The sequence below is a fragment of the Micromonospora halophytica genome (genome assembly GCF_900090245.1).
GTDB lineage: Bacteria > Actinomycetota > Actinomycetes > Mycobacteriales > Micromonosporaceae > Micromonospora > Micromonospora halophytica.
In genome coordinates, this window is the sequence record NZ_FMDN01000009.1 from 57,672 (window position 1) to 220,155 (window position 162,484).

The following is a 162,484-nucleotide window of genomic DNA, read 5'->3' on the forward strand; positions in this document are numbered from 1 at the left end:
ATGTCTTCAAGATTAGTGCGTACCACCGACGGTCACCCGGCAAGGCCAACCGGCAGGGCGGTCGGACGCGGTCGGTAGGGTGCACGACGTGCCGGATCATGCCGAACCGCCCCGAACCCCGAGCGGCGCCGACGACGACGTCCGCCCGAGCCCGCCCCGCCGCCCCGTCGAGGCGGTGCTGTTCGACTTCCACGGGACCCTGGCCCAGGTGGAGGAGCCGCACGAGTGGGTGCGGCACGCCGCCGCGGCGTGCGGGGTGACGCTGGAGCGGATGCGGGCCACCGCGCTCGCCGACCGGCTGGTCACCGCGGGCCGGGCCGGCGGGCCGCTGCCGGCGCGGGTGCCGCCCCGGCTGGCCGAGCTCTGGGCCGACCGGGACCTGTACGAGCACGCGCACCGTGGGGCGTACACGGGGCTGGCCGAGACGGTGGACACCGGGATCGAGGGCCTCGCCGACGCGCTCTACGACCGGCTGCTCGTCCCGGACGGCTGGGTGGTGTACCCGGGGGTGGCGGCGACGCTGCGGGCGCTGCGCGAGGGCGGGGTGAAGGTGGCGGTGGTGAGCAACATCGGCTTCGACATCCGGCCCCTGCTGGCCGCCTGGGGCCTCGACGGCCTGGTCGACGCGTACGCGCTGTCGTACGAGGTGGGGCGCTGCAAGCCGGATCCGGGGATCTTCCTGCGGGCCTGCGGGATGCTCGGCGTCGACCCGGAGCGGGCGTTGATGGTGGGCGACACGCCGGCCGACGCGGGCGCGGTGAACGCCGGCTGCGCGGTGCTGGTGCTGCCCTGCGCCGAGCCGGGGCGGGACAACGGCCTCGGCGCGGTGCTCGACCTGGCACTGCCCCGCTGACCAGCGAGTAGCACCGCTAGCGCGATCTTGATACCCGCGCTGGCGCACGCCGCTAACACCGGAAGGTTATCGTCGCTGTCGTGACCGAGACGTCCGCCCGGGACCGGATCGTGCGGGCCGCCGCCGCGCTGCTCGCCGAGGGCGGTCGGGAGGCCGTCTCCACCCGCGCGGTCAGCCGGGCCGCCGGGGTCCAGGCCCCCACCATCTACCGCCAGTTCGGCGACATGCGCGGGCTGCTCGACGCGGCGGCCAGCTACGGCTTCGCGGCGTACCTGCACGCCCAGGCGGCCCGGGAACCCGCCGACGACCCGGTGGACGACCTGCGCCGCGGCTGGGACATGCACGTCGGGTTCGGCGTCGCCAACCCCGCCTTCCACACCCTCATGTACGGCGACCCCCGCCCCGGCGTCCGCCCCACCGCCGCCCGGGTGGCCGCCGACATCTTCCGGCAGCTCGTCGTCCGGGTCGCCGAGGCCGGACGACTGCGCGTCGACGTCGAGCGGGCGGCGGAGATGGCGCACGCGGCGAGCTGCGGGGTGACCCTGACCCTGATCCAGGGCGGCGACCCGGCGCTGTCCGACGTCACCCGGGAGGCGGTCGTCGCGGCCGTCTGCGCCGACAGTCCGGCCGCCCGCGCCCTGCGCCCACCGGACCGGCCGGTCCGGCACGCGGTCGCGCTGCGGGCCGCGCTGCCGCGTTTGACGGGCGACCTCACCGACGCCGAGCGGGCGCTGCTCGCCGAGTGGCTGGACCGGATCGCCGGCGCACACCGCCGCCCGACGTCCACCTGAGCGGCGGCAGGGCCCGACGGTCATGAGCACCGGTGGACCTGCGTGTCCGTGCTCCGCCCGCAGGTCATAGCGTCACCGTCATGACCGAGACCCTGCCGCCCACCGTCCCGAGCACCGCCGGCCGGTCGGCACGCCCCGGCTCCGGGCGGGCCACCGCGGTCGGGCTGGTGCTCGGCGGGGCGCTGTCGGTGCAGTTCGGCTCGGCCGTCGCCGCGCTGCTCTTCCCGCGCGCCGGGGTCGCCGGCACGGTGACGCTGCGGCTGGCCATCGGCGCGCTGCTGATGCTGCTGGCGTGCCGGCCCCGGCTGCGGGGGCACGACAAGGCCGCCTGGGCCTCGGTGGTGGCGTTCGGACTGGCCCTCGCCGGCATGAACTCGATCTTCTACCAGGCCATCGAACGGATCCCGCTCGGCCCGGCGGTCACCCTGGAGGTGCTCGGCCCGCTGACGCTGTCCGTGCTCACCGCGCGCCGGCTGGCCGCCTGGTGCTGGGCCGGCCTCGCGCTGGCCGGGGTGGCCCTGCTCGGCCAGGGCGGCTTCGACCGGCTCGACCCGCTCGGCGCCGGGCTCGCCCTGGTGGCCGGGGCGATGTGGGCGGCGTACATCGTCTGCTCGGCCCGGGTCGGCGGCCGGTTCCCGAACGCGGACGGGCTGGCCCTCGCCCTGACCGTGGCCGCGCTGATCACCCTGCCGGTCGGGCTGGCCGACGCCGGCGGCCGACTGTGGCATCCCGCCGTGCTCGGCCTCGGTGCGGGGCTGGCCCTGCTCGCCTCGGTGCTGCCGTACACGCTGGAGCTGCTGGCGCTGCGCAGGCTGCCCACCGCCACCTTCGCCGTGCTGATGAGCCTGGGCCCGGCGATCGCCGCCCTCGCCGGCTGGCTCGTGCTCGGCCAGGAGCTGCACGCGGTGGAGCTGCTCGCCATCGGCCTCGTCGTCGCCGCCAGCGTCGGCGCGGTCCGGGCCGCCGCGCCGCGCAGCACCGGCCGTGACCGGGCGGCCGACCCTGACGGGCCGGTCGCGGCAGGCCCGGACGGACAGCTCAGCCCAGCAGCCGCACCGCCCGCGGCACGGCGGTGATCCGCACCGGCAGATCCAGCGCCCGCTCCCCGTCGGCATAGGTGGTGATGCCCTCGGCGGCCAGTTCCACCGTCCGTGCCCGGAAGCTGCGCACCAGCGGATGCCGCACGTGGGTGCCCTGGTAGATGCGCGGCTTGACCCGCATCAGGGTGCGCCGGTCGAACCGGCCACCGACCACCACGTCCAGCAGCCCGTCGTGCGGGTCCGCGTCGGGGCAGATCCGCATCCCACCGCCGTAGCTGGCACAGTTGCCCACCGCCACCAGCACCGCGTCGAGGGTGTGCTCCTGCCCGTCGAGGCGCAGCGTGTACCGGCGCGGCCGCAGCCGGGCCAGCTCGACCAGGATCGCCAGGTCGTACCGGCGGGGGCCGCGCGGCCAGCGCATCCGGTTGGCCCGCTCGTTGACGATCGCGTCGAAGCCGGCCGCGAGCACCGCCCCGTACCAGCGGTCGACGCCGCCCGGGCCGGTCATCCGGGCCAGGTCGACCGGGTGGCTGCGCCCGTCGCGCAACGCTGCGGCGATCACCGCGGCGGCAGCGAGCGGGTCGGCCGGGAAGCCGGTGTCGCCGGCGAAGTCGTTACCGGTGCCCACCGGCACCGGGCCGAACGGCACCGTCGTACCGGCGACCGCCTGCAACGCCCGGTGCACCGTGCCGTCACCGCCGACGGCGACCAGCGCGGTGGCCCCGGCGGCGACCGCGGCGTGGCACGCCGCCTCCGCCTCGTCGGGGGTGCCCGCCGACAGCAGCCGCACCGGCCGGCCGGCCTCACCGAGGCGCTCCAGCAGCCGGGGCAGCAGGTTACGATGCCGGCCCCGGCCGGCGGTGGGGTTGGCGAGCACGGCGACAGGGCCGGTCGGACGGTGATCGTCTGCGGTCACGGCGAGCACCGTACGGTACGGCCGGCGTCGCCACCACCGGCCACGACGGTCAACAGCCGACGCGGACCGACGCGGGCGCGCCCGCCCGGTCCGCGACGCGCGCTGCGCACGTGGGAAGAGGCGAGCGCCCCGGCGCGACCGGCATCATCAGGGGCAACCCCTCGCCCGGTCACGGCCCGACACCGGGGCCGGGCGGGGTCACCACGACGGCGGGCCCGACGACGGCGCGTGACGGGTGGCCGGTCGCGTGCCCGCCGCCGGCCGGACTACCGGCGCCGTCCGCCACAGGAAGAGGCGACGATGGCACTTCGACAGGCCCCCAACCGCTGCTCGACAAGGCCGCGCCCCCGACCAGGGGAAGGAGGACTTCCCCACCGACCGGTACGTCCTGCAGGGGCTCGCCGAGGCGCGCGGGCTGACCCTGCGGATGCTCCCGTCGGACCTCGACGAAGGGCTGGACCTGCGGACGCTGCGGGCGGCGCTGGACGAGGACGTCGCCCTGGTGGTGCTCTCCACGGTGTCCTACCGGTGCGGCGCGCTGCTGGACATGGCCGAGGTCAACGCCGCCGCCCGGCAGGTCGGGGCGACGGTGCTGTGGGACCTGTCGCACGCGGTCGGGGCGGTCCCGGTCGAACTGGCCGCCACCGGGGCGGACCTCGCGGTCGGCTGCACGTACAAGTACCTCAACGGCGGCCCCGGCGCGCCCGCCTTCCTCTACGTGCGGCAGGAGGTGCAGTCGCGGCTCCGGCAGCCGATCCAGGGCTGGTTCGGCCAGCGCGACCAGTTCCTCATGGGCCCCCGGTACGACCCGGTGCCGGACCTGGACCGGTTCCAGGTGGGCACCCCGCCGATCCTGGCCATGGCGACCCTGGACCCCCGGCGCTGGACGTGCTCGCCGAGGCCGGCATCGACCGGGTACGCGAGAAGGGCCGTCGCCTCGGCGAGCTGATCGTCGCGCTCGCCGACGCCTGGCTCACCCCGTACGGCTTCACCGTCGCCACCCCGCGCGACCCGGCGCGGCGGGGCAGTCACGTCTCGCTGCACCACCCCGAGGCGCTGCGGATCTCCCGGGCGCTGGCCGAGCAGGGCCGGGTCGTCGGCGATCACCGTGCCCCGGACCGGCTGCGGCTCGGGCCGGCGCCGCTCTACACCCGGTACGTCGACGTTGGGACGCGATGGACCGGCTGCGGGACATCGCCGAGCGGGGGTCGTGGCGGCGGATGCCGGGCGAGGCGTCCCGGGTCACCTGAGCCGGGCCCGCCCGGCTGCGACGGGGTGTGGCGGGGCCGGATTCCCGTGGCTCCGACCGGCCTCAGGTGCCGGCGGGTGGTGGATGAGCCCGGCCACCACCCGCGGACCCGGATACCGTCGCGCGGGGCCGGCCCGTGTCCGGTAGGGGCGCGGGGAGGCGGCCGGGCAGCTGATTCCGGCCCACTGGACAGCCGTGTCACCATGACGGTGTGAACTCGAGCCGTCACGTGGTGCTGCTGGCCACCGGAGCACTGGTGGCCCTGTTGGCGGCCACCTTCGTCGTCCTGCGTGGGGACTCGGCCGACAAGGTCGCCACGGCAGTGTCCGCGCTGGCGGGGGTGGCTGGCGTCGGGGTCGCCGTGTGGGCCGCGCTCTCGGCCGTTCGGGCGGGCAGCCGGGCGCGCGTCACCGGACGGGCCACGGCTTCGGGCGCTGGATACGCCAACACGGGGATCGACGCGCCGGCCGGCGACGCCACCCCGATGGAGGTCTCGCGCACCGGAGATGCTGTTGCCGGCGACGACGGACAGGCGATCAGCGGGATCCGCCGCCGCGACCGATGAGCCGGGACCGCTCCGACCCTTCGACCCCGGCCGGGTACGTGGTCACGAACACCGGCGGCGCCTGGGCCGGCGCCCCGGGCAGCGTCGCCGTCTCCGGGTACGTTCAGGGCGATGTCATCGTCGGTCTGCCGCGTTACCGCTTGACCGCGCTAGCCAGTGGTCCACCGCGCCCGGCGGAGACCTTGCGCCTCGCGGAACTGCTCGACGCCCGGCACCGCGTGGTTCCGTTCCTGGGCCGTGAGGACGAGCAGCGGTCGCTGCGGAGATGGCTGGGCTCCCCGTACATCCGAGGGGACCGGGAGGTACGGCTCATCCACGCGCCGGGCGGCCAGGGCAAGACGCGCCTCGCCGACCAGTTCGCGGAAACGGCGCGGGAGGCCGGCTGGGAGGTGCTGCGCGCCCACCGCGATCCGGGGGCGTCGGATCCCGCACCCGCAGGCGATCCGCACCGGACAGACCATGGAATGCTGGTGCTGGTCGACTACGGCGACCGCTGGCCCGCCGGCGATCTGCGGGCGTTGTTCACCGATCCCCGGCTGCACCGCGGCGGCCCGGTCCGGGTGCTGGTGCTGGCCCGGTCTCTCGGGTACTGGTGGCAGACGCTGCGGCACTGGCTACGCACGCTCGGCATGTCCACGCAGGAGCGCGAGCTGCCGCCGTTGGCTCCCGACCGGGCCGATCGGGAGCGGCTCTTCCGTGCCGCCGCGACCCGCTTCGCAGCGCTCGTCCCGCACGTCCGCACCGACGCGGTGCGGGTGCCGGACCTGGCCGACCCGGCGTACGGTACAGCGCTGACCCTCCAACTGGCCGCGCTCGTCGCCGTGGCCGCAAGCCGCCATCCGGGCGCGCCGACGCCGTCCACGCTGGTGGACATGTACGGCTACCTACTCGACCGGGAGGTCGGGCACTGGCAGCAGCTCCTCGCCGGCGCCGCCGTAACCAGCCGGCCCGAGCAGCTCGACCGCGCCGTTCTCGCCGCAACGCTCGCCGGCCCCGTCCCGTACGACGTGGCCCAGGCGATCCTGGGCTCCGTCGGGGCCGGTACCGGGTCGGCCGGGCTGGCGGAGCTACTGGCCGACCACGCCACCTGCTACCCACCCCGGGACGCCGGATCGATGCTGGAGCCGCTGCAGCCCGACCGACTCGGGGAGGCATACCTGGCGTTGGCCCTGCCGGGTCACGGTTGGTCGTCCCACCCGCCGAGGCCGTGGGCGGTCGGGACAGTTCGGACCCTGCTACGGGGTGACGGGATGCCGACCGCAACGGCGGCCCAGGTTCGGGCCAGCACACTCACCGTGCTCGCCGAGGTGGCCGCCAGCTGGCAGCACGTGGCCAGTGGGGTGCTCCTGCCAGCGCTACGGGACGACCCGACGCTGGCCACCGCTGCCGGCGGTGCGGTGCTGGCCAGAATCGTCGACCTGCCGAGCGTCGACGTCGGACTGTTGGCGCGCATCGAACCCGTCCTGCCGTCCAGGCGTCACGTCGACTTCGACAACGTGGCGCGCGACGTGATGGCCCGGCTCGTCTCGGACCGCCTCTCCCGGGACCTGGATCCGGTCGAGCGCGCCCGGTCACACATCGCGTACGGGCGTCGCCTGGCCAACGCCGGGGACCGGGAGGCGGCGCTTGAGCAGGCCGACCTGGCCGTGGCGGCCGGTGAGGCCGCGCTGGCCTCCCGTCCCGCCGCGCAGACCTCTGCGCTGCTCGCCCAAGCCCTGCACGTGCGGGGTCACCGCCTCGCCGCCGTGAACCGCTACTCCGCAGCGCTGGCCAGTGTGGAACGCGCCGTGAAACTGCTCAGCCCCCTCGCCGAGGATCGGGGCGTCGACGCCGAGTCGTACCGCTCGACGTTCGCCGAGACGCTCGACAATCTCGCGCTCCGGCTGTCGCACACTTACCGCCACGAACAGGCCGAGGTGGTGGCGCGGCGGGCGGTCTCTCTGTTCACCGGCGGCCCCGGCTCGACGGTCGAGGACGTCGGCCTGGCCGGGGCGCTCACCAACCTGGCGGTGATCGAGGCGCACCTCGGACGGGGCGGCGAGGCGCTCTCGACCGTCCGTCGCGCCGAGCAGATCTGGCGTCGGCTCAGCGAGGACGAGCCGTCGGTGTATCGGCCCGAACTGGCGCTCGCGCTGAACACGGTCGGCCTGCGTCACGCCGAGCTGGGCCAACTGACGGCCGCGGTGGCGATCGCGGAGGAGTCGGTCGGCATATACCGCGACCTCGTCCGCGCCAACGCGGTGGCCTTCGAGCTCGACCTGGCCGCCGTGTTGGCGAACCTGAGCGGGTACCTCTGGCAACTGGGCCGTCGCGCCGAGGCGTTCCAGCTCAACGCCGAGGCCGAAGAGATTTTCGCCCGCTGGGGCGGGGCGAATCCGCAGGCATTCTCCAAGCACCTGCGTCACCTCCGAGAGAACATCGCGGCCATGCGGGCCCAGCAGTCCCCCGCCGACCTACGCCGCTGGGAGCTGGGCGCGGGTTCTTTCAACAGCTGACCCGGGTACGCTCCGGCCCCTGAGGCCGAGCCGACCGTGCGGTCGGGCACGGCGGTGGTCGTGCTGCTCGGCCTCGCCGGCGGGGCCGCCGCCGCGTACCGGCTGCAGACCGACGACGGGTCGTGGGACGAGGAGATCTTCGTCCGCAGCCCGGCCTGACCGTGGCGGTCGTCGCGGGGCGGCCACCGCTGGCGGTCAGTGGCGCACGTGCAGGCCGGCCATCCGATCCGCCTCCCCCTTGGGCAGGCCGGATGCCTGAAGCAGCTCGCTAACGACGATGCACACCTGTGACACCACGATGGTGCCGGAGCACCCGAGTCCCGCAGTCCGGGCCCGCTGCACCTCTGCGGCCGCCTCCAGCGCCCGGGTCCGGGCGATGTCCGGGGTACCGCCAGCCAGGAAGTCGCGGTGCAGCAGCCGCAGCGCCTGCCCGAAGTGCTCGATCGCGAGCGGCAGGTCCGGCGGCACCGGCTCCCGGGCCTCCAGCAGGCTCACCATCCGGCGCACCATGTTGCGGCTGTTGGTGAACGCCAGCTCCAGGTGTTCGGCGGCGTGCTCGTAGCGGCGCAGCAACGCCCGCCACGGCCACGGCCACGGCCACGGCGACGGCATGGCCATCTCCCGTGCCGCCGCCACGATCTCGGTGGTCTGCCGTCGTTCCACCTCGGCGGCCCGCAGCCGCCGCAACACCGCCTCGGCCCGGTCCGCGTCGCCGCGCGTCAGCACCTCGGAGGCCACCGTCATCTGGTGGGCGAAGAGGTCGAGTGTCGGCCCGGCTGCCCGGTGCACCACCCGCACCGGGTTCAACGGCAGGATCGGCAACGCCACCACGACGGCCACTCCCCCGCCGATCACGGCGTTGGCAGTACGCGGGAAGGCGAGGTCCGGTCCGGTCGGCGACACGGTGCCCAGCAGCACGGCGGTGCTACCCGCCTGCACCATGACCGCGCCGCTGCCCGGAACACCGCCGCCACCGAGATGGACAACGCCACCACCAGTCCGGTCTGCCAGGGACCGGCGCCGATGACCTCGATGATCAGGTCACCGGCGAGGACGCCGAGGCTCACCCCGGCGAGCAGCTCGGCGGTCCGCCGGATCCGGTTGCCGATCGCAGCGGCGATGGTGCCGACCGCGGCGGCTGGCGCGAACAGTGGCTGCGGGTTGTGCAGCACACTGCTGGCGACGAACCAGGACAGGCCGGCCGCCACCTCCGCCTGCACGGCGACGAGAAAGTAGGTGCGCAGCCGCTCGTACGCCTCCCGGGCCTCCCGGCGCAGCGTCCCGACGGCGCTCACCGGGGCCCCGCGCGCCGGACTGGGACCGGTCGGCCCGCGGAACGCGGCGGGCGTCCGGGCGACGGCATGCCGCTTCTTTCCCCGCCGACGCGCACCTAGTCGCCGGGGCGGGAGCCGCCGCGAGCCGCCCCGCGCCGACCCGGCCGGTAGCTACGGCGGGGCCGGCGGTCTCAGCCGGTCGACACGGCGAGGCGGCCGTCGACCATCTCCACCACCCGGTCGGCCCGGTCCAGGTGCCCCCGGTCGTGGGTGACCAGCACGGTGGCGGTGCCGCGCTCGCGGGTGAGCTCGACGAGCAGGTCGAGAACCGCCGCGCCCCGGTCGTGGTCGAGGGCGCTGGTGGGCTCGTCGACGAGCAGCACCGCCGGGTCGTTCATCAGGGCCCGGGCGATGGTCACCCGCTGCCGCTGCCCGCCGGAGAGCTGGTGGGGGCGGCGGTCCACCTGGCCGGCCAGGCCGACGGTGGCGAGCAGCCGCTCGGCGCGGGCGCGGGCCGGGCGTACCGGGCGGCCGGCGAGGTGCGCCATCACCTGCAACTGCTCGGCGGCGGTCAGCGAGGCGATCAGGTTCGGCTGCTGGAAGACGATGCCGATCCGCGCCCGGCGCAGCGCCGCCGCCCCGGCCCGGTCCAGGCCGCCGGTGTCCACCCCGGCGACGACCACCCGCCCCCGGTCGGGGCGGATCAGAGTGGCGGCCACCGCCAGCAGGCTGGACTTGCCGGAGCCGGAGGGACCGATGACGGCCGTGACAGTGCCGGGCGGCACGCTCAGGCTGACCCCGTTCAGGGCGGTGAGGCGGGCGTCGCCGTCGGGGTAGGTCAGGGTGACGTCGGACAGGTCGAGGGTCATCGGGCGCTCCCCAGGGCGGTCAGTGGATCGACGGCGGTGACCCGCCGTACGGCAAGGGCGGCGCCCACCGCGCCGAGGACGATCGTCACGACCGCCGGCAGCAGCACCGAACCGGCGGTGAGCGCGAACGGCACCTGTCCGGCCGCCGCCGCGCCGACGGCCACGGCGAGCCCGGTGCCCACCACGGTGCCGGCCAGCAGCAGCACCAGGGCCTGCCCGAGCGCGTCGCGCAGCAGGTGACCGGTGGCGGCGCCGAGGGCCTTGAGCACGGCCACGTCACCGGCACGCTGGATGGTCCAGACGGTGAAGAAGGCGCCGACGACCAGCGCGGAGATCACCAGCAGCAGCCCGCGCATCAGTTGCAGCGATCCGTTCTCGGAGGTGTAGGAGCCGATCGCGGACAGCGCCGCGTCCCGGGTGACGGTCCGGGTGCCCAGCTCCCGGTCGACGGCGTCGAACCGGACGTCGCCGGTGGTGGTCAGCGCGAGGACGGTGGCGGCGTCGTCGGGTACGCCGGGAGTGGTGCGCCGCCAGTCGGCCAGCGAGGTCCAGACGACCGGGGTGTGGCTGTAGGAGGCGTCCCCGGCGACGGCGGCCACGGTGAGCCGGACCGCGCCGAGGGTCACGGTCGAGCCCGGCCCGGCGGCCAGGGCGTCGGCGGCGCCGCGGGAGAGCACGACCCGCCCGTCGGCGAGTCCGCCGAGGGCCAGGGCCGAGTCCGGGGGTACGCCGAACGCGGCGAGCGGGGCCGTCCGGTCCCCGGCGCCGGCGCGCAGGGTGGCCACGCCGAGCGGGTCGGCGGCGGTGACCCCGGGCGTCTCGCGCCAGCGGCGCCACTGCGCGTCGGTGACCCGGGAGGCGGTGAAGGACAGGTCGCCGTCGGGGACGGCGAAGACGAGGTGGTCGGCGGGGAGCCCGGTGACCGCCGAGGTGCTCTCCCGGCCCAGGCCGGCAGTCAGGCCGGAGAGCAGCACGACGAGCAGGGTCATCAGGGTGACGACGACGCCCATCAGGGCGAAGCGACCCTTGGCGAACCGGAGGTCCCTCCAGGCGACGAACATGACGAGCCTTCCGTTGCGGGGCCACGCCGAGGGCGTGGCGGTACGCCGTCCACGCTCGCCCGGTCCGGCCCTGCCGGCATCGCCCCGCCGATCGGCGGCCGGCGGTCGAAGTGCGCAGCCCGGGATCAACCCTTTGGTTGATGGCGGCGGCGGGCCGCCGCCTAGCCTGGAGGCATCGTGAGCCCGCACCCGCCCGTCCCGCCGCCGCGCGCGGTGCGGATCAGCCTGTACCTGCTGGTCGCCGCGCTGCTCGCCGTGGTCGCGGGACGCGCGCTGACCGGTCAGCAGCCGCACCGTGCCGGCGTGCTCCTCGCCACGGCGGCCCTGGCCGGTGGCTGGGCCGTCGCGGCGGTGCTGCCCCGGTCACGTCGTACGGCGGTCGGCTGGCTGGCCGTGCTGACCGTGGGCTGGGCGGGGCTGCTCTGGCTGACCCCGGACGCGGTGTGGCTGGCGTTCCCACTGTTCCTGCTGCACCTGCACCTGCTGCCCGTACGGTGGGGGACGGTCGCGGTGGCCGCCACCACGGCGGCGGCGGTCGGCGGGGTGGCCCGGCACCAGGGCGCGCTCGCCCCCGGCGGGGTGATCGGTCCGGTGATCGGGGCCGCCGTCGCGGTCGCCACCGTCCTCGGCTACCAGGCCCTGTACCGGGAGAGCGAGCGCCGCCGCCGGTTGATCGAGCAGCTCACCGCGACCAGGGCCGATCTGGCCGAGGCCCAGCACACCGCCGGGGTGCTCGCCGAACGGGAACGTCTCGCCCGGGAGATCCACGACACCCTCGCCCAGGGGCTGTCCAGCATCCAACTGCTGCTGCGCGCCGCGCAGCGGGCGATGCCCGAGCGGCCGGACGTGGTTGCCGGTCACGTCGAGCAGGCCCGCCGGGCGGCGCAGGACAACCTGGCCGAGGCGCGGCGCTTCGTGCGGGCGCTCACCCCGCCCGCCCTGGCGGCGCGGTCGCTGCCCGAGGCGCTGCGCCGGCTCTGTGCCGCCGGTGGTGGCGACGCCGGCCCGGTGGTGCGGTTCCGTCTCGACGGCACACCACGACCCCTGCCCACCGCGTACGAGGTGGCGTTGCTGCGGATCGCCCAGTCCGCGCTGGCCAACGCCGTCTCCCACGCCCACGCCGGTCGGGTGGAGCTGACCCTGAGCTACCTCGGCGGGCAGGTTGCCCTCGACGTGGTGGACGACGGCGTCGGTTTCGACCCGGCCACCGCGGTCGGCCGGGACAGCGCCGACGGCGGGTTCGGCCTGGGTTCGATGCGGGCCCGCGCGGCCGAGCTGGGCGGGACGCTCAGCGTGGAGTCCGTGCCCGGGCAGGGCACCGCCGTGGCGGTGAGCTTCACCCCGCCGGACCGGGCGGCGGAGGTGTCCGGGTGAGCCGGCCGGTGCGGCTGCTGCTCGCCGACGACCATCCGGTGGTCCGCTCCGGGCTGCGCGCCCTGCTGTCCACCGAGCCGGACCTCACCGTGGTCGCCGAAGCGGCGACGGCGCGGGAGGCGGTGGCGGTGTGTGCCCGGGAGTCGGTGGACGTGGTGCTGATGGACCTGCAGTTCGGATCCGGCATGCAGGGTGTCGAGGCGACGGCCGCCATCGTCGCCCGCCCCGACGCGCCCCGGGTGCTGGTGCTGACCACGTACGACACCGAGGCGGACATCCTCGCCGCGGTCGAGGCCGGCGCCACCGGTTACCTGCTCAAGGACGCCCCGCCGGAGGAGCTGGCCGCGGCGGTGCGGGCGGCGGCGGCCGGCCGGTCGGCGCTCGCGCCGGCGGTCGCCCACCGGCTGATCGACCGGGTGCGGGCGCCCGGGGTCGCGTTGACGCCCCGGGAGAGCGAGGTGCTGCGACTGGTCGCCGACGGGTTGTCCAACCAGCAGATCAGCCGCCGGCTGCACCTGAGCCAGGCCACCGTCAAGACGCACCTGGTGCACGTCTACGGCAAGCTCGGGGTGGAGTCGCGCACGGCCGCCGTCGCGGTGGCCCGGGAGCGGGGGCTGATCCGCCGCTGAGGCCCGGGCGCCGCCGAGCCTGAACGGCGCGGCCCCGTGGGTCGGCCGCCACCCGTGCCCGGGCACGGCGTACGGGAGCTCAGTGGGCGTCGACCAGCTGACCGCGCAGCTTGACCAGCGCGCGGGCGAGCAGTCGCGAGACGTGCATCTGGGAGACGCCGACCTGGGCGGCGATCTCGCTCTGGGTGAGGTTGCCGTAGAAGCGCAGCGTCAGGATCTTCTGCTCACGCTCGTCGAGGGTGGCCAGGGCGGGGCCGAGGGCGACCCGCAGCTCGGCCAGCTCGAACTCGTTGTCCTCGGCGCCGAGGGTGTCGCCCAGCTCGGTGGCGCTGTCGCCGTCGCCGATCGGGGTGGACAGCGATACGGCGTTGTAGGCGCGGGCGCCCTCCAGACCCTCCAGGACCTCTTCCTCGGTGATCTCGAGGTGGGCCGCGATGTCGGCGACCGTGGGGGCCCGGTGCAGCGTCTGGGTGAGGGTGCCGTTGGCCTCGGTGATGCGCAGCCGCAGCTCCTGCAGCCGCCGCGGGACCCGGATGTTCCAGGTGCGGTCGCGGAAGTGCCGCTTGATCTCTCCGAGGATGGTGGGGATGGCGAAGCCGGCGAAGTCCACGCCCCGCGAGGCGTCGAACCGGTCCACCGCCTTGATCAGGCCGAGGGCCGCCGTCTGGGCCAGGTCGCCGTTGGGCTCGCCCCGGCCGCTGTAGCGGGCGGCGAGGTGGTTGGCCAACGGCAGCCACGCCTCGATCACCTTGTCGCGCAGCGCGGACCGCTCGGGGTGCTCTGCCGGCATCGCGGCGAGCGCCGTGATGAGCTCGCCGGCACGCTCCTCGTTGCCGGTGGCCGAGGTGCTGCTGGTTGCCCTGACGGTCGTGGTGATCATGTCGTCCTTTCCGTGCCGTACGGCGTGGCGGGACCTACCAGTCCCCCGCTCAGGCACCCACCCTAGACCAAGGGTCTGCCATCAATCAACCGAACGGACGATGGACAAAGGCACCATACAGGGTGAAACCAGCTCTGAACGAGAACCGGGCGCGACACTTCACCGCACGGTCGGGCGCACCCCGGATTCGCGCGGACTTCGACGCATCGACATGTTGCACGGACGTTACCGACACCTCTACGCTCCTGTGGGAGCGCTCCCGGATGTCGACGACCCCGTGCACCCGACCCGAGATTGAGACGGTCCCATGAGGAACATTCCCCGCCCGACCCGGCGGCACCTGCTCGCGGCCGGCGCCGCCGCCACACTGGCCCTCGGCGCGTCGACGCTGCTGCCGGCCACGAACGCCATGGCCGCGACCGGTTGCGCCGTCACCTACACGGCCAACTCCTGGACCGGCGGCTTCTCCGCGAACATCACCATCAGGAACCTCGGGGACGCCGTCGACGGGTGGACCCTCGGCTTCACCTTCCCCGACCCGGGCCAGCGGGTGGGCCAGGGCTGGTCGGCGACCTACCAGCAGAACGGCCAGTCCGTCACCGCGCAGAACGTGAGCTACAACGGATCCCTGGCCACCGGCGGATCCACCACCATCGGCTTCAACGGCACCTGGACCGGCGGCAGCAACCCCTCGCCCACGTCGTTCACCCTCAACGGCACCGTCTGCGCCGGCAGCACCACGCCCACCACCCCGCCCCCGACCACCACGCCGCCGCCGAGCACCCCGCCGCCCACCACGCCGCCGCCGACCACCGGGCAGACCCCCGTGGCGATCAACGGACAACTGCGGGTCTGCGGGGTCAACCTGTGCAACCAGTACGGCAGGCCGATCCAGCTACGCGGCATGAGCACGCACGGCCTGCAGTGGTTCCCCCAGTGCTACAACGACGCCTCGCTGGACGCGCTCGCCACCGACTGGCGCTCCGACCTGCTGCGCATCGCGATGTACGTGCAGGAGGACGGCTACGAGACCAACCCGACGGCCTTCACCAACCGGGTCAACGCGCTGGTGGACGAGGCGAGCGAGCGCGGCATGTACGCGCTGATCGACTTCCACACCCTGACCCCCGGTGACCCGATGTACAACCTGGAGCGGGCCAAGACCTTCTTCGCCGACGTCGCCGCCCGCAACGCCGACAAGAACAACGTGATCTACGAGATCGCGAACGAGCCCAACGGCGTCAGCTGGCAGACCATCAAGAACTACGCCGAGCAGGTCATCCCGGTCATCCGCGCCAACGACCCGGACGGCATCGTCATCGTCGGCACCCGGGGCTGGTCCTCGCTGGGCGTCTCGGAGGGCGGCAACGCCACCGAGGTGATCAACAACCCGGTCAACGCCGGCAACGTCATGTACGCGTTCCACTTCTACGCCGCGTCGCACAAGGACAACTACCGGGCCGAGCTGGAGCGGGCGGCCGCCCGGCTGCCGATGTTCGTCACCGAGTTCGGCACGGTGTCGTACACCGGTGACGGCGGCGTCGACACGGCCAGCAGCACCGCCTGGGTTGACCTGATGGACCGGCTGAAGATCAGCTACGCGAACTGGACGTACTCCGACAAGGCCGAGGGCAGCGCCGCCTTCAAGCCGGGCACCTGCAACGGCAGCACGTACGCCGGCACCGCCGTGCTCACCGAGTCCGGCAACTTCATGCGCAACCGGATCCGCACCCCGGACGACTTCCCCACCAGCTGACCCCGTCCCACCACCACAGCGGCGCCCCGTCCCACCCCGGGACGGGGCGCCGCGCTGTTCCGGCCGGCGCGCTCAGCCGACGGCGGCGGCTGCGGCCCGGCCGGCGGTACGACCGGAGAAGAGGCAGCCGCCGAGGAAGGTGCCCTCCAGGGCGTTGTACCCGTGCATCCCGCCGCCACCGAACCCGGCCACCTCGCCGGCGGCGTACACCCCGCCCAGCGGCTCGCCGTCCGCCCGCAGCACCCGGCCGGACAGGTCGGTCTGCAGCCCACCGAGGGTCTTGCGGGTGAGCACGTGCAGCTGCACGGCGATCAGCGGGCCGGCCGCCGGGTCGAGCAGCCGGTGCGGGGTGGCGACCCGGATGAGCCGGTCACCCCGGTACCGGCGGGCGCCCCGGATCGCGTGCAGCTGGGCGTCCTTGCCGAACGGGTTGGCCAGTTCCCGGTCCCGCGCCTCGACGACGCGGCGCAGCTCGGCGGCCTCGAGCTGCGGCCCGTCGGTCTCGGCGGCCAGCCTGTTCATCCCGTCGACCAGCTCGGGCAGGCCGTCGGCGACGACGAAGTCGGCGCCGTGCCGCTTGAACGCCTCCACCGGGCCGGGCGCGCCGGGACGGACCCGGCCGAGGACCTGGCGGACGCTGCGGCCGGTCAGGTCCGGGTTCTGCTCGGAGCCCGACAGCGCGAACTCCTTCTCGATGATCTTCTGGGTGAGCAGGAACCAGCTGTAGTCGTACCCGGTGGCGCGCAGGTGCCGCAGGGTCGCCAGGGTGTCGAAGCCGGGGAAGAGCGGCGCCGGCAGCCGCCGGCCGGTGGCGTCGAGCCAGAGCGCCGAGGGGCCGGGCAGGACGCGGATGCCGTGCCGGGGCCAGACCGGATCCCAGTTGCGCAACCCTTCGGTGTAGTGCCACATCCGGTCCGGGTTGACGACCTGCCCGCCGGCGGCCTCGGTGATGGCGAGCATCCGCCCGTCGACGTACGCCGGCACCCCGGCGACCATCCGGGTCGGCGGGGTGCCCAGCCGCTGCGGCCAGGCCCGCCGGACGAGGTCGTGGTCGCCGCCGATGCCGCCGGAGGTGACGATCACGGCCTGCGCCGCGTACGCGAAGTCGCCCACCACGGTCCGCGACGTGCGCTGCCCGCGCGGGGCGTCGTCGGGCGCCAGGACCGCGCCGCGCACGCCGGTGACGACGCCGCCGGTGGTGACCAGCTCGTCCACCCGGTGCCGGAACAGCAGCCGCACCCGCCCCTCGGCCTCGGCCTGCCGGACCCGCCGGACGAACGGCTCCACCAGGCCGGGGCCGGTGCCCCAGGTGATGTGGAAGCGGGGCACGGTGTTGCCGTGCCCGTGCGCCGCCGCACCACCCCGTTCGGCCCAGCCGACCACCGGGAACAGCCGGTGGCCCATCCCCCGCAGCCAGGCCCGCTTCTCCCCGGCCGCGAACTGCACGTACGCCTCGGCCCACCGGCGGGGCCAGTGGTCCTCCGGCCGGTCGAAGGCGGCACTGCCCGTCCAGTCCTGCCAGGCCAGCTCGACCGAGTCGCGGATGCCCATCCGCCGCTGCTCGGGTGAGTCGACCAGGAAGAGCCCGCCGAACGACCAGTGCGCCTGCCCGCCGAGGTTCTGCTCCGGCTCCTGGTCCAGCAGCAGCACCCGGCGGCCGGCGTCGGCGGCCTCGGCGGCGGCGACCAGGCCCGCCAGGCCGGCGCCGATCACGATGACATCGGTATCCACACCCCCGACGGTACGTACGACGCTGCCAATATCATCGCCTTCGGCGCGCAAGATGCCCGCCCTGTTTTGTCACCCGGATGACAAGGAGTGCCGGTGTCCGACGCGCTCATCGACATCGAGCCGGGCCTCGCCGGAGTGGCGCCGGCCGTCGGAGAGCACGTACGCGGCCTCCGCGACCCGCTGCACGAGCGGATCCTCGGCACCGTCCGGGCCGCCATGCGGGCCCAGGGCCGCTCGCTCACCGGCGGGCAGGGCCAAGGGCTGACCCTCGGCGTGCAGACCGCGGTGGACTCCTTCGTCGACGCGCTCGCCGACCCCGGCCGGGACCTGACCGCCACCCGCGCCGTCTTCCACGCGCTCGGGCGCACCGAGTACCGCGAGGGCCACCGGGTCGACGCCCTGCGTACGGTGCTCACCCTCGGCGCGCGCGACATCTGGGCCTTCCTGGTGGCGCACAGCCCGCGCACCGCACCGGCGGACCTGTACGTCATCGCCGGGGCGCTGTTCGGCTACGCCGACGCCCTGGCCGGCGCGGCGGCGGAGGGCTTCCTCGACGAGCAGCGCGACGCCGCGCAGGACTGGGCCACCACCCGACGCCGCCTGATCACCCTGCTCGTCCAGCCGGAGCCCCCGGGCGACGCCGCGCTGCACGCCGCCGTCGACGCGGCCCGCTGGGTGCTGCCGCGCACCGTCGCCGTGCTCAGCGTCGACGGCGTCGACGCCGAGCACCTGGCCCGCACGATCGGTGGGGGCGCGATCGCCACCGTCGTCGACGACGCCGTACGCGTCGTCCTGCCCGACCCGGGCGCCCCCGGACGCCTCGACCGGGCCCGACGGGCGCTGGCCGGCCGACGGGCGGTCCTCGGTCCCACCGTCGAGCTGGGCCGGGCCCGGCTGTCGTACCGGATCTCGCGGCGGGCGCTGGCCCTGCGGCAGGAGGGTCGGCTCCCCGCCGACGCGCCCGTCACCACCGACGAGCACCTGCTCACCCTGCTCCTGGCCTGGGAGCCGGGCCTCGCCGACCACCTCACCGACGCCTGGCTCGCCCCGCTGGCCGGTCTGCGGCCGGCCACCCGGCGGACCCTCACCGAGACGCTGCACAGCTGGCTGCGCCGGCAGGGGCAGGTGGTCGCCGTGGCCGAGGAGCTGCACACCCACCCGCAGACCGTCCGCTACCGGATGCGTCAGCTGCGTGCGGCGTTCGGGGCCGCCCTCGACGACCCCGACACCCGGCTCACCCTCCAGCTCGCCCTGCGCCACCACCTCGGCGCGGACTCGCCACGGCAGCCGCCCGGCCGACGGAATCCGCCGCCCCGTTGAACCTTCCGGCCGCCAGGTACGAACCAGAGTGCGTGCGTACCCGATCGGCCGTCCTGGGGCTGCTGCTCGCCCTGCTCTGCGTCCCGCTGCTCCCGGCGGCCCCGGCGTCCGCCCACGCCGTGCTGGTCGCCACCGCCCCGGTGCGCGACGCGGTGCTCGGGTCCCCACCGTCGGAGGTGGTGGTCACCTTCAGCGAGCCGGTCTCCCCCGTCCCGGACCGGGTGCAGGTTCTCGGCCCGGACGGCCGGCGGGTGCACACCGGTGAGCCGTCGGTGCGGGGGGCGACGATGCGGATCTCGGTCCGGGTGCCGGAGCGACCACTCGGGACGTACCTGGTGAGCTACCGGGTGATCTCCGCCGACAGCCACCCGGTGGCAGGCAGCTTCACCTACTCCGCCGGAGCGCCCTCGCTGAGCCCGCCGCAGGCCGACGACGAGGCCGACCCGCAACCGGCCGGCATCCTGGTGCCCGTCGCGAAGTACGCCGGTTACCTGGGACTGGTGCTGGTCGTCGGCCCGACCCTGCTCACCGCCACGCTGTGACCGCGCCGGCGGTCGCGCCGGGGCGCGGCCGTCACCGCGTACGCCGGACTCGCCCTGGTGGTCGCGGCGACCGCCGTCACCTGGGTCGGGCAGGCGGCGGACACGGTGGGGGTGCCGGTCGGCGACCTCACCGGCGAGGACCTGGCGGCGGTCGGCGACAGCGACGTCGGCGTGGTGCTCGCCGTCCGGGTGGCGGTCACCGGGGCCGCCGCCACGCTGCTGCCGGCGGTCGTGGCCGGGCGGGCCGGGCGGTGGCGGCGGGCGTCGCTGGCGGGCGTCGGGGTGGCCGGGCTGGCCACCTGGCCGCTGGCCGGGCATCCCGTCGCCTCGCCGCTGCCGCCGGTGAGCGTCGCCGTCGCCGTCGTCCACCTCGCCGCGGTGAGCGTCTGGCTGGGCGGCCTGCTCACCCTGGTGGCATTCCTCCTGCGCGGCGCCCACGAGCGGGTGCTGGCGCGGATCCTGCCGGTCTGGTCCCGGTGGGCCACGATCGCGGTCGGCTGGCTGGTCGCCACCGGGGTCGGGCAGGCGACGATCGAACTGGGTCGGCCCGGCACGCTGGTCGACACCGGCTACGGGCGGCTGCTGCTCGGCAAGGCGGCGCTGCTCGCCGTCGTACTCGCCGTCGCCGCCGGGCAGCGCTGCCTGGTCCGGCGCGGTACGGCGGCGGCCCGCCCGGGGGTGGTCGCCCGGGCGGCCGGGGTCGAACTCGTCGCCACCGCCGTGGTGCTGGCGCTGACCGCCGCGCTGGTGCAGACCCCGCCGGGGCGTACCGCCGGCACCGAGGCCGCCCGGGCGGCACGCGAGGGTGTCGCCCAGACCCTGACCACCGGCCTGTACACGCTCCAGTTCGACGTCTACCCGGTGAAGCTCGGCGCGCCGAACTCGCTGCACGCCTACGTCTACACGTCCCGGGGTGAAGCGCTGCCGGTCGCCGAGTGGACGGTGAGCCTGGCCCTGCCGGAGGCCGGGATCGAGCCGGTCAGCGTGCCGGTCGAGACACCGGAGCCGAACCACGGCAGCGCGGAGGTCCGGTTCCCGGTCGCCGGTGAGTGGCGAATCCGGTTCACGGTCCGCACCAGCGAGATCGACCAGGCCACGGTCACCGCCACGGTGCCGGTGCGCTGAGCCGGGTCCGTACGCGCACGGGTCGCGCCGGCGTTCCCGACGACGCTCGAAAGTTTCTGTCAGATTTTCGGCTGCGGGTCACATCGGGGTACTCCTGAGCAGCGGCGAAGGCGCGAGTCCAGCGCCGCGCCGGCCGACGGCCAGGTCGTCCGCGAGTGTCGAAACTTTCGGGGTATGCTGCCGGCCTGACCGGGCGATCCATCGGGAGTGAGTTCATGGACAACCAACGCGCAACGCTGGCGCAGATCGCCCGCGACGCCGGCGTGTCGGTGCCCACCGTCTCCAAGGTCCTCAACGGCCGGCCCGACGTGGCGGCCACCACCCGGCAACGGGTGCAGGCGCTGCTCGACGAGCGCGGCTACACCGGCCGCACCGCCGGTCGCACCACCGGCGGGGCCGGCCTCATCGACCTGGTGCTGCGCGACCTGGGCAGCCCGTGGGCCATGCAGATCATCGACGGGGTCGAGGAGCACGCCCACCGCGCCGGCTTCGGCGTGGTCGTCTCGGCCGCCCACGGCCGACACCGCAGCCGCCCCGACCGGCGCTGGATCGAGCAGCTCTCCGCCCGCCGCTGCGACGGGGTGCTGCTGGTCCTGTCGGACCTGTCGGCCAGCCAGCACGACCAGCTCGCCGAACTCGGCATACCGGTGGTCGTCATCGACCCGGCCGGGCAGCCGACCCCCGACATCCCGTCCGTCGGCGCCACCAACTGGTCCGGCGGTCTCGCCGCCACCGAGCACCTGCTCGGCCTCGGGCACCGCCGGATCGCGGTCATCGGCGGCCCGCCCGACGTGCCGTGCAGCCGGGCCCGGGTGGACGGCTACCGGGCCGCGATGAACGCCGCCGGGCAGCGCATTCCCGCCGGGTACGTGCGCGCCGGGGACTTCACCTCGCCCTCCGGCTACCGGGAGACCAACGCCCTGCTCGACCTGTCCCGGCCCCCCACCGCGATCTTCGCCTGCTCCGACGAGACCGCCTGGGGGGCGTACGAGGCCCTCTACGAACGCGGCGCCCGGGTGCCCGACGACATGAGCGTCGTCGGCTTCGACGACGTCGACGGCGCCCGCTGGGCCATCCCGCCGTTGACCACCGTCCGGCAGCCGCTGACCGAGATGGCCGCGATGGCCACCCGGATGCTGCTCGCCCTGATGAACGGCGAGGAGCTCGACAGTCGCCGGATCGAGCTGGCCACCCCGCTGGTCGTCCGGCACAGCACCCGCCCGGTGGGGTGACGCCGGCCCGCCCGCGGCCGACGGATGTTGCGCGACATTGAACGACTGGGGCTCCGTCACCGTACGACCGGATGAAGGGAGCTGCTGATGAAGCGCATCACCCCGTTGCTGACCCTGTTGACCGGGGCCGGGATGGCCGCCGTGCTGTTCACGATGAGCGCCCAGGCTGCGCCGCGTGGGGCCGATCCGACGCCCGCCGCCTCGGCCGAGGCGTCCGCCGTGCCGGCGCCACCGGCCCCGCCCGGTGGGCAGTCCGCGCCCGCGCAGCCCTCCGAACAGCGGGGCAGCCCCGGGACGCCGACCGGCCCGCCACCGGCGCCGCCCGCGGCGGAAGCCGAGCGGAGGAAGGCCACCGGGAACTGGACCGGCCGGCTCGACGGCGGCGCCACCATCGCGATCACCGCCCGCGACGGCGAGGCGGTGGCCTACGTCTGCGACGGCGAGCGGCTGGAGATCTGGCTGCGGGGCGCCGCAGCCGACGGCCGGCTCGACCTGACCGGCAAGAAGGACACGAAGCTGACCGGCACCTTCGGCGACGGCCGGGCCACCGGCGAGTTGGTCGCCGACGGCAGACGGTGGGCGTTCACCGCCAAGGCCACCGCCACGCCGGCGCCGGTGCTGTACCGGGCCACCGCCCAGCAGCGCCGGGACGGAGTGGACGGCGGCTGGATCCTGCTGCCCGACGGCAGCCAGATCGGCGTGGTCACCCGCGACGGCGAGCCCGTGTCGGCCCCGCCGCTGGACCCCGCGTTCGGCACCACCATCGTGGACGGCGTGACCGTGCGGGCCGAGCCGGTGGCGACGGATCCGGGCGCCGGTGTGTGATGGCCGGTCGTCGCAGGACCATCGGGGACACCCGTCAGGGCGACGAGACGGTGGCCGTGCAGGTGCTGCCCGGGCCGCCGTCGCGCCCGGCGTCGTCCGTTCCGATCGCGCCCCTGCCGGTGGCCGCGCCACGGGCGCCGCTGGTCGTGCCGTTGCTGGTCGATGCCGCCGTCGCGGTCGCCATGGGCGTCTACGGCCGGATGCACACGCCGACCGGGATCGCGGTCAACGTCGCGGGCTTCTCCAGCCCGCAGGCGGTGAAGGTGTGGCTGGGCAGCGGCGCCGCCGCCTTCGCCGTGGTCCAGTTGCTCTCCGCGCTGGCCATGTGGGGCCGCCTCGGCGACTTCTCGCCGTCCTGGGCGGGGACCGTGCACCGCTGGTCGGGCCGGATCGCCTTCCTGCTGACCGTGCCGGTGGCGGTGCACTGCCTGTACGCGCTCGGCTTCGCCGACCACGACCTGCGCACGCTGACCCACTCGCTGCTCGGCTGCCTCTTCTTCGGCGCGTTCAGCACCAAGATGCTCGCCCTGCCCAGGCCGGGCCTGGCCGGCTGGGTGCTGCCGGTGGTCGGCGGCGTGGTCTTCACCGTCCTGATGGGTGTCTGGCTGACGTCGTCGCTGTGGTACTTCACCACCTTCAGGGTGGGCACGTGAGAGGAGACGTCCGCCGATGAGTGACGTCGACGAGCGGCACCGCCCGTCGCGGCGGGCGGCGCTAGCCTGCGCGGGCGCCGCGGGAGCCGGTGTGCTGCTGACCGGCTGCCAGACCTACGGCGAGGCCGCCGCACCGCCGGCCCCGGCCGCGCCCGCTGCGGGGGGCCCGCCCACCGCGTCCGGCCGGGCGGCGGCCCCGGCGGGCGGGGCGGCCGCCGCCCTGGCCACGGTCGCCGACATCCCGATCGGCGGCGGGAGGGTCTTCGCCGCCGAGGGCGTCGTGGTGACCCAGCCGGAGGCCGGCACCATCAAGGCGTTCTCCGCGAAGTGCACCCACGCCGGCTGCACGGTCAGCGAGGTCAGGGAGCGGGCCATCGTCTGCCGCTGCCACAACAGCGCCTTCGACATCGCCGACGGCGCGGTTAAGGGTGGCCCGGCCCGGCAGCCGCTGCCCGCGGCGGGCGTCACCGTCGAGGGCGACAGCGTCCGGCTGGCATAACCGGCAGGTACCCGTCCGGCTGCCCGCAACCGCCGCCCCCGGTGGAGGTGACGGTGATGCCGGCGGCCGGACGACCCGTGGCCGCCGGCGGCCGACCGAGGCGATCCCCGCCGGACGATCCGCGACGCGCCCGTGCGCGGTACGTCACCGAACGGCCGCGTTCGGTAGAGTTCTCCTGTCGCACCTCGGGGGGCACCGAGGTCGGGAGGGGCGGCACCGATGGGTCGACGCAGTGGGCGGTTCGCGCGGGGCGTGGTGCGCCTCGGGCTGCTGCTCGGTGCCGTCGCCGGCGCGTGGATCGGCTACGACACGGCCACCTCCGGCGCGGCGTACGCCGCCGACTCCCCACCGGCCACCCTCGTGGAGGGACCCGTCGAGGGCGTGACCGGCCTGCTCCGCTCCTCCCTCTCCCCCGTCGTCGCCGACCCACCGCCAGCGCGGCGTCCCGGCGGCCCGTCGACGTCACCCGGCACGGCCGCCCCGACCCTGCCCGGAGGATCCGGCGGCGGCTCCGACAAGCGGCACACCACGACACCGTCCCGACAGCAGGCCGACGCGGGACCGGTCCGCCGGCACCGACCGGCGTCCGGCGACGCCGCCGGGCAACGGCGCGGGGCCGCCTCCCCGACGGAACGAGCCGTGCCACGAAGCACGGACCGGAAAGCCGGGGCACGGCTCTCGCCGGCATCGCAGGCGGTGCCCTCGCCGGCCACCGCACGCCTGCGCGACCGGCTGAGCGCACCCGCGGCACACACCCTCGAACCCGTCGCCGGCCCACTGCACGACCGGGTCGTCACGCCCGCGGCACATGTCCTCGAACCCGGGACCGGGCCGCTGCGGGACCGGCTGATCGGGCCGGTGGCAGGAGTTCTCCAGCCGGTGATCACGCCGGTCTCCGGTGTGCTGGCACCGGTGCTCGTCCCGGTGAACCGCGGGGCGAGACCGCTACGGGGCTTCCTGAACCCCGTGCTGAAGCCGTTCGATCCGCTGCTGCGGCCGGTGGCTCCGGTGGGCTCGTCCGCCGGCCGGGAGCCACCGGTGGCCGCCCCGCCGGCGGACGAGCCCACCGCACCGACCGCGCTCACCGCACCGTCGGCGGGCAGCGGGCCGTCCGAGACGGCGACGGCCGGGGCGAGCAGCGTCGCGCACACTCACCCGTACGGGCGCACGGCGGCGACCCGGTCTTCCGACGCCGCCCGACCCGCCCTGCGCAGCCCGGCCCCGGACCGGTACCGTCCGGCCCACCCGGCCCCGGCCGGCGCGCCGAGCCACACCGGCACGTCCGGCGGCCTCCAGCTCGGCGAGGCCGACACCGGGCTGGCGGCCTGGGTGCCGCCCACGACAGGGTGCCTACGCTGCCGTCCGACCAGCCCGGACGCCATGCCCTCCCGCTCACCGCGCCCCGGTAGCAGACCCGCCTGAGCAGGTTCCGCCGGCACCGACCGCAGGGCCGCCCCACGGGCGGCGTCGCCCGGTAGGCACGTCAACGCCGCCCGGCCGACCCTGACCAGGCATCGTCCCGCCGGCCACGCCGCACCCGCCGCCACGCCGTCGTCCCGCCCGGTCGCCGTCGCGCCGGTGGACGTCACCCGGCGTACCGGCCACCCGCCATGAGCACATCCCGCCGACCAGGGAGCTTTCCGTGACTTCGTCCCCAACTGTCATCCGCGCCCGCTGGCGCGACGTCGACCTGATCGTCGAACTCGTCACCGCCACCGTCACCTCCACCGTGGTCGCCGCCTGGCTCGTCCCCGACGAGCGGCGCAGACGCGACGTCCTGGCCGACGTGGCCCGCCTCTGGGTGGAACACGCACTGCTGTTCGGCGACGCGTTCCTGCTCGCCGGCGGCACCGCCGCCACCGTGTGGTTCCACCACTACCGGCCGATCCCGGCGCCGGTCCGGTACGAGCAGCGCCTCGCCGACGCCTGCGAGGGGCAGGTCGACCGGTTCCTCCTGCTCGACCGCGCCCTGGCCACGCATCGTCCGGTCCAGCCGCACAACCATCTCGCGTTCCTGGCGGTGCCGTCCGGCCCCGGGCGCGCCGACCGGGCGGAGGCGATCCTCGCCGGCAGCCAGCGGTGGATGGACACCCTCGGCCTGCCGACCTACGCGGAGACCTGGACCGGCGCGCATCGTGACCTGCACCTGCGGCACGGCTACCAGGAGCGGGGCGAGTTCCCGCTCGGCAACGGCCTGCTGGTGCACCCCACCTGGCGACTGTCGCCGTTTCCGTCCGGGCGGCGCAACACCGGGGCCGGGCACTGGTCGTCCACCCGACCGGCCCGGCGGGCGAGGAACGACCGGCTGACCGGGCCGGTGCCGCGGTGACCCCGTCCGGCGACCCGGCCACCGGGGCCGGGTCGCCGGACCGGGCCCGTCCGCCTCTACGACGCGGATGATCTCGGCACGCCGCGCTGTCAGTCGGTCGCGGGCACGACCACACGCAGCCAGTGCCGGGCGAGCATCGCGTGCCCGGACGGGGTCAGGTGCACGCCGTCGCTGGTCCAGACCCGGTCGTCGGTGTCGGCGGCGGCGAAGGCCGCGTCCACCGCCACCAGGGACGCGTCGAACTCGGCGGCGAGCCGGCGTACCACCTCGACCTTCGGGTCGAGGTCCTCCCGCCAGGCCCGCTGCCCGTCGTCGCGTGGGATGAGGAACGGCTCCGCGAGCACCAGTGCCGCGTCGAGCCGTTCCCGTGCCGTCGTCAGCAGGTGACGGTAGTCGCGGGCGAACTCCTCGACGCCGGTCGGGTCGTCGTGGTCGTACCGCCGCCAGGTGTCGTTGATGCCGATCAGCACCGACACCACCTGCGGGGCGAGGGAGAGACAGTCGGCGTCCCAGCGGGCCCGCAGATCACGCACCCGGTCGCCGCCGATCCCCCGGTTGAGAAAGGTGGCGCGGTGCCCGGGATGCCGGGCGGTGAACCAGGCCGCGGCCATCATCGCGTACCCCTGGCCGAGGTCGGCGCCGTCGGCACGATCCCGGCCGGCGTCGGTGATGCTGTCGCCGATGAAGAGCACGCGCCCACCGCGCGGCACCCGAACCGTCACCCCGTCGCCTCCTCCGGCCGTCGTCCCGATCATCATCACCGCAGCGACGCGACGCCGCCACCGTCGGTGCGGCGCGCGAGCGGTGCCGCAGTCACCGCATCCGGGCGGGAACGTTAGAGTGGGACGCTGTAGCCGACGCCCACGGGCGTCGCGAGCGAGCGTCAAGCAGCGGCGCTGGTCCCCGGTCCGTCCTCGCGGCCGCCCTCCGCGGTCGCCGGTGCGGGCCGAATCCGTCACGCGCTGCCCCGGCCCCGCCGGAACGATTGCGCCGGTTCGCAAGGACGTCAGACGCCATGCCGCAGTCACCCCTGGATCTCACCGAGGCGTTCATCCAGCTGGGCACCATCCGCCACGACGAGACGCCTCTCGACGCCGTCCTCGACCGGATCGTCGCACTCACCCGGGGCAGCATCCCGGGGGCCACCGAGGTGTCGGTGACCCTGGTGCACGGCAGCGCGGCGCACACCGCGGCGCACACCGGGGAACTGGCGCTACGGCTGGACCAGTGGCAGTACGAGCAGGGCCGGGGACCCTGCCTGGATGCGGCGACCACCGGCACGGTGCTGGTCGTGACGGACATGGCGGCGGAGAGCCGCTGGCCGGAGTGGGCCCGGCTGGCGCACGCGGCCGGCGCGGGCAGTTCCATGTCGATCGGCCTGCCCATCCAGGAGGCGGTGGTCGGGGCGCTCAACGTCTACGGCGCGCAACCGGGCGCGTTCGACGAGGTGACCGAGGCCGCGCAGACCTTCGCCGACCACGCCGCCGTGGCCCTGGCCAACGCCCACCTGTACGAGAACGCCGCGACCCTGGCCGAGCAGATGCAGGCGGCGATGCACAGCCGCGCGGTCATCGAGCAGGCCAAGGGAATCATCATGGGCCAACGCCGCTGCACGGCCGACGAGGCGTTCCGGATCCTGGCCACGATCTCGCAGAACTCCAACCGCAAGGTCCGGGAGGTGGCGGAGGCGCTGGTGCGTCAGGTCACGACGGCTGCGGTGGCACCGCGCCAAGGGGCCCGCCGGGACGGTTGACGGCCGGCTCAACCGGCGTCGCCGGAGGCCCGCGCCACGAGCAGTTCGGCGACGTCACGCAGCTTGCGGTTGGTGTCCTGGGAGAGCTTCACCAGGATGCCGAACGCCTCCTCGGCGGTGCAGCGCCGGTCGCCCATGATGATTCCCTTGGCCTGCTCGATGACCGCGCGGCTCTCCATCGCGGCGCGCATCTGCTCGGCCAGGGTGGTCGCGTTCTCGTAGGAGTGGGCGTTGGCCAGGGCCACGGCCGCGTACGCGGCGAAGGTCTTCGCCAGCTCCATCGCCTCCGGGTCGAAGGCGCGCGGGGCGCTCCCGTAGACGTTGAGGGTGCCCACGACCGCCTCCTGGATGGGTAGACCGATCGAGAGCGAACTGCCGACGCCGACCTGCCGGGCCCGGGTGGCCCAGGCCGGCCAGCGGTCCTCGGCCGTGGTGTCGGGCACGGAGAGCGCGTCACCGGTGACCGAGGCGTCCAGGCAGGGTCCCCGGCCCTGCCGGTACTGCCACTCGTCAAGGGAGAGCGCGAGGTCGCCGGTGTAGGCCACGCTGTGCGGGGTGTCGCCCCGCAGAAGCGTCACCGAGACCTCGGCCGCGCCCGGGACGCTGCGTCGGGCCAGGTCGGCCACGGAGCGCAGCACGTCGTCGACGCCGACCCGGTCGAGCCGGATCCGCCCGAGTTCGGCAAGGGCGTCCTGCGGGTTGATCGGGGTCTGCGCCATGGGTCGGCCCCCTCACGACGGGGCGTCCCTCCGGGAGGGTGGAGGGACACGCGGCGGGCGTCGGGCACGCCGGGCCATCGGCGGTCCGGCGGCGGCGGCCGTCCCCTGGCGGGTCGGACACCGGCCCCCGCGCGGCCTCTCGCCGAGGCGGCGCGGCACCTCGAACCCTACCCGTCGGGCGTGTGGCGGCTCGTTCCGGTGGGCGGGGGCGGGGTGACGGAACCGGGTGGGACGTGCGCGCGGATGTGTGAGGAGGATCGGGTGCGGGTACCGTCGGCCGCGGGTCGGGACACGCGCCCAGACCGGCACCGGGGACGGTGCACCAGGTCCGGCGATCCCGCAGGCGTGATGTCGAGCAGCAGCCCGTCGTACTGCGAGGGCCGAGGCGCCGCACCCGTCATGTCCCTGAGCTGGGGCCGCGGGGCCGCGACCACGGTGGTCCTGCCTCACCCGCCTGCTCCGGCTCACCGGGGCCGGCCTCATGCTCGACGTGGACGACGCCGGGCGGGCGGAGACGCTCCGGTCGCCCGGCTCCGTCCCGCCCGCTCGGCGGCACGGACCGCCGTTCGTGGCCGTCAGCCCTGGTCGTACACCGTGACGGCGATGTCGCGGGCGCAGAGCGTACGGGTGATGATCGGTTCGATCCGGCTCCAGGTGCCGCCGGCGAGCCCGCAGCCGATGCGCGGCATGTGCACCGACGCGCCCAGTTTCCACGCCTGCTCGGCGAGGGTGGTCAGGCAGCGCTCCACGGCGTCGTAGCGGATCGGTGGGCCGTTGCTGCCCGTTCTGGTTCCCCGTTGCCCGACCATGTTCGCGACCCAGGTGTCCCCGCCGACCCGGACCAGGCGGACCGCGCCGAGCCCGAAGTCGTTGCCCGCCCGACGCCGGTGCCAGTCGCGGTAGTCGCGTTCCGGCTCGGGCCAGCGGCGGGAGATCGCCAGCACGAAGCCCTTCCCCCAGCCGCCCACGTCGTTGCAGAGGTGCGCGAGCACCTTGGGCCCCTTGGCCTGGGGGCTGGTCGCGTCACCGCGGATGACGGTCAGTGGTGTCACGTCGGCATCCTGCCGGTGGGGTACGACGCTGCGACACCGAATTTCCGGCCGCGACCAGGACAGCGTCGGGGCGGGCCGGAGCAGTCGGGACGGACCGGATCAGCCCCTGCGTGTGCCGCTGCTCGCCCGGACCACGAGCGTCGGCGGCACCTGCGGCGGCGCGACGCTGGGGCTCGGGCCGTCGGCGTCGAGCAGTTCCAGCAGGGTCGCGACGCACCGGCGGCCCACCTCGTCGAAGTCCTGCCGGATGGTGGTCAACGGCGGGGACAGGTACCCGGCCTCCGGGATGTCGTCGAATCCGACCACGCTGACGTCGTCCGGCACCCGCCTGCCGCGCTGGTGCAGCGCGCTCAGCAGGCCGAGCGCCTGGTGGTCGTTGGCGCAGAAGACGGCGGTGACGTCGGGCCGGTCCACCAGGGACAGTCCGATCTCGTAGCCGGAGCGGGGACTCCAGTCGCCGACGAGGGCCGGCGGCGCGGGCCGGCCGGCCGCCTCGAGGGCCTGTCGCCAGCCGTCGACGCGGTCACGGGCCTCCAGCCAGTCCCGTGGACCGGCGACGTGCCACACCGTCTCGTGCCGCAGGGCCAGCAGGTGCTCCACGGCCCGCCGGGCTCCGGTCACCTGGTCGACGGAGATGCTGGGCAGCACGCCCGCTCCCCCGCCGGACTCGACCACCACGGCGGGCACCCCGGTGGGCAGCCCGTGCACGGCGACCGCCGCCGTCATCATCGGCGCGATGATGACCACCCCGGCCACCGACTGCTCGGTGAGCGCGTCGATGGCCGAGGTCATGCCGGCCCGGTCGAGCTGCTCCAGCGCGACGATGCTGATGCCGTAGCCGGCCGCCCGGGCGGCCCGCTCGACCCCCAGCAGGGTGGCTGCCGGGCCGTAGAGGATGGTGTCGAAGCTGACCACGCCGATGACCCGGGACCGCCGTCCGGCCAACCCGCGGGCCAGGGCGTTGGGACGGTAGTTGAGCTGGTGCACGGCGCGCAGCACCCGCTCGCGGGTCTCCTGTCGGACGCTCGGATGGTTGTTGAGCACCCGTGACACGGTCTGGTGCGAGACACCGGCGAGCCGCGCGACGTCGCTCATCACCGCGGCCCGCGCGGCCGGCTGCCGGCCCATGGCGACCCCCTCGTGCTCATCGTCGGCCCCCGTGACCATGGCCGTGTCCGGTGCGGCACGCCACGCCGGTGGCGTCGGCCGAGCCGACCCGCCGGCACCGTGGGGGACCCGCCGGCACCGTGGGGGACCCGCCGGCACCGTGGGGGACCCGCCGGCACCGTGGGGGACCCGCCGGCACCGTGGGGACCCGCCGGCCGGCGCCCTCCCGGCGTACGCGCCGGTCAGAAGCCACGCGCCAGCCGGTAGTAGGCCTGGTTCCACCGCAGCTCGTCGGTGAGCCGGCGGGTGGTCGTCTGCGCGTCGATGACGACCAGTTCGGTGGCCACCATGTCGGCCAGGTCGTGCAGCTCCTCGACGCCGACGGCCTGGGACAGCACGGTGTGGTGCGGGGCGCCGGCGGTGAGCCACGCCTCCGCCGAGCGGGGCAGGTCCGGGCGGGGCCGCCACACCGCGCGGGCCACCGGCAGCTTCGGCAACGGCTGCGGCGGGGCGACCACGTCGATCTCGTTGGCGACCAGCCGGAACCGCTCCCCCATGTCGGCCAGACCCAGCACCACGGCCGGGCCGGGCCGGGCGTCGAACACCAGCCGCACCGGGTCCTCGCGGCCACCGATGCCCAACGGATGGATCTCCACGCTCGGCGCCGCCGCGGCGATGCTCGGGCACACCTCCAGCATGTGCGCGCCGAGGACCAGCTCCCGGCCGGGGGTGAGGTCGTAGGTGTAGTCCTCCATGAACGACGTCCCACCGGTGGCGCCGACCGACATCGCCTTGAGCGTGCGGACCAGCACGGAGGTCTTCCAGTCCCCCTCGCCGCCGAAGCCGTACCCGTCGGCCATCAGCCGCTGCACCGCGATGCCGGGCAGCTGGCGCAGCCCCCCGAGGTCCTCGAAGTTGGTGGTGAAGGCCCGGAAGCCACCGGCGTCGAGGAAGTCGCGCAGCCCCGCCTCGATCCGGGCGGCGTAGCGCAGACAGTCGCGCCGCTCCCCGTCGGGGCGCAGCTCGGCGACGAGCCGGTAGGCGTCGTCGTACTCCTTGACCAGTTCGTCGACCCGGGTGTCCGGCACCGCGTCGACGGCCTGGACCAGGTCGTTGACCCCGTACGTGTTGACGGAGACGCCGAAGCGCAGCTCCGCCTCGACCTTGTCGCCCTCGGTCACCGCCACGTCGCGCATGTTGTCGCCGAAGCGGGCCAGCCGCAGCGACCGCAGTTCGGCGTGCCCGACGGCAGCCCGGATCCACGCCGCGATGCGGGCGGTGACCTGCGGGTTGCTGACGTGCCCGGCGACCGTCTTGCGGGCCACCCCCAGCCGGGTCTGCACGTACCCGAACTCGCGGTCGCCGTGGGCGGCCTGGTTCAGGTTCATGAAGTCCATGTCGATCTCGGACCAGGGCAGCTCGACGTTGGCCTGGGTGTGCAGGTGCAGCAGCGGGGTACGCAGCGCGTCCAGCCCGGAGATCCACATCTTCGCCGGGGAGAACGTGTGCATCCAGGCGATCACCCCGACCGCCCCCTGCACGGCGGCGTCGCGGCAGACCGCCAGGATCTCCGTGCTGGAGGTGAGCACCGGCTTCCAGACCACCCGGGCGGGGATGGCGGGGTCGGCGTCGAGCAGCGCGGCGATCCGCCGGGACTGCTCCGCCACCTGGCGCAGGGTCTTCTCGCCGTACAGGCCCTGGCTGCCGGTGAGGAACCAGACCTCGGCGGCGGGTGGTGTGCTGGTCATGGGCGTGCCTTCCGTGGAACTGGTCGGGGTCACTTGGTGCGGATGCCGACGAGGCGTTGGAGCAGGATGAACGCGAACAGCAGGCCACCGATGACGATCTTGGTCCACCAGGAGCTGAGGGTGCCGTCGAAGGTGATCAGGGTCTGGATCACGCCGAGGACCAGCACGCCCAGCACGGTGCCGAAGACGTAGCCGGAGCCACCGGTGAGCAGGGTGCCGCCGATGACGACCGCGGCGATGACGTCCAACTCCATGCCGACGGCGATCAGCGGGGCGCCGGAGAGGGTGTAGAAGGACAGCAGGATGCCGCCAACGGCCGAGCAGAGCCCACTGATCGTGTAGACGGCGATCCTGGTCCGCCCGACCGGCAGGCCCATCAGCAGCGCCGACTGCTGGTTGCCGCCGATGGCGTACACGTTGCGGCCCAGCCGGGTGTAGGCGAGCGTGAACGCGGCCACCGCGACCACGGCCAGGGCGATCAGGACACTGACGGTCACGAAGTTCTCGCCGACGCGGATGCGCGCCTGCGCCACCGAGGTCCAGAACCCGTCGGCGATCGGGACGGAGGTCGAGCTGATCCAGGTGCACATGCCCCGGGCGAAGAACATCCCGGCCAGGGTGACGATGAACGGCTGGATGTCGAAGAAGTGGATGACGCAGCCCATCGCGAACCCGAGGGTCGGGCCGATCAGCAGCGCGATCAGCAGCACCAGAGCGGGGTGCAGCCCGTCGCGCAGCAGGGACGCCGACACCATCGCGGTCATCGCCACGACCGAGCCGACCGACAGGTCGATGCCGCCGGTGAGGATCACGAAGGTCATGCCGACCGCGACGACGAGCAGGAAGCCGTTGTCGATGAAGATGTTGAAGACGACCTGGACGTTGGAGAAGGCGCGGTACTGCGAGACGCCGACGCCGTACATGACGAGCAGCAGGGCGAGGGTGGCCAGCACCGGCACGTGCCGTTGCGGCACCCGCCACCATGCGCGCTCCGCGCGCGCGGCCAGTGGTGTCGTGGTCATGCCGGAACCTGCTCCTTCTGCTTCTCGGCGGCGGGCGCCGGGGCCACCGTGGACGGGCGCCGGCGTCGGAGGCGGGCGCGGAACGCCGGGGCCTGGATGAGGCAGACCGCGATCACCACCACCGCCTTGAACAGCAGGGCCGTCTGCGGGTCGATGTCCATGGCGTACACGGAGGTGGTCAGGGTCTGGATGATCAGCGCGCCGACGATGGTGCCGCTGAGGAAGAACCGGCCGCCGGCCAGCGACGTACCGCCGATGACCACGGCCAGGATCGCGTCGAGTTCCACCCAGAGACCGGCGGCGTTGCCGTCGGCGCTGGAGACGTTCGCGGTCATCATGAAGCCGGCGACGGCCGCGCAGGCAGCGCTGACCACGTACACGAGGAAGGTGATCCGGCGGGAGCGGACGCCCGCGAGTCGGCTCGCCTCGGCGTTGCCGCCGACCGCCTCGATGATCATGCCGAGGGCGGTACGCCGGGTCAGCACCGCCACGACCAGGGTCACCGCCAGGGCGACGACGATCGCGAACGGCAGGGTGAGCAGGTGCCCCACCCCGATCGTCCGGTACGGCCCGCTGTTGACGGTGATGATCTGCCCGGAGGTGATCAGCTGGGCCAGACCACGCCCGGCGACCATCAGGATCAGCGTGGCGATGATCGGCTGGATGCCGATGACGGCGACCAGGACCCCGTTCCAGGCACCGAGCAGCAGGGCGATGCCGAAGGCGAGGGCCAGCGCGGTCAGCACGCCGCCCAGGCTGTCCTGGTCGGGCTGCTCGCTGATGTACAGGCAGGCCACCGCCCCGCTGACCGCGACGACGCTGCCCACCGACAGGTCGATGCCGCCGGTGGCGATCACCAGGGACATGCCCAGGGCCACCAGGATCAGCGGGGCGCTGAGCCGGACGATGTCGATCAGGCTGCCGTACAGGTGGCCGTTCTTCAGCTCGACCGACAGGAAGCTCGGCCGGTGGACGGTGTTCGCCGCCAGCAGCACCAGCAGCACCACCAGCGGCCAGAACAGCCGGTGGCCGGTGATCGTCGTGACACGGGTCCGCACGGTGCTCATGCCTTCTCCAGCCCTTCCTGCTGCGCGCCGCTGGCGATGGCCCGCATGACGCGGTCGGCGTCGAGCGAGTCGTCGTTGGCCAGCTGGGCGACCATCTGCCGGTCGCGCATCACGGCCACCGTGTGGCTGAGCCGCAGCACCTCCTCCAGCTCGGCGGAGATGAACAGCACCGCCATGCCGCCGTCGGAGAGCTCGGCCACCAGGCGCTGGATCTCGGTCTTCGCGCCGATGTCGATGCCCCGGGTCGGCTCGTCCAGGATCAGCAGCCGCGGCTCGGTGATCAGCCAGCGGGCGAGCAGCACCTTCTGCTGGTTGCCGCCGGAGAGGTTGCGCACCGGCATGTCCGGGTCGGCCGGGCGGATGCTCAGCGCCTCGATCCAGCGCTGGACCAGCTCGTCCTGCCGGCGTCGGGGCACCGGGCGCAGCCAGCCCCGCGCCGCCTGCATCGCCAGGATGATGTTCTCCCGCACCGTCAGCTCACCGACCAGCCCTTCGGTGCGGCGGTTCTCCGAGCAGAAGGCGATGTCCCGTTCGATCGCCGCCACCGGCGTCCGCACGGCTGCCGGCCGCCCGGCCACGGTGAGCCGGCCCCGGTCCGCGCGGTCCGCGCCGAAGAGCAACCGGGCGACCTCGGTACGCCCCGAGCCGAGCAGCCCGGCCAGGCCGACGACCTCACCCTGGTGGATGGTGAGGCTGAACGGCGCCACCGAGCCGGCACGGCCGAGCCCGTCGGCCTCGACCAGCGCTTTGCCGGCGGCGACGGCCGCCGGGTCACGGCCGGCCTCGGAGTCCAGGCGCTCCAGCGCGTCCAACTCCTTGCCGATCATCTTCTCGACGAGGGCGATCTGCGGCAGGTCGGCGGTCAGGTACTCGCCGACCAGGCGACCGTTGCGCAGCACCGTGATCCGGTCGGCGATGGCGTACACCTGGTCGAGGAAGTGGGTGACGAAGAGGATCGCGATGCCCTCGTCGCGCAACTGCCGCATGACCCGCAGCAGTTGGGCGACCTCGTCGGCGTCCAGGCTGGAAGTGGGCTCGTCGAGGATCAGCACCCGCGCCCGCACGTCGACGGCGCGGGCGATGGCCACCATCTGCTGCACCGCGAGCGAGTAGCTGCCGAGCAGTTCGGTGACGTCGATGTGCAGGTCGAGACGGGCCAGCAGGGCCTGCGCCCGCCGGCGGGTCTCGCGCCAGTCGACCACGCCGAGGCGGCGCGGCTCCCGGCCGATGAAGATGTTCTCCGCCACGGACAGGTTCGGGCAGAGGTTGACCTCCTGGTAGACGGTGCTCACGCCCGCCGCGGTGGCCTGCATCGGGCCGGCGAAGGAGACCTGCGCGCCGTCGAGGGTGACGGTCCCGGCGTCGGTGTCGTACACGCCGGTCAGCACCTTGATCAGGGTGGACTTGCCGGCGCCGTTCTCGCCCATCAGGGCGTGGACCTCACCGGGGAACAGGCGGAAGTCGACACCGTCGAGGGCGCGTACGCCCGGGAAGAGCTTGCTGATCGCGGTCATCGTCAGGACCGGATGCCTCTGCGACATCCCACCAGACCTTTCGTGGTTCTCGGCGGTACCGGGCGGGCGCGACCGCGCGGGGCGGTCCCGGTCCGTCGGTGTGCGGGCGCGGGGAGGTGGCCGGGCCGGCGGTGTCCCGGGACACCGCCGGCCCGCCGCCGTCACGGCGAGGATTCGTCGCGAGCGGACGCCGGGTCGTCGCCCGGGTCCGGAGGGTCAGTACTTGCGCGTCGGCAGCGCGGCCTTGGCCTGCTCGACGGTGAACGTGGTCTCCTCGGTCTCCACCCGGGTGGGCACCGACTCGCCGGCGTGCACCTTCTTCACCAGGTCCATCAGCTGGGGCCCGAGCAGCGGGCTGCACTCGGCGATGAAGTTGAACTTGCCGTCGGCCAGGGCCTGCATGCCGTCCTTGACCGCGTCGATGGTGATGATGGTGATGTCCTTGCCGGGCACCTTGCCGGCCGCGGTGATCGCCTCCAGCGCGCCGAGGCCCATGTCGTCGTTGTGCGCGAAGAGCACGTCGATCTTCGGGTTGGCCTTGAGGAACTGCTCCATGACCTGCTTGCCGCCGGCCCGGGTGAAGTCACCGCTCTGCGACGCGACGACCTTGAGGTTGGGGTTGGCCGCGATCGCCTCGGCGAAGCCCTTCCTACGGTCGTTCGCCGGGGCCGAGCCGGTGGTGCCCTGCAGCTCGACGATGTTCACCGGCCCGGTGGCGGACCTGGTCTGCTCGACCAGCCACTCACCGGACAGGCGGCCCTCCTTGACGAAGTCCGAGCCGATGAACGTCTGGTAGAGGGTCTTGTCGGCGGAGTCGACGCTGCGGTCGGTGAGGATCACCGGGATCTTGGCGTCCCTGGCCTCCTTGAGCACGGTGTCCCAGCCGGACTCCACCACGGGCGAGAAGGCGATCACGTCCACCTTCTGCTGGATGAAGTTGCGGATCGCCTTGATCTGGTTCTCCTGCTTCTGCTGGGCGTCGTCGAACTTCAGCTCGATGCCGGCCGCCCCGGCGGCTTCCTTGATCGAATTGGTGTTCGCGGTACGCCAGCCGCTCTCCGCGCCGACCTGGGAGAACCCGAGGACGATCTTGTCGGTGCCGCCGGCGTCACCGCCGGTGTCGCTGTTGCCGCAGCCGGACAGGCCGGTCGCCAGCAGGCCGGCGGCGAGCAGGGCGCCGAGCCCACGACGGGTGATGGTGGTACGGATGTGCACCATGTCGGTGACTCCTTCGGGGGTGAGGTGGGGGTGCCACCCGGCCGGTCGGCACGGCACGTCGGACGGCGCCGGGCCGGGTGGGTGGTGCGGTGGTGCGATCGGCCGGCCGGTCTGCGGGGGCGGGTCCGGCCGGGACACGGGCGGGTCACCGGGCGGTGGAACGCGTACCCGGCTGGCCGTAGACGTTCTGGTAGCGGTCGTAGAGCGAGTCGATGTCGGCGCGGGCCATCGGCACCGGCGTGCCGAGCGCCCGGGTCAGGTGCGCGGTACGGGCCACGTCCTCGCACATCACCGCCGCCTTCACCGCCGCCCGGGCGTCGGGGCCGATGGTGAAGACACCGTGGTTGCGCATCAGCACCGCCGGCGAGCGGTGCCCGGACAGGGTCGCCACGATCCCCTTGCCGATGTCGTCGCCGCCGATCAGGGCGAAGGGACCGACCGGGATCTCGCCGCCGAACTCGTCGGCCTGGGCGGTCAGGTGGCACGGGACGGGCTCGCCGCGCGCCGCCCAGGCGGTGGCGTACCCGCTGTGGGTGTGCACCACGCCGCCCACCTCGGGCATCGCCCGGTAGACGTAGGCGTGCGCGGCGGTGTCGCTGGACGGCGAGAGGTCGCCGTCGACCACCACGCCGTCGAGGTCGCAGACGATCATGTTCTCCGGGCTCAGGTCGTCGTAGGACACCCCGCTGGGCTTGATGACCATCAGGTCCCGTCCGGGCACCCGGGCGGAGACGTTCCCGGCCGTCCAGGCCACCAGTTGGTAGCGGACCAGTTCGGCGTGCAGGCTCGCCACGGTCTCCCGCAGCCGGGTCACCTCGGCGGGCAGTTCGACGCTCATGCCATCACCTCCAGGGGTGCCGCGGCCGGCGCGGCCGGGGTCGGGTCGGCCGCCTGTCGGGCGGCGTTGCGGATGGCCCGCAGGCGCAGCAGCGTGTCGTCGCCGCCACGGCCGAAGTGGTCGTGCAGGCGGCGGTACTCGGCGTACAGGGCGTCGTAGGCGCGGGCACGCTCCGGGTCGGGCCGGTACACGTCCCGGTCCACCCGGCCCATCGCCGCCGAGGCGGCCGGCACGTCGGGGTACGCGCCGGCGGCCACCGCCGCGTGGATCGCCGAGCCCAGCGCCGGGCCCTGCGCGGAGCCGATGATGCCCAGCGGACGCCGGGTGACGTCGGCGTAGATCTGCATCAGCAGCGTGTTGGCGGTCAGCCCACCGGCGACGATCACCTCGTCGACCGGCACTCCCGCGTCGGCGAACGCCTCGATGATCATCCGGGTGCCGTACGCGGTGGACTCCAGCAGCGCGCGGTAGACGTCCGGGGGGCGGGTGGCCAGGGTGAGCCCGACGAGGACGCCGCTGAGGTCGTGGTTGACCAGCAGGGAGCGGTTGCCGTTCCACCAGTCGAGCGCGATCAGGCCGTGCGCGCCGACGGGCTGGGCGGCCGCGGCCGCGCTCAGCGCCTCGTGCGAGGCCCAGCCGGCGGGCGCGGCGTGCTCGACGTACCAGCCGAAGATGTCGCCGACCCCGCTCTGGCCGGCCTCGTAGCCCCAGGAGCCGGCGCTGATCCCGCCGTCGACCACGCCGCACATGCCGGCGACCTCGGCCAGCCGGGCGCCGTTGACGACGTGGCAGGTGGAGGTGCCCATGATGGCGACCAGCCGGCCCGGGTCGAGGGCCTGGGCGGCGGCGGCGGTGACGTGGGCGTCCACGTTGCCCACCGCGACCGCGACGCCCTCGGGCAGGCCGGTCCAGGCGGCGGCCTGCGCGGTGAGCCCGCCGGCCCGGGCGCCCAGCGGCGCGAGCCGGCCGTCGAGCTTGGCGACGAAGTCGGCGAAGCCCGGGTGCAGGGCGGCGAGGTAGTCCCGGGCCGGGTAGCGGCCGTCCTGACGGATTCCCTTGTAGCCGGCGGTGCACACGTTGCGGGTCTCGGCGCCGCAGAGCTGCCAGACGATCCAGTCGGCGGCCTCGATCCACCGCTCGGCGCGGGCGTAGAGCTCCGGGTCCTCCTCCAGTAGTTGCAGGGCCTTGGCGTACTGCCACTCGGCGGAGATCTTCCCGCCGTAGCGGCCGATCCAGGGTTCGCCGCGCTCGTGGGCGAGGGCGTTGATCCGGTCGGCCTGGCGTTGGGCGGCGTGGTGCTTCCACAGCTTCGCCCAGGCGTGCGGCCGGGTGCGCAGCTCGGGCACCTCGCACAGCGGGGTGCCGTCGGCCAGGGTGGGCAGCACCGTGCAGGCGGTGAAGTCGATGCCGACGCCGATCACCCGCGCCGGGTCGACGCCGGCGGCGGCGAGGGCCGCGGGCACCGCCTGCCGGAGCACGTCGCGGTAGTCGTCGGGGTCCTGCAGCGCCCAGTCCGCCGGCAGTCGCCGACCGTCGGCGGCGGTGAGCGCGGTGTCCATGACCGCGTGTCGGTACTCGTGCACCGCGGTGCCCACCTCGGCGCCGTCGGCGACCCGCACCACCAGTGCCCGCCCCGACAACGTGCCGAAGTCGACGCCGACGACGTACCGGTCGTCCGGTCCTGCAGCTTCGTCCATGCCCATCCTCCCGTGACCTGCTGCGCACAGTGTTAGCGCTCACATCGCTGTCGTCAAGGTGTCTTCCGAAACCGCCCTCAGAACTCTCGCCCACCCGCAGCAGGCGGAAGTGGGCCCGCCGGACGGGGGCGGCGGCTCTCACCTCGACCGATCCGACGGCAGAGCCAACCGCAGGAGTCAACCTGGGAACCACCGGCTCGACGGCCCTCTCTCCGGACAGACCACCGGACTCCCGACGCCATGCTCCCGTCATCGCGAGATCGACCGCGCGGCATGGCTCGACAATTCTCCCGGGTCCTGTTCGCGCTCACATGAACAGCGGTCCGAGTCGATCGGCTCGGTCACCCTCCCGACCGGTACGTCCGGGTCGTCGACGGCACCGTGCGGCTCGTACCGGTGACGGCCGGCGCCGCGGCCACGGCGGGTTTTCCGCCGGCTGCCCCGGCCCGACGGCGCGGTGACTCCTCGGCGCATACCCGCGGCAAAAGGCAGGCCGTATGACGGCGCGACCGGCGCGGGAGCGGCCAACTACGGGCCGTGGACCCGGGCCACCTCGTCGGCGGACAGCCAGTGACTGCCCCGGAACCGCCGAGCGGCCAGCAGCTTTCCGCTGAGCTGGCTGCCCGAACCCGGCCCGGTCGGCGACGCCGGCCGGGCCGCCGCGCGTCCGACGTGGATTCGTGTCGTACCCGTGGTCCATGATCCATGTCGTCACGGCGGCGTCGGCACGATCCGACGGCCGCTTCACCATGGGCGTCGCCGGTCTTCCGGCGGGCAGGGGAGGTCGGAAGTGACGGACGTGGACGGGGCCGCCCAGCGGCGCAGCGCGGTGCGGGTGGTGCCGCCCGCCCGGCCCCGCAAACTGGCCAAGGTGCCCTTCGTGGAACTGGCCGACGGGCGGCTTCAGGGCGTGGTGTCCAGCGGGTCGGACATCGAGCGGGTGTACGTCTCGTCGGTCACCTCCGGCACCCACGCCTACCACTGCAGCACCAACAACAACCGGCCCTGCGGCGGCCTGCGGGGCACCCCCTGCAAGCACCTGCACGCGCTGGCCGACGAGGCGGTGCTCCAGTACGGCGTCGACCGGGTCGTCCGCTACCTGCGGGTCGAGGCCGACGACGAGGTGCAGACCGGCGCACAGCTGATGAGCCGGTTGGACGCCCGGCACGAGCCGACCTCCGCCGCGGTGGTGTTCAGCCGGTTCCTGCGCCACCTGGCCTACCTGGAACTGCCCGGCGGCACCACCCCGACACCCGAGCTGCACTGGTTCCCGGCGACCGGGGCGGGTCGCTGATGCTGGGCACCCACCTCACCGCGCTGCACGACGGCGACCCGGCCGGGCTGGCCGACGCGCTCGACGTCGCCGCCGGTTTCGACGACGCTCTGACCCGCGGTCTGGCCCGGGTGGGCGAGACCGACGCGGCGGCCCTGGCCGCCCTCGCCGGGGCGGTCGCGGCCACCCCGCTGGCCGACCGGGTGGCCGAGGCGGTGGGTAAGGTGACCGCCGGCTCCGTCGCCGAGGAGCACCTCGCCGTGCTCGCCGGGGCGCGCACGGCGCTGTTCGGCGCCGCCCACGACGCCCTGCTGGCCCGACTCGACGCCGCGCTGGGGCGCGAGCGCCGGCCGTGGACGCCCGCGACGGCGACCGGGCCGACCGAGGTGACGGCCGATCCGGCGGGCGCGCGGGCCTGGCTGCACGAGCTGGCGGTGACCGGATGGCGCGGCGTCGACCACGAGTTGCTCGCCGCCGCCGACGCCCCGATCGAGTCCGCCCTGGCCACGCTGGGCACACGCCGGCTGGCGGTGCTGCTCGACGGCCTGGCGGCCGAGCTGCGGGCCTGCGTTCCGGTCGCGACGATGCCGCAGGTGCCGAGCCGCCGCTGGGCGGACCTGTGGAGCCGGGGGATGCTGCTGGCCCAGGCCGGGCCGGTCACCCCGGGAGCGGTCGAGCCGGTCTCCGGCCGGCTGCTGCCGCTCGCGGTGGACGTGCACGAACACGACACGGCGGTGCAGGTCCAGCTGCACGCCGTCCTCGAACCGACCGACGGGAGCCCGGCCCGGCTGGTGCGTACCGCGGTGAGCGCCGCGAAGGTCGACACGATCTCCGGCCCGGCGCTGTGGCAGCTGCTGCACGCCCACCCCGTCCTGCTGACCGCGCTGGCCGAGCGGCGCGCCGTGACCGTCGACGACCTGCCGCTGCACGGTGCGGACCTGCTCTGGCACGACGACGCGGTACGCCCCGGCGAGCCGGCCGACCCGTTCGCCACCGCGCGGGTCCTGCTGCCCGCCGCCGTGGCCTCGGCCGCACCGCCGCTGGACCGGCACCCGGCCGTGCTCGCCGAGCCGGTGCTGCTGGAGGGTTACACGGTGCACGACACCGACGGCGGGCTCGAACTGGAGCTGGACGGTCAGCGGATCGCCGTGGCGGTCGACCGTCTGCCGTCCTGCGGACCGGTCACCCCGGAGCTGGTCGCCGGCTCCTCGGCCTGCCTCGGCCTGGCCCGCTGGGACGCCGGACGGTGGCTGGTGCAGCCGGTCGCGGTCCGCTCGACCGTCAAGCGCAAGGTGGTGGAGGTCCACAACGGCGACTGGGCGTGCGGCGTGACCGACCCGAAGGTGGCCAAGGCCGAGGCCAGGTCGGGTGACGTCGTGGCCGTGCTGCGCGAACGCGCGGGACGGTTGCTGCGCCGATGACCGAGTCGATCCCCACCCACGACCTCGCCGACGCCAACCGACGGCAGGTGCTGTACTGGCGACTGCTGGCCCGGCTCTTCGACCCGGACGAGCAGCCCACCCTGGAGTCGGCGAGCGTGGCCGTCGTCGACGACCTCGGCCTGCCGGCGGCACTGCTCGACCCGACCGTCTCGGTGGACACCGTGGTGCAGCGCTTCCCGGCGCTCGCCGACGAGCTGCGCGGCCTGCTGGCCCCGACCGACGAGGCTCCACTCCCGACCGGGGCGGCCCCCGGGCCCGCCCCGGCGGCCGGTGCCGACGGCGCGTCCGTCTCGCAGACCGATGCCGACGACGCCTGCGCTGCGGCGGCCGGTGACGAGGTGGCCGGCGCGGACCACGAGCCGGCGACGGCCGAAGCCGCCGGCGCGCACCGGCCGGGTGCGGAAGAGGTACGCCGGGCCGCGCTCGTGTCGAAGCTGCTGCTCAACGTCTTCGCCACCGGCGCGGGGCCGGTCAGCGCCGGGCAGTTGGCCCGCTGGCAGTCCGACGCCGGCTGGTTCGAGCAGGCGTGCGGCGCGGCGCCGGGCGAGCTGCGCCGGCAGAGCGCCGGGCTGGGCGGCACCCTCGCCGGGCTGGAGGGCGACCTGGTGCGCCGGATGCACCTGCGCGAGGTGCTGGCCGATCCGGCGCTGGCTGCCCGGCTGACCCCGAGCATGTCGCTGATCGAGCAGTTGCTGCGGGACAAGGCGAACCTGTCCGGGGTGGCGCTGGCCAACGCCAAGGCGCTGATCCGACGCTTCGTCGACGAGGTCGCCCAGGTGTTGCGTACGCAGGTCGAGCAGACCAGCGTCGGGACGATCGACCGGTCGGTGCCGCCGAAGCGGGTGTTCCGCAACCTCGACCTGGACCGCACCATCTGGCAGAACCTGACCAACTGGAGCCCGGACGACGAGCGGCTCTACGTCGACCGGCTCTACTACCGGCAGACCGCCCGCAGGACCACACCGTCACGGCTGATCGTGGTGGTCGACCAGTCCGGTTCGATGGTCGACTCGATGGTCAACTGCACCATCCTCGCGTCGATCTTCGCAGGGCTGCCCAAGGTGGACGTCCATCTCATCGCGTACGACACCCGGGCGCTGGACCTGACGCCGTGGGTGCACGACCCGTTCGAGGTGCTGCTGCGGACCAACCTGGGCGGGGGCAACGACGGCCCGGTGGCGATGGCGCTCGCCCGACCCAAGATCGTCGAGCCGAGGAACACCGTCATGGTGTGGATCTCGGACTTCTACGAGTTCGACCGGTCCCAGCCCCTGTTCGACGGCATCGAGGCCGTGCACCGCTCCGGGGTGCGGTTCATCCCGGTCGGCTCGGTCAACAGCTCCGGCCAGCAGAGCGTGAACCCGTGGTTCCGGCAGCGCTTCAAGGACCTGGGCACCCCGGTCATCTCCGGTCACATCCGCAAACTCGTCTTCGAGCTCAAGAGCTTCCTCACCTAGGAGTCATCACCACATGTCCGAGATGTTGCGTGCCCCCGCCGAGGTCAAGTACGCCGCCGAGCTCGACTACCTGGAGTCGGTCGACACCGGGCCGAAGCCGTTCTCCTGGCGGCTGAGCCCGCGCATGGTGCGGCTGTTCGTCCTGGGTTCCGAGCGGGCCGACGGCCTGGACCGGGAGATCGCGCAGAAGTGGTTCGGCGATCGCAGCTTCGTCGAACGGAGCATCGTCACGCTGGCCTCCGACCGGGGCCTGCTGCTGATCGGTGACCCGGGCACCGGCAAGAGCTGGCTGGCCGAGCTGCTGTCAGCCGCGATCTGCCGCAACTCCACCCTGGTGGTGCAGGGCACCGCCGGCACCACCGAGGACCACATCAAGTACTCCTGGAACGTCTCGATGGTCATCGCCCGCGGGCAGTCCCGTGAGTCGATGATCCCCTCGCCGATCATGACCGCCATGGAGCAGGGCGTCATCGGCCGCTTCGAGGAGCTGACCCGCTCCACCAGCGACGTGCAGGACGCGCTGATCTCGATCCTGTCGGAGAAGTACGTCTCCATTCCCGAGCTCAACGACGACAACATCGTGTTCGCCAAGCCCGGATTCTCGGTCATCGCCACCGCGAACAGCCGCGACCGCGGTGTCAACGACCTGTCGTCGGCGTTGAAGCGACGGTTCAACTTCGTCCGCATCCCGGTGGTGACCAACAAACGCAGCGAGGCGGAGATCGTCCGGTTCCGCACCGAGGAGCTGCTGCGCCGGCACTCCATCGAGCTGGACGTGCCGCCGACCCTGCTGGACATCCTGCTGCAGAGCTTCGCCGACCTGCGGGCCGCCGCCGCGTCGGCGACCAGCGACGACGAGAAGCTGGAGTCGGCGCTGTCCACCGCCGAGCAGATCGGTGTGCTGGAGGACGCGATCCTGCACAGCCAGTTCTTCGGCGACCGTACGCTGCGCCCGGAGACCCTCGCCGGGTCGCTGATGGGCTCGCTGGCCCGGCGCAGCCCGGAGGACCTGGCGATCCTCAACAAGTACCTGCACGGCGTGGTCGAGCCGCGGGCCAAGCAGGACGGCGGCGGCTGGGAGGGCTTCCTCGACGGCGGCCGCCAGGCGATCGCGTCGCTGTCATGACCGTACCCGTCCCCACCGGCCCGTTCGCGGCGCTGCGTGAGCAGCTCGCCGAGGCGGCGGCCACCTTCGGCGGTTCCCCCGACGCGGTGGCCGGCATCCTCGCCGGCATGGTCGACGACGTCGACCGCGCCCTCGGTGAGCCGCTGGAGATCTTCCCGGTCTGCCACCACTCGCCGGCCTCCGCGCTGGCCATGGTGCGCCGGCTGCGGGCCAAACAGCCCAAGGTGATCTACCTGGAGCTCTGCGAGGACCTCCAGCCGCTGCTGGGCGAGCTGCGCAACTGCCGCCTGCCGGTGGCCGTGCAGGCGTTCGCCTCGGAACTGGAGGGCTTCCCCGCCGAGTGGGGCCCGCTCAGCGTCGTCGCGCCGGTCACCGAGGCCTCCGCCGAGTACCAGGCCATCGCGTACGCGCTGGACACCCCGGGGGTCGAGCTGGTGTTGGTCGACCGCTCCACCGACCACGTCTTCCAGTGGACGCCCCGCGACGACACCCCCGCCGACGGCGGTGACGCCGAGCCACCGCCGACCCTCGACGAGGACGCCGCGCTGCACGGCGACGCGGTCGGGGTGGAGATCGGTGAGCTACGGCCCCGCTTCGCGGAGCTGGAGACGTACCTGCTGCACCACGGCAAGGTGCGGCACTGGTCGGAGTGGTGGGACCAGTACGTCGAGCAGCCCCTCGCCGACGCCGACCACGACACCTACCGGCAGGTGATGGTGCTCATCGGCAGCCTGTTCCGGCGGCTGCGCCCGGCCGGGTCGGACCGGACCGACCGGGACGAGGACCGGGAGCGGTACATGTGGACGCGGATGCGGCAGCACCTGGCCGCCTCCGGGGCCGACCCGGCCGACTGTCTCTACGTCTGCGGGGCCTTCCACGCCGCCAGCCGGGTCGAGCAGTTCGGGCTCGCCGCCGACGCCCCGCCCTTCGAGATCACCGGGCGCACCGGCACCCGCTGGCGCTACGGGCTGATCCCGTCCAGCCACTCCGCGATCGAGGCGCAGTTCGGCCTCGCCTCCGGCGCGGTCTCCATCGCCGCCGCGGCGTGGACGAAGGCGGTGTCCCGCTCCGGTCTGGTGCCGTTCCGCCTCGACGGGCAGCGCGGCGGGCGTAGCCGGCGCGGCAAGGCCGGGTCCGGTCCCTCCCCCGCCGTCCCGGTCACCGACCGGCTCTCCGGGTTCCTGGCCGCGCCGCCCGTCCCCGGCGGTCTGGACGAGGCGGAGCTGCGCGGCTGGTGCGTCGACATCGTGCGGCTGGCCCGCCGCAACGGCTATCTGGCCAGCACCGCCGACGCGATCGCGGTGTTCGAGACGTCGATCCTGCTGGCCGGGCTGCGCAACCGGGCCCGCCCCACCCCGTACGACTTCGCCGACGCGGCTGTCACCTGCATCGAGAAGGACGTGGTGCCCGGCCGGCGGGACGTCCGGCGGCTCTGCGAGATCCTGCTCGGCGGCGACCGGGTCGGCCAGGTCGGCTACGACGCCCTGCCACCGTTGGCCCGTGACGTCCTCGACCGGCTGGCCCCGCTCGGGCTGGACCTGGAGAAACGGACCGTCCAGCGGGCGCTGCTGGACCTGCACGGCGACCCGGCGCTGGCACCCTGCTCCGACCTGCTGTGGATGCTGCGGCACCTGCTGCCGCCGGACGCGGTCCGTCCCATCATGGGCGAGCGTCGGCTGGGGCACCGGTCGATCCAGGAGAGCTGGGATCTCGCGCTCGGCCGTAACCAGCGTGCCCTGATCGAGCTGGGGTACGAGGGGGTGACCGTCGAGCAGGTGCTGGAGCAGCGGCTGCGCCGGGCGGTCCGGGGTCCCCGGGCAACGGCGGCGATCGCCCTCGGGGCGGTCGAGGACGCGATCCGGCTGCTCGACAGCCCCCGTCTGGTCGACGAACTCGGTGCCCGGGCGGTGGAGCTGCTGGCCGCCGAGCGCACCGTCGACGACGCCCCGGAGGTGCTGCGCCGGATCCGCCGGCTGCTCGCCCACCACCGGACGTCCGGGGCGCTGCCGGCCTGGTGCCGGGCGTTCGTCACCACCGGGTACGCGCACTACTGCACCCTGCTGCCCACCGCGGTCGTCGACGAGGAGACCGGCGTACGCCAGGTCGGGGCGATGTTGGGGTTCCTGTTCGGCATGGAGGGGCTGGCGTTGTCGCTGGGCTGCGACCGCTCGCAGCTCGAACTCGCCGTCGCCCAGTCGCATCCGGAGACCCCGGCGAAGGTGGCCCTGCTCTGGGCCGCCCGGCACCAGCTCGGCCTGCTGTCGCTGGCCGAACTGCGGCAGCGCTGCGCGCAGCTGCTCGGCAACCCGCTGGTGGTGCCGGCGTTCCCGCAGTACCTCTCCGGGTTCGTGCAGGCCCTGGAGCCGGTGCCGGCGCTGGCGCCGTTCGTGGTGGAGACGATGTCCACCGCGTTCGCCCGGCTGCCCGACCCGGTGCTGCTGCCCTGGTTGCCGACGCTGATCACCACCCTGCGCGACCAGGGCCCGGAGCTGGTGCCGCTGCTGGTCCGCGAGGCGGGGCGGACCTTCCCCGGCACCCTGCCGGCGCTGGACGCCTGGGTGCCGCCGTGGATCGCTCCCGCGCCGGCGGTGGCGGCTGCCCCGAGCGTCGCGGCGGGGCCGGTCGGCGCGCTGCTCGCCGCGCACCCGGAGCCGGTGGACGCGGTGGCGGCGCTGCTCGGCTGCGACGCGGGCTGGCGGCCGGTGGAGGCGCCGCCGGGCGCCTCGGAGGTGGCCGCGCTGCTGGCCGCGCACCCCGGCACGGTCGACGCGGTGGCCGGGCTGCTCGCGGCGGCCGGGGCCGGGCGGTAGCCGACGTCTGTCGGCCGGCTCGCGGGCCCGGGGAAGGCGCCCTGGACCCGCGAGCCGGGCCGACGGGGCGGCGCGCAGGGCGCTCAGGTGTCGGGCCGCCCGTAGTCGGCGGGTCTGAGCCGTGCCGTGGCGCGCCGGTACTCCCCCGCCATACCGGGCCAGTTGGTGACGACCCGGCCGCCGGGGGTGCGGTACCAGCTCTGACATGCGGTCCAGACGCTGCCGGCGAGCCGGCGTTGCAGGTCCGCGTCATGGGCGGCCGCCACGTCCGCGCGCACGTCCAACGGTGGCCCGCCGGCGGCGATCATGCGCACCGCCTGGGCGATGTAGCGAGCCTGGGCCTCGTGGAAGTAGACGACCGAGGTGTTGCCGGTGTTGGTGTTCGGGCCGTACATGAGGAAGAGATTCGGGAAGCCGGGCACGGCCATGCCGAGGTAGGCGTGGGCGCCGTCGTGCCACACCTCGTCGAGGCGGCGGCCGGCGCGGCCGGTGACCCGGATCGGGGTGAGGAGGTCGGTGGCGGCGAAGCCGGTGCCGTAGACCAGCACGTCGCACGGGTGCGTGACGCCGTCGGCGGTGCGGAGGCCGTCCGCGGTGACCTCGACGATCTTCTCGGTGACCAGGTCGACGTCGGGTCGGGCCAGGGTGGGCAGCCAGTCGCTGGTGAACAGCACCCGCTTGCAGCCCATCGGTTCGTCCGGGGTGACCCGGGCCCGCAGGTCGGGGTCGCGGACCTGCCAGTGGCGCTGCGCGGTGGACAGCGCGCGCAGCAGGGCGCCGGCGGCCCGGTTGCCGGTGACGGCGAGGCCGGTCACCACGGTCATCGCCCAGACGCCGGCCCGGGGCAGGCGCATCAGCCACGGCCACCGCCGGTACGCGAGGCGGCGCAGCGACCCGTAGCGACGGTCCGGTTTGGGCAGGGTCCACGGGGCGGTGCGCTGGAAGACGGTGACGTGGGCGGCGCGACCGGCGATCGCCGGGACGAGTTGGATCGCACTGGCGCCGGTGCCGACCACCGCGACCCGAACGCCGTCGACACGTACCGTCGGGTCCCAACGGGCGGTGTGCATGGCCGGCCCGCGGAAGCGCGCCGCGCCGGGCAGCGCCGGCACCACCGGACGGGAGAGCTGCCCGACCGCCGGGATCAGCACGTCGGCCACCAACTCCTCGCCGGTGGCGGTGCGCAACCGCCAGCAGGAGCCGGCCTCGTCCCAGGTGGCGTCGGTGACCTCGGTACGCAGCCGGACCCGGCCGGTCAGGCCCAGGTCGTCGGCGCAGCGACGCAGGTAGCCGAGGATCTCCGCATGTGACGGGAAGCGTCGCGACCAGTCCGGGTTGAGCGCGAAGGAGTACGAGTACAGCGGCGCCGGGATGTCGCAGGCGCACCCGGGGTAGCTGTTGTCCCGCCACACCCCGCCGGTCCCGTCGGCCTTCTCCAGCAGCACGATGTCGTCGAAGCCGGCCCGCAGCAGCGCGGCGGCGGCCGCCACCCCGCCGAAGCCGGATCCGATGATCGCCACCCGGGGCGTGCGGTCACTGTCCACGTCGTCCACTCCTCACCCGGCACTGGGCGCCGGGGCGGGTCAGATGGTGAAGGCGCCGTCGCCGTCGAGGCGTACCCGCGCGCCGATCGGGTCGGCCTGCGCCACGGCGGTGACGGTGTCGGGGTCGGTGCTGCCGGCGATGGCGCGGGCGCCGTCGGGCAGCAGGCAGCTCGCGTACGCGGCGGACGGCCCGCCGTCGCGGTCGTAGGTGGCGGTCCAGGACTCCACGGTGGCCTCGCCCCGGTGCCCGTCGGCGAGCCGGCGGCGGGGCGTGGCGTCCACCTCGGCCTGCACGTCGGCGTACCGGAAGGGCGTGCGCGGTGGCGCGGCGGTGAGGACGGTGACGGCGTGTTTGGTGAGGAACCAGCCCACGGCGGTGGCCAGGGCGGCGTCGCCGGGTGCGCCGGCGCGCAGCCGTCCGGCCAGCTCGGCGAGCGCGTGGAAGGTGTAGCTGCTGGCGGGCCCGCCGGCGAAGGTCAGGCCACCGGTGACGGTCGGGGTGCGACGGTCGAGGTCGACGCCGAGTTCGGCGGCGGCGACCTGCACGGCGGACGGGAAGCAGGAGTAGAGGTCCAGGTGGGCGAGGTCGTCGACGCCCCGGCCGACGGTGGCGAGCACGGCCCGGCCGGCGGCCGCGATCGCGGGTGAGCGGTGCAGGTGGGCGCGTTCGCCGACGTGCCAGTGGTCGGTGGCCCCGGCGCCGGCGGCGACGAAGACCCACCGGTCCCGGGGCACGCCGAGGGCGGCGGCGGTGCCGGCGGAGCAGACCAGCACGGCGGCGGCCTGGTCGACGGCGATGTTCGCGGTCAGCAGCTTCGGGTAGGGGTGGGCGACCGGGCGGTTGGCCGGGCCCGGAGTGGTGATCCGGTCGGCGTCGGGTGGGTCGCCGTCGACGCATCCGTACGGGTTGGCCGCGCCGACCTGGGCGAATCGGGCCCACAGGTCGCCGAGCCAGCGGGTGTGCTCGGCGACGGGAACGACGCCGGGGGCGTCGGCGGCGCGCAGGCCGGGCCATCCGCCGGCGGCGCGGATCGCGTTCTCGAACAGGGGGTAGTAGTTGAGCGGCTGGTAGAGCCCGGCGCGTTCCTCGGCCGGGTGCGACGGGGCGCGGTCGGTGCCGAGGACCTGCGGGGCGCCGGGGACGTCGGGGGTGTCCGGGTCGTCGGCGAGTCCGGCGCGCAGCGCCCGGATACCCTCGCCACCGGCGAGCAGCGTCACCTGGTCGTCGCCGGCCCGGATCGCCGCGGCGGTGTGGTGCAGCAGGTCCAGGGGCGCGGTGCCGCCGGGGTGGGTGCTCAGGGTACGGCCGGCGGGGGCGCCGAGCGCGGCGGCGAGGGTGGCGGCCGGGTCGGTGGCGGACCAGCTCAGGCAGTGGGCGACGCCGACGGTGCGCAGCCGGGCGCGGACGGCCTCGGCGGCGCCGGTGTCGTCGAGCGCCCGGTGGGCCGCCGTGCGGATGAGCACGGCGGCCGGGGTGGCGGTGGCGCGGTCGCGGTGGGCGGCCTGGCCGACTCCGATGAGGACCGCGGCGGCCGGGTCGACGCCGGCGGGGCCTGTCATGCGGCCGAACGTAGCAGCTTGTTGACATGCTGCCAATAGCTTCGTAGCGTCCCGGTCATGACGACCGTGACCTCCACCGCGGAGCTGCCCGTCGCGCCCGAACGGGTCTGGCCGGTGCTCGCCGGGCCGGCCGAGCTGGGCCGCTGGCAGACCACCCACCTGGGCTACCAGGGCGCCGAGCCGGCCGCCTTCACCGACGGCACGACCTTCACCCAGAAGGTGCGCGTGATGGGCATGCCCGCCGAGGTGACCTGGACGGTGGCCGAGGTCGCCGAGAACGCCCGGCTCGCCATGACCGGCCGCGGGCCGATGGGGATCACGCTGCGCAGCAGCTACGAGGTCGAGCCGACCGACAGCGGCTCGACGGTGCGGCTCTCCCAGCAGGTGCAGGGCACCGCCGTCGCCGGGCCGCTGGAGCGGGAGCTGCGCAGCACCCAGGAGCAGTCGCTGGCCCGGCTACGCGACGCCGTCGGCTGACCGCCCGCCACCGCGCCGCACGCCCGAAGGCCGGGCGTCCGGTGACCGCCCCGGGCCGGCGACCACGGCCGGGACGACCTGTTCCACGATGGCCAGCAGGGTGGTGGCGAGCAGCAGGTGCACCTGCTCCCGGGTCAGCGCGCCGCGCTGGAGCCATTCCCGGGCGGTCGAGGTGGCCAGCCCGCCGTAGGCGCGGATCATCCCGCGCAGCTCCTCGCGGTGACTGGTGACGTCGGCCAGCCCGACCGCGACGAGCACACTGTCCGCCGCGACCTCCTCGGCCTCGCTGAGCACCCGGGCGACGTCGGCGTCGTGGCCCATCCCGCCGGCGGTGACCGCCGCCAGCCACGAGGTGCTGTGCCGGGAGACCACGTCGAGGAACCAGGCGACGCTGGCGTCGACCCGGGTGCGCAGGTCACCGGCGGGCAGCCGCTGCACGGCCACCTCGGGGACGGTCACCATCACCCGGATGACCTCGAGGTACAGGTTCTTCTTGGTGCCGAAGTAGTGGTTGATCAACCCCCGGGCCACGCCGGCCTCGCGGGCGATGTCCGTGGTCGACACGTCGGCGTACGGGCGCGCGCCGAAGAGCCGGACCGCGCAGGTCAGGATCTGCCCACGGCGGGCGTCGGGCTCCAGCCGCCGGCGTCGGGGTTCGGTGTCAACGCTCACCCGCCGACCCTATCGGCAGCTCAGGGGCGCGGCCTAGGACAGCCGCAGGGCGGCCGGGGCCGACGCCGGCACGGTGGGGCGCCGGGGCGGCACCGGGTCCACCCGTCGGTACCCCTGCCCGAGCGCCGGTCGCGGGTCGGGCTGCCCGGCGTTGGGCCACATCGCCACTGCCCGTTCGGCGAGGGCGGTGATGGTCAGCGACGGGTTGACGCCGAGGTTCGCGGCGACCGCCGAGCCGTCGATCACATGCAGCCCGGGGTGCCCGTACAGCCGGTGGTAGGGGTCGATGACGCCGCGCGACGGGTCCGGCCCGATCGGGCAGCCGCCGATGAAGTGCCCGGTGACCGGGCGGCCGACCAGTTCGGTGAGCGCGCCCAGCGGCACCCCGTCGATCTTGTCGGCGACCCGCCGGGCCACCTCGTGGGCGGCCGGCACCCAGGTCGGGTTCGGCTCGCCGACGCCCTGCCGGCTGGTCAGGCGACGACGGCCGAGCGGCCCCCGCCGGGTGTGGAGGGTGATCGAGTTGTCCAGCGGCTGCATGGCCAGCAGCACGACGGTCTGCTCGGACCAGCGGCCGGGCCAGGCGAGCAGGCGCAGGTCGCGCCATCCGCGGGCCAGCTCGCGCAGGCCGGCGGCCCAGCGTGGCCGCCCGCCGGTGTCGTCGACCAGCACGGTGGCCAGCAGCCCGAGCAGATTGCTGCCGGGTCCGTAGCGGACCGGCTCGACGTGGGTCACCGGGTCGGGGTGGATCGACGAGCCGATCGCGATGCCGTGGCTGAGGTCGGTGTCACGGCGGCGGGTGCGCGCGCCGAGGATCGACTCGGAGTTGGTCCGGCTGAGTTCGCCGAGCCGCCCGGAGATCGCCGGCAGCAGCCCTCGGTCGCGCATCCGGTGCAGCAGCCGCTGGGTGCCCAGCGCGCCGGCCGCGAAGATCACCTGGCCGGCGGTGAACCGGCGCCGACGCAGGGTGCCGCCGGTGCGTCGGGTGTCGACGGCGTACCCGCCGTCGGGCAGCGGGCGCACCGCCGTCACGGTGGTCAGCGGGTGCACCACCGCCCCGGCCGCCTCCGCCAGGTACAGGTAGTTCTTCACCAGGGTGTTCTTGGCGCCCTGCCGGCAGCCGGTCAGGCAGGAGCCGCAGAGCGTGCAGGTCCGCCGGGCGGGCCCGACGCCGCCGAAGAAGGGGTCGGCGACGGCCGCGCCGGGCGCGTCGCCGAAGAGCACCCCGACCGGGGTACGCCGGTACGTGTGCCCGACGCCGAGGTCGTCGGCGACCGCCCGCAGCGCCCGGTCGGCGGCGGTCTCGACCGGGTTCACGCTCACCCCGAGCATCCGCTTCGCCTGGTCGTAGCAGCCGGCTAGTTCCGCCGCCCAGTCGGTGACGCCGGCCCACTGCGGGTCGGCGAAGAACGCCTGCGGCGGCTCGTAGAGGGTGTTGGCGTAGCCGAGGGAACCCCCGCCGACCCCGGCGCCGGACATCACCAGCACGTCGCGCAGCAGGCTCAGCCGCAGGATGCCGTAGCAGCCGAGCGCGGGGGCGTAGAGGTAGCGCCGCAGTCGCCAGGAGGTGGTCGGGAACTCGGTGTCGGCGAACCGGCGACCGGCCTCCAGGACGCCGACCCGGTAGCCCTTCTCGGTCAGCCGTAGCGCGCTGACGCTCCCGCCGAACCCGGAGCCGATGATCAGGACGTCGTAGTCGTACGTCATGGCGTACGGTGGCACCGTTGTTGTCACCCTGTCAACAAGGGTCTTCCCCCGACCGGGTGGCGGTGCCAGGGTGGGTGGGTGCGCTCCCCCGACCCGATCCGGCTGTCCCGTTACCGGCGCGGTGCCGGCCCGCCGCTGGTGCTGATCCACGGCATCGGCAGCCGCTGGCAGGTATGGCAGCCGGTCCTCGACGAGCTGACCCGCCACCGGGACGTCATCGCGCTGGACCTGCCCGGCTTCGGCGCTTCCCCGCCCTGGCCCGACCCCGGCCCCGGCGTGCGGCCCGGCTCGGTGGACCACCTCGCCGACCGGGTGGCCGCCTTCCTCGACTCGCTCGGTGTGTCGGCGTACGCGGTGGCCGGCAACTCCCTCGGCGGCGGCGTCGCGCTGGAGCTGGGCCGCCGGGGCGCGGCGCGGGCGGTCGCCGCGTTCTCGCCGATCGGGTTCTGGGGCCCGCTCGGACGGCACTGGTGCCAGCTCGTGGTCGGCGGCGCCCGCTCCGCCGCGACGACGCTGCGACCGGCGCTGCCCCGGGCGTTCGCCCACCGGGCCGGCCGGGTGGCGCTGTGCGGGGTGTTCTATGGCCACCCGGGACGGTTGACGCCGGCCGAGTGCGCGTCGTCGGCGGCGGCGCTGGCCGGCGCACCCGGTTTCGCGGCGGCCCGGGCGGCGTTCGGCGACTGGCAGCTGCACGCGACGTCGGAGCCGGACGGCGGCCCGCACCTCGACGCACCCGCCGACCCGCTCGCCCCGAACCGCGACGCGGTCGCCGACCCGGATCGAGCCGGGCAGCCGGGCCGGCACCGTGGGCCGGGCGCGCTGGCCGCGATCCCGGTGATGATCGCCTGGGGCACCCGCGACCTGGTGCTGCCGTACCGGAGTCAGGCCCGGCGGGCCCGGGCGGCGCTGCCGGCGGCCCGGCACGTCGCGTTGCCCGGCTGCGGACACCTGCCGTTCGCCGATGCTCCGGAGACCTGCGCGCGGTTGCTGATCGAGACTTGTTGACACGCCGCCAACAAGTGGTGAGGGTGTACCCATGCCGACGCCTGGACTCGACACCTACACCTCGCCGTGGCGGGAGGCCGAGCACGACGACCTCGCCGAACTGGCCCGCGACTTCTTCACCAAGGAGGTGCTGCCACACACCGAGCGGCTGCTGGCGCAGGGCCACCCGGACCGCGACCACTACCGGCGGGCCGGCGAGCTGGGCCTGCTCGGGCTCTCCGTGCCCGAGGAGTACGGCGGCGGGGGCGGCGGGTTCACCCACGAGGCGGTGCTGCTGCACGAGCAGGCCCACTGCGGCGAGAGCACCCTCGGGCTGGCCGTGCACAGTGGCATCGTCACCGGCTACCTGGTCGCCTACGGCAGCGAGGAGCAGAAACGGCGCTGGCTGCCCGGGCTGTGCAGCGGCGAACTGGTCGGCGCGATCGCGATGACCGAGCCCGACGGCGGCTCCGACCTGCAGGCGATGCGGACCCGGGCGGTCCGCGACGGTGACGACTACCTGGTCACCGGGGCGAAGACGTTCATCAGCAACGGCGGCCTCGCCGACCTGATCATCGTGGCCGTCAAGACCGACCCCGAGCAGCGCGCCGCCGGCATCTCCCTGCTGGTCTGCGAGGTCGGCAGCGGCCCGGCCGGCTTCCGCCGGGGGCGGCTGCTGTCGAAGATCGGGCTGCACGGCAACGACACCGCCGAACTGTTCTTCGACGAGCTGCGGGTGCCGGCGGCGAACCTGCTCGGCGGCGCCGAAGGGCTCGGCTTCTTCCAGATGATGCAGGCGCTGCCCCAGGAACGGCTGGTCATCGGCGTCGGCGCGGTCGCCGCGATGCAACGCGCCGTCGAGCTGACCACCGCGTACGTCAAGGAGCGCACCGCCTTCGGCAAACCGCTGATCGGGCACCAGAACACCCGGATGGTGCTGGCGGAGTGCGTCACCCGCACCCGGGTCGCCCGGGTCTTCCTCGACGACTGCATCGCCCGGCACGACCGGGGCGAGCTGGACGTGGCCACCGCGGCGATGGCGAAGTCCTGGCTCACCGAGGGTCAGTGCGAGGTCGTCGACCGGTGCCTGCAGCTGTTCGGCGGCTACGGCTACACCACCGAGTACCCGATCGCCCGGATGTACGCCGACGCGCGGGTGCAGAAGATCTACGGCGGTACCAACGAGATCATGAAGGAGCTGATCGCCCGTGCCCTCTGACGGCGAGGCCTACGTCTACGACGCCGTCCGCACCCCGCGCGGGCGTGGACGCGACACCGGCGCCCTGCACGGCGTCAAGCCGATCACCCTGGTCGTCGGGCTGATCGACGCGCTGCGCGAACGGCATCCCGGGCTGGACCCGCAGCGGCTGGAGGACCTGCTGCTCGGCATCGTCACCCCGATCGGCGAGCAGGGCGGCGACCTGGCCCGCGCGGCGGCCCTGCTGGCCGGGCTGCCCGACCACGTCGGCGGGGTGCAGCTCAATCGGTTCTGCGCCTCGGGTCTGGAGGCGGTCAACCTGGCCGCCGCCCGGATCCGCTCCGGCTGGGAGCACCTGCTGCTCGCCGGTGGCGTCGAGTCGATGTCCCGGGTGCCGATGGGCGCCGACGGGGCCGCCTGGGCGATGGACCCGCAGACCGCGCTGGCCACGTCCTTCGTGCCGCAGGGCATCAGCGCCGACCTGATCGCCACCCTGGAGGGCTTCACCCGCGACGACGTCGACTCGTACGCGCTGCGCTCGCAGGAGCGGGCGGCCAAGGCGTGGGCCGGCGGGCACTTCGCCCGCTCGGTGGTGCCGGTCCGCGACGCCAACGGGCTGGACATCCTCACCGTCGACGAGCACCTGAGGCCGGACACCACCCGGGAGGCGCTGGCGAAGCTGTCGCCGTCGTTCGCCACCATCGGGGAGACGGGCGGCTTCGACGCGGTCGCGTTGCAGCGGTTCCACTGGCTGGAGGCGATCGAGCACGTGCACCACGCGGGCAACTCGTCGGGCATCGTGGACGGCGCTGCCCTGGTGCTGATCGGCTCCGACACGGTCGGGGCGGAGCTGGGGCTGACCCCGCGCGCGCGGATCGTGGCGACCGCGGTCAGCGGCGCCGACCCGACGCTGATGCTGACCGGGCCGATCCCGGCCACCCGCAAGGCCCTCGACGTCGCCGGCCTGGGCGTGGCCGACATCGACCTGTTCGAGATCAACGAGGCGTTCGCCGCGGTGGTGCTGAAGTACGTCCGCGACCTGGGGCTGGATCCGGACACGGTCAACGTCAACGGTGGGGCGATCGCCATGGGGCATCCGCTCGGCGCCACCGGCGCGATGCTGCTCGGCACCGCCCTGGACGAACTCGAACGCCGCGACCTGCGCCGGGCCGTGGTGACCCTGTGCATCGGCGGCGGCATGGGCGTCGCCACCGTCATCGAGCGCTGCTGAACCGGAGGAACCAGCCATGACCGACACCATCCGGTACGACCGCGGCGCCGACGGCATCGTCACCCTCACCCTCGACGACCCGGACCAGTCCGCGAACACCATGAACCGGGCGTACGCCGCCTCCATGACCGCCGTGCTGGACCGACTGGAGGCCGAACGCGACGACCTGACCGGGGTCATCGTCACCAGCGCCAAGCAGACCTTCTTCGCCGGCGGTGACCTGGACGAGATGGGCCGGGCCACCCGGGCCGACGCGCCCGCGCTGGCCGAACTGCTCGGCACGATCAAGCGGGACCTGCGCCGGCTGGAGACCCTGGGCCGTCCCGTCGTCGCGGCGATCAACGGCGCCGCGCTCGGCGGCGGCCTGGAGATCGCGCTGGCCTGCCACCACCGCATCGCGCTGGACGCGCCCGGGTCCCGGCTCGGGCTGCCCGAGGTGACGCTGGGACTGCTGCCCGGCGCGGGCGGCGTGACCCGCACGGTACGGATGCTCGGCCTGGCCGCCGCGCTGACCACGGTGCTGCTCACCGGCCGGCGGATGCGCCCGGCCGACGCGCTCGCCGCCGGGCTCGTCGACGAGGTGGTCGCCACCGACGAGGAGATGCTGACCAGGGCCCGCGAGTGGATCGCGGCGAACCCGCGCCCGGCTCAGCCGTGGGACCGCCCGGACTACCGGATGCCCGGCGGCACGCCGGCCAGCCGAGGGCTGGCCGCGCAGTTGCCGGCGTACCCGGCGAACCTGCGCAAGCAGCTCAAGGGGGCCCGGCTGCCGGCGCCCGAGGCGATCCTGGCCACCGCCGTCGAGGGGGCGCAGGTCGACCTGGAGACCGCGCTGACCGTGGAGACCCGGCACCTGATCACCCTGCTCACCGGGCAGATCGCCAAGAACATGATCGGGGCGTTCCACGTCGACCTGCGGGCGGTCAACGGCGGCGCGGCCCGGCCGTCCGGGGTGGACGCCGCGCCGGTACGCAAGGTGGCGGTGCTCGGGGCCGGCATGATGGGCGCCGGCATCGCGTACGTCTGCGCGAAGGCCGGGCTCGAGGTGGTGGTCCGCGACGTCTCCGAGGAGGCCGCCGGCAGGGCCCGCGACCACGCCGGGAAACTGCTCGCGAAGGCGGTGCGCCGGGGCCGGATCGGCGAGGCCGACGCGCAGGCCGTGCTGGACCGGATCACCACCACCGCCGGACTCGACGCCCTCGCCGGCTGCGACGCGGTGATCGAGGCGGTCTTCGAGGACCCGGCGCTCAAGCAGGCCGTCTTCGCCGAGGTGACCCCGGTGGTCACGGCCGACGCGCTGCTCGCCTCCAACACCTCCACCCTGCCGATCACCGGCCTCGCCGCCCAGGTGGCGCGGCCGGCGGACTTCATCGGCATGCACTTCTTCTCCCCGGTGGACAAGATGCCGCTGCTGGAGATCGTGGTCGGCGAGCAGACCGGCGACGTCGCGCTGGCGCGGGCGTTCGACCTGGGCCGGCGGATCGGCAAGACTCCGATCGTGGTCAACGACGGGCGGGGTTTCTTCACCAGCCGGGTGATCGGCAGGTTCATCGACGAGGCGGTCGGCATGCTGGCCGAGGGGGTGCCGGCGGCGTCGGTCGAGCAGGCCGCGTTGCAGGCCGGGTACCCGACCGGGCCGCTCGCCCTGGCCGACGAGGTCAGCCTGACCCTCATCCAGCGCATCCGGCGGCAGTTCGAGGCCGCCGGGGAGGGGTTCGTGGCCCTGCCGTCGCACCGGCTCGTCGACACCATGCTCGACACCCACGAACGGCCCGGCCGGACCGGCGGGCGGGGCTTCTACGACTACGCCGACGGCTCCCGGGGCCGGCTGTGGAGCGGCCTCGCCGACCTGGCCACCGACGCCGGGCGGGCGGTGCCGCTGCCCGACCTCAAGGAGCGGATGCTGTTCGCCGAGGCGCTCGACGCGCTGCGCTGCCTCGACGAGGGGGTGCTGCGTACCGAGACCGACGCCAACATCGGCTCGATCCTCGGCATCGGCTTCCCGGCGTGGACCGGCGGGGTGATCCGCTACGTGCGCCAGTACGCCGGCGGGCCGGCCGGATTCGCCGCCCGGGCGGCCGAACTCGCCGCCCGCTACGGTGACCGGTTCACACCTCCCGCCGACCTCGCCGAGCGGCTGGCGGCCGGCTCCCCCGACCCGGCGCGCGACGGCCGGCCGGTGGGCGCCGCGTGAGCCCGGCCGGGCCGCCCGGCGGCGGTTTCAGCGCAGCGGGCGGCGGGACCGGCCCGCTCGCCGGGGTACGGGTCATCGAGCTGGCCAGCCTCGCGCCGGCGCCGTTCGGGTGCATGGTGCTGGCCGACCTCGGCGCCGACGTGGTCCGGGTCGACCGGCCGGGTGGCCCCGGCGCGGGGCGACTGGCCGCTCCGCCGGGCGGGCCGTTGCAGCGCGGACGCCGGGTCGTCGCGCTGGATCTGAAGTCCCCCGCCGGGGTGGCGGACCTGCTGCGCCTGGTGGAACGCGCCGACGTGCTGGTCGAGGCGTACCGGCCGGGGGTGGCCGAGCGGCTCGGCATCGGGCCGCAGACCTGCCGGGAGCGCAACCCCCGGCTGGTGTACGCCCGAATGACCGGCTGGGGCCAGGACGGCCCGCTGGCCGAGCGGGCCGGGCACGACATCGACTACATCGCGGTGGCCGGCGCGCTGGAGCCGCTGGGCCGGGCCGGGGAACGCCCGCACGCGCCGCTGAACCTGATCGGCGACTTCGCCGGCGGCGGAATGCTGCTCGCCGTCGGGGTGCTGGCCGCGCTGCTGGAGCGGGAACGCTCCGGCGTCGGCCAGGTCGTCGACGCGGCGATGGTGGACGGGTCGGCGCTGCTCACCTCGTTCCTGCACGGCATGCTCGGCGCCGGGCTGTGGCCCGCGCCGCGCGGCGGCAACCTGCTCGACGGCGGTGCGCCGTTCTACGACACGTACCGCACCGCCGACGACGGGTTCATGGCGGTGGGCGCGCTGGAGCCGGTGTTCTACGCCGCGCTGCTGGCCGGGCTGGGCCTGGCCGACGAGGACCTGCCCGCCCAGTACGACCCGGGCGGCTGGCCGCGGCTGCGCCGCCGGTTCACCGAGCGGTTCGCCCAGCGCACCCGGGACGAGTGGACCGAGGTCTTCGCCGGCCTCGACGCGTGCGTCGCGCCGGTGCTCGCGCCCACCGAGGCGCACCGGCACCCGCACAACGCCGCCCGGGACACCTTCGTCACCGTCGGCGGGGAGGTGCAGCCCGCACCGGCGCCCCGGTTCGGTCGTACCCCGACCTCGGTTCCGCGACCGGCCCCGGACCCGGATCGGGACCCGCTGGACGTGGCGACGGTCGTCGAGGGCTGGCCGGCCAGGTCGTGACTGCCCCCGGCGTCATCCCGGCGGCGTCGATCGCCACGCAGGGGTGACGTCTGCCGGTCATCGACCCCGATCACCCGGACGAACCGCCCGGAACACCCACGGGTCGCGGGTGCGTGGGCAGGACGGCCCGGCGGCGGCTACGCCGAGCGCCGCAGTTCGCGCCAGCCCGGGGCCCCGGCACGCCAGGCGTCGGCGAGGATGCTGGCCGAGCTGCGGGTGGCGCACTCCAGCACCTCGGAACGGCCCTGCGCTCCCCCGATCTGCGCCTGAACCTCCCAGCGACGCCCATCCGTACGGATGTAGACATCGCGGCGCCCACGGGGCGTGGGGTCCCCGTTCCACCAGTGCTCCTCGACCATCACCTGGCGACCGTACCAGTGTGGGGCACGGATGCGGCATGGCGGACGGGCGCGGAAATCACCGGGTGGCCGGCGAGTGCCGGCCGGAAGGACCACGACGGCGGCCGCACGACCGGTCGGGACGCCTGGGCAGCGCGTCCGGCGGCTGCACCACGTGCTCACCACCGTCCGACGGCGGGCGGGGTCGCCGAGCCCGACCGGCCACGCTCAGGCTGGTCGGCGCAGGGCGACCGGTGGGCCGAACCGGACCGGGACGCCCGGGGAGTGGAGCACGCTGGCAGGTGGTCCGGCCGGCGCCGGCAACCCGGCCGCGCTGATCAGCTCGTCGTCCAGGTGCAGCAGTTCCGCCCGGTGCAAGGGCCAACGCGGGTGCCAGCTCGGCAGGTGCAGCGTGCGTCCGTGGGCCCGGGTGTGCAGGCCCCAGCGGGCGGTGACGAAGTGTTCCAGCGGGGCCGGCTCGGCGATCGGCGCATGGGGCGGCGGTGTCGCGGTGCTGCGGCAGGCGGGGGTGACCGGCAGCCCCGGGGTCGTCGCGGCCGACTCCGCCGTCGACGCCTTCAGCGCGGTGCAGCGGTTGCTGGCCGGACACCGGGTGTGGAAGCGGTTCCCCAACACCGTCGCCTGACGCGCCCCGGTCAGCGCGGCGCGCAGTTGTTGCTGGTGAGCTTCACCGTGTACTCGCGGTCGTCGTGGGTGATGCCCGACGGCGCGCCGTCGAAGTGGGTCTCCACCTTCTGCCAGCCCCGGCGCTGCTCGTAGTGCAGGTGCGGTGCGCCGGAGTTGCCGGTGCTGCCGACCCGCCCGATCTGCTCGCCCTGAGCCACCCGCTGGCCGGCCCGGACCAGCGGTGTTTCGAGCAGGTGCAGGTACTGCGTCTCCCACCTGCCGCCGTGGTCGATCTTCACCCAGTACCCGCCGCCACGGCCACGCGGACCGTTCGGGTCGTCCGGGGTGCGGGCCCCGAGCGACCCGTTGATGCCGGCCACGGTGACCTCGCCGGCGTACGACGCGAGCACCGGTCGCCCCCACGCCTCGCCCTCGGTGGGGAACAGGTCGACGTCGTAGTCGTCGTGGCCGGGGTAGGTGCCCAGCCGCCAGGTCTCGCCGCAGGCGACGGGGAGTTGGAACGGCGGGCGTGGGCCCGGCGGGAGCAGCAGCGGAACGACGATCACGGCAACGGCGACGAGGGCCGCGAGCACCCCCGCGGCCAGGGCCACCCGGGCGATACGGCGGCGCGTGCGGCGCGTGCTCGGCTCGCCGGTCGTCACCGCCCGATCATGACAGACCCCGGCAAGCGGGCGGACGGACGCCTGTGCCGCATCGGGCCGGCGGGGCCGCCGATGACGCCACCGCCGCCAGGTCGGCCAGCGAGGTCCGACGGCAGTCTCGAATACCTGACTAAAGTCAGGGACATGAACTCGGAACTCACTGCCGCGGTACGGCGGTTCAACCGGACGGTCACCCAGCGGGTGGGGGCGCTCGACGACGAGTACATGGCCCGTGGCCGTCCGCTGGCCCAGGCGCGGCTGCTGTGGGAGATCGGCCCCTACGGCGCCGAGGTCGGGGCGCTGCGAGCCCGGCTGGGTCTGGACTCGGGGCATCTCAGTCGGCTGCTGCGCGCCCTCGAGGGCGACGGCCTGGTCACGGTCAGGCCGACCGGTCCGGCCGGAGGTGACGGGCGGGTGCGGGAGGCGGTACTCACCGACGCCGGGCGGGCCGAGTGGGCCGAACTCGACGAGCGCTCCGACGAGTTCGCCCGGTCGATCCTCGAACCGCTCACCGCACGGCGCCGCGAACGGCTCGTCGCGGCGATGGCCGAGGTCGAGCGACTGCTCATGGCGTCGATGGTGGAGATCGAGAAGTGCCCGCCGGGCGACCGGAGGGCACGGGCATGCGTACGGGCCTACGCCCGGGACGTCGCGCGGCGGTTCGACGACGGGTTCGACCCGGCTCTGAGCAGCCCGGTCCACGACGAGGACCTCGTTCCGCCCGCCGGCGTGTTCCTGCTCGCCACCCTCCGCTCCGAGCCCGTCGGCTGCGGCGCGGTCAAGCTCCACCGCGATGCGCCTGCCGAGATCAAGCGCGTCTGGGTGGCGGACACGGTGCGCGGGCTCGGAGTCGGCCGGCGGATACTGAGCGAACTCGAACGGCATGCCGCCGAGCGCGGCTGGAGAACGGTCCGGCTGGACACCAACCGCCGACTGACCGAGGCGATCGCGATGTACCGCTCGGCCGGCTACCGTGAGATCGAGCCGTACAACACCGAGCGCTACGCGCACCACTGGTTCGAGAAGCACCTCGCACCGTGACGGCACCGGCGTCGGTCCAGGTGCCGGGCGGGCGGTCATCGGCGGGGCAGGTCGGCCAGCCAGCGTTCCAGCTCCGCCGGACGGCGGAACAGCAGCACCGGCGGCCCGGCCGGGTCGGCCTGCCAGGCCCGCATCCGTCGCCGGGCCCGGCCGAACGCGGTGACGTGCCACACCAGGACCGAATCGCGGGAGAGCACGCTGCCCAGCGACTCGCGGTTGCCGTTGCAGATCTCCTCCCCCGTCACCAGCCGGCGCACGGTCCGGCGCAGCAGCCGCCAGAAGGAGCGCCAGCGCGGGTAATCCAGGCCGACGACCAGGTCGGCGCGGGCCAGCGGCACGTCCCGCCAGCCGTGGTACGCCCCGTCGAGGATCCACCGCTCACCTCGGCAGATCGCCTCGATCCGGCTGCGCTGCCGCGCGAGCGGCACCTCGACCCAGCCGGGCTGCCAGAGCAGGTCGTCGACCGGGTGCCAGGGCAGTCCGAGTCGCTCGGCCAGCCGCGCCGCGAGGGTGGACTTGCCCGCGCCGTACACCGCGTAGACCAGGATGCGGGACGGCGCGCTCATCGCGGCAGCGTACGCCGCCGGCGAGGACGCCGCCCGACGCGGCTCAGTCCGCGCCGGGCGGCGACAGCGAGCGCCGTAGCTCCCGCTTGAGCACCTTCAGGCTGGGCCCGAGCGGCAGCGCGTCGACGTACCGGATCTGGCGCGGGTACTTGTGCCGTCCCAGGTGGGTACGGGACCAGTCGATCAGCTCCTGCTCGCTCGGTGGCGTCGACGCCGCCGGGTCCGGCACCACCACCGCGCAGACCTCCTCACCGTGCCGTGCGTCGGGCAGGCCGATCACCGCCACCTGGCCGACCGCCGGGTGCCGGACCAGCGCCTCCTCGACCTCCCGGGGGTACACGTTGAACCCGCCCCGGATGATGATGTCCTTCTTGCGGTCGACGATGGTGATGAACCCGTCGGCGTCCTTGCGTCCCAGGTCACCGCTGCGGAACCAGCCGTCGACCACGGCGTCGGCGGTGTCCTGCGGCCGGCCGAGGTAGCCGGCGAAGACGTTGTGGCCGCGGATGACGATCTCGCCGAGCTCGCCGGTGGGCAGCAGCTCGATCCGGTCGTCCAGGTCGGTCCGGGCGATCTCCACCTCGACACCCCACACCGGATGCCCGATGGTGCCGGGCCGGGTGCCGAAGTGCGGCTGGTTGGTGGTGGCGGTCGGCGAGGTCTCGGAGAGGCCGTAGCCCTCGAAGACCGTCGTGCGGAAGGTGGTGTGGAACCGGTCGAGCACGGCCACCGGCAGCGACGCCCCGCCGGAGACGCACAGGCGCAGCGCGGGCAGGGTGTCCCGGCCGCGGCTCGCGTCGAGCAGCGCGACGTACATGGTGGGCACACCGTGGAAGACGTTCACCCCCTCGCGCAGCATGAGGTCGATCGCCGCCGGGCCGGTGAACCGGCTGAGCAGCACCAGCGTCGCGCCGATCCGGAAGGTGCCGTTCATCGCCACGGTCTGGCCGAAGCTGTGGAACAGCGGAAGGCCGCCGAGCACCACGTCGGTGCTGCGTGCGTCGTTGGCGTCGAAGACGTTGACGGTGGCGTTCAGGACGAGGTTGAGGTGGGTGAGCACGGCGCCCTTGGGGGTGCCCGTCGTGCCGCTGGTGTAGAGGATCACCGCGGGGTCCTCGGCGGCCCGGGTCAGGTACGACGGCAGCGGAGCGGTCGACCCGCCGGCGTCCTCCAGGCGGGGCGCCTCGGCCGCCGAACCGACCGTCACGACCGGCACCCCCGCCAGCGCCGCGGCCCGGGCGCCCATCGCCAGCTGGGAGGTGTGGCAGACGAGCAGCGTGGCACCGCTGTCGCGCAGCACGTGCGCGGCCTCGTCGGGGGTCAGCAGCAGGTGCACCGGCACGAGCACCGCCCCGGCGGCGAGGGCGCCGTAGTACACCCGGGGGAAGTCGACCACGTTGGGGGCGAGCAGGGCGACCCAGTCGCCGGGGCGCACGCCGAGCTCACGCAACCCGGCGGCGTGGCAGCGGGCCTCCAGCCACAGCTCGGCGTACGTCACCCGGATGTCGCCGTCGACGACGGCGACGGTGTCGGGGTGCCGGCGGGCGGACTCGGCCAGGATCGTGGCCACCGACAGCGCGGTCACCGGGCCGGCTCCGCGGTCAGCAGCCGGCTGACCGTCTCGGCGACGCAGACGGGCTTGCCGCCGGCGTCGCTGTCCACGGTGGCCGTGGTGACGAGCTGCACCCCGCCGGGGACGGGCGACACGTCGGTGATGGTGACGGTGGCCCGCACGGCGGCGCCGACCCGCAGCGGGGCCGGGAACCGGACCCGGTTGAGCCCGTAGTTGATCCCCATCCGGACGCCCTCGACCCGGTAGAGGCGACCGGCCAGGGCCGGCAGCAGGGACAGGGTGAGGTAGCCGTGGGCGATCGTGCCGCCGAAGGGGCCGGTCGCGGCCCGCGCGGCGTCGAGGTGGATCCACTGGTGGTCGCCGGTGGCGTCGGCGAAGAGCTGGACGCGGTCCTGCCCGATGCGTTCCCACGGTCCGGGGCCCAGGGTCTCGCCGACCGCGGCGGCCAGGTCGTCGGTGGAGGCGAAGATCCTCATCCGAGGTGGCCTCCCAACCGGGTGTAGCCGCGCAGCAGGTCCCGCGCGATGATCAGGCGCTGCATCTCGTCGGTGCCCTCGAAGATGCGGTAGAGCCGGACCTGCCGGTACCAGCGTTCGATGGGCAGCTCCCGGGTGTAGCCCATGCCGCCGTGGATCTGCAGCACCCGGTCGACGACCCGGTTGACCATGCCGGCGCCGTACAGCTTGGCCATCGAGGAGGCGTGGCGCGGGTCCATGCCCGCATCGACGGTCCAGGCGGCCCGCAGGATGAGCCAACGGGCGGCCTCCAGCTCGGTCTCCGAGTCGGCGATCATCCACTGGATGGCCTGGTTGGTGCCGATCTTCGCGCCGAATGTCTCCCGGGTGTTGGCGTGCTCGATCGCCATCCGCAGGGCCCGTTCGGCGATGCCGACCGCGTGCGACGGAATGGTGTAGCGACCCTTGCCGATCCACTGCATGCCCAGGGTGAAGCCCTGGCCGATGGCGCCGAGGATGTTGCGGTGCGGCACCCGCACGTCCTCGAAGATCAGCGACGCCGGCCCGCCCTCGCCCATGGTCTGGATGAACTCCGAGCGCCAGCCCATCGCCCGGTCGACGAGGAAGGCGGTCGCCCCGCCGTTGCGGGCGCCCTTGTCCCGGTCGGTCACGGCCACCACGATGGCGAAGTCCGCGTCGTGGCCGTTGGTGATGAAGGTCTTCTCGCCGTTGAGGACCCAGTCGTCACCGTCGCGGCGCGCAGCGAGCTTGATGTTCGCGGCGTCGGAGCCGGCGCCCGGCTCGGTGATCGCGAAGCAGGAGATCCGCTCCCCCTCGATGGTGGGGATCAGGAACTCGCGCTTCTGCTCGTCGGTGGCGTGGAACAGGATGTTGTCGGCCTCGCCGCCGAAGCGGAACGGCACGAACGTCCGGCCGATCTCGGTCCAGATCAGCGACTGCATGACGGCGGGCAGGTCCATGCCGCCGTACTCCTCGGGGGTGGCCAGCCCCCAGAAGCCGAACTTCTTGGCCTTCAGTTGCAGCTCGCGCAGCTCGGCGCGCTCCAGGCCGGGCCGGTGGGCACGTTCGCGGCGCAGCACCTCCTGTTCCAGTGGCATCACCTCCCTGGTGATGAAGTCGCGGGCCGTGTCACGGATGGCCCGTTCCTCGTCAGACAGTGCGAAGTCCATGTCTCTTCCTCTCCCACCGGGGCGCGGGTCAGCGCGCGCCGCCGTTGACGTACAGGGTCTGGCCGGTGACGTAGGACGCGTCGTCACTGGCCAGGAAGGCGATCACCGAGGCGATCTCGGCCGGTTGGGCGACCCGTCGCAGCGGGGTGTGCTCGGCGACCGTCCGCTGGTGTTCCTCGGGGCTGCTGCCGACCCGCTGGGCGGTGGCGGCGGTCATGGCGGTGGCGACGTAGCCGGGGGCGACCGCGTTCACGGTGACGTTGAACGGGCCCAGCTCGACGGCGAGCGTGGCGGTCAGTCCCTGGACGCCGGCCTTGGCGGCGGCGTAGTTGACCTGGCCCCGGTTGCCGAGCGCGGAGCGGCTGCTGAGGTTGACGATCCGGCCGTACCGGGCGGCGACCATGTGCTCCTGCACCGCCTGGCAGCAGAGGAACATGCTGGTCAGGTTGGTGGTCAGCACCGCTTCCCAGTCGGAGCGCGGCATCTTGAACAGCAGGTTGTCGCGGGTGATGCCGGCGTTGTTGACCAGCACGTGCACCGCCCCGTACGTCTGGACCACCCGCGCGCTCATCGCGGCCACCGCGTCGGCGTCGGTGACGTCGCACCCGATGCCGACCGCCCGGCCGCCGGCGGCGACGATCTCGTTCGCGACGGCCTGGCTGCGCGCGGCGTCGAGGTCCACCACGGCGACCGTCGCGCCCTCGGCGGCCAGGCGGTGGGCGGTGGCGGCGCCGATGCCCTGCGCCCCTCCGGTGACGACGGCGATCCGGTCGGCGAATCTGGTCATGGTTCCCCCAGGGGTTCTAGAAGGCGTTGACGCCGGTGAGGGCGCGTCCGATGAGCAGGTGCTGGATCTGGCTGGTGCCCTCGTAGAGGGTGGCGACGCGGGCGTCGCGCAGGTACTTGGCGACCGGGTACTCGTCCAGGTAGCCGTACCCGCCGAAGACCTGGAGGGCGTCGTTGGCCGCGCGGACGGCGGCTTCGCTGGCGAACAGCTTGGCCATCGACGCCTCGGTGGCGAAGGGCTCGCCGCGGTCGATGAGGTCGGCGACCCGCCACACCAGCAGCCGGGCGGCGGCGGTGTCGACCGCGATCGAGGCGAGCAGGTGCTGGACGAGCTGGTGGGCGGCGACGGGCTTGCCGAACTGGGTGCGCTGGCCGGCGTAGGCGACGGCGGCGTCCAGGCAGCCCTGGGCGATGCCGACACAGCCGGCGGCCACCGACATGCGGCCCTTGGCGAGGGTGGCCAGCGCCAGCCGGAAGCCCGCGCCCTCCTCCCCCAGGCGTGCCGAGTCGGGCACCCGTACGCCGTCGAAGCGAAGTTCGGCGGTGGCCTGCCCGCGCAGGCCCAGCTTGCCGTGGATCTCCGTACGGGTCAGGCCGGGGCTGTCGGTGGGCACCAGGAAGGCGGTGATCCCCCGGTGTCCCTCGCCGCCGCTGCGGGCGAGAACGAGGGCGACGTCGGCGGTGGTGCCGTTGGTGATGAACGTCTTGGCGCCGGTGAGGAGCCAGTCGGCGCCGTCGCGCTGCGCGCGGGTGCGCAACGCGGCCGCGTCGGAGCCGCTGTCGGGTTCGGTCAGCGCGAAGCAGCCGAGGGCCGCGCCGGAGCAGAGCCGGGGCAGCCACCGCGCCCGCTGGTCGTCGGTGCCGTGCGCGGCGATCGCCTTGGCGACCAGGCCGAGCGAGACCGAGACGATGCCACGGACGGCCGAGTCGCCCCGGCCCAGTTCCTCCAGGACCAGGCAGTAGGAGAGATGGTCCCCGCCGGAGCCGCCGTGCTCCTCGGCGACGGTGAGTCCGAGGAGGCCGAGGTCGCCGAGCTTGCCGACGATGCCGGGGTCGACGGCCTCGCGCCGGTCCCAGTCCCTGGCGTACGGCGTCACCTCGCGGTCGACGAAGTCGGCGGCGAGGCGGCGGACCGCCGCCTGTTCCGAGGACAACTGGAAATCCATGACCCTTAAACTAGCGGTGCAAGTTTTAATCCGTCCAGACCCGGATGTGGCAGAGTCTGCGGCGGACCACCGAGTGAGGGAGGCACCGATGCCCCGGCCGCGGCAGGCGCTGCTCAACCGGCAGCTCATCGTCGAGACGGCCGCCGCACTGATCGACGCCGACGGCCTGGCGGGGTTCTCCACCCGGCGGCTCGCCGCCGAACTGGGCGTACGCGGGCCGTCGCTGTACAACCACTTCGCCACCAAGGACGAAATCCTCGACGCGGTCGCCGACAGCATCACCGCACAGGTGGACGTGTCGTTCTTCGGCGTCGTCGACTGGCGCGAGGCGCTGCGCCGATGGGGGCACTCGTACCGGGCGGCGCTGGCCGCGCACCCGCACATCGTGCCGTACCTGGCCCAGGGCCCCGGGCGGCGTCCGGCGGCGCTGGCCATGGCCGACGCCGTCTACGGTGGACTGGTCGACGCCGGCTGGCCACCGGCCCGGGCCACCCACATCGGCGCGCTCATGCGGTACTTCGTCGCGGGATCGGCGCTGGGGTCGTTCGCCCGCGGGTTCGTCGAGGACCCGGGGCTGTACGCCGAGCAGTACCCCCATCTCACCCACGCCCACCGGCTCGCCGAGCACCAGCAGCGGGTCGACGAGGGCGCCTTCACCCTCGGCCTCGACGCACTCATCGACGGGCTGTCGCACACCTACGAACGGACCATCGGACCGCTGCCACCCCTCCCGCCCGCCGCCGCGGCCGACTAGAGTAAAACTTGCACTGCTAGTTTCGGGGCGACGTGAGGGGCGCGATGGAACTCGCACGGACCGACTTCTACCTGGACGGACGCTGGGTCACCGCGTCCGACGCGGACAGCATCGAGGTGCAGAACCCGGCGACCGAGGAGGTCGTGGCGCGCGTACCCGCCGGCTCGGCGACCGACGTCGACCGCGCGGTCTCCGCCGCCCGCGCCGCGTTCGACGGCTGGGCGGGCACCGCGCCGGCCGACCGGGCGCAGGCCCTGCACCGGCTGCACACCGCGCTGGCCGCCCGGTCCGACGAGATCGCCCGCACCGTCGCCCTGGAACTGGGCACCCCGCTCAAGGTCGCCACCCGGATCCAGGCCGGCCTGCCGCTGACCGTGCTGCGCGGCTACGTCGACCTGGCCGGGCGGCCGCCGGCCGAGCACATCGTGGGCAACTCGCTGGTGGTCCGGGAGCCGGTCGGCGTCGTCGGCGCGATCACCCCGTGGAACTACCCGCTGCACCAGGTGGTGGCCAAGCTGGCCCCGGCGCTCGCCGCCGGCTGCCCGGTGGTGCTCAAGCCCAGTGAGCTGACGCCGCTGGTGGCGTACCTGCTCTTCGACGCGATCGACGAGGCCGGCTTCCCGCCCGGGGTGGTCAATCTCGTCACCGGCACCGGCCCGCAGGTCGGCGCGGCCATCGCCGCCCACCCGGACGTCGACATGGTCTCGTTCACCGGGTCCACCGCCACCGGCCGGCAGATATCGCACCTGGCCGCCGACCGGATCGCCCGGGTGGCGCTGGAACTCGGCGGCAAGTCGGCCAACGTGATCCTCGACGACGCCGACCTGGACACGGCGGTGAAGGTGGGCGTCGGTAACGCCTTCCTCAACTCCGGGCAGACCTGTACCGCCTGGACCCGGATGCTGGTGCACCGGGCCCGCTACGACGAGGCCGTCTCGCTCGCCGCGCAGGCCGCCGCCGGATACCGGCTCGGTGACCCGTTCGACCCGGCGACCCGCCTCGGCCCACTCGTCTCCGGAGCGCAGCGCGACCGGGTCCGCGAGCACGTGGTCCGGGGTCTCGCCGACGGGGGCCGGCTGGTCGCCGGTGGACCGGACGCCCCGGTGCCGGATCGGGGTTTCTTCGTCGCACCCACGGTCATCGCCGACGTCGACCCGGACAGCGCCCTGGCCCAGGAGGAGGTCTTCGGCCCGGTGCTCGCCGTCATCCCGGTCGACGACGACGAGCACGCCGTCGCGGTCGCCAACAACTCGCGGTACGGGCTGGCCGGCGCGGTCTGGTCCGCCGACACCGACCGGGCCCTCACGGTGGCCCGGCGGATGCGCACCGGCGCCGTCGACATCAACGGCGCCCCGTTCAACCCACTCGCCCCGTTCGGCGGCTACAAACAGTCCGGCCTCGGCCGGGAGCTGGGCAGCTACGGGCTCGACGAGTTCCTCCAGACCAAGGCGATCCAGCGATGAGGGCCCTGGTGGCCCGCGCCGTCGGGGAGCCACCGCGGGTGGAGGACGTCGACCTGCCCGCCCCGGGGCCCGGCGAGGTCCGGGTGGACATCCGGGCCGCCGGGGTCTGCCACTCCGACCTGTCCATGGTCAACGGCACCATCGCACCGCCGTACCCGCTGGTGCTCGGCCACGAGGCGGCGGGGGTGGTGACCGAGATCGGCGACGGCGTCGACCGGGTACGCCCCGGCGAGCACGTGGTGCTGAACTGGGCGCCGCCGTGCCGGCGGTGCTGGTACTGCGGGCACGGTGAACCGTGGCTCTGCGAGAACGCCGGATCGCCCGCGGTCGCCCGGGGCCGGACCTGCGACGGCGCGCCGCTGCACGTCACGCTCGGCCTCGGCGCCCTCGCCGAGCAGGTGGTGGTGCCGCAGCAGGCGGTCATCGGCGTCCCCGCCGAACTGCCCTTCGCCGCCGCCGCGCTGCTCGGCTGCGCCGTGCTCACCGGCGTCGGCGCGGTACGCCGTACCGCCCGGGTGGCCGCCGGTGAGTCGGTGGCCGTGATCGGCCTCGGCGGGGTCGGCCTGTCCGTGGTCGCCGCCGCCCGGGCGGCCGGGGCCGATCCGGTGCTCGCCGTCGACCTGTCGCCGGCGAAGGCGGGCCTGGCCGCCGCCGCCGGCGCCACCGACTTCCTGCTCGCCGACGACACCCTGAACCGGGCGGTCCGGGCGCGCACCGGCGGCCGGGGCGTCGACCACGCCGTGGAGTGCGTCGGGCGCAGCACCACCATCCGTACGGCGTGGCGGGCCACCCGCCGGGGCGGTCAGGTGACCGTGGTGGGCATGGGCGCCAAGGACGACGTCGTCGGGCTCAGCGCGCTGGACATCTTCCACTCGGCCCGGACGCTGCGCTCCTCGGTCTACGGTTCCTCCGACCCGGACCGCGACGTGCCCGAACTCGCCCGGGCCGTCCTCGACGGCACCCTCGACCTGGCCCCCCTGATCACCGACCGGGTGGCGCTGGACGACGCCCCGGCGGCGTTCGACCGGATGGCCCGGGGCGAGGGCGCCCGTACCGTGGTCCTGCTGCCGTAGGTCCCTGGGAGCCACCTGCCGGATCCGGTCGGGTCCCGCTACGTCCGGCGGCGGTGGGTTCTCGCGTGGACCAGCAGGACCACCCAGCCGATCGCGGCGAACGCACCGGCCACGGCGAGCCCGGCGAACAGCAGCCAGCTGTTGCCGCCCTGGGCGGCGAAGACGCCCTTCCTGGCGCCGGTGTCGCGGGCCGCCACGGTGGCGCCCGGGGTCAGCCCGTCCGGCTCGTCGTAGATGATGACGTCGTGGCGCGGCGTCCCGGGCCCGTCCGGGACGAAGTCGCCGCGCCAGGTGCAGGTGCGGCTGCACCTCTCGTAGTGCACGGTGAAGGTGCCCGCCGTGCCGTCACCGGATCTCGCCCGCCAGGCCGGGGCGACGTCGGGTAGGGCGAAAGCCAACCCGGCGACGGCGAGCAGGGGCAGCCCGATCCAGCGCAGGAATGTGATCCCCCCGCCAGCCTTTTCGTCAGTCACAAGCAGACTGTAAAGAGACGAGTCCAGCGGTCCCGCGCACCGCCACGTCGGCCACCGGCACTCAGGAGAGCACGCGGGCCAACTCGATGCGGGAGCGGATGCCGAGCCGGTGGAAGATGTTGCGCAGGTGGTGGTCGACCGTCCTGGTGGACAGGAACATCCGGGCGGCGACCTCCCGGTTGGTGGCGCCCTCCGCGACCAGCTGCGCGATCCGCAGTTGCTGACCGGTCAGCAACTGCGCCGCGGGCCGATCCGGCGCGCCGACCGACTCCCCCGCCGCCCGTAGCTCCGCGGTGGCCTGTGCGGCCCAGGCGCCCGCCCCCAGCAGGGTGAACGCCTCCCGGGCCCGGTGCAGGTGGGCACGGGCGTCGCGCGGTCGCCGGCTGCGGCGCAGCTCCAGGCCGAAGAGCAGTTCGGTGCGGGCCCGCTCGAACGTGCCGGCGTCGGCCGGGTGCAGCCGCAGCGCGGTGCGGAATCCCTGCTCGGCCGTGTCGCTGCCCCGGGGGGCGAGCAGCGCGTGACACCGGGCGGACAGGGCCCGGCGTGACGGGCTGGCCGTGCTGCTGGCCCACCGGTCGAAGACCGCGAGCGCGGCGCTCGCCGCCGGATGGTGGGCCAGGTGCGCGGCGGCCTCCACCAGGTACGGAGTGGCCATCACCTGGACGAGGACCTGGCCTCGGCCGGTGCCGGGGCGGGCCAGTGACGCCAGCCGGGCCGCCGAGTCGGCGTGCCGGCCGTCGACCAGGTCGAGCACTCCCAGCGCCCACTGCGCGAGCGCGTGCGGGCGGCTGCCCGGCACCGTCGCCTCACCGATCTCGGAGATCCGGCGCAGGCTGGTGGCCCGGTCGGCCCGGACGGCGGCCAGTACGGCCAGCATGCCCAGGTGGACGGCGACGCAGTTGGCCTGACCGGTGGCCCGGGCGACCCGCAGCCCTTCCCGGGAGCTGTCCGTGGCCGCCTCGTGCCGGCCCAGCCAGTACTCGGCGACCGCCCGCAGGTCCAGCGCCCGCGGCAGCACCGACAGCTCACCCCGGGCACGGGCGAGCGCGACGGCCCGATCGGCGAGCCGGTGCGCCGCGCTGTCCACGGCCACCAGCAGGCCGGCAACCGCCGCGCTGCACAGCGCGGTCGGGGTGACCTCCGGCCCGGTCAACCGGTCACCCAGCACGACGGCCCGGCGCAGCGCGGGGCCGGCCCGCTCGTGGTCGGCGCGCAGGGTCGCCGCCACCCCGGCGACCAGCGCGCTGGTCAGCTCCGCCGCCGGCGGGTCGTCCGGGCGGCGCAGGTGGCGTGCCCGGCGTGCCACGTCGGCGTACCGGTACTGGTCGCCGGAGAAGCAGGCCGCCTCGCCGGCCCGGGCCAACGCGGCGAGGGCTGCCGCGCGATCCGTGCCGGCGACCGCCTCGGCGCCGGCCAGCAGGGTCGTCAGTGCCACCGGCGGCGAACCGCAGCGCAGTTCCAGCTCGCCGTGCAACAGGTCGGCCCGGCCGGACACGGCCGGGTCGGCGGGGCCGGCGGACAGCGCGCCCAGCAGCAGCCGGGCCTCGTCGGGGCGGCCGGCCGACCAGGCGTAGCGGGCGGCGGTCACCAGTCGGGCGGCGGCGCGGGCCGGCTCGTCGCTGAGGTCGGCGGCCCGCCGCAGCGCCGCCGAGGCGGTGGCCCAACCACCCTCGGCGCCGGCCGCCGCTTCCTCCAACTCCGTCGCCAGCAGCGGATCCGGGCCGGTCGCGACGGCCGCGAGGTGCATGGCCCGGTGCAGTCGTCGCCGGGTGCCGCACATGCCGGCCAGCAGCAGGTGTGCCGTACGTCGCTCCGCGAGGGTGGCCGTGGCCTCGACCATGGCTCTGGCCAGCGGCTGCGGGAAGGTGACGCCGCGCGGGTCGACCCGTACCAGGCCGGCAGCCTCGGCCGGTGCGAGGGCATCCACCGTCGTCCCGGCGGCCCGCGCGGAGCGGATCAGGGTGGCGGGATCGCCGTCCTGGTCGAGCGCGGCGAGCAGCAGCACGCGCCGGGTGTCCTGCGGCAACCGGTCCAGGCGGGTCCGGTAGGCACGCCCGAGCCCGCCGTCGGGCGGTGGTGTGTCGGGCAGCGGTTCCTCCCCTCGCCACTGACCGGGGGTGAGCACGCCGGCGAGGTCGACCAGGGCCTGCGGGTTCCCCGCGCCGAGCGCGGTGAGCACCGTGGCGACCGACGCCGGTGGGCGTCCGGGCAGCCGGTCGGCGAGGACGGCGTGGCTGTCGCCCTCGTCGAGGGGGCCCAGCCGGTGGCTGGGTATCCCGCCGGCCGTGGTGTCGGCGCCGGCGGTGAGGACGACGGCGACCGGCAGGTCGCGCAGCCGGCGGGCAACGAAGGCCAGCACCTCGGCGGTCGGTCGGTCGCCCTGGTCGACGTCGTCCATGGTGCAGAGCAGGGGGCGTTCTCGCGCGGTGACGGCGAGCAGCCCGAGGACGGCCATCGACAGGGCCAGCCGGTGGCAGGCGGGGCAGCCTTCGCCGGTCAGCGCCCGCCGCAGTACGCTCTGCTGCTGCTCGGGCAGCGTCCCGGCCCGGTCGAGCACCGGGTCGAGGAGTCGTTGCAGCCCCGCGTACGGCAGGGCGGCCTCGTCGGCGAGCCCGGTCCCGGCGAGGACGGCACGGTTCCCGGCGTGCCGGTGCGCGTAGGTCACCAGCGCGGTGCGGCCCGAGCCCGGCTCGCCATGGAACAGCAGCGCTCCCCCACCCGTCGGACCGTCGAGCAGGCGTCGGATCTCCCGGCACTCGTCGTCGCGCCCCCGCAGCACGGTTATTTGCACTGACGATGCAGTAACCATGCAGGTAGTTTCACCCATTGGCAACCAGTTGGAAAGAGGGAGCTGGTTCGGACGGGCGCACCGCCGCCGTCGGGGCCCTCGGCGGGCGAGGAGTCAGCGCGCCGCCGGGTCGGCCAGCAGCGCGGCCACCGTGCGGGCCATCACCGCCCGGGCCGCGTCCACGCCCAGCCCGAGACCGTCGCGCAGCATCGACCAGGCCGGCCACATGCTCGCGGCCACCACGGCGTTCACCAGCTGCTCCCGGCCCGGCCCGGCCTGTTCCAGCTCGGCGGCGAAGAGCTGCTCGACCTCGTCGCGGACCCGGGCGATGTGCTTGAGCCGGTTGCGGTGCAGCTGCGCCGACACCGGCTCGCGCATCTGCGCGGCCCGGGCGGACGGCGCGATGAGCTGCAGGAGCCGGGCCCGCTGCCGGCAGTACGCGTCGACCCGCTTGGCCAGCGGCAGCGCGGTGGAGATCGGCCGGTAGGCGGCGTCCTGCTGGCGCAGCAGCTCCCCGCCGCTCGCCTCGAACAGCGTCTCCATGTCCTTGAAGTTGGTCCAGAGCGTACGCAGGGAGACCCCGGCCCGCTCGGCGATGCGTTCGCCGGTCGGCCGGAGGTCACCTTCGGAGATGAGCGCGAGGTGCGCCTCGACGATCGCCGCCCGGGTGCGTTCGGCCCGAGCGGTCCGGCCGTCGACCCGGCCCGGCGCCTCGACCCTGCCCATCCGCGCCGCCTCCCTCACCACCGTCACGTCACGCAGAGTCTAGACGGGCGACGCCGCGCGAGGCTGATGCCGGCGCAGCTCCCGACGGGCCAGCGACTGCCGGTGCACCTCGTCCGGGCCGTCGGCCAGCCGCAGGGCACGGGCCCGGGCCCAGAGCCGGGCGAGCGGGGTGTCCTGACTGACTCCCGCCGCGCCGTGGGCCTGGATGGCCCGGTCGATGATCCACTGCGCCGTCTCCGGCACCACGATCTTGATGGCCTGGATCTCGCTGTGCGCCTGCCGGTTGCCGACGGTGTCCATCAACCAGGCGGTCTTGAGCACCAGCAGCCGGGCCTGCTCCAGGCGTACCCGGGCGTCGGCGATCCAGTCGCGGATCACTCCCTGTGCGGCCAGTGGCCCGCCGAAGGCGTGCCGGTCGGAGACCCGGCGGCACATCAGCTCGACGGCCCGCTCGGCCATGCCGACCAGGCGCATGCAGTGGTGCACCCGACCGGGCCCGAGCCGGGCCTGCGAGATGGCGAACCCGGAGCCCTCCTGCCCGATCAGGTTGCCCGCCGGCACCCGTACGTCGACGAAGTCGATCTCGGCGTGTCCGCCGTGGTCGCTGTCGTCGTACCCGAAGGTCCGCAGGCCGCGCCGGACGGTGACCCCCGGCGTGTCCCGGGGGACGATGATCTGGCTCTGCTGCCGGTGCCGGGGCGCGGCCGGGTCCGTGCGGCCCATGACGATGAAGACCTCGCAGCGCGGGTCCATCGCGCCGGTGACGAACCACTTGCGGCCGTTGACGACGTACTCGTCGCCGTCGCGCGCGATGCGGGTGGCGATGTTGGTGGCGTCCGACGAGGCGACCGCCGGCTCGGTCATCGCGAACGCCGAGCGGATCCGGGCCTGCAGCAGCGGGGTCAGCCAGCGTTCGCGCTGCTCGGCCGAGCCGAACAGGGCCAGCAGTTCCATGTTGCCGGTGTCCGGCGCGGCGCAGTTGAGCGCGACCGGGGCGAGACCCGGGGACCGGCCGGTGATCTCGGCGAGCGGCGCGTACTGGAGGTTGCTCAGACCGGCGCCGTGCTCGCCGGGGAGGAACAGGTTCCACAGGCCGCGTCGGCGGGCCTCGGCCTGGAGTTCCGTGACGATCGGCGGGACGGCCCACGGATCGTCGCGCTCCTGGGCCTGCTGGTCGAAGACCGGCTCGGCCGGGTGGACGCACTCGGTCATGAAGCGCAGCAGGCGCTCCCGCAGCCGTTCGGTCGTCTCGTCGTAGCCGAAGTCCATCAACGTCTCTCCGTGTCCTCTCCGGGCGCTGCGCGACCGGCGGCGGCGCCCGCGCCCACGGCCGCGCCATGCAGTGACCCGGCGAGCAACCCGGGCTCGACCCGGTCCTGGTGGGCGGACGGTCGGGACGGGTCGCGTCCGGGCAGCTCAGTCATCGCTCCCCCGTTCCAGGTCCTGCTGGGTCCGGTTCATGGCGCGCAGCCAACGGTCCGGGTCGGTGGCCCGCCGGGCGTACCAGGCGGCGGCCTCGGGGTGCGGCAGCACCAGGAAACGGTCGTCGGTCAGGGCCTCGGTGACGCACTCGGCCACCTGTTCGGCGGTGACGGCCGACCCGTCGAGCAGGGCGGCGCTCATACCGTCGGCGTCGGTGAGCATCGGCGTCCGTACGCCCCGGGGGCAGAGCGCCTGGACGGTGACGCCGCGGTGGGCGTAGCTGGCCCGCAGCCATTCGGCGAAGCTCAGGGCGGCGTGCTTGCTCACCGAGTAGGGCGCGTTGCCGAGCAGGGTGAGCAGACCCGCCGCGGAGACGGTGACCAGCAGCCGGCCACGTCCTGCGGGAAGCCAGTGCGGCAGCAGCTCGCGCGCGGCGTACACCTGGGACATCACGTTCACCCGCCAGGCCCGCTCCCACGCCTCGTCGGGCGCGTCGGCACCGCCACCGGGGGCCACGCCCGCGTTGGCGCAGAAGAGGTCCACCGCGCCGAGCCGGTCCCGGGCGAAGGCGACCAGGGCCGCGACCCCGGCGGGGTCGGCCGCATCGGCGGGACAGGCGTGCCCGCCGACGCGCGCCGCCACGGCTCGGGCCGCCGTGGCGTCGAGGTCGTTGACCACCACCCGGGCTCCGTGCGCGGCGAACCGGGTGGCCAACGCCGCCCCGATGCCGGATCCCGCCCCGGTCACCACGACGCCCGCCCCCGCGAGCGTCAGGCCGCGGGCGGTCACCCGCTCGTCCGACCGGTGAGGGTGACCCCGCCGTCGAGCACGATCGTCTGCCCGGTGATCCAGGCCGCGTCGGCGGAGGCGAGGAAGGCGACCGTGTCCGCGACGTCCTGTGGCCGTCCGAGTCGTTTGAGCGGGTACGCGGCGGCGACCTCATCCTCGCGGTCGGCGTAGAGGGCCGCCGCGAAGCGGGTCTTCACCACCGCCGGGGCGACCGCGTTGACGCGCACCGTCGGGCCGAGCTCCACCGCCAGGCAGGCGGTGAGGTGGTTGACGGCGGCCTTGCTCACCCCGTAGAAGGCGATGCCGCGCGACGGGGTGAGCCCGGCGATCGAGGAGACGTTGACGACGCAGCCGCCGCGATCTCCCATGCCGGCGGCACAGACCTGCTGCACCCAACCGAGGGTGCCGAGCAGGTTGACGTCGAGGATCTTGCGGGCCGCCGCCAGGTCGAGCTCGGCCAGCGGCCCGTGGACGGGGTTGATGCCCACGTTGTTGACCAGGATGTCGACCGGCCCGAACGCCTCGACGACGTGGTGGACGGCCTCGGCGCGGTGAGCGGCGTCGTCGGCCCGGCCGGGCACGCCCACGGCGTGCGCCGGTCCGCCCAGTGTCGCGACCGCCTCGACCAGCGCCTCCGGGCGCCGGGCGGTGATCCCCACCCGGGCCCCGTCGGCGACCAGCCGCCGGGCGATCGCCAGGCCGATCCCACGGCTGGCACCGGTGACGAGCGCGACCCGACCTGACAGTCGGCCTGAATTTGCATTCACGGTGCAGATATTAGGAAGCGGGCCACCCCTGCGTCAACGGTGGTGACAACAAGCACCCCCGGCGCGCGTTGACAGCAGAGCCCGACAACCCGCACTGTCAGTGCATATATTTTGCCGTGCTCCAGGGAGGACGCCGCCATGCCAGAAGCCGTCATCGTCGCCGCCGCGCGGTCACCGATCGGCCGCGCGAACAAGGGATCACTGCGTGAGCTGCGCGCCGACGACCTGGCCGCCGCGATCGTGCGGGCCGCACTGGCACAGGTGCCGATGCTCGACCCCGGCGAGATCGACGACCTGATGCTCGGCTGCGGGCAACCGGCCGGGGAACAGGGCCACAACCTCGCGCGGGTGGTCGCCACCCTGCTCGACCTCGACCAGCTTCCCGGCACCACCGTCAACCGGTACTGCTCGTCCTCGCTGCAGACCACCCGGATGGCCCTGCACGCCATCCGCGCCGGCGAGGGGCACGTCTTCATCTCCGCCGGGGTCGAGTGCGTCTCCCGATACGGCAACGGCCGCAGCGACGGGCACCCCGGCAGCACCAACGCCGCGTTCACCGGCGCGATGGCCCGCACCGCCTCCCGGGCCGAAGGCGGAGCACCGGACTGGCACGACCCGCGCCACGACGGTCACCTGCCGGACGTCTACATCACCATGGGCCAGACCGCCGAGAACGTGGCCCAGCTGCGCGGCGTGTCCCGGCAGCGGCAGGACGAGTTCGCCGTACGGTCGCAGAACCTGGCCGAGAAGGCGATCGCCGACGGCTTCTGGGCCCGCGAGATCACCCCGGTCACCGTGCCCGGCGGGGCGGTGATCGCCGCCGACGACGGACCGCGCCCCGGCACCACACTCGACGCGGTGGCGGCCCTCAAGCCGGTGTTCCGACCCGACGGCACGGTCACCGCCGGCAACAGCTGCCCGCTCAACGACGGCGCCGCCGCCCTCGTCGTGATGTCCGACGTCCGGGCCCGGGAGCTGGGGGTGACCCCGCTGGCCAGGATCGTCTCCACCGGCCTGTCGGCGCTCTCCCCCGAGATCATGGGGCTCGGACCGGTCGAGGCGTCCCGGCAGGCGTTGCGCCGGGCCGGCATGTCCATCGGAGACGTCGACCTGGTGGAGATCAACGAGGCGTTCGCCGCGCAGGTGGTGCCGAGCGCCGACGAGCTGGGCGTCGACTGGGACCGGCTCAACGTCAACGGCGGCGCGATCGCGGTCGGCCACCCGTTCGGGATGACCGGCGCCCGGATCACCACCACCCTGATCAACTCGCTGCGCTGGCACGACCGGCAGATCGGGCTGGAGACGATGTGCGTCGGCGGCGGCCAGGGCATGGCGATGGTCATCGAGCGACTCAGCTGACCCGGTGACCTGCGCCGGGCGCGCAGCGCGGCAGGACGCGCCGCCCGTGCCGTGGTCCTCGCGCGATCGGTCGCCAGCGCGTTTCAGCAACCCTCGCCGGGCGTCGGCCCGCCCGGAGGACGGGTTCAACCGACCGATCGCGCAGTCGCACATCGAGCAGGCGACCGGTTGGCACCTGCAGCGTGCCAACCTCCGAGTGCGCGGACCGAGTCGAGGCTGTCACTCGCCGGACAGGTCCCGGAGGACGGCCGCCAGTGCCTGCATCTGTTCCGTCCGGCGTGCCCGCGGGGAGTTGGGGTCGACCAGGGTGATGGCGGCCTTCCACAGCGCCCAGCCTCGAGCGCGGCGCCAGGTCTCGTCGTCGAGCCCGACCGTCTGGCGGAAGACCGGCCGGGTGTCGTCCGTGAAATAGGTGAACGCGATGACGAGGTCGCAGGCCGGATCGCCCACACCGGAACAGCCGAAGTCCAGCACGCCCGCGAGGCGACCGTCGGCGACGAGGATGTTGTCGACGCTGACGTCGCCGTGGAACCAGACCGGCCGGCCGGCCCACTGCGACGCCAGCGCCTCATCGATCACCCGGTCGGTGACGGCAGACTCGACGCCCAGCGAGCGCAGTACCGTCCGCGCCTCAAGGGCATAGTGCGCGAAGGAGCCGCCCCGGTGCGCGGTGTCGGGACCGGGGCGGGGCGCGTCGTCCTCCGCTGGTACGGCGCGCAAGTCGACCAGGAAGGACGCGAGGTCCGTGGCGAGCGCCGCCATGTCCGCGACGGGGGCGCGAGACAGCACCTCACCGTCCAGCCATCTGTTGACCGACCAGGCGAACGGGTAGCCGAGTGCGGGCCGACCGAGTTCGATCGGCATCGGCACCGCGACCGGCAAATGCGTCGCCAGGAACGGCAGCCAGCGGCTCTCCTTGAAAATCTGGTGTGCATAACCTTCGGCGCTCGGCAGCCGGACGGTCAACTCGTCGCCGAGTCGGAACGTTCGGTTGTCCCAGCCCTGCGGCGACACGGCGACGATCGGCAGAGCAGCCCACTGGGGGAACTGGTCAGATATCAACCGCGCCACGAGTGTCTCGTGGATGTCCGGTCCGGCTGTGCTCATGCCTTCCATTCAACTGCTCCGACTGCATGCTGTCGTACTCCGGATGCCAGTGCGACGTCCGGCTGCCGGGACGACGGCCGTCCGAGGTCGGCTCCCATCGCCCGGGCCGCGGCCGGGACCAGCCGGCGCGCCGTGCGGCTCGCGGATGCTCGTCGAGGCCGGGCTGCGCCTGGCCCCGGCCGCCTCGACCGGCAGGCCCGACGTCGCTGACCGGTCGGGCCGCCGGGCAACCCCCAGCGGCCCGACCGGCGTGTCAGTGCAGGGCGACGGGAACGACTGCCCGCTCCTGCTGGTCGTCGAGCAGGTGCGACGGCTCGCGGCGGCGGGGCAGGAACGCGGCCGGGATGAACGTGGCAAGCACCAGCACGAACCCGACCCAGAAGGTGGTGGCGAAGGAGCTGGCGGCGAAGTCGAGGCCGCGCCCGATGAGCGACGGGTCGACGGGAAACTGCCGGAGCAGCTCCGGCTGCTGCTGGACGGCGATGGCCAGGCCGGCCTCGGTCACCGGGTTGCCGCTGGGGTCGGTCGCCCCGGGGATCGGCCGGGAGCCGTTCAGCTCGTTGGTGAGGATCACCGACATCAGCGCGGCGCCGACGGACCCGCCGATCTGCTGGATGATGTTGACCAGGGTGGATCCCCGCGCCACGTCGTGCGACTGCAGGGTCTTCAGCGCCGAGGTCATGACCGGCATCATGGTGCCGCCCATGCCCAGGCCCATGACGAACAGCGAACCGCAGAGCAACCAGTACGACGTGTTCGCGTCGACCTGGGTGAAGGCGAAGAACCCGACGGCGATGAGCGCCAGCGCGAACGGCACCGTGCGGCCGACCGGGACCCGGTCGGCCAGCATCCCGGCGATCGGCATCGTCACCATCGCGCCGATGCCCTGCGGCGCCATCAGCAGGCCGGCGGTCAGGGTGGACTCGCCGTGGATCTGCAGGAAGTAGCTCGGGAACAGCAGGCCGGCGCCCATGAAGGCGATGATGAAGACGAACAGGGTCACCGTCGCCACGGTGAGGTTGCGGTTGGCGAACAGCCGCAGGTCGAGCAGGGGGTGCCGGGGCTTGAAGGAGTAGCGGACGAACCCGATCACGAGCGCGCCGCCGAGGAGCATCGGCGCCCACACCTCGGCGTCGGTGACGGTGCCGGTCTCGGGGAGCGTGGAGATCCCGTAGAGGAACAGGGCGAGCCCCGGCGAGAGCATCAGCATGCCGAGGAAGTCGAACGACTCGGACGGCTCGGGGGCGTCCTTCGGCAGCGCCAGCGCGGCGTAGACGAGGCCGACGGCACCGATAGGCAGGTTGATCAGGAAGATCCAGTGCCAGCTCGCGGTGTCGATCAGCCAGCCACCGAGGATCGGCCCGCCGATCGGCCCGAGCAGCATCGGAATCCCGAGGACGGCCATCAGCCGACCGATCCGGTGCGGCCCGGCCGCCCGGGTCATGATCGTCATGCCCAGCGGCATGAGCATGCCGCCGCCGAGGCCCTGCAGCACCCGGTAACCGATCAACTGACCGATCGTGTCGGCGGTGGCGCACAGCCCGGACCCGAGCGTGAACAGGACCAGCGCGATCATGTAGAGCCGCTTGGTGCCGAACCGGTCGGCGGCCCAGCCGCTGAGCGGGATCACGGTGGCCAGCGCGAGCGTGTAGGCGGTCATCGTCCAGGCGACCTCGGCGTAGGTCGCGTCGAATTCGCGCTGGAACGTCGGCAGGGCGACGCTGACGACCGTCACGTCGAGGATCGACATGATCGCGCCGAGCACGACGACCCCTGCCACCTTGAGAACCGCGCCGTCGAGCCGGTCCGACGCCGCGATGGATTGCTGTGTCACGAAATCTCCTGAATCCCCGTGCCGGCCGACCCACGCCGGCCGGGCTCCGCCCCTGCCACGACGCGGTATCGGATGCGCCGGCGGGGCCCGCAGGCACACTAACGGCCCACGCCGACGTGCGGCGTCAGGATTCCCGAGTGTCGAGCGCAGCTGCCAGGATCCTCAGTGTGCCGCCACGACCACCACGTCCGGCTCGAGGTCGGTGAGCCGGCCCGGCCGCACGACCACGAGCAGGACCACCGTCGACGCCACCATGCCCCCAGCGACGACGAGCGCCATGGCGACCGCGCCGGTGCCCAGCACGCCCACGAGGGGCGCGGCCAGCGCGCCGACGCCGAACTGCACCGCACCGAGCAGCGCCGAGGCCGTGCCGGCCGCCTCCCCGTGCCGGGACAGGGCCAGGGCCGGCGCGTTGGGCATCGCCAGGCCGGCCGCGGCGAGCACCACCCACAACGAGACGAGCAGGCTCGGCAGCCCGCCGAGACCGGTCGCGGCGAAGGCGAGCAGCGCCAGGCCGGCCGCGGTCCCCACCGTCAGGGCGGCGACGAGGATCCGCTGCGGCGAGTGCCGACGCAGCAACCGTACGTTGAACTGGGTGGCGGCGATCAGCCCGACCGCGCCTGCCCCGAAGGCGAACCCGAACTGCTGCTCGTCCAGCCCGTACTGCTCCTGCAGGACGAACGACGATCCGGCCACGTAGGCGAACAACGCCGCCATGGCCAGTCCGGCGACCAGGACCAGGCCCACGAAGGTACGGTCGCGCAGCAGCGAGCCGTACACGGTCAGCGTCGCGACCACTCCGCCGCGCCGGCGCCGGCCGGGCGGCAGCGTCTCGGGCAGGCCGAGCGCGGCGACCACGACGAGCAGCACACCGAAGGCGGCCAGGGCCACGAACACGCCGCGCCAGTCCGTCCAGCGCAGCAGCGCGCCGCCGAGGGTCGGCGCGAGGATCGGGGCCGCGCCCATCACCAGCAGCAGCCGGGAGAGCAGCTTGGCGAAGGCCGCGCCGCTGAACAGGTCGCGGACCACGGCCATCGCGACCACCGAGGCCGCGGCGACACCGAGGCCCTGCACCACCCGCAGGCCACCGAGCACCGCGATGTTCGGTGCGACGGCGCAGAGCAGGGACGCCACGACGTGCAGCGCTATGCCGGCGATCAGCGGCGTACGTCGGCCGACGGCGTCGGAGAGCGGGCCGATCAGCAGCTGCCCGACGGCGAGGCCCGCCAGCGTTCCGGTGAGGGTCAGCTGCACCGCCGCCGAGGTGGTGTGGAAGTCGGCGACGATCGCCGGGAGCGCGGGCAGGTACATGTCGATGGTCAGCGGACCCACCGCGATCAGCGATCCGAGCACGAGAACGAGGCGCAGGCGTTGCCGAGGGCTCATCAGGTCCCCGGCGCCACGGGGACCGCCGGGGCGTCGACGGGGGCGGTCATCGGTTCGACTCCGGGTCCCGGGGCAGCCGGGCGGGCAACGGTGTGGAGGTCACGTCCCACTCCAAACCCGGACGCGGCGATCTGATTCCCGCTCGGCGGGGAGGCAATGGAGATCACAGTGCAGCGGGGCCGGCACGTCCTGCCCGGCACGGGTACAAACGACATGGTGCGCAGACCGACTCTCGTCGTCGTCAGCGGGCCGCCCGGCGCCGGCAAGACGACCCTCGCCCACCGCCTCGCCCGCAGGATCGGCTGTCCGGCGATCTGCCGAGACGAGATCAAGGAGGGCATTGTCCACGCGGCCGATGACGTGGCCGCCGCGCCGGCCGACGAGCTGAGCCTGCGCACGCTGCCGACCTTCTTCCAGGTGCTGCAAGTGCTCTTGGCGGCGGGTGTCACTACGGTGGCCGAGGCCGCCTTCCAGGACCGGCTCTGGCGACCGCACCTGCATCCGTTACGCGCTCTCGCCGACGTCCGGGTCGTGCACTGCCAGGTCACGGCCGCGGCGGCCTGGAGTCGCATCCATCGCCGGAGGGACGAGAACCCGGTGCGGCGCGCGCACGCGGACGCGTTCCTCGTCGACCCGCGGGTGCACAGTGCCGGTCACGACCGGTTCGACCGCGTGCGGCTCGGCGTGCCGGAGATCGAGGTCGACACCGGCGACGGGTACCGTCCGGGCCTCGACGAGATCGTCGCCTTCGTGAACGCCGGACGTTGACCCGGCCGGTCGCCTGCGGTGGTGCGGCGGCGGAAACGGCCACGTCGGGGGTGACACCGCCCGGGCGCGGTCACGGCACCGTACGCCGTGACCGCGCCCGGGGCGGGCCGGACGGAGGGTGGCCGGGTCAGGAGGCCGTGGGTACGCCGTTGGCGGGCGGGGCCGCCGGCACCACCGGGTACTCCCGCACCGGGCCGTCGGCCTCGTCGGTCTCGAACGTCGGCCCGAAGTAGCTCTGCACTCCCCCGGTGACCCTGGTCAGGCGCTGCCCGCCGTACCCGGAGTGGTCGGTGGTGGAGTAGCGCAGGGGTGCCAGGCCGGGCCCCTGGTAGCCGCCCCGGCGGACCGCGTCGAGCACCTTCTCGCGGGTGAGGTCCTTGCCCGCGGCCTGCAGCACCTGCACGAAGAGGTAGCCGACCGCCATGCCGTACACGACGTTGCCGTCGAACGGCGTGTTTCCGTTGTGCTCCTTGTTGATCTTCGTGAAGAGCTGGGTCCACGGGTTCGCCGTGTCGTTCTGCATGGGCAGGTAGTTCGCGCCGACCATGCCCTCCAGCAGCGGGGCGGCGGCGCCGAGCTGCTTGGCCAGGGTCGGGTGGTCGGAACCGACGTTGGAGACCACCCACTGCGGCCGGAAGCCCAGCCGGGCGGCGGTGCCGATGGACAGCGCGGTGAAGCCGGGCACGGTGGCGAGGATGACGACCTGGCAGCCGGCGGCCTTGAACGCGCCGATCTGCGGGGCCACGTTGGTGTTGCTGGTGACGTACGTCTGCCGGGCCGCGACCCCGCCGGAGCCGAGCACCTTCTCCACGCCGGCCAGGCTGTCCCGGCCGAAGTCGTCGTCCTGGCCGAGGAAGCAGACCTTCCGGCCGGGCAGTTCGGTCTTCACGTGGTTGGCCAGGATCTTGCCCTCGACGGTGTAGTCCGGGTTGAAGCCAAAGGTGCCCGGGTACGCCTCGGGCTGGTCCCAGCTGCGGCTGCCGGAGGCGACGAAGAGGTCGGGCACCCGGTTGCTCTTGAGGAAGTCGAGCACGCCGCTGTGGGTGGGCGTGCCGAGCCCGTTGAGGATGGCGAAGACCTTGTCCTGCAGGACCAGTTGCCGGACCACCTGCTGGGTGTTCGCCGGGTTGTACCCGTCGTCCATAATCTTGTAGGTGATCTTCCGGCCGTGCACCCCGCCGTTGGCGTTGACGTAGTCGAAGTACGCCTTGGTCGCCGGGGCGATCTTGGAGTAGCCGGCCGAGGCCGGCCCGGTCAACGGCATGTGGGTACCGACGACGATCTCGCTGTCCGTGACGCCGGGGACCCGGGCGCCGGGACCGGCGTCGGATCCTGCGCTGCAACCGGCGGCGGTGACGAGCAGGGTGATGGCGGTGGCGATCGCGAGACCGCGTCGTGTGAGGCGTGACATGGGGACACCGACCTTTCTCGGTCCGGTTCAGTGGTGGTGGTGCGACGGCCGGTGGCCCGGCCGTCCGGTGGGAGCGGAGCAGGTTCAGGAACGCCGGGTGCGCCAACGGACGCGCAGCACCCGACCGGGACGCGACAGCAGGCCCTGCACGCCGCCCGGCGCGGCGATCATGACGACGACCAGCGCGATGCCGAACAGGGCCAGCGGGAGGTTGCCCTCCATCCGTTGCGCCACCGCGGGCGGGAGGGCGAGCGATTCGGTCAGGGTGTGCGTCAGGTCGGGCAGGGCGACCAGCAGCACGGCGCCCCACACCGCGCCGGCGAGGCTGCCGAGCCCGCCGATGACGACGGCCATGACCAGGAAGAGCGACAGCGTCAGGGAGAACGCGCCGGGTGACGCGCTCTGCGCGAGCACCGCGAGCAGGGCACCGCCCAGACCGGCGGCGCCGGCACTGACCACGAAGGCGAGGACCTGGGTACGGGCGACGTGGATGCCGGCGAGGCGGGCGGCCACCTCGTCGTCGCGGACGGCCCGGAAGGTGCGGCCGAAGCGGCTGCGGACGAGGTTGCCGAGCAGTAGCAGGGCGAGCAGGGTGGCCGCCCCGGTGACCCAGAGTTGCCACCGTTCGTAGGGGAAGTACGGCCCGAGGGCCGCCGGTGGCGGCTCGACGGGGACGCTCAGGCCCTGTTCACCGTTGAACACCCCGTCGAAGGTGACGGTCAGCGCCGGGACGACGATGGCGACGGCCAGCGTCACACCGGCGAGGTACGGGCCGCGCAGCCGGGCCGCGGCCACCCCGATGACGGCGCCGATCACGACGGTGACCAGCACCGCCACCAGCAGGGAGACGGCAAGCGTCCAGCCGGCGACGATCGACCGGTCGAGGAACGCGCGCTGGCAGAAGGCGACGGTGTACGCGCCGGTCGCCATCAGCGCGCCGTGTCCCAGCGAGAGTTGGCCGTTGAGTCCGGTGAGGACGGTCAGTCCGGCGGTGGCGCAGAGGTAGGCGGCCACGGTGGCGAGCTGGAAGGTGCGGAACGGCTCCAGGCCGTGGCTGACGGCCACCAGCAGGATCGCGGCGGCGGTGGTGAGAGCGAGGTGGCGCAGCAGGGTCGAGCCGCCTCGTTCGTCGTGCCCGGCCCGGGTGTCGGGGGCGACCCGGCCGGCCGGTGGGGCCGCCGCCCTGGTGGCGCTCACACCTGCCTCGCGGTGACCGGGGCGAACAGGCCGGCGGGGCGGACCAGCAGCACCGCCAGCAGCAGCGCGAGCACCGCGAGGGGGGTGAGGTCGCTGCCGGCGTAGCCGCTGACGTAGGAGAGCAGCAGCCCGACCAGCAGCCCGCCGACGACGGCTCCGGGTGGGCTGTCCAGTCCGCCGACGACGGCGGCGGTGAACGCCGAGACGAAGACCAGGTCCATCGCGTGCGGGTGCAGGCCGAGTTCGGTGGGGATGATCAGCATGCCGGCCAGGGCGCCGACTCCGGAGGCCAGCGCCCAACCGAGGGTGAGCATGCCGCCGACCTTGACCCCGAGCAGCCGGGACACCTCGGGGGCGAAGGCCGAGGCCCGCATCCGCAGGCCGATCGCGGTACGGGTGAAGGTCCAGGCGAGGGCGACGACCACCGCGGCGACGGTGGCGACGACGAACAGGTCGTACGGGGAGCCGACGGCGAGGCCGCCGACGGTGCGGGCGGAGCGGGAGAAGGGCGGCTCGGCGGGGCGGAACTCGTTGCCGTAGATCATGCCCAGGACGGCCTGGATCAGCAGCACCAGGCCGAGCGCGACGATCACCGGGTTGAGCGGGGAGCGGTGGTCGACGAAGCGCATGACGGCCAGGTCGACGACCGTGCCGAGGAGCAGTCCGGCGGCGATCGCGGCGAGGAATCCGAGCCAGTAGGAGCCGGTGGACGTGGACACGCTGTAGGCCACGTAGACGGCGGCGACGGCCATCGCGCCCTGGGCGAAGTTGACGATGCGGGCGGCCCGCCAGATGAGTACCAGGGACAGCGCGAACGCGGCGTAGACCGCACCTCTCGACAGGCCGTCGAGGGTGAGGAAGAGGAAGCGGTCCAACAGTCCTCCCTCCGGGGGACGGGGTGGTCAGAAACCGAGGTAGGCGTGGCGCAGGTCGTCGTCGTCACGCAGTCGGGCGGCGGGTGCGGTGTGCACGACCCGGCCGAGGGACATCACCACGCCCTGGTCGGCGACGGAGAGCGCGCTGCGCACGTTCTGCTCGACGAGCAGGACGGTCAGGCCGGTGCTGTCGCGCAGGTGGCGCAGCAGGGCCATGGTCTGGGCGACCACCCGTGGGGCGAGTCCGAGCGAGGGTTCGTCGAGCAGCAGCAGGCGGGGGCGGCCGACGAGCGCCCGGCCGAGGGCGAGCATCTGCCGTTCACCGCCGGAGAGCTGGTGGCCGTGCTGTCGTCGCCGCCGGGCGAGCGGCTCGAAGAGCTGGTAGACCTCGTCGAGGGCGCGGCGGGCGTCGGCGCGGTCGCGACGCCACAGTCCGCCGAGGCGCAGGTTCTCGTCCACGGTCAGCTCGCCGATCACGCCGCGCCCTTCGGGCACGTGGGCCACGCCGCGTCGGACGAGTTGTTCCACCGGGGTGCCGCGCAGGTCCTCACCGGCGAGGACGACCTGGCCGGCGACGGGACGCAGCGTCCCGGACAGGGCGCGCAGCAGGGTGGTCTTGCCTGCGCCGTTGGCGCCGACGACCGCGGCGATGGTGCCGCGCGCGACGGTCAGGTCGATCTCGTGCAGCACCGGGCCCGCCCCGTAGCCGGCCACGAGCCCTCGTACGGTGAGCAGATCGCCGCCGGTCATGCGACGGTCTCCTCGTCGACGGCGGCGCCGAGGTAGGCGTCGGCGACCGCCGGGGCGTCGCGGATCTCGTCGGGGGTGCCGGTGGCGATGACCCGTCCGAAGTCGAGCACCACGATCTCGTCGCAGACCGACATGACGAGGTCCATGTGGTGTTCCACCAGCAGTACCGCGCAGGGATGGGTGTCGCGTCGGGGCAGCTGCCGGATCAGCTCGGCCAGTTCGGCGATGTCGGTGTCGCCCAGGCCGCCGGCGGGTTCGTCGAGCAGCAGCAGCCGGGGGCGGGCGGCGAGCGCGCGGGCCAGGGCGACACGTTGGCGTACGGCGAAGGGCAGGGTGCCGGGCGCGGCGTCGGCGTGCCCGGCGATGCCCAGGTCGTCGAGGATGTCGAGGGCGTGTCGGCGCAGCCGCCGCTCGTCGCGGTCGCTGCCGGGCAGGGCGAACAGGGCGGAGAGGAAGCCGGCCCGGGCGGTGCAGGTCGCCCCGGCCATGACGTTCTCCAGCACGGTGAGCCCGGCGAAGAGTCCGGTGCCCTGCAGGGTGCGGGCGACACCGAGCCGGGTCAGCCGGTGCGGTCGGGGGCGCAGCGGCGCGCCGTCGAGGCTCAGCGAGCCCGAGTCGGGCACGACGAAGCCGCAGATGACGTTGAACAGGGTGGTCTTGCCGGCCCCGTTGGGGCCGATCACGCCGACCACGGCGCCGGGAGGCACCCGCAGCGACACGTCGTCGAGGGCGGTGAGGCCGCCGAAGCGCACCCCGATGTGGTGCAGTGCGAGTCCTTGCTCCATCACCCGTCCCTCGCCCCGACGATCATTATTTGCACTGCCAGTGTACGTTTCTGTCGTGCCTGGTCAATACCTTCGATGGCTCGCCGTCACGCCCCGGGTGGCGGCCCGGGCAGATCGGCCAGCCGGGCCAGGACGGCGCGGTGGCGGTCGGCGGTGCCGAACGCGACCGCGCCGCTCTTGGCCCGCTTCAGATACAGGTGCGCCGGGTGCTCCCAGGTGAAGCCGATGCCGCCGTGCAGCTGCACACAGGCCTCCGCGGCGCGCACCGCGACCGCCGCGCAGTGGGCCTGGGCCAGCGACGCCGCCAGGGCGGTGTCCGGGTGGTCGACGGCGAGGCGGTCGGCCGCGTGGCGGGCCACCGCGCGGGCCTCGGAGATCTCCACCCAGACGTCGGCCAGCCGGTGCTTGACCGCCTGGAAGGAGCCGATCGGCCGGCCGAACTGGCGCCGGAGCCGGACGTGCTCGACCGTCGTGTCCAGACACCACTGGGCCACCCCGACCTGCTCGGAGGCGAGCAGCGCCGCGCCGGCGACGAGCGCGTCGGTCACCGCCCTCGTGGCCGCCTCACCGGCGGCGATCCGCCGCCCCGGTACGCCGGTGAACACGATGTCGGCCAGCGTCCGGGTGCCGTCGAGCGAGACCACCGGCGTCATCCGCACACCCGGGCCGTCCGCCTCGACCGCGTACAGCCCGTCGTCGGCGGGGACGAGCAGCAGGTCGACCGGCAGGGCGTCGGCGACGCCGGTCACCGTGCCGGACAGCACCGGGCCGTCGGCCACCACCACCGCGTGCGGTGGCGCGTCGGGGCCGGCGGCGACGGAGACCGCCAGCGCGGCGGCACGCCGGCCGACGGCGAGCTGACCGAGCAGCTCGGCGTCGCCGCAGCGCAGCAACGCCCGGGTCGCCACCCCGGCGCTGCCGAGATAGGGCACCGGCGCGACCGCCCGGCCCAGCTCCTCCAGCACCACGGCCACCTCGCGGAAGCCGGCGCCGGCGCCGCCGTGCCGCTCGGGCACCGCCAGACCGGCCGCGCCGAGCTGGCCCGCCAGCCGCGCCCACAAACCCCTGTCGTACGGTTCGTCGCCGTCGACGCGGGCGAGGGTGCCGCTGACCGGGGCGTGGGCCGCGAGCAGTGCCCGTACGCTGGCGCGCAGCGCCTCCTCGTCGTCGTCGTAGAGCAGGTTGGTCATCGGTCCACCCGTGGTTCGGCCGGCAGGCCCAGCACCCGCTCGGCGATGACGGTGCGCAGGATCTCGGAGGTGCCGCCCTCGATCGAGTTGCCCCGGGCCCGCAGGTAGCGGTAGGTGGCGGTGCGGCCGAGCAGGTCGGGCTCCTCCGGTCGGCGCATCGTCCAGTCGTCGTGCCGCAGCCCGTGCTCCCCCAGCAGCTCCACCTCGAGCCCGCTGATCCGCTGGGCCAGGCCGGCGAAGGAGAGCTTCACCGCGGAGCCCTCCGGTCCCGGTTCACCGGCGGCGAGCTGCTGACGCAGGCGCAGCGCGGTCAGCCGGGCGGCCTCGGCCCGTACCCACGCCCGCAGCACCTCGGCGTGCAGGCCGGCGGTACGCAGCTCGGGGCGCTCGCGCCAGACGCGGGCCAGCACGCCGATCATGCCGCCCTCGCGGGGCAGCGGCCGCCCACCGATCGCGACCCGCTCGTTCATCAGGGTGGTCCGGGCGACCCGCCAGCCGTCGTCGACGGCGCCCAGGCGCAGGGTGTCCGACAGCCGAACCTCGGAGAGGAAGACCTCGTTGAACTCCGCCTCCCCGGTGAGCTGGCGCAGCGGTCGCACCTCGACGCCGGGGGCGGTCATGTCGCAGACGAAGTAGGTGATCCCCCGGTGCTTCGGGGCGTCCGGGGCGGTCCGGGCGAGCAGGATCGCCCAACGCGCGCGGTGGGCCATGGAGGTCCACACCTTCTGCCCGGTGACCACCCAGTCGTCGCCGTCGCGCACCGCCCGGGTGTTCAGGCCGGCGAGGTCGGAGCCGGCGTCCGGTTCGCTGAACAGCTGGCACCAGATCTCCTCGCCGGTCCACAGCGGTCGCAGGAACCGCTGCCGCTGCGCCGGGGTGCCGTGCCGGAGCAGGGTCGGCGCCGCCATGCCGAGGCCGATGCTGTTGCGTCGGGGACGGTTGTCGGGCGCCCCGGCCCGGGCGAAGGCCTCGTCGACGACCGACTGCAGGTGCCGTGGCGCGTCCAGGCCGCCGAGTCCGACCGGAAAGTTGACCCAGGCCAGGCCGGCGTCGAACCGGGCCCGGAGGAAGCTGGTGCGCTCACCGCCGGGGTCGTGGTGGGACAGGAACGCGGCGACGAGGTCGCGCAGCCCGTCGGCGGTGTGGTCAGGCACCCGCGCCTCCTCAAGAAATTTGCACTGCCAGTGCATCATATGGCGATCACGCGGCGCAACGGAAGCCGTCCGGGCCGGTGCGCCGGTGGTGGACGCGGGTCGGGGCGGCCGCACGTGGCGGCCGCCCCGATCGCGGTCAGTAACTCGGGCAGGTGTTGCGGTACTCCTCGATCGCGAAGCCGCTCGGCCCCGGGCAGAGGAACTGCTCGTAGCGGGTGTCGTTGTCGACGAAGCGCTTCAGCCAGGCCACCATCTGCTTGGCCGTCGGCGTGTTCACCGTCTGCGGGAAGAAGTGGCTCGCGCCGTTGAGCTCCAGGTACGCCTTCTCGGAGGAGGCCGGGATGCTGCTGTAGAACGGCTCCGAGTGCGAGTAGACCGGGGCGATGCTGTCGCTCTCGCCGCCGATGATCAACGTCGGCACCCGGACCTCGGACCAGGTCTTGTCCAGGTTCCACGGCGCGAGCGGCACGGCGGCCTGCAGCGACGGCCGGGTCGCGGCGGCCTCCAGGCTGCCGCCACCACCCATCGAGTGACCGGCGACGGCGAGCCGGGTGCCGTCGATCCGACCACGGACCGAGCTCCGCTCGACCAGGTAGTCGAGCGCGGCGAGCAGCTGGCGGCCGCGGCTGTCCGGCTGGTCGAAACGGGTGTTGGTCTCGATGCCGATGACCACGAACCCGTGCGAGGCGATCCGCGGACCGAGCCAGCTGATGCTGGACCAGGCGGCGGTGTAGCCGGGCGAGATGGCGATGGCGCCGAAGGTGCCCTCGCTGGTGCTGGTCGGGTAGTAGATGACGCCGCCGCCGAAGCCGCTGACGCTCCACGACGAGACGCTCTGCGAGGCGGTGGCGAAGGGGCCACGACTGGCCTCCAGGATGGCACTGGTCGGGGCGGGACCCCGCTCGTACGGGTTGTCGGCCGCCTGGACGCCGGACGAGGTCGCCAGGACGCCGCCGGCGGCCAGGACGGCGGCCATGGCCAGCCTGGCCATGGTACGGACGGCGGAGCGGGGGCGGGTGGTGGTGGGTGATCGCACGTCGGGTACTCCCTGCTGGCGTGGAGTGGGATCGATGCACGTCAGTCTTCGGCGGCGACCACCGGCCGCGCATCGGCAAAATCACCAGTCCCCGGCCGGCGGCCGGGGCAGAGTGCGACAGTGGATCGGATGAACAGCGACGACGAGGTGCTGCACTCCCTCGACTGCTACGAGACCGCCCTGCGGCGGGTCTCGGCCGACTTCGGGTCGCGAGGCGCCGCGGTCGAGCCGGTCAGTGTGCGGCTGGGCGCGCTGGCGGGCGTCCTCGTCGACTACCGCGTCGCCGGTGGGGGCGACCCGTACACCGTCGGCACCCTGCCGATGGTGACGACCGTCGAGGAAGCCGTCGTCGCCCTCGCCGACCTCCTACAGGAGGAGGCGCTGGAGTGCGGCGACACGGCATGGCCGGGCTGTCGACCGGGCCACCCGCATCCGCCGACGCCGTGCCTGTCGGGCGGGACGGCGGTCTGGTCCTGTCCGAGAGACGCCACGGCGCTCGCCGGCATCGGGTGAGCCGAGCTCGCCGCGGCCGTCAGGCCGGTCTACGTGCGGCGAGGCGCTCGACCACGCCGCGGGCGAAACGCTCGTGCTTCTCGATGTGCAGGCCGGCCGCCGCGACGTGGGTGATCGGGCGGCGCCGGAAGTGTTCGCCGGCGGCCGGGACGCTGACCAGGTCGAGCAGGCGCTGGACGGCGCGTACCGGCCGGGTGGCGCCGACGACGTGGTCGGCCAGCAGGAGCAGGCCACCGGGGCGCAGCACCCGGATCATCTCGGCCACGGCTCGCTGGTCGTCGGGGATCGCGCAGAGCGAGAGCGTGCAGACGACGGAGTCGAAGCTGGCGTCGGGGAAGTCCAGGCGGTGTGCCGTGCCGAGGCGGAGGTCCGCGTCCCGGCCGAGTTCGGTGGCCCGTCGGCGGGCGATCTCCAGCATCCGGGGGCTCAGGTCCACTCCGGTGAGGCGCACGTCGGCGGGGTAGTACGGCAGGTTCCGCGCGGTGCCGACAGCGACCTCCAGGGTGTCGCCGGTGGCCTGCCGGCAGATCCAGGCACGGGTGTCGCGCAGGAAGCGGCGCTCGAACAGGTTCATCTGTCGGTCGTAGCCGGCGGCGTGCCGGTCCCAGACGCGGCGCTGCTTCTCGTCGGCGCTCATGCCGGCGACGATATGGCACCCGCACCACCCGTACCGGCCAACCGGCCCATTCGGCCGTCTGCTCCTGACGGTGAGATCCGATCTGGACGCGACGGCCGTCGCCGGCGGCCGGCCTACCGGGAGGCGTCCGCCAGCATCTCGCGCACGGCGTCTCCGGCGTACAGGCAGGCGGCCCGGTGGCCGGGGCCGACCTCGACGAGCGTCGGATCGGTCCGGGCGCAGTCAGGTCGGGCCTGCGGGCACCGGGTGCGAAACCGGCAGCCAGCCGGCGGGTCCACCGGGCTGGGGATGTCTCCGGTGAGGATGATCCGCCGGCGGTGCCGCTCGACCTGCGGGTCAGGCACCGGGATCGCCGACAGCAGGGCCGCCGTGTACGGGTGGGCGGGCGTCTGCCAGATCTGCGCCGGCGTGCCGGTCTCGACGATCCGGCCCAGGTACATCACGGCCACCCGGTCGCTCATGTGCTCGACGGCGGCGAGATCGTGAGCGATGAACAGGTAGGTCAACCCCAGTTCCCGTTGCAGGCCGCGGAGCAGGTTCATGATCTGTGCCTGCACGCTCAGGTCGAGTGAGGCGATCGGCTCGTCGAGGACGATCAGGTCCGGCTCGCCGGCCAGGGCACGGGCGATGCCCACCCGCTGCCGCTGCCCCCCGGAGAGCTCGTGCGGGTGCCGGTCCGCCAGGTCGTGACGCAGGCCGACCATGTCGAGCAGTTCCTCCACCCGGCGGCGGCGGGCGGCGCCGGCGCCGGTGAGGCGGTGCACGACCAGCGGTTCGGCGATGCTGGCCGCGACGGTGCGCCGCGGGTCGAGGGAGGCGTGCGGGTCCTGGAACACCATGGCCACCCGGCGGCGCAGCCCCCGCAGCCGCCGTCGGGACCACTGCGTCACGTCCTGCCCCGTCACCCGGACGCGCCCGGAGGTGGGATCGACCAGCCGCAGCAACGCCAGGCCGGTGGTGGACTTGCCGCTGCCGGACTCCCCCACCAGCCCCAGCGTCTCGCCGCGCCGAACCCGCAGCGACACCCCGTCCACGGCGCGGACCAGGCCGGCCGGCGTCGGGAACCGCACCGTCAGGTCGTCGAGCTCGGCCACCACGTCGGCCGGCACGGTCTGCGTGGTCATCCGTCCTCCCCGGTGGGTCGCTGGTGCCGGTAGAAGGTACGGACGTGGTGCCCGGCGGACACCGGGACCAACGGCGGCACCTCGTGCTCGCAACGGGCATCGGCCCGCACCGGGCAACGGGGCCAGAAGGCACATCCGGCCGGCAGGTCCAGCGGGCTGGGCGGTGCGCCCCGGATCGTGATCAGGTCAGCGCCGCCGGCGGCCGGGTCGGGCCGCGCCGCGAGCAGCGCCGAGGTGTACGGGTGCGACGGATGGGCGAAGACGGCATCGACCGGCCCCTGCTCGACGATCCGCCCCCCGTACATGACGGCCACCTCGTCGGCGGTGCCGGCGACCACACCGAGGTCGTGGGTGATCCAGACGACGGCCGTGCCGAGCCGCCGCTGCAGGTCGGCGACCAGCTCGACGATCTGGGCCTGAGTGGTCACGTCGAGGGCGGTGGTCGGCTCGTCGGCGATCAGGAGGTCGGGCTCGCAGGCGAGCGCCATGGCGATCACCACCCGCTGACGCATGCCGCCGGAGAACTGGTGCGGGTAGGAGTCGATTCGCCGGGCGGCGGACGGGATTCCGACGAGGTCGAGCAGTTCGACGGCACGGGCCCGGGCGGCACGACGGGTCATGCCGAGGTGCTCCTCGGCGGCCTCGGAGACCTGCCGGCCCACCGTCAGCACCGGGTTCAGCGAGGTCGTCGGGTCCTGGAAGACGAATCCGACGTGCCGGCCGCGCATCCGCCGGCGCCGGTCCTCGGGCAGCCCGGTGAGTTCCGTGCCGAGCAGGTGGACGCGCCCGGTCACCCGGGCGGAGCGCGGTGCGAGGCCGGTCGCGGCGAGGACGCTCATGCTCTTGCCGCTGCCCGACTCGCCCACCAGGGCCAGGGTCTGCCCCGCCCGGACCGACCAGTCGACACCGGCCACCGCGCGGGCCGGTCCCCGACGGGTGCCGAGGGTGACGGTGAGGCCCTTGATGTCCAGCACAGGGCAGTCGCTCATCCGGCGTTCCTCCTCGCTTCGCCGATGGTGAGCTGACGGGGATCCAGCACATCCCGCAACGCGTCCCCGACCAGGTTGAAGGCGAGGACGGTGAGGAAGATCGCGGTGCCGGGGAAGACCCCGAGCCACCACGCCTCGGTGACGAAGCCCCGCCCGTCGTACAACATCCGGCCCCAGGCCGGCGCGGGTGGCTGAACACCGAGGCCGAGGAAGGACAGCGCCGCCTCGGACAGGATTGCGAACGCCAACGACAGCGACGTCTGCACGATCAGCGGCGCTGCGACGTTGGGCAGCACGTGGCGGCGCATGATGCGCAGGTCCGAGGCGCCGATGGAGACCGCTGCCCGGACGAAGACCTGCTCGCGTACGGACAACACGCCGGAGCGGGTGACCCGGGCGAAGATCGGAGTGTAGACGACACCGATCGCGATCATCGCGGTGAGCAGGCCGGGCCCCAGGACCGCCACGATGGCCACGGCGAGCAGCAGGACCGGGAACGCGAAGAGCACGTCCATGCAGCGCATGAGCAGGTTGTCGAGCCAGCCCCGGTAGTAGCCGGCGAGCAGTCCGAGGGTCACCCCGGCGACCAGCGCGATCCCGACGCTGACCACACCGACCTGGAGTGAGACCCGGGTGGCGACCAGCACCCGGCTGAGCACGTCCCGGCCGAGTTCGTCGGTGCCGAAGGGGTGGGACCAACTGGGTGGCTGGAGCATCCGGTCGACGTCCACCTCGTTGACGCCGGAGGGCGCCAACCACGCACCGCCCACGCCCACCACGACCAGCAGGAGGAGGACGAGGCTCCCGGTCACGGCCAACGGGTCGTGACGCAGGGCCGACAGGGCCCGGCGCGACGTCTTCTCCTCGCTGCCGCTCATCGCACCGAGATCCGCGGGTCGAGGCGGGCGTAGAGGACGTCCACCAGGAGGTTGGTCAGCAGGAACAGCGCGGCCACCAGCAGGACCGCGCCCTGCAGCACCGGATAGTCGCGGGCCTGGACGGCGTCGTAGGTGAGCCGGCCGACACCGGGCCAGGCGAACAGCACCTCGATCACGATCACGCCGCCGAGCAGGCTGGCCAGCTGCACCGCCACGACGGTGACCACCGGGATCAGCGCGTTGCGCAGGACGTGGCGCATGATCACCACCCGGGCCCGCAGCCCCTTCGCCTCGGCGGTGCGCACGTAGTCCTCCGACAGCACCTCCAGCACCGATGAACGGATGAACCGGGTGAGGATCGAGGCGGTGACCAGGCCCACCGTCACCGCCGGCAGGACCACGTGGGACGCCCACCGCGCCGGGTCCTCGGTGATCGGCACGTAGCCGGACGGTGGCAGCCAGCCCAGGACGCCCGCGAAGAGCAGGATTCCCATGATCCCCATCCAGAAGTCCGGCACCGAGACGCCGAACTGGCTGAACACCCGCGCCGCGTGGTCGAGCAGCGAGCCGCTGCGCATCGCCGAGAGCACCCCCAGCGGAAATGCGACCAGCACCGCGAACGCGACCGCGGTGGCTGCCAGCGACAGTGTCGCCGGCAGCCGCTCCAGCACGATCGACGTGACGGGTCGGCCGCTGCGGAAGCTGACCCCGAGGTCCCCGGTCAGCGCGTTGCCGAGGTAGCTGAGGTACTGCACCACCAGCGGCCGGTCGAGCCCCGCGCGGGCCCGCAGCGCCTCGTACGTCTGGGGGTCGAAGCGGGTCCCGAGCGCCACCCGGACGGGGTCACCGGGGACCAGTTGCAGCAGGAGGAACACGACCAGGGTCACGCCGAGGAGCACGACGCCGGACTGCAGCAGCCGACGGATGACGAACCGGCCCATCAGGGATCCCCCGCCGGCTCACTTGGCGAGGGCGACGTCGCGGAAGCGGATCGCCCGGTCGGTGCGGACCTCGTAGCCGGAGACCTGCTTCGACCAGCCCTGGACCACGTCCGGGTTGTAGAGGTAGAGGTAGCTGGCGTCGTCGACGATCTGCTTGGCCACCTGCTCGTACTGCTGCTTGCGCGCGGCCTGGTCGGTCTCGGTCCGGGCCTGGTCGAGCAGCCTGTCCACCGCCGGGTTGCGGTACTTGTGGAAGTTGAAGGTCCCGCCGGAGTGGTGCTGGGCGTAGTAGAACTCGTCGGGGTCGATGTTGCCCAGCCAGCCGAGCATGAACGAGTCGAAGTTGCCCTTGCCCTGCTCGTCGAGCCACTGGGCGAAGTCCAGGGTACGGATCTTGACGGTGATGCCGACGTCCTTGAGCTGTGCGGCGATGACCTGCGCCGCTGTGACGGTCTCCGGGTATTCGCTGGTGACCATCAGGTCCATCGTCAGACCGGTGACGCCGGCCTGGTCGAGCAGCTGCCGCGCCTGGCCCGGGTCCCTGCGGTAGGGCGCGTAGTCGTAGTGGAAGGCGCTGTTCTTCGGGATCGCGGTCTGGTTGACGGTCGCCAGCCCGAACTTGGCGGCCTTGGTGATCGCCGCACGGTCGAGCGCGAAGGCGACGGCACGGCGTACGTTCACGTCGTCGTACGGCTCACGGGCCTGGTTGAGCGCCAGGTACCAGTAGTCACTCGACGGCGCCGACCGCACCGTCACGTCGTCGGCGTCGCGCAGGGCGGGGACCTGCTGGGGCGGCAGGTTGTCGGTCCACTGCACCTCACCGCCGCGCAGGTTCTGCAGGGCCACCGTCGGGTCCTTGACGAAGGTGAAGATCACTGCGTCGAGCTTCGGCGCGTCTGCCCAGTACTTGTCGTTGCGAACAAGTTTGATGTTGTCGCCGGAGGCGTAGTCGGCGACCATGAACGGTCCGCTGCCGACCGGCCTGGTCTTCACCGCACCGGACTCGACGTTTGTCTTCTCGACGATCGCCACGCCCTTGAAGCCGCCGAGGTTGGCGAGCAGGTTGGGGGTGGGCGCCGTCAGCGCGACGACGACCGTGGCCGGGTTGGGCGCGGTCACCGACTTGACGGTGGTGAACTTGTACGAGGCGTTGAGCTTCTGTTTGATGATCCGCTCGTAGGAGTAGACCACGTCCTCGGCGTCCAGCGGTGACCCGTCGGAGAACCGCACTCCCTCCCGGAGGGTGAAGGTCCAGGTCAGCTGGTCCTCGCTGGTGGTCCACCTCGTCGCCAGGGACGGCTTCATCTCGAGGTTCGCGTCCGGCTCGACGAGGGTGTCGTAGACGTTCTCGAGCACCTGGAAGCTGTGGTATGCGGAGGTCTTGTGCGGGTCGAGCTGGTCGGGCTCGCCGCCGATGGCGGCGTTGAGGACGCCTCCGGTGGAGGCGCCGGACTTCCCGGCCCCGTCGACATCGACGCTCTCGCCCGCGGTGCACCCGGTCAGCACACCGAGCGTCAGGGTGAGTGCGGCGCCGGCCAACCTGAATCTGGTGCTGGACATGGTCCCCCCTGGATTCTCCCGGCAGATCAAGGATTGTGCGAGTCTCGCGTCCTCAATGGACGATGTCAACGAATCAGGGCAAATTACCTGCCTCGGAGTGGACCTGCGCACCACTCCCCTCGGGGCACGCTAGCCGCAGAACCGCGGTTCGGCCGACCCCTGAGCGGCACCGGCCCGCGCACGACAAGGTCGTGTGCCACCCATCCGTCCGAGTGTCTTGCGGCACCGACGAGCCGTTGACAGTGACGAGACATCGAGACAGGAGGAGAGACCGACGTGGTCGAGCACGGCAGCGAGAGCGAGAACCCAGCAATCCCCTCCCCCACTCCCCAGCCGAGTCGGCCGAGGACGAACCAGGACTGGTGGCCGAACCAACTGAACCTGCAGGTCCTGCATCAGCACTCGCCCCGGGCCAACCCGATGGGCGAGGACTTCCGTTACCCGGAGGAGTTCAGGGCCCTCGACGTCGAGGCGCTGAAGCGGGACGTCTTCGAGGTGATGACGACCTCGCAGGACTGGTGGCCGGCGGACTACGGCCATTACGGGCCGCTGTTCATCCGGATGAGCTGGCACGCCGCCGGCACGTACCGCATCGAGGACGGCCGCGGCGGCGCCGGCGACGGCGCGCAGCGCTTCGCCCCGCTGAACAGCTGGCCCGACAACGCGAACCTCGACAAGGCGCGCAGACTGCTCTGGCCGGTCAAGCAGAAGTACGGGCGCGCGGTCTCCTGGGCCGATCTGCTGGTCTTCGCCGGCAACTGCGCCCTGGAGTCGATGGGCTTCGAGACCTTCGGCTTCGGCTTCGGGCGTGCGGACGTCTGGGAGCCCGAGGAGATCTTCTGGGGGCCGGAGGACACCTGGCTGGGAGACGAGCGCTACAGCGGCGACCGGGAGCTCACCGGCCCGTTCGGCGCCGTGCAGATGGGCCTCATCTACGTGAATCCGGAGGGTCCCAACGGCAACCCGGATCCGCTGGCGTCGGCCCGGGACATCCGGGAGACCTTCGGCCGGATGGCGATGAACGACGAGGAGACCGTCGCGCTCATCGCCGGCGGGCACACGTTCGGCAAGTGCCATGGCGCGGGCGACGCCGGCCTGGTCGGCCCCGAGCCCGAGGGCTGCCCCGTCGACCATCAGGGTCTCGGCTGGCGCAGCGCCTTCGGCAGCGGCAAGGGCCGGGACACGATCACCAGCGGGCTCGAGGGGGCGTGGACGCCCACCCCGATCAGCTGGGACAACAGCTACTTCGAGACGTTGTTCGGCTACGAGTGGGAGCTGACCGAGAGCCCCGCCGGCGCGAAGCAGTGGCGGCCGAAGGACGGCGCCGGGGCGGGCACCGTGCCCGACGCCCACGACCGGTCGGTCAGGCACGCCCCGATGATGGCGACGACGGACCTCGCGCTGCGCGTCGACCCGATCTACGAGCGGATCTCGCGGCGTTTCCTGGAGAACCCGGGCCAGCTCACGGAGGCGTTCGCCAAGGCGTGGTACAAGCTGCTGCACCGCGACATGGGACCCGTCTCGCGTTACCTCGGCCCGTGGGTCCCGGAGCCGCAACTGTGGCAGGACCCCGTCCCGGCGGTCGACCACGAGCTGATCACGGACGAGGACGTCGCCGCCCTCAAGGGCACGGTCCTGGCGGCGGGACTGTCCGTCGCGCAGCTGGTCTCGACGGCCTGGGCGTCGGCGGCGAGCTTCCGCGGCACCGACATGCGGGGCGGGGCGAACGGGGCGCGGATCCGCCTCGAGCCGCAGCGGAACTGGGAGGTCAACGACCCAGCCGGCCTCGCCACGGTGCTGCGGACGCTGGCGGAGATCCAGCAGGGGTTCAACGCCGCACAGTCCGGTGGGAAGCGGGTCTCGCTGGCCGACCTGATCGTCCTGGGCGGGTGCGCGGCGGTCGAGCAGGCGGCCCGCAGCGCCGGGCACGACGTCACGGTCCCGTTCACGCCGGGGCGTACGGACGCCTCGCAGGAGCAGACCGACGTGGAGTCGTTCGCCGTGCTCGAGCCGAAGGCGGACGGGTTCCGCAACTACCTGCGCGCCGGGCAGAAGTTGTCGCCGGAGACCCTGCTGCTGGACCGGGCCAACCTGTTGACGCTGACCGCCCCGGAGATGACGGTCCTGCTCGGCGGGATGCGGGCCTTGGACGCCAACACGGGGCAGGCACGGCACGGCGTCCTCACCGACCGGCCCGGGACGTTGACGAACGACTTCTTCGTGAACCTGCTCGACACCGGCACGCAGTGGAAGGCGTCCACGGAGACCGAGGACGTGTTCGAGGGCCGGGATCGCGCCACGGACGAACTCAGGTGGACCGCCACCACCGTCGACCTCGTCGTCGGTGCGAACTCCCAGCTGCGCGCCATCGCGGAGGTGTACGCCAGCAGCGACGGGCAGGGCAAGTTCGTCCGGGACTTCGTCGCGGCGTGGGTCAAGGTCATGAACCTGGACCGGTTCGACCTGGTCTGACACGGCGGGCCCGGTCACCGCGAAGGTGACCGGGCCCGCCGCGGGTGCCGGTGTGCAGCGGGGTCAGCCTGCGCTGCAGGAGACCGTGGGCCAGGTCCAGTTGCCGTTGTGCTGGATGGTCACGCCCCAGTTGTTGCCGTTGCCGTTGGGTCTGGCGGTCAGCACCTGGGCGCTGGGGTAGCTGGCGCTGACGTTCCACGTCGCGAGGACCTTCGCGGGGGACGGGACGGTCATCGTCACGGTCCAGTTGGTGGCACCGGAGACGGAGACGTTGAGGTTGTACCGGTCGCTCCACTGCTGCCCGGCGGAGAGCGTCGCGGTGCAGCCACCGCCTCCGCCGCCTCCGCCGCCACCGGAGGAGCCGCCGATCGTGATGTTGGAGCTGCCGCTGCTCTGGTATCCCTCGGTCGCCATGATCATGTAGTTGTGGCTGCCCATGTTCATGCCGTTGCGGGCCCACGCGTCGAAGTGGTTGCCGCTGGTGATGGTTCCGCCCGTCCGCTTGGCCTGCCGGACGCTCCAGAACTGCTTGAAGGTGGCGGTGCCGATGATGGAGGGGGCGTTGTACCGGGTCGTCTCGTAGATGTCGTACGTGCCGCCGTCGCTGGTGACCGTGCCCTTGTACGTTCCGGTGGGCCGGTAGGTGCCCCAGTTGTCGACGATGTAGTACTCCACGAGCGGGCTGGTCGTCCACCCGTAGAGGGTCAGGTACGCGTTGCCGGACGGGTTGAAGCTGCCCGAGTAGGTCACGCTGCGGCGGCCTCCGGTGCTCCAGCCCTTGCCGGCGACGAAGTTGCCGGTGTTGCGCCACGAGGTGCCGTAGTTGCCGCCGGAGCCCAGGTCCATGGAGACCGTCCCGGGGCTGTCGGTCCAGAACGAGTAGAAGTAGCCGTCGTGGGTGCCGGTCTGGTTCGAGGTGACGGCCGCGTGGGCGGCGCCGGGCAGCAGCATCGTGGCGGCGACCAGCAGGACGGCACAGGCGCCGCTGACGAGCAGCCGGAGGGGGCCGCGTCGGCGACCCTTCGGGTGAGCGGGGGCGTCGATCATGTTCGTGCTTCCTCCTCGGGACGAAAGCCGGGCAGCGAAATGCGACGTGACGGGGCCGCGGAGGGCGGGGTGGGCGCCCACCCGTCAACGTCGCACCGCGCGGCGGGGTGGGCCGGTCGCCGGGTGGTCGACGACCGGAGAGCCGGACCCGGTTGGGGCGATCCGGATCGACATTGGTGGAAGCCTGTCGATGTCGAAAGCATCGACCGGACACCGACGGGTGTCAACAACTTTCGGAAATGTTTCAGGAACAGTATCGTGGTCCAGCGCCCATCATCTGCGCTGATCCGATGACCCGGTCCGAGGCGGCAAGCGGCCCGCACCACCCCCTGCCGAGGAACGGGCCGGCACCGGACCACCGGAAGTTTCGATACCTTTCGGAGTCCCGGGCGGCGACCGGGGACAGCGCCCCGCGCTCATGGCGCGGCTGATCGCGCACGTCTCCGCAGGGCGGGGGCCGGCGCGACGGTCTCCGGGCCGGCGAGCAGGTGCGAGGTGCGTCGGAGGCCGTGCGGTGCGTACAGTTCCGGGTCGGACGTGGGGCGGGCCGGGGAGATCCGGCACAGGGAACGGGACGAGACAGCACGGATGACGGCGGACAGAACTGCGCAGAGCGGTCAGAACGGTATTGACCCGAGCCGGCTGGAGACCTGCCTCAGCGTCTTCGAGGCGTTGGAGGCCCTGCCCTCCGATCACCCCGATGTGGTGCGGGTGCAGCGGGCGACCGCGAAGCTCTACAAGGTGATCAAGCAGCGGCGGCGGGAGGAGCGGCGAGAGGCCCTCCTGGAAGCCGACCGGGCGGTGACGGCGGCCACCGCCACCGGCGCTCCGGGCCGGATCGACGACGAGACCCAGGGGATCCCGCTGGCCTCCCCCACCGCGGGCGCCACGGCCGGCTTCCTGCACCACCCGCGCGGCTGCTACGTCTGCAAGCAGCGCTACCGCGAGGTGGACGCCTTCTACCACCAACTCTGCCCGCCCTGCGCCGCGCTCAACCGGGAGCGTCGGGACGCCCGCACGGACCTGACCGGCCGGCGCGCGTTACTCACCGGCGGCCGGGCGAAGATCGGCATGTACATCGCGCTGCGGCTGCTGCGTGACGGCGCGCACACCACGGTGACCACGCGGTTTCCGCACGACGCGGTGCGCCGGTTCGCCGCGATGCCCGACAGCGGGGACTGGCTGCACCGGCTGCGGATCGTCGGGATCGACCTGCGCGACCCGGCCCAGGTGATCGCCCTCGCCGACTCGGTCAGCAGCCAGGGGCCACTGGACATCCTGATCAACAACGCGGCGCAGACCGTCCGCCGCTCGCCCGGGGCGTACGCGCAACTGGTCGCCGCGGAGGCCGCGGCCCTGCCGGACGGTCCGCTGCCGGAGATGATCACCTTCGCCAAGCCGGCCGGCGGGGGCGACGTGGCCGCCCTGCCGCAGTCGGCCGTGAACGCCCCGCAGGCGCTCACCGCGCTCGCACTGACCAGCGGCTCCGCCTCGCCGGAACGGATCGCGGCGGCCACCGCCATCGACGCCGGTGGTCTGGTGCCGGACCTCGACCCGGTCAACAGCTGGGTGCAGCGGGTGCACGAGGTGGACCCGGTCGAGCTGCTCGAGGTGCAGCTGTGCAACGTGACGGCACCGTTCGTGCTGGTCAGCCGGCTGCGACCGGCGATGGCCGCAGCGCCGGCCCGCCGCAAGTACGTGGTGAACGTGTCGGCGATGGAGGGGCAGTTCTCCCGCGGCTACAAGGGGCCGGGGCATCCGCACACCAACATGGCCAAGGCGGCGCTGAACATGCTGACCCGCACCAGCGCGCAGGAGATGCTGTCCGACGGCATCCTGATGACCAGCGTCGACACCGGCTGGATCACCGACGAGCGGCCCCACCCGACGAAGATGCGGCTGGCGGATGAGGGCTTCCACGCGCCGCTGGACCTGGTCGACGGCGCGGCCCGGGTGTACGACCCGATCGTCCGTGGCGAGCAGGGCGAGGACCTGTACGGCTGCTTCCTCAAGGACTACGCGCCCTGCGCCTGGTGATCGGCCGGCCCTGGCCCACGCGTCCCACGCCCGGCCGAGGTCATCAGTCGATGACCGCCGCTACGATCCCGGAGGAGGGAAGCATCTGAGCAGGCCACTTCCCCGGGTGGTGCGGGCGGAGGATCTCGCCGGGCACTCGACAGTCCGACTGATGGACGTGTTGAAGGCGTTCATGGCGATCCTGGCCCTGCCGCAGTCGGCCGCCGGACACGTCGACGCACTCGTCGTGCCGACCGGCCAGGGCGAGCAGTGGCGTCTCACCCACGCCATCCGGCGGTGGGAGGCAAACCCGGGCATCCGCCACCTGCTGGTGGCGAACGGCAACCCGGCGGAGGAGACGTACCAACCGGTCACGCTGCCCCATGTCCGTGGACTCGGCCTGCGCCGCGTCGACGGGGTTCACCTTCAATCCGAGCCGGCACCGAACACCGGCCTCCAGGCCGCGTGGATCGCCGGACAGGTCGAGGCGCTCGGCATCACCAGTCTCGCGCTCGCCATCTCCCCGTACCATCTGCCCCGCGTCTACCTCACGGTCCTCAAGGCGCTCAGTCGTGGCGGCATCCGCATCCCGCTCGTTCCGGACCCGGTGCCGATCCTGCCCGACACCCCCGCTCCCGAAACGGGCGCGACCGCCTACGACCTGCTCCCCGGCGAGGCGGAGCGCATCGTCAGATACATGGACGAGGGCTGGGTCGCCACCCTCCCCGAGCTGCAGCGCCACCTGCGGTGGATGTGGAGCGAGCACGGCACGCTGCTGGTCGGGACCGGAGACTGAGGCGCAGCCGGGGTCGACTCGCCCGCCACCGTTTGCCGTGCCGTAGCTACCGACAGCGAGAGGCGAAGCAGCTTTACCCCGCAATCCGGACAGCCCTCTTGCCATAGCAATAGACGACTCCCTATCCTCGGCATTGGAAAGCGCTTTCCAGCTTGGCGCGGAACGTCCCGACGGAGGCGACCACCGGGGCATCCGCGGCGACTTCGGGCGCCCCGGATCACTGCACCGTGACGTGTGCGTGGCTCGCGGCACCCGCACCGGCCGACGACGCCGGGCCGTGGGCGGCAGCACGACCCGCGAAAGCGGGCGGGGAGCACAGCCACGGTGAAGAGCACCCACCTCTGATCGAACAGCGTCCTGTCCGGTGACCGGCAGACAGCTCGACGGCTCCCCGGCTGACCACGGCAGGAAACACCACCACCACCACGAGAGCGAGGCACGATGAGACGATCAGTCGTACTGGGACTTCAGGCGGCGCTGGCCACGACGGCCATCGGGGCCGTGGTCGGCGTAGTGGCCCTGGCGGCGCCGCAGGCATCGGCAGCGGTCGGCAGCGCCACCGGCTACGCGACCCAGAACGGTGGGACCACCGGCGGTGCGGGCGGGCAGACGGTACGCGCCACCACGGGCACCCAGATCCACGCGGCGCTGTGCAACCGGGCCAGCAGCAGCACCCCGATCATCATCCAGGTCGAGGGGACCATCAACCACGGCAACACCAGCAAGGTGTCGGGCTCGAGCTGCAACACCGCCGACGGCGTGATCGAGCTCAAGCAGATCAGCAACGTCACCATCCTCGGCGTCGGCGGCGGAGCCCTCTTCGACCAGGTGGGCATCCACATCCGCGAGTCCCGCAACATCATCATCCAGAACGTGACCGTCCGGAACGTCAAGAAGTCCGGCTCCCCCACGTCCAACGGCGGTGACGCCATCGGCATGGAGAGCGGCGTCCGAAACGTCTGGGTCGACCACGTCACCCTGGAGGCCTCGGGCGGGGAGTCGGAGGGGTTCGACGGCCTCTTCGACATGAAGAACAACACCCAGTACGTGACCCTGTCCTACAGCATCCTGCGCAACTCCGGCCGCGGTGGCCTCGTCGGGTCCAGTGAGAGCGACCTGTCGAACGGCTTCATCACGTACCACCACAACCTGTACGAGAACATCGATTCCCGTACGCCCCTGCTGCGGGGCGGCATCGCGCACATCTACAACAACCACTACGTACGCATCAACAAGTCCGGCATCAACTCCCGGGCCGGGGCACGCGCCAAGGTGGACAACAACTACTTCAAGGACTCCAAGGACGTCCTGGGCACCTTCTACACCAGCGAGGCCGGCTACTGGCAGGTCAGCGGCAACATCTTCGACAACGTGACCTGGTCCAGCCGCAGCAGCGAGAACAACCCGGCCGGCCCGAACCCGCAGTCCAACACCACCGTCAGCATTCCGTACTCCTACCGCCTCGACGGGGCAAGCTGCGTGCCGAACGTCGTCAGCCAGACTGCGGGGGCCAACAAGGGCCTGCGGGTGTCGGACGGCAACTGCACGCCGCAGTCCCCGACGGCGGGACCGACCAGCCCCGCCCCGAGCCCGACCAGCCCCACCCCGGCTCCGACCACTCCCACGCCGGGCCCGACCCAGCCCGGTGGGACCAACCTCAGCATCGGCGCCGGCTCCGACGGCTCCAGCAAGGCCGACGGGACGAGCTACGGCAACGTGCGCGACGGCAACATGAGCACGTACTGGTCGCCGGACGGCACGACCGGCTCCATCTCGATCAAGTGGGGCTCGGCCACCACGGTCTCCACGATCGTCATCCGTGAGGCGTCCGGCTCCCAGGGCACCATCGGCTCCTGGCAGGTCATCAACCACGACAACGGCGCCGTCCTGACCTCCGGCAGCGGCGCGGGCGTCATCGGCATCCCCCGGACCTCGCTGAGCAAGATCACCTTCAAGATCAACAGCTCGAACGGCACGCCGAAGGTCGCCGAGTTCGAGACCTACGCCGGGTAGCGGCAACCCGCCCCAGCATCGGCACCACGACCGCCGCTACTGATCTGCACCGCAACCGAGGGGGCGGGGCCGCCGCACACGACAGCCCCGCCCCCTCGGCCCGTTCCGTTGGTCGGAGGCTGACACCACCCGGTGCCGACCACCGGCGACGCAGGTCGCACGGGTTGTCGTTCAGGCAGACTCCACCCCGACGCAGGCGTGCCCGGCCATGTCCTCGATCAGGGACTCCACCACCATCTCCTCCAGCAGCGTGACTCCCCGGGCCCGGACGGCCTCGGCCAGTGCCGGATCCCAGGGGGTGTCGTCGACGCGGCCGACGGGCGGGCCGGCGTCGGGCACGGCGCGCAGGTAGTCCTGCGCCCGCAGTCGCCACGGTCGCGCGCCGGTGCGGCTCATCACGTGCGCCGCGATCCGCAGGCCCTCTCCGTCGACGTCTCCGTGGTACCGCAGCTGCGCACCGGTCCCGGCGACGTCGCGCAGCAGAGTGATCGCCGCGGTGCTCGGCCAGCCGGCGACACAGACCAGAGGTGGGCAGGCATCGCCGAAACGGTGCAGGGCAACCGCCATCACCGCCGGGTTCTCGACGACGAACACCGGACCGGCCAGGTGGCCGACGGGGTGACGGTGGAGTTGGGCCAGCGTCACGACGCAGCCCTGACCGGCGTCCGCCCAGGCGTGCAGCGTGCGGGCGAGCGCCGAATCGCCGACGGGTCGCATTCCGGCGACCAGGACGGTGGTGGACAGTCCGTCGCAGGCGACGCCGGCCGAACTCCACCATCGTCGGCGGTTCTCGGCGTCGGCCGGGTGGTCCTCGCCGTGCAGTGTCGCCAAGGCGCGCAGCACCAGCTTGCCGAGTCGGCTGTCGTCGTCCAGCGCGTGGGAGTCGCCGGTGATCCGAGCGGCCAGGACGGGCAGCGGTTCGCCGGCGGCAGGCAGGGCCGCCAGCACCTGAAAGGCCTGCTCCAGCAGACCACGGGTGGCACCGGGGTCGCCGTCGACGAGGCCGGCGGCACGGACGCGGTCGAGCCAGGTCAGCAGGGCCGGCTCGGCGACGACGACCGGATGCGCGGTCGCCCACTGCCACAGCTCGGCGCGCTCGGTCGCCCGGTCGCGGCGCTGGGCGGCCCGGTCGGTGAGCGGCCCGGTGATCGCCTCCACCACAGCCCGGGTGTCGAGCCCGCCGGTGGCGGCCCGCAGGATCGTGTCGAGTGTGCGCACCGAGACGGTGACCTCCTCCCCCGGCGTGTAGGCGAGCCCGAGCAGGTCGGCCAGGGCCTCCCGCTGCGCCGGTCGCAGGGCACGCAGGCGTACCCGGCTGACCGGTGCGTCGGTGGCCTCGAAGCGGCGTCGTGCCTCGGCCCACAGCGGCGCGAGGTCCGGACGGTCGAACCGGGCGGCTGTCACGTCTCGTCGTCGGCCACGACGTCGTGGCCGGTCCAGACGAAGCGGGCGGTGGTGACCGCGTCGTCGCCGTCCTGGCCGCCGGCGATCAGCTGGTGGATGGCGATGCCGTCGACCTCGGCGTAGGTGCACCACTCCTGGTCGGAGGTGAGCAGCAGGTCGAGGTCGAGGGCGCTCAGTACGGCCATCAGCTGCCCGCGGTTGGTCTGGTCGACGCCGACGAACACCTCGTCGAGCAGGATCAGTCGTGGTGCCGACGGTGCCGCGCGATAGTGGGCGCCCGCCGCCGCGAACAGCGGCAGGTGCAGCACGATCGCCTTCTCCCCGCCCGACTTGGCACCGTGCTGGCGTCGGGTGACCGGTGACCAGTCGCCCGTGCCCGAACGGATGTGCACGACAAACCGGTGCCAGCGACGGTAGTCGAGGGCGGCGCCGAGTTGCTGTTCCCAGCCGTCGGTGGAACCCGCGCTGCGGATTTCGTCGATGCGGGCGCGGAAGAAGTCGTGCAGGGCGGTGCGCTGGGTGTCGGTGAGTCGTGCCGGGTCCTGCAGGAGAAGTTCGCGGGCCTGCCGCAGTCGGGCGTCCAGGTCGGCGTTGACTTCCCAGACCAGCCGTACGCCGAGACCGGAGACGGTACGCACCTGTTCGAGCTGGGCGCTGATCTCGCGGACGAGATCGGCGGCCTGGCGGATGCGCTGCGCGACGTGCCGGCGGGTGTCGCCGGTGAGGGTGCGGTCGAACAGTTGCCGCTCTTCCTCGGTCAGGTGGGTCCGCATCTCGTCGCGTTCGGTGGTGAGCCGGTGCACGAGTGCGGTGGGGGTGGTGCGCAGACCGTCGACGGTGGCGGTGACGACCTGCACGTCGCACAGTTCGTCGGGGATCATCGCCAGGTCGGCGTATCCGGCCAGGGACGTGCTGATGACGTGCAGCTCGTTGCCCAGTTCCGCCTCGTCCTGGCGCAGGTGGCGGGGGCCGTGCGGCAGGCTTCCGATCTCCTCGGCGAGCTGACGGGCGGCCTGCAGGGTCGCGGTGACCGCACCGACGCCGGACAGGTCGGTGCTCAGTGCCGCGTCGGAGCCGAGGAGGTCGGCGAGTCGGGCCAGCCGAGCGACGGCGGTGTCGCGGACGGTGGTGGCTTCGTCGCGGTCGTGCTCGGCGTGCTCGGCACGGGCGTTGAGGTCGTGCAGCTGTCCGATCAGCGCGTCGTGGCGGGGCCGAAGCTGTCGCAGTTGCTGTTTGAGTGCCTCGGTGCGGTCCCGCAGCCTGTGCACCTCGTCGAGCACCGTCCGGTACTCGACGCCGACGGTGCCTTCCACCGCTTCGAGGCGGGCCGCCACCGCGGTCGCGGTCTCCTCGGCGGTCTGGGCGCGGTCGGCGTCCTCCTGGGCGGCGGCCATGGCGGCGTCGGTGGCGTGGCGGGCGTCGTCGAGGCGGGCGGCGGTGTGCTCCTGCCGTTCCCGGTCGGTTAGCCATCCGTCTGCTGCCTGTCGCAGGGTACGCAGCGCGTCGGTCAGTCGGTCGAGGTCGGCCGCGCTGGTGGGTAGGCCGTGTCGGGAGCCGACGAGGGTCAGTTCGCGCAGCGCGGTGCGGGCGGCCTCGTCGGCGGTGACCGCCTCGCGGGCGGCCTCGTCGAGGACGTCCTGTGCGCTGGCGAGTTTCAGCTCGGCGCGGTGGAGTTGTTCGGTCGCCCGGGTGAGGAGGCGGTGATCGGGTCGGGCTGCCGACTCCGCCCGGAGCAGGTTACGTCGCTCGGTCAGCTGCCGGATCGCCTCGGCCACCTGGGCGCGGTCGCTGTCGAGGTCGGCGAGTTGGGCGGTGAGGTCGGCGATCTGCCGCTGCCGGGACCGTTCCCGGGCTGCGGCGCCCAGGAACTCCACGTCCGGCTTGCCCGAGCTGCCGTGCAGCGGGCCGAGTCGCCAGGTGCCGTCGGCGCCGAGGGCCGCGACGTGGTGGGGTGCGCTCGCGGCGAATGCGACGCCGCCGAGCACGGCGGCGACCAGGCGGGACGGTACGGGTGCCTGGTCGTCGGGGTGGAGCACCGCGAGCAGGGATTCCTGGGGTGCGGGCAACGCGGTGGTCGCGGCCAGGTAGGTGTCGTGTCCGCGCCGGTCCGAGGTCACCGATCCGTCGGGCCAGATCCAGGCGTCGAGGAGTCCGGACGCCTCGAGTGCGGCTTCGACGGCGGCCCTCACCTCGGCCGGCACCTCGGGTCGCCAGTCGACCAGGCGCCACAGGGGGCCGCCGGGCCGGTCGGCGCGGGGTGCGGTCCGCTGCCGCGGCGGCGCCGGCTCGTGGGTGGCCGACGACGACAGCGTCGCCAGCCTCGCCGCCAGCGGTTCACGTCGCCGGTGCAGCTCGGCGTCGCGGGTGCGCTGGTCCGCGTACGCCGTGGCCAGCTGCTCTCGTGCGGTGGCGGCGAGGTCGCCGAGCAGGGCGCCGAGGGCCACCTCGTCACCGGCGAGGTCCGCCAGCTCGGCCGCACGCTCGGCGACCGGCAGCACCTGGCAGCCCGCCGCCCACCGGGCGATGCTGTCGCCGAGCGCGGTCAACGCTTCGTCGTGGGCGCGGGTGGCCTGTCGCAGTGCGGTGGCGGCGGTGTCCCGCTCGCTGCTGCGCCGCTCCCGTCGGGTCTGCGCCCGGTCACGTTCGGCAACCGCCCGTTCGTGGGTGGTCAACGCTTCCGCGACGGCGGTGATCTCGTCCTCCCGACCCCGGAGAATCCCGCGCAGCAGTTGCCGGGCCCGCGGTGTGGGTTCGGCGGTGAGCGGTTCGACCAGGGTGGCCATCCCGGCGGCCAACGCGGCGGTGGTGGTGTCCCGCCACGAGCGGCCGGTCTGTGCGGTGGCGGTGGCGACGTCGGCGGCGAGACGTTCGGCGTGTGCGGCGGTGCGTGCCGCCTCCGCACGGCGTTTCGCCGCCGTGTCGGTGGCGATGTCGGCGGCGCGGCGGGCGGTTGCCGCTTCCCGCCGCAACTGGTCGAGTTGGCGGCCCTCGCGGTAGGCGTCGCTGTCGCGCAGGCCGCCGATGGTTTCCTCGACGACGTTCTGCTCACGCTCGTTGGCGGCGATGGCGTCGGCGACCTGGGTCAGCTCGGCAGCGGCGGCCGCATGCTCCTGCCGGCGCTGCCGGGCGTCGCGGGTGACGTTGTCCAGGCTGGTGGTGGCCGTGACGAGTTCGGCGGCGCCGCGGCGCAACGCGCGGCGGGCGTAGCGGCGCTGCCGGTCGGCGAGCCTGGTCGCGGCAGTCACCTCCTCGTCGAGACGGGTGAGGCGCTCCCGGCGGCGGTCGAGCTGTTCGAAGCCCTCGGCGATCTCGGCCAGGTCGGTCGGGTCCAGCGGCGGCAGCGCCTTGGACAGCACCTCCGACAGGGCGTCGGGGTTCAGGTGCTCGGACAGCTTCGGGGTACGCAGTTGCAGCAGCGTGGCGATGAGTGCCTCGTACTGCGTCTCGTTGAGCCCTCGGAACAGGGTCTCCCGCACCACCCGGCGGTAGGACTCGGCGCCGGTGTGCACGGTGCCCCGGTCACCGAGGGCGTGGGTGAGGTCCTGGCGGGTCAGTGGGACGTTGCCGTCCTTGACCAGGTGCAGACCGCCGCTCCGCCCTACGCGCAGGTCGGTGGTGAAGTAGGTGGCGTCGACGGTGCGGGTGTTGGTGGAGGCGGCGAGCCGGGCGCCGCAGGTGAACCAGCGGTCGCCGCCGTGTCCGAACTCCAGCCACACGTAGCCGACGCGGGTGGTGTGCGGGTAGCCGTCGCCCATGAGGTTCCAGTGCATGGTGCGTTCGGAGCCGCCGAAGGTGGACAGCCGGGTCGGTCGCAGGTTCGCGTCGAGCAGGTACGGCAGCAGCAGCTCCAGCGCCTTGGACTTGCCGGTGCCGTTGGATCCGCGCAGCAGCAACCGACCCCGGTGGAAGGTGAACACCTCGTCGTAGTAGCGCCACACGTTGAGTACCCCGGCGCGGGTGGGCTGCCAGCGGTCGGCGCGCAGCGGGCCGTCGGCGGTGTCGCCTGCGGGCAGGGTCAGCACGGTCACGGGCGGCTCCTGGCGGATCGGGGTGCGACGACGGTGGGCGCGCCGACGGCGTACCGCGCGGCGGCCGGCAGTGCGTGGGCGGCGCCGCCGCTGCGGTGGACCAGCCCGAACCGGTCGAGCAGTGCCAGTGCCTCACCGGTCAACCGCTGCGGCCCGCCGTCGGAGCGGTAGGTGCGCGCCCAGCCCGGCAGCGCGGTGAACCGGTCGGTGAGCTGCCGGACGAGGTGTTCCTCGGCGACCGGGTCGGGGCGGGCGGCGAGGATGGTGTCGAGCAGCAGCAGCGCCGCCTGGCCGGCGACGCTGCCGCCGGCGGGGAACTTCTCGTCGGTGGCCACGGCGTCCGGGTCGACGGCCAGCAGCCCTTCGGCGCGTTCCTCCAGCAGCATGCCGGCCTCGGCCACGGCGGTGCGCAGCATCCGCCGGCCGGTGATGCTGGCCGCGTACGCGCGCTGCGCCTCGGACAGGTCGGCGAGGTAGACGACCGGGTCGTCGAGGAGGCGACGCACGATGCGGTGGCGTAGCCAGCGGTTGCGTAGCTCGTCGGAGACGTCGGCGTCGGGGTCGTCGGCGCCGCCGTAGCGGGGTTCGTGCACCAGCGCGGCGAGGTCGCCGTCGGGTAGCCGCGACGGCGACTGCCGTCCGGCGAGCAGCCGGACCAGCCGGGCGCTGTCGACGCGGTAGAGCACCTTGGCGTCGGCGTGTTGCAGGTAGGCGTCGGTGCTGCCGTCGACGGCGGTGAGCACGCCCAGCTCCTCCAGCGCGAGCAGGGCGTCGACGTAGGCGCGGCGGTCGTCGTGCCGGGAGCTGTCGAAGCCGGTGATGCCGGGCTCGACGGCGCAGGCGTGGGTCAGCCGCTCGGCGATGATGCCGATCGTGGTCACCGGCCCGGCGAGCAGTTCGGCCGCGACCAGGCAGAGCAGGGTGTAGCGGCGGCGGTCGAACGGGGTCCGGGCGCCGCGGGGGCGGCGTGCCGGCCGGTCGACCGGCGGCTGGGGTGACGTCTTCGTCAGGCGGGCGTAGCCGGCGCGGGGTTCGACGACCAGCCGCCAGCCGGTGTGCGTGTCGAACCAGGTGACCAGTTCGACGCGGTGCCGCACGACGAGGGCGAAGTTGTGGGGCGCGGCGTCGCGGGTGAGCAGCGGGCGAGCCAGCAGGGCGCGGATGGCCTGGGCGCGCTCGGTGGCCCGTTCCCGGTCGAGTTCGCTGCGCAGGTCGCTCATGCCGGCCGTCCGTCGGTCATCGCCAGCCGCAACGCGTCGACGGTCGGCGGTGCGCTTCCGCTCGGGGCGTCCGCCGCCGCAGACGGGCGGGGGACGGTCACCTGCGCAGCGCAGTCCGGGGCGCCGGGCGTCGCGGTGGGGCGGGCCTCGCTGATCGAGACCAGCAGGTCCGGGGCGGACAGCTGCCCGTGCGGCGTCCGCAACACCGCGCGGCCGGTGCCGTCGGCGTCGGTGAGGGTGACGACCAGCCGGCCGTCGGCGGTGGTCGCGCGTCGCACGCCGTGCCGTGCGGGGGCAGCCAGCGCCCGGGACAGCAGTTCCAGCAGACGTGTGAAGCTGCCCGGGTCGAGCTGCCCGAAGGCGGACAGCCGCACCGGGCCGGGCGTGGCCAGCTGCCGCCAGGCCCGCTCCAGTTCCCGCCGTTCGGCGACCACCCGCGCGCGGCGCAGCCGGCGTACCTCGGTCGTGTCGCGTACGCGGGCGGTGCGGGCGACCTTGTCGACCTGGCCGGTGGTGCGCAGCAGCGGCGACACCGGGGCGGCGGGTGCGTCCCACCAGGACGTGGCGGCCGACACGGCGCTCGGGTCGTCGAGGGCGAGGTGGGTGTGCCGGGCGGGCCACAAACCGAAGGCAGCCGACCACAGCTCGTGTGCCGCGTCGTCGGAGTCACAGGTGGCGAACCAGCGGGCCAGCGTGCGGAAGTCCGCAGCGGTGCTGACGCCACGACGGCGGCTGTCGGTCAGTCGTTCCAACGCCCGCATGAGGGCGACGATGGCGCGGCGGGCCACGTCGGCGAGCTGGTCGATACGGGGACGGGTGCCGTCGGCCGGCTGGAACCACGAGCACAGGCCGTCCCAGCGGGCGGCTCGCTGCTCGAGCCAGCGCGGGGCCGGATCGTCCCCGCCGGGCATGGCGGGCAGGTCCGCGCCGTGCAGGGCACGGTGGTGCAGGACGGTCACGCCCCGCCGCTGGATGCGCTGCACCGCGTCGGCGATGCGCTGCCGGCGCCCGTCGAGGTTGGTCACGAACTCCGACAGGTACGCGATGGTGGCCTGCTTGACCTCGACGAACGTGGCAGGGTCGGTGCCTTCTTCGCGCAGCAGCCGCTGCAGTTGGCCGTTGAACTGTTTGGTGCTGGCCCGCAGCCCGGCGAGGTGTCCTTCCAGTTCCGTCAGCGCGGCGTAGACCCGCCGGTCGGGGGACGCCTCGGCGGTGAGCAGGTCGTGCAGCTCACCGAGGCGGTCGAGGATGGCGTCGAGCACCGCCGTCTGCAGGGCTCCGGTCGAGGACAGGTGCTGCACCGCGTGCAGCACACCCTCGTAGGCGGCTTCCCCCTTGCGGCTGAGCGAGTAGTGCAGGTTACGCCGCTCGTACTCGGCGGCGGAGGCGTAGTGGGCGGTGTGGTTCTGGGTACGCTCGACGAGTCCGTACCGGTGCAGGGCGGTGAGGGTGTAGTCCAGCGCGGTGTCGGTGACCGGCTCGTACCAGCCGACGGCGGGCAGCGCGGCGAGGATCTCGTCGAAGGTCAACGCGGCGACGAGCCGCTCGTGGGCCTCACCGAAGACCTGCATCACGGCGGTGTGCAGCTCCGCCCGGTCGGTGGTGGTGAAGGTGAACATGTCCGCCGGAACCTGACGGAACACCGGCCGCGCGCGGGGCTCGTCGGCCACCTACCCCCCTCAACTCCTCGTACGGACGGACGCATCCCGCAGGCTACCGGGCGGCGACGAGCAGACTACCGACCGCTGACCCCCATTCCATGACCATGAGGCCACGCTGTCGAAGGAGCACACGACGGCCCCCCGCTGACGCGTCCCGATTCGCCGGCCATCGGCTCGGTGTCGTCAGCCCTTCTCGGCGCCCTCGTTGCCGCCGCGCACGAAGTACCGTTGGAAGACCACGAAGAGGACGGCGACCGGAATGGTGGCCAGCAGCGCCGCGCCGAGCTTGAGCGGATACTGGGTGCCCTTGCCGAGCGAGCCGCTGACCAGGTCGGCGAGTCCTCGCGGCAGGGTGAACAGGTCCGGGTCCTGGACGGAGACCAGGCTGTGCGGGAACTCGTTCCAGGAGCCCTGGAACGACAGGATGGTCAGGGTGATCAGCGCCGGCCGGGCCATCGGCAGCACCACCGACCAGTAGGTGCGGAAGACGCCGGCCCCGTCGATGCGGGCGGCCTCCTCCACGCTGACCGGGATCGACTCGAAGAACTGCTTCATGATGAAGACCCCGGCCGCGTCGGCGAGCAGCGGCACGATCAGCCCGGCGTAGCTGTTGTAGATGCCGAGCTGGTTGAGCACCAGGAACTTCGGGATGAGCAGGACGACGCCGGGTACCGCCATCACCGCGATGACCGCGGCGAAGAGCCCGGCCCTGCCGCGGAAGCGCAGCCGGGCCAGGGCGTACCCGGCGAGCGAGTCGAAGAAGACCCGGCCGAGGGTGACCAGCACGGTGACCAGCAGCGAGTTGCCCAGCCAGAGCGGGAAGTTGGTGCCGGCGAAGATTCGTTCGAAACCGGCGGTGGTCACCGGGTCGGCGAATGGGGACAGCGGGTTCGCCGCCGCGTCCGGCTCGGTCTTGAACGAGTTGCCGAGCTGGATGACGAACGGGTAGAGGAAGACCAGTCCGAAGAAGATCAGGACGGCGTACCCGAGGATCCGGCTGGCCAGGGTGCGGGCGGCGCGGCGGTCGCGGCGGGTGGGCGTCGCCACCGGCGGGCGGGCGGTGAGCGCGGTCATGACGACGACCCTCCTGGTACGCGGCGTCGCCACCGACGGCCCGCGGCGGGCGCGTCGGTGTCGCGGTCGGCCATCACCCGGCGCTGCAGCAGGGTGAACACGATGATGATGAGGAACAGTACGAACGAGATGGCCGCGCCCGAGCCGTAGTCGAAGTCCCGGAACGCGGTCCGGTACGACAGGTACGCCGGGGTGATCGTGGTCTTGGCCGGCTCCCCCTGGCTCATCACGTACACCTGGTCGAAGACCTGCCAGGAGCCGATCAGGCCGAGGGTGAGCACGAGGAACGTGGTCGCTCTGATCATCGGCAGCGTGACGTGGCGGAACCGTTGCCAGCGGGACGCGCCGTCCAGGGTGCTCGCCTCGTCGAGGGCCACCGGCACGCTCTGCAAGGCGGCGAGGAACATCAGCATGAAGGTGCCGGAGGTGGTCCAGACGACCAGCGCGATGATCGAGGTCATCGCGACGCTCGGCCCGGATAGCCAGTCCCACCAGCTCAGCCCGAACGGGCCGCCGTCGGTGAGGGCGGCCGGCGCGGTGTCCAGCCCGAGCGTGGCGAGCAGCAGGTGCAGCACGCCGCGGGAGTCGGCGAACCACTGGGGGCCGTCGATGCCGAGGACGCCGAGCAGTTGGTTGACCGCGCCGGAGTTGGCGAACAGGAACAGGAAGACCACGCTGATCGCCACCGAGCTGGTCACGGAGGGGAAGTAGAAGGCGCTGCGGAAGAACGCCTTGCCGCGCAGCATCCGGTTGTTGACGATCAACGCGAGGCCGAGGGCGAGCGCGGTCTGGGCCGGTACGACGATCGCGACGTAGTAGATGTTGTTGCGGATGCTGGTCATGAGGTCACGGCGGGCCAGCCCGTCCTCGGTGAACAGTGTGGTGTAGTTGTCGACGCCGACGAACGGCACCTGGGTGGTGAAGGGGCTGCCCTGGCCGTTCCAGTCGGTGAGGCTCACCCAGAGCGCCATCAGGATCGGCAGCAGCAGGAAGAGCCCGAGGATCACGATCACCGGGGCGACGAAGAGCCAGCCGGCCAGGTTCTCGTTGCCTCGGATGCCACGTCCGGTGCGCCGCGGTGGGCGCTCGCCGGTGGTGGCCGGCGCCGCCGGTGCTTCGGTTGTCATCTCCCCCTCCTTCGACTCGCGGGTGGCCGGTGCGGGGGCGCCGCCCGGCGGCGCCCCCGCGGGTCACGTCAGCCGCCGAGTGCTGCCTTGGCGTTCTTGTCGAAGGTGGCGAGGACGGTCTTCGGGTCGGCGTTGGCCAGGCCTTGCAGGCCGGTGTCCAGGTCGCCGACGACGCTGTCCATCTTGGGGGCGTTCACCGGTCCCTGGGCGTACGCGGCGCCGGCGATGAACGGCGCGTCGGCAGGGAACGCGGCGGTGTACTGGTCGCGGACGGACTGCCGGGAGGGCATCACGCCGAACGCCTTGGCGAACGTCATCTGCTGGTCGCCGGCGGTCATCGCCTCGACGAACCTGATCGCCTGCTCCTTGTACTTCGACTTGGCCGCGATCCCCCAGCACTGGGTGAAGGAGAGTGTTCCCTTGCCCTTCGGGCCGGCGGGCAGCTCGACGACCTTGTACTTGACGTTCGGGAAGTCGTTCTGCAGGGCACCCTTGATCCAGTTGCCTTCGATGGTCATGACCGCTCTGCCCTTGCCGAACGCCTCACCGGACCAGCCGGCGTCGAGCTGCTTGGGGTAGCGGGCCAGCCCTTCGGTGAGCAGCGACTTGACGTAGGTGAGGGCGGCCTGGTTCTGCGGGGTGTCGGCGGTGGGGCGCTTGCCGTCGGGGCTGAGCAGCCAGCCGCCGTTCTGCACCAGGAACGCGCCGATACGGTCTCGGGTGTCGCCGAGCGCCAGCGGCACCTGCCCCTTGGCTTTGATCTTACGGGCGGTGGCGGTGAGCTGCTCCCAGTTCGTCGGCACGTCGGCGTCGGTCAGTCCGGCCTTGGTCCACAGGTCGGTGTTGATCTGCAGGGCGAGGGTGGAGAAGTCCTTCGGCGCGCAGTAGAGCTTGCCGTCGTAGGTGAACGTGGTCCGCAGGCTGTCGTAGAAGTCGTCGGGGTTGCTGATCCGGTCGCCGTAGGGCTCGAGGGCGCCGACGCTGGCGTAGTCGGCGAAGCGGGCCGCGTCGACGTAGAAGACGTCCGGCGGGGTGCCGCCGGCGAGGGCCTGGCCGAGCTGCTGGGTGAGGTCCTGGGCGGGGGTGACGGTGGCCTGGTTGCCGGAGCTGCTCGCCCACCTGGCGGCGGCGTCCTGCACGGCCTTGGTCTCGGCGTCGCCGGAGGAGCCGATCAGGATCTGAAGGTTGGCCGGTCCGCCGGACTGCGCGACGTCGGAGCTGTCGTCGTCGAAACCGCTTCCGCAGGCCGCGGTGCCGAAGAGGGCGACGGTGGCGAGGCCGGCCACTGCCGCGCGGGTGAGGGATCGAGGTGCCATCTGTTCTCCTGGGTGGGGGATGCGGTGCGACAGGGGTGTCAGGCGCTGCGGCGGCGCACCAGCGTGGGCTGGAGCAGCACCGGTCCGGGGGTGCGGTGCGGGCCGTCGAGGACCGCGGTGAGCAGGTCGACGCAGCGGGCGGCGGCCTCGCCGAGGGGCTGGCTGACACTGGTCAGGCCGACCGCGGCGGCGACCGGGGTGTCGTCGAAGCCGATCACCGGCACGGGTGGCTCGCTCGCGCACGCGGCCTTCAGGGCGCCCAGTGCGAGGGAGTCGCTGGCGCAGAGCAGGGCGGTCGGCGGCGTGGCCAGGGCGAGCAGTTCGCCGGCGCAGCGCTCGCCGTGCGGGATGCCGTCGACGGTCTCCCGGGCCAGTCCGGCCGGGTCCACGCCGGCCGCGCGGAGGGTGTCGTGCCAGCCCGCACGACGGTCGTCGCCGACGCCGGAGCCGGCCGGCCAGCCGATCCAGCCGATCCGCCGGTGTCCCGACGCCAGCAGGTGGCGGGTGGCCTGGGCGGTGCCGGCGGCGCCGTCGACGTCGACCCAGCAGTGCGCGTCGAGGTCGTCCCAGGGGCGGCCGAAGGTCACGAAGGGCACGCCCCGCTCGGCGAGCCAGGTGGTACGCGGGTCGCCGTGGTCCGTGCCGGTGAGCACGAACCCGTCGAGGTCGTACGAGGCGAGCAGGTCGTCGTAGACGGCGATCTCCCGTTCGGCGTCGGCGGCGGTGAACAGCATGGTGCGGTAGCCGGCGGTCTCCCCGGTCTCGGTGAGCCCGTGCAGGAACCGGTCGAGCACCGAGCCGTTGATCCCGTCGCGGGTGGGCTCGATCCGGGTGGCGATCAGCCGGGAGCGGCCGGTGCGCATCTGGCGGGCGGCCTGGTTGGTGCGGTAGCCGAGGGCGGCGATGGCTTCCTGCACCCGGCGGCGGGTCTCCTCCCGCACGATGTGCGGGGCGTTGAGCACGTTGGACACCGTCTGCCGGCTGACCCGGGCATGCTTGGCCACCGTCGTGATGGTCACCTTTTCGGGCACTTGATCCCTCTCGCCGTCTTGATCGATCCAACTCGAATGAGGCACGATTGGAACGTTCAAGTTGCTGGAATGTTTCGCACTTTGCACCGCCCGGGACGGCTTGTCAAGACGTCGCCCGCACCCCCTCAGGACCTGGAGACACCCCGTGATCGAACGCCACCTGCAACCCCTGCTGCACGAGCTGGTCGGAGCGGTCCTGGCCCCGACCAGCGCGCTGGGTGACCGGGCCGGGCAGATCCGCCCGACCGGCGTCCAGGGCGTCTTCCACGCCGATACCCGGGTGCTGTCCCGGGCCGAGCTGCGCATCGACGACCGGGAGCCGGAGGCGCTCACCCACGGCCCCGCCGGCCCTCACGGCACGCGCTTCGTCGGCCTGGCCCGCTGGCTCGGCGACCCCGGCCCGGACCCCACCGTCCGGGTCGAACGGACCCGCCGGGTCGGCCCGCACGGCCTCGACGAGGAGGTACGCGTCGTCTCCACCGCCGCCGTGCCGGTCCAGGCCACGGTCGGCGTCGACCTGGCCTGCGACCTCGCCCCGATCGAGGTGGTGAAGTCAGGCGCCACGACGGCGCCGCTGAAGGCCAGGCCCGGGCAACCCGGCCAGGTCAGCTGGACCGCCGACGGCGTCACGGTGACCGTCACCGGCGACGGCGCGACCGGGCACGCCGACGGTGACCGGGCCACCGCGCCCCGGCTCTGCTGGCCGATCACCCTCAGGCCGCGGGAGACGGTCACCCTCCGATGGCGGCTGCGCGTGCACGACCCGCGCGCCGTGGTGACCGCCCCGGCGGGTGAGCCGGAGTGGGCCCGCCCCCAGGTCCGCGCCGACGACCGCCGCCTGGTCCGACTGCTCGACCGGTCGCTGGACGACCTGCGCGGGCTGCGACTCACCGACGCCACCGCCCCCGGCGACGTCTTCCTCGGCGCCGGGGTGCCCTGGTTCCTCACCCTGTTCGGCCGCGACAGCCTCTGGGCGGCCCGGATGATGCTGCCGCTCGGCACCGACCTGGCCGCCGGAACCCTGCGGGTGCTCGCCCGGCGTCAGGGCGCCCGCGTGGACCCGGCCACCGGAGAGGCCCCCGGCAAGATCCTGCACGAGCTGCGCCGACACGAGTTCACCCTCGACGACGGACTACGACTGCCACCGGCGTACTACGGCACCGTCGACGCCACCATGCTCTGGGTGTCGCTGCTGCACGACGCCTGGCGGTGGGGGCTGCCCGCCGACCAGATCGAGCCGCTGCTGCCGCACCTCGAGGCGGCGCTCGGCTGGCTCGGCGAACACGCCGACGCCGACGGCGACGGCCTCGTCGAGTACGTCGACACCACCGGGCACGGCCTGGCCAACCAGGGATGGAAGGACTCCGGCGACGCGGTCCGCTTCCACGACGGCCGGCTCGCCGCGCCGCCCATCGTGCTGGCCGAGGTGCAGGGGTACGCGTACCAGGCGGCGATCAACGGCGCCGACCTGCTCGACGCCTTCGGCCGTCCCGGCGGCGACCGGTGGCGCGGGTACGCCGCCCGGCTGGCCGAACGCTTCCGGGCCTCGTTCTGGGTCGACGGTGGCCCCGACGGCCCCCGCCCGGCGCTCGCGCTGGACCGGGACAAGCGCCCGGTCGATTCGCTGACCAGCAACATCGGTCACCTGCTCGGCACGGGCCTGCTGTCGGTCGAGGAGGAGACCCGGGTGGCGGCCCTGCTCACCGGCGCGGCGCTGGCCGGCGGCTTCGGCCTGCGGACGATGTCGATCGACGACGCCGGGTTCAGCTCGCTGTCGTACCACTGCGGGTCGATCTGGGCGCACGACACCGCGATCGTGCTGGCCGGGCTGGCCCGGGCCGGCTTCCGGCAGGCCGCGCTCGGCCTGGCCGAAGGGCTGCTCGGCGCCGCCGAGGCGTTCGACTACCGGCTGCCCGAGCTGTACGGCGGTGACGACCGTGACCTGCTCGGCCGGCCGACGCCGTACCCGGCCGCCTGCCGACCCCAGGCGTGGTCGGCGGCAGCCGCGGTGCTGCTGCTCCAGGCGGCCACCGGCCTCTACCCGGACGTGCCCGCCGGCACGGTACGGCTCGCTCCGCTGGCCGGCGCGGAGCTGGGCGCGGTCGCCGTCGCCGGGCTGCGGGTGGCCGGCGCCCCGGTCGACGTCACCGTCGACCGGGACGGCGCAGCCGCCGTGTCCGGCCTGCCCGGGCACCTCAGCGTCACGAAGCCGGCCGCCGGCAGGTCGACGGTGCCGGCCCCCCGGCCCGCCGACGACACCGTCGCGCTTCCCCGCTGACCGGGGCCAGCCTGCTGGGGCACGGACGGATCTCTCGGGGCGACGGATCGAGCCCGGCGACAGGTCCGCGCAGCGCCCTTGCCTGGGCGCTGCGCGGAGGCCGGGTTCGAGGTCCCGACGTCAGACGACGACCAGTTCGTCCGACGCGGGGACCTGCGCCTGGTCGTAGAACCAGCCCAGGTGGTCGAGCAGGGCCTCCCGGGCGTCGGGGTCGGTGAGGACCGTCAGCGGGAAGCCCGGGCGCAGGGCGATCTTCGCGGCGGCGATGTCCACGCCCGGCAGCTGGTTCAGCCGCTGGCGCAGCTCCTCGCGCAGGGCGACGTCGTCGAAGGGCGTCCGGATGCTGAGGTGCTGGAACACGATCTCGAACTTCCCGTTCGGGTAGATCGCCGCCGGCCAGATGTTGCCGAGTTCGTGGTCCTTGCCCCGCGCCATGAGGAAGCACGAGGTCTCCCCGCCGGTGCCGTAGGACAACCTGCCGCCCATGCTGGTCCACGCGTCGAGCACCACCCGGACGGCGGTGGCGACCGCCGGACCTTGCAGGGTGGTCATCTGCTCGATGAACCGGGCGGCGTAGTCGACGCCCTGGCCGGGTCGGGGCCGGGGCAGCCGCTCCGGCAGGTCCTCGGGCGTCACCCCGGCCAGCTGCGCCAGCTCCACCGTGCCGACCCGCTGGGCCTGGTCCGCGCGACCGCGCCCGTCGAACTGCACACCCTCGGCGCGCAGCAGCTCGACGGGGTCGTCGGTGCGGTTCGGGTCGGGCCACCGGAAACCGGGCGAGACGGTGCCCTCGACCTGCAGCACCCGGTGGGCGTTCGGCACCGGACAGTTGGCGAGCCGGGCGCCGACCGGCACCGGAGCGGTGCCGATGAGGGCGGCCAGGTCACCGTACGTGGTCCAGGAGCCGGCGGGCAGCTCGGCGAGGGCCTTCGTCATGACGTCCCACGGCACCTCGGACTGGTCGCCCGCCTGCTCGGTGGGGCCCGGCCAGATGGAGATGATCAGCTCGGCGAGCTTGTCGGCCCGGGCGTGGATCTCGGTGCGGCCCCAGCGGTCCTGGGCGGCGATCTCCTGGCTCAGCCTGATTCCGCTCTTGGCCAGCTCAACCCGCTTCGCGGGGAAGGACTTGTTCCCCAGCTCCGAGTTGTAGCCGGTGAGGGTCAGGTTCCCCAGGGTGTGCACCAGGGCCTCGTACGCCTCGTCGAAGTTCTCGTCCTGACCGAGGTCGGCGGCGAGCATCTGGCGCCACTCCGCGGTGGGGGTCTGTGGCAGCACATGCTCGATGGTCGCCTTGTCCAGCGCCACCGGCTCCTTGCTCTCGTACGACTCCTCCAGCCAGCGCAGCACCAGGTTACGCTGCTGCGGGCGACCGTTGAGGTAGTACGGGATGGAGCGCACTGCGGCGCGCACGCCGGCGTCGGTGGCGTAGTACTTACGCCCGGTCGACAGGTAGGCCCGCACCGCCTCGTCGACCGGCAGGTCCCGGTCCATCTCGGTGACGACGGAGAGCAGGATCCGGTTGATGTTCGCCGTGGCCCGGCCGATCAGCAGACGCCGGACGAAGAAGCTCTCCACGTACCGCATCGCGGAGGCGATCTGCTCGGAGCTGGCCGTACCGTGGTCCCGCCGGTCGAGCAGGTGCAGCAGCAGCGGGTAGACGGTGGTGGTGCCCCAGGCGCTGAGCCGCTCCAGCCGTCGCCGTACGCCCGGATCCGGCTCCTCGGCGGGGTGGAGGATGACCCGCAGGAGCGCGCCGAGTCGGCTGAACCGCCGGACCTCCGCCTCGATCTCCTCCTCGGCGCGCAGCCGTTCGAGCCGGGCCTGCTGGACCGCGTAGATGTCGGTCTGCTTGACTCGGGCGTCGCGGTGGACCAGGTCGAGCCAGAAGAGCAGCTCCAGCTCCGCCGAGGTCAGGCGAGTCTGCAGCGGCAGCCAGAGCGACCGGTAGACGGCTTCGCCTCGGGTGGGCAGCCGCATGAAGAGGTAGTTGCGCAGCAGGTCACCCTGGGTGAGCTTCAGGCCGGTGTTGTTCAGCGACTCGAAGATCCGGTAGACGTTGTCCCCCGGCTGGGCGGTGACCGACACCAGCGCCAGGCCCGTGACGACGGCGCTCTCGATGCCCGCGATGTCCAGCGGATCGTCCGGGTCGTCCTCGGCGGCGGCGAGCTGGTCGGCGAAGAACTGGTACGCGACACCCACCGGGTCGGTGCCGCCGGCCTGCGGAGTCGAGTCGAGGCAGGCCACGTACGCGTCCCGGTCGGCCTGGGTGGGAACGAGCTTCCACCGGCCCTGCCCCTGCTCCCACGGGTTGGTCAGGTACTGCTGGTTGAGCCGGTCGCGGTGTTTCGGGTCCTCGCGCGTCGCCCGGTGGTCACGGATGGCGCAGAGCAGAAGGGTCAGGCTGGTCAGCCGCTGCTGGCCGTCCACCACCAGATACTCGGCGACACCGGCGGGGCCGATCGTGGGGCTGGGTGCGAGGACCAGCGAGCCGATGAAGTGCGTCGCCGTCGGGTTGTCCGCCCGGTCCTCGGCGAGCTTGCGGACGTCCTCCCACAGCCGCGCCAACTGGGCCTTCGTCCACGAGTAGGTGCGCTGGTAGAGAGGAACCTGGTACTGCTTGGTCCCTTCCAGCAGACCCTGCAGCGTGGTTTCCACCGCCGCGACCATTCCCGACTCCCGTCCATCGGACCCGCCCTGAGCCGGAAAGACAAACAGATCCGAACGCGGCAGGCAACCCGGCCCACCACCACGCAGCGCCACCGGTTGATAACGTGGCGGCGGCATCGTCGACCAATCCATGTCGATGTCCCCTGGGGAGGGTCAGGAATGTGGGCGGACGAGGCCGCACTGGACGAGGCGACGCGCCGGCTCGACGACTGGGAGTCGTCCATCGCCGAACGGGCAGCCCGCTCGAAGGCACTGTCCGCGCAGGTCCAGGCGCTGACCGGCTCCGCCCGCAGCCCCGACCGGACGGTCGAGGTGACCGTCGATTCCGCAGGAATGCTGGTCGATCTGCGGCTGGACGAACGCACCCGGCAACACTCGGCGGCGCACACCGCCCGCCAGATCCTCGCCACCACCCGGGCCGCGCACGTCGACCTGCTGCGGCAGGTCACCGAGGCGACCACCCGAACCCTCGGTGTCGGCGATCCGACAGCGGTGGCGCTCGTCGAGTCGTACCGGCGTCGGTTGGATCCCGACCGGGGCACACCGGATGCCCGGCGGTGACGGCATCCAGGTCGACCCCGACGACCTGACCCGCCACGCCGCGCGCCTCGACCGCAGCGCCGACAGTCTCGACACCGCCCGGCAGGCCGGGCAGCACGTCCGCCTGAGCGGCGACGCGTACGGGCAGTTGTGCGCGGTCATGCCGCTGCTGCTCGACGGTCTGCAGCGCACCCTCGTCGACGGCATCGGCACCGCCGTCGACTCGGTACGCGACACGGCCGGCAAACTAAGGACCGGCGCGGACAACTACCGGGCCGCCGACACCCGGGCCGAACGGCGGCTGCACCGAGCGCGGGGCGACCGGTGACGGCCAACCCGCTCGTCGCCACCGCCGCCGACACCCCACCCAGCGCCTGGGCCGGCGTGTGGATCCTCGAAGACATCGAGCTCATCGCCCAGGGCGTGCACAACGGCAGTTGGATCGACGGCAGCCTCGGCGTGGTCAGTGCCGGCCTGGACGCCCTCGCCTTCGTCTCCGACCCGGTCGGCGCGCTGCTGCAGTACGGCATCGCCTGGCTCATCGAGCACGTCAAGCCGCTCAGCGAGGCACTGGACTGGCTGGCAGGTGACCCGGCGCAGATCACCGCCCACGCCCAGACCTGGCGCAACGTCGCCGCCTCCCTGCGCAACGAGGCCGCCGAACTGGCCGGTGCCGTCCGCGCCGACGTCGCCGGCTGGGGTGGCAGCGCCGGCCCCGCCTACCGGGCCTGGGCCGCCGAACAGCAACAGGCCGTCACCGGGCTCGCGCAGGGCGCCGACACCCTGGCCGCCGTCACCGAAGGGGCCGCCGGTCTGGTCGCCGCCGTCCGGCTGCTGGTCCGCGACGCCATCGCCACCTGCGTCTCCCGCCTGATCGTGTACGCGGGTGAACTGATCGTCACCGGCGGGTTCGCGGCGCCTGTGGTGGTGGAGCAGGTGACGACGCTGGTGGCGTCGTGGGCGGCACGGATCGCCCGGCTGCTGCGGGGGTTGCTGGCGAGTCTGCGGCGGCTGATGCCGGAGATCCGGCGGCTCGGTGACCTCATCGAGAAGCTGAAGCAGGCACTGAACCGGATCGCCGGGATGGGTCCTTCCGACCGTATGGGGAGACGCCGGGACTGGGCGGACCCGCGAGACCGGCCGATCGCGCCCAAGAGACCACCGGACTCTGCCCTGCCAGCGGGCGATCCGGTGTATCACACCGACCACTCGACGGTGATCGGCTACGACGCGAAGACGACGCGGAACATGGATAAGGTCCTCCCCCACGCGGGGCACCATGACGTCGTCGTGCACGGCACCGACGAGGGATTCTTCATCCCCGGTAAGATCTCCGCCGAGGGGGCCGACATGGACGGGCATCCGACCGGCGCAGCACAGATCGCCGCTGCCATCAGGGAGAACCCGGCATACCACGGGGAGCCCGTTCGCCTGGTGTCCTGTTACTCCGGCACGATCAACCCGCAGGCAATCGAGGCTGTGCCGCTCGCGCAACAGGTCGCAAACGAACTTGGCGTGAGCGTGATCGCTCCGACGAATCGTGTCGGCACGAACCGGTGGGCGGCCGAGCCTGAGCCGCCTACCGTGGCGGACGGGGGAGCATGGGTGATCTTCACCCCGGAACCGAGGGCTTACCGATGAAGACTGTGGGATTCTTCCGCGAACTCGGGCCGGAGCCGGTCGAGGTCTATGCGGAAAGCATCCACGATCACCTCGCCGCCTCGCCACTGCCGGACGCCACTCTGGTCACCAGGTACCTGCGCGACGGACACGGGCTGATCGACGTGATGGGAGCGGAGCGAGACGTGCTCGGCAGCGGCCGATTCCTTGTCGGCGGTGCGTCGGTGATGACCGACGGGACATGGCTTTGGCGCGACGACCTCCAGTTCTACCTGGCCACCTACCACGTACGCCTTCCTGAGGAGTTTCTCGCCCTCGTACGGGCCAACGACTACCAGGTTCCCGATCTTCCGATCGAGGAACTTCGCGCGGCGAGCAAAGAGGCGATGCGCATCCTCGGATACCACCAAGCCCCGTTCCCTCCGCCCCCGTGACCGGAACGGCACCACCTTTGCATTCCCTCACTCGTCAGCGCCAGGCTCATCGGGGCAGGCGGCGGGAGCAGGGGCCGTCGTGGTCGGCGCGGAGCAGGCAGCGCCGGCCGCCGGGCATCAGCAGGTCGCAGAAGACCCGATGACGGACGTTCTGGTGGTCCTCTTCGGAGACGGTGATCTCCCCCGGGTCGGTCTGCGGCAGCACCAGCAGCCAACGCCCGGCCACCCGGGCCAGCCGCTGCGCGGCCGGCAGGTTGGCGGCGACGACGGGCAGGTGGATGACGTACCGCTGGGTCATGCCTCGTGTCCCTGGTCGGCGCGGGCGCGGGCCTGGTCGGACTGCCAGCGGCGCAGCGCGTCCTTGATGACGGCGGTCTCCCGGCGGCTGGCGGCCAGGGCCGCGTAGACGGTGGCCATGTCACCGGCGACCCGATCGAGGAAGTGGTACACGTCGGCCGGTTCCAGGCCGCGGCGTCCAAGCCCGACATGCTTGAATCGGCGCTCGCGCACCTGCCACGGCAGCAGACTGGTGTACGCCGAGGAGCGGTAAGTTGCTCCCGGTCGCTGGTTGCGGACGCTCATCTGCCGACTACCTCTCCCTCGTGGACTGGAAGGGGTGGCCCGTCCGCCCTCCCCGCACGCACGGGCCACCCCGCCCTGCCGCCGCAGCTTCGATCAGCGGTACGACACCAGGGCCTGTGGTCATCCTGTGACGGTGCGCAGCAGCGAAGCAACGTTCCACGGCAGAATTTTTCCCAGAGGTATTGACTTTCTTTCCTGCTACCGGTAGCTGTTACATGGCTAGGTAACGCAGTGTTGCGTAATGGAATCAAGGAGTGCACGGGTGACAGAGGACGTCGGATCGACCGTGCCGCGCCGGCAACTCGGCCGGCTGCTGCGCCAGTACCGCACCGAGGCGGGCGTGACCCTCGACGCCGCCGCCGAGGCCCTCGAATACAGCCGGCAGAAGATCTGGCGGATCGAATGCGGCATGGGCCCGGTCCGGGTACTCGACGTCAAAGCGATGTGCGAGCTGTACGGGGTGTCCGCCGAGATGACCGAGGCGATGCGCGGGCTCGCCACGGAGACGAAGTCCAAGGGCTGGTGGCACGCGTACGGAGACGCGGTGCCGAGCTGGTTCGAGCTGTACGTGGGGCTGGAGTCCGCCGCCGCCCACCTCCGTCAGTACGAGGAGACGTTGATCCCCGGGCTGCTCCAGACTCGTCAGTATGCGCTCGGACTGGCCCGACTCGACCGTCCCTCAGCCAACGAGGAGGAGCGCGAGCGAGCGGTCGAGGTGCGGTTGCAGCGTCAGAGCCTACTCACCCGCCGACTCCCCCAGCCGCCCCGCCTCGACGCGACTCTGTCGGAGGCGGTGCTACACCGGACCGTCGGCAGCCGGGGCGTGATGATCGGGCAACTCACGCGATTGTTGGAGGTCGCGGAGCTGCCGAACGTCACCGTGCGGGTGCTCCCGTTCGCCGCCGGGGCGCACGCGGGTTCGGTCGCCGGCTCCTTCGTGATCCTCGATTTCCCCGCGACGAAGGGTGGCCGAGCCGCGCCGGAACCGTCCGTGGCCTACAGCGAGTCGCTGACCGGGGCGCTGTACCTCGACAAGCCCGATGAGCTGGCGGCCTACCGTGCGGCGTGGAAGAGCCTGGATGCGCTCGCCCTCGATGAGGCACAATCGACCGACATGATCAAGAGGATCATCGGGGAGCTGCGGCATGACTGACCTGACCGGCGCCGTCTGGCGCAAGAGCACTCGTAGCGGCGGCAACGGCGGCAACTGCGTCGAGGTTGCCACCAACCTTCCCGACGTTGTCGCCGTACGCGACTCCAAGGACCCGGACGGCCCAGCGCTCATCTTCACGCCGAATGCCTGGTCGGCCCTGATCACCGCTGCCGGCTCACCTACCCTCAGTTCGAACGCGTGACGCTGGCCGTCGGCGGCGGATGCTCGTCGACCACTGCCGCTTCCAGCCACTCGATGTGGCACTGCTCGGCTCGTTCCCGGCAGTAGGCGGCAAGCTCGGCGTGCTCTACCACCTGGGCCAACTCTTGTGCGAGGTCCGCAAACTCGCGGCGCGCCCGGGTGACATCGCCGACAAGCGCGCGCAGATCGGCCAGGTCCACTCGCAAAGCGATCAGCTGAGCTGGTTGCGAGCGGTCAGCTGATCGGAGCGCGCCTTCGAGCACCTCGGCGGCTTGCGCGAAGCGTTCCTGCTCGGCCAATTCGCGGACTCGGTTGCGAAGATCGGAGAGATCCACACCGGAGGCCCCAGTGGTGGAGATCGTGGGGGTGCGCTGGTGGTGCGGTGCCCTGGTGTCGGGCTGGTAGGTCACGTGGTCGTCGCGGAACGGCCGCAGAATGTTGTCGACATCCCTGGCGGACGCCGGCCGATCCCTCGGGCTCTTGGCCAGGAGACATAGCAGAAGGTGAGCGATGTCTTCCGGTACGTCCGGACGTCTGTCGATGATGACCGGAACCGGCGCCCGCGCGTGCAGTCTAAGCATGTCAGCCGCGTTGCTCGCCTGGTAAGGCGGCTCACCGGTGAGCATCTCGAACAGGACACAGCCCACGGCGTAGAGGTCTGCGGCGGGCCCGACCTGCTCGCCGGTGGCCTGCTCCGGGGCGATGTAGGCAGGTGTTCCCAGGGTGCTACCGGTCGCGGTCAGGCGAGAGGCCTCGGCGGGTGCGATGAGGGCCGCCACGCCGAAGTCCAGAACCTTGACCATGCCGGCCGCGGTGACCATGAGGTTCTGGGGCTTGAGGTCTCGGTGCACCAGTGCGGCCTCGTGGGCGGCGTCGAGTACGCAGCAGAGCTGCGAGGCGATGGATGTGGCCTGGCCGACGTCGAGTGGCCCCTGCTCGGCGATGAGGTCCGCCAGGTCGGTGCCTCGGATGAGCTGCATGACCAGGTACAGATCGTCGCCGTGTTCGCCGAGGTCGTACACGGAGGGGACGCCCGGATGGTCGAGTCGCGCGGTGGCCCGGGCCTCCCGGCGAAACCGCTTTACCGCGGTGTCCCGTTCGTCCGCAGGAACCTCCATCTTGCGCAGGAACTTGACGGCGACGGGTCGGTCGAGTCGCTCGTCGTAGCCGGCCCAGACCTGTCCCATGCCGCCCCGTCCGATGGGGTAGGTCAGCTCGTACCGTCCGCCGATGCGGTCGCGGGCCTGCACCTTCACCTCTCCTCGCCCGAGCGGCGACCCCTGCCGGTGTGGCGGGGGCCTGGGCTCACGGTAGCTGCCGCTGGACGAGCCGGCTGGTCAGGAAGGGGCTTGGGGTGCCGTGCCAGAAGACGGCGAGTTCGTCGCGAGGGCGGGTGGCGGCGACGAACAGCAGGGACCGGTCCCGTTGGCGCTCGCGTTGGTAACGCTTGGGGTCGCTGTCACGGTAGCGGTGGATCATCTGCCGGGGCACGAGACCGTCACTGACAGCAGCGATGATCATGCGCTGGTATTCGAGACCCTTGAACCGATGCATGGTGCCGACGTGGATGCCGTCGGGCTGCTGCGGACCGTCGGGGCCGATCTCCACGGCCGTCAGCCCGTCGGCGGTGAGCCTGTTGATCACCTCGGCGGCGAGTTCCCTGGTGGGGACGCAGACGGCCAGGGAGCCGTCCGTGGGGTTACCCCAGGTCCGTACCTGCTCAGCGATGAGGTCCCGTTCCTGTGCCCAGGTGGCTGCGCCGCGGAACACGGGTCGGCCACCTCGCAGTAGGGACCGGTACCCGGCGAGGTCTTCCTCGCCGCCGTCGAGGTCGTCGTACACCTCGCCGGTCATCATCTGCAACGCGTCAGCGAGAATCTGACGGGTGGTGCGGTAGCTGAGGGTCAGACGCGAGGACCGGCCGCGGATGTTGACACCCAGGCTGCTCAACGTGACGTGATTGTCGTAGATGCGCTGGTGGGTGTCACCGGTGAGGAACATGTCGTCCGGCCCGGGCGCGACCATGGCGCGCAGCATCTTCCAGTGCGCCGCGCTGAGGTCCTGCGCCTCGTCCACCACCACATGCCGGTAGCGGGGGCGGTGGAAGGCGCCGGACGTCTCCCCGCCGGCAGCTGCGCGGTCCATTTCGAGCCGGGCTGCCCGCTGGGCCACCTGCCGCCAGGTCCACATGCCGCGGGCTTCGAGCCAGTGGTTGAACCGCTCGGTGAGCTGCCAGATCTGGTCCCGCTCGATGCGGGTCAGGCTGCGGCCGCGGTTCGGGCGACGTGCTTTGAAGTACTCGGTCCGCGAGTTGAGCACCTGGCCGAGGATCACCTGGGTCCACTCGGCGGCGAGGAACTCCGCGTCCCAGCCGGGCTCGCCGGTCTCGAGGAGGAACTCGCCCCAGAGGTCGGGTACCCGGTTGTCGTCGACGACGCGACGGCTGCCCCCCGCCTTCGCCTCGGTCACCACCCGGCTGGCCAGCCGGTCTATGTTGACGATGTCGACGCGGGCCACCAGTTCCTGGCCGCCAAGGGCGAGCAGCCGGGTGCGCAGGTCTGCGGCGAGGTTGCGGTTGAAGGTGGTGAGCAGGATCGGCTTGTCGGAGCCGGACGGAAGCTGCCGGGCCAGGTGCGCCACCCGGTGCAGGGCCACGATGGTCTTGCCTGTGCCGGGGCCGCCACCCACCCGTGCGGGACCCTTGTACTTCTTCTCGACCAGCTTGCGCTGGGTGGGGTGAAGGAAGATCTGCCACCGCTCGAATGCTTCGCCGATGATCGCCTGCAGCGCCTCGTCGTCCGAGGTGACCTGGGTCGCCGGGCGTTGCACCGCAGCCTCGAAGTCCTCCGGGTCGACCGGCTCGTCGGCCCGTACCGGTTCGGTGACCTGCTGGAGCACGTCGGCGTACGGCGTTCCGTCGTAGAGGGCGAAGAGCACGTCGGTGGTGAGCTGCGGCGCCCGGTCGAGCAGTTCCAGCAGTTCCGCCTCGGTGGTGAGCTCGCGGATCTGGGGCAGCAGCGGCTCGGAGACGCCGAGTTCCAGGAGTTGGGCGTCGGTGTACGTGTCGAAGATCGCCTTCTGCGCGGGCTCCGGCTCGGCGTCGGGCGGCACGACGCGACCGACGATGCTGTCGCCGACCGGAGCGAGGTCGACGACCTCGATGCCGCCGGTGACCCGGTTGATCCGGTACGCGTAGCGCGACAGATCGTCGTACACCTCACTGCGGTGCTTGACCGACACGAGCAGATAGTCACGGTCGGCGATGTGCAGGAGCAGCGCCCGGTAGTCCCTCTTGACCCGCGCGGACATCAGCCGGGAGTCGCCGCCCAGCGGCTTCAGGTCGAGACCCGGATTCTCCGGGTTGTGCCGGAACTTGTGCATGAACTCGTAGACCGCCCCGATGTCGGCGCGGTTGAGCTTCATGACCTCCTTGTCGGCCCGGTCCAGCATCCGCAGGTTGGCTCCGGTACCCATGTCAGCTCTGTCCCCCACTCGTCCCCGTGAGCTGTGCTGCCAGCTCCTCGACCGACCATTCCCGCGCGGTCCGTGCGTGCCATCCGGCCTCGGCGTAGGCCCGGTCCCGGTCTTCCGTCTCCGGGTCGCTGGGTGGGCCGGTGAGAACGATGGCGATTCGCCGCTCGGGCCAGGCCAACTCGGCAGGCCAGGCCTGATCGCCCAATTCGTAACCCACCACCGGCGCGGGCAGGTCCTGCCGTGCGAGCTGCTGCACGAGGAGTTCCAGTGTGCTCTCGTCCCGGTCCAGGTACCGCAGCACCTCACGCCACGGCGACTCGTCGTCAACCGGCTCCCGCTGGGCGGGTACCGGCTGAAGCGCGACGCCGAGCCAGGTGGCGGTCTCCTCGTCCAACGGAAGCGCGCGCTGAGCCAGCACCAGACCGGTTCCCTCGCTGACCGCCATGGAGACCGGGTCGAAGACGTCCAGGGTCGAGACCACGAGTTGTCCGGCGTCCCCGCCGCCGTCAGCGAGGAACTGGATCACGTTGCCCCAGGCAAGCCAGGCGGCCCAGCGCTGCTTGTGTCCCGCACCCGCCACCGCGGCCGGCAGGTCGTCGAGCACGGCGAGCGCCGAGAACGTCGGCGGCTTGCTGCGGCCGTCCACGAGCACCGTCACCGGGCAGTCGGCGTTGTCCCGGGAGCGGGCGACCATGATGTGCCGGGCCGTGGTGGGGGGCAGTGGCTCTCCGCGAAGGGCGGCCAGCACCCGTTCCGCGACCCCGCCGGAGTCGGTGCCGCTGTTCGCCTCCGCCTGCTTGAGCGCGCCCCAGAGGGTCGCTTCCGCACGCCGCTGCCAACGCGTCAGATCCGGGTCGGCGAGGAAGCGCATCAGCTGCTCGACCGGGTTGACCCAGATGGTCTCCTCGAGTTCGTCCGGGTCCGCTCCGGGCAGGAACTGCCGATACCGCTCCCGGGCGACCTGCTTGCAGATTCCGCCGTACGGCACCCACCGTCCCTGCCCCTCCGGGCTTCCCCAGGTCTTGACGTCGTCCCAGGTGGCGGCGAAGACCAGGTAGCCGTGGGCGCGCAGTCGGGCCCGTTTCTCGGCGTCGTCGGCCAGGCGGTTGTACTGCGGGGTGGCGTGGTACTTGAAACCGTCGAGATAGACCGCCACCTCTGGGGACGGCGCGTCGAGGCGGGTGAAGTGCACGTCGGGTCGGGTGCCCTTGACCGTGTTCTGCAGCTTCATCTGCCAGTGCGTGACGCTCTGCCCACCCTGACTGACGAATCTCAGATCGGCGATCCGGGCGCCGTCGTGGTCGCGGCGCCGGTCGATGCGCAGCCCGGAGCCCGGCGTCTCGCCAACGTGCAGCAGCTTGGTCAGGAACTGCAGCTCCAACTCGCTCTCCACCTGATGGATCAGCGAGATCTCGTCGGTGCGGGTGCCCTCCTCGACGCCCCAGCTGTCGAGGAGCTTGTCCAGCATGCTCAGCGCCTCGTCGCGGCTCATCAGGGCGAAGTGTTCGTTGCGGGCGTAGCGGAGCAGGCACCGGTGGCACACCGGTTTTGCCTCGTGCCGGCAGTCGCAGTCGGCGATGCGCTGCCGGGCCAACTCCAGGACGGCCCGGAACTCCTCGGGCCGGGCGAGCCGGTGAAGGTAGCCGGTGCCCTGGGGTTGGGTGTCGTAGACGACCACGAAGTTGCGGGTGCCGTCGCTCTGCCCGTCGGGCATGGTGGCCGAGAGGGCCTGCAGGTGGGCCGGCTCGCCGCCGTACTGGGCGGCGATGCCGAGCTTGACGGCGGCAGCGAAGGAGAGCAGTCGCTCCTGCACCATCGCGGTGGCTGCCGGGATTAGGATGCGCAGCGCCTCGGTTTCCAGTTCGTGGCCCAGGATCAGGTCGACGTGCGCGTCCGGCGCCGCCGCTGAACGCCGGTACGGGCACCAGGGGCGGTGATGCTCGGCCCCTTGTACGACCGTCGCACCGGAGGCCTGCGCCGCGAGTTGCTGGCTCGCCGCCGGAAGGCCGTCCACGGTGGTGCCACCGCAGGAGGTGCAGGTGTGGAACCGGTTGATCCGCACCTCGTTGCCGGCGAAGAGTTCGGCGGCCCGGTCGTAGCGCTGGGCGCCCAGGTTGAAGTGGCGGATCATGGCGTACCGGGTGTAGTCGACGCCGAAGGTGTCGTGCGCGTGCCGCCACGACGACTCGACCTTGGCCGGATCGACGTCCACGGCGACGGTGGTCGCGTAGAAACGGCGGTCACGGTCGTCGCTGTCGTCACGGATCCGGGCGTCGTCGCGCTTGTCCCGGCTGTAGACGCGGGTCGGCTGCAGTACCTGGAAGAGCCGGCCGTGGTCAGCGATGCCCCGGTCCTGGCACCGGGGGCAGGCGCTGGTGTCCTCCTTGGCCAGATGGGTCCGCACGTAGCCGCACTGGGCGCAGACGCGCCACTGCTCGTACGCGGGCCGGTCGGCCGGGCCGACGTCGAGCCCGGAGATCTCGTGCCGGTAGCCGCGCACGTAGTAGCTGTTGCCGGGGGCGATCTCGACGAGCGCCTGGCGGGTCGGGCGGGCGTACTCGCGCAGTTCGCTGTGGTACCGGCGGTCGCCGGCGGTCTGCTCCTCCCAGGTCAGGGTGGCTTCCAGGTCGGTGCGGCTGTCGATGAGCGCGTAGTTCGGCAGCAGCCCGAACTCGACCAGCGTGCCGTGCGCGGCGGCGGCGCTGACCTCCCGCAGCCGGCGACGGACCGCGCCCTCCTCCGCCTTGAGCATCCTGATCTCGCGGGCGTGGTCGGGGTCGCTGGGCACCAACGTGCCCCGGGCAGCGGCGATGTCCTGGAGCCGCCGCCGTAGATCGGCCAGCCGCTCCTCCCACGCCTCGTCGGCCTCCTTGACCCGGTGGACGATCCCGTCGACCGCGAACTCGCGCAGCTGGTCGGCGGCGGCTCGTAGGATCTTGTCGCCGAAGAGCGCGAGGAAGTCCTCCACCAGCCGGGCGCTGTCGCGGCGGCCCGCTTCGGCGAGGTTGGCCAGCCAGCCGTTCGCCCCGAACAGGACGTGCGCCCGCCGGGGCATCGGCAGCACCCCGGGCAGCCGGCCACGGGCGGCCAGGTCGATCAGGTGTGCCAGGTACTGCCGGCGCAGGATCTCCACGGCGGAGAGGAAACAGCCGGGCGGCACGATCTGCCCAGCGATCATGTCGCGCGGCTCGGTCAGGTAGTAGCGGTCCCGTTCGCTGCGGCCGACCAGGGTGAGCACGAGGGCGTTACCGCTCTTGCGACCGGCGCGGCCAGCGCGCTGCACGTAGTTTGCCGGCCCGTGCGGCAGGGAGGCCAACACGACCGCGGAGAGCGCCCCGATGTCGATACCCATCTCCAGGGTGGGGGTGCAGGACAGGACGTTGGGGTCGGTGTAGCGCTGCCCGTCGCGGAACTTCTTCTCCACGGTTTCCCGCTGGGCGCGGGTCAGCATGCCGGTGTGCTCGCCGGTGACGACCCGGAAGACGGAGCTCTCCAGGTAGAGCCGCCGGTAGTAGTCGTCCGGTGCGGTGTCGTCGTGGGCGGCGCGGAGCAGGCCGCGGCAGCGGTACTGCCGGCACGGCTGGCCGATCCAGTCGGTGACCCGGTCGGGGTGTTCGGTCTGCTGCCAGTGGCAGGTGTCGCAACCGACTCCCGCGCGTACGGCGTCGGCGTCGTCGAGCCGGGTGACCCGCAGGTGGCCGGGCATCAGCCCGTACACCGTGTTGCCGTCCTCGGTCTCGCCGGCCGCGACGACGCCGGCGGCGGCCAGGGCCGGCAGCAGCCGGGTGAGGTAGCCGGCGGTGTCGCCGGGGTCCATGCCGAGGCAGCGGGAGGTCCAGTCCTGGTACCAGTTGCCGCGGGCGGTGATCGCGTCGAACTCGGAGCGGGTCTTCGGGGACGCCAGCAGGAACGCCGGCGCCGACACCCCCTTCGGGAAGGCGGGCATGCCGGCGGGGCGGCCACCCCAGACCTGCCACCGGGCGCCACCGCGTTTCAGGTACGGCACCAGCCACTCGTGGTAGACCGCGCCCCGGGTCCGGAGCCGTTCCAGCAGGCCGCGGAGGAAGGCGAGGTAGCGGGTGTCGTCCGGCGGCGCGGCGCCGAGCTGGCCGGGGCCGGTGAGGTGGACGTCGCGGCAGATCGCGGCGGCCTTCGCGGGTTCGTCGAGTGCGACCTCGACGGCGACGCTGCGGGTCAGTTCCAGCGTGCGGCCCTGCCGGGAACGCAGCCCGGTCTCCATGACGGTGGCGAAGACGAGCCGTTCGCTGATCAGCGACCAGGTCTCCCGGCTGCCGGTGTGCTCACCGGCGAGGAGACTGTCGACGCCCGGCTGGTCGTGCAGGTCGGGCGGAACGACGGTGGAGAGGATCTCCGGCCGCGCCGCCTCCTCGACCATCCTGGCCACCAGGTCGTCCAGCCCGATGGACTCGCGGGGCGACAGCTGGTCGGCCAGGAGGGAGCGCAGGGAGAAGGCGTACGAGCGGTTGGCGACGAACCCGGCGCGGTGCGCGGCGTCCTGGACGGAGTCGTTGAACAGCAGCGTCTTCTGCTCGCGCTCGGCCAGCTCACCGCCGGTGAAGAGCTGGGTGATCGCCACCGAGGCGAGGGTGGCCAGGCCGGCGCCGAGGAACCGGATGCCGTGGTCCATCTGGCAGGAGGGGCACCGGTCCTTCTCGGCCGCGTCGATCGCGGACAGGTCGCCGAGGACGGCGATGGCGTCGTCGCTGGTCTCCTGGTCGCGCTGCGGGTCGAAGGGGCGCATCCGGCGGCCGTACTCCAGGACCAGCAGGCCGGCGGAGCCCTGGCGGACCTCGTCCCCGGTGGCGGCGATCAGCGCGCGGACCCGCCGCTTGTCCCGCCCGACGCTGGCCCGGTAGATCTTGTCCGGGTCGGTCTCCAGCTCCTGCGGGTCCTTCTCCGGTGACAGGGCCGCCCAGCCGGAGCGGCCGCAGTGCCGGCAGTAGACGGCCGGCAGCCGCGGGTAGCGGTTGTCGGCCACCGCCACGTCGGCGTGCGGGGCGTACGGGTCCAGCTCGCGGGGCGCCTCGCCGTACCAGCCGAAGGCCGGCTGGTGGGAGGTGCCGCGCAGGAGCCGCGAGACGGCCCGTACCCACAAATGGGTTTCGATGTTGAGTAGCGGGCGGCCCGGCGCGTCCGGGTTCTGCGCCATGGACAGCAGGCCGACGAAACGGGCGAGGGCCTTCGCGGTGACCTCGGGGCGGGTCTTCATGGCGCTGCCCCAGCCGGTGGCGTTCTTGCGCGGCAGCACGTCGATGATCTCGTCGAGCGTGCCCGGCCGTGCCTGCAGCGAATCGAGCACCGCCTTGGTCAGCGGGTGCCGGCGCAGCAGCTCACCGAGCCGGGTCGGGTCGTCGAGGCAGCGCTCGCCGAGCACCAGCTCGGCGAGTTCGGCCATCATCCGCCCCGGGTCCCGGTCGTCGACCGCGGCGAGCTGCTCCGGGCTGGGCAGCGGCAGGTTGAAGTCCTGCCGGGCGATGAACTCGCCCGGCTCGTAGCGGTCCTCCCCCACCAGCGAGTCGGGCTCGAAGGCGACCCCGAAGACCTGCTCGGCGACCTCCCGGATCGCGGTGCGGCCGTCCCGACCGCCGCCCTCACCCAGGGTGGCGGAGGTGGCCACCGGGCAGATCCGTCCGAGCGGCCGGCCCGGCTCGTCGAGGCCGAGCGCGGCGGCGAGCCGGCGCAGCAACATCGCCACGTCGGTGCCCTGCGCGCCGTCGTAGGTGTGGAACTCGTCCAGCACCACGTACGCCGGCTCGGTTCCCTCCCACAGCGGCAGGTCGTCGGCACGCTGGAGCAGAAGATCCAGCATCTTGTAGTTGGTGATCAGGATGTCCGGTGGGGTGCGCCGCATCTCCGACCGTTTGGTGAACACGTGCGGGTACTCGATCGCGGCGACGTCACCGATGTAGAGGCCGGCGGTGACCCCGGCCAGCGCCGGGTCGGTGAGCAGCTCGTTGATGCGGGCCGTCTGGTCGGTGGCGAGGGCGTTCATCGGGTAGAGCAGGATCGCCTTGATGCCGGCCTTGCCCTGCTGCCGCCGGCGTCGGCAGTGGTCGAGCACCGGAATCAGGAACGACTCGGTCTTGCCGGAGCCGGTTCCGGTGGTGATCAGCGTCGGCTCGGCCGCCTTCCCCTTCGTCGAGAGCCGGGCGAACGCCTTCGCCTGGTGCAGGTAGGGGGTGAAATCGACGGGCGCCCAGTCCAGGCACCCTCGCCAGTCGCCCTCCGCCGGGCGGAAGGGGGTGCGGATCCGCAGGTACGGGCCGCGAAAGATGCCCTGCTCCGGGTGAGAGAGGAAGCCCTCCAGACCCTGGCGTACGCCCTGCTCGGTCAGACCGAAGGTGGTCGTCAGGTACTGCGTGAGGGTCCGGCGCAGGGTGTCGGCGGCGATCGTCGGTCTCATGAGCGGATCACCGCCGCATGCTACTGCACCCCTTACCGGCCCTGACCTGCTCGACAGCCTGGACCATGCGTGAGTCGGATTCGCGACACCTCTCGACGGTCGTCCGCCTCTGACACGGCAGCCGCCGTTTGAGATTCCGCTGGCGGGAGCGGGTGGAGGCGGCGCGACCACCGCGTGACTCGATCCGCGAACTCGCCCGCCGGCACGGCGTCCGCCGGTCGACGATCTGGCGAAAGATCCGCTCCGCTGGTCGAATGGCAGCCCCGATGGGGGATGTGACGAGGCAAGGAGTTCGACCTATGGCAACGGATGCCCTCGACGGCCCGGTTCCGGAGGAAGCCGCACCTGGGCAGCGGGTCCTCGACCTCCTGGACAAGGCGATCGCCATGCAGAGCCCACTGGTGCGCAAGAACATCGCCAGGGCCCGTCAGCGGAACCCGGAGGCGACCCCGGCAGAGGTGATCCGCAGCCTGGAGCGAATGTACGTCAGCGCGTTGACCGGGACGGGTGCTGCGGTGGGGGGAACTGCAGCCGCGCCCGGCGTCGGCACGGGCGTGGCACTGGCGCTGTCGGCCGGTGAGGCTCTCTCGTCTCTTCAGCTGAGCGCCCTCTTCGCGCTCTCGATCGCCGAGGTTCACGGAGTCCCCATCGACGAGATCGAGCGCCGCCGCACGATCGTGATGGGGATCATGCTCGGCGGGTCGGGCTCCGCCACCATCACCAAGGTCGCCGAGCGTACGGGGCAGCACTGGGGGCGCCAGGTCGTCGCCAAGGTGCCTGCCGAGACGTTGCGTCAGATCAACAAGGTCTTGGGGAGACACTTCGTCACGAAGTTCGGGGCCAAGCAGGGAATCATCGTTCTCGGTCGGGTAGCGCCGTTCGGTATCGGCGCGGTGATCGGTGGTGGCGCCAACGCCGCCCTCGCCACGCTGGCTGTGCGGGCCGCTCGACGGGCATTCGGCCCACCCCCGACGTCGTGGCCCGGCTAACGCGCACGCACTCAGGTGTGGCGGCTGCCGAAGGAGATGCCCCCGTGCACGTCGCGCGCCTGCACGACCGCCCCGCCGACGTCGCCGGAGACGGTGTTCGTCACGTTGCCCGAGTGAGTCGCGACCACAGCCTGGACCTGGGCGAAGCGGGCGCGGAACTCCGCGTCGAAGGCGGGGTCGCGCAGCGCCTCCTGTTCGAGGAGGGTGGCGAGACGACAAGCAGTGTCCGGTGCCGGTGGGCGGCTGCCCTCGACCAGTTCCTGCACGGCAGCCTCATCGCGAAATCGACGTCGGAGGAACTCGGTCAGCCCGGTCACCGCCGACCGGGCGCCCTCGGCGAGATTGTGGTCGCCCAGGCGACCAGCGTGGTCGCCGCCGCGAGCATGAGCGGGTCGTCCACTGCGCACCGCCAGTTTCGACGACGGTCGGCATCTGGCCCTCGATGCATACTGGGCCGACTTCGAGCAGCGGTTCTGGAGGGCCGGGTCGCCGGGGTTCTGAAAGCTGGAGCGGCAGCAGACGTTCAAGGAGCCCAACGACGAGGGCTGGCAGGCGTTCGCCGCCGGCCGGTGGCAGGAGTCGCTGCGGATCCTGGATGCACGACGTCCGGAATTCGAGGACTACTACCGGCGGACCGGGTCGCCTCCGCAGAGACGGGCGGACCGCTACCGGCGATCTCCACCCTCGGCACCGACGTGACTCGCTGAACCGCCTTCTCGTCGACGAGGCCGTCCGCGCCGCCCTCTTCGTCATCTGCGACACCGCCGGTGTGGGCAAGACCGCCTTGACCGGGACGGGCACTCAGGGTGCCGGAGTAGTCCAGGGGTGTCCTGTTTGGACTGATCTTATTCTGGGAGCCCGGATGAGGAGCGAGCACGACACCAGCCCGACCGGTGAAACGAATTGTTTCCCCTACGGTCAGCAACGTCTGGCGACACCGTTTTCCCGATTCGTCGGGCACGGTTCAGGTCGAACGTCGAGCGAGTTACAAAGCGTTGCTCGCGACCGCAAAAATGGTGTCTGCTGGATTTACCGACGCTCGCCACACTCCCCCGACCGGTCAATGACGATACAGATGCAATCCTGTGCATACACCCCCAGCCGAGCCAACCCCTATATTCTCCGCCGACCCCTAGATCCTCCCGTCGGCCCGCGTTCCCGCTGGTAGTGGCACCGCTCTTGAGGGGTGGCTGGATCCGCCACCCTCGCCGACCGCGGCAAACCAGCAAGCTTCGGCTCGCGACCCGGGACGACACGCGGCCTTGTAGAAACGGTTAACGCCGTCGATACTCTTGCATAGATAACTGTCGCCCAGTAGCGTTCCCGCCACTGCCGACCGGCAGTCCGAATGAAGGGGGAACGTCATGGCGCTCCGCGATGTTCTGCACGCACTCAACGAGACCGAACTGGTCGCCGCTCCGACCGAGGCCCGCCTCGGCGGCGAGGGTCAGGTCAGCCCGGCTCGCGTCGCCGAGCAGGCGTCCGAGGAGGCGTTCGACGCTCCGATGATGGTGCTCAGCCAGATCAACGAAGCCTGATCAGCGAGCACTGAGGGTGGCCGGGCCGGTCTCGTGAGGCCGGGCCGGTCACCCGACCCTCGATCTTCGGCTCCAGAATGGATGAGTTCCTCGCATGAGTGAATCTGACCGTCTCGTTTCCCTGCTCGACGATGACTTCATGGACTCTCGCTGGGGTCGGGACCACGTCATCTGGCGGGGGGCAGCGGACCCCACCACCTACATCGACCTGGAGGAGATCAACGCGCGCCTCGACGCCAGTCTCCTCCGGTGGCCCTACTTCACGTTGCTGCGCCACGGCGAACAGCCGCCCGTGCACACGTACACCAGCCGCCGGGACGTCATCGGTCATAAGCGCGACGGCTTCCCCGCCCCCGGAGCGATCCGCCGGCTGATGGCCGACGGCGCCTCCCTGAAGTTGAACCAGCTGGCCGACTGGCACCGCCCGACCCGGGACCTGCGTGACCGACTGGAGGCCGTCACGTCCGCGGCCGTGCAGTCGTACGTCTTCTGGACCCCGGCCGAGCAGCGCGGCATGCTCCCGCACCGCGATGCCGCCCACGTCCTCGCCATCCAGCTGGTAGGTCGCAAGGAGTGGCACCTGTACGCGGAGCCCGAACAGGTCGCCAGCACGGCGGGGCTCGACGTCGATGCGTCCAGGCCCACGCACACGTTCGTCCTCGAACCGGGCGACGTGCTCTACCTTCCGCACGGCTGGCCGCATGACGCCGTGGCGTCGGGCGGCGAGTCAATGCATCTCACCTTCACCCTGACCGAGCCGTCCCCGGAGGACCTCGTCGAGGCGCTCGTGGAGCGGTTCACGACCGCCCAGACCGACCTGGTGCACCGCCACCACGCCCGGTCGTTGGAGAGCAAGACCCGCGAGGTACAGGCGGCTCTGCGGCACGAAGCGCAAGACCTCGCGTCGGACGAATGGGTCGGCCTGGCGCTCGCAGCGATGAGGAAGCGGTGAATCCATGACGGTGACAGCCGAAGGGCCGGCAACCGAGGTGACCGGTGTCGTCCCGACCACCCTGGACGACCTGGTCGGTGACCCGGCCCGATTCTTCGCGCAGCATTGGGGGAACCAGCCCGTCGTCCTGCGCGCGCACAGCGATCTCTCCACGCTGATCTCCGAGGAGGAGATGTGGGAGGAACTGGAGTGCGGACTGCTGAGCCGGCCGTACTTCACGATGTTCAACGAGGGCGTCCGCACCGCGATCAGCGACATGACGCAGACGCGCTCCGTCGTCGGCCACGAACTGGCCGGGTACGTGAAGCCCGAGCAGATCAGGCAGGACTTCGCCGCCGGCGGCACGTTCAAGTTCAACCAGGCCGAGCACTGGCACCCGCGGATCCGCGCGCTGGTGCAGGGAATGCAGCCACACTTCCGTGGCGGCCTGGAGTCGTTCGTCTTCCTGAGCCCGCCGCGCAAGACGGCCATGAACGCCCACATGGACGGGGCGCACGTCTTCGTCCTCCAGGTCGCCGGCACCAAGGACTGGGTCATCGGGCGGATCGACGAGACGGCCATCAGCGACTCCGCCCTGCACGAGGGGGAGATCCGGCCGGACCTGCGGATGGAGACCACGCTGCGACCGGGTGACGTGCTCTACATGCCGCACGGCTGCCCGCACTACGCCACCTCGACGGACGTCAACTCGATCCACATCGCCGTCACCATCGAGGAACCGACGGCCGTGGACCTGGCGAACGTCTACCTGGCGAGCCTGCTGGCCGACGAGCGGTTCACGGCGCTCTCCCAGCGACACCACGCGATGCCGCTGGCGGAAAAGGTCGAGCAGCTGAGGAAGCTCATCGACGAGTTCCTGGGCGAAACCGACCCGGACCAGCAACTCGCCGCCGCCGTCACGCTACGGCGGCTGCATAGGTGACGATGACGCTCGCCCAGCTCGCCGGCAGCTGGTTGACAGGAGGCGGGCCCGCGGCCCTCGTCGACGGGACCGTCCGCACGCGTTCCGTGGCGCAGACCCGGGCCGAGCTGGTGCCGCTGCTCCCCCGGTGGGGCATCACCCGCGTGGCCGAACTGACCGGCCTCGACATCATCGGCGTGCCGGTCTTCTCGGCTGTACGGCCGGGTGCCGCGACCCTCGTCGCGAGCGCCGGTAAGGGCCTGTCGGACGACGCCGCCTGGGTGTCGGCGGTCATGGAGTCGATCGAGGTGGCCGCAGCCGAGACCTTCGCCTGCGCCGACCCGCTGGTCGGCACGGCGGCGGAGATCGGCTGCGGCTACCACGTCGAGGACCTGCCACTGCACCCGGTCTCGGTGGCCGCCGACTCGACCGTGCTGGAGTGGACAGCCGGCCTCGACCTGGTGACCGGCGCTGCGGCCCGGGTGCCCGTCGCGGCGGTCGGCCTGCGCGGGTGGACGGAGCAGCGGTGGCAGCCGCCGCTGTTCGTCACCACCACCAACGGCCTGGCCGGCGGCAACACCCACGTCGAGGCCGCCCTGCACGGGCTGCTCGAGCTCGTCGAACGCGACGCGCTGAGCCGCGTCGGCCCTCGGTCTGAGCGGGTGCCGACGTCACCGGCCGCCGTCGGCCCACGCGTCGCGGCGCTGGCCGAACTGGTCCGCGACGCGGGAGCGACCATCGAGCTGGAGTTCCTCGCCAGTCTGCCCGGCACGGCCACCTGCGTGTGCTACCTCTCGCAGTCCGAGATGCCGCAACTCTTCGGCGGCTCCGGATGCCATCTCGATCCGGAGATCGCCGCGGAACGCGCCGTACTGGAGGCGATCCAGAGCCGGGCGTCGGTCATCAGCGGCACCCGGGACGACATCCCCGCCACCGTCTACCACGGCGCCATGACGCTCGGCCGCCAGCGGCGGGCCACCGCCGGCGCCAGGGCCGTGCCAGATCCGCGGTCGCTGCACGGGGCGGACGTCGCGGGGCTGCTCGGCGGGCTCGCCGCCACCGTCACCGAACGGACCGGCCGGCCGGTGATCGCGGTCGACCTCACCCCGGACGAAGCCGGGTTCCCCGCCGTCGTGCAGGTCTTCGCCCCAGGCATGACGCCCGCCCCGGAGGCGCCGCGACCCACGGCCGACGGTTGGAGGGGGCCGTGACGGGCCGCCGGGTGGCCTTCGTCGGGCCCAGCCTGCCCGCCGGCGCCCGGCAACGGCCGGACGTCGAGTACCTGCCGCCGGCCCGCCACGGCGACCTGTTCCGCCTCGGGCTCGGACCGGGCGACGCCGCCCTGGTTGTCGATGGCGTCTACCAGCACTTCGCGCCACTGCGCCACAAAGAGATCCTGGCCGCACTGTCCCACGGCGTCCGGGTGTTCGGTGCCGCCAGCATGGGCGCGCTACGCGCGGCGGAGCTGGCCGACTGCGGCATGACCCCGCTCGGGCGGGTCGCCGCCGCGTACCGCACCGGCGAACTGCGCTCCGACGCCGACGTCGCCGTGCTGCACTCCGCCGAGGAGGATCACCGGCAGTTCACCGTCGCATCGGTGTCGGTCCACTTCGGCGTACGCGACCTCACCGCCGCCGGTCGCCTTTCCCCCGAGCAGGGCGAGGGCCTGCTCCGCGTGACCTCGGGCCTGCACTACATGACCCGTTCCCCGGCCGCGTTGCGCGCCGAGGCCGACGCGGCGGGCCTCAGCGCGGAGATGGCATTGCTGCTCGACCACCTCGCCGCCGGCGGTGACGTGAAACGCCAGGACGCGCTCGACGCCGTACGCACGCTGGCCGGACCGATCACCGGGGCGACGACGTCGACACGATGGACCAGCTCGTACGGGACCGAATGGGCCCTGGACAGCACCCCGCTGGTGGCAGGTTCGACCGTCACCCGTCGACAGGCGTTGGCCTGCCTGCAGCTGTTCGACGCCAGCTACCCGCAGCGGCACCGGGCCTACGTCCACCGGGTGGTGCGCGACACCAACGGAGCGGCCACGCCGGCGGCGATGTTCGCCGCCGCCGGGATCGACGCGAGGATCGCCGCGGACCGGTTCGGCGCCCCCACGGCCGCGGCCGCCGACTGGAGTGTCGAGGACCGAGCGCTGGTCCGGACGTTCCGGTTGCCGCCGGGGCGGTGCGTCTACGCCGACCTGCCCCCCGAGGCGATGGCGGACAGGTCCCCCGCGACGGTCGCCGGCTGGTACGCCCGGCTGGCCGGCGGCGACTCCAGTACGCAGCAGTGGCGGGAACTGCTCGGTGAACTATGGTCGGCGCCTACCCCGCAGGAGTTGACGTTGAGCGCTCTGGAACGCGGCTTCCGTGACCTGGACGAGGCCCTGCGGCTCGCCCGGCCGTTCTCCGCCCGGCTCGTCCGGTCACTCGCCGGCGCGGAGGCGTCATGAGCGCGGGAGGCGGGACGACGTTCCTCGATGAACTGGTGCGTGAGCCCCGGCTGTCCGCGCTGCCAGTCTGCGGCGAGAACCTCATCGTCAGTCGCATCGACGTGCCGGACCCGCGCGCCGACCGACTCAACCCGACGCTGGTCTGCCACCGTCGCGGTCCGGACGGCACCTGGGAACCGGTCTGGGCCGCGCGTGGCACCGTCGCCACGCTGGTCGGTGGCGAATCCGTCGCGTACGCCGCCGGCGCGGAGATCCGCCTGCGCGGCCCGGACGGGGTCGAGCACCCGCTGTGCCGGGTCGACGGCCGGGTGGTGGCGCTGCTCGCCGGATCCGACCGGCTGACCTGCCTGGTGCAGCAGACGCACGCGTCGTCGTCCCGGGTGCCGGCGACGCTGGGCGGGGCGGACGTGGTGTGGTTCGCCGACTCGTCCGCCTCGCTGGGCGGTGTCCGCCGCGCGGAGGGCGGCTGGCGGGTCGTGCAGCTCGACCCCACGCGGAGCACCGAGCCGCACAGCTTCGTACCGCGGTTGCCCGCGGGGGCGAACCTGACCGGTGAGGCCGCGTGGTTGGGCGACGAACTCGTCCTCGGCACGGTGTACGATCTGCTCGATGGCCGGCGCAGGTTCGGCCTGGTCACGGTCGACGCCACCGGCTCGATCGGACGCGAGTTGAGGGTGCCCGACATCGACCTGACGGGGCTCGTCGCGTCGCCGGAGGGCCGCAGGCTGGCTTGCCTCGGTACGTCGGTGCCGGTCGGCGACGAGCATCCCGTGCAGTTCCCGTGTCTCATCGACACCGACTGGCGTTACACCCCCGTCGATCGCGGTGACGACCTGTGGCAGCAACCGCGCGCCTGGTCCGGAGAAGACGTCCTGCTCTGCACCGCCGAGGACGGGCCGGTTCGCCGCCTGCTGCGCCACGACCTGCGAACGGGCGCCCGGGAACCCTTCGAGGTGGCTGGTTCCGTGCTGGACGTCGCGACGCACGGCACCCGGACGGTGGTCCTCACCTCGGCACTCGACACGCCGCCATCGGTGCGGGCGATCGACGACGACGGCTCGACGGAGGCCGTGGAGCGGGCGGGAGGCCCGGCGCTGCCCGGTCGGCTACGCCGGCTGACGTTGCCCGACCCCGCCACGGGGGTCGAGTTCGGTGGCTGGCTGTGTACGCCCGACGACCGGCCGCCCGCCGGTCTGGTCGTGGTGTTCCACGGTGGCCCCCTGAAGAGCTGGACCGACTGGGCGTGGCGGTGGAGTCCCTGGCCGTGGGTGGCCGCCGGGTACCAGGTGGCGCTGCTGGAGCCGCCCATGTCGCTCGGCTACGGCAACGCCGGCATCGCCGCCGGCTGGCGCCAATGGCGTACGGGCATCGGGGCTGTCGCGGTCGAGCAGGTCCGGGCGGTGCTGCGGCTCACCGGTGTTCCTGCTCCGTTGGCCGTGATGGGCGGCAGCTTCGGCGGCTACCTGGCGCTGCTCACCGCGGCGGAACTGGCACCACGGCTCGTGGTCGCGCACGGCGCGCCGGTGGACCTGCGGCAGACCGCCTCGGTCAGCGACGTCGGCTGGCAGTGGATCCGCGAGTACGGCGACCCGGACACTCGCCGGTCCGCGTACGACGAGCAGAGCCTGCCGTACGACAGCGTCCCGGCCGGGACCCGCGTGCTTGTCTCCCACGGCCTCGCCGACGATCTGGTGCCGGCGAGCGAGTCGGTGCGGCTGCACCGGTCGCTGCTGCGCCGCTCGGTCCGCAGCGAACTGGCGATCTTCCCGACAGAGGGGCACCCGCTGCTGCGGCCGAGAAACCTGCGGGCCTGGTTCGACTGGGTCCTGGCGGCACTCGCCGCGCAGACGCCGCTCGACGGCGTCGGCCCCGTGCCCGTCGCCGGCGACCTGGCCGGGACGGCCCGTGGCTAGGCCGGTCACCCGCTCACAGCTCGTCGCGGGCCTGGTGGAGCTCGGTGTCGAGACCGGCGACACGGTGCTGGTGCACTCGTCGCTGTCGGCGTTCGGTTTCGTGGCGGGCGGCTCCATCACCGTGTGCCAGGCGCTGGCGGCGGCCGTCGGCCCGACCGGCACGATCGCCATGCCGGGCTTCACGCCGCAGTTGGTTCACCCGGCGGCGTGGCGTCCCGAACGGCTCGACGGCGCCGACCCCCTGACGATCTCCCAGGAGATGCCGGCGTTCGACGTGGCGGCCACCCCCGTCGCGGCGACGATCGGGGCGGTGCCGGAGTGCTTCCGTGGCCTGCCCGGCACCGTACGCTCCGACCATCCCCACACGTCGTTCCTGGCCAACGGAGCCCTCGCCGCCGACGTGACCGGCCACCACCCGGTGTCGTACCGGCTATCCGGCGCGGGTCCCCTCGGGCGGCTCTGGGACGCGGGCGCGAAGATCCTGATGCTCGGCACGTCGTGGAACTCGTGCACGGCGCTGCACCTCGCGGAGTACAGCACCGCCTACCCGGGTCGAAGTCGCGGCCGGTGGCCGGTGCCGCTGCCGGGTCCGGCCGGGGTGTCCTGGGCCGCCGCGGACGAGCTGCTGGTGTGGGAGGGAGACTTCGACGCCCTCGGCGACGCCTTCGAACGGGCGCGGCCGGAGGCCGTCACGGTGGCCACGGTCGGGGCCGCCACCTGCCGCCAGGTCGGCATCCGGGAGCTGGTGCGGTTCGCCGAGGGCTGGCTGGCCGAGCATCGTGACCTGCGGGGTGGACTCGCTCCCCCGGGATGGGTGAACATCTGCGACGCCGCCGACGCGTTGCCCGTCCCGGCGCTGCGGGAGCACCCTGCCACAGAAGGAGAACCATGAGCACCGCCGATGTCGTGTTGCGTCCGGTGACCGGAGCCGACCTGGACCTGTTCGAGGTGGAGTTCGCCACGGAGTCCGGCACCGGCCCCTGGCAGTGGTTCGGCTTCACCCCGACGCACGGGCTGCGCCGCCGCTTCGCCGAGACCGGCCTGCTCGACGCCGACGGGGGCGTGCTGACCGTGGAGGTCGACGGCGTGACGGTGGGTCGGGTCGAGTGGTTCCCAGCCTCGTGGGGGCGCCCCGCCACGTCCATGTGCTGGACCATCGCGGCGGGGTTGCGCGCGGCGTACCGGGGTCGGGGTATCGGCACGGCCGCCCAGCGGCAACTCGCGGAGTACCTCTTCCTGCACACCCGCGCCCAGCGGGTGCAGGCGTTCACCGACGTGTCGAACGTCGCCGAACAGCGTGCGCTGGAGAAGGCCGGCTTCGAGCGGGAGGGCGTCATCCGCTCCGGCCAGTGGCGGCAGGGCGAGTGGCACGACCAGGTGCTCTACTCGATCCTGCGCCAGCCCGCGCAGGGTGGGCCGACCGCATGACCACGATCACCGGGCCGGTACGCGTCGAGCGGCTCGACAACGGCCTCACCGTCCTGGTGCGTCCGTTGCCCGGCGTTCAGGCCGCCGCCACCTGCCTGCACTATGGCGTCGGCTTCCGCAACGAACCGGTGCCCGGCGCGGCCCACCTCGCTGAGCATGTGCTCAGTGGGTTCTCCGCCGCCGGGGCGGGTTACCTGGACGACATCGCCCGGCTCGGCGGGTCCACGAACGCCCGGACCTCGCTGGACTACACGCAGTATCTCCAGGTCCTGCCCGCCGGGGGCCTCGATGTCGCCCTGCGTCTGGAACGCGACCGTATGGCGACCCCGGCGCTGACCGCCGAGCGGGTCGGTGAGCAGGTGGCCGTGGTGCAGGCGGAGATCCGGCGCAACATCCTGCAGCGGCCGCACGGCGGCCTGGTGCTGTTCGGCCTGCCCGCTCTGCTGTTCCCGTCGTTCGCGCACGGCCACAACGGCTACGGCGATGTGGACGCCCTGGCGCAGGTGAGCCCGGCGCAGCTGCAGGACTTCGTGGACGACTACTGCCAGCCGGCCAACGCGTGGCTCGGCATAGCCGGCGACGTCGATCCCGATGCGGTGGTCGCCGAGGCCCGGGAGGTCTTCGGAGGCCTGCCGCGCGCGGGACGCCGACCGATCGTGCCGCCCGCCGACGCGGTGCCGGAGACGGGACGGACGGCCGTGCGCCGGGACCCGTCCGCCTCCACCGCGTGCACCGCCATCGGTCTGCGTACGGCGGACCCGGCGCGGTCGCGGTCGGAATACCTGGCCACCGTCGCGCTGACCGAACTGCTCGACGCCACCCCGGCCGGGCTGCCGCTGGCCGACGCGTCCGGGCTACGGTTCCGGTGGCGGGTCAACCGCACCGGGAACCCGTTCGACGTGCTGCACCCGAGCATGGTGGCCGCGCAGGCCAACCATCCGGCGGAGTTGTCCGGACAGGACGTGGAGGACCAGTTCCGGCAGGTGCTCGGCAAGGTCGCCGACGCCGGGTCGGAGCTGGACGTCGCCCTGACGGCGGTGACCCGCCAGGCGGCGCTCGCCATCCATTCCGATCTCGACTCGCTGGTCAGCCTCGCGTCGTGGACCTGCATCGGCACCCACCTGTTCGCTGACCCGTGCTACTACGACACCCTGCCCGGGCTGCTGCGCGCGGTGCCTGCCGAGGATGTCCGGGCCGTCGCGGACGCTCTGGCCTCGGCGCCGGCGGCGCGCATCACGAGCCTTCCGTCGGCGACGATGCCGTGCAGCCCGGAGGTGACGCGGTGACGACACCGGTCGAGTTCCGACCACCGCCCGTCGAGTCCGTGCCGCTGGGGGCGGCCGGCGGTCACCTCGTCGTCGTCCCCCGCCCCGGCGAGCTGACCGAGGTACGCGTGGTGCTGCCCGCCGTACCCGTGGAGTCCGGTCACACCGGGCGGGTGCAGACCGTCGCCGAGGCTCTACGCCGGCACCTCGGCGAGGCCCTGGCCGGCACTGCGGACCTGCGCGTCGAGTCCCGGCCGGACCGGATCGTCGTCTCGGCGCGGGCCCTGCGCGAGGACGCGGGCACGGTGGTGCGGCAGGTCGGCGCCGCGCTGGCCGCCACCGCGCTGGGCGAGCTGGACCTGCGACGGGCGGCCGAGGCCGTACGGACACGGGTGGCGGCGGGTGTCGCGCACCCCCTCACCACAGCCCGGACCGCCTTCCTGCGGGCCGTCTACGGCAGCCACCCACTGGCGGAGGAGGGGGCGGACCTCGCCCCCGACCTGTCCGCGTGCGCGCCCACCACGGTGGTGCGTGACATCGAGTTCTCCCGGTGCTCGGTGGTGCTCGTCGGCGGCGCGGACACGGTGGCCCCGGTGGTGCGGTCCGCGTTCGAGCCGGTCGGCGCGGCGGCGACCCGCCCCGGCGCCCCGGCGGTGGTACGCCGGCCGGCACCCCGCGTCGGACGCGTCACCGATCCGCGGGCCACCGGGGATCTGCTCCGGCTCGGGACGCTCGGGCCGGCCCGCGACCACGCGGACTACCCTGCCCTGCAACTGGCGACGCTGATGCTGGGCGGCTACTACGCGAGCAACCTGACCAGGATCCTGCGGGAGCGGGAGGGCCTGTCGTACGCGCCGCGCGCCGTGCTCGATCCGGTGGCCGACGCCGCCACCCTGGTCATCGAGGTCGACGTCACCAGTGGACGCGCCACCGAGGCGACCGGTTTCGTGCGCGAGGCATACGATGCGCTGTCGGCCGCCGGGGCCGCCACGGCTCTCGGCACGGCCCGCACCTTCGCGATTGGCTCGATGTCGCTGGCGTGCTCGTCGCGCTCCGGGATGGCGTCGGTGCTCGCCGGCGTCCTCGGGGCGGGGCTGGAACCGTCCTGGTTGGCCGGTTACGCCGAGCGGCTCGGTGCCGTGGGGTCAGGGACGCTCAGCGCGGCCCTGGACCGGCACTGGGCATGGGACCGCCTCGCCGGGGTGGTCGTCACCGCTGAGGATTGTCCCCCGTCCGAAACGAGTGAGTCATGATCGCGACCATTACCGGGTTCCTCCGGAACACGTACGCGCCGCTGCGCGGGCCCGCCCGCACCCTCGGCGTGCTCCACCTCGTCGACAGCATGGGCAACGGCCTCTTCCTCGCCGGCGCCATGGTGTACTTCGTGACGGCGGCCGGGCTGCCGGCGGCCCAGGTGGGCCTCGGCCTCTCCTTGGCCGGTATCGCCGGCTTCGTTTCGAGTGTGCTGCTCGGCAAGATGGCCGACCGGACAGGCGCGAGGCCACTGCTGGCCACGCTGCTGTTCACGCTGGCGGGCTGCTTTCTGCTCTACCCGCTCGTCGACTCGGTGTGGTTCTTCTTCCTGCTGATCAGCCTCATCGGTGCCCTCGAGTACGGCTGCGGTCCGGCGTTCGGCACGCTCATCATGGACCTCGTGCCCGAGCCCGACCGGGTGCCGGCGCGGGCGGCGCTCCGCTCGCTGTTCAACATCGGCTTCTCGGCCGGCTCGCTGCTGGCCGTCGCGCTCATCGGCACGGGGTCCACGGCCTGGCTGCAACTCCTGCCGCTCGGCAATGCTGTGACGTTCATCGTGTCCGGGCTGCTGGTCCTGCGCCTTCCCGCCACGCCGACGCCGCCGAGCGTGAACAGCGGCCGGCGGTTCGGCGCGCTACGTGACCTGCCGTTCCTCACCGTGGTCGGCGCATCGGGCCTGCTGGCGCTGCACGGCGCCGTCCTGGTGGTCGGCCTTCCGCTGTGGCTGGTGACCCGCACCGACCTGCCCAACTTCGTGGTGCCGCTCTTCCTCACCGTCAACACCGCGCTGGTCGTCCTCTTCCAGGTGGTCGCCTCGCGGGGAGCGGACACCATCGCCGGCGCCGCCTCGGTGGCCCGGCGCGCCGGACTGGTCTGCCTGGCCGCGTGTCTGCTGCTCGCGGTCACTCCCAGCGCTGGCGTGTGGGGCGCGGCGATCGCCGCCGTCGTCGCGTTGCTGCTGTTCACGCTGGCGGAGCTGTGGCAGTCGGCGAGCGCCTTCGGGCTGGGCTTCGGGTTGGCGGGCACGCAGAACCGCGGCGAGTACCTGGGCGCCTTCAACCTGCACATCGTCGTGCAGGCCGCCATCGGACCGGCCCTGGTGACCTATCTCGTCGTGTCTGTCGGCGCGCTCGGTTGGGTGGCCCTCGGGCTGATCTTCACGCTGAGCGCGCTGGTCATCGGCCCGGCTGCCCGACGGGCGGCGGCCGCCCAGCGTCTCCAGTCGGGCGAGGAACGGGACGCGCCGCCGGCAGACCCGCCCGGCGAGCCACAGTCGGGCGAGCAGCCGTCCGCGACGGCGCAACCGTAGTCACCCGCGGCCGACGCGGCCCACAGGTCGGCGCTGACGAACGCCGCCGACCTGTGGGGACGGCCCTGCCCCGGCGCCGGAGGACCGCTACCGTGCGCCGCTGCCGGGCGGCCGGACTCTGGAGGTTCTCCGGGGCGTGGCGATGACCGGGTTGCTGAGCGCCGCCATCCGCCCGTCCGGGTGGCGCACCTCCACGCGGACGTAGCCGGACTCCTCCGCCGAGGTGCTCCACTCGACGGCTCCCGATCCGTCAGCGGGCAGCTCCTCGCGGCACACCACGCCGCGCTCGGTGTGCAGGCTGACGATGCCGGACGGCACGCCGGCCACCCGCACGCGCACCACCACCGGCTCGCCACGCGACTCCAGGCGTTCCCCGATTCCCACGCTCCGGTCGGCGGCGGTGGCGGCGAGCGCCAGCTCCACCCCGGCCGACTCGGCGATCCAGCTCCGGCCCGCCCTGATGCCGGCGAGGATGGCATCGGCGCTGAGTTCGTCGGCGAACACGACGGTGTGCGGCGTGCCGAGCTGACCTTGCAGATGTGCGTCGCTGCTGCCGACCGCCGGCCGCCAGTGCCCGTCGTGGACGTCGAAGGCCAGCCCGCGCCCCCACTCGGCCAGCGCCGCCTCGTTGTCGGCGTTCCACGGCAGGTCCGACGCCCACAGCCCGTTCCACACCTCGATCGCGTCGAACCAGCGGTACGGGTACCCGAGGGTGCCACCGGGATAGGGCGCGTGCGGGTGGGCCGCGACGCAGATCCCGTCCGCCCGCCGCACCTGGTCGAGGTGCCGACTGATCGCGTCGTCGCGGACGCCGTACCGCCAATCGACCACCTGCCCAGGGGCGACGCCGAGCGCCAGCCAGTGCCCGGTCCGGGTGGTGACCTCCTGGCCCAGGATCACCAGCAGATCGTCACCGGCGTGCGGCCCCCCACGCCTCGTGCCCGAGTGAGTTGTTGTGCTCGGTGGTGGCGACGAAGTCCAGCCCGGCGACGCGGGCGGCGGCGGCGAGCTGCTGCGCCGTCAGGTTCGCACCGGACGAGTACACCGAGTGCACATGACAGTCGCCCCGGTACCACCCACGTCCCCGGCCCGCCGCCCGCCGCGCCGGAAACCGCGCCCCGTCGGCCCGACCATGACCGTTCGCCATCCCCGGGAGACTACTCGGGCACTTCACTGCCGCCCGCGACGTCTTCGAGCTACATGGACGGTCGGCGGATCGCCTCGTAGGGCGGGTAAATCTAGGTTCGAGTGGTGGCGTTGAAGAGAACCGCACCCGAAATACTCAGCATCGAACTCGGCCCGGTACGCATGTGGCGCGACGACACGGCCGAACTGGTAAGGCTTTTCGGCCAGTGCTGCGACACGCCACCGAAGCTCACCGCCGACGACTATGAGCTGGACGACGTCGACGAGGACTTCGACACCCTGCTGAAGCAGGGCGTGAAGGAGATCAGGCAGTTCGCTCTCGCCGGCGACGACGGGCGGGTACGCCTGCAGCTCGGCGCCACCAACACCGTCGAGATCACCGCCCCTACCCTGCGGGACAAGGGGGCGCTGACCGAGGCGAGCGAGATCATCCGCCGCTGCCGCCGGTTCGAGTTCACGACGAGCGTACGCGCGCTGCTGGGCGCCTCCATCCTGAGCGTCGTCCGCCTTCCCGGGCTCAGTTTGCCCCTGCCGACCTGGGAGACCACGACCGTGATCTACACAGGTACGCGGGCGCAGTCGCCGACGTTCTGGCAGCGCAAGCGGGACGACATCTGGATCAACGGAGTGTCACTCGCCATCGGCGGTGTCATCGGCTACTTCGTCAACGAGCTGACCGGCTGACCGGACGAAAAGCCGCGCCTCCTCTTTCCGACAACCGTGGGAATTGCGTGTCGTTAGCTCCTGTCGTAGCCGTCCTATAGGGTCGGTGAAAGGCAGGCGCGACGAATGGTTGCCCACTCCCCCAGCTCATTCCGGGCAACATCCGCCTGTTCCATGGACGCCAGCAGCGATGTAACAAAATGCAACGTGGAGAGGGGTGGCGGATGGCCGACGACATGGGATCGACAGTCCCGAGGCGGCAGCTCGGGCGGGCACTGCGGGAGCTGCGCACCGAGGCGCGGATGACGCTCGACGGCGCGGCCGAGACGCTGCACTGCAGCCGGCAGAAGATGTGGCGCATCGAGACCGGCCTCGGCCCGGTCCGCGCCCTCGACGTCAAGGCCATGTGCGAGCTGTACGGCGCGACGCCCGAGCTGGCCGGCGCGCTCACCGCCCTGGCCAACGAGACCAAGGCCAAGGGCTGGTGGCACTCATACGGCGACGCCATCCCCGACTGGTTCGAACTGTACGTCGGCCTGGAGTCCGCCGCCTCACGGCTACGTGAGTACGAGGACACCCTGATCCCCGGGCTTCTCCAGACGAGGGGTTATGCCAGTGGCGTCTACCAGCATCGCTCGCGCATCTCGGAGAACGAACGGGAGCGGCTGGTCGAGGTTCGGCTGCAACGTCAGACGCTCTTGGAACGTCGCCTTCCACCGCCACCACAGTTCGAGGTCGTCCTCTCGGAAGCGGTTCTCCTCCGGCTCGTTGGCAGCCCCGCCACGATGGCCGGACAGCTACGACACCTACTCGACGTAGGCAGGCTCCCGCACGTCACGATCCGGGTGCTCCCCCTCAGCGCGGGGCTGCACTTCGGTGCGGTCGCTGGCCCCTTCGTCATGCTGGACTTCCCTCTCCGCAACCGCGTCGAGCCCGACCCCTCAGTGGTTTACAGCGAGTCCCTGACCGGGGCGCTCTACCTCGACCGCAAGGAAGAACTCGCCATCTACGAAGAGGTTTGGGCGAGCCTCACGTCTCTGGCCCTCGATGAGCAACAATCGAGGCATCTGATCAACAAGATCATTGGGGAGGTCCACCATGGCTGAGCTGACCAGCGCCCAGTGGCGCAAGAGCACCCGCAGCGGCGACAACGGCGGGAACTGCGTCGAGGTCGCCGACAATCTGCCCGGCATCGTCGCCGTACGCGACAGCAAGGACCCGGCCGGACCCGCCCTCACCTTCTCCCCCACCGCCTGGGCCAGCTTCGTCCAGGCCACCAAGATCGGCCACTGAACCTGGTCACACGGGAGCGCCTCCAGCAGATGCCGGAGGTGTTCCCGTCGCGCTATCGCTCAGGCGCTCGCGTCTCCGTCCGCAAGCCGAGCCGCCTGATCGAGCAGCGACCAGCGGCTACGTCACGCATCCATCCGTGCAGGGTAGATCGCTGCTTGACGACTCTCGGGGTTTTGCGGACGCACACCGCCGACTCTCGACAAGAACTCCGGGTGCCGCTGATCGATCACGCTGCGCAGGTCGTTCGCGACGTAAAAGTCCAGTCGTCCGTTGGCCACTTCCGTCAGAGCGCAGAAGTCGATCGGGGCGACCATAGCCTTGTAGACATCCGGCAATCGGCGGGCCCGCGATGCCAGGTGCCGGGGTGCCAGAGCTGCTAGACCATCACCGCCGGTCGCTGACGGTACGCAGCAGCACCGCCTCGGCGAGTCTCACCTCGAATTGTGTTGCCGCAGGCAGCTGCCGCAGCACGCCTTGCCGTCGCAGCCGTACCTCGATCAGCCATGCCCGTTCCGTCTCGGTCACGTCCGGCTGCTGCCGGCAGAGGGCCGTCGCGCACCCCAGCTCGGTAGTAGCACGGAGAATCATCCCGGCTTGCTCGCGCAACTGGGCGGGGCGCGGGAACCTCATCATCCCGCAGCATTGGAAGCGCTACCGACGAATCCACCGATCCGCCCGCCGACCATCGCGATTCACCTACCTGCGCGGACTCCAAGGCGAAGCAATTCGGTCACCCCTTAAGCTTCTTCACAAGTAAGAGGCTCAAATTCTGGGAGCGAGCTCGGCGTGATCCCAAGTCGGACGAGTTCCGGATACCTGACATATATCCTTCGATGACATCATCAACTTCCTCAGGCGCCATCTGAAGCATTGATGAAAGAGAGGCAGAGAAGGCGGCAATTTCCCCGTTCTCGTCCTTGCGCTTCTTGGCCGAGACTGCGCGTTGAAACAGGTCCAGAAGATCCCGAATCTGCCCCGTCCGCTGCAAGTCGGCATTACTGAGGTCCTCGCGCACCCCCCAAGAAACATGCAGCAGCGTAAACATATCGACAATGTTTGACCATCTAGTTCGGCCGACCCATTTGATAGTATCCTTAAGGAACGCAAGCAACGCGAGGAACTCTGCTGCCCGGTCCTGATAGTGCTCGAAATCTGCGGAGATCTTGTCATAGCGCTCATCGAGTTCAGCTTTTTTATTGGATAGTCCGAAAACGCAGGTGCTGAAGACCTCAGCGTAGAACTCAAGGTCGCCACCTCGTCTGCGACGTTCACCACTGAAGACCCCGGATACCGCACTTATTGGATGGGCTGCACAGTCTTTGAGGAAATCGTTGAATGGGCCGGGCAGCAAAGCATTTCGGAGCTCTTGCTCGGTGAGGACCATATTTACCCTGTTGACGCGGGCGAAAACTGCGCGCACAAACTCGTCGGCAAGATTTGACAGGCGCCGAATCGGGAATCGGTACTGAAAAAACTCCTGGCGAACATCGGCGGGAAGTTCCCTGAAGAACATTCCCTCGAACTTCTCCTTAAGCTTCTCGTCCTCTAGTCCATCCAGCGCGAATTTGTTGTCAAGAAACCAAAGAAGAGAGGTGAGACGCTGTTGGCCGTCCACGACAGAAGCCTTTTGTTCCCCGTCCGGCGACGTCTCGTAAGCGAGGTAGATCTCCGGGATCGGATACCCCAAAAGGATAGTCTCCATCAAGGACACTCTGGCACGGTCGGGCCAAACGACCTGACGCTGATATTCGGGCTGGAGGATCAGCTCACCGGATTTGTTTAGCGACCGAAACTCCGCCACAGTCTTCGATTCTATCTCGAACTTGAGACCGTGATCAGCCATGGTGCACACCCTCCTCGATCGCGCGGTCTCGCGCGATTACCACACTCTTCAGTTGATAAATTCTAAGTGACTTATGGCTGCGGTACAATCGATAGTTGACTTCGCAGTTCATGAAGGCCTCCCCGAGGTGCGCAATCAAGATATCTCTCGACCGTGACCAACGTTCACCAAAAGACAATCGAGGCAGAATGACATCGAGGGCGATACATTCCTCGAAAACCAGCTTCCGGAGATAGCTTTTCTTGTTGGCAAACATCTCATCTTCGATGATTTCACGGAGCTCTCCCCACGCCTGATCGAACAGCTCCGGGGAGATAATTGCAACGTCCAGATCCGAACTCTCGTGGAACCTTCTGAAGTTCTTTTTCGGGTTCAGCGAGTACCCCAAACGGGCGCTTCCGACTAGCTGGACCGCCATCGGGTCAACTCCAAGTTCAGTTGCAACCAAATGCCGCCATCTGACCTGAGTTTGGTCACCGGCTTGCGGGGCGATGGGGTGTAGGGCGCTGACCTGGGGTGTTGGGTGTTGGTGGGTTGTTTCTGAGGCACTAATTGGTGTCTTACGCTCGGGTTCGTGGCGTGGATTCGGCGGGTGCGGACGGCCTCGGGCGCGACGGCGGTGCAGATCGCCGAGTCCGTCGGTGGGCGGCGGCGGATCATTGCTCATGTGGGCTCGGCGCATACCGAGGCCGAGTTGGGGTTGCTGATCGCGCGGGCCCGCGAGCTTCTTGCCGATCCTGGGCAGGGTGAGCTTGAGCTGGGTGTCGAGCCGGTCGCGCCGAAGGCGGCCTTGGTCGGCCCGGTCGGTGACGCGGCGTTGTTCCAGGTCGAGAATTCATCGGTGCGTGGGCCGGCGGTGGTCGCCGCGCCGCGGGTGGTGTCGACGGCGTCGCGGGTGCTCTACGACGTGCTGGCCGCAGTGTTCACCACTTTGGGATTCGACGCGGTGGGCGACAAGGTCTTTCGGGATCTGGTGATCGCGCGGATCGTGGAACCGACCTCGATCCGCGACACCGGTCGGGTGCTGATCGACCTGGGCCGTAAGCCGTCCAGCGAGAAGACGATGCGCCGCACCCTGATCCGCGCACACGAGGGCGGCTACCGCGATCAGATCGCACGACTGTGCTTCGCCCACGCCACGGGCAGCGGCGATGTCAGCCTCTGCCTGTACGACGTGACCACGTTGTACTTCGAGGCCGACAAGGAAGACGACCTGCGCAAGGTCGGATACTCCAAGGAACGACGTGTGGACCCGCAGATCGTCGTCGGGCTGCTGGTCGACCGATACGGGTTCCCGTTGGAGATCGGCTGCTTCGAGGGCAACAAGGCCGAGACGTTGACGTTGCTGCCGGTCATCCGCCAGTTCCAGGCCCGCCACCACATCGCGGGCATGGTCATCGTCGCCGACGCCGGCATGCTGTCGGCGACCAACCTGCGCGAACTCGACGAGGCCGGCCTCGGCTTCATCGTCGGTTCACGCACCACCAAGGCGCCGATCGACCTGGAGTCCCACTACCGCTGGCACGGGGACTACTTCACCGACGGACAGATCATCGACACGATCACCCCCCGCACCGGCGCCAACCGGGACAACGACCCCGCCCTCAAAGCCGAGCCGGTGTGGAACCCAGGAACACACCCGTCGGCGTGGCGGGCGGTGTGGTCCTACTCGGCCACCCGCGCCGTCCGGGACAACAAGACCCTCAACGCCCAAGAGGCAAAAGCACGGGCCGTCATCGCCGGGGAGAAGACGACCAGGACCCCGAGATTCGTCACCATCAACGGCACCGCCCGCACCCTCGACGAAGCGTCGCTGGCCAGGGCACGCAAACTCGTCGGACTCAAGGGCTACGTCACCAACATCACCCACAACGTGATGAGCCCTGCCGAGGTGATCTCCAACTACCACGACCTGTGGCACGTCGAGCAGTCCTTCCGCATGTCCAAGACCGACCTCGCCGCCCGACCCATGTTCCACCACACGAAAGACGCCATCGAGGCACACCTGACCATCGTGTTCACCGCCCTGGCCGTGACCCGCGAAGTGCAGACCCGCACCGGACTCGCGATCCGCAACGTCCTGCGTCAGCTACGCCCGCTACGCTCCGCCACCCTCGCGATCAACAACGCCACGCAGACGTTCCCACCCCAGATCGACCCCGAACGACAAGCCATCATCGACGCACTCACCATGGGCGGACCTCGGGCACTAACGAAATGACCGAACTCAGG

Annotated in this window: 140 protein-coding genes and 2 pseudogenes (1 of these 142 running past the window's edge); 66 read left to right on the top strand and 76 right to left on the bottom strand. The window is 72.8% G+C overall.

The window, feature by feature from the left end; genetic code table 11:
- Positions 1-2 carry a 2-nt sliver of a DEAD/DEAH box helicase gene (locus GA0070560_RS14585; protein ID WP_091296665.1) on the bottom strand. The gene continues 2,860 nt to the left of window position 1, outside the view, so only 2 of the gene's 2,862 nt are visible here; only part of the start codon is in view: it crosses the left edge, with 2 bases visible at positions 1-2; the stop codon falls past the left edge of the window.
- A gap of 86 nt (positions 3-88) precedes the next feature.
- Here GA0070560_RS14585 and GA0070560_RS14590 point away from each other — a divergent pair, with 86 nt between their 5' ends.
- From GA0070560_RS14590 to GA0070560_RS14600, 3 genes are all read left to right on the top strand, one after another.
- Positions 89-853: an HAD family hydrolase gene (locus GA0070560_RS14590; protein WP_091297097.1), complete on the top strand. Its 765-nt coding sequence runs from the start codon at positions 89-91 to the stop codon at positions 851-853.
- An 80-nt stretch (positions 854-933) separates the two neighbouring features.
- On the top strand, positions 934-1,644 hold the full coding sequence (locus GA0070560_RS14595; RefSeq protein WP_245675521.1) for a TetR/AcrR family transcriptional regulator: 711 nt from the start codon (positions 934-936) through the stop codon (positions 1,642-1,644).
- Between the two features lie 80 nt (positions 1,645-1,724).
- On the top strand, positions 1,725-2,720 hold the full coding sequence (locus tag GA0070560_RS14600; RefSeq protein ID WP_091296669.1) for an EamA family transporter: 996 nt from the start codon (positions 1,725-1,727) through the stop codon (positions 2,718-2,720).
- On the opposite strand, the gene GA0070560_RS14605 is transcribed toward GA0070560_RS14600, so the two are convergent.
- Positions 2,683-3,609 carry a diacylglycerol kinase family protein gene (locus GA0070560_RS14605; RefSeq protein ID WP_091296673.1) on the bottom strand — a complete coding sequence of 309 codons (927 nt, stop codon included), beginning with the start codon at positions 3,607-3,609 and terminating at the stop codon, positions 2,683-2,685. The genes GA0070560_RS14600 and GA0070560_RS14605 overlap by 38 nt on opposite strands.
- A gap of 418 nt (positions 3,610-4,027) precedes the next feature.
- Between GA0070560_RS14605 and GA0070560_RS29050 the strand changes: the two genes are divergently transcribed.
- The 5 genes from GA0070560_RS29050 to GA0070560_RS29800 are packed head-to-tail and all read left to right on the top strand — an operon-like array spanning position 4,028 to position 8,068.
- Positions 4,028-4,549 (top strand): aminotransferase class V-fold PLP-dependent enzyme, encoded by a 522-nt coding sequence (locus GA0070560_RS29050; protein ID WP_211565843.1) that lies wholly within the window; start codon positions 4,028-4,030, stop codon positions 4,547-4,549.
- A complete protein-coding gene (locus GA0070560_RS29055; RefSeq protein ID WP_211565845.1) occupies positions 4,489-5,064 on the top strand; it encodes a kynureninase/PvdN C-terminal domain-containing protein in 576 nt (191 codons plus the stop codon). Before GA0070560_RS29050 ends, GA0070560_RS29055 begins: the two co-directional genes overlap by 61 nt.
- Positions 5,061-5,414: a hypothetical protein gene (locus GA0070560_RS14615; RefSeq protein ID WP_211565847.1), complete on the top strand. Its 354-nt coding sequence runs from the start codon at positions 5,061-5,063 to the stop codon at positions 5,412-5,414. Before GA0070560_RS29055 ends, GA0070560_RS14615 begins: the two co-directional genes overlap by 4 nt.
- Positions 5,411-7,909, top strand: a complete 2,499-nt coding sequence (locus GA0070560_RS14620; RefSeq protein ID WP_091296676.1) for a tetratricopeptide repeat protein — start codon at positions 5,411-5,413, stop codon at positions 7,907-7,909. The genes GA0070560_RS14615 and GA0070560_RS14620 overlap by 4 nt, the downstream gene beginning before the upstream one ends.
- Positions 7,910-7,945: 36 nt before the next feature.
- Entirely contained in the window at positions 7,946-8,068 is a 123-nt protein-coding gene (locus GA0070560_RS29800) for a hypothetical protein (RefSeq protein WP_281184256.1), read from the top strand.
- Positions 8,069-8,104: 36 nt separating this feature from the next.
- Here the strand turns inward: GA0070560_RS29800 and GA0070560_RS14625 are convergent, their stop codons facing one another.
- From GA0070560_RS14625 to GA0070560_RS14635, 4 genes are all read right to left on the bottom strand, one after another.
- Entirely contained in the window at positions 8,105-8,851 is a 747-nt protein-coding gene (locus GA0070560_RS14625; protein WP_245675522.1) for a hypothetical protein, read from the bottom strand.
- On the bottom strand, positions 8,761-9,204 hold the full coding sequence (locus tag GA0070560_RS29450) for an FUSC family protein (protein WP_245675523.1): 444 nt from the start codon (positions 9,202-9,204) through the stop codon (positions 8,761-8,763). Before GA0070560_RS29450 ends, GA0070560_RS14625 begins: the two co-directional genes overlap by 91 nt.
- A 170-nt stretch (positions 9,205-9,374) precedes the next feature.
- Positions 9,375-10,052: an ABC transporter ATP-binding protein gene (locus tag GA0070560_RS14630; protein WP_091296679.1), complete on the bottom strand. Its 678-nt coding sequence runs from the start codon at positions 10,050-10,052 to the stop codon at positions 9,375-9,377.
- Complete coding sequence (locus tag GA0070560_RS14635) at positions 10,049-11,113, bottom strand: ABC transporter permease (protein WP_091296683.1); 1,065 nt, start codon at positions 11,111-11,113, stop codon at positions 10,049-10,051. The genes GA0070560_RS14630 and GA0070560_RS14635 overlap by 4 nt, the downstream gene beginning before the upstream one ends.
- A 177-nt stretch (positions 11,114-11,290) precedes the next feature.
- Here GA0070560_RS14635 and GA0070560_RS14640 point away from each other — a divergent pair, with 177 nt between their 5' ends.
- On the top strand, positions 11,291-12,487 hold the full coding sequence (locus tag GA0070560_RS14640) for a sensor histidine kinase (RefSeq protein WP_091296686.1): 1,197 nt from the start codon (positions 11,291-11,293) through the stop codon (positions 12,485-12,487).
- Entirely contained in the window at positions 12,484-13,116 is a 633-nt protein-coding gene (locus tag GA0070560_RS14645; protein ID WP_091296690.1) for a response regulator, read from the top strand. The genes GA0070560_RS14640 and GA0070560_RS14645 overlap by 4 nt, the downstream gene beginning before the upstream one ends.
- Positions 13,117-13,195: 79 nt before the next feature.
- Here GA0070560_RS14645 and GA0070560_RS14650 read toward each other — a convergent pair whose 3' ends face one another.
- On the bottom strand, positions 13,196-13,996 hold the full coding sequence (locus GA0070560_RS14650) for a SigB/SigF/SigG family RNA polymerase sigma factor (RefSeq protein WP_091296694.1): 801 nt from the start codon (positions 13,994-13,996) through the stop codon (positions 13,196-13,198).
- A 307-nt stretch (positions 13,997-14,303) separates the two neighbouring features.
- Here GA0070560_RS14650 and GA0070560_RS14655 point away from each other — a divergent pair, with 307 nt between their 5' ends.
- Positions 14,304-15,752 carry a cellulase family glycosylhydrolase gene (locus GA0070560_RS14655; RefSeq protein WP_091296699.1) on the top strand — a complete coding sequence of 483 codons (1,449 nt, stop codon included), beginning with the start codon at positions 14,304-14,306 and terminating at the stop codon, positions 15,750-15,752.
- A gap of 72 nt (positions 15,753-15,824) precedes the next feature.
- Here the strand turns inward: GA0070560_RS14655 and GA0070560_RS14660 are convergent, their stop codons facing one another.
- Positions 15,825-17,483 (bottom strand): FAD-binding dehydrogenase, encoded by a 1,659-nt coding sequence (locus tag GA0070560_RS14660; RefSeq protein ID WP_091296702.1) that lies wholly within the window; start codon positions 17,481-17,483, stop codon positions 15,825-15,827.
- Between the two features lie 93 nt (positions 17,484-17,576).
- Here GA0070560_RS14660 and GA0070560_RS14665 point away from each other — a divergent pair, with 93 nt between their 5' ends.
- From GA0070560_RS14665 to GA0070560_RS14700, 8 genes and pseudogenes are all read left to right on the top strand, one after another.
- Positions 17,577-18,803 carry a PucR family transcriptional regulator gene (locus tag GA0070560_RS14665; RefSeq protein ID WP_139131496.1) on the top strand — a complete coding sequence of 409 codons (1,227 nt, stop codon included), beginning with the start codon at positions 17,577-17,579 and terminating at the stop codon, positions 18,801-18,803.
- Between the two features lie 32 nt (positions 18,804-18,835).
- Positions 18,836-20,470: pseudogene (locus tag GA0070560_RS14670) on the top strand (copper resistance CopC/CopD family protein).
- Between the two features lie 215 nt (positions 20,471-20,685).
- The gene (locus GA0070560_RS14675; protein WP_091296707.1) at positions 20,686-21,702 is read left to right on the top strand and encodes a LacI family DNA-binding transcriptional regulator; all 1,017 of its coding nucleotides are present in this window, start codon (positions 20,686-20,688) and stop codon (positions 21,700-21,702) included.
- Positions 21,703-21,789: 87 nt separating this feature from the next.
- The gene (locus tag GA0070560_RS14680) at positions 21,790-22,527 is read left to right on the top strand and encodes a hypothetical protein (RefSeq protein ID WP_091296710.1); all 738 of its coding nucleotides are present in this window, start codon (positions 21,790-21,792) and stop codon (positions 22,525-22,527) included.
- The gene (locus GA0070560_RS14685) at positions 22,527-23,180 is read left to right on the top strand and encodes a DUF6529 family protein (RefSeq protein WP_342670424.1); all 654 of its coding nucleotides are present in this window, start codon (positions 22,527-22,529) and stop codon (positions 23,178-23,180) included. The genes GA0070560_RS14680 and GA0070560_RS14685 overlap by 1 nt, the downstream gene beginning before the upstream one ends.
- A gap of 16 nt (positions 23,181-23,196) precedes the next feature.
- Positions 23,197-23,679, top strand: a complete 483-nt coding sequence (locus GA0070560_RS14690; RefSeq protein ID WP_091296713.1) for a Rieske (2Fe-2S) protein — start codon at positions 23,197-23,199, stop codon at positions 23,677-23,679.
- Between the two features lie 219 nt (positions 23,680-23,898).
- On the top strand, positions 23,899-25,101 hold the full coding sequence (locus GA0070560_RS14695) for a hypothetical protein (protein ID WP_139131497.1): 1,203 nt from the start codon (positions 23,899-23,901) through the stop codon (positions 25,099-25,101).
- Between the two features lie 220 nt (positions 25,102-25,321).
- Positions 25,322-26,008 (top strand): hypothetical protein, encoded by a 687-nt coding sequence (locus GA0070560_RS14700; RefSeq protein ID WP_091296720.1) that lies wholly within the window; start codon positions 25,322-25,324, stop codon positions 26,006-26,008.
- Positions 26,009-26,097: 89 nt separating this feature from the next.
- Here GA0070560_RS14700 and GA0070560_RS14705 read toward each other — a convergent pair whose 3' ends face one another.
- Complete coding sequence (locus GA0070560_RS14705; protein WP_211565849.1) at positions 26,098-26,730, bottom strand: SGNH/GDSL hydrolase family protein; 633 nt, start codon at positions 26,728-26,730, stop codon at positions 26,098-26,100.
- Between the two features lie 293 nt (positions 26,731-27,023).
- On the opposite strand from GA0070560_RS14705, the gene GA0070560_RS14710 reads away from it, so the two are divergent.
- Positions 27,024-27,761: a GAF and ANTAR domain-containing protein gene (locus GA0070560_RS14710; protein ID WP_091296723.1), complete on the top strand. Its 738-nt coding sequence runs from the start codon at positions 27,024-27,026 to the stop codon at positions 27,759-27,761.
- An 8-nt stretch (positions 27,762-27,769) separates the two neighbouring features.
- Here the strand turns inward: GA0070560_RS14710 and GA0070560_RS14715 are convergent, their stop codons facing one another.
- From GA0070560_RS14715 to araB, 10 genes are all read right to left on the bottom strand, one after another.
- The gene (locus tag GA0070560_RS14715) at positions 27,770-28,480 is read right to left on the bottom strand and encodes a GAF and ANTAR domain-containing protein (RefSeq protein WP_091296727.1); all 711 of its coding nucleotides are present in this window, start codon (positions 28,478-28,480) and stop codon (positions 27,770-27,772) included.
- A gap of 575 nt (positions 28,481-29,055) precedes the next feature.
- Positions 29,056-29,532, bottom strand: a complete 477-nt coding sequence (locus GA0070560_RS14720; protein WP_091296730.1) for a macro domain-containing protein — start codon at positions 29,530-29,532, stop codon at positions 29,056-29,058.
- A gap of 99 nt (positions 29,533-29,631) precedes the next feature.
- On the bottom strand, positions 29,632-30,660 hold the full coding sequence (locus GA0070560_RS14725; RefSeq protein ID WP_245675524.1) for a LacI family DNA-binding transcriptional regulator: 1,029 nt from the start codon (positions 30,658-30,660) through the stop codon (positions 29,632-29,634).
- 221 nt (positions 30,661-30,881) lie between these two features.
- Positions 30,882-32,387 (bottom strand): L-arabinose isomerase, encoded by a 1,506-nt coding sequence (araA, locus tag GA0070560_RS14730; RefSeq protein ID WP_091296733.1) that lies wholly within the window; start codon positions 32,385-32,387, stop codon positions 30,882-30,884.
- A 29-nt stretch (positions 32,388-32,416) separates the two neighbouring features.
- Complete coding sequence (gene yjfF, locus GA0070560_RS14735; protein WP_091296737.1) at positions 32,417-33,409, bottom strand: galactofuranose ABC transporter, permease protein YjfF; 993 nt, start codon at positions 33,407-33,409, stop codon at positions 32,417-32,419.
- Complete coding sequence (locus tag GA0070560_RS14740; RefSeq protein ID WP_091296740.1) at positions 33,406-34,476, bottom strand: ABC transporter permease; 1,071 nt, start codon at positions 34,474-34,476, stop codon at positions 33,406-33,408. Before GA0070560_RS14740 ends, yjfF begins: the two co-directional genes overlap by 4 nt.
- Positions 34,473-36,017 carry a sugar ABC transporter ATP-binding protein gene (locus tag GA0070560_RS14745; protein WP_091296743.1) on the bottom strand — a complete coding sequence of 515 codons (1,545 nt, stop codon included), beginning with the start codon at positions 36,015-36,017 and terminating at the stop codon, positions 34,473-34,475. The genes GA0070560_RS14740 and GA0070560_RS14745 overlap by 4 nt, the downstream gene beginning before the upstream one ends.
- A 189-nt stretch (positions 36,018-36,206) precedes the next feature.
- A complete protein-coding gene (locus GA0070560_RS14750; protein ID WP_091296745.1) occupies positions 36,207-37,208 on the bottom strand; it encodes an ABC transporter substrate-binding protein in 1,002 nt (333 codons plus the stop codon).
- 145 nt (positions 37,209-37,353) lie between these two features.
- The gene (locus GA0070560_RS14755) at positions 37,354-38,046 is read right to left on the bottom strand and encodes an L-ribulose-5-phosphate 4-epimerase (RefSeq protein WP_170839411.1); all 693 of its coding nucleotides are present in this window, start codon (positions 38,044-38,046) and stop codon (positions 37,354-37,356) included.
- A complete protein-coding gene (gene araB, locus GA0070560_RS14760; protein ID WP_091296749.1) occupies positions 38,043-39,743 on the bottom strand; it encodes a ribulokinase in 1,701 nt (566 codons plus the stop codon). The genes GA0070560_RS14755 and araB overlap by 4 nt, the downstream gene beginning before the upstream one ends.
- A gap of 790 nt (positions 39,744-40,533) precedes the next feature.
- Between araB and GA0070560_RS14765 the strand changes: the two genes are divergently transcribed.
- Genes GA0070560_RS14765 through GA0070560_RS14785 form a run of 5 tightly spaced genes read left to right on the top strand, consistent with a single transcriptional unit; the run spans position 40,534 to position 47,851 of the window.
- Positions 40,534-41,037, top strand: a complete 504-nt coding sequence (locus GA0070560_RS14765) for a hypothetical protein (protein ID WP_091296753.1) — start codon at positions 40,534-40,536, stop codon at positions 41,035-41,037.
- Positions 41,037-42,437 carry a hypothetical protein gene (locus tag GA0070560_RS14770; protein WP_091296757.1) on the top strand — a complete coding sequence of 467 codons (1,401 nt, stop codon included), beginning with the start codon at positions 41,037-41,039 and terminating at the stop codon, positions 42,435-42,437. Before GA0070560_RS14765 ends, GA0070560_RS14770 begins: the two co-directional genes overlap by 1 nt.
- Positions 42,434-43,915, top strand: a complete 1,482-nt coding sequence (locus GA0070560_RS14775) for a vWA domain-containing protein (RefSeq protein WP_091296761.1) — start codon at positions 42,434-42,436, stop codon at positions 43,913-43,915. The genes GA0070560_RS14770 and GA0070560_RS14775 overlap by 4 nt, the downstream gene beginning before the upstream one ends.
- A gap of 13 nt (positions 43,916-43,928) precedes the next feature.
- A complete protein-coding gene (locus tag GA0070560_RS14780) occupies positions 43,929-45,041 on the top strand; it encodes an ATP-binding protein (protein ID WP_091296764.1) in 1,113 nt (370 codons plus the stop codon).
- Positions 45,038-47,851: a DUF5682 family protein gene (locus GA0070560_RS14785; RefSeq protein ID WP_091296768.1), complete on the top strand. Its 2,814-nt coding sequence runs from the start codon at positions 45,038-45,040 to the stop codon at positions 47,849-47,851. The genes GA0070560_RS14780 and GA0070560_RS14785 overlap by 4 nt, the downstream gene beginning before the upstream one ends.
- Positions 47,852-47,934: 83 nt before the next feature.
- Here the strand turns inward: GA0070560_RS14785 and GA0070560_RS14790 are convergent, their stop codons facing one another.
- Entirely contained in the window at positions 47,935-49,395 is a 1,461-nt protein-coding gene (locus tag GA0070560_RS14790) for a flavin-containing monooxygenase (RefSeq protein ID WP_211565850.1), read from the bottom strand.
- A gap of 39 nt (positions 49,396-49,434) precedes the next feature.
- Positions 49,435-50,955, bottom strand: coding sequence for a hypothetical protein (locus GA0070560_RS14795; RefSeq protein WP_091296775.1), 1,521 nt, complete (start codon positions 50,953-50,955; stop codon positions 49,435-49,437).
- 57 nt (positions 50,956-51,012) lie between these two features.
- On the opposite strand from GA0070560_RS14795, the gene GA0070560_RS14800 reads away from it, so the two are divergent.
- Complete coding sequence (locus tag GA0070560_RS14800; protein ID WP_091296779.1) at positions 51,013-51,432, top strand: type II toxin-antitoxin system Rv0910 family toxin; 420 nt, start codon at positions 51,013-51,015, stop codon at positions 51,430-51,432.
- Here the strand turns inward: GA0070560_RS14800 and GA0070560_RS14805 are convergent.
- Positions 51,412-52,104: a TetR/AcrR family transcriptional regulator gene (locus tag GA0070560_RS14805; RefSeq protein WP_091296782.1), complete on the bottom strand. Its 693-nt coding sequence runs from the start codon at positions 52,102-52,104 to the stop codon at positions 51,412-51,414. The genes GA0070560_RS14800 and GA0070560_RS14805 overlap by 21 nt on opposite strands.
- Before the next feature lie 33 nt (positions 52,105-52,137).
- Positions 52,138-53,811: a GMC family oxidoreductase gene (locus GA0070560_RS14810; protein WP_091296785.1), complete on the bottom strand. Its 1,674-nt coding sequence runs from the start codon at positions 53,809-53,811 to the stop codon at positions 52,138-52,140.
- Positions 53,812-53,889: 78 nt separating this feature from the next.
- Between GA0070560_RS14810 and GA0070560_RS14815 the strand changes: the two genes are divergently transcribed.
- Genes GA0070560_RS14815 through GA0070560_RS14835 form a run of 5 tightly spaced genes read left to right on the top strand, consistent with a single transcriptional unit; the run spans position 53,890 to position 60,578 of the window.
- Entirely contained in the window at positions 53,890-54,816 is a 927-nt protein-coding gene (locus GA0070560_RS14815) for an alpha/beta fold hydrolase (RefSeq protein ID WP_245675525.1), read from the top strand.
- Between the two features lie 31 nt (positions 54,817-54,847).
- Positions 54,848-56,014, top strand: coding sequence for an acyl-CoA dehydrogenase family protein (locus GA0070560_RS14820; protein ID WP_091296788.1), 1,167 nt, complete (start codon positions 54,848-54,850; stop codon positions 56,012-56,014).
- Positions 56,004-57,224 carry an acetyl-CoA C-acetyltransferase gene (locus GA0070560_RS14825; protein WP_091296791.1) on the top strand — a complete coding sequence of 407 codons (1,221 nt, stop codon included), beginning with the start codon at positions 56,004-56,006 and terminating at the stop codon, positions 57,222-57,224. The genes GA0070560_RS14820 and GA0070560_RS14825 overlap by 11 nt, the downstream gene beginning before the upstream one ends.
- A 16-nt stretch (positions 57,225-57,240) precedes the next feature.
- On the top strand, positions 57,241-59,418 hold the full coding sequence (locus GA0070560_RS14830) for a 3-hydroxyacyl-CoA dehydrogenase NAD-binding domain-containing protein (protein WP_091296794.1): 2,178 nt from the start codon (positions 57,241-57,243) through the stop codon (positions 59,416-59,418).
- Entirely contained in the window at positions 59,415-60,578 is a 1,164-nt protein-coding gene (locus tag GA0070560_RS14835) for a CaiB/BaiF CoA transferase family protein (RefSeq protein WP_091296797.1), read from the top strand. The genes GA0070560_RS14830 and GA0070560_RS14835 overlap by 4 nt, the downstream gene beginning before the upstream one ends.
- Before the next feature lie 137 nt (positions 60,579-60,715).
- Here the strand turns inward: GA0070560_RS14835 and GA0070560_RS14840 are convergent, their stop codons facing one another.
- Entirely contained in the window at positions 60,716-60,937 is a 222-nt protein-coding gene (locus tag GA0070560_RS14840) for a hypothetical protein (protein WP_231933794.1), read from the bottom strand.
- Between the two features lie 207 nt (positions 60,938-61,144).
- A pseudogene (locus GA0070560_RS29455) lies at positions 61,145-61,408 on the bottom strand (DUF2071 domain-containing protein); the annotation flags it as partial.
- Positions 61,409-61,445: 37 nt separating this feature from the next.
- Between GA0070560_RS29455 and GA0070560_RS29460 the strand changes: the two are divergent.
- Positions 61,446-61,562 (top strand): hypothetical protein, encoded by a 117-nt coding sequence (locus GA0070560_RS29460; protein WP_245675526.1) that lies wholly within the window; start codon positions 61,446-61,448, stop codon positions 61,560-61,562.
- A gap of 10 nt (positions 61,563-61,572) precedes the next feature.
- Here GA0070560_RS29460 and GA0070560_RS14850 read toward each other — a convergent pair whose 3' ends face one another.
- Positions 61,573-62,205 (bottom strand): M23 family metallopeptidase, encoded by a 633-nt coding sequence (locus tag GA0070560_RS14850; protein ID WP_091296799.1) that lies wholly within the window; start codon positions 62,203-62,205, stop codon positions 61,573-61,575.
- A gap of 144 nt (positions 62,206-62,349) precedes the next feature.
- On the opposite strand from GA0070560_RS14850, the gene GA0070560_RS14855 reads away from it, so the two are divergent.
- On the top strand, positions 62,350-63,246 hold the full coding sequence (locus GA0070560_RS14855; protein WP_091296802.1) for a bifunctional helix-turn-helix transcriptional regulator/GNAT family N-acetyltransferase: 897 nt from the start codon (positions 62,350-62,352) through the stop codon (positions 63,244-63,246).
- A 35-nt stretch (positions 63,247-63,281) separates the two neighbouring features.
- Here GA0070560_RS14855 and GA0070560_RS14860 read toward each other — a convergent pair whose 3' ends face one another.
- The 6 genes from GA0070560_RS14860 to GA0070560_RS14885 are packed head-to-tail and all read right to left on the bottom strand — an operon-like array spanning position 63,282 to position 68,982.
- Entirely contained in the window at positions 63,282-63,812 is a 531-nt protein-coding gene (locus tag GA0070560_RS14860; protein WP_091296805.1) for a P-loop NTPase family protein, read from the bottom strand.
- Positions 63,813-63,855: 43 nt separating this feature from the next.
- A complete protein-coding gene (locus GA0070560_RS14865; RefSeq protein ID WP_091296809.1) occupies positions 63,856-65,397 on the bottom strand; it encodes a long-chain-fatty-acid--CoA ligase in 1,542 nt (513 codons plus the stop codon).
- Positions 65,394-65,861, bottom strand: a complete 468-nt coding sequence (locus GA0070560_RS14870) for a MaoC family dehydratase (protein WP_091296811.1) — start codon at positions 65,859-65,861, stop codon at positions 65,394-65,396. Before GA0070560_RS14870 ends, GA0070560_RS14865 begins: the two co-directional genes overlap by 4 nt.
- Positions 65,858-67,030 carry an acyl-CoA dehydrogenase family protein gene (locus GA0070560_RS14875; protein ID WP_091296815.1) on the bottom strand — a complete coding sequence of 391 codons (1,173 nt, stop codon included), beginning with the start codon at positions 67,028-67,030 and terminating at the stop codon, positions 65,858-65,860. The genes GA0070560_RS14870 and GA0070560_RS14875 overlap by 4 nt, the downstream gene beginning before the upstream one ends.
- A 28-nt stretch (positions 67,031-67,058) precedes the next feature.
- Complete coding sequence (fabG, locus tag GA0070560_RS14880; protein WP_091296817.1) at positions 67,059-67,817, bottom strand: 3-oxoacyl-ACP reductase FabG; 759 nt, start codon at positions 67,815-67,817, stop codon at positions 67,059-67,061.
- Between the two features lie 16 nt (positions 67,818-67,833).
- Positions 67,834-68,982: an acyl-CoA dehydrogenase family protein gene (locus tag GA0070560_RS14885; RefSeq protein ID WP_091296820.1), complete on the bottom strand. Its 1,149-nt coding sequence runs from the start codon at positions 68,980-68,982 to the stop codon at positions 67,834-67,836.
- An 88-nt stretch (positions 68,983-69,070) separates the two neighbouring features.
- Between GA0070560_RS14885 and GA0070560_RS14890 the strand changes: the two genes are divergently transcribed.
- Genes GA0070560_RS14890 through GA0070560_RS14900 form a run of 3 tightly spaced genes read left to right on the top strand, consistent with a single transcriptional unit; the run spans position 69,071 to position 72,272 of the window.
- Positions 69,071-69,736 (top strand): TetR/AcrR family transcriptional regulator, encoded by a 666-nt coding sequence (locus GA0070560_RS14890; protein WP_091296823.1) that lies wholly within the window; start codon positions 69,071-69,073, stop codon positions 69,734-69,736.
- Between the two features lie 44 nt (positions 69,737-69,780).
- Positions 69,781-71,199, top strand: a complete 1,419-nt coding sequence (locus GA0070560_RS14895) for an aldehyde dehydrogenase family protein (protein WP_091296826.1) — start codon at positions 69,781-69,783, stop codon at positions 71,197-71,199.
- Positions 71,196-72,272, top strand: a complete 1,077-nt coding sequence (locus tag GA0070560_RS14900) for an alcohol dehydrogenase catalytic domain-containing protein (protein WP_091296829.1) — start codon at positions 71,196-71,198, stop codon at positions 72,270-72,272. The genes GA0070560_RS14895 and GA0070560_RS14900 overlap by 4 nt, the downstream gene beginning before the upstream one ends.
- Before the next feature lie 38 nt (positions 72,273-72,310).
- On the opposite strand, the gene GA0070560_RS14905 is transcribed toward GA0070560_RS14900, so the two are convergent.
- From GA0070560_RS14905 to GA0070560_RS14930, 6 genes are all read right to left on the bottom strand, one after another.
- On the bottom strand, positions 72,311-72,745 hold the full coding sequence (locus GA0070560_RS14905; protein WP_091296833.1) for a hypothetical protein: 435 nt from the start codon (positions 72,743-72,745) through the stop codon (positions 72,311-72,313).
- A gap of 61 nt (positions 72,746-72,806) precedes the next feature.
- Positions 72,807-75,554 (bottom strand): helix-turn-helix transcriptional regulator, encoded by a 2,748-nt coding sequence (locus GA0070560_RS14910; protein ID WP_091296836.1) that lies wholly within the window; start codon positions 75,552-75,554, stop codon positions 72,807-72,809.
- A gap of 93 nt (positions 75,555-75,647) precedes the next feature.
- Positions 75,648-76,259 carry a TetR/AcrR family transcriptional regulator gene (locus tag GA0070560_RS14915; protein ID WP_091296841.1) on the bottom strand — a complete coding sequence of 204 codons (612 nt, stop codon included), beginning with the start codon at positions 76,257-76,259 and terminating at the stop codon, positions 75,648-75,650.
- A 39-nt stretch (positions 76,260-76,298) separates the two neighbouring features.
- Positions 76,299-77,528, bottom strand: coding sequence for an acyl-CoA dehydrogenase family protein (locus GA0070560_RS14920; protein WP_091296844.1), 1,230 nt, complete (start codon positions 77,526-77,528; stop codon positions 76,299-76,301).
- Positions 77,529-77,675: 147 nt separating this feature from the next.
- Positions 77,676-78,455 carry an SDR family NAD(P)-dependent oxidoreductase gene (locus tag GA0070560_RS14925; RefSeq protein WP_211565870.1) on the bottom strand — a complete coding sequence of 260 codons (780 nt, stop codon included), beginning with the start codon at positions 78,453-78,455 and terminating at the stop codon, positions 77,676-77,678.
- An 11-nt stretch (positions 78,456-78,466) separates the two neighbouring features.
- Positions 78,467-79,237, bottom strand: a complete 771-nt coding sequence (locus GA0070560_RS14930) for an SDR family oxidoreductase (RefSeq protein WP_091296852.1) — start codon at positions 79,235-79,237, stop codon at positions 78,467-78,469.
- A 138-nt stretch (positions 79,238-79,375) separates the two neighbouring features.
- Here GA0070560_RS14930 and GA0070560_RS14935 point away from each other — a divergent pair, with 138 nt between their 5' ends.
- The gene (locus GA0070560_RS14935; RefSeq protein ID WP_091296856.1) at positions 79,376-80,596 is read left to right on the top strand and encodes an acetyl-CoA C-acetyltransferase; all 1,221 of its coding nucleotides are present in this window, start codon (positions 79,376-79,378) and stop codon (positions 80,594-80,596) included.
- 219 nt (positions 80,597-80,815) lie between these two features.
- Here GA0070560_RS14935 and GA0070560_RS14940 read toward each other — a convergent pair whose 3' ends face one another.
- The 3 genes from GA0070560_RS14940 to GA0070560_RS14950 form a co-directional block, all read right to left on the bottom strand.
- Positions 80,816-81,712: an aminoglycoside phosphotransferase family protein gene (locus tag GA0070560_RS14940; protein WP_091296861.1), complete on the bottom strand. Its 897-nt coding sequence runs from the start codon at positions 81,710-81,712 to the stop codon at positions 80,816-80,818.
- Positions 81,713-81,956: 244 nt separating this feature from the next.
- Positions 81,957-83,537 (bottom strand): DHA2 family efflux MFS transporter permease subunit, encoded by a 1,581-nt coding sequence (locus tag GA0070560_RS14945; RefSeq protein WP_091296864.1) that lies wholly within the window; start codon positions 83,535-83,537, stop codon positions 81,957-81,959.
- Between the two features lie 162 nt (positions 83,538-83,699).
- The gene (locus GA0070560_RS14950; protein WP_091296867.1) at positions 83,700-84,923 is read right to left on the bottom strand and encodes a multidrug effflux MFS transporter; all 1,224 of its coding nucleotides are present in this window, start codon (positions 84,921-84,923) and stop codon (positions 83,700-83,702) included.
- Positions 84,924-85,079: 156 nt separating this feature from the next.
- On the opposite strand from GA0070560_RS14950, the gene GA0070560_RS14955 reads away from it, so the two are divergent.
- Complete coding sequence (locus tag GA0070560_RS14955; protein WP_245675527.1) at positions 85,080-85,691, top strand: P-loop nucleotide/nucleoside kinase family protein; 612 nt, start codon at positions 85,080-85,082, stop codon at positions 85,689-85,691.
- A gap of 127 nt (positions 85,692-85,818) precedes the next feature.
- Here GA0070560_RS14955 and GA0070560_RS14960 read toward each other — a convergent pair whose 3' ends face one another.
- The 8 genes from GA0070560_RS14960 to GA0070560_RS14995 all read right to left on the bottom strand — a co-directional run bounded on the left by GA0070560_RS14960 (position 85,819) and on the right by GA0070560_RS14995 (position 94,044).
- Positions 85,819-87,102, bottom strand: a complete 1,284-nt coding sequence (locus tag GA0070560_RS14960; protein ID WP_091296871.1) for an ABC transporter substrate-binding protein — start codon at positions 87,100-87,102, stop codon at positions 85,819-85,821.
- Positions 87,103-87,186: 84 nt separating this feature from the next.
- Positions 87,187-88,299 (bottom strand): branched-chain amino acid ABC transporter permease, encoded by a 1,113-nt coding sequence (locus GA0070560_RS14965; RefSeq protein WP_091296875.1) that lies wholly within the window; start codon positions 88,297-88,299, stop codon positions 87,187-87,189.
- Complete coding sequence (locus GA0070560_RS14970; protein WP_091296878.1) at positions 88,296-89,174, bottom strand: branched-chain amino acid ABC transporter permease; 879 nt, start codon at positions 89,172-89,174, stop codon at positions 88,296-88,298. The genes GA0070560_RS14965 and GA0070560_RS14970 overlap by 4 nt, the downstream gene beginning before the upstream one ends.
- Positions 89,175-89,201: 27 nt before the next feature.
- Complete coding sequence (locus GA0070560_RS14975; protein ID WP_091296880.1) at positions 89,202-89,924, bottom strand: ABC transporter ATP-binding protein; 723 nt, start codon at positions 89,922-89,924, stop codon at positions 89,202-89,204.
- Entirely contained in the window at positions 89,921-90,709 is a 789-nt protein-coding gene (locus GA0070560_RS14980) for an ABC transporter ATP-binding protein (RefSeq protein ID WP_091296883.1), read from the bottom strand. Before GA0070560_RS14980 ends, GA0070560_RS14975 begins: the two co-directional genes overlap by 4 nt.
- Before the next feature lie 86 nt (positions 90,710-90,795).
- Entirely contained in the window at positions 90,796-91,899 is a 1,104-nt protein-coding gene (locus tag GA0070560_RS14985) for an acyl-CoA dehydrogenase family protein (RefSeq protein ID WP_091296886.1), read from the bottom strand.
- The gene (locus GA0070560_RS14990) at positions 91,896-93,053 is read right to left on the bottom strand and encodes an acyl-CoA dehydrogenase family protein (protein ID WP_211565854.1); all 1,158 of its coding nucleotides are present in this window, start codon (positions 93,051-93,053) and stop codon (positions 91,896-91,898) included. Before GA0070560_RS14990 ends, GA0070560_RS14985 begins: the two co-directional genes overlap by 4 nt.
- Positions 93,054-93,189: 136 nt before the next feature.
- Positions 93,190-94,044, bottom strand: a complete 855-nt coding sequence (locus tag GA0070560_RS14995) for an alpha/beta hydrolase family protein (protein WP_091296889.1) — start codon at positions 94,042-94,044, stop codon at positions 93,190-93,192.
- Positions 94,045-94,218: 174 nt separating this feature from the next.
- Between GA0070560_RS14995 and GA0070560_RS15000 the strand changes: the two genes are divergently transcribed.
- Positions 94,219-94,602, top strand: coding sequence for a hypothetical protein (locus GA0070560_RS15000; RefSeq protein WP_091296893.1), 384 nt, complete (start codon positions 94,219-94,221; stop codon positions 94,600-94,602).
- Between the two features lie 19 nt (positions 94,603-94,621).
- Here the strand turns inward: GA0070560_RS15000 and GA0070560_RS15005 are convergent, their stop codons facing one another.
- The 6 genes from GA0070560_RS15005 to GA0070560_RS15030 all read right to left on the bottom strand — a co-directional run bounded on the left by GA0070560_RS15005 (position 94,622) and on the right by GA0070560_RS15030 (position 100,731).
- Complete coding sequence (locus tag GA0070560_RS15005) at positions 94,622-95,239, bottom strand: class I SAM-dependent methyltransferase (protein ID WP_091296896.1); 618 nt, start codon at positions 95,237-95,239, stop codon at positions 94,622-94,624.
- Between the two features lie 113 nt (positions 95,240-95,352).
- Complete coding sequence (locus tag GA0070560_RS15010) at positions 95,353-96,363, bottom strand: ABC transporter ATP-binding protein (RefSeq protein ID WP_091296899.1); 1,011 nt, start codon at positions 96,361-96,363, stop codon at positions 95,353-95,355.
- Entirely contained in the window at positions 96,360-97,352 is a 993-nt protein-coding gene (locus GA0070560_RS15015) for an ABC transporter ATP-binding protein (protein ID WP_091296903.1), read from the bottom strand. The genes GA0070560_RS15010 and GA0070560_RS15015 overlap by 4 nt, the downstream gene beginning before the upstream one ends.
- The gene (locus GA0070560_RS15020; RefSeq protein ID WP_091296907.1) at positions 97,349-98,230 is read right to left on the bottom strand and encodes an ABC transporter permease; all 882 of its coding nucleotides are present in this window, start codon (positions 98,228-98,230) and stop codon (positions 97,349-97,351) included. The genes GA0070560_RS15015 and GA0070560_RS15020 overlap by 4 nt, the downstream gene beginning before the upstream one ends.
- The gene (locus GA0070560_RS15025) at positions 98,227-99,171 is read right to left on the bottom strand and encodes an ABC transporter permease (RefSeq protein ID WP_091296910.1); all 945 of its coding nucleotides are present in this window, start codon (positions 99,169-99,171) and stop codon (positions 98,227-98,229) included. Before GA0070560_RS15025 ends, GA0070560_RS15020 begins: the two co-directional genes overlap by 4 nt.
- Before the next feature lie 18 nt (positions 99,172-99,189).
- The gene (locus GA0070560_RS15030; RefSeq protein ID WP_091296914.1) at positions 99,190-100,731 is read right to left on the bottom strand and encodes an ABC transporter substrate-binding protein; all 1,542 of its coding nucleotides are present in this window, start codon (positions 100,729-100,731) and stop codon (positions 99,190-99,192) included.
- 276 nt (positions 100,732-101,007) lie between these two features.
- On the opposite strand from GA0070560_RS15030, the gene katG reads away from it, so the two are divergent.
- Positions 101,008-103,203, top strand: a complete 2,196-nt coding sequence (katG, locus tag GA0070560_RS15035) for a catalase/peroxidase HPI (protein ID WP_170839412.1) — start codon at positions 101,008-101,010, stop codon at positions 103,201-103,203.
- A 63-nt stretch (positions 103,204-103,266) separates the two neighbouring features.
- On the opposite strand, the gene GA0070560_RS15040 is transcribed toward katG, so the two are convergent.
- On the bottom strand, positions 103,267-104,250 hold the full coding sequence (locus GA0070560_RS15040) for a glycoside hydrolase family 11 protein (protein ID WP_091296921.1): 984 nt from the start codon (positions 104,248-104,250) through the stop codon (positions 103,267-103,269).
- Between the two features lie 588 nt (positions 104,251-104,838).
- Between GA0070560_RS15040 and GA0070560_RS15045 the strand changes: the two genes are divergently transcribed.
- From GA0070560_RS15045 to GA0070560_RS15055, 3 genes are all read left to right on the top strand, one after another.
- Positions 104,839-106,287, top strand: coding sequence for an SDR family NAD(P)-dependent oxidoreductase (locus GA0070560_RS15045; RefSeq protein ID WP_091296924.1), 1,449 nt, complete (start codon positions 104,839-104,841; stop codon positions 106,285-106,287).
- Positions 106,288-106,438: 151 nt separating this feature from the next.
- Positions 106,439-107,062: a YdcF family protein gene (locus GA0070560_RS15050; protein ID WP_245675528.1), complete on the top strand. Its 624-nt coding sequence runs from the start codon at positions 106,439-106,441 to the stop codon at positions 107,060-107,062.
- A gap of 441 nt (positions 107,063-107,503) precedes the next feature.
- Positions 107,504-109,075 carry a pectate lyase family protein gene (locus GA0070560_RS15055; protein WP_091296928.1) on the top strand — a complete coding sequence of 524 codons (1,572 nt, stop codon included), beginning with the start codon at positions 107,504-107,506 and terminating at the stop codon, positions 109,073-109,075.
- A gap of 171 nt (positions 109,076-109,246) precedes the next feature.
- On the opposite strand, the gene GA0070560_RS15060 is transcribed toward GA0070560_RS15055, so the two are convergent.
- The 8 genes from GA0070560_RS15060 to GA0070560_RS15095 all read right to left on the bottom strand — a co-directional run bounded on the left by GA0070560_RS15060 (position 109,247) and on the right by GA0070560_RS15095 (position 121,909).
- Positions 109,247-110,479 (bottom strand): TIGR02679 family protein, encoded by a 1,233-nt coding sequence (locus GA0070560_RS15060; protein ID WP_091296932.1) that lies wholly within the window; start codon positions 110,477-110,479, stop codon positions 109,247-109,249.
- The gene (locus GA0070560_RS15065; RefSeq protein ID WP_170839413.1) at positions 110,476-114,507 is read right to left on the bottom strand and encodes a TIGR02680 family protein; all 4,032 of its coding nucleotides are present in this window, start codon (positions 114,505-114,507) and stop codon (positions 110,476-110,478) included. Before GA0070560_RS15065 ends, GA0070560_RS15060 begins: the two co-directional genes overlap by 4 nt.
- Positions 114,504-115,727: a TIGR02678 family protein gene (locus GA0070560_RS15070; RefSeq protein WP_091296939.1), complete on the bottom strand. Its 1,224-nt coding sequence runs from the start codon at positions 115,725-115,727 to the stop codon at positions 114,504-114,506. The genes GA0070560_RS15065 and GA0070560_RS15070 overlap by 4 nt, the downstream gene beginning before the upstream one ends.
- Positions 115,724-117,397 carry a TIGR02677 family protein gene (locus tag GA0070560_RS15075; protein ID WP_211565856.1) on the bottom strand — a complete coding sequence of 558 codons (1,674 nt, stop codon included), beginning with the start codon at positions 117,395-117,397 and terminating at the stop codon, positions 115,724-115,726. Before GA0070560_RS15075 ends, GA0070560_RS15070 begins: the two co-directional genes overlap by 4 nt.
- 174 nt (positions 117,398-117,571) lie before the next feature.
- Positions 117,572-118,462 (bottom strand): carbohydrate ABC transporter permease, encoded by an 891-nt coding sequence (locus GA0070560_RS15080; protein WP_091296944.1) that lies wholly within the window; start codon positions 118,460-118,462, stop codon positions 117,572-117,574.
- Positions 118,459-119,589 carry a carbohydrate ABC transporter permease gene (locus GA0070560_RS15085; RefSeq protein WP_091296950.1) on the bottom strand — a complete coding sequence of 377 codons (1,131 nt, stop codon included), beginning with the start codon at positions 119,587-119,589 and terminating at the stop codon, positions 118,459-118,461. Before GA0070560_RS15085 ends, GA0070560_RS15080 begins: the two co-directional genes overlap by 4 nt.
- 68 nt (positions 119,590-119,657) lie before the next feature.
- Positions 119,658-120,905, bottom strand: a complete 1,248-nt coding sequence (locus GA0070560_RS15090) for a sugar ABC transporter substrate-binding protein (RefSeq protein WP_091296955.1) — start codon at positions 120,903-120,905, stop codon at positions 119,658-119,660.
- Between the two features lie 38 nt (positions 120,906-120,943).
- On the bottom strand, positions 120,944-121,909 hold the full coding sequence (locus GA0070560_RS15095; RefSeq protein WP_245675529.1) for a LacI family DNA-binding transcriptional regulator: 966 nt from the start codon (positions 121,907-121,909) through the stop codon (positions 120,944-120,946).
- Between the two features lie 172 nt (positions 121,910-122,081).
- Here GA0070560_RS15095 and GA0070560_RS15100 point away from each other — a divergent pair, with 172 nt between their 5' ends.
- Positions 122,082-124,214, top strand: a complete 2,133-nt coding sequence (locus GA0070560_RS15100) for an amylo-alpha-1,6-glucosidase (protein WP_091296961.1) — start codon at positions 122,082-122,084, stop codon at positions 124,212-124,214.
- A 120-nt stretch (positions 124,215-124,334) separates the two neighbouring features.
- On the opposite strand, the gene GA0070560_RS15105 is transcribed toward GA0070560_RS15100, so the two are convergent.
- Complete coding sequence (locus tag GA0070560_RS15105) at positions 124,335-126,869, bottom strand: GmrSD restriction endonuclease domain-containing protein (RefSeq protein ID WP_245675530.1); 2,535 nt, start codon at positions 126,867-126,869, stop codon at positions 124,335-124,337.
- Positions 126,870-127,040: 171 nt separating this feature from the next.
- Here GA0070560_RS15105 and GA0070560_RS15110 point away from each other — a divergent pair, with 171 nt between their 5' ends.
- The 4 genes from GA0070560_RS15110 to GA0070560_RS15125 are packed head-to-tail and all read left to right on the top strand — an operon-like array spanning position 127,041 to position 129,475.
- Positions 127,041-127,442: a hypothetical protein gene (locus GA0070560_RS15110; protein ID WP_091296967.1), complete on the top strand. Its 402-nt coding sequence runs from the start codon at positions 127,041-127,043 to the stop codon at positions 127,440-127,442.
- Positions 127,429-127,749, top strand: a complete 321-nt coding sequence (locus tag GA0070560_RS15115; protein WP_091296971.1) for a type VII secretion target — start codon at positions 127,429-127,431, stop codon at positions 127,747-127,749. The genes GA0070560_RS15110 and GA0070560_RS15115 overlap by 14 nt, the downstream gene beginning before the upstream one ends.
- Positions 127,746-129,062 carry a WXG100 family type VII secretion target gene (locus GA0070560_RS29465; protein ID WP_245675531.1) on the top strand — a complete coding sequence of 439 codons (1,317 nt, stop codon included), beginning with the start codon at positions 127,746-127,748 and terminating at the stop codon, positions 129,060-129,062. Before GA0070560_RS15115 ends, GA0070560_RS29465 begins: the two co-directional genes overlap by 4 nt.
- Positions 129,059-129,475, top strand: coding sequence for a hypothetical protein (locus GA0070560_RS15125; RefSeq protein ID WP_091296975.1), 417 nt, complete (start codon positions 129,059-129,061; stop codon positions 129,473-129,475). The genes GA0070560_RS29465 and GA0070560_RS15125 overlap by 4 nt, the downstream gene beginning before the upstream one ends.
- A 46-nt stretch (positions 129,476-129,521) precedes the next feature.
- Here GA0070560_RS15125 and GA0070560_RS15130 read toward each other — a convergent pair whose 3' ends face one another.
- Entirely contained in the window at positions 129,522-129,773 is a 252-nt protein-coding gene (locus GA0070560_RS15130) for a hypothetical protein (protein WP_091296979.1), read from the bottom strand.
- Positions 129,770-130,057, bottom strand: coding sequence for a DivIVA domain-containing protein (locus tag GA0070560_RS15135; RefSeq protein ID WP_091296981.1), 288 nt, complete (start codon positions 130,055-130,057; stop codon positions 129,770-129,772). Before GA0070560_RS15135 ends, GA0070560_RS15130 begins: the two co-directional genes overlap by 4 nt.
- 262 nt (positions 130,058-130,319) lie before the next feature.
- On the opposite strand from GA0070560_RS15135, the gene GA0070560_RS15140 reads away from it, so the two are divergent.
- Positions 130,320-131,210 (top strand): helix-turn-helix domain-containing protein, encoded by an 891-nt coding sequence (locus GA0070560_RS15140; protein ID WP_091296984.1) that lies wholly within the window; start codon positions 130,320-130,322, stop codon positions 131,208-131,210.
- A complete protein-coding gene (locus GA0070560_RS15145; protein WP_091296987.1) occupies positions 131,203-131,412 on the top strand; it encodes a DUF397 domain-containing protein in 210 nt (69 codons plus the stop codon). The genes GA0070560_RS15140 and GA0070560_RS15145 overlap by 8 nt, the downstream gene beginning before the upstream one ends.
- Here the strand turns inward: GA0070560_RS15145 and GA0070560_RS15150 are convergent.
- Genes GA0070560_RS15150 through GA0070560_RS15160 form a run of 3 tightly spaced genes read right to left on the bottom strand, consistent with a single transcriptional unit; the run spans position 131,396 to position 141,309 of the window.
- A complete protein-coding gene (locus GA0070560_RS15150) occupies positions 131,396-132,667 on the bottom strand; it encodes a serine/threonine-protein kinase (protein WP_245675532.1) in 1,272 nt (423 codons plus the stop codon). The genes GA0070560_RS15145 and GA0070560_RS15150 overlap by 17 nt on opposite strands.
- A 49-nt stretch (positions 132,668-132,716) precedes the next feature.
- Positions 132,717-134,885, bottom strand: a complete 2,169-nt coding sequence (locus GA0070560_RS15155; protein ID WP_091296990.1) for a UvrD-helicase domain-containing protein — start codon at positions 134,883-134,885, stop codon at positions 132,717-132,719.
- Position 134,886: 1 nt separating this feature from the next.
- Positions 134,887-141,309, bottom strand: coding sequence for a DEAD/DEAH box helicase (locus tag GA0070560_RS15160; protein ID WP_091296993.1), 6,423 nt, complete (start codon positions 141,307-141,309; stop codon positions 134,887-134,889).
- A 299-nt stretch (positions 141,310-141,608) separates the two neighbouring features.
- On the opposite strand from GA0070560_RS15160, the gene GA0070560_RS15165 reads away from it, so the two are divergent.
- A complete protein-coding gene (locus GA0070560_RS15165) occupies positions 141,609-142,298 on the top strand; it encodes a hypothetical protein (RefSeq protein WP_091296996.1) in 690 nt (229 codons plus the stop codon).
- A gap of 11 nt (positions 142,299-142,309) precedes the next feature.
- Here GA0070560_RS15165 and GA0070560_RS15170 read toward each other — a convergent pair whose 3' ends face one another.
- Positions 142,310-142,564: a hypothetical protein gene (locus tag GA0070560_RS15170; RefSeq protein ID WP_091296999.1), complete on the bottom strand. Its 255-nt coding sequence runs from the start codon at positions 142,562-142,564 to the stop codon at positions 142,310-142,312.
- 1,098 nt (positions 142,565-143,662) lie between these two features.
- On the opposite strand from GA0070560_RS15170, the gene GA0070560_RS28725 reads away from it, so the two are divergent.
- From GA0070560_RS28725 to GA0070560_RS15220, 11 genes are all read left to right on the top strand, one after another.
- Complete coding sequence (locus GA0070560_RS28725; RefSeq protein ID WP_170839414.1) at positions 143,663-143,836, top strand: hypothetical protein; 174 nt, start codon at positions 143,663-143,665, stop codon at positions 143,834-143,836.
- A gap of 139 nt (positions 143,837-143,975) precedes the next feature.
- Positions 143,976-144,788 (top strand): JmjC domain-containing protein, encoded by an 813-nt coding sequence (locus GA0070560_RS15175; RefSeq protein ID WP_170839415.1) that lies wholly within the window; start codon positions 143,976-143,978, stop codon positions 144,786-144,788.
- A gap of 4 nt (positions 144,789-144,792) precedes the next feature.
- Positions 144,793-145,710: a JmjC domain-containing protein gene (locus GA0070560_RS15180; RefSeq protein WP_091297007.1), complete on the top strand. Its 918-nt coding sequence runs from the start codon at positions 144,793-144,795 to the stop codon at positions 145,708-145,710.
- 2 nt (positions 145,711-145,712) lie between these two features.
- Positions 145,713-146,900: a YcaO-like family protein gene (locus GA0070560_RS15185; RefSeq protein ID WP_091297010.1), complete on the top strand. Its 1,188-nt coding sequence runs from the start codon at positions 145,713-145,715 to the stop codon at positions 146,898-146,900.
- Positions 146,897-148,138 carry a TfuA-like protein gene (locus GA0070560_RS15190; RefSeq protein ID WP_170839416.1) on the top strand — a complete coding sequence of 414 codons (1,242 nt, stop codon included), beginning with the start codon at positions 146,897-146,899 and terminating at the stop codon, positions 148,136-148,138. Before GA0070560_RS15185 ends, GA0070560_RS15190 begins: the two co-directional genes overlap by 4 nt.
- Positions 148,135-150,051 carry an alpha/beta hydrolase family protein gene (locus GA0070560_RS15195; RefSeq protein WP_091297016.1) on the top strand — a complete coding sequence of 639 codons (1,917 nt, stop codon included), beginning with the start codon at positions 148,135-148,137 and terminating at the stop codon, positions 150,049-150,051. The genes GA0070560_RS15190 and GA0070560_RS15195 overlap by 4 nt, the downstream gene beginning before the upstream one ends.
- Positions 150,044-150,943, top strand: a complete 900-nt coding sequence (locus GA0070560_RS15200) for an AAC(3) family N-acetyltransferase (RefSeq protein ID WP_091297020.1) — start codon at positions 150,044-150,046, stop codon at positions 150,941-150,943. The genes GA0070560_RS15195 and GA0070560_RS15200 overlap by 8 nt, the downstream gene beginning before the upstream one ends.
- On the top strand, positions 150,940-151,479 hold the full coding sequence (locus GA0070560_RS15205; protein ID WP_091297023.1) for a GNAT family N-acetyltransferase: 540 nt from the start codon (positions 150,940-150,942) through the stop codon (positions 151,477-151,479). Before GA0070560_RS15200 ends, GA0070560_RS15205 begins: the two co-directional genes overlap by 4 nt.
- On the top strand, positions 151,476-152,765 hold the full coding sequence (locus tag GA0070560_RS15210) for a M16 family metallopeptidase (protein ID WP_091297027.1): 1,290 nt from the start codon (positions 151,476-151,478) through the stop codon (positions 152,763-152,765). The genes GA0070560_RS15205 and GA0070560_RS15210 overlap by 4 nt, the downstream gene beginning before the upstream one ends.
- A complete protein-coding gene (locus GA0070560_RS15215) occupies positions 152,762-153,997 on the top strand; it encodes a M16 family metallopeptidase (protein WP_170839417.1) in 1,236 nt (411 codons plus the stop codon). Before GA0070560_RS15210 ends, GA0070560_RS15215 begins: the two co-directional genes overlap by 4 nt.
- A complete protein-coding gene (locus GA0070560_RS15220) occupies positions 153,994-155,307 on the top strand; it encodes an MFS transporter (RefSeq protein ID WP_091297032.1) in 1,314 nt (437 codons plus the stop codon). Before GA0070560_RS15215 ends, GA0070560_RS15220 begins: the two co-directional genes overlap by 4 nt.
- A gap of 87 nt (positions 155,308-155,394) precedes the next feature.
- Here the strand turns inward: GA0070560_RS15220 and GA0070560_RS15225 are convergent, their stop codons facing one another.
- Complete coding sequence (locus GA0070560_RS15225) at positions 155,395-156,207, bottom strand: CehA/McbA family metallohydrolase (protein WP_245675533.1); 813 nt, start codon at positions 156,205-156,207, stop codon at positions 155,395-155,397.
- Positions 156,208-156,217: 10 nt separating this feature from the next.
- Entirely contained in the window at positions 156,218-156,352 is a 135-nt protein-coding gene (locus GA0070560_RS29805; RefSeq protein WP_281184300.1) for a hypothetical protein, read from the bottom strand.
- A gap of 206 nt (positions 156,353-156,558) precedes the next feature.
- On the opposite strand from GA0070560_RS29805, the gene GA0070560_RS15230 reads away from it, so the two are divergent.
- The 3 genes from GA0070560_RS15230 to GA0070560_RS15240 all read left to right on the top strand — a co-directional run bounded on the left by GA0070560_RS15230 (position 156,559) and on the right by GA0070560_RS15240 (position 158,409).
- Entirely contained in the window at positions 156,559-157,137 is a 579-nt protein-coding gene (locus GA0070560_RS15230) for a hypothetical protein (RefSeq protein ID WP_139131499.1), read from the top strand.
- Between the two features lie 203 nt (positions 157,138-157,340).
- On the top strand, positions 157,341-158,222 hold the full coding sequence (locus tag GA0070560_RS15235; protein ID WP_091297039.1) for a helix-turn-helix domain-containing protein: 882 nt from the start codon (positions 157,341-157,343) through the stop codon (positions 158,220-158,222).
- Positions 158,215-158,409, top strand: coding sequence for a DUF397 domain-containing protein (locus GA0070560_RS15240; RefSeq protein WP_091297042.1), 195 nt, complete (start codon positions 158,215-158,217; stop codon positions 158,407-158,409). Before GA0070560_RS15235 ends, GA0070560_RS15240 begins: the two co-directional genes overlap by 8 nt.
- Before the next feature lie 384 nt (positions 158,410-158,793).
- Here the strand turns inward: GA0070560_RS15240 and GA0070560_RS30065 are convergent, their stop codons facing one another.
- The 3 genes from GA0070560_RS30065 to GA0070560_RS15255 all read right to left on the bottom strand — a co-directional run bounded on the left by GA0070560_RS30065 (position 158,794) and on the right by GA0070560_RS15255 (position 160,670).
- Positions 158,794-159,042 (bottom strand): Scr1 family TA system antitoxin-like transcriptional regulator, encoded by a 249-nt coding sequence (locus GA0070560_RS30065; RefSeq protein WP_091297047.1) that lies wholly within the window; start codon positions 159,040-159,042, stop codon positions 158,794-158,796.
- A 97-nt stretch (positions 159,043-159,139) separates the two neighbouring features.
- Positions 159,140-160,252, bottom strand: a complete 1,113-nt coding sequence (locus GA0070560_RS15250) for a DUF262 domain-containing protein (protein WP_091297050.1) — start codon at positions 160,250-160,252, stop codon at positions 159,140-159,142.
- Positions 160,245-160,670 (bottom strand): hypothetical protein, encoded by a 426-nt coding sequence (locus tag GA0070560_RS15255; RefSeq protein ID WP_091297053.1) that lies wholly within the window; start codon positions 160,668-160,670, stop codon positions 160,245-160,247. The genes GA0070560_RS15250 and GA0070560_RS15255 overlap by 8 nt, the downstream gene beginning before the upstream one ends.
- Positions 160,671-160,826: 156 nt before the next feature.
- Between GA0070560_RS15255 and GA0070560_RS15260 the strand changes: the two genes are divergently transcribed.
- Positions 160,827-162,473, top strand: a complete 1,647-nt coding sequence (locus tag GA0070560_RS15260; protein ID WP_091297056.1) for an IS1634 family transposase — start codon at positions 160,827-160,829, stop codon at positions 162,471-162,473.
- The last annotated feature ends 11 nt before the right edge of the window (positions 162,474-162,484 follow it).

Coding starts and splice junctions, on each gene's coding strand:
- GA0070560_RS14810 (WP_091296785.1), bottom strand. CDS start 53,811: ATGACGTACGACTACGACGTCCTGATCATCGGCTCCGGGTTCGGCGGG.
- GA0070560_RS15005 (WP_091296896.1), bottom strand. CDS start 95,239: ATGAGCGCCGACGAGAAGCAGCGCCGCGTCTGGGACCGGCACGCCGCC.
- GA0070560_RS14840 (WP_231933794.1), bottom strand. CDS start 60,937: ATGGTCGAGGAGCACTGGTGGAACGGGGACCCCACGCCCCGTGGGCGC.
- GA0070560_RS15125 (WP_091296975.1), top strand. CDS start 129,059: ATGAAGACTGTGGGATTCTTCCGCGAACTCGGGCCGGAGCCGGTCGAG.
- GA0070560_RS14915 (WP_091296841.1), bottom strand. CDS start 76,259: ATGGGCAGGGTCGAGGCGCCGGGCCGGGTCGACGGCCGGACCGCTCGG.
- GA0070560_RS14620 (WP_091296676.1), top strand. CDS start 5,411: ATGAGCCGGGACCGCTCCGACCCTTCGACCCCGGCCGGGTACGTGGTC.
- fabG (WP_091296817.1), bottom strand. CDS start 67,817: ATGACCAGATTCGCCGACCGGATCGCCGTCGTCACCGGAGGGGCGCAG.
- GA0070560_RS15055 (WP_091296928.1), top strand. CDS start 107,504: ATGAGACGATCAGTCGTACTGGGACTTCAGGCGGCGCTGGCCACGACG.
- GA0070560_RS15135 (WP_091296981.1), bottom strand. CDS start 130,057: ATGAGCGTCCGCAACCAGCGACCGGGAGCAACTTACCGCTCCTCGGCG.
- GA0070560_RS15070 (WP_091296939.1), bottom strand. CDS start 115,727: ATGAGCGACCTGCGCAGCGAACTCGACCGGGAACGGGCCACCGAGCGC.
- GA0070560_RS14650 (WP_091296694.1), bottom strand. CDS start 13,996: ATGATCACCACGACCGTCAGGGCAACCAGCAGCACCTCGGCCACCGGC.
- GA0070560_RS15160 (WP_091296993.1), bottom strand. CDS start 141,309: ATGAGACCGACGATCGCCGCCGACACCCTGCGCCGGACCCTCACGCAG.
- GA0070560_RS14775 (WP_091296761.1), top strand. CDS start 42,434: ATGACCGAGTCGATCCCCACCCACGACCTCGCCGACGCCAACCGACGG.
- GA0070560_RS14785 (WP_091296768.1), top strand. CDS start 45,038: ATGACCGTACCCGTCCCCACCGGCCCGTTCGCGGCGCTGCGTGAGCAG.
- GA0070560_RS15165 (WP_091296996.1), top strand. CDS start 141,609: ATGGCAACGGATGCCCTCGACGGCCCGGTTCCGGAGGAAGCCGCACCT.
- GA0070560_RS15195 (WP_091297016.1), top strand. CDS start 148,135: ATGAGCGCGGGAGGCGGGACGACGTTCCTCGATGAACTGGTGCGTGAG.
- GA0070560_RS14795 (WP_091296775.1), bottom strand. CDS start 50,955: ATGACAGGCCCCGCCGGCGTCGACCCGGCCGCCGCGGTCCTCATCGGA.
- GA0070560_RS14780 (WP_091296764.1), top strand. CDS start 43,929: ATGTCCGAGATGTTGCGTGCCCCCGCCGAGGTCAAGTACGCCGCCGAG.
- GA0070560_RS29050 (WP_211565843.1), top strand. CDS start 4,028: ATGCTCCCGTCGGACCTCGACGAAGGGCTGGACCTGCGGACGCTGCGG.
- GA0070560_RS14750 (WP_091296745.1), bottom strand. CDS start 37,208: ATGGTGCACATCCGTACCACCATCACCCGTCGTGGGCTCGGCGCCCTG.
- GA0070560_RS14855 (WP_091296802.1), top strand. CDS start 62,350: ATGAACTCGGAACTCACTGCCGCGGTACGGCGGTTCAACCGGACGGTC.
- GA0070560_RS14910 (WP_091296836.1), bottom strand. CDS start 75,554: ATGGTTACTGCATCGTCAGTGCAAATAACCGTGCTGCGGGGGCGCGAC.
- GA0070560_RS15025 (WP_091296910.1), bottom strand. CDS start 99,171: ATGGGCCGGTTCGTCATCCGTCGGCTGCTGCAGTCCGGCGTCGTGCTC.
- GA0070560_RS14715 (WP_091296727.1), bottom strand. CDS start 28,480: ATGGCGCAGACCCCGATCAACCCGCAGGACGCCCTTGCCGAACTCGGG.
- GA0070560_RS15085 (WP_091296950.1), bottom strand. CDS start 119,589: ATGACAACCGAAGCACCGGCGGCGCCGGCCACCACCGGCGAGCGCCCA.
- GA0070560_RS14625 (WP_245675522.1), bottom strand. CDS start 8,851: ATGGTGCAGGCGGGTAGCACCGCCGTGCTGCTGGGCACCGTGTCGCCG.
- GA0070560_RS15205 (WP_091297023.1), top strand. CDS start 150,940: ATGAGCACCGCCGATGTCGTGTTGCGTCCGGTGACCGGAGCCGACCTG.
- GA0070560_RS30065 (WP_091297047.1), bottom strand. CDS start 159,042: ATGATGAGGTTCCCGCGCCCCGCCCAGTTGCGCGAGCAAGCCGGGATG.
- GA0070560_RS14685 (WP_342670424.1), top strand. CDS start 22,527: ATGGCCGGTCGTCGCAGGACCATCGGGGACACCCGTCAGGGCGACGAG.
- araA (WP_091296733.1), bottom strand. CDS start 32,387: ATGACCAGCACACCACCCGCCGCCGAGGTCTGGTTCCTCACCGGCAGC.
- GA0070560_RS15090 (WP_091296955.1), bottom strand. CDS start 120,905: ATGGCACCTCGATCCCTCACCCGCGCGGCAGTGGCCGGCCTCGCCACC.
- GA0070560_RS15235 (WP_091297039.1), top strand. CDS start 157,341: ATGGCCGACGACATGGGATCGACAGTCCCGAGGCGGCAGCTCGGGCGG.
- GA0070560_RS14740 (WP_091296740.1), bottom strand. CDS start 34,476: ATGAGCACCGTGCGGACCCGTGTCACGACGATCACCGGCCACCGGCTG.
- GA0070560_RS14975 (WP_091296880.1), bottom strand. CDS start 89,924: ATGACCGGCGGCGATCTGCTCACCGTACGAGGGCTCGTGGCCGGCTAC.
- GA0070560_RS14995 (WP_091296889.1), bottom strand. CDS start 94,044: ATGGCCAGGCTGGCCATGGCCGCCGTCCTGGCCGCCGGCGGCGTCCTG.
- GA0070560_RS14770 (WP_091296757.1), top strand. CDS start 41,037: ATGCTGGGCACCCACCTCACCGCGCTGCACGACGGCGACCCGGCCGGG.
- GA0070560_RS14935 (WP_091296856.1), top strand. CDS start 79,376: ATGCCAGAAGCCGTCATCGTCGCCGCCGCGCGGTCACCGATCGGCCGC.
- GA0070560_RS14630 (WP_091296679.1), bottom strand. CDS start 10,052: ATGACCCTCGACCTGTCCGACGTCACCCTGACCTACCCCGACGGCGAC.
- GA0070560_RS14860 (WP_091296805.1), bottom strand. CDS start 63,812: ATGAGCGCGCCGTCCCGCATCCTGGTCTACGCGGTGTACGGCGCGGGC.
- GA0070560_RS15180 (WP_091297007.1), top strand. CDS start 144,793: ATGACGGTGACAGCCGAAGGGCCGGCAACCGAGGTGACCGGTGTCGTC.
- GA0070560_RS15030 (WP_091296914.1), bottom strand. CDS start 100,731: ATGTCCAGCACCAGATTCAGGTTGGCCGGCGCCGCACTCACCCTGACG.
- GA0070560_RS14895 (WP_091296826.1), top strand. CDS start 69,781: ATGGAACTCGCACGGACCGACTTCTACCTGGACGGACGCTGGGTCACC.
- araB (WP_091296749.1), bottom strand. CDS start 39,743: ATGGACGAAGCTGCAGGACCGGACGACCGGTACGTCGTCGGCGTCGAC.
- GA0070560_RS14900 (WP_091296829.1), top strand. CDS start 71,196: ATGAGGGCCCTGGTGGCCCGCGCCGTCGGGGAGCCACCGCGGGTGGAG.
- GA0070560_RS14600 (WP_091296669.1), top strand. CDS start 1,725: ATGACCGAGACCCTGCCGCCCACCGTCCCGAGCACCGCCGGCCGGTCG.
- GA0070560_RS15045 (WP_091296924.1), top strand. CDS start 104,839: ATGACGGCGGACAGAACTGCGCAGAGCGGTCAGAACGGTATTGACCCG.
- GA0070560_RS14755 (WP_170839411.1), bottom strand. CDS start 38,046: ATGAGCGTCGAACTGCCCGCCGAGGTGACCCGGCTGCGGGAGACCGTG.
- GA0070560_RS15080 (WP_091296944.1), bottom strand. CDS start 118,462: ATGACCGCGCTCACCGCCCGCCCGCCGGTGGCGACGCCCACCCGCCGC.
- GA0070560_RS14695 (WP_139131497.1), top strand. CDS start 23,899: ATGGGTCGACGCAGTGGGCGGTTCGCGCGGGGCGTGGTGCGCCTCGGG.
- GA0070560_RS14745 (WP_091296743.1), bottom strand. CDS start 36,017: ATGTCGCAGAGGCATCCGGTCCTGACGATGACCGCGATCAGCAAGCTC.
- GA0070560_RS14870 (WP_091296811.1), bottom strand. CDS start 65,861: ATGAGGATCTTCGCCTCCACCGACGACCTGGCCGCCGCGGTCGGCGAG.
- GA0070560_RS14725 (WP_245675524.1), bottom strand. CDS start 30,660: ATGGGCCGGCAGCCGGCCGCGCGGGCCGCGGTGATGAGCGACGTCGCG.
- GA0070560_RS15050 (WP_245675528.1), top strand. CDS start 106,439: ATGGACGTGTTGAAGGCGTTCATGGCGATCCTGGCCCTGCCGCAGTCG.
- GA0070560_RS14635 (WP_091296683.1), bottom strand. CDS start 11,113: ATGTTCGTCGCCTGGAGGGACCTCCGGTTCGCCAAGGGTCGCTTCGCC.
- GA0070560_RS14830 (WP_091296794.1), top strand. CDS start 57,241: ATGACCGACACCATCCGGTACGACCGCGGCGCCGACGGCATCGTCACC.
- GA0070560_RS15015 (WP_091296903.1), bottom strand. CDS start 97,352: ATGAGCGACTGCCCTGTGCTGGACATCAAGGGCCTCACCGTCACCCTC.
- GA0070560_RS14960 (WP_091296871.1), bottom strand. CDS start 87,102: ATGTCACGCCTCACACGACGCGGTCTCGCGATCGCCACCGCCATCACC.
- GA0070560_RS15210 (WP_091297027.1), top strand. CDS start 151,476: ATGACCACGATCACCGGGCCGGTACGCGTCGAGCGGCTCGACAACGGC.
- GA0070560_RS15040 (WP_091296921.1), bottom strand. CDS start 104,250: ATGATCGACGCCCCCGCTCACCCGAAGGGTCGCCGACGCGGCCCCCTC.
- GA0070560_RS14655 (WP_091296699.1), top strand. CDS start 14,304: ATGAGGAACATTCCCCGCCCGACCCGGCGGCACCTGCTCGCGGCCGGC.
- GA0070560_RS15010 (WP_091296899.1), bottom strand. CDS start 96,363: ATGACCACGCAGACCGTGCCGGCCGACGTGGTGGCCGAGCTCGACGAC.
- GA0070560_RS14675 (WP_091296707.1), top strand. CDS start 20,686: ATGGACAACCAACGCGCAACGCTGGCGCAGATCGCCCGCGACGCCGGC.
- GA0070560_RS15020 (WP_091296907.1), bottom strand. CDS start 98,230: ATGAGCGGCAGCGAGGAGAAGACGTCGCGCCGGGCCCTGTCGGCCCTG.
- GA0070560_RS15175 (WP_170839415.1), top strand. CDS start 143,976: ATGGACTCTCGCTGGGGTCGGGACCACGTCATCTGGCGGGGGGCAGCG.
- GA0070560_RS15250 (WP_091297050.1), bottom strand. CDS start 160,252: ATGGCTGATCACGGTCTCAAGTTCGAGATAGAATCGAAGACTGTGGCG.
- GA0070560_RS15255 (WP_091297053.1), bottom strand. CDS start 160,670: ATGGCGGTCCAGCTAGTCGGAAGCGCCCGTTTGGGGTACTCGCTGAAC.
- GA0070560_RS15185 (WP_091297010.1), top strand. CDS start 145,713: ATGACGCTCGCCCAGCTCGCCGGCAGCTGGTTGACAGGAGGCGGGCCC.
- GA0070560_RS14820 (WP_091296788.1), top strand. CDS start 54,848: ATGCCGACGCCTGGACTCGACACCTACACCTCGCCGTGGCGGGAGGCC.
- GA0070560_RS15115 (WP_091296971.1), top strand. CDS start 127,429: ATGCCCGGCGGTGACGGCATCCAGGTCGACCCCGACGACCTGACCCGC.
- GA0070560_RS14800 (WP_091296779.1), top strand. CDS start 51,013: ATGACGACCGTGACCTCCACCGCGGAGCTGCCCGTCGCGCCCGAACGG.
- GA0070560_RS15000 (WP_091296893.1), top strand. CDS start 94,219: ATGAACAGCGACGACGAGGTGCTGCACTCCCTCGACTGCTACGAGACC.
- GA0070560_RS14690 (WP_091296713.1), top strand. CDS start 23,197: ATGAGTGACGTCGACGAGCGGCACCGCCCGTCGCGGCGGGCGGCGCTA.
- GA0070560_RS14955 (WP_245675527.1), top strand. CDS start 85,080: ATGGAGATCACAGTGCAGCGGGGCCGGCACGTCCTGCCCGGCACGGGT.
- GA0070560_RS14980 (WP_091296883.1), bottom strand. CDS start 90,709: ATGGAGCAAGGACTCGCACTGCACCACATCGGGGTGCGCTTCGGCGGC.
- GA0070560_RS14890 (WP_091296823.1), top strand. CDS start 69,071: ATGCCCCGGCCGCGGCAGGCGCTGCTCAACCGGCAGCTCATCGTCGAG.
- GA0070560_RS15110 (WP_091296967.1), top strand. CDS start 127,041: ATGTGGGCGGACGAGGCCGCACTGGACGAGGCGACGCGCCGGCTCGAC.
- GA0070560_RS15220 (WP_091297032.1), top strand. CDS start 153,994: ATGATCGCGACCATTACCGGGTTCCTCCGGAACACGTACGCGCCGCTG.
- yjfF (WP_091296737.1), bottom strand. CDS start 33,409: ATGACCACGACACCACTGGCCGCGCGCGCGGAGCGCGCATGGTGGCGG.
- GA0070560_RS14875 (WP_091296815.1), bottom strand. CDS start 67,030: ATGGACTTCGCACTGTCTGACGAGGAACGGGCCATCCGTGACACGGCC.
- GA0070560_RS14710 (WP_091296723.1), top strand. CDS start 27,024: ATGCCGCAGTCACCCCTGGATCTCACCGAGGCGTTCATCCAGCTGGGC.
- GA0070560_RS14920 (WP_091296844.1), bottom strand. CDS start 77,528: ATGGACTTCGGCTACGACGAGACGACCGAACGGCTGCGGGAGCGCCTG.
- GA0070560_RS28725 (WP_170839414.1), top strand. CDS start 143,663: ATGGCGCTCCGCGATGTTCTGCACGCACTCAACGAGACCGAACTGGTC.
- GA0070560_RS14885 (WP_091296820.1), bottom strand. CDS start 68,982: ATGGATTTCCAGTTGTCCTCGGAACAGGCGGCGGTCCGCCGCCTCGCC.
- GA0070560_RS15240 (WP_091297042.1), top strand. CDS start 158,215: ATGGCTGAGCTGACCAGCGCCCAGTGGCGCAAGAGCACCCGCAGCGGC.
- GA0070560_RS14680 (WP_091296710.1), top strand. CDS start 21,790: ATGAAGCGCATCACCCCGTTGCTGACCCTGTTGACCGGGGCCGGGATG.
- GA0070560_RS15155 (WP_091296990.1), bottom strand. CDS start 134,885: ATGGGTACCGGAGCCAACCTGCGGATGCTGGACCGGGCCGACAAGGAG.
- GA0070560_RS14985 (WP_091296886.1), bottom strand. CDS start 91,899: ATGACCAACCTGCTCTACGACGACGACGAGGAGGCGCTGCGCGCCAGC.
- GA0070560_RS14940 (WP_091296861.1), bottom strand. CDS start 81,712: ATGGAAGGCATGAGCACAGCCGGACCGGACATCCACGAGACACTCGTG.
- GA0070560_RS15130 (WP_091296979.1), bottom strand. CDS start 129,773: ATGACCCAGCGGTACGTCATCCACCTGCCCGTCGTCGCCGCCAACCTG.
- GA0070560_RS15145 (WP_091296987.1), top strand. CDS start 131,203: ATGACTGACCTGACCGGCGCCGTCTGGCGCAAGAGCACTCGTAGCGGC.
- GA0070560_RS14950 (WP_091296867.1), bottom strand. CDS start 84,923: ATGAGCCCTCGGCAACGCCTGCGCCTCGTTCTCGTGCTCGGATCGCTG.